This window comes from Janthinobacterium psychrotolerans, from assembly GCF_001677885.1.
Lineage (GTDB): Bacteria > Pseudomonadota > Gammaproteobacteria > Burkholderiales > Burkholderiaceae_D > Janthinobacterium > Janthinobacterium psychrotolerans.
This window is the reverse complement of sequence record NZ_LOCQ01000055.1, coordinates 1-227,173: the sequence shown is the minus strand read 5'-3', so window position 1 is coordinate 227,173 and position 227,173 is coordinate 1. Positions and strand designations below refer to the sequence as shown.

215 protein-coding genes, 3 rRNA genes, 1 other RNA gene, 1 pseudogene and 1 riboswitch are annotated in these 227,173 nt (G+C 62.8%); of the genes and pseudogenes, 74 read left to right on the top strand and 146 right to left on the bottom strand.

Annotation, left to right across the window (positions count from 1 at the left end; translation table 11 throughout):
* Positions 1-79 precede the first annotated feature (79 nt).
* Positions 80-847 carry a class I SAM-dependent methyltransferase gene (locus ASR47_RS13885; RefSeq protein ID WP_065308364.1) on the top strand — a complete coding sequence of 256 codons (768 nt, stop codon included), beginning with the start codon at positions 80-82 and terminating at the stop codon, positions 845-847.
* 45 nt (positions 848-892) lie between these two features.
* Here the strand turns inward: ASR47_RS13885 and ASR47_RS13880 are convergent, their stop codons facing one another.
* From ASR47_RS13880 to rnpB, 17 genes are all read right to left on the bottom strand, one after another.
* On the bottom strand, positions 893-1,399 hold the full coding sequence (locus ASR47_RS13880) for a peroxiredoxin (RefSeq protein WP_065308363.1): 507 nt from the start codon (positions 1,397-1,399) through the stop codon (positions 893-895).
* A gap of 171 nt (positions 1,400-1,570) precedes the next feature.
* Entirely contained in the window at positions 1,571-2,779 is a 1,209-nt protein-coding gene (gene ftsZ / locus ASR47_RS13875) for a cell division protein FtsZ (protein WP_065308362.1), read from the bottom strand.
* 150 nt (positions 2,780-2,929) lie between these two features.
* Positions 2,930-4,162, bottom strand: a complete 1,233-nt coding sequence (gene ftsA / locus ASR47_RS13870) for a cell division protein FtsA (protein WP_010394955.1) — start codon at positions 4,160-4,162, stop codon at positions 2,930-2,932.
* Between the two features lie 55 nt (positions 4,163-4,217).
* Positions 4,218-5,036, bottom strand: a complete 819-nt coding sequence (locus tag ASR47_RS13865) for a cell division protein FtsQ/DivIB (protein WP_065308361.1) — start codon at positions 5,034-5,036, stop codon at positions 4,218-4,220.
* Between the two features lies 1 nt (position 5,037).
* Entirely contained in the window at positions 5,038-6,006 is a 969-nt protein-coding gene (locus tag ASR47_RS13860; RefSeq protein WP_065308360.1) for a D-alanine--D-alanine ligase, read from the bottom strand.
* A gap of 1 nt (position 6,007) precedes the next feature.
* Entirely contained in the window at positions 6,008-7,411 is a 1,404-nt protein-coding gene (gene murC / locus ASR47_RS13855) for a UDP-N-acetylmuramate--L-alanine ligase (RefSeq protein ID WP_065308359.1), read from the bottom strand.
* 10 nt (positions 7,412-7,421) lie between these two features.
* Positions 7,422-8,513, bottom strand: coding sequence for an undecaprenyldiphospho-muramoylpentapeptide beta-N-acetylglucosaminyltransferase (murG, locus tag ASR47_RS13850; protein WP_245714345.1), 1,092 nt, complete (start codon positions 8,511-8,513; stop codon positions 7,422-7,424).
* A complete protein-coding gene (ftsW, locus tag ASR47_RS13845) occupies positions 8,510-9,721 on the bottom strand; it encodes a putative lipid II flippase FtsW (RefSeq protein ID WP_065308358.1) in 1,212 nt (403 codons plus the stop codon). Before ftsW ends, murG begins: the two co-directional genes overlap by 4 nt.
* A complete protein-coding gene (gene murD / locus ASR47_RS13840) occupies positions 9,721-11,277 on the bottom strand; it encodes a UDP-N-acetylmuramoyl-L-alanine--D-glutamate ligase (protein ID WP_065308357.1) in 1,557 nt (518 codons plus the stop codon). The genes ftsW and murD overlap by 1 nt, the downstream gene beginning before the upstream one ends.
* Positions 11,277-12,452: a phospho-N-acetylmuramoyl-pentapeptide-transferase gene (gene mraY, locus ASR47_RS13835; RefSeq protein WP_065308356.1), complete on the bottom strand. Its 1,176-nt coding sequence runs from the start codon at positions 12,450-12,452 to the stop codon at positions 11,277-11,279. The genes murD and mraY overlap by 1 nt, the downstream gene beginning before the upstream one ends.
* Positions 12,453-12,454: 2 nt before the next feature.
* Complete coding sequence (locus tag ASR47_RS13830; RefSeq protein WP_065308413.1) at positions 12,455-13,885, bottom strand: UDP-N-acetylmuramoyl-tripeptide--D-alanyl-D-alanine ligase; 1,431 nt, start codon at positions 13,883-13,885, stop codon at positions 12,455-12,457.
* A gap of 11 nt (positions 13,886-13,896) precedes the next feature.
* Complete coding sequence (locus tag ASR47_RS13825; protein WP_065308412.1) at positions 13,897-15,405, bottom strand: UDP-N-acetylmuramoyl-L-alanyl-D-glutamate--2,6-diaminopimelate ligase; 1,509 nt, start codon at positions 15,403-15,405, stop codon at positions 13,897-13,899.
* 8 nt (positions 15,406-15,413) lie between these two features.
* Positions 15,414-17,195, bottom strand: a complete 1,782-nt coding sequence (locus ASR47_RS13820) for a peptidoglycan D,D-transpeptidase FtsI family protein (RefSeq protein ID WP_065308355.1) — start codon at positions 17,193-17,195, stop codon at positions 15,414-15,416.
* Positions 17,192-17,464, bottom strand: a complete 273-nt coding sequence (gene ftsL, locus ASR47_RS13815; RefSeq protein ID WP_065308354.1) for a cell division protein FtsL — start codon at positions 17,462-17,464, stop codon at positions 17,192-17,194. The genes ASR47_RS13820 and ftsL overlap by 4 nt, the downstream gene beginning before the upstream one ends.
* The gene (gene rsmH / locus ASR47_RS13810; RefSeq protein ID WP_065308353.1) at positions 17,461-18,438 is read right to left on the bottom strand and encodes a 16S rRNA (cytosine(1402)-N(4))-methyltransferase RsmH; all 978 of its coding nucleotides are present in this window, start codon (positions 18,436-18,438) and stop codon (positions 17,461-17,463) included. The genes ftsL and rsmH overlap by 4 nt, the downstream gene beginning before the upstream one ends.
* A gap of 9 nt (positions 18,439-18,447) precedes the next feature.
* A complete protein-coding gene (mraZ, locus tag ASR47_RS13805; RefSeq protein WP_065308352.1) occupies positions 18,448-18,876 on the bottom strand; it encodes a division/cell wall cluster transcriptional repressor MraZ in 429 nt (142 codons plus the stop codon).
* A 625-nt stretch (positions 18,877-19,501) separates the two neighbouring features.
* An RNA gene (gene rnpB, locus ASR47_RS13800) (RNase P RNA component class A) lies at positions 19,502-19,841 on the bottom strand.
* A gap of 173 nt (positions 19,842-20,014) precedes the next feature.
* Between rnpB and ASR47_RS13795 the strand changes: the two genes are divergently transcribed.
* Complete coding sequence (locus ASR47_RS13795; RefSeq protein ID WP_065308351.1) at positions 20,015-21,712, top strand: thiamine pyrophosphate-binding protein; 1,698 nt, start codon at positions 20,015-20,017, stop codon at positions 21,710-21,712.
* 10 nt (positions 21,713-21,722) lie between these two features.
* On the opposite strand, the gene ASR47_RS13790 is transcribed toward ASR47_RS13795, so the two are convergent.
* From ASR47_RS13790 to ASR47_RS13780, 3 genes are all read right to left on the bottom strand, one after another.
* Positions 21,723-22,292, bottom strand: a complete 570-nt coding sequence (locus tag ASR47_RS13790; RefSeq protein ID WP_065308350.1) for a hypothetical protein — start codon at positions 22,290-22,292, stop codon at positions 21,723-21,725.
* Between the two features lie 156 nt (positions 22,293-22,448).
* Positions 22,449-23,513, bottom strand: a complete 1,065-nt coding sequence (locus ASR47_RS13785) for a porin (RefSeq protein WP_065308349.1) — start codon at positions 23,511-23,513, stop codon at positions 22,449-22,451.
* A 974-nt stretch (positions 23,514-24,487) separates the two neighbouring features.
* A complete protein-coding gene (locus ASR47_RS13780; protein WP_065308348.1) occupies positions 24,488-25,255 on the bottom strand; it encodes an SDR family NAD(P)-dependent oxidoreductase in 768 nt (255 codons plus the stop codon).
* A 339-nt stretch (positions 25,256-25,594) separates the two neighbouring features.
* Here ASR47_RS13780 and ASR47_RS13775 point away from each other — a divergent pair, with 339 nt between their 5' ends.
* From ASR47_RS13775 to rpoH, 5 genes are all read left to right on the top strand, one after another.
* Positions 25,595-26,539 carry a MerR family transcriptional regulator gene (locus ASR47_RS13775; protein WP_065308347.1) on the top strand — a complete coding sequence of 315 codons (945 nt, stop codon included), beginning with the start codon at positions 25,595-25,597 and terminating at the stop codon, positions 26,537-26,539.
* Positions 26,540-26,652: 113 nt separating this feature from the next.
* The gene (gene ftsY / locus ASR47_RS13770; RefSeq protein WP_065308346.1) at positions 26,653-27,711 is read left to right on the top strand and encodes a signal recognition particle-docking protein FtsY; all 1,059 of its coding nucleotides are present in this window, start codon (positions 26,653-26,655) and stop codon (positions 27,709-27,711) included.
* Positions 27,712-27,724: 13 nt separating this feature from the next.
* Positions 27,725-28,474: a cell division ATP-binding protein FtsE gene (locus ASR47_RS13765; protein WP_065308345.1), complete on the top strand. Its 750-nt coding sequence runs from the start codon at positions 27,725-27,727 to the stop codon at positions 28,472-28,474.
* The gene (gene ftsX, locus ASR47_RS13760; RefSeq protein WP_065308344.1) at positions 28,471-29,391 is read left to right on the top strand and encodes a permease-like cell division protein FtsX; all 921 of its coding nucleotides are present in this window, start codon (positions 28,471-28,473) and stop codon (positions 29,389-29,391) included. Before ASR47_RS13765 ends, ftsX begins: the two co-directional genes overlap by 4 nt.
* A gap of 473 nt (positions 29,392-29,864) precedes the next feature.
* Complete coding sequence (rpoH, locus tag ASR47_RS13755; RefSeq protein ID WP_065308343.1) at positions 29,865-30,755, top strand: RNA polymerase sigma factor RpoH; 891 nt, start codon at positions 29,865-29,867, stop codon at positions 30,753-30,755.
* Between the two features lie 47 nt (positions 30,756-30,802).
* Here rpoH and ASR47_RS13750 read toward each other — a convergent pair whose 3' ends face one another.
* The 5 genes from ASR47_RS13750 to ASR47_RS26500 all read right to left on the bottom strand — a co-directional run bounded on the left by ASR47_RS13750 (position 30,803) and on the right by ASR47_RS26500 (position 33,982).
* Positions 30,803-31,066 (bottom strand): hypothetical protein, encoded by a 264-nt coding sequence (locus ASR47_RS13750; protein WP_065308342.1) that lies wholly within the window; start codon positions 31,064-31,066, stop codon positions 30,803-30,805.
* Between the two features lie 385 nt (positions 31,067-31,451).
* Positions 31,452-31,640 (bottom strand): hypothetical protein, encoded by a 189-nt coding sequence (locus ASR47_RS27045; RefSeq protein WP_150127804.1) that lies wholly within the window; start codon positions 31,638-31,640, stop codon positions 31,452-31,454.
* Positions 31,637-31,918 (bottom strand): hypothetical protein, encoded by a 282-nt coding sequence (locus ASR47_RS27040; RefSeq protein ID WP_150127803.1) that lies wholly within the window; start codon positions 31,916-31,918, stop codon positions 31,637-31,639. The genes ASR47_RS27045 and ASR47_RS27040 overlap by 4 nt, the downstream gene beginning before the upstream one ends.
* 134 nt (positions 31,919-32,052) lie before the next feature.
* Positions 32,053-32,508: a hypothetical protein gene (locus ASR47_RS27035; protein WP_150127802.1), complete on the bottom strand. Its 456-nt coding sequence runs from the start codon at positions 32,506-32,508 to the stop codon at positions 32,053-32,055.
* 151 nt (positions 32,509-32,659) lie between these two features.
* Positions 32,660-33,982, bottom strand: a complete 1,323-nt coding sequence (locus tag ASR47_RS26500; RefSeq protein ID WP_150127801.1) for a site-specific integrase — start codon at positions 33,980-33,982, stop codon at positions 32,660-32,662.
* A gap of 278 nt (positions 33,983-34,260) precedes the next feature.
* On the opposite strand from ASR47_RS26500, the gene ASR47_RS13745 reads away from it, so the two are divergent.
* Positions 34,261-34,710: a hypothetical protein gene (locus ASR47_RS13745; protein WP_065308341.1), complete on the top strand. Its 450-nt coding sequence runs from the start codon at positions 34,261-34,263 to the stop codon at positions 34,708-34,710.
* Here ASR47_RS13745 and ASR47_RS13740 read toward each other — a convergent pair.
* Both ASR47_RS13740 and ASR47_RS13735 read right to left on the bottom strand, forming a co-directional pair.
* The gene (locus tag ASR47_RS13740; RefSeq protein WP_065308340.1) at positions 34,700-35,053 is read right to left on the bottom strand and encodes an antibiotic biosynthesis monooxygenase family protein; all 354 of its coding nucleotides are present in this window, start codon (positions 35,051-35,053) and stop codon (positions 34,700-34,702) included. The two genes, ASR47_RS13745 and ASR47_RS13740, sit on opposite strands and share 11 nt — an antisense overlap.
* Positions 35,050-36,024: a cytochrome P450 gene (locus tag ASR47_RS13735; protein ID WP_065308339.1), complete on the bottom strand. Its 975-nt coding sequence runs from the start codon at positions 36,022-36,024 to the stop codon at positions 35,050-35,052. Before ASR47_RS13735 ends, ASR47_RS13740 begins: the two co-directional genes overlap by 4 nt.
* 76 nt (positions 36,025-36,100) lie before the next feature.
* Here ASR47_RS13735 and ASR47_RS13730 point away from each other — a divergent pair, with 76 nt between their 5' ends.
* Genes ASR47_RS13730 through ASR47_RS13720 form a run of 3 tightly spaced genes read left to right on the top strand, consistent with a single transcriptional unit; the run spans position 36,101 to position 39,900 of the window.
* Complete coding sequence (locus ASR47_RS13730; protein WP_065308338.1) at positions 36,101-36,799, top strand: ArsR/SmtB family transcription factor; 699 nt, start codon at positions 36,101-36,103, stop codon at positions 36,797-36,799.
* A gap of 45 nt (positions 36,800-36,844) precedes the next feature.
* Positions 36,845-37,588 (top strand): ABC transporter ATP-binding protein, encoded by a 744-nt coding sequence (locus ASR47_RS13725; RefSeq protein WP_065308337.1) that lies wholly within the window; start codon positions 36,845-36,847, stop codon positions 37,586-37,588.
* The gene (locus tag ASR47_RS13720) at positions 37,585-39,900 is read left to right on the top strand and encodes a CPBP family intramembrane glutamic endopeptidase (protein ID WP_065308336.1); all 2,316 of its coding nucleotides are present in this window, start codon (positions 37,585-37,587) and stop codon (positions 39,898-39,900) included. The genes ASR47_RS13725 and ASR47_RS13720 overlap by 4 nt, the downstream gene beginning before the upstream one ends.
* A 67-nt stretch (positions 39,901-39,967) precedes the next feature.
* On the opposite strand, the gene ASR47_RS13715 is transcribed toward ASR47_RS13720, so the two are convergent.
* From ASR47_RS13715 to ASR47_RS13695, 5 genes are all read right to left on the bottom strand, one after another.
* Positions 39,968-40,189, bottom strand: a complete 222-nt coding sequence (locus ASR47_RS13715) for a YqaE/Pmp3 family membrane protein (RefSeq protein ID WP_342670542.1) — start codon at positions 40,187-40,189, stop codon at positions 39,968-39,970.
* A 76-nt stretch (positions 40,190-40,265) separates the two neighbouring features.
* Positions 40,266-40,847 carry a TerD family protein gene (locus ASR47_RS13710; protein WP_065308335.1) on the bottom strand — a complete coding sequence of 194 codons (582 nt, stop codon included), beginning with the start codon at positions 40,845-40,847 and terminating at the stop codon, positions 40,266-40,268.
* A gap of 30 nt (positions 40,848-40,877) precedes the next feature.
* Entirely contained in the window at positions 40,878-41,573 is a 696-nt protein-coding gene (locus ASR47_RS13705) for a TIGR00266 family protein (RefSeq protein ID WP_065308334.1), read from the bottom strand.
* Positions 41,574-41,621: 48 nt separating this feature from the next.
* Entirely contained in the window at positions 41,622-42,197 is a 576-nt protein-coding gene (locus ASR47_RS13700; protein ID WP_065308333.1) for a TerD family protein, read from the bottom strand.
* 152 nt (positions 42,198-42,349) lie between these two features.
* Positions 42,350-43,420 carry a DUF475 domain-containing protein gene (locus tag ASR47_RS13695; RefSeq protein ID WP_065308332.1) on the bottom strand — a complete coding sequence of 357 codons (1,071 nt, stop codon included), beginning with the start codon at positions 43,418-43,420 and terminating at the stop codon, positions 42,350-42,352.
* A 112-nt stretch (positions 43,421-43,532) separates the two neighbouring features.
* On the opposite strand from ASR47_RS13695, the gene ASR47_RS13690 reads away from it, so the two are divergent.
* Together ASR47_RS13690 and ASR47_RS13685 are read left to right on the top strand one after the other, a co-directional pair.
* Positions 43,533-44,438 (top strand): LysR family transcriptional regulator, encoded by a 906-nt coding sequence (locus ASR47_RS13690; protein WP_065308331.1) that lies wholly within the window; start codon positions 43,533-43,535, stop codon positions 44,436-44,438.
* A 130-nt stretch (positions 44,439-44,568) separates the two neighbouring features.
* Positions 44,569-45,909, top strand: coding sequence for a hemolysin family protein (locus tag ASR47_RS13685; protein ID WP_065308330.1), 1,341 nt, complete (start codon positions 44,569-44,571; stop codon positions 45,907-45,909).
* On the opposite strand, the gene ASR47_RS13680 is transcribed toward ASR47_RS13685, so the two are convergent.
* The 6 genes from ASR47_RS13680 to ASR47_RS13655 are packed head-to-tail and all read right to left on the bottom strand — an operon-like array spanning position 45,906 to position 51,072.
* Entirely contained in the window at positions 45,906-46,985 is a 1,080-nt protein-coding gene (locus ASR47_RS13680) for an AI-2E family transporter (RefSeq protein ID WP_065308329.1), read from the bottom strand. The two genes, ASR47_RS13685 and ASR47_RS13680, sit on opposite strands and share 4 nt — an antisense overlap.
* A 44-nt stretch (positions 46,986-47,029) precedes the next feature.
* On the bottom strand, positions 47,030-47,614 hold the full coding sequence (locus ASR47_RS13675; protein ID WP_065308328.1) for an SCO family protein: 585 nt from the start codon (positions 47,612-47,614) through the stop codon (positions 47,030-47,032).
* Positions 47,611-48,510 carry a heme o synthase gene (gene cyoE, locus ASR47_RS13670; RefSeq protein WP_065308327.1) on the bottom strand — a complete coding sequence of 300 codons (900 nt, stop codon included), beginning with the start codon at positions 48,508-48,510 and terminating at the stop codon, positions 47,611-47,613. The genes ASR47_RS13675 and cyoE overlap by 4 nt, the downstream gene beginning before the upstream one ends.
* Entirely contained in the window at positions 48,507-49,700 is a 1,194-nt protein-coding gene (locus tag ASR47_RS13665; protein WP_065308326.1) for a COX15/CtaA family protein, read from the bottom strand. The genes cyoE and ASR47_RS13665 overlap by 4 nt, the downstream gene beginning before the upstream one ends.
* A gap of 18 nt (positions 49,701-49,718) precedes the next feature.
* Positions 49,719-50,336 carry an SCO family protein gene (locus ASR47_RS13660; protein WP_065308325.1) on the bottom strand — a complete coding sequence of 206 codons (618 nt, stop codon included), beginning with the start codon at positions 50,334-50,336 and terminating at the stop codon, positions 49,719-49,721.
* The gene (locus ASR47_RS13655) at positions 50,317-51,072 is read right to left on the bottom strand and encodes an SURF1 family protein (protein WP_065308324.1); all 756 of its coding nucleotides are present in this window, start codon (positions 51,070-51,072) and stop codon (positions 50,317-50,319) included. The genes ASR47_RS13660 and ASR47_RS13655 overlap by 20 nt, the downstream gene beginning before the upstream one ends.
* Positions 51,073-51,108: 36 nt before the next feature.
* On the opposite strand from ASR47_RS13655, the gene ASR47_RS13650 reads away from it, so the two are divergent.
* On the top strand, positions 51,109-51,309 hold the full coding sequence (locus ASR47_RS13650) for a twin transmembrane helix small protein (protein WP_065308323.1): 201 nt from the start codon (positions 51,109-51,111) through the stop codon (positions 51,307-51,309).
* A gap of 118 nt (positions 51,310-51,427) precedes the next feature.
* Here ASR47_RS13650 and ASR47_RS13645 read toward each other — a convergent pair whose 3' ends face one another.
* From ASR47_RS13645 to ASR47_RS13620, 7 genes are all read right to left on the bottom strand, one after another.
* Positions 51,428-52,297: a cytochrome c oxidase subunit 3 gene (locus ASR47_RS13645; RefSeq protein ID WP_065308322.1), complete on the bottom strand. Its 870-nt coding sequence runs from the start codon at positions 52,295-52,297 to the stop codon at positions 51,428-51,430.
* Positions 52,298-52,319: 22 nt separating this feature from the next.
* Positions 52,320-52,520: a DUF2970 domain-containing protein gene (locus ASR47_RS13640; RefSeq protein WP_065308321.1), complete on the bottom strand. Its 201-nt coding sequence runs from the start codon at positions 52,518-52,520 to the stop codon at positions 52,320-52,322.
* An 8-nt stretch (positions 52,521-52,528) separates the two neighbouring features.
* Complete coding sequence (locus tag ASR47_RS13635) at positions 52,529-53,113, bottom strand: cytochrome c oxidase assembly protein (protein WP_065308320.1); 585 nt, start codon at positions 53,111-53,113, stop codon at positions 52,529-52,531.
* Between the two features lies 1 nt (position 53,114).
* Positions 53,115-53,231, bottom strand: coding sequence for a cytochrome oxidase small assembly protein (locus tag ASR47_RS27705; RefSeq protein WP_217270561.1), 117 nt, complete (start codon positions 53,229-53,231; stop codon positions 53,115-53,117).
* Positions 53,232-53,237: 6 nt separating this feature from the next.
* A complete protein-coding gene (gene ctaD / locus ASR47_RS13630; RefSeq protein ID WP_065308410.1) occupies positions 53,238-54,845 on the bottom strand; it encodes a cytochrome c oxidase subunit I in 1,608 nt (535 codons plus the stop codon).
* A gap of 19 nt (positions 54,846-54,864) precedes the next feature.
* The gene (gene coxB / locus ASR47_RS13625) at positions 54,865-56,073 is read right to left on the bottom strand and encodes a cytochrome c oxidase subunit II (protein WP_065308319.1); all 1,209 of its coding nucleotides are present in this window, start codon (positions 56,071-56,073) and stop codon (positions 54,865-54,867) included.
* A 597-nt stretch (positions 56,074-56,670) separates the two neighbouring features.
* Entirely contained in the window at positions 56,671-57,561 is an 891-nt protein-coding gene (locus ASR47_RS13620) for a methyltransferase domain-containing protein (protein WP_082988919.1), read from the bottom strand.
* 78 nt (positions 57,562-57,639) lie between these two features.
* Between ASR47_RS13620 and ASR47_RS13615 the strand changes: the two genes are divergently transcribed.
* A complete protein-coding gene (locus ASR47_RS13615) occupies positions 57,640-58,362 on the top strand; it encodes a ComF family protein (protein WP_065308317.1) in 723 nt (240 codons plus the stop codon).
* A 26-nt stretch (positions 58,363-58,388) separates the two neighbouring features.
* Positions 58,389-58,859 (top strand): tRNA (uridine(34)/cytosine(34)/5-carboxymethylaminomethyluridine(34)-2'-O)-methyltransferase TrmL, encoded by a 471-nt coding sequence (gene trmL, locus ASR47_RS13610; RefSeq protein WP_065308316.1) that lies wholly within the window; start codon positions 58,389-58,391, stop codon positions 58,857-58,859.
* Here trmL and ASR47_RS13605 read toward each other — a convergent pair.
* Complete coding sequence (locus ASR47_RS13605; RefSeq protein ID WP_065308315.1) at positions 58,856-59,653, bottom strand: aminotransferase class IV family protein; 798 nt, start codon at positions 59,651-59,653, stop codon at positions 58,856-58,858. The two genes, trmL and ASR47_RS13605, sit on opposite strands and share 4 nt — an antisense overlap.
* A gap of 104 nt (positions 59,654-59,757) precedes the next feature.
* On the opposite strand from ASR47_RS13605, the gene ASR47_RS13600 reads away from it, so the two are divergent.
* Entirely contained in the window at positions 59,758-60,663 is a 906-nt protein-coding gene (locus ASR47_RS13600) for a LysR substrate-binding domain-containing protein (RefSeq protein WP_065308314.1), read from the top strand.
* Here ASR47_RS13600 and ASR47_RS13595 read toward each other — a convergent pair.
* From ASR47_RS13595 to rfaE2, 7 genes are all read right to left on the bottom strand, one after another.
* Positions 60,660-61,409, bottom strand: coding sequence for a hypothetical protein (locus ASR47_RS13595; protein WP_065308313.1), 750 nt, complete (start codon positions 61,407-61,409; stop codon positions 60,660-60,662). The two genes, ASR47_RS13600 and ASR47_RS13595, sit on opposite strands and share 4 nt — an antisense overlap.
* Positions 61,410-61,426: 17 nt before the next feature.
* The gene (locus ASR47_RS27420; RefSeq protein WP_171898939.1) at positions 61,427-62,647 is read right to left on the bottom strand and encodes a hypothetical protein; all 1,221 of its coding nucleotides are present in this window, start codon (positions 62,645-62,647) and stop codon (positions 61,427-61,429) included.
* Between the two features lie 13 nt (positions 62,648-62,660).
* Complete coding sequence (locus ASR47_RS13585; protein WP_065308311.1) at positions 62,661-66,398, bottom strand: tubulin-like doman-containing protein; 3,738 nt, start codon at positions 66,396-66,398, stop codon at positions 62,661-62,663.
* A 58-nt stretch (positions 66,399-66,456) separates the two neighbouring features.
* Positions 66,457-66,891, bottom strand: coding sequence for a hypothetical protein (locus ASR47_RS13580; protein ID WP_065308310.1), 435 nt, complete (start codon positions 66,889-66,891; stop codon positions 66,457-66,459).
* Positions 66,892-66,938: 47 nt separating this feature from the next.
* A complete protein-coding gene (locus tag ASR47_RS13575) occupies positions 66,939-68,420 on the bottom strand; it encodes a hypothetical protein (RefSeq protein ID WP_245714344.1) in 1,482 nt (493 codons plus the stop codon).
* Positions 68,417-69,907, bottom strand: a complete 1,491-nt coding sequence (locus ASR47_RS13570) for a hypothetical protein (protein WP_150127800.1) — start codon at positions 69,905-69,907, stop codon at positions 68,417-68,419. Before ASR47_RS13570 ends, ASR47_RS13575 begins: the two co-directional genes overlap by 4 nt.
* Positions 69,908-70,137: 230 nt before the next feature.
* Positions 70,138-70,614, bottom strand: coding sequence for a D-glycero-beta-D-manno-heptose 1-phosphate adenylyltransferase (rfaE2, locus tag ASR47_RS13565; RefSeq protein ID WP_065308408.1), 477 nt, complete (start codon positions 70,612-70,614; stop codon positions 70,138-70,140).
* A 176-nt stretch (positions 70,615-70,790) separates the two neighbouring features.
* Here rfaE2 and ASR47_RS13560 point away from each other — a divergent pair, with 176 nt between their 5' ends.
* From ASR47_RS13560 to ASR47_RS13525, 8 genes are all read left to right on the top strand, one after another.
* Positions 70,791-71,741, top strand: coding sequence for a hydrogen peroxide-inducible genes activator (locus ASR47_RS13560; RefSeq protein WP_065308308.1), 951 nt, complete (start codon positions 70,791-70,793; stop codon positions 71,739-71,741).
* A 58-nt stretch (positions 71,742-71,799) separates the two neighbouring features.
* Positions 71,800-72,657, top strand: coding sequence for a 4-hydroxybenzoate octaprenyltransferase (ubiA, locus tag ASR47_RS13555; RefSeq protein ID WP_065308307.1), 858 nt, complete (start codon positions 71,800-71,802; stop codon positions 72,655-72,657).
* Positions 72,658-72,761: 104 nt separating this feature from the next.
* A complete protein-coding gene (locus ASR47_RS13550) occupies positions 72,762-73,118 on the top strand; it encodes an ElaB/YgaM/YqjD family protein (protein ID WP_065308306.1) in 357 nt (118 codons plus the stop codon).
* 57 nt (positions 73,119-73,175) lie between these two features.
* Positions 73,176-73,562, top strand: a complete 387-nt coding sequence (locus ASR47_RS13545; protein WP_065308305.1) for a phage holin family protein — start codon at positions 73,176-73,178, stop codon at positions 73,560-73,562.
* On the top strand, positions 73,559-73,906 hold the full coding sequence (locus ASR47_RS13540; RefSeq protein WP_065308304.1) for a hypothetical protein: 348 nt from the start codon (positions 73,559-73,561) through the stop codon (positions 73,904-73,906). The genes ASR47_RS13545 and ASR47_RS13540 overlap by 4 nt, the downstream gene beginning before the upstream one ends.
* A gap of 85 nt (positions 73,907-73,991) precedes the next feature.
* Positions 73,992-74,525, top strand: coding sequence for a DUF3455 domain-containing protein (locus ASR47_RS13535; protein WP_065308303.1), 534 nt, complete (start codon positions 73,992-73,994; stop codon positions 74,523-74,525).
* 83 nt (positions 74,526-74,608) lie between these two features.
* Complete coding sequence (locus ASR47_RS13530; protein WP_065308302.1) at positions 74,609-75,175, top strand: sigma-70 family RNA polymerase sigma factor; 567 nt, start codon at positions 74,609-74,611, stop codon at positions 75,173-75,175.
* Positions 75,172-75,888: an anti-sigma factor gene (locus ASR47_RS13525; RefSeq protein ID WP_065308301.1), complete on the top strand. Its 717-nt coding sequence runs from the start codon at positions 75,172-75,174 to the stop codon at positions 75,886-75,888. Before ASR47_RS13530 ends, ASR47_RS13525 begins: the two co-directional genes overlap by 4 nt.
* 170 nt (positions 75,889-76,058) lie before the next feature.
* On the opposite strand, the gene proC is transcribed toward ASR47_RS13525, so the two are convergent.
* Both proC and ASR47_RS13515 read right to left on the bottom strand, forming a co-directional pair.
* Positions 76,059-76,889, bottom strand: a complete 831-nt coding sequence (gene proC / locus ASR47_RS13520; protein ID WP_065308300.1) for a pyrroline-5-carboxylate reductase — start codon at positions 76,887-76,889, stop codon at positions 76,059-76,061.
* Positions 76,890-76,909: 20 nt separating this feature from the next.
* On the bottom strand, positions 76,910-77,611 hold the full coding sequence (locus tag ASR47_RS13515; RefSeq protein ID WP_065308407.1) for a YggS family pyridoxal phosphate-dependent enzyme: 702 nt from the start codon (positions 77,609-77,611) through the stop codon (positions 76,910-76,912).
* Positions 77,612-77,682: 71 nt separating this feature from the next.
* Here ASR47_RS13515 and ASR47_RS13510 point away from each other — a divergent pair, with 71 nt between their 5' ends.
* The 3 genes from ASR47_RS13510 to ASR47_RS13500 all read left to right on the top strand — a co-directional run bounded on the left by ASR47_RS13510 (position 77,683) and on the right by ASR47_RS13500 (position 82,167).
* Positions 77,683-78,726, top strand: coding sequence for a type IV pilus twitching motility protein PilT (locus ASR47_RS13510; protein WP_065308299.1), 1,044 nt, complete (start codon positions 77,683-77,685; stop codon positions 78,724-78,726).
* 3 nt (positions 78,727-78,729) lie between these two features.
* Positions 78,730-79,875: a PilT/PilU family type 4a pilus ATPase gene (locus ASR47_RS13505; protein ID WP_065308298.1), complete on the top strand. Its 1,146-nt coding sequence runs from the start codon at positions 78,730-78,732 to the stop codon at positions 79,873-79,875.
* Between the two features lie 195 nt (positions 79,876-80,070).
* Entirely contained in the window at positions 80,071-82,167 is a 2,097-nt protein-coding gene (locus ASR47_RS13500) for a putative bifunctional diguanylate cyclase/phosphodiesterase (protein ID WP_065308297.1), read from the top strand.
* A gap of 7 nt (positions 82,168-82,174) precedes the next feature.
* Here ASR47_RS13500 and glcF read toward each other — a convergent pair whose 3' ends face one another.
* The 3 genes from glcF to ASR47_RS13485 are packed head-to-tail and all read right to left on the bottom strand — an operon-like array spanning position 82,175 to position 86,011.
* Complete coding sequence (glcF, locus tag ASR47_RS13495; RefSeq protein ID WP_065308296.1) at positions 82,175-83,395, bottom strand: glycolate oxidase subunit GlcF; 1,221 nt, start codon at positions 83,393-83,395, stop codon at positions 82,175-82,177.
* 28 nt (positions 83,396-83,423) lie between these two features.
* A complete protein-coding gene (glcE, locus tag ASR47_RS13490; RefSeq protein ID WP_065308295.1) occupies positions 83,424-84,494 on the bottom strand; it encodes a glycolate oxidase subunit GlcE in 1,071 nt (356 codons plus the stop codon).
* A 17-nt stretch (positions 84,495-84,511) separates the two neighbouring features.
* A complete protein-coding gene (locus ASR47_RS13485; RefSeq protein WP_065308294.1) occupies positions 84,512-86,011 on the bottom strand; it encodes an FAD-linked oxidase C-terminal domain-containing protein in 1,500 nt (499 codons plus the stop codon).
* 150 nt (positions 86,012-86,161) lie between these two features.
* Between ASR47_RS13485 and ASR47_RS13480 the strand changes: the two genes are divergently transcribed.
* The 3 genes from ASR47_RS13480 to ASR47_RS13475 all read left to right on the top strand — a co-directional run bounded on the left by ASR47_RS13480 (position 86,162) and on the right by ASR47_RS13475 (position 87,388).
* Entirely contained in the window at positions 86,162-86,716 is a 555-nt protein-coding gene (locus ASR47_RS13480) for a cob(I)yrinic acid a,c-diamide adenosyltransferase (RefSeq protein WP_065308293.1), read from the top strand.
* Positions 86,717-86,856: 140 nt separating this feature from the next.
* Complete coding sequence (locus ASR47_RS28360) at positions 86,857-87,105, top strand: DUF4160 domain-containing protein (protein ID WP_082988917.1); 249 nt, start codon at positions 86,857-86,859, stop codon at positions 87,103-87,105.
* Positions 87,092-87,388: a DUF2442 domain-containing protein gene (locus ASR47_RS13475; protein WP_082988916.1), complete on the top strand. Its 297-nt coding sequence runs from the start codon at positions 87,092-87,094 to the stop codon at positions 87,386-87,388. Before ASR47_RS28360 ends, ASR47_RS13475 begins: the two co-directional genes overlap by 14 nt.
* Here ASR47_RS13475 and ASR47_RS13470 read toward each other — a convergent pair whose 3' ends face one another.
* The 7 genes from ASR47_RS13470 to ASR47_RS13440 form a co-directional block, all read right to left on the bottom strand.
* Positions 87,389-88,249, bottom strand: a complete 861-nt coding sequence (locus tag ASR47_RS13470; protein WP_065308292.1) for a pirin family protein — start codon at positions 88,247-88,249, stop codon at positions 87,389-87,391.
* 47 nt (positions 88,250-88,296) lie between these two features.
* On the bottom strand, positions 88,297-90,405 hold the full coding sequence (locus ASR47_RS13465) for an FUSC family protein (RefSeq protein WP_065308406.1): 2,109 nt from the start codon (positions 90,403-90,405) through the stop codon (positions 88,297-88,299).
* A gap of 92 nt (positions 90,406-90,497) precedes the next feature.
* Positions 90,498-91,349 (bottom strand): carbohydrate ABC transporter permease, encoded by an 852-nt coding sequence (locus tag ASR47_RS13460; RefSeq protein WP_065308291.1) that lies wholly within the window; start codon positions 91,347-91,349, stop codon positions 90,498-90,500.
* 8 nt (positions 91,350-91,357) lie between these two features.
* Positions 91,358-92,281 carry a carbohydrate ABC transporter permease gene (locus ASR47_RS13455; protein ID WP_065308290.1) on the bottom strand — a complete coding sequence of 308 codons (924 nt, stop codon included), beginning with the start codon at positions 92,279-92,281 and terminating at the stop codon, positions 91,358-91,360.
* Positions 92,282-92,302: 21 nt separating this feature from the next.
* Positions 92,303-93,547, bottom strand: a complete 1,245-nt coding sequence (locus ASR47_RS13450) for an ABC transporter substrate-binding protein (RefSeq protein ID WP_065308289.1) — start codon at positions 93,545-93,547, stop codon at positions 92,303-92,305.
* A 58-nt stretch (positions 93,548-93,605) separates the two neighbouring features.
* Entirely contained in the window at positions 93,606-95,561 is a 1,956-nt protein-coding gene (locus tag ASR47_RS13445; RefSeq protein ID WP_065308288.1) for a beta-galactosidase, read from the bottom strand.
* 4 nt (positions 95,562-95,565) lie between these two features.
* Entirely contained in the window at positions 95,566-96,711 is a 1,146-nt protein-coding gene (locus ASR47_RS13440; protein WP_065308287.1) for an ABC transporter ATP-binding protein, read from the bottom strand.
* A 267-nt stretch (positions 96,712-96,978) separates the two neighbouring features.
* On the opposite strand from ASR47_RS13440, the gene ASR47_RS13435 reads away from it, so the two are divergent.
* Positions 96,979-97,992: a LacI family DNA-binding transcriptional regulator gene (locus tag ASR47_RS13435; RefSeq protein ID WP_065308286.1), complete on the top strand. Its 1,014-nt coding sequence runs from the start codon at positions 96,979-96,981 to the stop codon at positions 97,990-97,992.
* Positions 97,993-98,081: 89 nt separating this feature from the next.
* On the opposite strand, the gene dxs is transcribed toward ASR47_RS13435, so the two are convergent.
* Genes dxs through ASR47_RS13420 form a run of 3 tightly spaced genes read right to left on the bottom strand, consistent with a single transcriptional unit; the run spans position 98,082 to position 101,104 of the window.
* Positions 98,082-99,953, bottom strand: coding sequence for a 1-deoxy-D-xylulose-5-phosphate synthase (gene dxs / locus ASR47_RS13430; protein ID WP_065308285.1), 1,872 nt, complete (start codon positions 99,951-99,953; stop codon positions 98,082-98,084).
* Positions 99,954-100,862 (bottom strand): polyprenyl synthetase family protein, encoded by a 909-nt coding sequence (locus tag ASR47_RS13425; protein ID WP_065308284.1) that lies wholly within the window; start codon positions 100,860-100,862, stop codon positions 99,954-99,956. It lies immediately after the preceding gene.
* Entirely contained in the window at positions 100,859-101,104 is a 246-nt protein-coding gene (locus ASR47_RS13420; RefSeq protein ID WP_065308283.1) for an exodeoxyribonuclease VII small subunit, read from the bottom strand. The genes ASR47_RS13425 and ASR47_RS13420 overlap by 4 nt, the downstream gene beginning before the upstream one ends.
* Before the next feature lie 417 nt (positions 101,105-101,521).
* Between ASR47_RS13420 and ASR47_RS13415 the strand changes: the two genes are divergently transcribed.
* From ASR47_RS13415 to ASR47_RS13405, 3 genes are read left to right on the top strand one after another with little or no spacing between them, the layout of a single operon-like run.
* Entirely contained in the window at positions 101,522-102,622 is a 1,101-nt protein-coding gene (locus ASR47_RS13415) for an aromatic ring-hydroxylating oxygenase subunit alpha (RefSeq protein WP_065308282.1), read from the top strand.
* A 54-nt stretch (positions 102,623-102,676) separates the two neighbouring features.
* Positions 102,677-103,600 carry a DMT family transporter gene (locus ASR47_RS13410; RefSeq protein WP_065308281.1) on the top strand — a complete coding sequence of 308 codons (924 nt, stop codon included), beginning with the start codon at positions 102,677-102,679 and terminating at the stop codon, positions 103,598-103,600.
* A gap of 12 nt (positions 103,601-103,612) precedes the next feature.
* Positions 103,613-104,464, top strand: a complete 852-nt coding sequence (locus ASR47_RS13405; RefSeq protein ID WP_065308280.1) for a sulfurtransferase — start codon at positions 103,613-103,615, stop codon at positions 104,462-104,464.
* Positions 104,465-104,515: 51 nt separating this feature from the next.
* Here the strand turns inward: ASR47_RS13405 and ASR47_RS13400 are convergent, their stop codons facing one another.
* The 3 genes from ASR47_RS13400 to polA all read right to left on the bottom strand — a co-directional run bounded on the left by ASR47_RS13400 (position 104,516) and on the right by polA (position 109,196).
* Positions 104,516-105,247, bottom strand: coding sequence for a ZIP family metal transporter (locus tag ASR47_RS13400; RefSeq protein ID WP_245714342.1), 732 nt, complete (start codon positions 105,245-105,247; stop codon positions 104,516-104,518).
* Between the two features lie 258 nt (positions 105,248-105,505).
* Entirely contained in the window at positions 105,506-106,390 is an 885-nt protein-coding gene (locus tag ASR47_RS13395; protein ID WP_065308278.1) for a dienelactone hydrolase family protein, read from the bottom strand.
* 46 nt (positions 106,391-106,436) lie between these two features.
* Positions 106,437-109,196, bottom strand: a complete 2,760-nt coding sequence (polA, locus tag ASR47_RS13390; RefSeq protein WP_065308405.1) for a DNA polymerase I — start codon at positions 109,194-109,196, stop codon at positions 106,437-106,439.
* A gap of 280 nt (positions 109,197-109,476) precedes the next feature.
* Here polA and ASR47_RS13385 point away from each other — a divergent pair, with 280 nt between their 5' ends.
* The 3 genes from ASR47_RS13385 to ASR47_RS13375 all read left to right on the top strand — a co-directional run bounded on the left by ASR47_RS13385 (position 109,477) and on the right by ASR47_RS13375 (position 111,704).
* Positions 109,477-109,875 (top strand): hypothetical protein, encoded by a 399-nt coding sequence (locus ASR47_RS13385; protein ID WP_065308277.1) that lies wholly within the window; start codon positions 109,477-109,479, stop codon positions 109,873-109,875.
* 82 nt (positions 109,876-109,957) lie between these two features.
* The gene (locus ASR47_RS13380; RefSeq protein ID WP_065308276.1) at positions 109,958-110,914 is read left to right on the top strand and encodes a homoserine kinase; all 957 of its coding nucleotides are present in this window, start codon (positions 109,958-109,960) and stop codon (positions 110,912-110,914) included.
* Positions 110,915-110,918: 4 nt separating this feature from the next.
* On the top strand, positions 110,919-111,704 hold the full coding sequence (locus tag ASR47_RS13375) for a BPSS1780 family membrane protein (RefSeq protein WP_065308275.1): 786 nt from the start codon (positions 110,919-110,921) through the stop codon (positions 111,702-111,704).
* 21 nt (positions 111,705-111,725) lie between these two features.
* Here ASR47_RS13375 and ASR47_RS13370 read toward each other — a convergent pair whose 3' ends face one another.
* The 12 genes from ASR47_RS13370 to ASR47_RS13315 form a co-directional block, all read right to left on the bottom strand.
* Positions 111,726-114,044 carry a UvrD-helicase domain-containing protein gene (locus ASR47_RS13370; protein WP_065308274.1) on the bottom strand — a complete coding sequence of 773 codons (2,319 nt, stop codon included), beginning with the start codon at positions 114,042-114,044 and terminating at the stop codon, positions 111,726-111,728.
* A gap of 90 nt (positions 114,045-114,134) precedes the next feature.
* Positions 114,135-114,704, bottom strand: coding sequence for a hypothetical protein (locus ASR47_RS13365; protein ID WP_150127799.1), 570 nt, complete (start codon positions 114,702-114,704; stop codon positions 114,135-114,137).
* A 127-nt stretch (positions 114,705-114,831) separates the two neighbouring features.
* Entirely contained in the window at positions 114,832-115,464 is a 633-nt protein-coding gene (locus ASR47_RS13360) for an ANTAR domain-containing response regulator (RefSeq protein WP_065308404.1), read from the bottom strand.
* A 91-nt stretch (positions 115,465-115,555) separates the two neighbouring features.
* Complete coding sequence (thiE, locus tag ASR47_RS13355; protein ID WP_065308403.1) at positions 115,556-116,167, bottom strand: thiamine phosphate synthase; 612 nt, start codon at positions 116,165-116,167, stop codon at positions 115,556-115,558.
* Positions 116,130-116,966: a bifunctional hydroxymethylpyrimidine kinase/phosphomethylpyrimidine kinase gene (locus ASR47_RS13350; RefSeq protein ID WP_065308272.1), complete on the bottom strand. Its 837-nt coding sequence runs from the start codon at positions 116,964-116,966 to the stop codon at positions 116,130-116,132. Before ASR47_RS13350 ends, thiE begins: the two co-directional genes overlap by 38 nt.
* On the bottom strand, positions 116,966-117,760 hold the full coding sequence (locus tag ASR47_RS13345; RefSeq protein ID WP_150127798.1) for a thiazole synthase: 795 nt from the start codon (positions 117,758-117,760) through the stop codon (positions 116,966-116,968). Before ASR47_RS13345 ends, ASR47_RS13350 begins: the two co-directional genes overlap by 1 nt.
* An 18-nt stretch (positions 117,761-117,778) precedes the next feature.
* On the bottom strand, positions 117,779-117,982 hold the full coding sequence (gene thiS, locus ASR47_RS13340; RefSeq protein WP_065308270.1) for a sulfur carrier protein ThiS: 204 nt from the start codon (positions 117,980-117,982) through the stop codon (positions 117,779-117,781).
* A gap of 11 nt (positions 117,983-117,993) precedes the next feature.
* Positions 117,994-119,907 carry a phosphomethylpyrimidine synthase ThiC gene (gene thiC, locus ASR47_RS13335; RefSeq protein WP_065308269.1) on the bottom strand — a complete coding sequence of 638 codons (1,914 nt, stop codon included), beginning with the start codon at positions 119,905-119,907 and terminating at the stop codon, positions 117,994-117,996.
* Positions 119,908-119,986: 79 nt separating this feature from the next.
* Positions 119,987-120,099, bottom strand: a riboswitch (TPP riboswitch).
* A 52-nt stretch (positions 120,100-120,151) separates the two neighbouring features.
* On the bottom strand, positions 120,152-120,406 hold the full coding sequence (locus ASR47_RS13330; protein WP_065308268.1) for a hypothetical protein: 255 nt from the start codon (positions 120,404-120,406) through the stop codon (positions 120,152-120,154).
* A 39-nt stretch (positions 120,407-120,445) separates the two neighbouring features.
* Positions 120,446-121,252, bottom strand: coding sequence for a response regulator (locus ASR47_RS13325; protein WP_065308267.1), 807 nt, complete (start codon positions 121,250-121,252; stop codon positions 120,446-120,448).
* Positions 121,253-121,278: 26 nt separating this feature from the next.
* Complete coding sequence (locus tag ASR47_RS13320; RefSeq protein ID WP_082988914.1) at positions 121,279-123,183, bottom strand: PAS domain-containing hybrid sensor histidine kinase/response regulator; 1,905 nt, start codon at positions 123,181-123,183, stop codon at positions 121,279-121,281.
* 39 nt (positions 123,184-123,222) lie between these two features.
* Positions 123,223-123,960 carry a Crp/Fnr family transcriptional regulator gene (locus ASR47_RS13315; protein ID WP_065308266.1) on the bottom strand — a complete coding sequence of 246 codons (738 nt, stop codon included), beginning with the start codon at positions 123,958-123,960 and terminating at the stop codon, positions 123,223-123,225.
* 241 nt (positions 123,961-124,201) lie between these two features.
* Here ASR47_RS13315 and ASR47_RS13310 point away from each other — a divergent pair, with 241 nt between their 5' ends.
* A complete protein-coding gene (locus ASR47_RS13310) occupies positions 124,202-127,048 on the top strand; it encodes a bifunctional diguanylate cyclase/phosphodiesterase (RefSeq protein ID WP_065308265.1) in 2,847 nt (948 codons plus the stop codon).
* A gap of 4 nt (positions 127,049-127,052) precedes the next feature.
* On the opposite strand, the gene ASR47_RS13305 is transcribed toward ASR47_RS13310, so the two are convergent.
* The 5 genes from ASR47_RS13305 to ASR47_RS13285 form a co-directional block, all read right to left on the bottom strand.
* Entirely contained in the window at positions 127,053-128,096 is a 1,044-nt protein-coding gene (locus tag ASR47_RS13305; RefSeq protein WP_065308264.1) for a porin, read from the bottom strand.
* Positions 128,097-128,431: 335 nt separating this feature from the next.
* A complete protein-coding gene (locus tag ASR47_RS13300; RefSeq protein ID WP_065308263.1) occupies positions 128,432-128,833 on the bottom strand; it encodes a hypothetical protein in 402 nt (133 codons plus the stop codon).
* The gene (locus ASR47_RS13295) at positions 128,820-129,275 is read right to left on the bottom strand and encodes a hypothetical protein (RefSeq protein ID WP_065308401.1); all 456 of its coding nucleotides are present in this window, start codon (positions 129,273-129,275) and stop codon (positions 128,820-128,822) included. The genes ASR47_RS13300 and ASR47_RS13295 overlap by 14 nt, the downstream gene beginning before the upstream one ends.
* Before the next feature lie 37 nt (positions 129,276-129,312).
* Positions 129,313-131,577: a TonB-dependent siderophore receptor gene (locus ASR47_RS13290; RefSeq protein ID WP_065308262.1), complete on the bottom strand. Its 2,265-nt coding sequence runs from the start codon at positions 131,575-131,577 to the stop codon at positions 129,313-129,315.
* Positions 131,578-131,709: 132 nt separating this feature from the next.
* Positions 131,710-132,561 carry an AraC family transcriptional regulator gene (locus ASR47_RS13285; RefSeq protein ID WP_065308400.1) on the bottom strand — a complete coding sequence of 284 codons (852 nt, stop codon included), beginning with the start codon at positions 132,559-132,561 and terminating at the stop codon, positions 131,710-131,712.
* 232 nt (positions 132,562-132,793) lie between these two features.
* Between ASR47_RS13285 and ASR47_RS13280 the strand changes: the two genes are divergently transcribed.
* Complete coding sequence (locus tag ASR47_RS13280) at positions 132,794-135,601, top strand: valine--tRNA ligase (protein ID WP_065308261.1); 2,808 nt, start codon at positions 132,794-132,796, stop codon at positions 135,599-135,601.
* A 110-nt stretch (positions 135,602-135,711) separates the two neighbouring features.
* Entirely contained in the window at positions 135,712-136,137 is a 426-nt protein-coding gene (locus ASR47_RS13275; RefSeq protein ID WP_425402734.1) for a DUF2147 domain-containing protein, read from the top strand.
* A gap of 117 nt (positions 136,138-136,254) precedes the next feature.
* Here the strand turns inward: ASR47_RS13275 and ASR47_RS13270 are convergent, their stop codons facing one another.
* The 11 genes from ASR47_RS13270 to tyrS all read right to left on the bottom strand — a co-directional run bounded on the left by ASR47_RS13270 (position 136,255) and on the right by tyrS (position 145,244).
* The gene (locus tag ASR47_RS13270) at positions 136,255-136,710 is read right to left on the bottom strand and encodes a YaiI/YqxD family protein (RefSeq protein ID WP_065308399.1); all 456 of its coding nucleotides are present in this window, start codon (positions 136,708-136,710) and stop codon (positions 136,255-136,257) included.
* Positions 136,711-136,724: 14 nt separating this feature from the next.
* Entirely contained in the window at positions 136,725-137,780 is a 1,056-nt protein-coding gene (ruvB, locus tag ASR47_RS13265; protein WP_065308259.1) for a Holliday junction branch migration DNA helicase RuvB, read from the bottom strand.
* Between the two features lie 12 nt (positions 137,781-137,792).
* Positions 137,793-138,371 carry a Holliday junction branch migration protein RuvA gene (gene ruvA, locus ASR47_RS13260; RefSeq protein WP_065308258.1) on the bottom strand — a complete coding sequence of 193 codons (579 nt, stop codon included), beginning with the start codon at positions 138,369-138,371 and terminating at the stop codon, positions 137,793-137,795.
* Positions 138,372-138,404: 33 nt separating this feature from the next.
* Positions 138,405-138,944, bottom strand: coding sequence for a crossover junction endodeoxyribonuclease RuvC (gene ruvC / locus ASR47_RS13255; RefSeq protein WP_065308257.1), 540 nt, complete (start codon positions 138,942-138,944; stop codon positions 138,405-138,407).
* 115 nt (positions 138,945-139,059) lie between these two features.
* Entirely contained in the window at positions 139,060-140,646 is a 1,587-nt protein-coding gene (gene purH / locus ASR47_RS13250; RefSeq protein ID WP_065308256.1) for a bifunctional phosphoribosylaminoimidazolecarboxamide formyltransferase/IMP cyclohydrolase, read from the bottom strand.
* A gap of 101 nt (positions 140,647-140,747) precedes the next feature.
* Entirely contained in the window at positions 140,748-140,981 is a 234-nt protein-coding gene (locus tag ASR47_RS13245; protein WP_008445162.1) for a helix-turn-helix domain-containing protein, read from the bottom strand.
* Positions 140,982-141,084: 103 nt separating this feature from the next.
* Positions 141,085-142,125, bottom strand: a complete 1,041-nt coding sequence (dusB, locus tag ASR47_RS13240; RefSeq protein WP_082988913.1) for a tRNA dihydrouridine synthase DusB — start codon at positions 142,123-142,125, stop codon at positions 141,085-141,087.
* Positions 142,126-142,230: 105 nt separating this feature from the next.
* Positions 142,231-142,875 carry a histidine phosphatase family protein gene (locus ASR47_RS13235; protein WP_065308254.1) on the bottom strand — a complete coding sequence of 215 codons (645 nt, stop codon included), beginning with the start codon at positions 142,873-142,875 and terminating at the stop codon, positions 142,231-142,233.
* Positions 142,876-142,878: 3 nt separating this feature from the next.
* Positions 142,879-143,520 (bottom strand): YbhB/YbcL family Raf kinase inhibitor-like protein, encoded by a 642-nt coding sequence (locus tag ASR47_RS13230; protein WP_065308253.1) that lies wholly within the window; start codon positions 143,518-143,520, stop codon positions 142,879-142,881.
* Between the two features lie 9 nt (positions 143,521-143,529).
* Positions 143,530-143,982, bottom strand: a complete 453-nt coding sequence (dtd, locus tag ASR47_RS13225) for a D-aminoacyl-tRNA deacylase (RefSeq protein WP_065308252.1) — start codon at positions 143,980-143,982, stop codon at positions 143,530-143,532.
* Positions 143,979-145,244: a tyrosine--tRNA ligase gene (gene tyrS / locus ASR47_RS13220; RefSeq protein ID WP_065308251.1), complete on the bottom strand. Its 1,266-nt coding sequence runs from the start codon at positions 145,242-145,244 to the stop codon at positions 143,979-143,981. The genes dtd and tyrS overlap by 4 nt, the downstream gene beginning before the upstream one ends.
* A gap of 154 nt (positions 145,245-145,398) precedes the next feature.
* Between tyrS and ASR47_RS13215 the strand changes: the two genes are divergently transcribed.
* Positions 145,399-146,766: a M23 family metallopeptidase gene (locus tag ASR47_RS13215; RefSeq protein WP_065308250.1), complete on the top strand. Its 1,368-nt coding sequence runs from the start codon at positions 145,399-145,401 to the stop codon at positions 146,764-146,766.
* 94 nt (positions 146,767-146,860) lie between these two features.
* A complete protein-coding gene (locus ASR47_RS13210) occupies positions 146,861-147,952 on the top strand; it encodes an anhydro-N-acetylmuramic acid kinase (RefSeq protein ID WP_065308249.1) in 1,092 nt (363 codons plus the stop codon).
* Positions 147,953-148,011: 59 nt separating this feature from the next.
* Here ASR47_RS13210 and erpA read toward each other — a convergent pair whose 3' ends face one another.
* From erpA to rplM, 4 genes are all read right to left on the bottom strand, one after another.
* On the bottom strand, positions 148,012-148,374 hold the full coding sequence (gene erpA / locus ASR47_RS13205) for an iron-sulfur cluster insertion protein ErpA (RefSeq protein WP_065308248.1): 363 nt from the start codon (positions 148,372-148,374) through the stop codon (positions 148,012-148,014).
* Positions 148,375-148,498: 124 nt separating this feature from the next.
* Positions 148,499-149,536 (bottom strand): N-acetyl-gamma-glutamyl-phosphate reductase, encoded by a 1,038-nt coding sequence (gene argC, locus ASR47_RS13200; RefSeq protein WP_065308247.1) that lies wholly within the window; start codon positions 149,534-149,536, stop codon positions 148,499-148,501.
* A gap of 171 nt (positions 149,537-149,707) precedes the next feature.
* A complete protein-coding gene (gene rpsI, locus ASR47_RS13195; protein ID WP_010393285.1) occupies positions 149,708-150,100 on the bottom strand; it encodes a 30S ribosomal protein S9 in 393 nt (130 codons plus the stop codon).
* A gap of 9 nt (positions 150,101-150,109) precedes the next feature.
* Positions 150,110-150,538: a 50S ribosomal protein L13 gene (gene rplM / locus ASR47_RS13190; protein ID WP_010393282.1), complete on the bottom strand. Its 429-nt coding sequence runs from the start codon at positions 150,536-150,538 to the stop codon at positions 150,110-150,112.
* A 238-nt stretch (positions 150,539-150,776) separates the two neighbouring features.
* Here rplM and ASR47_RS13185 point away from each other — a divergent pair, with 238 nt between their 5' ends.
* Positions 150,777-151,199 carry an OsmC family protein gene (locus tag ASR47_RS13185; protein WP_065308246.1) on the top strand — a complete coding sequence of 141 codons (423 nt, stop codon included), beginning with the start codon at positions 150,777-150,779 and terminating at the stop codon, positions 151,197-151,199.
* Between the two features lie 110 nt (positions 151,200-151,309).
* On the opposite strand, the gene coq7 is transcribed toward ASR47_RS13185, so the two are convergent.
* Positions 151,310-151,954: a 2-polyprenyl-3-methyl-6-methoxy-1,4-benzoquinone monooxygenase gene (gene coq7 / locus ASR47_RS13180; RefSeq protein WP_065308245.1), complete on the bottom strand. Its 645-nt coding sequence runs from the start codon at positions 151,952-151,954 to the stop codon at positions 151,310-151,312.
* 87 nt (positions 151,955-152,041) lie between these two features.
* A complete protein-coding gene (locus ASR47_RS13175) occupies positions 152,042-152,482 on the bottom strand; it encodes a hypothetical protein (protein ID WP_065308244.1) in 441 nt (146 codons plus the stop codon).
* 147 nt (positions 152,483-152,629) lie between these two features.
* Here ASR47_RS13175 and ASR47_RS13170 point away from each other — a divergent pair, with 147 nt between their 5' ends.
* The 4 genes from ASR47_RS13170 to ASR47_RS13155 all read left to right on the top strand — a co-directional run bounded on the left by ASR47_RS13170 (position 152,630) and on the right by ASR47_RS13155 (position 159,254).
* Entirely contained in the window at positions 152,630-153,409 is a 780-nt protein-coding gene (locus ASR47_RS13170; RefSeq protein WP_065308243.1) for an ATP-binding cassette domain-containing protein, read from the top strand.
* Positions 153,410-153,413: 4 nt separating this feature from the next.
* Positions 153,414-154,610, top strand: coding sequence for an ABC transporter permease (locus ASR47_RS13165; protein ID WP_065308242.1), 1,197 nt, complete (start codon positions 153,414-153,416; stop codon positions 154,608-154,610).
* A gap of 166 nt (positions 154,611-154,776) precedes the next feature.
* Positions 154,777-155,676, top strand: coding sequence for an ABC transporter ATP-binding protein (locus tag ASR47_RS13160; RefSeq protein ID WP_065308241.1), 900 nt, complete (start codon positions 154,777-154,779; stop codon positions 155,674-155,676).
* A gap of 2 nt (positions 155,677-155,678) precedes the next feature.
* Positions 155,679-159,254, top strand: a complete 3,576-nt coding sequence (locus ASR47_RS13155) for an ABC transporter permease/M1 family aminopeptidase (RefSeq protein ID WP_065308240.1) — start codon at positions 155,679-155,681, stop codon at positions 159,252-159,254.
* A 3-nt stretch (positions 159,255-159,257) separates the two neighbouring features.
* Here the strand turns inward: ASR47_RS13155 and ASR47_RS13150 are convergent, their stop codons facing one another.
* Both ASR47_RS13150 and ASR47_RS13145 read right to left on the bottom strand, forming a co-directional pair.
* Positions 159,258-159,635 (bottom strand): hypothetical protein, encoded by a 378-nt coding sequence (locus ASR47_RS13150; RefSeq protein WP_082988912.1) that lies wholly within the window; start codon positions 159,633-159,635, stop codon positions 159,258-159,260.
* A gap of 169 nt (positions 159,636-159,804) precedes the next feature.
* Positions 159,805-161,277 carry a catalase gene (locus tag ASR47_RS13145; protein ID WP_065308238.1) on the bottom strand — a complete coding sequence of 491 codons (1,473 nt, stop codon included), beginning with the start codon at positions 161,275-161,277 and terminating at the stop codon, positions 159,805-159,807.
* 193 nt (positions 161,278-161,470) lie between these two features.
* On the opposite strand from ASR47_RS13145, the gene ASR47_RS13140 reads away from it, so the two are divergent.
* The 3 genes from ASR47_RS13140 (at position 161,471) to ASR47_RS13130 (ending at position 165,142) form a co-directional block, all read left to right on the top strand.
* On the top strand, positions 161,471-162,919 hold the full coding sequence (locus tag ASR47_RS13140) for an alkaline phosphatase (RefSeq protein WP_082988911.1): 1,449 nt from the start codon (positions 161,471-161,473) through the stop codon (positions 162,917-162,919).
* Between the two features lie 50 nt (positions 162,920-162,969).
* Positions 162,970-164,367, top strand: coding sequence for an alkaline phosphatase (locus tag ASR47_RS13135; RefSeq protein ID WP_065308237.1), 1,398 nt, complete (start codon positions 162,970-162,972; stop codon positions 164,365-164,367).
* Between the two features lie 70 nt (positions 164,368-164,437).
* Complete coding sequence (locus tag ASR47_RS13130; RefSeq protein ID WP_065308236.1) at positions 164,438-165,142, top strand: hypothetical protein; 705 nt, start codon at positions 164,438-164,440, stop codon at positions 165,140-165,142.
* A 68-nt stretch (positions 165,143-165,210) separates the two neighbouring features.
* On the opposite strand, the gene ASR47_RS13125 is transcribed toward ASR47_RS13130, so the two are convergent.
* The 4 genes and pseudogenes from ASR47_RS13125 to ASR47_RS28355 form a co-directional block, all read right to left on the bottom strand.
* Positions 165,211-167,886 carry a DNA topoisomerase III gene (locus tag ASR47_RS13125; RefSeq protein WP_065308235.1) on the bottom strand — a complete coding sequence of 892 codons (2,676 nt, stop codon included), beginning with the start codon at positions 167,884-167,886 and terminating at the stop codon, positions 165,211-165,213.
* A gap of 260 nt (positions 167,887-168,146) precedes the next feature.
* Positions 168,147-168,611, bottom strand: a complete 465-nt coding sequence (locus ASR47_RS13120) for a Smg family protein (RefSeq protein ID WP_065308234.1) — start codon at positions 168,609-168,611, stop codon at positions 168,147-168,149.
* A 94-nt stretch (positions 168,612-168,705) separates the two neighbouring features.
* Complete coding sequence (dprA, locus tag ASR47_RS13115) at positions 168,706-169,818, bottom strand: DNA-processing protein DprA (protein ID WP_065308233.1); 1,113 nt, start codon at positions 169,816-169,818, stop codon at positions 168,706-168,708.
* 35 nt (positions 169,819-169,853) lie between these two features.
* A pseudogene (locus ASR47_RS28355) lies at positions 169,854-169,973 on the bottom strand (hypothetical protein); the annotation flags it as partial.
* Positions 169,974-170,064: 91 nt separating this feature from the next.
* Here ASR47_RS28355 and def point away from each other — a divergent pair.
* The 3 genes from def to ASR47_RS13100 all read left to right on the top strand — a co-directional run bounded on the left by def (position 170,065) and on the right by ASR47_RS13100 (position 172,563).
* A complete protein-coding gene (gene def / locus ASR47_RS13110; RefSeq protein WP_065308232.1) occupies positions 170,065-170,607 on the top strand; it encodes a peptide deformylase in 543 nt (180 codons plus the stop codon).
* Positions 170,608-170,683: 76 nt separating this feature from the next.
* Complete coding sequence (gene fmt / locus ASR47_RS13105) at positions 170,684-171,640, top strand: methionyl-tRNA formyltransferase (protein WP_065308231.1); 957 nt, start codon at positions 170,684-170,686, stop codon at positions 171,638-171,640.
* A gap of 14 nt (positions 171,641-171,654) precedes the next feature.
* A complete protein-coding gene (locus ASR47_RS13100) occupies positions 171,655-172,563 on the top strand; it encodes a LysR family transcriptional regulator (protein ID WP_065308230.1) in 909 nt (302 codons plus the stop codon).
* Here the strand turns inward: ASR47_RS13100 and ASR47_RS13095 are convergent, their stop codons facing one another.
* The gene (locus ASR47_RS13095; protein ID WP_065308229.1) at positions 172,564-172,971 is read right to left on the bottom strand and encodes a tautomerase family protein; all 408 of its coding nucleotides are present in this window, start codon (positions 172,969-172,971) and stop codon (positions 172,564-172,566) included.
* A gap of 112 nt (positions 172,972-173,083) precedes the next feature.
* The gene (locus ASR47_RS13090) at positions 173,084-175,570 is read right to left on the bottom strand and encodes an IPT/TIG domain-containing protein (RefSeq protein WP_171898940.1); all 2,487 of its coding nucleotides are present in this window, start codon (positions 175,568-175,570) and stop codon (positions 173,084-173,086) included.
* Positions 175,571-175,958: 388 nt separating this feature from the next.
* Here ASR47_RS13090 and metH point away from each other — a divergent pair, with 388 nt between their 5' ends.
* Both metH and ASR47_RS13080 read left to right on the top strand, forming a co-directional pair.
* Positions 175,959-179,756, top strand: a complete 3,798-nt coding sequence (gene metH / locus ASR47_RS13085; protein WP_065308227.1) for a methionine synthase — start codon at positions 175,959-175,961, stop codon at positions 179,754-179,756.
* Positions 179,757-179,851: 95 nt separating this feature from the next.
* A complete protein-coding gene (locus tag ASR47_RS13080) occupies positions 179,852-180,223 on the top strand; it encodes an SPW repeat protein (RefSeq protein WP_082988909.1) in 372 nt (123 codons plus the stop codon).
* 119 nt (positions 180,224-180,342) lie between these two features.
* Here the strand turns inward: ASR47_RS13080 and ASR47_RS13075 are convergent, their stop codons facing one another.
* The 8 genes from ASR47_RS13075 to rsmB form a co-directional block, all read right to left on the bottom strand.
* A complete protein-coding gene (locus tag ASR47_RS13075; RefSeq protein WP_065308226.1) occupies positions 180,343-181,623 on the bottom strand; it encodes an EAL and HDOD domain-containing protein in 1,281 nt (426 codons plus the stop codon).
* A 138-nt stretch (positions 181,624-181,761) separates the two neighbouring features.
* Positions 181,762-182,541 (bottom strand): class II glutamine amidotransferase, encoded by a 780-nt coding sequence (locus ASR47_RS13070; protein ID WP_082988908.1) that lies wholly within the window; start codon positions 182,539-182,541, stop codon positions 181,762-181,764.
* An 87-nt stretch (positions 182,542-182,628) separates the two neighbouring features.
* Positions 182,629-182,886 (bottom strand): BTH_I0359 family protein, encoded by a 258-nt coding sequence (locus ASR47_RS13065; protein WP_065308224.1) that lies wholly within the window; start codon positions 182,884-182,886, stop codon positions 182,629-182,631.
* 152 nt (positions 182,887-183,038) lie between these two features.
* Positions 183,039-183,437 (bottom strand): GTPase, encoded by a 399-nt coding sequence (locus tag ASR47_RS13060; protein WP_245714341.1) that lies wholly within the window; start codon positions 183,435-183,437, stop codon positions 183,039-183,041.
* Positions 183,434-184,153 (bottom strand): response regulator, encoded by a 720-nt coding sequence (locus ASR47_RS13055; RefSeq protein WP_065308223.1) that lies wholly within the window; start codon positions 184,151-184,153, stop codon positions 183,434-183,436. The genes ASR47_RS13060 and ASR47_RS13055 overlap by 4 nt, the downstream gene beginning before the upstream one ends.
* 114 nt (positions 184,154-184,267) lie before the next feature.
* Positions 184,268-186,559 carry a sensor histidine kinase gene (locus ASR47_RS13050; protein WP_065308222.1) on the bottom strand — a complete coding sequence of 764 codons (2,292 nt, stop codon included), beginning with the start codon at positions 186,557-186,559 and terminating at the stop codon, positions 184,268-184,270.
* Positions 186,559-187,185: a DUF4390 domain-containing protein gene (locus ASR47_RS13045; RefSeq protein ID WP_082988907.1), complete on the bottom strand. Its 627-nt coding sequence runs from the start codon at positions 187,183-187,185 to the stop codon at positions 186,559-186,561. Before ASR47_RS13045 ends, ASR47_RS13050 begins: the two co-directional genes overlap by 1 nt.
* Positions 187,157-188,590, bottom strand: coding sequence for a 16S rRNA (cytosine(967)-C(5))-methyltransferase RsmB (rsmB, locus tag ASR47_RS13040; RefSeq protein ID WP_065308221.1), 1,434 nt, complete (start codon positions 188,588-188,590; stop codon positions 187,157-187,159). The genes ASR47_RS13045 and rsmB overlap by 29 nt, the downstream gene beginning before the upstream one ends.
* 330 nt (positions 188,591-188,920) lie before the next feature.
* On the opposite strand from rsmB, the gene argS reads away from it, so the two are divergent.
* The 7 genes from argS to ASR47_RS13005 are packed head-to-tail and all read left to right on the top strand — an operon-like array spanning position 188,921 to position 195,083.
* The gene (gene argS / locus ASR47_RS13035; RefSeq protein ID WP_065308220.1) at positions 188,921-190,630 is read left to right on the top strand and encodes an arginine--tRNA ligase; all 1,710 of its coding nucleotides are present in this window, start codon (positions 188,921-188,923) and stop codon (positions 190,628-190,630) included.
* Positions 190,631-190,650: 20 nt separating this feature from the next.
* Positions 190,651-191,355: an SPOR domain-containing protein gene (locus tag ASR47_RS13030; RefSeq protein ID WP_065308219.1), complete on the top strand. Its 705-nt coding sequence runs from the start codon at positions 190,651-190,653 to the stop codon at positions 191,353-191,355.
* Between the two features lie 32 nt (positions 191,356-191,387).
* Positions 191,388-192,059, top strand: coding sequence for a thiol:disulfide interchange protein DsbA/DsbL (locus tag ASR47_RS13025; RefSeq protein ID WP_065308218.1), 672 nt, complete (start codon positions 191,388-191,390; stop codon positions 192,057-192,059).
* A 16-nt stretch (positions 192,060-192,075) separates the two neighbouring features.
* On the top strand, positions 192,076-192,864 hold the full coding sequence (locus ASR47_RS13020; RefSeq protein ID WP_065308217.1) for an SDR family oxidoreductase: 789 nt from the start codon (positions 192,076-192,078) through the stop codon (positions 192,862-192,864).
* A complete protein-coding gene (locus ASR47_RS13015) occupies positions 192,861-193,655 on the top strand; it encodes a biotin--[acetyl-CoA-carboxylase] ligase (protein ID WP_065308216.1) in 795 nt (264 codons plus the stop codon). Before ASR47_RS13020 ends, ASR47_RS13015 begins: the two co-directional genes overlap by 4 nt.
* A gap of 4 nt (positions 193,656-193,659) precedes the next feature.
* Positions 193,660-194,409: a type III pantothenate kinase gene (locus ASR47_RS13010; protein WP_065308215.1), complete on the top strand. Its 750-nt coding sequence runs from the start codon at positions 193,660-193,662 to the stop codon at positions 194,407-194,409.
* On the top strand, positions 194,403-195,083 hold the full coding sequence (locus tag ASR47_RS13005; RefSeq protein ID WP_065308214.1) for an SPOR domain-containing protein: 681 nt from the start codon (positions 194,403-194,405) through the stop codon (positions 195,081-195,083). The genes ASR47_RS13010 and ASR47_RS13005 overlap by 7 nt, the downstream gene beginning before the upstream one ends.
* A gap of 145 nt (positions 195,084-195,228) precedes the next feature.
* Here ASR47_RS13005 and ASR47_RS13000 read toward each other — a convergent pair whose 3' ends face one another.
* From ASR47_RS13000 to ASR47_RS12975, 6 genes are all read right to left on the bottom strand, one after another.
* Positions 195,229-196,275: a septal ring lytic transglycosylase RlpA family protein gene (locus ASR47_RS13000; protein WP_065308213.1), complete on the bottom strand. Its 1,047-nt coding sequence runs from the start codon at positions 196,273-196,275 to the stop codon at positions 195,229-195,231.
* On the bottom strand, positions 196,275-197,390 hold the full coding sequence (gene rodA, locus ASR47_RS12995; RefSeq protein ID WP_065308212.1) for a rod shape-determining protein RodA: 1,116 nt from the start codon (positions 197,388-197,390) through the stop codon (positions 196,275-196,277). The genes ASR47_RS13000 and rodA overlap by 1 nt, the downstream gene beginning before the upstream one ends.
* Positions 197,391-197,398: 8 nt before the next feature.
* Positions 197,399-199,366, bottom strand: a complete 1,968-nt coding sequence (gene mrdA, locus ASR47_RS12990; protein ID WP_065308211.1) for a penicillin-binding protein 2 — start codon at positions 199,364-199,366, stop codon at positions 197,399-197,401.
* 12 nt (positions 199,367-199,378) lie between these two features.
* Positions 199,379-199,891, bottom strand: coding sequence for a rod shape-determining protein MreD (mreD, locus tag ASR47_RS12985; protein ID WP_065308210.1), 513 nt, complete (start codon positions 199,889-199,891; stop codon positions 199,379-199,381).
* Positions 199,888-200,928 (bottom strand): rod shape-determining protein MreC, encoded by a 1,041-nt coding sequence (gene mreC / locus ASR47_RS12980; protein WP_065308209.1) that lies wholly within the window; start codon positions 200,926-200,928, stop codon positions 199,888-199,890. Before mreC ends, mreD begins: the two co-directional genes overlap by 4 nt.
* A 106-nt stretch (positions 200,929-201,034) precedes the next feature.
* Positions 201,035-202,078, bottom strand: coding sequence for a rod shape-determining protein (locus ASR47_RS12975; RefSeq protein WP_010393186.1), 1,044 nt, complete (start codon positions 202,076-202,078; stop codon positions 201,035-201,037).
* Between the two features lie 351 nt (positions 202,079-202,429).
* Between ASR47_RS12975 and gatC the strand changes: the two genes are divergently transcribed.
* The 5 genes from gatC to ASR47_RS12950 all read left to right on the top strand — a co-directional run bounded on the left by gatC (position 202,430) and on the right by ASR47_RS12950 (position 207,270).
* Complete coding sequence (gene gatC, locus ASR47_RS12970; RefSeq protein WP_065308208.1) at positions 202,430-202,732, top strand: Asp-tRNA(Asn)/Glu-tRNA(Gln) amidotransferase subunit GatC; 303 nt, start codon at positions 202,430-202,432, stop codon at positions 202,730-202,732.
* Positions 202,733-202,793: 61 nt separating this feature from the next.
* Positions 202,794-204,278, top strand: a complete 1,485-nt coding sequence (gene gatA, locus ASR47_RS12965) for an Asp-tRNA(Asn)/Glu-tRNA(Gln) amidotransferase subunit GatA (RefSeq protein WP_065308207.1) — start codon at positions 202,794-202,796, stop codon at positions 204,276-204,278.
* 23 nt (positions 204,279-204,301) lie between these two features.
* A complete protein-coding gene (gene gatB, locus ASR47_RS12960) occupies positions 204,302-205,762 on the top strand; it encodes an Asp-tRNA(Asn)/Glu-tRNA(Gln) amidotransferase subunit GatB (RefSeq protein WP_065308206.1) in 1,461 nt (486 codons plus the stop codon).
* Positions 205,763-205,773: 11 nt separating this feature from the next.
* A complete protein-coding gene (locus ASR47_RS12955; RefSeq protein WP_065308205.1) occupies positions 205,774-206,169 on the top strand; it encodes an energy transducer TonB in 396 nt (131 codons plus the stop codon).
* 54 nt (positions 206,170-206,223) lie between these two features.
* The gene (locus tag ASR47_RS12950; RefSeq protein ID WP_065308204.1) at positions 206,224-207,270 is read left to right on the top strand and encodes an oxidoreductase; all 1,047 of its coding nucleotides are present in this window, start codon (positions 206,224-206,226) and stop codon (positions 207,268-207,270) included.
* A 4-nt stretch (positions 207,271-207,274) separates the two neighbouring features.
* Here the strand turns inward: ASR47_RS12950 and ASR47_RS12945 are convergent, their stop codons facing one another.
* From ASR47_RS12945 to ASR47_RS12935, 3 genes are all read right to left on the bottom strand, one after another.
* Entirely contained in the window at positions 207,275-207,736 is a 462-nt protein-coding gene (locus tag ASR47_RS12945; protein ID WP_065308203.1) for a hypothetical protein, read from the bottom strand.
* A gap of 14 nt (positions 207,737-207,750) precedes the next feature.
* A complete protein-coding gene (locus tag ASR47_RS12940; protein WP_065308202.1) occupies positions 207,751-207,942 on the bottom strand; it encodes a YqaE/Pmp3 family membrane protein in 192 nt (63 codons plus the stop codon).
* A 92-nt stretch (positions 207,943-208,034) separates the two neighbouring features.
* The gene (locus ASR47_RS12935) at positions 208,035-208,928 is read right to left on the bottom strand and encodes a LysR substrate-binding domain-containing protein (RefSeq protein WP_065308201.1); all 894 of its coding nucleotides are present in this window, start codon (positions 208,926-208,928) and stop codon (positions 208,035-208,037) included.
* Positions 208,929-209,054: 126 nt separating this feature from the next.
* Between ASR47_RS12935 and ASR47_RS12930 the strand changes: the two genes are divergently transcribed.
* Entirely contained in the window at positions 209,055-209,798 is a 744-nt protein-coding gene (locus ASR47_RS12930) for a sulfite exporter TauE/SafE family protein (protein WP_065308200.1), read from the top strand.
* Positions 209,799-209,856: 58 nt separating this feature from the next.
* Here ASR47_RS12930 and pyrE read toward each other — a convergent pair whose 3' ends face one another.
* Positions 209,857-210,519: an orotate phosphoribosyltransferase gene (gene pyrE, locus ASR47_RS12925; protein ID WP_065308199.1), complete on the bottom strand. Its 663-nt coding sequence runs from the start codon at positions 210,517-210,519 to the stop codon at positions 209,857-209,859.
* A gap of 107 nt (positions 210,520-210,626) precedes the next feature.
* Here pyrE and ASR47_RS12920 point away from each other — a divergent pair, with 107 nt between their 5' ends.
* Positions 210,627-211,403: an exodeoxyribonuclease III gene (locus tag ASR47_RS12920; protein WP_065308198.1), complete on the top strand. Its 777-nt coding sequence runs from the start codon at positions 210,627-210,629 to the stop codon at positions 211,401-211,403.
* Between the two features lies 1 nt (position 211,404).
* Here the strand turns inward: ASR47_RS12920 and ASR47_RS12915 are convergent, their stop codons facing one another.
* The 12 genes from ASR47_RS12915 to ASR47_RS12860 all read right to left on the bottom strand — a co-directional run bounded on the left by ASR47_RS12915 (position 211,405) and on the right by ASR47_RS12860 (position 223,040).
* The gene (locus ASR47_RS12915) at positions 211,405-212,292 is read right to left on the bottom strand and encodes a pseudouridine synthase (RefSeq protein ID WP_065308197.1); all 888 of its coding nucleotides are present in this window, start codon (positions 212,290-212,292) and stop codon (positions 211,405-211,407) included.
* 3 nt (positions 212,293-212,295) lie between these two features.
* A complete protein-coding gene (locus tag ASR47_RS12910; protein WP_065308196.1) occupies positions 212,296-213,204 on the bottom strand; it encodes a M48 family metallopeptidase in 909 nt (302 codons plus the stop codon).
* Between the two features lie 97 nt (positions 213,205-213,301).
* Positions 213,302-213,916: a methionine biosynthesis protein MetW gene (gene metW / locus ASR47_RS12905; RefSeq protein ID WP_065308195.1), complete on the bottom strand. Its 615-nt coding sequence runs from the start codon at positions 213,914-213,916 to the stop codon at positions 213,302-213,304.
* Positions 213,913-215,112 (bottom strand): homoserine O-succinyltransferase MetX, encoded by a 1,200-nt coding sequence (gene metX / locus ASR47_RS12900; protein ID WP_082988904.1) that lies wholly within the window; start codon positions 215,110-215,112, stop codon positions 213,913-213,915. The genes metW and metX overlap by 4 nt, the downstream gene beginning before the upstream one ends.
* Positions 215,113-215,245: 133 nt before the next feature.
* Positions 215,246-216,988 (bottom strand): phosphoenolpyruvate--protein phosphotransferase, encoded by a 1,743-nt coding sequence (ptsP, locus tag ASR47_RS12895; protein WP_065308193.1) that lies wholly within the window; start codon positions 216,986-216,988, stop codon positions 215,246-215,248.
* A 44-nt stretch (positions 216,989-217,032) separates the two neighbouring features.
* Positions 217,033-217,302: an HPr family phosphocarrier protein gene (locus ASR47_RS12890; RefSeq protein ID WP_065308192.1), complete on the bottom strand. Its 270-nt coding sequence runs from the start codon at positions 217,300-217,302 to the stop codon at positions 217,033-217,035.
* Positions 217,303-217,368: 66 nt separating this feature from the next.
* Positions 217,369-217,773: a PTS sugar transporter subunit IIA gene (locus ASR47_RS12885; protein WP_065308191.1), complete on the bottom strand. Its 405-nt coding sequence runs from the start codon at positions 217,771-217,773 to the stop codon at positions 217,369-217,371.
* A 9-nt stretch (positions 217,774-217,782) separates the two neighbouring features.
* Positions 217,783-218,745 (bottom strand): glutathione synthase, encoded by a 963-nt coding sequence (gene gshB, locus ASR47_RS12880; protein WP_065308190.1) that lies wholly within the window; start codon positions 218,743-218,745, stop codon positions 217,783-217,785.
* A gap of 98 nt (positions 218,746-218,843) precedes the next feature.
* Positions 218,844-220,142 (bottom strand): glutamate--cysteine ligase, encoded by a 1,299-nt coding sequence (gene gshA, locus ASR47_RS12875; RefSeq protein ID WP_065308189.1) that lies wholly within the window; start codon positions 220,140-220,142, stop codon positions 218,844-218,846.
* A gap of 212 nt (positions 220,143-220,354) precedes the next feature.
* On the bottom strand, positions 220,355-221,911 hold the full coding sequence (locus ASR47_RS12870; protein ID WP_065308188.1) for an ammonium transporter: 1,557 nt from the start codon (positions 221,909-221,911) through the stop codon (positions 220,355-220,357).
* An 11-nt stretch (positions 221,912-221,922) separates the two neighbouring features.
* The gene (locus ASR47_RS12865) at positions 221,923-222,261 is read right to left on the bottom strand and encodes a P-II family nitrogen regulator (protein WP_065308187.1); all 339 of its coding nucleotides are present in this window, start codon (positions 222,259-222,261) and stop codon (positions 221,923-221,925) included.
* Between the two features lie 11 nt (positions 222,262-222,272).
* Entirely contained in the window at positions 222,273-223,040 is a 768-nt protein-coding gene (locus ASR47_RS12860) for a TorF family putative porin (protein WP_065308186.1), read from the bottom strand.
* A gap of 267 nt (positions 223,041-223,307) precedes the next feature.
* Here ASR47_RS12860 and ASR47_RS12855 point away from each other — a divergent pair, with 267 nt between their 5' ends.
* The 4 genes from ASR47_RS12855 (at position 223,308) to ASR47_RS12840 (ending at position 226,295) form a co-directional block, all read left to right on the top strand.
* Complete coding sequence (locus ASR47_RS12855; RefSeq protein WP_065308185.1) at positions 223,308-223,577, top strand: accessory factor UbiK family protein; 270 nt, start codon at positions 223,308-223,310, stop codon at positions 223,575-223,577.
* A gap of 90 nt (positions 223,578-223,667) precedes the next feature.
* Positions 223,668-225,188, top strand: a complete 1,521-nt coding sequence (locus ASR47_RS12850) for a YifB family Mg chelatase-like AAA ATPase (protein ID WP_065308184.1) — start codon at positions 223,668-223,670, stop codon at positions 225,186-225,188.
* 53 nt (positions 225,189-225,241) lie between these two features.
* Positions 225,242-225,787: a hypothetical protein gene (locus tag ASR47_RS12845; RefSeq protein ID WP_065308183.1), complete on the top strand. Its 546-nt coding sequence runs from the start codon at positions 225,242-225,244 to the stop codon at positions 225,785-225,787.
* Positions 225,788-225,950: 163 nt separating this feature from the next.
* Positions 225,951-226,295: a DUF1840 domain-containing protein gene (locus tag ASR47_RS12840; RefSeq protein ID WP_065308182.1), complete on the top strand. Its 345-nt coding sequence runs from the start codon at positions 225,951-225,953 to the stop codon at positions 226,293-226,295.
* A gap of 64 nt (positions 226,296-226,359) precedes the next feature.
* On the opposite strand, the gene rrf (ASR47_RS12835) is transcribed toward ASR47_RS12840, so the two are convergent.
* From rrf (ASR47_RS12835) to ASR47_RS12825, 3 genes are all read right to left on the bottom strand, one after another.
* A 5S ribosomal RNA gene (rrf, locus tag ASR47_RS12835) occupies positions 226,360-226,472 on the bottom strand.
* A 338-nt stretch (positions 226,473-226,810) separates the two neighbouring features.
* Positions 226,811-226,923, bottom strand: a 5S ribosomal RNA gene (gene rrf, locus ASR47_RS12830).
* Between the two features lie 138 nt (positions 226,924-227,061).
* Positions 227,062-227,173 (bottom strand): 23S ribosomal RNA (locus ASR47_RS12825); the annotation flags it as partial.

Genomic DNA, 227,173 nt, shown 5'->3' with positions numbered 1-227,173 from the left:
ACCAGTATAAGTTGTTGTCTTGTTACAGGATAAAACGAAGACTATTCTAGCTGTACACCAACACTTACGGGAGCAAACCATGCAACAGCACGATGTCATTACCGAGCAATTCGGCAAGACCGCCAATGCCTACCTGAGCAGCGCCATCCACGCCCAGGGCGCGGACCTGGTGCTGATGCAGGAAGCGGCGCGCCGCCATGGCCGCCCCGCAGTGCTGGACCTGGGCTGCGGCGCCGGCCACGCCAGCTTTGCCGTCGCGCCGGTGGCCGCATCGGTGGTCGCCTACGACCTGGCGCAGCCGATGCTGGACGTGGTCGAACATGCGAAAGCGCAGCGCGGCCTGGACAATATCAGCACGCGCCAGGGCGACGTGGCCCGCCTGCCGTTTGCCGACGCCAGCTTCGACATGGTCGTCACGCGCTTTTCGGCCCACCACTGGAACGACGTGGCCGGCGCGCTGGCCGAGGCCTGGCGCGTGCTGCGCCCGAACGGCACTTTACTGGTGGTCGATATCGTGGCGCCGAAAACCGCGCTGTACGATACCACCTTGCAGGCGGTGGAACTGCTGCGCGACGGCTCGCACGTGCGCGACTATCGCAGCTGCGAATGGGGCGCCAAGTTCGACCAGGCCGGTTTCACGCACAGCCTGCGCAGCGCGTGGAAGCTGACCATGCAATTTGACGACTGGGTGGCGCGCATGCGCACGCCAGGCCAGCGCATCGCCGCCATCCGCAACCTGTTCGATGCCGCGCCCGAGGAAGCGCGCCAGTATTTCGCGCTGCAGGACGATTACTCGTTCGATATCGACGCGGCCATGTTCGAGGCGACCAAACCGGTGGTGCAATAAAAAAACGGCGCCTGCAAAGGCGCCGTTTTCAAAGGGTCGTCGATATTATTTCAGCTGGCCCAGCAAGGTCTCGGCATTCGACACTTCAAACTTGCCGCCCTGCTCGATGTTCAGCTGCGTCACCACGCCATTGTCGGCCAGCAGCGAGTAGCGCTGCGAGCGCGTGCCCATGCCGTGCTTGGAGAAATCGGCGTCCAGGCCCAGGGCCTTGCTGTAGGCGGCATTGCCGTCGCCCATCATGCGCACGATGCCGGTGGCCTTCTGGTCACGGCCCCAGGCGCCCATGACGAAGGCGTCGTTGACGGAGATGCACCAGATTTCATCGACGCCGGCCGCTTTCAACGCGTCCGCGTGCTGCACGTAACCAGGCACGTGCTGTGCCGAGCAGGTTGGCGTGAACGCGCCTGGCAGGCCGAAAATGGCGATCTTCTTGCCCTTGGCCAGGTCCTGCACGTTGAACGTGTTCGGTCCCAGCGCGCAGCCTTCGGTTTCGGTTTCGATGAATTCAGCCAGGGTGCCTTCCGGCAGGGTATCGCCGATCTTGATCGTCATGGTGACTCCTTCTTTTATAGGGTATCAGGGGAAACCGGCCGTCGGCCGGTGCTGCGCGACAGTATGCCTGACTTGCCGCATTTGTGCAGAAAGCCCCGGAGAAAGCAAAGGTTTGCATCAAAAAAACGGCGGCCCGAAGGCCGCCGCAGTCACTCTCCATGCAGGTTGAAATCAATCAGCCTGTTTGCGCAAAAACGCAGGGATATCGTACGTCTCCATGCCGTTCTTTTCCATCGCGCGCACCTGCTCGGAAGCGGTTTCACGGCGCCATACGGCTGGCGCCTTCATGCCGTCAAAGCCTGGCGCCGGCGTGGCCGCGCCGACGGTGGTGGCCACCGTTTGCGCCGCGCCCATGGCAGCCGATGGGGTCAATGGGCTGTTGTGGGTACCCGTGCGCAGCACTTGCTGCGGTACCAGCTGGATGTTTTTCTTGGCGCGGCCCAGGCCGGTCGCCACCACGGTGACGCGGATATCGTCGCCCATGGCGTCGTCGTAGGCGATACCTTGCGCGATCGACGCATCGGGTGCGGCAAAGGCGCGCACGGCCGCCATGACTTCCTTGATCTCCTTGCCTTTCAGGCCACGGCTGGCCGTGACGTTGACCAGCACGCCGCGCGCGCCGGACAGGTCGATGCCGTCGAGCAGCGGCGAAGCGACCGCCTGTTCGGCCGCGATGCGCGCACGGTCCACGCCCGAAGCGGTGGCGGTGCCCATCATCGCCTTGCCCTGCTCGCCCATGATGGTTTTCACGTCGTTGAAGTCGACGTTGATATGGCCCGGCACATTGATGATCTCGGCAATGCCGGCCACCGCGTTGTTGAGCACATCATCGGCGTGCTGCATCCATTCGAGCATGCTTTCGTCTTCGTAGATCTCTTCCAGTTTTTCGTTGAGGATGATGATCAGGGAATCGACGTGCAGGGACAGCTGCTCCAGGCCTTCGTCGGCGATGTCCATGCACTTCTGGCCTTCATACGAGAAAGGCTTGGAGACCACGGCCACCGTCAGCGCGCCCAGTTCCTTGGCCACTTCGGCCACGATGGGCGCCGCGCCCGTGCCGGTACCGCCGCCCATGCCGGCGGCGATGAACACCATGTGCGCGCCGCGCAGCGAATCGGCGATGCGCGCGCGCGACTCCTCGGCCAGCTGGCGGCCGACGGCCGGCTTCATCCCGGCGCCCAGGCCGGTATCGCCGATCTGGATGATGTTGTGCGCCTTGGACGTCGACAGCGCTTGAGCGTCGGTGTTGGCGGCAATGAACTCCACGCCCGACATGCCTTTGTTGATCATGTGTTGAACTGCATTGCCACCCGCACCGCCGACGCCGACTACCTTGATGACGGTACCTAAAGCTGTGTTATCGACCATATCGAACTCCATGATGTGCTCCTATCAGAATGCGGTTTCCAAGCGCCAGGCCTCATATCGGTAGGAGAGCTGGAGATTGAAAACTGCGGTTAAATATAAAATAAGTTGTGTGTACCTGCGCTGCTGCAAAAAAACCTGTCTTGCCGGGCGAACCGCAGGCCCTTAAAAATTCCCTAAAAACCATTCCTTCATGCGCTGCCAGACTGCCTTCACCGAGCCATCCTGGCGCGTCACGATATGCCCGCGCAGGTATTGCTTTTTCGCTTCCAGCAGTAGTCCCAGCACGGTCGCGTAGCGCGGACTGCGCACCACGTCGGCCAGCTGACCGCGATACTCCGGCGTGCCGAGGCGCGCCGGTTTCAAAAAGATGTCTTCCGCCATTTCCACCATGCCGGGCATGATGGAGGTGCCGCCCGTGAGCACGATGCCCGACGACAGCACACCTTCGTAGCCCGACTCGCGCACCACCTGGTGCACCATCGCAAACAGTTCTTCCACCCGCGGCTCGATCACCGCCGCCAGCGCCTGGCGCGACAGGTTGCGCGGACCACGGTCGCCCAGGCCCGGCACCTCCAGCGATTCGCCCGGATCGGCCAGCACCTGCTTGGCCACGCCGTAGCGGATCTTGATCTCTTCCGCTTCAGCGGTCGGCGTACGCAGCGCCATCGCGATGTCGTTGGTAATCTGGTCGCCGGCGATCGGGATCACTGCCGTATGGCGGATCGCGCCATCGGAAAACACCGCCACGTCGGTAGTGCCGCCGCCGATGTCGATCAGGACCACGCCCAGCTCTTTTTCATCGGGCGTCAGCACCGCGTCGGCCGAGGCCATCGGCTGCAGGATCAGGTCCGACACTTCCAGGCCGCAGCGGCGCACGCACTTGACGATGTTCTGCACCGCCGACACGGCGCCGGTCACGATATGCACCTTGACTTCGAGGCGGATGCCGCTCATGCCGATCGGCTCGCGCACATCTTCCTGGCTGTCGACGATGAATTCCTGCGGCACCGTATGCAGCAACTGCTGGTCGGTCGGAATGTTAACCGCTTTTGCCGTCTCGATGACGCGCGCCACGTCAGTGGCCGTCACCTCCTTGTCCTTGATGGCCACCATGCCGCTCGAATTGAAACTGCGGATATGGCTGCCCGCGATGCCGGCATACACATTGCGGATCTTGCAGTCGGCCATCAGCTCGGCCTCTTCGAGCGCGCGCTGTATCGATTCCACCGTCGCCTCGATATTGACCACCACGCCTTTTTTCAGGCCCTTCGATTCGTGCTGGCCCAGCCCGATCACTTCGTGGCGTCCGTCGGACATCACTTCGGCAACCACCGCCACCACTTTCGAGGTGCCGATGTCGAGGCCGACGATCAGGTTTTTCGCGTCTTTTGTCATTTCTGTCGCCTAGTTTTTTGGGCTATTGTTGGTAAGTATCTGGTCATGCCGGAGGTCAAGCCGGCTTCTTGATTGGACTGCTGTTTTTCTTCTTGATGGCCGGCACCGGCCTGCCATCCTTGCCTTCGGCCGGTATCACCAGACCGGCCGAACTCAGGGCCAGGCCATTCTGGTAACGCATGTCGATGGTGTCGATATTGTCCAGGCGGCTGGCCAGCTGCGGGTAAATCCCCACCAGCCGGTCGACGCGCGCCTTCAATGTCGTGTGATTCTGTTCGCGCCCCAGCGCCACGCTCATGCCGTTGTTCAGTTTGACGGTCCACGCATAGCGGCTCGACAGCGACAGCGATTCGGGCGCCATCTTCAACGGCGCGAACCATTTTGCCAGGTTCACATAGGTCGCCAGCACGTCCTTCTCGCTGCCGTCCGGCCCCGAAAACGCGGGCAATTCATGGTCGTCCTCGGCTTCGGCCACGTTGGCCGTAAACACATCGCCCTTGACCGACAGCAGGCGGCCGTCCTCGCCCCAGGTGCCGAGCGCCTCGTGTTCTTCCAGCGCCACGATCAGCTGGTTCGGCCACTCGCGGCGCACGCTGGCGCGGCGCACCCAGGGCACCGATTCGAACACCCCGCGCACGCTCTCCAGATTGCTGGTGAAGAAATTGCCCTTGATGCGGTTCTGCGTGCCGGCGCGCAGGGTCAGGTAATTCACATGGCGCAGCCCCTTCGCATCGGCGCTTTCCACCTTGATGGTGCGCAGGTCGAACATCGGGCGCTGCGACACCCACCACACGCCGGCGGCCACGCACACGACAAGGACAAAGGCCATCAGGCCGTTGGCGGTCGTATTGAGGCTTCTAGCGTCGTGCCACATATCAGTGCTGTCCCTTGTTGATCTTCAGGCGTGCCGAAGCGACAATTTCAAGGCACAGGTCTTCATAGCTGATGCCCACCGCGCGCGCCGCCATCGGCACCAGCGAATGGCCCGTCATGCCGGGCGAGGTGTTCACTTCCAGCAGGAACAGCGCGCTGTCGGCATTGCGCATCAACACATCGACCCGTCCCCAGCCTTCGCAGCCCAGCGCGCGATAGGCGGCCAGCGCGATGCGCTCCATCTCGGCGATGATGGCCGCGTCCAGCTGCGGCGGACAGAAATACTGGGTCACATCCGTAAAATACTTGTTCTGGTAGTCGTAATTGCCTTGCGGCGCGACGATTTCGATCGGCGGCAGCGCGCGCGCGGTGGCGCCCTGGCCCAGGATCGCCACGGTAAATTCACGGCCGGTAATGAACTGCTCGGCCAGCACCGAGTCGTCCAGGCCGGCGGCGATGTCATACGCGCCCTGGAACGCCGACACTTCGTGCACGGTGGTGATGCCGATGCTCGACCCCTCGTGCGGCGGCTTGACGATCAGCGGCAGGCCCAGTTGCCCGGCCACCTGCGCCAGATCCGACGCATCGTCCAGCACCGCGTATTGCGGCGTCGGCAGCTTGTGCATCAGCCAGATCATCTTGGTATAGACCTTGTCCATGCCGACCGAGCAGGCCATCACGCCACTGCCCGTGTACGGAATGCCCAGCTGTTCCAGTGCGCCTTGCAGGCTGCCGTCTTCGCCGAAGCGGCCGTGCAGCGCGATAAAGACGCGGTCAAATTTCTCGGCTGCCAGCTCGGCCAGCGACCGCTCGCCCGTGTCGAAACCGTGCGCGTCGACGCCCTGGCTTTGCAAGGCGGCCAGCACGCCGGCGCCCGACATCAGCGACACTTCGCGCTCGGCCGAGCGGCCGCCGAACAGCACGCCGACCTTGCCCAATTGTTTTACATCGATAGCTGAAGCTGCGTTCACGTCAGGCCTTTGCGGTGTTGGATGGAAATGTGGTCAGTTGTTGCGGAATGCCGCTGATCGAGCCCGCGCCCATGGTCAGCACGACGTCGCCGTCGCGCGCCACGCTCATGATGGTGTCGGCCATGTCGGTCATCGATTCGACGAAAATCGGTTCGATCTTGCCGCGCGCGCGCAACGCATGTGCCAGCGAACGGCCATCGGCAGCCACAATCGGCGCTTCGCCGGCCGCATACACTTCCGACAGCAGCAGCACGTCGGGCGCGCCGAGCACCTTGACGAAGTCTTCGAACAGGTCGCGCGTGCGGCTGTAGCGGTGCGGCTGGAACGCCAGCACCAGGCGCCGGCCCGGATACGCGGCGCGCGCGGCGGCCAGCGTGACTTCGGTTTCCACCGGGTGGTGGCCGAAATCGTCGACCAGCGCAAAGCTGCCGCCGTTCGGCAGCGCCACCTCGCCATAGCGCGTGAAGCGGCGGCCCACGCCGGAAAACTCGGCCAGGCCCTGCTGGGTGGCGCTGTCGGCGATGCCGATCTCGCGCGCAATCGCAATCGCCGAACAGGCGTTCTGCACATTGTGCATGCCGGGCTGGTTCAGCACCACGTCCAGTGCCGGATAGCCTTCCTGCAGCACCGTGAAATGCATTTCCAGGCCGACGGCGCGCGCATTGATGGCGCGCACTTCGGCGTCTTCGGCAAAGCCGTAGGTGGTGACCGGCTTGGTGACGAACGGGATGATGGCGCGCACGTGCGGATCGTCGACGCACAGCATGGCGCGGCCATAGAACGGCAGGCGGTGCGTGAACTGCACGAAGGCCTGCTTGAGCTTTTCAAAATCGTGCTCGTAGGTGTCCATGTGATCGGCGTCGATATTGGTGATCACTTCGATCATCGGCGTCAGGTTCAGGAACGAGGCGTCCGATTCGTCCGCTTCGGCCACCAGGTAGTCGCCCGAGCCGAGCTTGGCGTTGGCGCCGGCGCTGGTCAGCCGGCCACCGATCACAAAGGTCGGATCGAGTCCGCCCTGTGCCAGCACGGAGGCGACCAGGCTGGTGGTGGTGGTCTTGCCGTGGGTGCCGGCAATCGCGATGCCGCGTTTGAGGCGCATCAATTCGCCCAGCATCACGGCGCGCGGCACCAGGGGGATCTTGCGCGCGCGCGCGGCCGCCACTTCCGGATTGTCTTGCGGCACGGCGCCCGAGGTCACCACCGCATCGGCGTCGCCGACGTGTTCGGCCGCGTGGCCGAGCATGATGGTCGCGCCCAGGCTGGCCAGGCGCTGCGTGGCCGCATTGCTGCCCAAGTCCGAGCCCGACACCTTGTAGCCGAGATTGACCAGCACTTCGGCGATGCCGCTCATGCCGCTGCCGCCGATGCCGACAAAGTGGATATTGTTTACTTTATGCTTCACAGAACTAACCTCATGCCAATTGTTCCAATACGTGTGCGATCGCCTCATTGGCGTCGCGCTTGCCTGCCGCCAGCGCCGCCTGCGCCATCTGCTGGCAGCTCTCGCGCGTCAACGACGCCAGCATCGCCGCCAGCGCCGCCGGATTCATTTCCGTTTGCGGCAGGTGTATCGCCGCGCCCTGCTGCGCCATCCATTGCGCGTTATTGCGCTGGTGGCTGGTGGTCGACGCCACCAGCGGTACCAGCACGCTGGCCACGCCGGCCGCCGTCAGCTCCGACAAGGTGATGGCGCCAGCGCGGCAGATCACCAGGTCGGCCGCCGCATAGGCCTCGGCCATGTCGTCGATAAAGTCGACCACATGGGCCGTCACGCCCGCCGCGCCGTACGAGGCGCGCAGGGCGTCGATATTCTTCTTGCCCGACTGGTGCGTCACCAAAGGCCGCTCGCCCTCGGGCATCAAGGCCAGCGCGGCCGGCAGGCTGTCGTTGAGCGCCTTCGCGCCCAGGCTGCCGCCCACCACCAGAATGCGCAAGGGACCAGCGCGGTGTTCGAAGCGCGCCGCCGGCGGCGCCATCGCCAGGATTTCCGCGCGCACCGGGTTGCCGGTGACGACCGCCTTGCTGGCCGCATCGCCAAACTCCGCAGGGAAGCCGAAGCATACCTGCTGTGCCAGCGGAAGCAGTGTCTTGTTCGACAACAGTAATGCCGCATCGGCATTGACCAGCACCAGCGGCACGCCGGACAGGCGCGCCACCAGGCCGCCAGGCACCGTCACATAACCTCCCATGCCCATCACCACGTCGGGCTTGCGGCGCGCAATAAAGCCGCGGATCGCGAACAGGCTGGCGATCATCTTGAAGCCGCCCTTGACCGTGTGGCCCAGGCCCTTGCCGCGCATGCCCGAAAATGCGATGGCGTCCATGGCGATGCCGCTTTTCGGCACCAGTTCCTGCTCCATGCCGTGGGTCGTGCCCAGCCAGCTCACTTCCCAGCCGCGCGCGATCATGGTTTGCGCGATCGCCAGGCCAGGGAAAATATGGCCGCCGGTGCCGGCCGCCATGATCATCAGTTTTTTCGTCTTCAAGTTCTTTACAGTGCTCATAGCCGGCCCCCGCGCATCAGGATCCGGTTTTCATAATCGATGCGCAGCAGGATCGCCAGGCCGATACAGTTGATCAGTACGCCCGTGCCGCCATAGCTCATCAAAGGCAGGGTCAGCCCCTTGGTCGGCAGCAGGCCCAGGTTCACGCCCATGTTGATGAAGGTCTGCACGCCGATCCAGATGGCGATGCCCTTGGCCGTCAGGCCGGCAAAGGTCTGGTCGATGGCGATCGCCTGGCGGCCGATATCGAAGGCGCGCTTGATAATCCAGTAGAACATGCCGATCACGATCAGCACGCCCACCAGGCCCAGTTCCTCGCCGATCACGGCCAGCAGGAAGTCGGTATGTGCTTCAGGCAGGTAATGGAGTTTTTCCACGCTGCCGCCCAGGCCCACGCCAAACAGTTCGCCGCGCCCGAACGCGATCAGCGAGTGCGTCAGCTGGTAGGCCTTGTTCAGCGCATTGTCTTCCTGCCACGGGTCCAAATAGGCAAAGAAGCGCTCGCGGCGAAATTTCGACAGCGCGATGATGGTAACGAAAATGGCCGTCAGCATGGCGCCGATGCCACCGAACCAGATGGCGTTGACGCCACCCAAAAACAGGATGCCCATGGCGATGCAGACGATCACGCCAAAGGCGCCCAGGTCGGGCTCCATCAGCAGCAAGAGGCCAACGAAACTGACGGCCAGCGCCATCGGCATGAAGCCCTTGGTCAGCTTGTGCATGTATTCCTGCTTGCGCACCGTGTAGTCGGCCGCGTACAGCACCATCACCACCTTCATCAGCTCGGAAGGCTGCGGACGCAGGCCCGGCAGGTTCAGCCAGCGGCGGCCGCCATTGACCGACACGCCCAGGCCGGGAATGAGCACCATCACCAGCAGCACCAGGGTGCCGATGAACAGCCACGGCGCGATCTTCTGCCAGGTGGCGACGCGGATGCGGAACACCAGCGCGCTGGCGATGATCGACACGCCGATGAACAGCGCCTGGCGCACGACGAAATAATTGTTGGTGTAGGCGGCGAACTTGCGCGCGTCCGACAGCGAAATCGAGGCCGAATACACCATCACCATGCCCAGCAGCATCAGCAGCAGCACCACCCAGATCAGCGGCTGGTCGTAGTCCATCATCTTCGACTGCCGCGCGCGGCCGTCCAGCGGCTTGGCAGCCGAGCCGGAACCGAAACCGAAAGGCAGCTGGAAGGCCATCAGAGATCCTGTCCGTTATCCAGCGCGATGTCGCGCACGGCGTCGACAAACACCTGCGCGCGGTGCGCATAGTTCTTGAACATGTCCAGGCTGGCGCAGGCCGGCGACAGCAGCACCGCGTCACCAGGTTGGGCCAGGCTTGACGCCTGCTGCACCGCTTCGGCCAAGCTGGCGCAGTCGAGCAGCTCCACGCCCGATGGTTCGAGCGCGGCGCGCAGCGCCGGCGCATCGCGCCCGATCAGCAGCACGGCGCGCACATGGCGCGACACCGGTTCGGCCAGGGGCGAGAAATCCTGGCCCTTGCCGTCGCCGCCGGCGATCAGCACCAGGCGTTGATCCGCACCGCCAAAGGCCTTGCCCAGGCCATTGATGGCTGCCACCGTGGCGCCCACGTTGGTGCCCTTGCTGTCGTCGTAGTATTCGACTTCATTGACGGCCGTGACCAGTTCCACGCGGTGCGGCTCGCCCTGGTATTCGCGCAAGCCATGCAGCAGCGGCGCGAACGGCAGGCCGATGGCGCGGCACAGCGCCAGCGCCGCCAGCGCGTTCGAAGCATTGTGCTGGCCGCGGATTTTCAGGGCGTCGGCCGGCATCAGTTTTTTCGCCATGGTCGGCACGGCTTCGGGCGCCGGATCGTTTTTCCTGCGCTTTTTCTCGATCACTTCTTCGCTCGGCACGGCCTGCGCCAGCCAGTACACGCCGCGCTCGTTGACCAGGCCAAAGCTGTCGGCTTCCTGTGGTTCGCTGGTGCCAAAGGTGACGGTCTCGACCATGGCATGCCGCATGCGCATCACCGCCGCGTCGTCGCGGTTCAGCACGCGCACCGTGTGCTCGCCAAAGATGCGCGCCTTGTCAGCAGCATAGGCGGCCATGTCGCCATGCCAGTCCAGGTGATCCTGCGACAGATTCAATACCGTGGCCGCATCGGCCTGCAGGCTGAAGGTGGTGTGCAGCTGGAAGCTCGACAATTCGAGTATCCACGCCTGCGGCAGGCTGCCGGCAAGCGGCTCCAGCACTTCCGCGCCTTCTTCCGGCACTGCCGGTACCGGCTGCGCGTCGAGCACTTCGCGCAGCACGTCAAGCGCGGCCGGGCTGATATTGCCGGCCACGCGCGAGGCCAGGCCGGCCCGTTCGCACAGCAGGCCCACCAGGCTGGTGACGGTGGTTTTGCCGTTGGTGCCGGTAATGGCGATGACTTTCGGTGCATAGCCGCGTTCTGTTTTCAGCGCGGCCAGCGCCTGGGCAAACAGTTCGATCTCGCCCCAGACGGGGATATTGCTGTCAGCCGCCGCCGGCGCGATGGACGCCAGTTCGCGCTGCGGCGCCAGGCCCGGGCTGACGGCGACAAAGTCGACACCATCGAGCAGTTCAGCATTAAATGCACCGGCGACGAACTGCGCGTTTGGCACTGCTTCGCGCAAGGCGGCCAGGCGCTCGGGCGCTTCGCGCGTGTCGGCCACGCGCACCGCTGCGCCGCTGCGGGCCAGCCACAGGGCCATCGCCAGGCCGGACTCGCCGAGCCCCAGTACCAGTGCGGTTTGATTGGCGTACATCATCAGCGCAGCTTCAGGGTGGTCAGGCCGAGCAGCACCAGCATCATGGTGATGATCCAGAAACGCACGACAACCTGCGTCTCTTTCCAGCCTTTTTGTTCAAAATGGTGGTGCAGCGGTGCCATCAAAAATACGCGGCGGCCCACGCCATAGCGCTTCTTGGTATATTTGAACCACGCCACCTGGATGATCACCGACAGCGTTTCGACCACGAAGATGCCGCCCATGATGAACAGCACGATTTCCTGGCGCACGATGACGGCGATGGTGCCGAGCGCGCCGCCCAGTGCCAGCGCGCCGACGTCGCCCATGAATACCTTGGCGGGGTGCGTGTTATACCATAGGAAGGCCAGGCCGGAGCCGGCCAGCGCGCCGCAGAAGATCACCAGTTCGCCGGCGCCCGGAATATGCGGGATGAACAGGTAGCGCGCATAGGTGGCGTTGCCGGTCAGGTAGGCGAACAGGCCCAGGGCCGTGCCCACCATCACGGTCGGCATGATGGCCAGGCCATCGAGGCCATCGGTGAAATTGACGGCGTTGCTGGTGCCGACGATCACGCAATACGTCAGCGCGATAAAGCCCCACACGCCCAGCGGATAGCTGATGGTCTTGAAGAACGGTACGATCAGGTCGGCCTTCGGTGGCAGGTCCATCGCAAAACCGGACTGCACCCAGGCGTAGATCAGGTTCCACACCTGGCCCGCGTTCGGTTCGGAAATCGACACCGAGAACGCCAGGTAGAAGGCCGCGGCCAGGCCGATCAGCGACTGCCAGAAATATTTTTCGCGCGAGCGCATGCCTTCCGGGTCCTGGTGCACCACCTTGCGGTAGTCGTCGGCCCAGCCGATGGCGCCAAAGCCCAGGGTGACGATCAGCACCGGCCAGATAAAGCGGTTCGACAGGTCGCACCACAGCAAAGTGGAAATGCCGATGGCGATCAGGATCAGCACGCCGCCCATGGTGGGCGTGCCGTGTTTTTTCAGGTGCGTTTGCGGACCGTCGGTGCGCACGGCCTGGCCAACTTTCAGGCGCGTGAGCATGCGGATGACGGCCGGGCCGGCGACCAGGCCGATCAGGATGGCGGTCAGGGTGGCGAAGACGGCGCGAAAGGTGATGAAGTTAAAGACCCGCAGTGGGCCAATGTCGTCCTGGAAATAATGAGCGAGCCAGAGCAGCATGATTAGTGAGCTTCCTTGTTATTGTTTGAACCAATCAAATGCTGCACGGCCCGTTCCATTTTCATGAAGCGGGAGCCCTTGATCAATACTGTTGCATCCGAACGGGCCGCCAGCAGCGCGTCGAGCGCCGCCAGCAAACCGTCGAATTGTTCGAAATACTCCACGACCGTGCCTGTCCCCGCGCCGTTGCCGGAGGCGACCATATGGCGCGCCAGGCCGCCCGTCGCCAGCACGTGCTCGATGCCTTTGGCGGCGGCGTAGGCGCCGATCTCTTCGTGGAACTGCTGCCCTTGCGAGCCCACTTCCCCCATTTCGCCCAGCACCAGGATGCGCGGCGCGCCGGCTTGCGCCAGCACGTCGATGGCCGCGCGCGCCGAATCGGGGTTGGCGTTGTAGCTGTCGTCGATGACGGTCGCGCCGTTCATCGCCCGCTTGTGCTGCAATCGCCCGGCCACCGGCGCGAACGCTTCGAGGCCCTGTTTGATGGCGTCCAGCCTGACGCCGGCGCCGAACGCGCAGGCAACGGCGGCCAGCGCGTTTTTCACGTTATGCTCGCCGGCCGCCTGCAGGCCGACAAAAAACTGCTGCACGCCGCCCTGCTCGTCTCGCACGCTGACGAACAGGTCGCTGCCGAAGTCCTCGGCGGCGCGGTGGGTGCAGCTCACTTCGGCGTCTTTCGACAGGCCGAAGAGGATCGCGCGGCGCGTGCCCGCGAGTTCCTGCCACAAGGGCGTGAATTCGTCGCCGTGCGGGAACACGGCCACGCCGTCTTGCGGCAAGGCGGCCAGCGCGGCGCCGTTCTCGCGCGCCACCGCCTCCACCGTGTGCATGAATTCCTGGTGTTCGCGCTGGGCGTTGTTGACCATCGCCACGGTCGGCTCGGCAATCGCCGCCAGGCGCGCGATTTCACCGGGATGGTTCATGCCCATCTCGATCACGGCCGCGTCATGGTGGGCGGCCAGGCGGAACAGGGTCAGCGGCACGCCGATTTCATTATTCAGGTTGCCGCGCGTGGCCAGGCGGTCCTGCTCGCCGAAGGCGGCGGCCAGGATGGACGACAGCATTTCCTTGACGGTGGTCTTGCCGTTGCTGCCGGTCACGCCGATCACCGGCAGGTCGAACTGGCGGCGCCAGAAGTTGGCGATGCGGCCCAGCGCCACCAGGGTGTCGGGCACGACAATGGCGGCGACCTTGCTGTCGTCCCAGCCCTCGGGCAGGTCTTCGACGATCACCGCCGCCACGCCCTGGCGCGCCACGTCAAGCAGGAAATCATGGGCGTCGAAACGCTCGCCGCGCAGGGCGACGAACAGCGCGCCGGCGCCGGCCTGGCGGCTGTCGGTGGTCACGCCGGCAAACGGCGTGTCGGAACGGCCGGCCAGGCGCGTACCGGCCGAGGCCAATACTGGCAGCACTTGTGCGAGTGTGGCGTGCACGGTCTGCTCCATCAATTGGTCCTCATCATGGTCAGGCGCGCCGACAGCGCCAGCTGCGCATGGTCGGCGTCGGAAAACGGCAGTTTCTTGCCCTTGATTTCCTGGTACGGCTCATGGCCTTTGCCGGCCAGCAGGATCACGTCCGGCTTGGCGGCATGCTTGATGGCCGACAGAATGGCGGCGGCGCGGTCTTCGATCGCCTGCGGCTGCGGACCGTCCTCGCGCATGCCGGCGACGATCTGCTCGATGATGGCGTGCGGATCTTCGCTGCGCGGATTGTCGCTGGTAACCAGCACATGGTCGGCCTGCTGGGCGATGGCGCCCATCTGCGGACGCTTGCCCGGATCGCGGTCGCCGCCGCAGCCGAACACGCACCACAGCTGGCCACCACGGTCCTGCGCCACCTGGCGCAGGGCGGCCAGGGTCTTTTCCAAAGCGTCGGGCGTGTGCGCATAATCGATGACGATCATCGGCGCTTCCTGGCCGCCCACCTGCTGCATGCGCCCCGGCGCCGGCTGCAAGGCCTCGATCGCGTCGAGCGCAGCGCGCAGCGGCGCGCCATGGGCCAGCAAGGCGCCCAGCACGGCCAGCGCATTGCTGATATTGAAGTGGCCCACCAGACGGGTTTTCACCGGCGCCGTGCCCATGCTCGATTCGAGCTGGAAGTCGGTGCCGGCGTTACGGCTGCGGAACTGGCTGGCACGCAGCATCAGCACGCCCGGCAGGTCCGGCACGCTGGCCGCGTCCTGCAAGGTGTAGCCGATGACGGGAATCTCGCCCTTTGGTTTGCCGGCCACGTGCGCGGCCAGGCGCAGGCCCATGGCGTCGTCGAGGTTGATCACGGCCGTTTTCAGGCCGGGCCAGTCGAACAATTTCACTTTCGCCGCCTCGTAGGCCGCCATGTCGCCATGGTAGTCGAGGTGGTCGCGCGTGAGGTTGGTAAACATGGCGACATCGAAATGCATGCCGGCCGCGCGGTCCTGGTCCAGGCCGATCGAAGACACTTCGATCGCCACCGCCTGCGCGCCGCCGTCGCGCAGCACCGCCAGCTTACGGGCCAGCAGCACGGCGTCGGGCGTGGTGTAGCCGGTGACGTCGAAGTCGATCTCGCCGCGCGCCTTGCACAGGCCCACGCCCAGGGTGCCGATCACGGACGACGTTTCACCGAGGCGCGCCAGGGCTTGCGCCAGCCACAGCGCGCACGAGGTCTTGCCATTGGTGCCGGTCACGCCGGCGCTGAACATGGCGCGGTCGGGCATGCCGTAACAGGCGTGCGCAATCGGGCCGGCCTGGCGTTTCAAGTCAGGCACGGCCAGGTGTGGCACGCCCGAAGAAATATCGCCTTCGGCCTCGTCATGCACGATGGCGGCCGCGCCCAGCTTGATGGCGGCGGCGATAAAGCGGCCGGCGCCGGCATAGGCGAAAAACACATCGCCGCGCTGCACGCGGCGGGAATCGGAGGTCAGCTGCGCGCCCGGGGCGGCAGCCTTGATCCACGAACTGATGTCTTGTATGGTCATGAGCAGCTTCACATGGCCTCCGGGCCGGCATTGGCCGGAACCACGATTTCGGTAACGGAGGAATCGGGCGGTACGTTCATCGCGCGCAGCGCATTGGTGGCGATCGCGGCGAAAGCGGGAGCGGCGACCTGGCCGCCGTAGTGATACAGGCCGGTCGGTTCATCGATCATCACTGCAATGATGAAGCGCGGCGCCGACATCGGCACCATGCCGACGAAAGAGCCGATGTATTTGCGCGGCATCGCATAGCGGCCGTTTTCCACTTTATAGGCAGTACCGGTCTTGCCGCCGACGCGGTAGCCGGCGACCTGGGCGCGCTTGGCCGAACCGTGCGCACCCGACACCACCAGTTCGAGCATGGCGCGCATGTCGGCCGCCGTCTTCGGCTTGATCACCTGCTGGCCGACGGGCAGCTCGGTGACCTTCTGGAACGACAGCGGAATCGTGTCGCCGTCACGCGCGAACATCATGTAGGAACGGGCCAGCTGGATCAGCGACACCGAAATGCCGTTACCGTAGCTCATGGTCGCCTGTTCCACCGGACGCCACGATTTGTACGGACGCACGCGGCCGGCGACGGCGCCGGGGAAGCCCCATTTCGGCTGCTGGCCGAAGCCCACCTTGGTAAACATCTCCCACATTTCCTGCGACGGCATGCCCAACGCGATTTTCGAGGTGCCGATATTGGACGACATCTCGATGATTTCGGCCACGCTGATCACGCCGTGCGGCTTGGTGTCGGTAATCGTGCGGTCGGCGATGGTATAGCGGCCCGGCCCCGTGTCGATCAGGGTGCCCGGCTTGACCCGGCCCGTGTCGAGCGCCAGCGAGACCGTGATCGGTTTCAAGGTCGAACCGGGCTCGAAGGTATCGGTCATGACGCGGTTGCGCAGCTGCTGGCCGGTCAGCTTGCGGCGGTCGTTCGGATCGTAGCTCGGATAGTTGGCCAGGGCCAGCACTTCGCCCGTGTGCACGTCGAGCACTACCGCGCCGCCGGCCTTGGCGTTGAATTTCTCCACCGCTTCCTTCAGCTGGGTAAACGCGATGTACTGGATCTTGCTGTCGACCGACAGGGTCAGGTCCTTGCCGTCGTGCGGCTCGTGAATGAAGCCGATGTCTTCGACGATATGGCCCAGACGGTCCTTGATCACGCGGCGGCTGCCGGTGGTGCCGACCAGGGTCTTTTGCTGCGCCAGCTCCATGCTTTCCTGGCCCACGTCTTCGACGTTGGTAAAGCCGACCACATGGGTCATCACTTCGCCCTGCGGATAGAAGCGCTTGTATTCCTTGCGTTCGTCGATGCCGTCGATGCCCAGCTTGTTGATCTTGTCAGCCACGTCCATCTCGACCTGGCGTTTCAGGTAGACAAAGCTGCGGTCCGAATCGAGCTTCTTGCGCAGTTCGGTGACGTTCATTTCCAGCAGGTTGGCCAGCGCATTGATTTTTTCCGGTGGTGCCTGCAGCACGTCGTCCGGAATCGCCCAGATGGCTTTCACGGGCACGGACGAGGCCAGCACCTGGCCGTTGCGGTCGGTGATCTTGCCGCGCGTGGCCGGCAGTTCCAAGGTGCGCTCATAGCGCGCCTTGCCCTGCTTTTGCAGGAACTGGGTCGACACGCCCTGCAGCCACATGGCGCGTGCGCCCAGGCCGGCAAAAGCGAAGAACAGCAGGAACAGCACCACGCGCGAACGCCATACCGGCAGGCGCACGGCCAGTACCGGGTTTTTCGAAAAAGGCACGCCCTTCGAGGCCGCCACGCGGCCGCCACTGCCGTTGCCGCCCAGCTTCATTGGCCGCCCTCCGTCAGGTATTGCGTGCGCGCCGCCGTCAGCGGCGTCATGCTCAGGTCGCGCCGCGCGATCGCTTCGATCCGTTCATGCTTGCCCAAGGTCGACTGATCGAGCTGCAGCTGGGCCCAGTCGATGTCGAGCTGGCGCGACAAGGCCTGCGCGCGCTCGAGGTCGATCAGCAGATGGCGCGCCTGGTACTGCGCGTTGACCAGCGACAGGCCGCAGGCGACCAGCAGGGCCGACAGCACGATACTGAGCTTGCCGGTCATCGCGCGCCGCCCGTGGTGGCAAGGGGGATCGGCAAACGCTGCGCCACGCGCATCACGGCCGAGCGCGAACGCGGATTGCCTTCGATCTCGGCGTCCGACGGCTTCATCTTCGCAATCAGCTTCATTTCCGGCTGCGGCAGGTCCACCGCGCGGATCGGCAGGCGGCGGTCGGGCTGCTCGACATTGGCCTTGGACGCGAAAAAGCGCTTGACCATGCGGTCTTCCAGCGAATGAAAGCTGATCACGGCCATGCGCGCGCCGGGCGCCAGGCAGGCATAGGCCTGGTTCAGGCCAGTCTCGAGATCCTCGAGTTCCTTGTTAATGAAAATACGGATTGCCTGAAAGGTGCGGGTAGCGGGGTCCTTACCCTTCTCGCGGGTTTTGACGGCCCCTGCCACGATGCCGGCAAGCTGTCGTGTGCTTGAAATTGGCTGCACTGCCCGGCCAGCAACAATCGCCTTTGCAATCTGAAAAGCAAACCGTTCTTCCCCATAATTGCGTATCACTTTCTCTAAATTCTGCTCGGTTTCCACCGCCAGCCAGTCGGCTGCGGAGATGCCGCGCGTGGTATCCATGCGCATGTCCAGCGGTCCGTCGTTGCGGAAGCTGAAACCGCGCGCCGCGTCGTCGACCTGCGGCGACGAAATGCCCAGGTCGAGCAGGATGCCGTCCACCTGCCGCACGCCACGCGCGGCCAGGCTGGCCGTCATGGTGGCGAAACTGTCGTGAACGATGTCAAAACGTGGGTCGCCGATCTGTTCGGCGGTGGCGATCGCCTGCAAGTCCTTGTCGAAGCCGATCAGGCGCGCGTCAGCGGCCAGGCGCGACAGGATCAAGCGGCTGTGGCCGCCACGTCCAAACGTGCCATCGACATAAATGCCGTGCGCGCGATCGCCCGCGAGGTCGAGCGCGTCGACCGCCTCATCAAGCAGCACCGTGCGATGCTGAAATTCCGGCACCGTGAGTAGTGTCATTACGGAGCCTTAGAAAGAAAAATGGGAGAGTACATCGGGAGTACCGCCAGCGATGGCCTGCTGTTCCTGCTCGGCCAGGGTGGCGGCGTTCCATATTTCAAAGTGGCTGCCCATACCCATCAGCATCACTTCACGCGACAGGCCGGCGGCGCTGCGCAATTCAGGCGAGATCAGCACGCGCCCCGCCGAGTCCAGCTCGACGTCGACAGCGTTGCCGAGAAAGATGCGCTGCCAGGCGCGCGCCGACATCGGCCAGGCGGCGATCTGCTGGCGGTGGCTTTCCCACACGGAACGGGGGAAAAACAGCAGGCAGCCATCGGGGTGGCGGGTCAGGGTCATGCGGCCTTCGCATTGGATGGCAAGCGCGTCACGGTGCTTGGCAGGAATAGACATCCTGCCCTTGGCATCGAGACTGATAGCGGACGCGCCTTGAAACACGTAAGACCTTTTTTGAGCTGGGGCGGCAACGACTTCGGGATCGCCTTGGCGAGGGAAAATTTCCCACAAAAACACACTTTTTCACACAGTTGACCACTTTAGAGTAAGCACTGAGGGTGGTCAAGCGGTTTCCGATTGGTAAAACTTGAATTTTATTAATGAAATTAAGGACTTAGCGCAGATCGTTGAAGCAGCTTCAAATAAAAATATATCGATAAATTAGATACTTATGACAGATAGTGAATGTGCTACCTCATCTGCGCACATGTGTTTTCCTACCGTAAAAATCGAAAATTACGAAATGGAAAAATTGGAATTTTTGCAGGTAGTTGACACACAACAATAGTTTCACGATGCAGGCATCAAAAACGCACACAATCACGATTGTCTTGTTTTAAGGCAAAATTTATTCTATTTTCGTCTACAAACAAGGAGTTTCAAGGCCGCAGCCCACGCAGGCCATATATTTTGCATTGCAGCAAATAATTAGTAATCAGCAATTTTGATCAACAAAATACTTCAAATTGTATAGACAACTTTTTATAAAATTTGTCTGATAAGAAACAAAAAAGCCTCCTTGCGGAGGCTTTCTGAACGTTGCCGGACAGGCCGGAAACGCGAATTCAAGTGAAGCAGGCCGATAGGCCGGATTTTGTTACGGCGCCTCGCCTTGCGGTCTGGCGCTATGACAGTCATTCCTCTAGGCGCCGGATTACTCCGGCGCTCAAGCTTTCTACCCGCACGCTCCGCGAGCAGCATCATCGCGTGCCTATTTGAAATTGCACCAGGTGGAGGTTACCGCGTTTCACCGTAACTTAATACGCTCGTCTCTGTGGCCCTGTTCCTCGCCTTATACTTTGCAGCTTTCAGCGGACGGCCGTTAACCGTCACCCCGCTCTATGGAGTCCGGACCTTCCTCCCGCCGGTGCATTGCTGCACCAGCCAGCGACTGTCTGGCCTGCTTCACCCGCCATTGTACCGCGCCCCGGCACGATACGCAAAAAGCCGTGGCGCAGTTCGGGCAATTGTGAAATTCGGTGTCGCCATTTCAAAAGCCGGCTGAAAACGGCTCCCCTAAAATGGCGCAAGCTGCACGCTTGCCCGCTTTTTTCATCCCACTTGCCATAAAGAGCCGAACATGACGCAATCCTCCCGTACCGGCGGCCAGATCCTGGTCGACGCCCTGCAGATCCACGGCGTCGACACCGCCTTTGGCGTGCCTGGCGAAAGCTACCTCGACGTGCTCGACGCCCTGCACGAGTCCAGCATCCGCTTCATCATCAACCGCCAGGAAGGCGGCGCCGCCTTCATGGCCGAAGCCTACGGCAAGCTGACGGGCAAGCCCGGCATCTGCTTCGTCACGCGCGGCCCGGGCGCCACCAATGCCGCGATCGGCGTGCACACGGCCTACCAGGATTCGACCCCGCTGATCCTGTTCATCGGCCAGGTCGGCAATGACTTTATCGACCGCGAAGCGTTCCAGGAAATCGACTACCGCCGCATGTACGGCCAGATGGCCAAGTGGGTGGCGCAGATCGACCGTGCCGAACGTATCCCCGAATACCTGGCGCGCGCCTTCCAGGTCGCCACCAGCGGCCGGCCCGGCCCGGTGGTGCTGGCCTTGCCGGAAGATATGCTGGTATCGCTGGCAACCGTGGCCGACACCGGCGCCTATCAGCCGGTGCAGGCGTCGCCGGCCGCCAGCCAGGTCGATCAATTGCGCAGCATGCTGGCACAGGCAAAACGCCCGCTGCTGCTGCTGGGTGGCGCCACCTGGACGCCGCAAGCCTGTCTTGATCTGCAGCGCTTTGCCGAAGCGAACCACTTGCCGGTGGCCTGCGCCTTCCGCTTCCAGGACCTGCTCGACAATGCACACCCCAACTATATAGGCGACGTCGGCATCGGCATCAACCCGAAGCTGGCCGCGCGCGTCAAACAGGCTGACCTGGTGATCGCGCTGGGACCGCGCCTGGGCGAAATGACCACCGGCGGCTATACGCTGTTCGACGCGCCCGTGCCGCGCCAGCGCCTGGTGCATGTGCATGCCGATGCGGAAGAACTGGGCAGCGTCTACCAGGCCGAGCTGATGATCAATAGCGGCATGGCACAGATGTGTGCCATGCTGGCGGCGCTGGCGCCGGTCGCTGCGGCGCCGTGGCAGGGCAGCGTGGCCGAGGCGAAGGCCGAACTGGCCAGTTACCAGCAGCGCCCGCCGGTTTTCCAGGATGACCAGGCGCCGCTGGACCTGTGGCAAGTGACGCAGGACATCATGGCGCAGGCGCCGCGCGACACCATCGTCACAAATGGCGCCGGCAACTATGCGTCCTGGGCGCACCGCTTCTACCGTTACGGCGGTCTGCGCACGCAGCTGGCGCCGACCAATGGCGCCATGGGCTATGGCGTGCCGGCCGGCATTGCCGCCAAAATCGTGCACCCCGAACGCACCGTGATCACCTTTGCCGGCGACGGCGAATACCTGATGAACGGCCAGGAACTGGCCACGGCCGTGCAATACCGCGCCGGCGTGGTGATCATCGTGTTCAATAACCAGATGTTCGGCACCATCCGCATGCACCAGGAGCGCGACTACCCGGGCCGCGTCTCGGGCACCACCTTGCACAACCCGGATTTTGCGGCGCTGGCGCACGCGTATGGCGCGCATGGCGAAGTGGTCAATACGACGCCGGAGTTCGCTCCTGCGCTGCGGCGGGCACTGGCGCACGCCAGCGAGCAACAGCTGCCGGCCCTGATCGAGTTGCGCTATGACGGCAACCTGATCACACCGAACGCCACCCTGGACACCATCCGCGCGCAGGCTGAAAAAGCGAAACGGTAAAGAACCGGGATCAGGCCACCGGCATTTCCGTATTGCCCGCCGGTGCGGCAGGTGCGGCGGGAGTGGCCGGCTCGGCCGGCACCTCGGGCGCCGGCTTCACGGCAGGGCATGGCGTACAGTTTTTCAGCGGGCGGCCAAAGTCGCTGATGCGCGACAGTTTCATCGGCATGCGCACGTTGCCGCCACAGTAATCGCCTTCCAGGACCAGGGTCTTGCCGTCTTTGGAAAACTTGCCGGCAATCGTGCGTTCTTCATTGTCGGCGCCGGCGATGGTGAAATCGAATGCGCCGGTGGCGTCGTCGAGGTTGACATCATTGGCGACGATGGGCCAGCTCAGCGAACCGGCCGTGAACTCATAGATGACGGTGTCGGCCTCGGCAAAGCGATGCAGGGTCACGCGCTGGCCGCCGATTTCGCCGCTGTCCTTTTGCAGGCACAGATCGGAATACACACTGACGCCATAGCGCTCCAGCCCGGCTGGCTTCCTGTCCTTGGCGGCCGCGAACGTGGCGCCGGCGGCGCCGGCCATCGTCAGGGCCAGCAGCAAGGCGCCCAGGCGCAGCGATTTTCTTTGGTACATGACGGTTCCCCTACTTTATTAACAGCAATATTGTAACTGATGCCGCCAATGCAAAAACGCGCCGCCAGACCCAGGTCTGACAGCGCGTTTTTATCACATCAGGCCATCCGCTGACGGCGGCCTGGTGTCATGAGCTACGCTTGCGCGTAGTTCAGCTTAGAACGAGTGACGAACGCCAAGGCTGAAAGCTTTATCACCGGTACCAACATTGCTGTTGTTACCAACGGTGTAGCCGGCGTTGTTTTTGTTCGAGATCTTGGCGTACGAAGCGTAGGTGCTGGTGCGCTTCGACAGAGCGTACGAGTAGCCCAGTGCGAACTGGTTCGCATCGGCGTTGGCGGCGTTCTTGTCGTTCACGTGGATGTACGAAGCCATCACGGTGCCAGCTGGACCCGCTGGTACGGTCACGCCCAGCAGTGCGGTGGTGCTGTCGGTGCTAGGCAGCGCTTCGACGTAGCTGAACGAATCAGCATTGCCGTTGTTACGCAGGGCGCTGTTCAGGCCTTTGTTCACGCCGTAAGCGACGTAAGCTTTCGCCACTGCGAAATCGTAGTTGGCGGCAGCCAACCAGTTGCGGGCGCTGCCGGTTTCGGTGGTAGCTGTGTCGTTCTGGGTGTTGCTGTAAGCAACGCGAGCGTTCAGAGGACCATTTGCGTAGCCAACCGACGCGCCGATTTTGCGGCCGATTTTGTTCGAAGCAGCGTTTTCGCCGAAGGTGTAAGCAACGTCGCCGTCGAAGCCGTTGTAGCTAGGCGAGGTGTACAGCACGGTGTTGCTGGTGCGGGTGTTCGCTGGGAACAGGTTCTTTGCGGAACCCGAGTAGCCGGCTGCGAATGGATCAGCAACTTTCGACAGCGTGTTGTAGATCGGGGTGTACTGGCGACCCAGGGTCAGGGTACCGGTGGTTTTGCTGCTCAGGCCAACATAGGCTTGACGGCCAAACAGCGCTTCGCCGGTACCTTGCGCGCCGGTATCAACATTGAAACCCGATTCCAGCAGGAACAGAGCCGACAGGCCGCTGCCCAGATCTTCGGTGCCTTTGAAACCCAGACGCGAAGCCGAAGCAATACCGCTGTCCAGCTTGTTGACGTTGCCGTCTTTGCCGCCGCGCTCGCTGACGAAACCAGCGTCAACGGTACCGTAGATGACGACGCTCGATTGAGCTTGGGCTACGCCGGTGGCTGCTGCCAGGACTGCCAGGGTGATCAGAGTTTTTTTCATTGCATGTTTCCTTTAATTTTTTGAAGCAAAAAGTAATACAGCCTATGCATCTCGAGCTGCGCTCTAGCAGAGCGCTTTTTATGAGTGAGGGCAAGGTCTCCACCTGCCACTGCTGTTCCGGTCAGGGGAACAGTCATATCGGATTCGGCACGCTATTGCACCGATTAGCTTGAAGGCTGCATAAAGACCGTATTTCGTGCGCCAGTTCGGGTGCTCAGGTGGCACCGGAAGCGGCACTATAACGATCGTTGCGCATTCCATCAAGTTCCAACATGTTACTTCCGGTACCAGGCCAGGGGCCTTTTTGTGGCACCCCGACCGTCGCCAACCGTACTATGCGACAGAGCCACTGCCCCTTGCCAATCAATGCATTGGCCTGATTGACCATTTCATCATAGCGCATGCCTCTCTGGAAGCCGTTGTATTAGCGCAACAGTAGCAGGCGCATGATTAAAACATCAACATGCTGCAGCCATCAACACCGTTACATATTTACGCGACAAAGCAGACAATTTGTAAGGTGATAATGGATGAACGGGACGAAGCATACACCGCCCTGTGAAAGTCTGCTGGCGCAGGCCCAAAAGTGGACAAAATGGTGCGTCATTTTGGTGCAATGACGCCTGTTTGAGGGGCGTAGATGAAATTGTCGTGCTTGCTTGACCTGCGGGAAAAATAGCCTGAACAGCAAATAAATTACTGACCCTCGGGTAATTTAAATTAAGTTACTGAAAACTTTTCCAGGTCCCCAGGCGGCTGTGGTAAGCAAAACCGCAGCCTGCCGAGTTGCGACTTTTGCTTGCAAATTTCAACACAATTGAAACAATTTCTTACAATGTTAACTCCTGAATATTTCGCATATTTTGTTGTTTAAAAACGACGATTTGATACGTATCAATCGAATTATCGTTCTGGCCTGCAATATCTTCTTTTTCTTTTCAAAAATTTCCCAACCATTTGCCAGCGCCAGGCGATCATCTCCCGATGATCTTCCTGATCAACCAGAAATAGGCGCGGTAAGGCAGCAGCCGCGCCAGGCGCAAGGCATTGGTGAAGCGTTTCGGAAAATGGATATGGAACTGGCCACGTTCGATACCGTCCAGCATGGCGCCGGCGGCATCGGACGCTGTCATCCGCGCCGGCATCCTGACATCATGGCCTGCAGCTGCAGGCGTGCCGACCAGGCCCGGATTGATCTGGTACACGTCGATGCCATGCGGATGCAAGTCCAGGTACAGCGATTCGGTCAGGTTGATCAGTGCGGCCTTGCCGGCGCCGTAGGCGAGCGTGCCGGACCAGCCGCCGTAGCCAGCCGCCGAGGCGACGATGCCGATACCGCCCGCGCCCTGCCTGAGCAGCACGGGCCGCACATGGTCGAGGCAGTTCAATACGCCGCCCACGTTCAGCGCCAGCAGGCTGCTGGCCGCTTCGTGATCGAAACTGTCGGCGCGCGTGGCCTGATAGCCGCCGGCCACCACCAGCACCAGGTCGATGCGCGACCAATGGCGCAACAGTTCTTCGCTGGCCGCCCTCACCTGTTCATGCCGGGTGATATCGAGCGGCAAGGCCAACGCCAGCGGCTGGCCCTGGCACAGCTGCTCCAGGCTGTCGCGCCTGCGCGCCGACAACGCCACGCAGGCGCCCTGCTCCAGCAGTTGCAGGGCACAGGCGGCGCCGATGCCGCTCGACGCGCCGATGATCCACACGCGCTTGCCGACCCAGTGATCAATCTTGCCATTCATGACCGCACCTGGACGCGCTGGCGGAACACTGTGGCGTGGCCGTGGCGCCGGGCGCGGCGATTGCAAGCAGGCTCAGCGAAAACAGGGACAGGGCAAGCAGGCGAGGCATGAGGCTATCCTTTAACGGCGGACGCGGTGAACCAGCAGGCTGCCCTGCAGGCTGTCCTGGACAAAAAATCCAGGGGAGTGTCAATTAAATATTGATATGTGTCAATAACTGTTATCGGGTTCGCAAACTTGTACGCCAGCCATATTGAATCGGATTCAGGCATTTGCCGGGGTTGACGGAGGGCGTAAAATGGCAAGACGTTCTTCCAGGTATCAAGCAAGCCCACCCGTATGTATACAGACCAGCACCCCCTGCCCGCCGCCTTCAGCATCAGCGATGTCGAACGCGATACGGGCCTGGCCAAGGAAACCCTGCGCGTATGGGAGCGCCGCTATGCCTTTCCGCAGCCGCAGCGCGACGCCCACGGCGAACGCAGCTATTCCACGGAGCAGGTACAAAAACTGCGCATGGTGAAACGTTTGCTGGACATGGGTTACCGGCCTGGCAAGATCATGCAGCACAGCACCTCGCAGCTGCGCGCGCTGGCCGCCGCCGGCATGGCCGCGTCGCAACCGGTACAGCCCCAGCTCGAACACTATCTGGCCCTGTGCCGCGGCCATCACCTGTCCGAACTGGGCGCGGCGCTGCGCCAGGCGCTGGCCGTGCTGGGCCTGAGAAAGTTCACCATCGAGGTGATCGCACCACTGACCAGCCTGGTCGGCGAAGCATGGGCCTGCGGCGACCTGGCCGTCCATGAAGAGCATGTCTATAGCGAAACCATGCAAACGGTGATGCGTCACGCCATCTTTTCCATGCCGCAGCCGAGCCTGCCCAGCACCCGCACGCCGCGCATCGTGCTCACCACCCTGCCCAACGAACGCCACGGCCTGGGCCTGCTGATGGCAGAAGCACTGTGCGTGGCGGCCGGTGCCGAGTGCATCTCGCTGGGCGTGGAAACGCCGCTGGCCGACATCGCCGCCGCAGCGCGTGCGCAACGGGCCGATATCGTGGCGCTGTCGTTTTCCAGCGCCAGCAAGGAGAAGCAGACGCGCGACAGCCTGCAGCAATTGCAGGCCAGCCTGCCGCCGCAGGTGGAAGTGTGGGCTGGCGGACGCAGCCCGGTGCTGTACAAACGCCCTCCCGCATTCCTGCATGTACTGGACTTGCGCCAGGTGGCGCAGACGATGGACGACTGGCGCCGCCGCCACCAGGGGCAACTGCGACCGGCGCACTGAGGGCGCATACAATGTTGCCAATCCGTGAGGCGGCGGACACGCTCTGGTAGAATAGGCCGATCATAGCGTCCGGCGCCGCCGGGCCAAGCGCAAGCACCCGCCATCACATACCCATGTTTAGTTTCTTCAAGAAAAAACCTGCCGTCCCCGAGGCCGCGCCAGTCACTGTCGAGCCTGTCATCCCTGCCGCACCTGTCGCGCCGTCGCCGCAGTCTGGCGCCCTGTCCGGCGCGCCGGCCGAACTGGTGCCCGTGATCGTGGCCGCCGAGCCGGAAAAGAAATCATGGATGACACGCCTGAAGGCCGGCCTGTCCAAGACCTCGAACACGCTGTCGGTGCTGTTTGTCGGCGCCAGGATCGACGACGCCCTGTATGAAGAGCTCGAAGCGGCGCTGCTGATGTCCGACGCCGGCATCGACGCCACCGACTATCTGCTGACGGCGTTGAAGAAAAAGGTCAAGGACGACAAGCTGCTCGACGCCGCCGCCGTCAAGGCCGCCCTGAAAGTGCTGCTGATTGATCTGTTGAGCCCGCTGGAAAAACGCTTCGAACTGGGCCGCCACAAGCCGCTGGTGATGATGATCTCGGGCGTCAACGGCGCCGGCAAGACCACCACCATCGGCAAGCTGGCCAAGCACATGCAGTCGAACCGGCAATCGGTGCTGCTGGCCGCCGGCGACACCTTCCGCGCCGCCGCGCGCGAACAGCTGATGGTCTGGGGCGAGCGCAACAACATTACCGTGATCTCGCAGGAATCGGGCGATCCGGCCGCCGTCGCCTACGACTCGGTGCAATCGGCCAAGGCGCGCGCAATCGACGTGGTAATGGTCGACACGGCCGGCCGCCTGCCGACCCAGCTGCACCTGATGGAAGAGCTGAAAAAGATCAAGCGCGTGATCGGCAAGGGCATGGAAGGCGCACCGCATGAAACCTTGCTGGTGATTGACGGCAATACGGGCCAGAATGCGCTGACGCAAGTCAAAGCGTTTGACGACGCCTTGCAGCTGAGCGGCCTGGTAATCACCAAGCTCGACGGTACCGCCAAGGGCGGCGTGCTGGCGGCGATTGCCCGCGTGCGTCCGGTGCCCGTGTATTTCATCGGCATCGGTGAAAAAATTGAAGACTTGCAGCCGTTCGTGGCTGCCGAATTTGTCGAAGCCCTGCTCGGATAAGCCCCACTATCACATGATTGAATTTCAGCACGTCTCCAAGCAATACTCTTCCGATGCCGTCGCCCTGAGCGACATTTCACTGAGCATCGCCAAAGGCGAGCTGGTGTTCCTGGCCGGGCCATCGGGCGCCGGCAAGTCCACCCTGCTGAAAATGATCGCCGCCATGGAACGCCCCACTTCGGGCAAGTTGATCGTCAATGGCCAGGACATGGCCAAGCTGAAACCGGCCGGCGTACCTTTTCTGCGCCGTAACATGGGCCTGATCTTCCAGCAGCAAAAGCTGCTCAACGACCGCTCCATCCTGGCCAATGTGATGCTGCCGCTGCTGGTGGTCGGTGCGCACAAGGTGGCCGCCGAGCAACGCGCCCGCCGCGCGCTCGACAAGGTCGGCCTGCTCGACCGCGCACTGGCGCGCCCGCTGTCGCTGTCTGGCGGCGAGCAGCAGCGCGTGTCGATCGCGCGCGCCATCGTCAACCGCCCGCAAATCATCCTGGCCGACGAGCCGACAGCCAACCTCGACCGCGCCAGCGCCAACAAGGTGCTCGACGCCCTGAAAGCGTTTCATTCGGTGGGCGTGACCTGCCTTATTTCCAGCCATGACGAACAGATGCTCGACGCCGCCGCCCGCGTGATCCATTTGAAAAACGGCCAGCTGGTGGCCATCGACAAGGCCACCGAAGCGCCCGTGTTTGCCGCGCCCGATCCCGATTTCGCACCCAAGCCCGATGCGGACGCGGACGATGCCGAAGGAGAAGACGCATGAGAGGCTGGTTCCGCCAACACCGCTTCGCGCTCGGCTCGGCGCTGATTCATTTGCGCAAGTCGCCGAGCGGCTTCCTGCTCAACGTACTGGTGGTGGCGATCGCACTGTCGCTGCCGTTTGCCGGCCTGACCATGCTCGACAATGTGCGGCCGATGTCCGAGCAGATGTCGGTCGATCCGGAAATCAGCGTCTTCATGAAGACCGATACGCCGCGCGCGCAGGCCAGCGGCCTGGCCGGCGAAATGCGCAAGATCGTGCACGACCCGAAGGCGAAAATCGTCTTTATTCCACGCGAGGAAGCGCTTGAATCGCTGAAAAGCAAGAGCGGCCTGGCCGACGTGCTCAACACCCTGGGCGACAATCCGCTGCCCGACAGCTACGTGCTGAAACTGAACGCCTTCAATACCGCCACCGAAGCGCAGGATGTCGATGCGGTGGCCGAGCTGCTGCGCCAGTTGCCGGGCGTGGAATCGGCACAGGTCGATTCGGCCTGGGTCAAGCGCCTGGCCGCATTGCTGGGCGTACTGCGCCTGGTACTGCTGCTGCTGGCCATTACCCTGGGCGTGGCCGTGATCGCGGTGGTGTTCAACACCATTCGCCTGCAGGTGATGACGCAGCGCGACGAAATCACCATCTCGAAACTGATCGGCGCCACCGACACCTTTATCCACCGGCCGTTTTACTATACGGGTGCGCTGCTGGGCCTGTGCGCGGGTGCACTGGCCTTGGGTGGCGTGGCACTGGCCTTGCAGCCGCTCAATACGGCAATTGCCGAATTTGCCCGCCTGTACGCCTCGGAATTCCAGATGACGCCGCTGGCGCCGCTGCCGATGGCGGGCCTGCTGGCCGTCAGCGCCGGGCTGGGCCTGATCGGCGCCTTCCTGTGCGTGCAGCGCCACCTGGCGCGCGTCAACTAGCATCCTGCCGGGGCGGCGCTGCCGGCGCCGTCCCATGCACCCGCCTAATACCCTTGATTTTTGACAAGGATTCTTAAGGCCCACTTCAGTTAGCCTGCGTAGAATATTGACATTGCCATAGGGAATGATATGCAGTTCTGCCATAGTTGCCATAGGCTACTGTGCGGCGCTTTCACGTCAGCCACAATCGGCGCACACTGGCGTCATCCCCATGCAAGACCGCATTGCCCAGACACCATCAGCCTTTCGAACGTCATAGTATTTTGGCTATCGGAGCGATTGGATCAGCTGATTGGCACTCTCCATCAGAGAGTGCTAATATATGTCATAGCGTTTGCAACAAGGCCATGGCCGCCAGATAAAGATGGCGCCGCCAGTTGCAAACCGCAAGACCGGATACAGCAAAAAGAACGAAACTGGTCCCTGCCGCGTGGCAAGGCCGTATGGAACAAGCAAGACTACGAGGAGTAAACATGACTACGATGTCCGCATTGGTTCCCACCAAAAATAATGCGCTGAACCTTGGGTTCACCGGTAACCTGGGCAATATCGACGCCTATATTTCGGCCGTGAACCGTCTGCCCATGTTGACCCATGATGAAGAAATCTCGCTGGCGACCCGTTTGCGCGAAAAAAACGACCTGGCCGCCGCGCAGGAGCTGGTGCTGTCGCACTTGCGCCTGGTGGTATCGATCGCCCGCGGCTACCTGGGCTATGGCCTGCCGCATGCCGACCTGATCCAGGAAGGCAATATCGGCCTGATGAAAGCCGTCAAGCGTTTCGACCCGGACCAGGGCGTGCGTCTGGTGTCGTACGCCATGCACTGGGTGAAAGCCGAGATGCACGAATACATCCTGAAAAACTGGCGCCTGGTCAAAGTGGCGACGACGAAAGCGCAGCGCAAGCTGTTCTTCAACCTGCGCAGCCACAAAACCGGCCTGGACGCGATGACGCCGAAACAGATCGATGCGCTGGCCAAGCTGCTGGACGTGAAACGCGAAGAAGTGATCGAAATGGAAACGCGTCTGAGCGGCCGCGATATCGCGCTCGAATCGCCGACCGACGATGAAGACGACAAGTTTTCGCCGATTGCCTACCTGTCGTCGGAGCAAAGCGAGCCGACCAAGGTACTGGAAGCGGAACAAGTGACGCGTTTGCAATCGGAAGGCCTGGAAACGGCGCTGGGCAAGCTCGACCCGCGTTCACGCCGCATCGTTGAAGCGCGCTGGCTGGCCAACGACGACGGCTCCGGCGCCACCCTGCACGCGCTGGCGGAAGAGTTCGGCGTATCGGCCGAGCGCATTCGCCAGATCGAAGTGGCGGCGTTGAAAAAAATGAAGGGCGCGCTGGCCGCCTACGTGTAAGTTATTCATAGCACGCAACAAAAAGGCGCCGCAAGGCGCCTTTTGCTTTAAGCCGCCAGGCCCTTGGCGAGCACGTCGGCTACAACTTCGTTCAAATCCGCGCCACGCTCCCTGGCCAGGGTTTGCAACTGCAACACCAAGTCGCTGTTGAGCTTGACGGCGAACGGCACCAGGCCCAGGGCCTGGTCGCGCTTGCGCTGTTCGCGGCGGTCAACGACCACCGCGTCCTTGCCGAAGGCGCCGGCGCCGGGAACATTCATCTTTCCCATCAACTTCTTGGCATCGCTTTTCGCCAGGTCGGTCTTTTTCATGGTTGTTTCCTGAGTTTCAAAACTACATATTAGCATAAGTCATTGATAAATAAGACAAAAATATTTTATCAAATCTATTTATGACAGTTTTTTGTCAAAGTTTTTGTGTTGCAAGTCCTCACAACGTGAAGACTTGTAACACAAGAACTACAAGGTTGTGGGAAAGTAGGTCCCACGGTCCTAGCCAGGGTTTTTTAAAGGTGTTAACGCGAGGCAGTTTGTGCAGAATTCAGTACAACAAAATCAACGGCAACAGCAACAGGAACCCCTAATTAGAGAACCAGACGAGTTGGTTTAAAAGCAACACAAAAAACGGTCTAAAACGACCATAGAGGCACTTTCTCAGCATTCTAGTGATGGGTAGCACTCAATGCCAAAAATCGCTCTACGGTCGTTCTAGACCGTTTTTTTGTGTTGGAAACGGTGTAAATCGTTTAGCAATCAATGCAGACTCTGCTGATTGTTCTTGCTTTGCTTTCAATGTTTCAATTTGCTGTTGAAGTTCTGCAATTTTCTGTTTTAGCTCAAAAATTTTCTTAATATCACTTTCTTTGAAATGACTCAATTGACTCATTTGCATTTCAAGATTGAATTTTGAAAACAAGATTGAATTAATTTGTTTATTCCTAGATCTTTAGCTAATCCCGTTTTTGAAATTTCACTATGAACACCGACAAGACCATTCTTATAAGTCACTTTACAAGCCAATAAAATCATTATATTAAGTAGTGTGTTTTTAGGGCGAGGTATTTGAATGAGTTCTTTGATGACTTTTTTATTTAATGAAAAATAATTAGATTCTTCATTTGAGTTATTGACAACAACAGATTTATTATTTATATTTAAAGACATAAGATTTCCTTTTAATTTTATAGTTAGCACTAATCATTAAAAAAGATAATCTTAAAAAATCAAGCCCCAGCAATGGAGCTTTTTTTTGGACGAAAAAAAGGAACTCGTCGAGTTCCTTTTTCATTGTTAGTTTCTTATCCCCTAAGTGGCACGCCACCCGCGGAGGATAATTTTGGCTCATAAATTAATCTCTGCATAAAAATTGAGCCAGACGTGAAAAATATGACTGCAAACATAACAATCATTGGAATGACGAAATTATTTGCTAATCCACCGATTGCGTAAGCAAAACCCAACTGAGCAATTGATAAAATAATAGCAAATAAAAATAAACTAAAACTTCTTTTCCAATAATAAATTTGACCGTCCTGAAGTTTTATTCCGATAAGCATATTTTTATTCAAAAATAAGGTTACTTCTTGACCCAAGCCCTGTGTCAAAAAATCGTCTAAGCTCTGAGCCGTTACTATCTTCTGAAGAACGTTATTACCAATTTGAATTGTATTATATTTAATGGTAGAAGACCCAACATTTCCATGTGTCAAATTTGCCGATCCAAGTTTTTTCAAAACGCCACTTACTTGCTTCATTGCAATTCCTTAAGAATTAAAAAATAATGCTAAAATGAAATTATATTCTATTTTTAACTGTCTAGTAAACTTTTTTGTTCTATATTGCAACAAAAAATACAAATTTTTTTATCCCATATCTTTTAAAAATCAATATTATATTGTTTTATTTTTATCGAATTTTTATTCTAGAGTATCGTTTTGTTGTTTTTTTGTTGCTGTGTCCTACAGACTTCATAACCTGATTTTGTGATGCTATTTCTGTTGGTGACAATTGATTTATATGATTTCTTTCAAGTGAAGCTATATTCTCAATGCCCAGAATTTCACTAATAAGAATAGAAAAATCTTGTCCAGTGCTTCCAGTCGCTTGACTTAAATTGAATACTAAATTTGATATGGCTTCCCTTCTAAAAAAGTGAAAACGAAAACCTTTTTTTCTCAAACCCAACTTTTCAACAAGCTTATCAAATGAGCCCGAAAATCCTAAGACCCCATAGCTAAAGAGCCTGTCGCCGTTGGTCTTTGGCATATTTTCAAATATTTCTTTTGCCTCTTTTAAAATGTAAACTTTTCTTGGTTGGCCTGATTTTTTTTGATAAAGCTGAACATAATTCTCAGCTAAATTAACTTGTTCCCAAGTCAATGGGACAATCTCACTTCTACTAAAACCACAGTAATATGAAAGTAACGAGATAGCTTTCAATTCCCAATTGCTGTATTTGTGGAGAGCACCGAACAAAATATCTTTGTCTTCTGTTGATAAGCGATAGCTATTTTTTGAAGAAATGTCACTATTGGCTAATAAGCCTTTATCATAAAATAAAACAGGGTTTTTAAGGCTGAAAAAGGACTTATCATAATATTTCAGTTCATTAAATACTTTTTTAATGAAAGAAAGTTCTCTTGTGACAGATATTTTTTTGACTGTTTTTAGGCGTTCTTTTATGTAGTCATTAATTTCAATGTATGAAATTTCTTGAACTTTAAATGCTCCAAACTCTTTTTTTTCTTCTGCCTGTGAAAGTGTATTGTTCGCTATCAAAGCAAGCATACCGCCTGCTTGCAAAAGTGGTTCTGTTGTTGAGTAGTGACGGTTCGGAATTTTTGTTTTAAGGATTGTTTTAAAAAAAGACTTTATTACTGCTGTGTTTCTTTGTTGTGTTTGAGTTTCATTTTTTCTTGTGTCAATTTTTTCTGTAATATATTTACTAATATATACAGAGATCGGGGGAGCGACCAAGAACTCATTTACTTTTTTTCTTTCTTCTTCTTTAAGCTTGTCAATTGTGCTTAAAAAATAGCTACCCGCTTTTGACTTGAAATTATTCAATTCGTCCACAGCTTGTTGAAGTGTGTCAAAAAGGCTGTCAAGCTTGACTTGCTGGTCATCAACTTTTTTCTGCACTCGTACTCTGTACTTGACAATCTTCTCTTTTGACTTAGTGCTATTTTTCCAACTTACTGCTGTGATTCCACGCGGTAAAGTAGCCATATATTTCCCCAAAATTTGACAATTTTATGGAAATATTCTAGGCTGAAAATCGTTTTTTGACAAGCTTTAAGAAACAACATAGAACTTAAAATCATTTAAAATCAATGACTTAAAAATGTAAAAAAGTAAATTTCTTTAATGGTTGTTTCCTGATTTTCAAAACAGCCATTTCACGCCATCGCCGCCTGCCAGGCGTGCGCCGCAAGAATAGCATTTTGCTATGATCAACAATCTCATCCGTGAATACCACACAGAGGACGCAATCTGAAAGGAAAAGCATGCATTACCCGAGTCACTCCTTACGCACTTTATTCTGGCCATTCTGGCTGTGTCTGGCGATGCTGGCCGGCTGCGGCGCCGCCACCAGCACCGGCGAGGCCCACAATACGCCGCGCAGCGTCACCCATGTACTGTCGCCCGGCGAACAGGTGGCCATCACCGCCACCGACACCCTGAAACTGGAGCGTGTCAACGACAGCCGCTGCCGGGCCGGCGCCGTGTGCGTCTGGAAAGGTTACGTCAGCTACAGCTTTACCCTGCTGCACAGCGGCGGCGCCACCGACCTGGTATTGTCCGATTCCATGCCCAACGGCGCCAGTTCCATCACCATCAATCACCTGACGTTTACCCTGCTCGACGTCGACCCGGCCACGCCGCCGCCGATGGACGCGCCCATCCCGACGTACCGCGTCAAGGTCAAGATCACGCAAGGCGCGCTCAAGCGCTAGCATCGTGGCGGCAGCGGCTGTCGGCCGGCGCCTGTTCCCGTTGGTGCAAGCCATAGTCGCGCACCACGCCGGCGATGCGCAGCCGGTAATCGTCGAATACGCCCTGCCGGCCTTCGGCCTGCGCCGCACGGTGCGCTTCGAGCCGCCGCCATTGCGCCAGCGCCGCCTCATCGCGAAAAAACGAGAGCGACAACAATTTGCCAGGATCGCTGAGGCTGCTGAAACGCTCGATGGAAATAAAACCGTCGACCTGGTCCAGCAGCGGCCGCAGCGCGCCCGCCAGTTCCAAATAATGTGCGCGCCCTTGCGCACTGGGCCACACCTCGAAAATCACGGCGATCATGCGATACCCGCTGTTGTAAACACCGGAATGCGGGCATTCGGCGAAGGCCGGTAATGCCAGTCCAGCCCCAGTGAGCGCAGCGCTTCGGACCAGGCCGGCAGGATGGCGGCGACGATGGTCTGCGCCACCGCCTGCCCCGGGCAGCGATGCACGCCATGGCCATAGGCCAGCCCTGCGCCGGCCAGCAGCACCAGCACCATTTGCCCCTGGCGTATCGTCACCTTGTCGATCTGCACGTCGCAGGCGGCAAAGCGGCGCGTATTGTGGATCGCCAGCGTGGGTCCCTGGCAGGTGCGCAGCGCCAGCACGCTGTTGCCCAGCAGCGCCGCCGTCGCTTCGCAGGTCTGTATCAGCAAACCGATCAGGTTGGCCGTTTGACTGGCGTCGGCATCGGGCCGCAAGCCACTGAACGCCGCTTGCAAAGCGCTGGCCGCCAGTTCGGCGCGCGCGACGCTGGCGCGCTCGGCCGTCACTGGCAGGGCGGCGACAACGTCCTGCGTCCACTGGGCAATCCGTGGCCCATCGGCCGGCGCAAAGCCCAGCAACTGGGCCACGGCCAGCAAAGGGACGTCAAAGATCAGGGCGTTCAATTGCTGCGCGCTGCCCGGCAGATGGTCGCGCGCCAGGCGGGCGGTATCGGCATGCAGACCGGCCAGGTCAACGCCTGCCAGTTGTTTCATCAACTTGCGCTTCGCTGCGGCATGGCGCGCGCCGTCATTCATGCGCGCCAGTTCCGCAAAGAGCGCGCCGCATGCCGTACCGATCAGGTGCGCCGGCACCGGCTGGCCGGCTGGCCGCACGCGCAAGTCAACATGCTCCAGCACGGCGGCGACTCCGGCGCCGGTTGCCAGCCAGCAGTCCAGGGCGGCATCAAAGCGCAAGGGCGGCCCGTCGGCCTGGCGGCGGTAGTAATCAAAAGGCGCGGCGTGGGTGACGGCGGCCAGCAGATGGTCTGGATCGTGGGGAAACATGGCAACTCCATTGCGGTGATGAATGGAGGCGAGTATGCTGGCCCTTTTACCCCAACACTTCGTCCGGGAGCGAACCATGGATGCTGGCAATAACGTCAACACTGCCGATACCGGCCTGGCGCAGCTGGCCGGCGCCATTGCCGAGCCAGCCCGCGCGCGCATGCTGTGCAGCCTGCTCGACGGCCATGCGCGCACGGCAACCGAGCTCTCCGTGCTGGCCGAGGTTGGCGCGTCGACCGCCAGCGCCCACTTGACGCGCTTATGCAAGGACGGCTTGCTGACGGTGGTGGCGCAGGGCAAGCATCGCTATTTCCGGCTGGCCAGCGTTGAGGTGGCGCAGGCGCTCGAAGCACTGCTGGTGGTGGCCGGTGTGCCACGTCCTTTGTTTACGCCAAGCACGCCGGACCGGTTGCGCCATGCGCGCACCTGCTACGACCATATGGCCGGCACGGTGGCCGTCGCCCTGCACGATCAACTGTTGGCTCAGCATTGGCTGCTTGGCGACGACGGCAACTACCGCCTGAGCGAGGCAGGCGCGATCGGCATGGCGGCGATCGGCATGGCCGTGGCGCCGCTGGCCGGCCAGCGGCGCCGCTTTGCCTGTGCCTGCCTGGACTGGAGCGAGCGGCGCTTTCACCTCGGTGGCGCGCTCGGCGCGGCCGTGCTGCAGCTTGCGCTGCGCCAGGGCTGGGCAGAACGCGAACTCGACAGCCGCGCGCTGAAAGTGTCGCCCGCCGGCCAGCAGCGGCTGCTGGCCGCATTTGGCGCCAGCTGAACAGGGCGTTATGATCTTGCATTGATTTCACCAGCAAGGCGCAGCATGATCGAGTTCCAGGCCCTCTCCAAACGCTACGGCGCTTTCGACGCCGTCAAACCCTTGACCTTGCAGGTCGGCCGCGGCGAAGTCTTCGGTTTCCTCGGCCCCAACGGCGCCGGCAAGACCACCACCATCCGCATGCTGATGGGCATCCTGGTGCCGAGCGGCGGACGGGTGCTGGTCGACGGCCTCGATTGCCACCGCGATGGCGCGGCCGTCAAGCGCAGGGTGGGGTATTTGCCCGACAATCCGATCTTCTACGACTACCTGCGCGGACGAGAAATATTGCAATTCGTCGCCGAAATGCACGGTTATCCACGCGCCGTAGCAGCGGCCAGGGCCGAGACACTGCTCAAGGAGTTCGGCCTCGACGAAGCGAGCGACGACTTTGCCGTCAACTATTCCTTGGGCATGAAAAAGAAACTGGGGCTGGCCTGCGCGCTGATACACGAGCCGTCCGTGCTGGTGCTGGACGAGCCGATCAACGGCCTCGACCCGCGCGCTTCACGCGAGGTGCAGGAACGCTTGCTGCGCATCGCCGCCGCCGGCACCACCATCTTTGTGTCAACCCACCTGCTCGACATGGCGCAAAAGCTGTGCAGCCGGGTCGCCATCATTCACCGCGGCGCACTGGCGGCCACTGGCAGCCTGGACCAGATTCGCCAGCAGCTGGCCAGCGCGGGCAGCCTGGAAGATATCTTCCTGCAGCTGACCGACGAGGCGGGCGCGGCGGATAGCGCGGCATGATCGCGCCGCCATCGGCCTGGCAGGCGATCTGGCTGCTGACCCGGCTGCGGCTGCGGCGCCTGCTCAATATGAGCGGCACGGCCTTGCTGTTCCGGCGCGGCCAGCGCGGCAAGCGCCGTGCGGGCACGCCGGGCAAGCGGCGCGGCCGCTGGCTGATCGGCGCGCTGCTGGCTGCGCCCATGCTGTTTTCATTTGGCTCGATCGCGCGCAACAGCGTGCTCAATCTGCATTGCCAGCTCGACGCCGTCGCCGCCTGCGCCCGGCAGGACGCCATGCCGGCGGTGATCGCGCAGATGATGGCCACGCCCTTCAGCACGGCGCTGCTGGCCGGACTGACGTTCCAGCTGAGCCTGATGTGGCTGGTCAGCGTGCTGGTGCCGCTGGGCGCCGGCGACCTGGCGCGCCCCGACTGGGACCTGGAGTGGCTGGCCACCCTGCCCTCGCCCATCAGCACCGTGCTGTGGGCGCGCGTGTTCGAGCGCAGCGTGGCCAATCCGGCCGGCCTGCTGGCCGTGCTGCCCACCACCACCATGGTCGCCTGGTATTCCGGACTAGGCTGGTACTCGCCCGTGCTGGCGCTGGCGGCCAGCCTGGTGCTGCTGTTGCTGGCCGCCATGCTGCGCACCCTGGTCGACACGGGCTTGCGCCTGTCGCTGGCACCATCACGGCTGGCCAATCTGCAAGCGATGATTTCCCTCCTCTGCATCCTGCCCATGTATATCGGCATGTCGTTCGGCATGGGCAGCGAGGGCTTTGCGTTTGCCTGGGCCGCCGCCATGCCGGCCTGGAGCGCGTGGACGCCGCCCGGCCTGATCGTCAACATGCTCAACGCGCAAGATGCCGGCGCCGCCCTGCTGGCCGCTGGCGCCTTGCTGGCGCAGTTGCTGCTCTTGCTGGCGCTGGGCATGGCGGTGCTGCGGCGCCAGTTGCGCCACGGCGTGGTCGGTTCAGGCCAGCACGCCAGCGGGCGCAAGGCCGCCAGGGCGGCGGCGCCTGGACGCTGGCAGCTCGGCAGCGTGATCCAGCGGCGCGAGCTGACCTTGCTGGCACGCGACCGCAATTTCCTGGTGCAGACCATGGTCCTGCCGCTGCTGATACTGGGCGGCCAGGTGGTCTTCACGGGCCGCCTCAAGGATCTGCACGGCCTGCTCGACAGCCCGGCCCTGCTGGCCTCGACCGGTTTTTTCCTCGGCACCTATACCCTGATGATGTCGGCCTTCCAGAACCTGAACAAGGAAGGCGGCGCGCTGTGGCTGCTGTACACTTTCCCCGCCGGCGTGGAGCAGGCCTTGCGCGAAAAAGCGCAGCTGTGGGCCGCACTGGCGATGGTGTATCCGCTCATTATGTTTGGCGTGGCGCTGGCCTGGATGCCTGCCTGGCGCTGGGACATGGTGGGCCTGATGCTGCTGGCGCTGGCCGGCATTGCCCTGTACGCGCTGATCGGCGTGGCGCTGGGCGTGTTTGCCAGCGACCCGCTGGCCACCGAAGCGTCGGCGAAAATGCGCCCGACCTATATGTATCTGTATTTGCTGCTGACCGGCCTGTATATCGCCGCGCTGGCCGCCGGCAGCGTGGTGCAGCAACTGGTGTTCGTGGTGCTCACCGGCGCGCTGGCCGTGGCCCTGTGGCAAAAGGCGCGCGACGAGGTGCCGTATCTGCTGGACCCGGCCGCCTCGCCGCCGGCGCGCGTCTCGGGCGCCGACGGCCTGATGGCCGCCATGCTGTTTTTCGTGCTGCAGGTGCTGGCCTTGCTGCTGCTCAAGGACCAGGGACAGGCCAGCTTGCAGCACAGTGCGCTGGCTTTCGGCATTGCCGGCGCGCTGAGCTACGCCCTGACGCGGCTGGCCTACTGGCGCAGCAAGGCCACTGGTGTGCCGCACATTCGGCACGGCCGCCCGGCCTGGCGAGTAGTGCCGGGCGGCGCCGCGCTGGCCGCCGTGTTCGGCGTCGGCCACACCATGCTGCTGCATGCCTACGGTGTGGCGCCACCGGCCTCGCCGCTGCCCGACGGCCAGTGGAGCTGGCTGTGGCTGAGCGCGCTGGCGGTGCTGGCCGCGCCCCTGTGCGAGGAATTCATCTTCCGCGGCCTGATCCAGGGCGGCCTGCGCCGCTCATTGCCGGCCTGGCAAGCGCTCATCATCGGCGCGGCGATCTTTGCCATCGTCCATCCGCCGGCGGCCATGCTGCCCGTGTTCGTGCTGGGCCTGTGCACCGGCTGGACCTATGAAAAGAGTGGCGCGCTGCTGGCGCCGATGCTGGTGCACGCAAGTTATAACGCGGCCATGCTGGCCTGCCAGTTCGCGCTGTTTTGAACTGAAAAGAAAATGGCCCGCACGATTGCTCGTGGGGCCATGGTCCAGGATGACGGCGCTTGCGGGATCAGATCACCCGGCTGCGCCTGCGTAAGTAGCTGCGGCTTAATGCGCCTTCGAGTTCCCGCTCCGTTTTATGCTGGTTCACCGTGTACAGGGCCCACAGGGCCGCTGGCACCCAGCCGATCACAGTGCACTGCATGACCAGGGTGGCGGCGCCAGCCAGTGGCCGGCGCAACATGAAAAACGTGAGACACGGAAGTAGCAAGGCTATCAGCAGTCGCGTCACGACATACTCTCCTCAATCAAGAGCAGCGGGCAGGATCCGGTATCCGGTCCGTCCCCCGCCCGCTGCGTACTGCTCCTTATAAATGCACGGTAATCTGCGGCATTAAATCATCAAATGTACGGCCATTGCCGTTTTCGCCGATCGCGTGCATTTTCCATTCGCCGTTATGGCGGTACAGCTTGGCCATGATCTGCGCCGTGTGGGCGCCCTGGACCGACAGGTTGAAACGCGCGATTTCCTGGTTATTGCTGGCATTCAAAATGCGGCAATAGGCGTTTTCCACCTGCGAGAAGTTCTGGCCCGTGAAGCTGTTGACGGTAAACACCAGGCTTTTCACGCCGGCCGGCACGTTGGCCAGGTCGACATTGATCTGCTCGTCGTCGCCATCGCCCGCGCCGGTACGGTTGTCGCCGGTGTGAACGATGCTGCCGTCACGGCTTTTCAACTGGCGGAACCAGACGATATCGGACACCTTGTTGCTGTCGTCAAACAGCACGCACGAGGCATCGAGGTCGACCGATTCGGTTTTCGAACCGAAACCGAGGAAACCCTTGGTCTTGACCGAATCCCAGCCCAGGCCCATGGTGATGCGGGTCAGGCTGGTGCCAGCTTCCTTGTCCAGAGAAATCTTCTGGCCTTTGCTCAAATTGACAGACATACGCATTGCTCCTGTTTGGTTAGTGTGTGATTACGCCGGCTTGCTCTGGGTCCAGGCCAGGAAGGCCGCGCGGTTGCGCGAGCAGATCAGGATCTTGCCGGTGCCCGAAAATTTGAGCACCATGCCTTCGCCGCTGGTCTGGCTGTTGATCAGGTTGCCCAGGAACCCTCCGCTGCTGCCGGTCGTAATGGAAATTTCGTATTGCAGGCGGTTGTCCCAGCACACGACATGGGCGTTATCGATCACCACGTCCTTGCCAGGCAACACGTCCAGTTCGGACATGGCGCCAAAACCGGATACCGCCAGTTGGCCGCTGCCGGCCGTTTCGGTGATAAAGAAACCACCGCTCCGGGCAAACAATGCGTTGCCCAGACTTTGTGTGCGCACCTTGAGCTCAACGCCGGAACTGGCCGCGACAAACGCGCCATCGCTGATCATGTATTGCTGGGCGCCCACGTCCAGCACGCGCACGGCGCCTGGTAAGGTTGGCGACAGCAGGCAATCGCCATCGCCGCGCAGGGCCTCGACATGCTGCTGAAAGAACGATTCGCCGTTGGCAAAGGTGCGCATCAGCGCAGCGCCCAGGCCGCCGGTCATCTTGCCTTTCAGCTCAAGGTTGGTTTCCATCATCACCATCGCGTCGGATTCGCAATAAATCTTCTCGCCCTTGGCCAGCGAGACATGCAGAAACGGGTCGATGTCCCCGGTCACACTGAAAACTGGCATACAACTGTTCCTTTCCTGGCGATGGTGATGGTGATGCGGATTTAAAACTTACACGCCGACGCCGAACGAGGCGGCGAGTGGGCCCAGGCCGCCCTTGTAGCCCTGGCCGATGGCCTTGAATTTCCAATCGGCGCCATTGCGGTAGATTTCACCGAAGACCATCGCCGTTTCGGCCGAGCCGTCTTCCGACAGGTCGAAGCGGGCGATTTCCGTGTTGCCATTGGCGTTGATGCAACGCACATAGGCTTTCGAGACCATGCCGAAGTTCTGCTTGCGCGCTTCGGCGTCGTGGATCGTCACGCAGACGGCGATCTTGTCGATCTCGGCTGGCACGGTCGACAGGTCGACGGTGACGGTTTCGTCATCGCCATCGCCGGCGCCGGTGGTGTTGTCGCCCGAGTGGGTAACGGAGCCGTCGCTCGACTTCAGGTTGTTGTAGAAAATCATGTCGACGTCGGCACGCACCTTGCCGTCCGCTTTCAGCAGGAAGATCGAGCCGTCGATGTCGAACGCGGCGCCATCGGTGGCGCGCGCATCCCAGCCCAGGCCGATGGTCATTTTGGTGATGCCGGGAGCTTCTTTGCTCAGGTTGACGTTGCCGCCTTTTTGCAGACTGATTGCCATGATGTATTTCTCCTATGTGAAATGAAGGTACCGCATATGTCATACAAACACCTGGCGCCCTCCACCGGCCCGACTCCCCGGGCCGGCGGCGACGCTTGCTGCTGCTGGCGGGCAAACCGGTGTGTTCGTTTGCCGCGCATTCCTTGGACCTGCTATGCCTTGATCGATTCCAGCGCGTCGGTCTTGCCCTCTTCCAGCGCCATCCTGCGTTTGTAGCGGATCGACGACCACAGCGAGGCGAGAATAAAGGCCACGCCGATCAGGCCGGTAAATATCTCGGGCACATGGAACTTCATGCTGACCAACATGATCACGGCCAGGATGCCGATCGCATAGTGTGCACCGTGCTCCAGATAAACAAACTCATCCAATGTACCCTTGCGCACCAGGAACACCGTCATCGAACGCACGAACATCGCGCCTATCGCCAGGCCCAGCATAATGATGACCACGTCCTTGGTGATGGCGAAGGCGCCGATCACGCCGTCAAAGCTGAACGAGGCGTCGAGCACTTCCAGGTACAAAAAGCCGCCGATACCGCCGCGCTTGACGATGTCGCCCATATTGCCGTCACCGTTGTCGCCTTCGAGCAAGCCGCTGATCACGTCGACGCCGACGTAGGTCAGGATGCCCCACAGGCCCGCCGTCAGCACTACCAGCTTTTGCCCGTCTTCGATCATGCCCAGGCTGGCCATCAGGGTGCCCAGCGCGATCATTACGGAAATCGAGGACACCTTGCCCAGCGCGCCGATCTTTTCCTCGAAGCGGCCCAGCCAGTGGGTTTCTTTTTCATGGTCCAGCAGAAAGTTCAGGAACACCAGCAGCAGGAAAATGCCGCCGAAAGCCGCCACTTCCGCATGGTGATTCGTCAGGTGCATCGAATACTGTTCAGGGTCGCTGAGCGCCAGATTCCATACTTCCAGCAAACCGAGGTCGGCCGCTTGCGCAACGATGACCAGCGGGAACAGCAAACGCATGCCGAACACGGCGATGATGATGCCCACGCCCAGGAACAGGCCTTGCCAGAATTTGTCCCAGTTTTTCAGGACAGAAGCATTGACGACCGCATTGTCGAATGACAGCGACACTTCCATGATGCCCAGGATCACGGCAATACCGAGCGCCGCCAGCATGGTCGATACACCGCCATGGGTATAGCCCCACCAGGCCGAGATGCCCAGGCAGATAAATGTCACTAAAAATGACACTCTGAAATGCTTCATCAATTCTCCTATCAGTTTGCAAACATAAGACTAAGTATAGGCGCGCACGATTGATTTAAAAATGGAAGATAATGGAAGCATTACTTCGTAAAAACAGAAGATAGGAGCATTGATGAAAACCACGGGCTTCAATTACCGGCATTTGTATTTCTTCTGGGTCGTCGCCAGGGAGGGCGGCGTGACGCGCGCGGCCGAGCGCCTCGGCCTGGCCGTGCAGACCATCAGCACCCAGCTGGCGCTGCTGGAAAAGGAACTGGGCAAGTCGCTGCTGCAGCCGCAAGGGCGGCGCCTGGTGCCGACCGAGGCGGGTCGACTGGCACTGAGCTATGCCGACCGCATCTTCCTGCTCGGCGAACAGATGCAGGAGGCGCTGGCCGACACGGACGCGGAAAAAATGCGCCTGACGGTGGGCATTTCCGATTCCCTGCCCAAACTGATGGCCTACCGCATGCTCGATGCCACGCGCCGCCTGGGCCAGCCCGTCAAGCTGGTGTGCCTGGAAGACGAATTCGAGTCCTTGCTGGCCGACCTGGCCCTGCACAAGCTGGACCTGGTGCTGACCGACCGCGCCGTGCCGGCCGGCGCCAGCCTGCGCGTGGCCAGTCATCTGTGGGGAGAAAGCGCCATGAAGCTGTTCGGCGTGCCGGACCTGGCCGCGCGCTACCGCGACAACTTTCCGCACAGCCTCAATGGCGCGCCGTTCCTGCTGCCGACACGCAATAACGCCCTGCGCGGGCGCATCGACGAGTGGATGGTGCACGAAGGGGTGCGGCCCGACGTGGTCGGCGAATTCGAAGACAACGCCATGCTCAACGCCTTCGGCCGCAAGGGCCTGGGCCTGTTTTTTGCATCAGCGAGTCTGGCGGCCGAGATCGAGGAGCAGTTCGGCGCCGTGCTGGTCGGCGAAGCCTCGGCCTTGCGCGAACAGTTCTATGTGATTTCGAACGAGCGCAAGATCATGCACCCGGCGCTGGGCGTGATCCTGGCGGCCGTGCAAAAACGCCATCTGGCTGCTTGACGCATCGGGAAAGCAGCCTGCGCCAGCGGCAAGATCAGGCAAAGCAAACCGCCGCACGCGCGCAATATTAGGCTATGGTGGCCTTCGTCGTTTAAGATGACGTTTTAACAGCCCATCTTTTTGCGTCCCCATGCATAATGTTTTGCTCGTCCTGCTCGCCTTTTTCCTGGTTGCGCTCAATGGTTTCTTTGTTGCCGCCGAATTTGGCATCGTTACCTTGCGCCGCACGCGCATCCGCGCCATCGCCAAGACGCAGGGACTGCGGGGCCGCATCCTGGCCAAGGTGCATGGCCAGCTCGACGCCTATCTGTCGGCCTGCCAGCTGGGCATCACGCTCGCTTCGCTGGGCCTGGGCTGGGTCGGCGAGCCGGCCTTTGCCGGCCTGCTCGAACCGCTGTTCGGCGCCATCGGCGTCACCTCGCAGGAGCTGATCCACGGCGTGTCCTTCGTCGTCGCCTTCAGCGTGATTTCGTTTTTGCATATCGTGGTCGGCGAACTGGCGCCCAAGTCGATGGCGATCCGCAACCCGGAAGCGGTCGGCCTGTGGAGCGCGATTCCCCTGTACGGCTTTTACTGGGCCATGTACCCGGCCATCTTCCTGCTCAACGCCAGCGCCAACTGGGTGCTGCGCATGGCGGGCCTGTCCGGCAAGGGCGGCCACGACGCGCATTATTCGTCGGAAGAGCTGAAACTGATACTGCGCACCAGCCAGCCCGGCGAAAAATTCACGCGCGACGAGCGCAATATCCTGGCCCAGTCGCTCGACTTCGAGCAGATGACGGTGTCCGACCTGATGCGTCCGCTCAATGAAGTGGTGGCCCTGTATGCCTCGGAAACCCTGGAGCAGAACCTGGAAACGGTGCTGCGCAACCGCTTCAGCCGCTATCCGTATTTCGATACCAATGAAGACGACGTGCTGGGCGTGATCCACCTGAAGGACCTGTTTTTCGCCCAGCAGGCCGGCAAGACCATCAGCTCGCTGATCCCCTTCCTGCGCCCGGTGGACATCATTTCCGCGCGCACGCCGGCGCTGGAACTGTTCCGCCGCTTTCGCGACGGCGCGCCGCACTTCGCGCTGATCGGCGAAAAAGGCAAGCGCCCGGTCGGTTTCATCACCTTGGACAACTTGCTCGGCGCCATGGTCGGCGAGATCCGCGATGAATTCCGCCGCAATGAAAACGACTGGCTCAAGCAGAGCGACGGCACCCTGATCGGCAAGGCCAGCCTGCCGATCTTTTCGCTCGAACGCATCCTCGGCATCGATATCGAAAACGAGGAGCTGGGGCTGGACGACGTGGAATCGGTGGGTGGCCTGATCATGGTCAAGCTCGGCGATATCCCGAAACAGGGCCAGCGCATCACGTTTGTCGACTTCGATATCGTCGTCAAGAAAATGAACGGGCCGCGCATCGTGCTGATCAAGGTGATCCCGAAACTGGAACGCGACCTCGACGCCGACCTGCGCGACTAGTCTTTCTTTTCAGTCAGGCTATCTTTGCCCTGCGGTACGGTGGTCACGCCCAAGGTCCAGGTCTGCAGCAGGCTGTACAGCACGGCCAGCAGGGTCGGGCCGATAAAAATGCCGACAAAGCCGAAAGCCAGCACACCGCCCAGCACGCCCAGCAGCACCAGCAAAAATGGCAGGCTGCTGCCGCGGCTGATCAGGAGCGGCTTGACCACATTGTCGACGCCGCTGATCAGCAAGGCGCCCCACACCAGCATGAAAATGCCCCACCCCGTCTGGCCGCCGTTGAACAGCCAGATGGCGGCGCCGCCCCAGATCAGGGGCGGGCCGACCGGCACCAGCGACAGCACGAAGGTGGCGATGCCCAGCAGGGCCACGGCCGGCACGCCGGCGATCAGAAAACCCACCACCGCCACCAGCGCCTGCGCCAGGGCGGTACCGAGCAGGCCGTACATCACGCCGCGGATGGTGCGGCTGATGGTCAGCGCCACGCCGGGCGCGCTGTCGCCGATAATCCGCGCGCTGCCGTTGAGCAAGGCCGTGCGCAGCAATTGCCCATCGCGGTACAGGAAGAAGCTGACGAACACGGCCAGGCTGGTCTGCGCCACGCCGCTGCCCAGCACGATGCCGCCGGAGGTCAGGAAATGGCGGGCCGGCTCCAGCATGTTCTTGCCCAGGTTCAGCAGCTCTTCGCGGTCGTCGATAATGCGGCGGATATAGCCATCGATGGTCTCGCCGATCAGCGGAATATTGGCCAGCCAGGCCGGCGGATGCAGCGCGCCCTCGTCCAGCGCCAGGCGCAGCTGCTCATAGATGCGCGCCACATTGTCGGCCAGATTGTAGGTGACCAGCACCAGCGGCAGCACGATCACCAGCACCAGCGAGACCGTCATGATGGCGGCGGCCAGGTTGCGCCGTCCCTTGACCTTGTCGAGCAGTAATAAATACAGGGGCCAGCTGGAGATGCTGACGCAGACGGCGAACAGCATCGCCGGCAAAAAGGGGCGCAAGACGAAAAAGCAGCCGATCAACAGAAAGATGACGGCTGCCAGGCGGGCGTGAGGCTCGAAACGTTTGTCCATGTACTGCGTGCATCCTGAAATGGCGCCCCGGTGGCGCCGCTGGCTCAGGATAGCAGAAGTTTAAGATCGTGCGCGATGGCGGCCGGCTTCTCGCCGTGGCGCACGAACAGGCGGATCTTGCCCTGGCGATCGAAGACATAGGTGCCGGCCGTATGGTCGACCGTGTAGCTGCTGTCGGTTTCGCCTTCGACCTTGGCGTAATACACCTTGAATTCCTTGGCCACTTTGGCGGTGGCGGCCAGGTCGCCGTATAGGCCGACAAAGCGCTTGTCGAACGCCGGCACATATTCGGCCAGCAGCGCCTGCGTGTCGCGCTCGGGGTCGACCGTGACGAACAGCACCTGCACCTGGTCGGCCTGCGGACCCATGTCCTTCATCACCTGCGCCATATCGGCCATGGTGGTCGGGCACACGTCCGGGCATTGCGTGTAGCCGAAGAACATCAGCACGACCTTGCCCTTGTAGTCGGCCAGGGTGCGCGGCTTGCCGGTATGGTCGGTCAGCGCGAATTGGCGCGCGTAACCCAGGCCCGTCACATCGGTGTTCTGGAACACGGGCTTGGGCACTTCGGGTTTGCCGCAGCCGGCCAGCAGCAAGGATGTCAACAACAGGCAGAAGAGTTTTTTCATAAGCCGAGAGGAAGGTAATGGTCGACCAGCAGCGCCGCGAACAGCAGCGACAGGTAGATGATGGAATACGTAAACGCCTTGCGCGCGATCAGATCCGTGTAATTGCGGTACATCTGCCACGCGTAATACAGGAAGCCGGCATTGAGCACCACGGCCGAGGCCAGGTAGATCAGCCCGCTCATGCGCACGGCATACGGCATCAGGGTGGTGGCGGCCAGCGCGATCGAATACAGCCACACGTGGAACTGCGTGAATGCCAGGCCGTGCGTGACGGGCAGCATCGGCAGGCCCGAGCGCGCGTAGTCGTCGCGGCGGTACATGGCCAGCGCCCAGAAGTGCGGCGGGGTCCAGACGAAAATGATCAAGACCAGCAGCCACGCCTGCATCGGCACGTCGTTGGCGACAGCCGCCCAGCCCAGGGCCGGCGGCATGGCGCCGGACAGGCCGCCGATGACGATGTTTTGCGGCGTGGCCGGTTTGAGCACCATGGTGTAGATCAGCGCATAGCCGACAAAGGTGACAAAGGTCAGCCACATGGTCAGCGGATTGACCAGGTAATACAGGATGCCCATGCCCAGGCCGCCGATCACCAGTGCGAACACCACCGTCTGCTTCACGGTGATATCGCCCATGGCCATCGGCCGGCGCGCCGTGCGCGCCATGCGCGCGTCGATCTCGCGCTCGGCCAGGCAGTTGACGGCAAACGCCGCGCCGGCCAGCAGCCAGATGCCGATGGTGCCGAACACCACCGGCTGCCAGTCCGGCAGATCCTCGCTGGCCAGAAACATGCCGATCACGGCGCAAAATACGGCCAGTTGCGTTACGCGCGGCTTGGTCAGCGCCCAATACTGGGCGATGCGAGGGGATGGCTTGCGGCTGATGGTCTGAGTAGTCATTTCTGGGAAAGTGCGGAAGGTGCTGCCGCGAAGTTGTCGCGGTGAATGCTGCGTTGAATATTCCGATTCTGTGCGGCATCGAGCTGGAATTTAGCCTTGTAGTTTAACATGGTCAGCAACAACACGAGCAGCGCCGCGCCGCCGTTATGCATCACCGCGATCGACAGCGGCCAGTTCAGGTAGATCGTCGCCATGCCGGTGGCCGCCTGCAAGGCCAGCACCAGTGTAATCGCCCGCGCCGTGCCGCGCAGGGACGGCAGCTTCCAGGCGCGCAACACGGTGTAGCCGATGCCGGCCAGCACGACAAAGGCAAAATTGCGGTGCACCCAGTGGATGGCCGTCAGGGCCGAGAACGGCAGATAGTGACCGGCGGCCGTCTTGCCCAGCTCGCGCCACAGATAAAATCCGTGCTCGAAATCCATTTCGGGGATCACCTTGCCGCCGCACAAGGGGAAATCGGTGCAGGCCAGCGCCGCATAATTGGTGCTGACCCAGCCGCCCAGGGCGATCTGCAGGCCCAGCAGCACGGTCGACAGGATGGCCAGGGCGCGCACCGGGCGCAGCACGGACGCATCGGCATCGGCGCGCAGCACGGGCGAGACCGCATGATCCTGGCGCCCGCCCAGCCACACCAGCAGGGACAGCAATCCCATGCCCAGCAGCAAATGGATGGTGACGATCACCGGCTGCAGCTTCAGGGTGACGGTCCAGGCGCCGAATGCGCCTTGCAGGCAGACAAAGAAAAACAGGGCGGTCGGCAGCGCCGGCGCGAATTCCTCGCGGCGGCTGCCTTGCTCATCCTTTTTGCGCCACTGGCGCCAGGCCTGCACCATCATCGCCACGATCAGCACGCCAATGGCCATCGCCAGGTAGCGGTGCGTCATCTCGATCCAGGCTTTCACGACAGTGACGGGGCCGGTCGGCATCAGGGTTTCGGCGGCAACAATATGTTCGTGTGCCAGGAAAGGATTGGCCGAGCCATAGCAGCCTGGCCAGTCGGGGCAGCCGAGGCCGGAATCGGACAGGCGCGTAAAGCCGCCAAACATGATCAGGTCGACCGTCAGGAAGACGGCGATCCATACCAGCTTGCGGTATTTGTTGGCGTCGGCCGAGACCCACACCATGGTCAACGGCAACAGGGCCACCAGCAGGCCCGTCAGGCCCAGCTGGGCCAGCGCGGAAAGATGCATTGTCGGCATGCGAACTCCTCAGCCGATCGCCGAAGCTTTGAGCAGCTTGGCGATATCTTTCTTGACCTTGGTCGGGTCCGCGTCTTTCGGGAAACGCATCATCAGGTTGCCCAGCGGATCGATCAGGTATAGATGATCTTCGAGCTTGCCGCCCGGCTCCACCGGCAGCCAGGCCTTGAGGGCCGCGTCATTGACGCGCAGCATATTGGTGCCGTCGTACTCGCGCATGACCATGGTGTCGATCGGCTGCGGATCGGTAATCAGCCAGACCCGTTCGATGCGTTCGCGCTCCTTGCCCTGCGTCAGCCGCAACTGCTGCATGGCGAACAACTGCTTTTTGCACGCCTCCTGGCAGTCGGAAGGGCCGGCCTGCAGCATCACCCACTTGCCCTTGAACTGCGCCAGCGGCGACGGCATGCCATCGAGTTGCTTCACCTGCAATGTCGCTTCCGGGATCGGATACTGGCGCGGGTCGATCAGCGCGCCATAGTTGTTGCGCCCGCTGGGCTTGATGATGTAATACGTCACATACGAGGCGATAATCGGAAAGGCGCACACGGCCACCACGGCCAGCAGTTTCCAGCGGCCGGTGGTTTGCGCTTTTTTATCCAGCGTGTCAGGGTGATTTGTTTGCACGTCGAAATCCTGTAAAGACAAAAAATAAGATGGCCATCAGCGCCAGTGCGTACCACTGGAAAGCGTAGCCGCGATGCTTGTCCGCGCCCAGGTCGGGCGCCGGCCAGTCGCGCACCGGCAAGCTGGCCGATTCAGGCGAGGTCTGTTCGACCAGCAGTGGCTGGAACGCCAGGCCGCTGGCGTTGGCCAGCTGCGCGATATCGGCATTTTGCACGATGGCGTGCGGCGCCAAAGGCGCGGCCGTGCCCAGCTGCATCACGTGGCCGGCATGGAGGCGCGCCACGCCCTGCAGCGTGACGGTGCCGGTGGGCGTGCGGTAATCGGCGATGCGGGTACGGTCCGTATTATTGCGCGGCAGCCAGCCCTGCGCCACCAGCACATGCATGTTTGAACCCTCGATTTGAAACGGGGTCAGCACATGCAGGCCGGCCTGGCCCCGGTAGGGGCGATTGTCGAGGTAGACGGTCCAGGCCGGCACGAAGCGGCCGGTCAGCGTGACGCGCCGGTATTCGATGGCCTGCGCGTCCTGCGGCAATAGCGGTGCGGCGCCCAGAGACAAAGGCGCGGCCAGGTTGCCGGCCTCCAGCCTGGCCGCGCGGGCGATCTTCTCGTCCGCGCGGCGCTGCTGCCACTGCGCCAGCGCCAGGCCCAGCGCGACCAGCAGCAGCATCACGACAAATGGAACCGGGCGAAACCGGAAGCGGAATTGCGCGCGTAATCGTGAGTAAATACGCATTACAATGGAACCTCCTCAGAGCGGGCCTTGTCATCCATGAAAATCGTCGTCGCCATCGCTTTTATCCTGATCCTGGGCAGCCTGGGGTCGGCCTTGTTCTTCCTGATGCGCGACAAGGGCAAGAGCAACCGCACCGTGCAGGCGCTGGCCATGCGCGTGGGGTTTTCCATCGCCCTGTTCCTGTTGATACTGCTGGCGCACAAGCTGGGGTATATACAGCCTACCGGCATCCATTAGACGCCGCCATTGCCTGGTTGGCAAAATTTCGCACCAAGAAAAAAGCCGTACACGGATGGTCCGGTACGGCTTTTTTCCTGCCGGGACGCACGGCTTGCGCCATGCGCCCTGCCCCGCATTATAACCAATACACGACCACGTACAGGCCCAGCCAGACGACGTCGACAAAGTGCCAGTACCAGGCGGCGCCTTCGAAGCCGAAGTGATGCTCGGGCGTGAAGTGGCCTTTCAGCACGCGGTACAGGATCACCGACAGCATGATGGCGCCCAGGGTCACGTGGAAGCCGTGGAAGCCGGTCAGCATGAAGAAGGTGGCGCCGTAGATGCCGGACGTCATTTTCAGGTTCAGGTCGCTGTAGGCATGCATGTATTCATAGACCTGGAAGCCCATGAAGATGGCGCCCAGCAGGACGGTGGCGGCCAGGAACAGGGCCGTCATGCCGCGGTGACCGGCGCGCAGCGCGTGGTGCGAAATGGTCAGGGTCACGCCCGACGTCAGCAGCAAGGCCGTGTTAATCGTCGGGATCCAGAACGGCGTCATGGTGGTAAATTCCTGCACCGTGCCGGCCGGCCCCACCGTGCCCCAGTGGGCGGCGAAATCGGGCCAGATCAGCTTGTGATCGAGGTCGCCCAGCCACGGCATGGAAATGGCGCGCGCATAGAACAGCGCGCCGAAGAAGGCGGCAAAGAACATCACCTCCGAAAAGATGAACCAGCTCATGCTCCAGCGGAAGGAGTAATCGATGCGCTCGCTATACAAGCCTTTTTCCGATTCGCCGATGGCGTCGCCGAACCAGAAATACAGCACCAGCAAGATGCCGGCCAGGCCGAGGTAATTCACATACGGGCCCCAGGCAATGTCATTGACCCAGGCCGAGGCGCCTATCATGGTCAGCAGCAGGCTGGCGCCGCCCAGCATCGGCCACTTCGATGGCCCGGGTACGAAATAGTGCGGTGCAGAGGACGCTGTAGCGTGGTTGGAACTCATTCTCATCTCCTCGTTGATATATTTATGGTACGACCAGGCTGACGATGGTGATCAGGATGCCGACCAGGCAGGCGACCGCCAGCAGGCCGGCAATCACGATATGCACCGGGTTCAGCTTGGCCGAGTCCGTATCGAAATCGCTTTTGCGCCGCAAACCGGTAAATGACCAGATCACGGCCTTCAATGAATACAGGAACGACGCTTGCTTACGCGGTTCGTTCATGGCTGCTCCTATTGCACCGCCGGCGTCTGAGCCTGGCTCAGACCGGCAATCTCGAAAAACGTGTACGACAAGGTAATGGTTTTCACTTCTTTCGGCAGCGCCGGATCGAGGAAGAACACCACCGGCATCTGCCGCGCCTCATGCGGTTTCAAGGTCTGTTGCTGGAAGCAGAAGCACTCGACCTTCTTGAAATGCGGCGTGGCGCTTTGCGGCGCATAGCTGGGAATGGCCTGCGCATTGACGGTGCGTCCCTGCGTGTTGACCACTTCATACAGCACCGTCACCAGCTCACCCGGATGCACCTGCATGCTGGAAACGACAGGGCGAAACCGCCATGGTCCCTGGGCGTTGCCGTCGAACTCCACCGTGATGCTGCGCGTGGTATCGACCTGCGTGTTCTTGTCCCAGGCGACCGTACCGTCCTTCTGCGTCAGCACATTGATGCCCATCACTTCGCAAATCTGCTTGTAGACGGGAATCAGGGCGTAGCCAAAACCGAACATCACGCAGGCAATCACCACCAGCTTGCCCAGCATCTGGCGGTTCAGGCCGCGCGTTTGCGGCTCCTGCTGCGGCTGCACTGGCGTCGTCATGTCAGAGCCATAGCCGCTTGGCAAACACGGACAGGAAAAAGAACGCCGCCAGCGCCGCCAGGATCAGCCCGGTGCGCAGGTTGTTCGGCTTCTTGCGTCCACTATTACGCTCGCTCATGGCAGCTTATTTCACGGTCGGTGGCGTTTCAAAGGTGTGGAACGGCGCCGGACTCGGCACGGTCCACTCCAGCCCTTCCGCGCCCTCCCATGGTTTCGCCGCCGCGGCCTTGCCGCCACGAATCGTCGGGATCACCACGAACACCAGGAAATACACCTGCATCAGGCCGAAGCCGAAGCCGCCGATCGAAGCGATCATGTTGAAATCGGTGAATTGCGCCGGATAATCGGCGTAGCGGCGCGGCATGCCGGCCAGGCCCAGGAAGTGCATCGGGAAGAACGTCACGTTGAAGGTGATCAGCGACAGCCAGAAGTGGATCTTGCCGCGCGTCTCGTTGTACATATGGCCGGTCCACTTCGGCGACCAGTAGTAGAAACCGGCGAACAGGGCGAACAGCGAGCCGGCCACCAGCACGTAATGGAAGTGGGCCACCACATAATAGGTATCCTGCAGCTGGATGTCGATCGGCGTCACGGCCAGGATCAGGCCGGTGAAGCCGCCCATGGTAAATACAAAGATGAAGCCGACCGAGAACAGCATCGGCGTCTCGAAGGTCATCGAGCCCTTCCACATGGTGGCGATCCAGTTGAACACCTTCACGCCGGTCGGCACGGCGATCAGCATGGTGGCGTACATGAAGAACAGCTGGCTGGTCACCGGCATGCCGGTGGTAAACATGTGGTGGGCCCAGACGATAAACGACAGAATCGCGATCGACGCCGTGGCGTACACCATCGAGGCGTAGCCGAACAAGGGTTTACGGGCGAACGCCGGCAGGATCTGCGAGACGATGCCGAAGGCCGGCAAGATCATGATGTAGACCTCGGGGTGGCCGAAGAACCAGAAGATATGCTGGTACATGACCGGGTCGCCGCCGCCGGCCGCGTTGAAGAAGGAGGTGCCGAAATGGCGGTCGGTCAGCGTCATCGTAATGGCGCCAGCGAGCACCGGCATCACGGCGATCAGCAGATAGGCCGTGATCAGCCAGGTCCAGCAGAACATCGGCATTTTCATCAGGGTCATGCCCGGCGCGCGCATGTTGAGGATGGTGACGATGATATTGATCGAACCCATGATGGACGAGGCGCCCATCAGGTGCATGGCGAAAATCGCCATGTCCATGCCGGGGCCCATCTGGGTCGACAGCGGCGCATACAGGGTCCAGCCGGCGGCGGTGGCGCCACCGGGCACGAGGAAGGACGTGGCCAGCAGGATGGCGGCCGGCGGCAGCAGCCAGAACGAGAAATTGTTCATGCGCGCAAACGCCATGTCGGAGGCGCCCACCTGCAGCGGGATCATCCAGTTGGCGTAGCCGACAAAGGCCGGCATGATGGCGCCAAACACCATCACCAGGCCGTGCATGGTGGTGAGCTGGTTGAAAAATTCCGGGTGGAAGAACTGCAGGCCAGGGTGGAACAGCTCGGTGCGTATCATCAGGGCCAGCACGCCGCCCGACAACAGCATGGCGAACGAGAACCACAGGTACAGGGTGCCGATATCCTTGTGGTTGGTGGCAAACAGCCAGCGGCGGTAACCCGTTGGATGGTCATGCGCGTGGTCGGCTGCGTGCAGATCGTGACCGGTGCGGTCCAGGGTGCTAGTGCTCGTGCTCATACTCATCTGCGGCTCCTGATTACTTGCGTGCAGCCACGATTTCGGCTGGTTGAACGATATTTTCCTCGGCCTTGTTGGACCAGGTATTGCGCGTGTAAGTGATCACTGCCGCGATATCGGTGTCGGACAGTTGTTTCCAGGCTGGCATTTCCGCCGGATACTTGCCGCTCTTCTGGCCATTCAGCAAGACATGGATCTGCTCGGCCTTGGCACCGTTGACGACGGCCGAACCGTCGAGCGGCGCGAACGCACCCGGCACGCCCTTGCCGTTGGCCTGGTGACAGACCACGCAGTTGGCCGCATAGACTTTTTCGCCCTTGACCTTGAGTTCGTCGATGGTCCAGGTCTTGGTCGGATCGTCGGCCAGCGCCGCCATTTCCTTCTGTTTCACGTCGACCCAGGCCTTGTAGTCGTCGCCAGACACGACCTTGACGACGATGGGCATAAAGGCGTGTTCCTTGCCGCACAGCTCGGCGCAATTGCCGCGGAAAGTGCCGATATGGTCGGCCTTGAACCAGGTGTCGCGCACGAAACCGGGAATCGCATCTTGCTTGACGCCAAAGGCGGGCACGGACCAGGCGTGGATCACGTCATTGGCGGTGAGCACCATGCGGATCTTTTTGTTGACCGGCACCACCACTTCGTTGTCGACTTCGATCAGGTAATTTTCGCCGCGCTTTTCCGTCGGCGGCGCACCCGGTGCGCCCACTTGCGCGCGCGGGGTGGACAGGTTGGAGAGGAAAGAAATGCCCTGGCCTTCGCCTTTCAGGTAGTCATAGCCCCATTTCCACTGCATGCCGGTGGCCTTGATGGTGATGTCGGCGTTGGAGGTGTCTTTCATGCCGACCACGGTGCGCGTGGCGGGCAGCGCCATGCCAATCACGATCAGGAACGGCACGACGGTCCAGGCGATCTCGACGGTGGTGCTTTCGTGGAAGGTGGCCGGCTTGTGGCCCAGCGACTTGCGGTGCTTGAAGATGGAATAGAACATGACGCCGAACACAGCCACGAAAATCACCAGGCAGATGACCATCATCCAGGTGTGCAAATCGTAGATTTCATGGGCGATCTGGGTCGCCGGCGGTTGCAGATTCATCTCGAACGGCACCGGACCGCCGGTGCCGGGATAGGTAGAGGCGGCAGGCGCCGCCATGGCCCAATGTCCGCTGCCAGCAGCCAGCAGCAATAGTCCCGGCATCGACGATAGCAGTCGCTTTGCATAAGTCATGTTTTCCCCAACCACCTAAAAAATAACGATATTTTAAACGGCTGCGGAAACCTCCGTACTCCCCCGCTACCGCTCCTCCCTGAAAGCACAACGGCCCGGGCAACGCCCCGCAAGCCGACAGCACCAGCAGATTCCATGCTGGCCGCCCGTACAAGACATCGTCGGACAACCATGCTGCAACCCTGTTTTCCCTGCACAGCCACCGTAGCCATGCGTGCAAGATGATGACTATACTAATGCAGTAACTTCATGTGTGGCTTGCTTTGCATTTTTATTTTTTCCACAGCCCTTGTTTTTAAGCTTAGCAAGCTGACAAAACAGTCAACGATTATAAGCAAGAAAAGTTGAATCCATCAAGAAATATGCGGCGTGCGCGCCCGTGCGCCACCGATGGCGGCGCGGATTGCAACGGTTGCAGCACTATCAGCCGCAAAGCCGACCAAGTCTCGGTTTTCCCTCCGCGCAAAGAGTTCCTGAGAAAATGGGCAGGGCTAGGCGCGTTGCCGAAGACACTACGCATGTACGGCGAGGCAAGGCAACAACGCCATGGCCGTTTTATCAGGGACTCTTGGGGTTGCGCGCCAACTATTTCGGTTTTTATTTCCTCGGTAGATCGAAGCGGATGATCGCTTCGCCGTTGCGGGTAACACGCGGCGCGGGGCGGAAAGCATGTCCGTAGAGAACTTCAAAAGTGAGCCCCAGCTTGCCATCAGGCCGGCGCATTTTCTCCAGGGCAGAAAGCATGCGCTGCCACGCCTGCTTGCCCATCAAGCCGCGCCGCCGCGTGCTCAAAGGATTGCCGCCAAAAGCGCGCACATCGGCCAGCAGTTTCTGAGGCGTATCGTAAGTCACGGTAATGATCTCCATATCCAGCACCGGCGTGGAAAAGCCCGCTTCGACCAGCATGTCGCCAAAATCATGCATGTCGACAAAAGGCAAGCCATGCGGATAGAGGTCGGCTTCGGCAAAGGCGTCGCGCAGTTCGCGGAAGGTGTCGGGACCGAAACAGGAAAACATCAGCAAACCATCGAGGCGCAGCACGCGGCGCCATTCGGCAAACACGCGGTCGGGCTGGGCATGCCAGTGCAGCGCCAGGTTGGACCAGACCAGGTCGACGCTATTGGGCGCCAGCGGCAAGTCGCCCAGATCGCCGCATAGCAAATCCACGCCTGCCTTGGTCGGCAGCAGCTTGCTGAGGAACTGGTTCAGGCCGGACAATTTGCTGGCCGGCGCGCGCGCCGCCAGCACCATCGCTTGCGCGGCGTCGAGACCGAGGATCTGCGCGGCCGGATAATCCTTGTGCAGCTGCGCCAGGTCGGCGCCGGGGCCACAGCCGGCGTCGAGCACGCGCAAGGGCGCGATCTTGACCAGTTCCAGGCGCTCATGCATGCGCGACGACACTTCGCGGCGCAGGAAATCGGACGGCGCCACGCGCGCCGGGCGGGAAAAGAAATCACGGACGTGCACCGCATCGATGGGCGCACTCATTTTGGGCGGAGTAGTGGGAACTGACATGTCGAATCGGGTGAGGTGAGATAATGTCGGCAGTGTACAGGGAACGCGGCCATGGCGATCAACAGCCTTTTTTGCCTCGATGTGCTGGGCAGCCTGCTGCCGGCCCAGTGCGCGCTGTGCGCCGGCAGTTGCCGTGGCGTCGTGTGCTCGCCGTGTCGGCAACAATACCTGGACCAAACGCGGCGACGCTGCCGCCAGTGCGCCAATCCGCTGGCCGACACGGCCTTGCTGTGCGGACGCTGCCTGCGCCGCCCGCCCGCCTACGACGCCACCTGGACGGCCGTGGACTACGCGGCGCCGGTCGACCAGCTGTTGCTGCAACTGAAATTTGGCGCGCGCCTGGCGCTGGCGCCGCTGTTTGCGCAATTGCTGGCGGCGACCGTGCGGCAGGCAGGCAGCTGGGATGCGCCGCAACTGCTGTGCCCGGTCCCTCTGGGCCCGGCCCGGTTAGTGGCGCGTGGCTACAACCAGGCGCTGGAAATTGCGCGTCCGCTGGCGCGCCAGCTGGACATCGCCTTGCAGCCCGGGCTGGCCGTGCGCGTGCGCGAAACGCGGGCGCAAAGCGGCGTGGCGCCACGCGAACGGCGCACCAACCTGGCGCAGGCGTTTATGGTGGCGCCGCAACATGCCGGCCAGGTGCCTGGGCGCCATATCGGCATCGTCGACGACGTGATGAGCAGCGGCCATACCGTCCACGCGCTGGCTGCCGCCTTGAAGCGCGAAGGCGCGCGCAAGGTCACGGTGCTGGTGGCGGCGCGCACGCCGCCGCGCTGATCGATTACTTATATGAGGAGAACGTCTTGTTTCACGTAGTGCTGGTCAATCCGGAAATTCCGCCCAATACGGGCAATATCATTCGCCTGTGCGCCAATACCGGCGTGCAATTGCACCTGATCGAACCGCTGGGCTTTCCGCTCGACGATTCAAAAATGAAACGCGCCGGCCTCGACTACCACGACTACGCCACCATGAAGGTGCACAAGGACTGGGCAGCTTTTCTCGCCGACACGCAGCCGGACCCGGCGCGCATGTTCGCCATGACCACGCACGGCTCGCGCCCGTTTGCCGAACTGGCTTTCTTGCCAGGCGACGTGTTCGTGTTCGGTTCGGAAACCAAAGGCCTGGACCCGGCGCTGCGCAACAGCTTTCCCGCCGAACAGCGCATCCGCCTGCCGATGCGCCCCGACAACCGCAGCCTGAACCTGTCCAATACGGTGGCGGTGGTGGTGTACGAAGCGTGGCGCCAGCACGGCTACGCCGGTGGCGCCTAAGGTGCAAGCAGTGCTTCGGCCTGATGCGCGCGGTGCAGCAGGCCGAGCAATTCTGGCGCTGGGGGCAAGCTGACGCCGCCGATTTCGTGCACTGCCACACCCGGCGTCCAGGAATTCATCACCACCGCGCCCTGCATGGCCGACAAGCCGGCCAGCGTGATTTCCTCTTCGCGCTGTGGCACTTGCATGTGCGCCAGTTGCCGGCGCACCATGGCCATCATGGTGCCGCCCAGCATGGCCGCCTGCGGCCACACCACGCCGTGGCCATCCCAGAACGCCAGGTTCCAGATCGTGCCTTCGCTCAAACGCCCCTGGCGGTCGACAAAGGCGGCGTCGTCCAGGCCTTGGGCCGCCGCCTGGCGCAAATACCAGGTCTTGGCGATTTCGCCCACATGCTTGATGGCGGGCAGCAAGCGCTCATGCTCGACCGCCGCCAGGCGCAGCGGTCCTTGCGGGCCCGACGAGGGCGGCGCCGTGCGCACCAGCACTTGCGGCAGGACCGGGACGGCGGCCACGGCAAATTCACCGGCTGGGCAATACAGCGTGAGCGTCAGCGAACAGTCAGCCGGGCTGGCCGCCAGGGCTGCGCGCAAGTAGCCACGCAACATGTCATCAGGCAGGGCCATATTGAACAGCTGCAGCGAAGCGCCGCGCAGCCGCGCCAGGTGCAGGTCCAGGCCGCGCACCTGGCCGCCACGCACCTGCATGGCCGTAAAGTGCGCGTAGCCGGCAAAGGCCAGCGGCGCCAGGTCGGCGATGGTGGCCGATACGCCATTGAGTTGAACCACAGACATTGTCGCTCCGGTATGATCTTCAGGGGCTGTCATTATCGGCAATCCCGCAGCGCTTGAAAAACGAGTTTTTCTTGCCCCACCATTGAATTTTCCTTGAAGCCGCCATGCACCGCATGCTACCGGGCACCCGTGCCCTCCGTACCTTTGAAGCGGCCGGCCGGCTGCTCAATTTCACGCAGGCCGCCAAAGAGCTGGGCCTGACGCCGGCCGCCGTCAGCTATCAGATCAAGGAGATCGAAGAGCAGCTCGGCCTGATCCTGTTTGTCCGCAGCAGCCGCAGCATGGCCCTCACGCCAGCAGGCCGGCTGTTGTTCGACGCCGCCACCGACGCGCTGCACACCTTGCGCCAGGCGCTGGCGCGCGCGCGCCGGCTGCAACAGCCGCATGCGCCGCTGCGCCTGTCGGCCGGGCCGCGCTTTGCCACGCAATGGCTGCTGCCGCGCCTGGCGCAATGGCGCGCCGCCCATCCCGAAATCGAACTGAGCTTTGATATCAGCGACCAGGTGCGCAACTTTGATCACGACGAGGTCGATGTCGCCATCCGCTTCGGCGCCGGCAGCTACGCCGGCACGCAGACGGTGCGCTTGCTCGATACGGTGGTGGTGGCCGTGTGCAGCCCTGCCCTGCTGGCCAGCGGGCAATGGACGACGCCGCGCCAATTGCTGGGCCAGACCCTGTGCCAGGTCGATTGCGAAGTCGGTGGCCGGCCCTGGCCGAACTGGGCGATGTGGATGGCGGCGGCCGGCGTCGCCGATGCGGACACCAGTGCCAGCGTCAGCTTTGCCGATTCAGGCCATGTGCTGCACGCCGTGCTCGGTGGCAGCGCGGTGGGGCTGCTGGAACTGGCGATGATCAAAAAGGAACTGGCGCAAGGCACCCTGCTGCGCCTGTTCGATATCGCGCTGCCGGTGGCGCCGGCGCTGGCCTATCACCTGGTGTATCCGGAGCACAGCGGCGACCGGCGCATCGCCGCCCTGCAAACCTGGCTGCTGCGCGAACTGTCTGACTAGCGCAGCGCCAGCTGCGGCAAGGCCGTGGTGTCGGCGTCGAGGATCACCAGCTGCGTGCGCAAATCGCGCGTGGCGGCCAGCTTGCCGTTCACATACAGATTGGTCTTGACGCCATACACGCCCTGCGACACGCCGGCCGGCAAGGTCAGCTCGAACGAGTTTTCAAACCGCCCGCCGCTGCTGTTGTTGCTGGCCAGCGATTTCGAACCGGACTTGAAGGGCTGGCCCTGCGGGTCGAGCACCACCAGTTCCTCGCGCACCTCGTTGACGCTTTGCGCGCTGCCATTGACCAGTTCCACTACCGAATTGACCTTGAACGGCTGGCCGCGCTTGACGGTGGCCGCGCTGACCTGCGGCGTGTATGACACCACTTGCGGCTCGCGCGGCAAGGCGCCGCGCGCGCGGATATAGTCGCGGTCGGCCTGCGCCGCCGTCTTGGTCTGGCGCGAATTGACATTGATCGCCAGGCAGCCGGCCGCGGCCAGGCCACCACCGATGGCGGCGCCCTTCAGCGCGCCGTTCTTGCCACTGACCAGGGCGCCCAGCAAGGCGCCCACTGCCGCGCCGGCGGCGGCCGTCGCGCCCACGCTGCAAGGATCGTCGCTGGCGGCTTGCGGATTCTGCCCGCCTTGCGAATATGGCGTGTCCTGGCGCACGCCATTCGGGTTGCCCGGCGCCGTGGCGCAGCCGGCCAGCATGGCGGTGATGGTCAGGGCGGCGGCGGCGCGCAAAGTGGTCTTGTTCATATGAGCTCCAAAGTGACTTATTTGATCGTGGTTTCGGTCTGCAATACCTGGCGCTCGCGTTCACGCACGCGGCGCGACAGATTGTCGATGCGCGGGTTGTTCGGATCGACGCGGCGGGCGCTGTCGAGATAGGTCTTGGCGGCGTCGAACCGGCCGTCGGCCAGCGCCCGCTCGGCGTCGCGCAGGAACGACTGCGCCATCTCGTTGCGCATGGCCGCGCCATTGTCAACGGCGGGTGCGGCGATGGAGGCCGGCGCAGGACGTTCGACCGCGCGCGGCACGGCCAGTTCAGCTGGTGCCGGGCGGCTTGGCGCCGGATCAACCGGCGCAGGTGCAGGTGCGGGAACGGGTGCCGGTGCCGGTGCCGGCGTATTCAATGCCTGCAGATCGGCCTTCAATTGCTTCAGTTGCGGATATTCGCGGTCGATCGCTTCGAGCTTGGCGATGCCGCTTTGCGCCGCCGGCGCATCCCGGTTGTCGAGCGCCTGGCGCACGCCCACCTGTACCGACGCGGCCGCCGCCTGCTGGCGCGCCAGCTGCTTGCGCAACGATTCCACCGTCGAGGCGCTGGCGCAGTCGGCGTCAAGCCTGGCGATGGCCTCGCTGGCGCTTTGCAGGCGCTTGCCGTCGATCGCGCTGTCGATCGCCTTGACGCTGCGCTGGCAGCTGGCGCTGGCCGCGCCAGCCCTGGCGATGGCCGCCTGCAAGTCCTCGGCCTTGGCGCTGGATTTGCCGGTACACACGTTTTTCGCCGTCGCCAGCTTCTGGCGCGCGCCGTCCAGGCTGCCATCGGCAACCAGTTTCAAGCCGCTGTCGATGGCGTTATTGCAGGCCGATTCGCCTTTGCCGCCGGGCGTGCCGTTCATGTAGACGATCACCAGCGCCAGCACGGCGATGGCGGCCAGCCAGCGCGGCCATTTTTTTGGCGGAGCCGGTGGCGCAACCACCTTGGTTTCGGCGGTGGGCGCCGGTTTGGCTTCGACCTTGGGCTGCACTGGCGGCGCGACCAGGATCACCGGCGGCGGTTTCGCGGCAGGCACGGGCTCCGGTTTTGGTGCCGGTTTTGGTTCCGGCTTGGGCTCCGGCTTGGGCTGCGCCGGCGGCAGTGGCGGCGGTACGGCAGCCACCGGTTCTGGCAACGGCGGCGGCGCGGCAGCACCGGCCACGCCCTGGCCACAAAAAGGACAGAACGGCACGCCGCCCACCAGCACCGATTGACACTTGACACACTTGTTCACAACACGTCCTTCATCAAAGCGGGGGCGGCGCGGCGCTCAGGGGCGGCGGCGCGCTGAACAGCACCGAGGCCAGTTCCGGGAACTGCGACAGGTCGGCCCAGGCAGGCATGCCTTCGCGCCAGACCTTGGTGGCGGCCGGCACGATCTGCCCGGCGCGCACGAATTGGCCGACATGCTGGGCCGTAAACGGTCCCTGCTGCTTGCCATCGATGCCGAGGAAATATTGATATTCGACCAGCGGCGGCGCCATGGCCGGCGCCAGCGACGGCGCGCCGAACGGCGAGCCGAACGGCGTGCCGAACGGCGTGCCGAACGGCGACGCCACGGCGGCGGTCGGCGCGGCGGCCACCGGCGCCGGCGCAAACAGCGATTGCAGCGCGCCCGGCTCCAGCATCTCCGGCTTGATCGCAAACTTCAGGCGCGGCAAGCCATCTTCGCCCGGTTCGCGCACTTCCCATTCATGCGTGTCGGCATCGGAATCGGCCACCACATGGGCCCACGCCTTCAGGTCGGCCAGCAGCTTTTCTTCCAGCTTGCGGATCTCGGTGTCGGTCAGGCCCTTGCGGCGCGCGCTTTCGCGCAGGTCGGCGGCGATTTCATGGGCGATCGAATTGCCGAAACCCTTGTTGTCGAGCTGGGCGCCGCCGGTCATCGAAATCAAACGCGGCGTATAGACGTCGGTGGCGTAATAGCCGGCCAGCGCGGCCAGCGCCACCGTCTGCACCTCATCCATTTCCGACAGGCGCTCGGCCACGCGCGACTCGATCAGGCCGTGAAACACATGATGCAGGCCGCTCTGGCGGATCGAGCGTTCATTGCCGATGCGGCGCACGTCGCCGCGGCCCATGGCAAACAGGTACTGGCCCAGCGGCACGATGCGGCCATTGTGGCGCGTCAATACGCCCAGCATGACGGCTTTCAGGAACAGCGCAAAGTGATCCGCCAGCAAACGGATTTCATCGGTGCCCGGCGCGATCGGATGATTGAACTGGGTGGTGTCGATATGCGTGTGGATGGGCGCCTTGTCGTTGTCGCTTTCCTTGCGATAGCTGGTGCGCCAGCCTTCGAGTCCGCGCAGCACCGTCAGCGGCACGCCGGCCAGCTCGCAGTAGCACACGGCGCGCCCCGCGATGCCGGTCTCGACGATATCGAGCTGGCTCTTGGTGATGCCGGCCTGGGTTTGCACGCAGGCCTCGATTTCGGCGCCGAAGCGCGCCTTGAACTGCTGCGCGCCGGCCACGCCGATCACGCATTTGTATTGATCGGCCACCACATTGAATTCACCCACCATATTGGCGTCGATCCACGGCATGGCGCAGGCCAGCAGCTTGCGAAAATAATCCTGGCGCCGCGCCGGTTCCATCTGGTCGAGCGCCGCGAACAACGGATCGACCTTGTTGCCGTCTTCGTCGTTGACACCCATGGTGGCCAGGCGGTTTTCCGCCATGCGCTTGACCTTGTTCAAGATGTCGCTGCGCTGGGCAGGGTCGCCCAGCATCGGGAACAGGGTCTTGGAGCCGCCGATATCCTGGAACGCTTCATCGGCCCACACACGCAAGGTTTTGGCATCGGGCATGGCGATATCGGCCACCGTGACGGGCACGACGATGGCGGTCGCATGGTCTTTCTGCAGGTCTTTTTGCACGATGACATTGGCCGTCTGCAATTGCGACAGCATGTCGAGCACGGCGGCGCGGCCATGCTGCAATTCGCCGACCAGGCCATTCCACACGGCGCGTCCTTCGGCGTCGACGCCGGTGCGGTTGCCCAGCCAGCGCGAGATGTCGCGCAGCAGCATGACCGCCTCGTCGGCGGCGCGCGCACGCAGGTGGAACTTGAGCGCATTGGCGATCTCGGTGCGCAGATGGTCCATCACCGAAGCGGCCTGCTTGTCGCCGCTGCCGAACAGGCCGCCACGCACCTGTTCCAGGTTGTTCAGCAGGCGTTCGTATTCGCGCGTGCGCACCGCTTCCTTGATTTCGCGATAGCGCTCGGCGTTGGTGTCGATCTGCGCGATCAGGCCGCTGCCGGGCGCTTCGATACGGTCCTTGATCTGCTCGACCAGCGACAGCACATATTCGAGGCCGCCGAATTCCTTGTTGTCGAGGTAGCCATACAGCTGGTCGCGCACCACCTGCTTGATATGGCCGAACAATTCGCCGCGCCGCTTGGCGATGCGGTCTTCGGTGGTGTCGGCGGTGGAATCCTGGTCGCGCACGGCGTCGCGTTCGAGCTGGCGCACGGCGTCACGCACCTGGGTTGGCCATTCCTTGCGGTCGTAGCCGGTGCGGATTTCGTCGATACGGCGGTTGACGCGCTCTTCCACGCCGCTGAGCAAATTGCCCTGGCGCTCGGCCAGCAGGTCGTCGACGAGCTGGAAGTCGTCGAAGGGGCCGTTCGAACGCTTCAGCTCGATGCTCTTGTCGGAAAACACGGGAAAGTCGTTGAAGGGCGCCGCGCGCAAGCCCATGTGGGCGCCGATAAAGGCGTTACGCTGGTCGTCATTGGCGCGGTTGGCGGCGGCGTCAACGCCGCCGACACCAAAGAAGGCCTTGAGCATGGCGCCGGCCCAGCGGTGGGCGCGTTCGTCGCGCGCCGCTTCCTGGCGTGTATCGAGCACCGCCATGCCGAACGAGGAATAGCGCTGCGAGAAATACAGGCGCATGTCGCCGAAGCGATTCTGCGGCACCGGCGCCTTGTACATGGCGTTCTTGTGCTGGGCCTGGTTGACGGCGATCGAGCGCTTGGCGCGCGCGAAGTCGGCCGACGCAAAATCTTCGAACAGCGAATCGGCCACCATGTGATAGATGTCGTCGACGCTGTCGGTATGCTGCTGGGCCAGGTTGCCCGAGTCGACCAGGAACACTTCGTTGTACGGCACGCGCGGCAATTCAGGGCGGTCGTAGGTATCCCAGCGGCTCAGGTAATTCTTGTTGCCCATCATCGCCGATTCCAGTTCCATCAGCGCCGCATAGCCATTGCCCTCGGTACGGTCCTTGTTGTTCTTGGTAAAGCCGCTGGGCAGGAACAGCATCAGTTCCACATCGGCGCGCTCGACTTCGGTCTTGGCGATCCAGCGCGCCAGATAGCCCATGTCGAGGAAGGAACCGGAACCGGTGCCGCCGGCCACCGAACCGACCACCACGATACGAAAGCGGCCCGGCTCCATGCGCAGGCCCAGTTCGCTCAGCTGGCGCTCGTGCGACAGGCCGGCTTTCAGGGTCTTGAGTTTCAAACGGATCTTGTCGCGCACCTTGCTGTATTTGTCGAAAAAATACAGGCGCGAGACGGCGCGCACCTGGCCGGCGCCCGACTGCATGTCGAAGTTCAGGTCGCGGATCTTTTGCGGCGTCAGCGGCAGCCATTCCTTGATATGCGGATAGCGCTCCAGCGAGTCGTCGTCGCGGCCATATTTGTCGGCGTCGAACGAGCCGACGATTTTTTCATCATCGGTAAATTTCAGCAGGTCGAACTGCAAGTCCTGCGCCTGCGATTCACCGCTTTCCACCAGCGCGCCATTGTCGAGGTCGAAATGGATGAATTGCGCCACCGGAAACTCGGTCAGGTTTTCCACGCGCGTGCGGTGGCCGGCGCCGCCCCACAAGGTGTTGAGGATGCGCCGGCGCACGCGCATCAGCACCTGCATGCCGGTGCCGCCCACGCCGATGAACAAGGTGGGGCGCAAATCGATGATCTTGTCCTGCTTGCGCTCGCCCGGCGCGGCGGTGGTCTGGTTCAAGGTGTCTGACATGGTGTTTCCTTAACGGGTAGGCGGTCGCCGGCGCGGGCGTAGCTCGGTGGTGTCTTGTTTAATTGCGGCTGGACGTAAATGTGAGCACCAGCGCCACCAGGCCGACCAGCACCAGCGGGCCCATGAACAGTGGCGCCAGGAATTTATGCGAATTCACGGCCGCCAGCACCACGGCCGTGGCCAGGCTGGCGAGGAAAATGAACAGCCACCAGCCCGAGGCGTTGGCCTTGTTCGGCGACACGCGCTTGCCCACCAGGCCGTTGGCGTAGGCGTTCTTGGCAAAGAAAAAGGCCACGAACAGGATCAGCAGCACGGCGCCGCCGATCAGGGTGTCGCGCGACGAGGTATCGGTGGCGCCGACCTGCTCCAGCGCGGGCGCGGTCTCGACGGCAGCCGTGGTCGCTGGCGTGGCCGGGGTGGTGGCAGGAGCCGGCTCGGCCGCCGGTGGCGGCAAGGTAAAGCCTGCGTTGTCTTTGGGAGTATCTTGTGCCATCGTCTGCCTCGAAAAGTGAAATAGGAATCAGGAATTGAAAAACGTGCTCAGCCCACGGTCACGGCATGGCCCTCGGCCATACGCACGATGGACGGCTTGCCCAGGCCACGCTTGAGTTCGCCGATATCGCGCCCGCCATCGTCGCGCAAAATGACGCTCTTGAACGGCTTCATCAAGACCTGGCGCGGCACGCCGTCGACCACCACGCGGTAGCGCTTGCTGCGCGTGCCCAGCAGGCCGAACAGAACAAACGCCAGCACCAGCAGCAAGACGGCGGCGATGATCAGCAGCACCGGCAGCAGCGGATACTGGATGCGCACCAGCAAGGGCACGGTGGCCTGCGAGGCGCGCACGCTGTCGGGCGGGGTGAATACTTCCGAGATCGGGTCGCCCGGGAACAGTTCCTGCAGTTCGCTGGCAAAGCCGGTCGACAAGGCCAGGCGCTGGTCGGCCAGGCCCACCGTCGCCTTCATCGGCAGCAGCACCTGCTTGCCCATGGCCGACAGCGCCTGGGCCGACCATGGCGACGGAATCTGCGCCATCGGCAAGTCGAAGCGCACTTCGACGGCCTGGCTGGCGCCCGGCTGCAAGCCCTTGATGGCGGCCGGACTGACCTGCAGCGGCGCGGCCTGGCCGGCCAGCGCGGCGTGCACGGTGGCGTTTTCGATCACATACGGGAAAAACATGTTCTGCAAGGACGCCTGCAGCACCACCTGCGGCAGCAGGCTGGCCGCTTCGACGTCGAGCACGATGGTGCGGCCGTCACGGCCCAGGCTGGCATGTACGTTGGGGGTATTCTTGACCGACTGCGGCACGATGCGCACAGCGTCCTGGTCCACCGGTTTCAGGCGGGCCGGCGCGCGCGTCAGCACTTTGGACAGCCGGCCTTCGGCCTGGATGCGCGTCAAGGCGTCGGCGGCCGGCTGGCCATAGGCCAGCGCATACACCATCAGGCCCTTGGCGCTGTACAGCTTGCCCTGCACCGGCATGCGCAAAGGAAACACCAGGGTTTTGGTGATCGACGGTTCCAGATGCAGCAGGCGATAAAAGTCGCGGTTGCGCTCGGCGGTCTGGCTGTCGTTATTGGGGCTGTTCTTGTTATTGGTAAAGATCCATACAATGCCGGACGCCGAGCGGAAGGGGCCGGTAATGGTCTTGGTCACGGCTTCCTGGAAGTCGGTGTCGGCCAATGCGCCGCCGCTGCTTTTGCGCGCCAGGCCCAGTGGCGCCAGTTGCGCGGCGATGCCGGCCGCGCCACGGCCCTGGCCCAGCAGCGCCGGCGAGACATGGCTGCCGCTGCTCTGGCTGAAGGCCAGCAAAAACAGCTGGTCTTCCGGTGTGCTGGCGGCCTGCGCCACGGCGCCCACCAGCGCTTTCAACTGCGACTGCTGGTCGGTATAGAACGGCTCCATCCAGCCCGAGTTCTGCACCAGGAAAGCCTGCTGGATGCCGGCCGCCTGCAGCGGCAGGCTGGCGGCCAGGGTGACCACTGCGGCGACGGCGGCCACGATGCGCTTCATCAGCTTCATGCCTGCAGCTTCCAGCCGTTGATGCGGCCCAGCAAGGGGTGATAGGCCCACAAGGTGCCCTGGTGGGCGAACAGGCGCATGCGCCACGGTTCGGCCACCGAAAAAGCGTGGAACGGCAGTTCGCGCACGCCGTCGTCCTGCAGCAGTTGCGCATACATGCGCTCGTCCGAACGCAAGACACTGTCGAGGCTGGCGCGCGTCTCGAAGCGCACGCCAAAGACGCTCTCGCCCGCTTCGAGCAGCGGCATCACCGAAGTGCTGCTGGCGCCATCGTTGCCGCGTTCGAGTTCCTGCCATGGCGCCGTTTTCAGCTTGGTGGAAAAGCGATAGTTGATGCTGCCCGAACACAGGCGCGGCTCCATCGCCTCCGCCGTTTCACCCTGGGTGCCCAGTTTCAGGTACAGATAGCGGTCGGCGGCGCTGTCAAAACACAGCTGCCACAGGTCGCCATCGCGCGACAGATACGGGCAGCCGAAATCGAATTGCGGCTGCAGGCCGGCCGGCCACGGTGTCCACGAAGCGGCCATGCCGCCGTCCTGGCGCTGCTGCAAGCGCAGCTGGCCATGTTCGCACGGCCAGATTACGCTGCGGCCATAGGCCACCGGCGCGCTCGCCTTGCCAGGAAGGATGGCGCCATCGAGCACGACGTCGGCGCCGGCGACATGGCGCGCGTCCAGGTTCAGGAAGCGCAGCACGCCGTCGGCGCCCTGCAGCGGCGCCCACAGGCGGCCCTGGAACCAGATCGGCGCGGCCACCGAAGGCGCGTCGCCGAAGTGCTCGACCTGGTAGCTGAGCGAGGCGATATCGGGCGTGATGCAGGCCAGGCCATGGCCGCTGGGTACGTACAGGCAGCTGTTCCAGGCGCTGGCCAGTTCGGCGCGCCAGGCGGTCTCGCCCAGCTGGCATTCGGACAGCAGGCCGCCCTTGGCAGATTCCAGCGCCAGCCAGAGCTGCGAGCCGGGCAGCCAGCCGTACAGGGCGCCCTTGCGCGCGTCGAGCGCCAGCAGGGCCGCGCCGGTGGTGCCGAAGCGGGCCGAGAAAAACGCGTGCTCGCCCGGCGGCGGCGCCGGCAAGCTGGTGTCGGGGTCGGCATTGGCCAGCGCATCGGCCGACTGGTCGCGCGCTGGGCTGCGCGCGATTTTCAGCGCTTGCGCCGTCTGGCGCAGGCCGGTCGCGCCGGGCATGGCGCTGCTGTTGACCGGGCGCGCACCGAACGGCGCGACCCAGGCGCTGGCCTGGCCGCTTTGCGGCGGCGCCTGCAAGGCCACGCCCGTGTAGGGGCTGTACTGGAATTCCGGCGGAAACTGCACGCTGGCCTCGCCAGGCAGGCGATGGGTGCGCATCAGCTGGCCGATATCGTCAGCGCTCAGGCGTGGCGACACCGCCTGACCTGCCGCGCTACGTGCAAACTGCAAGCCTGACTGGGCCGCATCGGCAATCCACACGCCGGACTGCAGCAGCCACTCTCCCGTACTAGTATGTTCCATTGATTTCTTCTGTCGCAAACGATGACCGCCATGGCGATGGCGTGATGAACGGCGGCACTACGCGCTGCGGCTGACCTGGTGCAGCCTTGGCATAACGATCATAGTAACGCCTTTTTATCCTTGTGAAAACATTGACAGCGTGCAGCACGTTGTCGATATCCCCGGTCCGGTATAGCACGATAGTATAAACGCAACAAGCGCGCTTTCTCTTGTGCACGCACAGCACGGCTTTATTGCTGGCGCACCTTGCTGAGCAGCTTGGTCGTCGAGCGGTCGTGCTCGAAGTCGATCGCCACGGCCTGGCCGCCATAGGCCAGCACGGCTTTGCCTTCGGGGATGGCCGCCATGTCGTAGTCGCCGCCCTTCACATAGATCTCGGGAGTGATTTCCTGCACCACTTCCAGCGCGCTGTCTTCCGAAAACGGCACCACCAGGCTCACCGATGCAAGTGCTGCCAGCACGGCCATGCGGTCTTCGCAGCTGTTGAGCGGGCGATCGTCGCCCTTGCCCAGGCGCTTGACGGAAGCGTCGGTATTGAGCGCCACCACCAGCGAGGCGCCCAGCGCGCGCGCCTGCGCCAGGTAAGTCACGTGGCCGCGGTGCAGGATATCGAACACGCCATTGGTGACGACCACCGGTTTCGGCAAGGCTGCGGCGCGCGCCCGCAGTTCCTCGCGGCTGCATAGTTTGGTTTCAAAGTCAGGCATGGGCATCGGTTGTTCCGTACAGTGGGTGGGTGGGCTGCCGGCCGCGCACGGCCAGCAGCCCCGGTCCCGCTATTATAGGGGGCGATCCGCTACAATATGCGATCGCCGCGCCAGTTTGGCGCACACGTCCTCTTTCATTCATTGCAAGCAGGCACTTCCTGTGTTTCAATCACTTTATGACACTGACTGAACTGAAATATATCGTGGCAGTGGCGCGCGCCAAGCACTTCGGCCATGCGGCCGAAGCCTGTTTTGTGGCCCAGCCGACCCTGTCAGTGGCCATCAAGAAGCTTGAAGACGAACTGGGCGTGGTGCTGTTCGAACGCGGCGGCGCGGAAATTTCGGTCACGCCGCTGGGCGCGCAAATCATCGCCCAGGCCGAGCGCGTGCTGGAACAGACGGCCGCCATCAAGGAACTGGCCAAGCAGAACAAGGACCCGCTGGCCGGTCCGCTGCGCCTGGGGGTGATCTATACCATCGGCCCCTACCTGCTGCCGCCACTGGTCAAGGCCATGATAGCCCAGGTGCCGCAGATGCCATTGATTTTGCAGGAAAATTTTACCGTGCGCCTGCTCGAACTGCTGCGCCAGGGCGAGCTGGACGTGGCCATCATGGCGCTGCCCCTGCCCGAACACGGCATGGCCATGCAGACCCTGTATGACGAGCCGTTCGTGGTGGCCATGCCGCGCCACCATGCATGGACAGCGCGCAAGAGCATCGCCGCGCAGGACCTGAAATCGGAAACCATGCTATTGCTGGGCAACGGTCACTGCTTCCGCGACCAGGTGCTGGAAGTGTGCCCGGAGATGGCACGCTTCTCCTCGCCCGGCAACGGCATGCAGCGCACCTTCGAAGGCTCGTCGCTGGAAACCATCCGCCATATGGTGGCCAGCGGCATCGGCCTGACCGTACTGCCGCGCGCCTCGGTGCCGGACATGCACGCGGTGGACGGCATGCTGGCCTACCGCGAATTCGACGCTCCAGCCCCCTCGCGCCGGGTGGTCATGCTGTGGCGCAAAAGCTTTACGCGCAAGGCCGCCATCGACGCCCTGTGCGCGGCGATTGCCAGCTGCGAACTGCCCGGCATCACCAGCCTGTTCGAAGAGGAAGTGCTGAGCGAAAAATAGTACATTGCCATACTATTTGCGATAATCGTCGTTTCTCTTCAACAAGACCGAGATTTCCATGAACAAGCTGGCGCTGTATTTCCGCCTGATCCGGCTCGACAAGCCGATCGGTACCGTATTGCTGCTGTGGCCCACCCTGTGCGCCTTGTGGATGGCGCAACAAGGGGTGCCGGACTGGCGGCTGCTGCTGATCTTTTTTCTTGGCACCTTCCTGATGCGCTCGGCGGGCTGCGCCATCAACGATTACGCCGACCAGGATATCGACAAATTCGTCAAGCGCACGGCCGACCGGCCGATTACCAGCGGGCGCATCAGCGGCAAGGAAGCACTGGGCGTGGCCGGCGTGCTGACGGTGGCCGCCTTCTGCCTGATCCTGCCCCTGAACGCGCTGACCAGACAGCTGTCGGTGGCGGCCGTGATCATCGCCGCCACCTACCCCTACTTCAAGCGTTTCTTCGCCATTCCGCAAGCGTACCTCGGCATCGCCTTCGGCTTCGGCATCCCGATGGGCTTTGCCGCCATCACGGACTCGGTGCCCGTCGTCGCCTGGCTGCTGCTGGTCGGCAATGTGTTCTGGGCCGTGGCCTACGATACGGAATACGCCATGGTCGACCGCGACGACGACCTGAAGATCGGCATCCGCACCTCGGCCATCACCTTCGGACGCCACGACGTGGCCATCATCATGCTGTGCTATGCGCTGTTCCTGCTGCTATGGCTGGCCTGCGGCTGGTACCTGGGCCTGCGCTACTGGTATCTGGCGGGCCTGCTGGTGGCCGCCGCTTGCGCCGTTTATCACTACACCTTGATACGCGCACGCGAGCGTATGCCGTGTTTTGCGGCATTCCGGCATAATAACTGGCTGGGAGCAGCGGTTTTTGCGGGGGTCGTGCTGGACTTCGCTTTCCGCCAGTAATGCAGGCTGGCGCCTCGGACCCCATTGAGGCGCCGCAAGACCGCCTTGCCGCTGCGCTCTACACTGGTATTTCACTGTGCTTTCACCCACCGATGAGGTAATACATGAGCTCGATACAAACAGGCAAATCCAGCAGCGACAACGTCATCGCCGAAGCAGGCCAGGCACGCGACAAAGTGATTGGCGACATCAAGGGTGTCATCAACGAAGCCGAAGGCTGGCTCGACAACGCCGGTGGCCAGACGGGCGAAAACATCCGCGCCGTCAAGGAAAAATTCTTCTCCACCCTCGATACGGCCAAAAAAGACCTGATCAAGCTGGAAGAAGATCTGGTTGACCGCACCAAGAAGGCCGCCAAGGTCACCGACGAATATGTGCAGGACAATCCATGGAAGGCCGTCGGCGCCGGCGCCGTCGTGGGCGTGCTGTTCGGCCTGCTGCTGGCCTCGTCGCGCCGCTAGTTTTTCCCGCACTACCGGGCGGCCTGGCCGCCTGCATTTCGATACGAAAGGCAGTTCATGGCTATCGTTCAACATGCTGCCCGCGTCGCGGCGACCCTGGCCACCATTCTTCGCACCCGCTTGAAACTGGCGGCGGTGGAGATGGAAGAAGAGTCGCTGCGCTACCTCACCTATCTTGGCCTGGCCATGCTGGCCCTGCTGCTGCTGTTTGTCGGCCTGGTGCTGCTGGTGTTCCTCGTCATCGTCATTTTCTGGGACACGCACCGCATCGGTGCCATCGCCATCTCCTCGACCGTCTTTATCGTTGCCGCCATCGCCACCCTGGTCGGCGTACGCGCCAGTTTTCGCAGCAAGCCCAAGCTGCTGTCGTTCACCATGGATGAGCTCAGCAAGGACCTCGACGCCTTGCAGCACCTGGCGCACCGCGAAGCGGAGCGGCCATGAACCACGCTCCCCTGTCCTCTGCGAAGGTCAAACTGAGCGCCAGGCAACGGCGCGACGCGCTGCTGGCCGAATGCGCGCTGCAGCGCACGGCGCTGGGCGTGCAGACACATCAGTTGTTCGAGCCCTTGAGCGCTGGCAATCTGCGCCAGGCCATCCTGGCGCGCCTGACAGTGCCGCTGATGGTAACCGGCAGCGTACTGGGCCTGATGCTGCTGCGCCCGCGCCGCAGCTTGCCGTGGCTGTTGCGCGCCAGCGCCCTGCTGCGCCACGCCAAGGTCGCCCTGCCCGTGATCCGCAGCGTCTTGCAGCGGATGAACCGGCACCAGCCACCGGTCGAAAAATAATTCTGGTTTGCTGCATCCAAACAGCGCATCCATGGGTAGTACAGGTATCAGCCAACCGGTTGAACCATACTTTCAGGAGCCTGCCATGCACATCACTACCCTCGCCATTCCCCTGTCGGCCCTGCTGCTGACGGCCTGCGCCCCCATGGCCGCGCGTTACTCGCAAGACGCCCTGCCCGCCACCGTGCAAGTACCGGCCGGCCATCAGGTGACCATGCAGACCGTCGGCGTCGGCAAGATCGCCTATGAATGCAAGGCCAAGAAAGACATGAGCGGCCATGAATGGGTCTTCGGCGGACCGGACGCCGTTCTCAACGACCGCGGCGGCATGCAGGTCGGCACCTATGTCGGCCCACCGGCCACCTGGGCCAGCCGCGATGGCTCGGCCGTGACGGCCACGCAAGTGGCGGTGGCCCCTGCCGGCGCCGGCAATATTCCGTATCAGCTGGTGAAAGCCAATCCGGCCACCGGCAGCGGCGCCATGCAGGGCATAAGCTATATCCAGCGCGTGGCGACCAAGGGCGGCGTGGCACCGGCATCGGCTTGCAGCGCCAGCAATCTGGGCGCCAAGCAATGGGTGCCTTACCAGGCCGATTATATTTTCTGGAAAGCCGCCTGAAACGGTTGAAACATGTCGGTTGGCAAGATCTTTTCTGGCCTATAATCCATTAAAAACTTGCTAACCAACCGACCGACGCCACCTTGCCTACGCCCGCCGCCACCTACGACTACGACGCCGCCCTGCGCGCCTGCGCGCGCGGCGAGCAGCAAGCCCTGCAAGGTCTGTACCAGCAGGAGAGCCGTTACCTGCTGGGCGTGGCGCTGCGCATCGTGCGCCAGCGCGCGCTGGCCGAGGACGTGCTGCACGATGCATTCTTGAGCATCTGGCGCCGCGCCGGCAGTTTCGACGCCACGCGCGGCAGCGGCAAGGGCTGGATCTATGTGGTGGTGCGGCACCAGGCGCTGAACGTGGCGCGTGCGCGCGCCCATGAAATATCGGCCGACGAGGATACCGTGGAAAACCTGCTGCATGAACGCCAGGAAAATGACAACGGCGACGCCGGCGACGCCTATGCCCTGCAAGCGAACATGGGCAAGCTGCACGATTGCCTGGGCCACCTGGACGAGGCCAAGCGCAACTGCATCCTGTACGCCTATGTCGACGGCTGCTCGCACAGCGAAATCGCGCAGCGGGTCGCCTCGCCGCTCGGCACCGTCAAAGCCTGGGTCAAGCGCGGCCTGGCCAGCTTGCGGGAGTGCATGGGATGAACACGCCATTGAACGAAGAAGAACTGCAGCGCCTGGCCAGCGAATATGTGCTGGGCACCTTGACGGCGCCTGAACGCGCCGGCGTCGAACAGCGCCTGCCCGGTGACGCGCTGCTGCGCGGCGCCATCGATGCCTGGGAACAGCGGCTGCTGCCGTTGACGGCCCTGGCGCCGCCCGAGGACCCGTCGCCGCAATTGTGGCCGCGCATCGCCTCGACCCTGTTTACACCCAAGGCCATCGAGCAGGCCGGCGGCTGGCACGCGTGGTGGAACAGCCTGGCGTTCTGGAGAATTCTGGCCGGCGGCGGCCTGGCGGCAGCGGCCGCACTGGCCGTGACGGTGAACCTGCAGCTGCAGGCGCCAAACGGCCCCGGCTATCTGGTGGTGCTGGTGGCGCCGCAGGACAAGGCGCCGGGCTGGATCGTTCAAGCAAGCAGCAAAAACAGCCGCGACCTGAGCCTGATCCCGCTGGGGCCGACTGCCGTGCCGCAGCAGAAATCGCTGCAGTTCTGGACCAAGGGCAAGGACTGGGGCGCCCCTGTCTCGCTGGGCCTGGTTCAGCCGGGGCAGACGCTCAAGCTGAAACTCGACAAACTGCCGCCGATGCAGGCCGAGCAGCTGTTTGAAATCACGCTGGAGCCGGAGACCGGTTCACCGACGGGACGGCCGACCGGACCGATCCTTTACATTGGCCGCGCCGTGAAGGTCATGTAGAACTGTTGACCAAACCTGCAGTTTCTTGGGGTGATGCGAGTAGCTGCTTGCACCCCGAGCCGGAATGCATAAAGACTGAATGATTAAAAACAGCGGGCCGACGGCCTGAGAAAATGCCGATGGCGGCGTTGCGGCTTCCTTGTCGTACATGCCGGTTTTGTCAGGTACTTTTATTTCCCCAGCTCGTCACCCAACTCGCGCCCGCGCGCCGCCGCCGCCTTGATGCCCTTGATAATGGCCGCCTTGACGCCGCTCTCTTCCATGCTGGTCAAGGCCGCGTAGGTGGTGCCGCCCCTGGAGGTGACGCGCTCGCGCAGCACCGAGGCCGGTTCGCTGGAATTGGCCGCCAGCTGCGCCGCGCCCGTGAAGGTGGCGATCGCCAGCTGCGTGCCCTGCTCGGCCGTCAAGCCCAGCTCGCGCGCCGCTTCCTGCATCGCTTCGATAAAGTAGAACACATAGGCAGGGCCGCTGCCGGAAATGGCGGTTACCGGATCGATCTTTTGTTCATCATCGAGCCAGACGGTGGTGCCGACGGCGCCCAGGATGGCGTCGGCCTGCGCTCTTTGCGCGGTACTGACGCCGCCGCTGGCCACCATGCCGGTAATGCCCATGCCGATCAGCGCCGGCGTGTTCGGCATTGCGCGCACAATCGCCGGATAATCACCGAGCCAGCGCGCCAGGTCGCCGCTGCGGATGCCGGCAGCGATCGTCAGCACCAGCGGCGCCTTGGCCACATCGAGAAACGGCAGCAACTGGGCCGCCGCTTCGCCCATGCTTTGCGGTTTCACCGCCAGCACGATCACGTCGGCCACGCGCAAGGCCTCATCGGCGGCGGACGCCGTGGTCACGCCAAATTGTGCCTGCAGTTTTTCCAGCGCCGGCGCATGCGGGTCGATCACATGGATGTTCGCGCCCGCCGTCAGTTTGCCGGCCAGTCCGGCGATCAGGGCCGCCGCCATATTGCCGCCGCCGACAAATGCTATCTTCAGTTCTGCCATCATCAATGCTCTTTCAAAGGGGTTCAGGAATAATCGCGGGCGCCGAAGATCGCGCTGCCGACGCGCACGATGGTCGCGCCTTCCAGCACGGCCGCCTGCAAGTCGGCCGACATGCCCATCGACAGGGTATCGAGCGGCAAGCCGTCGGCGCGCAGCTGTTCATACAGCACGCGCAGCTGCGCGAACGCGGCGCGCTGCAGCACGGGATCGGTTTGCGGTTCGGGGATGGCCATCAGGCCGCGCAGGCGTAACTTCGGCAGTTGCGCCACCGCGCGCGCCAGCGCCGGCAAGTCGGAAGGCGACACGCCGCTCTTGCTCGCTTCGCCGCTGATATTGACCTGCAGGCAGATGTTCAGGTCAGCCATGCCGTCCGGGCGCTGCTCGGACAGGCGCGCGGCGATTTTTTCGCGCTCGACCGTATGCACCCAGTCGAAATGCTCGGCGATCGGCCGCGTCTTGTTGCTCTGGATCGGGCCGATAAAATGCCATGCCAGCACCGTTTGAGGCAGCGCCAGCCTGACGGCGGCGATCTTGTCGATCGCTTCCTGCAGATAATTTTCGCCAAACGCGGTTTGCCCGGCAGCGGCCGCTGCCAGCACCGCATCCGCGCCAAAGGTCTTCGAGACGGCCAGCAGGGTGACGGACTCGGGCGGGCGCTGCGCTTCTGTCGCCGCTTGCGCAATACTGCGCCGCACGGCTTGCAGTTTCTCTTCGATTGTGGACATAATCATTTTCTAGTGGGCGGGCGCAGCCGCTGCAGGCGCGGCGCCCTTTATTGCAGGCACATGGATTATAAATGGACATCTCCGAACTACTCGCATTCTCCGTCAAGAACAAGGCTTCCGACTTGCACCTGTCCGCCGGCCTGCCGCCGATGATACGGGTCAATGGCGACGTGCGCCGCCTGAACGTGGCGGCGCTCGAGCACAAGGAAGTGCACGCCATGATCTATGACATCATGAACGACAGCCAGCGCAAGGCCTATGAAGAGGCGCTCGAATGCGATTTTTCGTTTGAAATCCCGGGCCTGGCGCGTTTCAGGGTCAACGCCTACAACCAGGAACGCGGCGCCTCGGCCGTGCTGCGCACGATTCCGTCGAAAGTGCTGACCCTGGAAGAGCTGAACGCGCCGCGCATCTTCGGCGAACTGGCGATGCGCCCGCGCGGCCTGGTGCTGGTGACCGGGCCGACCGGGTCCGGCAAGTCGACCACCCTGGCGGCGATGGTCAACCATGTCAACGAGCGGCTGAACCACCATATCCTGACCATTGAAGACCCGATCGAGTTCGTGCACGAACCCAAGAAATGCCTGATCAACCAGCGCGAGGTGGGCCAGCACACGCATTCGTTCAGCAATGCGCTGCGCTCTGCCCTGCGCGAAGATCCGGACGTGATCCTGGTCGGCGAATTGCGCGACCTGGAAACCATCCGCCTGGCGCTGACGGCGGCCGAGACGGGCCACCTGGTGTTCGGCACCCTGCACACCTCGTCGGCGGCGAAAACCATCGACCGCATCATCGACGTGTTCCCGGCCGAGGAAAAGGAAATGGTGCGCACCATGCTGTCCGAATCGCTGCAGGCGGTGATCGCGCAAAACCTGCTGAAAACCAAGGACGGCAGCACGCGCGTGGCGGCCCATGAAATCATGCTGACCACGCCGGCCATCCGCAACCTGATCCGCGAAGCGAAAGTGGCGCAAATGTATTCGGCGATCCAGACCGGCAGCAATGTCGGCATGCAAACCTTGGATCAATGCCTGACGGACCTGGTGCGGCGCGGCGCGATTTCGGCCGAGACGGCGCGTTCGGCCGCCAAGTCGCCTGAAAACTTCCCGGGCTAAGCCATGACCATGAGCGACAATACCGGCGCCATCCACGCGCTGCTGGCGCAGATGCGCGAACGCGGCGGCTCGGACCTGTTCATCACGGCCGGTTTTCCGCCAGCCATCAAGCTCGACGGCAAGCTGACGCCGCTGTCCTCCACGCCGCTCGACGCGGCGCTGGCAGCGGGCTATGTGCGCGCACTGATGAACGACAAGCAGGCACACAGTTTTGAAGCGAGCAACGAAGCGAATTTCGCCATCAGCCCCGAGGGCCTGGGGCGCTTTCGCGTCTCGGCCTTCGTGCAGCTGGGCCAGGCGGGCATGGTGCTGCGCACGATCAATACTGCCATACCCGAGCTGGCCAGGCTGGGCCTGCCTGCCATCTTGCAGGAGGTGGTGATGAGCAAACGCGGTCTGGTGATCATGGTGGGCGCTACCGGCTGCGGCAAGTCGACCACGCTGGCGGCGATGGTGGGCCACCGCAACGCCAACAGCCACGGCCATATCATCACCATCGAAGATCCGGTGGAATTCATCCATCCGCACGGCAACTGCATCGTCACCCAGCGCGAGGTGGGGGTCGATACGGAAGACTGGGGCACGGCCCTGAAGAACACCTTGCGCCAGGCGCCCGACGTGATCCAGATCGGCGAAATCCGCGACCGCGAAACCATGGACCATGCGATCGCGTTTGCCGAAACAGGCCATCTGTGCCTGGCCACCCTGCACGCCAACAACGCCAACCAGGCGCTCGACCGCATCATCAATTTCTTCCCCGAAGAGCGGCGCCAGCAGCTGCTGATGGATTTGTCGCTGAACCTGAAAGGCATGATTTCGCAGCGCCTGATCCCGCGCAAGGATGGCGCCGGACGCAAGGTGGCGATGGAAATTTTGCTCAATTCGCCGCTGATGAGCGACCTGATCTTCAAGGGACAAGTCCATGAGATCAAGGAGCTGATGAAAAAGTCGCGCGAGCTGGGCATGCAGACGTTCGACCAGGCTCTGTTCGACCTGCATGAAGCAGAGCAGATCAGCTATGAAGACGCCTTGCGCAATGCCGATTCCGTCAATGACTTGCGGCTGTCCATCAAATTCAACAGCAAGGCGGCCCATGCGCGCAGCGCCGGCGACGGCAGCATCGGCGCCAGTGCCCTTGGTCTGCTGTGAAGCCAAGACAGCAGGAAATTTACAGTTATTTTAAACAATCGTTATGTAAATTTCTTATAGTTAATTTTTTTAAGCCCGGTGTCGGAATACATGTTCCTGGTAGCACTATTCGGTGATAATGTTTGCTAAATTATTCACGGATATCGATACGGAACGATGCCAGTCTTCGGGAACATTTTATCGTCATGGCTGCGGATGGGGACGTATTCCCGCTGGTTTCTGCCCATCGTCTTGCTGATACTGGGCGTGTCCGCCGTGCGCTACCATACCTTGCTGACGACGCAGGCGGCGCAAGCCGACGCGCGCTACCGCAGCGAAGCGCGCCAGCTCAATCTCTACCTGGCCAACACCGTGCTGCCGCTGTCGGTGCGCAGCGATGGCGCCAGCGTGCGGCAGGTATTGCGCAGCGCCCTGCCGCTGAACCGCAACCTGGCCACCATCAGCTGGCATGGCGGCAACGGCCGCATCGAGGTGCAGGCCGACAGAGCGCGGGATGGGGCGGGCGCGCAAGTGCCGTCCTGGTTTGTCCGGCTGGCGGGCATGAAACCCATCCACAACCGCCTGCAGGTGTCACTGCCCGGCGGCGGCGATGGCGTGCTGGAAGTACAGTACGGGCCCGGGCTGCCGCTGCTGCAGGTATGGCAGGCGGTGCGCCAGCAAGCGCTGCTGAGCGCCTTCAACATCATCGTCATCCTTGTGCTGCTGGGCTTGCTGTTGGCGTCCCACCGCAGGCTGCTGGCGCGGCTGGCGCAGGCGATCGAGCGCCTGCGCGGCGGCGACTTCACGGTGCGCATGGCGCCCGGCGCCACGCCGGAAGCGCAACACCTCTCGCGCGCCTTCAATGGCATGGTGGGCGATGTCGGCGCAATGCTCCATTCCCTGCAGGCCAGCCGGCAGCAGCTGGGACTGCAACTGACGGAAACCGTGCACATGCAGCAGGCGCTGCAAAAAATGTCCTGGCAAAACTACCATGATGTGCTGACCGGCCTGCCCAACCGCGCCGCACTGGCGGCCCGCTTCGAGCAGGAACTGTTCCTGGCGCGCGAACGCCAGCGCCTGATGGCCGTATGCCTGTTCGATCTGGACCACTTCCAGGCCATCAATGACCGCCATGGCGCCGACGCCGGCGACGACCTGCTCAAGCAGGTGGCCGGCCGCCTGCACCAATTTACCGGCCAGGTCCATTACGCGGCGCGCCTGGGTGGCGACGAATTCGTGCTGCTGCTGTGCGGCCAGGCCAGCCAGGAGGGCATCGAGCAGCAATTGCAGCAGCTGATGCGCGAACTGAGCCTGCCCTACCAGTGCGACCAGCAAGCCGTGCACCTGACGGCCAGCGCCGGTATCGCCGTGTATGCCGGCAAGGAACTGAACGCGGAAAGCCTGCTGCGCCACGCCGACCACGCCGTCTACCAGGCCAAGCTGACGGGGCGCAACCAGTATCATTTTTTCGACAGCCATCTCGACGAGGAAGTGCGCACCCACCACAACCAGCGCACCGAAGTGCGCCATGCGCTGGTCAACGGCGAGCTGCGCCTGCACTACCAGCCCAAGGTGAATATGCGCACCGGCGCGGTGGTCGGCATGGAAGCGCTGCTGCGCTGGCAGCACGGACAGCGCGGCCTGCTGTCGCCGGCGCAGTTCCTGCCGCTGGTCGAGCAAACCGACCTGATCATCGACATCGGCGAATGGGTGCTGCGCCAGGCCCTGTGGCAGATGCAGCGCTGGAGCGCGGCCGGCCGGCAATGGGTGGTCAGCGTCAATATCGCGGCGCGCCATTTCCAGCAGCCCGATTTCGTGCTGCGCCTGAAAACCATCCTCGGCGAATTTCCCGGCGTACGCGCCAGCATGCTGGAAATCGAGATCCTCGAATCATCGGCGCTGCACGACGTCGAACATGTGCGGCGCATTATCCGCGCCTGCCAGGCGCTGGGCATCACGTTCGCGCTCGATGATTTCGGCACCGGCTATTCCTCGATGTCCTACCTGAAGCGCCTGCCGGCCGACATCATCAAGATCGACCAGAGTTTTGTCCACAATATGCTCAACGACCGCGACGACCTGCACCTGGTGCGCGCCGTGATCGGCCTGGCCCGCTCGTTCCGGCTGACGGTGATCGCCGAAGGCGTGGAAAGCATCGCCCACGGCGAACGCCTGATCGAGCTGGGCTGCGACCTGGCGCAAGGTTACGTCATCGCCCGCCCGATGCCGGCCGACTTGGTACAGGGCTGGGCGGACAATTTCGTCGCGCCAAAGCAGTGGCGCGCCGCCAGCTACGCGGAAGACCAGATTTAATTTTTGGCTATGTCAGCGCCGCATCGATCAATTCGATCCAGTGCCGCACCGGCACCTCGGTACCCGACTGCAGCTGGCTGAGGCAGCCGATATTGGCCGACACGATCACGTCCGGCGCGCATGCTTCCAGTTCGGCCACCTTGTTGTCGCGCAGCTGCTGCGACAGCGCCGGCTGCAGGATCGAATAAGTGCCGGCAGAGCCGCAGCACAGATGGCTGTCGGCGCACAGGCGCACGTCGACGCCGACGGCGCGCAGCACCTGCTCCACCCGCCCCCGTATCTGCTGGCCATGCTGCAAGGTGCACGGCGGGTGGTACACCACTCTTTCCGTGATGCGCCCCTGCACCAGCGCCGCCAGTTCCGTCTCGAATTGCGGCAAGACTTCGCACAGGTCGCGCGCCAGCTGCGCAATGCGCTGCGCCTTGGCCGCGTAGCGCGCATCGTGGGCCAGCAAATGGCCGTATTCCTTGACCGTGGCGCCACAGCCCGAGGCCGTCATGACGATCGCCTCAATCGTTTCCACGTAAGGCCACCAGGCGTCGATATTGCGGCGCATGTCGTCCAGCGCCGCTTCCTGCTCGTTCATGTGATGGCGCAGCGCGCCGCAGCAGCCAGCCTTTGCCACATTGATCAGCTGCACGCCGAGGGCGTCGAGCACGCGCGCGGTGGCCGCGTTGATATTCGGCGCCATGGCCGGCTGTACGCAGCCGTCCAGCACCAGCATGGTGCGCGCGTGCGGACGCGAAGGCCAATGGCCCGGCTTGGCTGCGGGCCGCAATTTGTCCTGCAAGCCTTTTGACAGCAGCGGGCGCAGCGCCTGGCCCGCCTTGTAGACGGGCGTAAACAGCCAGCGGCGCGGCAGCGCCTCCTTCAGGGCAAAGCGCAAGGCGCGTTCGCGCAAGGGGCGCTGCACGCGCTGATCGACGACATGGCGGCCGATATCGACCAGGCGCCCGTATTTCACGCCCGATGGACAGGTCGACTCGCAGTTGCGGCAGGTCAGGCAGCGGTCCAGGTGGGTCTGTGTTTTTGCCGTGACAGGCGCGCCTTCGAGCACCTGCTTGATCAGGTAGATGCGTCCGCGCGGGCCGTCGAGCTCGTCGCCCAGCAGCTGATAAGTGGGACAGGTGGCGGTGCAAAAGCCGCAATGCACGCAGGCGCGCAAAATGGCTTCGGCCTCGTCGCCGGCCGGCGTACCCTTGATAAAGTCGGCAAGATTGGTTTGCATGGCGTCTCGATATTAGTGTTCGATAGATTCAGTACATGCGGTGCGGATTGAAAATGCCGGCCGGGTCAAAACTGCGCGCCAGGCGTGCATGGATGGCCGCCACCGCCGGCGCCAGCGGCTGGAACACGCCGGCCGTCTTGTCGCCGCCGCGAAACAGGATGGCGTGGCCACCGGCCGCCGCCACGCTCTGCCGGATGCGCTGCGCGCCGGCCGCGTCGGCGTCGCCATCGATTTTCAGCCAGCGCTGCGCGCCGCCCCACTCGATCAATTGCCGGCCTTTCAAAATCACGGCGCTGGCGTGCGGCGGCAGCGAAAGCCGCCACAAGCTGCCCGGTCCCTTGAAAAAATCGTGCGTCTGCTCGCGCAGCGCGCTCCAGAAAATCGCCGCCTCCTGCGCCGCGACCGCAGCGCCGCCCAGCCGCTGCTGCGCCGCCGTCACGGCCGCCTCGGCGCCCGACAGGCGCAGCGTCAGCACGCCGTCGTGCCAGCAGCTGGCGGAAATTGGCAAGGGCTGGCCGCCCCACTCATTGAGCATGCGCAGCGCGGCGATTTCGGCGCATTCAAATTGCAGGCTCGCCTCGCGCAGCGGCAAGGGCAGCACTTTCAGCGACACTTCCAGGATCAGGCCCAGCGTACCGAGGGAGCCGGCCAGCAGGCGCGACACATCGTAGCCGGCCACGTTTTTCATGACCTGGCCGCCAAAGGCCAGGCGTTCACCGTGGCCATCCATCAGCACGGCGCCCAGCACGAAGTCGCGCACGGCGCCGGCGCTGGCGCGGCGCGGCCCGGACAGCGCGCAAGCGACCGTGCCGCCCACTGTGGCGCCCGGGCCAAAGTGCGGCGGCTCGAACGCCAGCATCTGGTTGCGCGCGGCCAGCGCCGCTTCGATCTCCACCAGCGGCGTGCCGCAGCGCGCCGTGATCACCAGTTCGGTCGGCTCGTAGTCGATGATGCCGGCATAGGGCCGCGTGTCGAGCACCTCGCCCGCCAGTTGCTGGCCATACCAGTCCTTGCTGCCGCCGCCGCGCAGGCGCAAGGGCGTGCCCGCCGCGCTGGCGTTGATGATGCGTTGCCTGAATTGTTCCGCTATCGCTTGCAAAGAGGTCTCCGGTGTGACTAAAAACGCGGCAGGTTGGCAAATGGCAGCCGCCCGGCCGTCACATGCATCCTGCCAAATTCGGCGCAGCGGTTCAGGGTGGGAATCGCCTTGTCGGGGTTGAGCAGGCCATGCGGATCGAAGGCCCGCTTGACGGCAAAAAAGGCGTCGAGTTCGGCGCGCGTAAATTGCACGCACATGGAGTTGATCTTTTCCATGCCCACACCGTGTTCCCCGGTGATGGTGCCGCCGACGGCCACGCACAGGGCCAGGATATCGGCGCCGAACGCTTCGGCGCGCGCGAACTCGCCGGGCTGATTCGCGTCGAACAGGATCAGCGGGTGCAGATTGCCGTCGCCGGCATGGAACACATTGGCGCAGCGCAATCCATGCGTGGTTTCCATGGCGGCGATGCCGGTTAACACTTCGGCCAGTTTCTTGCGCGGGATGGTGCCGTCCATGCAGTAGTAATCGGGCGAGATGCGCCCGGCGGCCGGAAACGCGTTCTTGCGCCCGGACCAGAATTTCAGGCGCTCGGCCTCCGTGCTTGACACGGCAATCGCGATCGCGCCGGCCCCTTCCAGCACCGCCGTCATGCGCGCGATTTCCTCTGCCACCTCTTCATGCGTGCCATCGGCCTCGCACAGCAAAATCGCGGCCGCGTCAGTATCGTAGCCGGCTTTGACGAACGGCTCGACCATGCGCGAGGAGGTCTGGTCCATCATTTCCAGGCCGGCCGGAATAATGCCGGCGGCGATCACATTGGCCACCGCATTGCCGCCCGTGACCACATCGCCGAACGAGGCCATGATGACGCGCGCGGTGGCCGGCCTGGGTATCAGTTTCACCGTCACTTCGGTGACGATGCCAAGCATGCCTTCGGAGCCGATAAACACCGCCAGCAAATCGAGGCCCGGGGAATCGAGCGCTTCGCCGCCAAGTTCGATGATCTCGCCGTCCAAGGTGGCCACCCGCACGCGCAGCACATTGTGCACCGTCAGGCCGTATTTCAGGCAATGCACGCCGCCCGAATTTTCCGCCACATTGCCGCCGATGCTGCAGGCGATCTGCGAGGAAGGATCGGGCGCGTAGTACAGCGCGTGTGGCGCCGCCGCTTCCGAGATGGCCAGGTTGCGCACGCCCGGCTGCACCACGGCGATGCGCGCATAGGCGTCAACGCGCACGATGCGGTTCAGGCGCGCCGTCGACAGCACCACGCCATCGGCGATCGGCAAGGCGCCGCCCGACAGGCCGGTGCCGGCGCCGCGCGGCACGATGGGCACGTTCATTTCACGGCACACGCGCAGGATGGCCAGCACCTGGTCTTCCGTGTCGGGCAGGGTGACGATCATCGGCAACTGTCGGTAGGCGGCCAGGCCGTCGCATTCGTAGGGACGCGTGTCTTCCGCCGCCGACAGCACGCAGCGCGGCGGCAATACCGCGTGCAGGGCGGCGACGACCGCCTGCTGGCGCGTCAGGGTAAATCCGGGAGCGGCTGTTGCGGCGGCGGCAGTGTGCATGAGTTCAGTCCGGGCAGGCATGGCGTTGCCCTGATTGTAAGCACAAACCGTCAGGCGGCGCCGGTTTTTCGTCGCAGCGGAGGCCAAGTTTCCGCCAGGAAGGCGCGCAGTGTCGTATGCTGCCCCCTTCTCCACACGACAGGAACAGACATGGGCAAGCGACTTTCTAAAATCGCCACGCGTACGGGCGACAATGGCAGCACGGGCCTGGGTGACGGCAGCCGCACCAGCAAGGACAGCGCGCGCGTGCACGCCATGGGCGACATCGACGAACTCAATTCCAACCTGGGTGTATTGCTGTGCGAAGCCATGCCCGACGCCCTGCGCGAAGAACTGGTGGCCATCCAGCACGACCTGTTCGACCTCGGCGGCGAACTGTGCATCCCCGGCTACCAGCTGATCAAGGAAGAACACGTGCTGCGCCTCGACGACTTGCTGGCCAACTACAATGCCGAGCTGCCCGCGCTGGCCGAATTCATTTTGCCAGCCGGCTCGCGCGCCGCCTCGCTGGCCCATGTGTGCCGCACCGTGTGCCGGCGCGCCGAGCGCAGCATCGTCGCGCTGGCCGCCAAGGAAACCATCCACGAGCATCCGCGCCAGTATGTGAACCGCCTGTCGGACCTGCTGTTCGTGCTCTCGCGCGTGCTGAACCGCTTTGCCGGCGGCGATGATGTGCTGTGGCGGCACGACCGCGCGCGCGGCTGACAGCGCCCTCACTGCGCAGCCTCAACAAAGCTCCACGCGGCGCGCAATGGCGGGCGCGGCAGGCGTAGCATGAACGCCGATGCCAAAAAATGGCAAAAATCCTGCCCCCATAAACCCAAACAGTTTAGGTTCACGCTATTATGCCTGCCATATTCATTTATGCAGGCCATCGCGTCGTGATCTATTCGAATGACCACCGGCCGGCACATGTGCATGTGCTCGGCAGTGGCTGCGAGGCCGTATTCGAGCTCGATTGCCCCTGCGGGCCACCCTGCTTGCGCGAAAATTATGGTTATTCGCAGAAATACCTGGGCCGGCTGGCCGGGGCTTTGATGACGGAGCTGGGCCAGCTATGCTGGCGATGGGAGGAAATCCATGGAGTTCACTGACACCGATTTTGTGCAGGCGCTGGCCCACGCCACGCCGGCCAGCCTGGCCGAGACACAGATCAGCCCGTCGGGCCTGGGCATCCATTTTCCCTTGCTCGACGCCGACCTGTATCTGCCCGCCCTGCTCGAAGGTTTCCTTGGTTCGCAGCGCTGGGTCGCATCCAGCAACGGCAAGAAAGGCGGCCAGGCGCGCAGCAGCGCCAAATCGACCGCCGCGCGCGAAAACGGCAAGCTGGGCGGGCGGCCGCGCAAGGCCCGGCCCGCCGAAGAACCGGTCGACTGATCAGGCTTTGTTCGGTTCGAACTTGCCGGCCTGATAGTCGCGGATCGCCTGGTTGATTTCTTCGCGCGTATTCATCACGAACGGGCCATGCGCCACCACCGGCTCGCCCAGCGGCTGCGCATGGCCGAACAGCACCACCGCGCCGTCGGGTGCAAAAAACTCCACCGCATCCCCATCGGCATCGAGCTCGACCAGGGTAAACGCCGGCGCCGCCTGGCCGGCCAGCGCCAGCGCGCCTTGCACCACGTACAAAAACACATTTCGGCCGCGCAAGCCATCGAGCACGAAACGCGCACCGGGGCGCATCACCAGCCATGACATGAACACACCGGTCAGCGACTCGACCGGTCCGCTGTGGCCCTCGTACTGGCCCGACACCAGGTGCAGGGTCGACAAGCCGTCCGGCGTGGCCACCTTGACGATGGACTCGTCCTGCACGCCCTGGTAGCGCGGCGCCGTCATCTTCAGGCGTGACGGCAGATTCAGCCACAGCTGCAAGATTTCCAGCGGCCCGCCATCGCGCTTGAACGCGGGCGGCGACAGCTCGGCATGCACCAGGCCGCTGCCAGCCGTCATCCACTGCACCCCGCCGGCGCGAATGATGCTGTCATGGCCGGCGCTGTCGCTATGCATCAGCTCGCCTTCGAGGATAAACGTGACCGTTTCGAAGCCGCGATGCGGATGCGGGCCGAACGGCAAGCCGCCGTTGCCCGGCGCATAGGTCTGCGGGCCATGGTGATTGAGAAACAGGAAGGGATCGACCTGCTGCAGGCGCGGCCCTGGCACCGGCCGGCGCGTGGTCAGGTCGGCAATATCGTCGCGGTAGGCCTGGTGCAGGCCCTGGATGGTTTTCATGTTCATGCTGCTTCCTGTCATGGTCTGGATCATGCGGTCGATTATGGCGCAAGTCAGGCCAGCACGCCCCGCACGCCCAATTGCTGGCGCAGCAAGATGCGCAGCATCAGCACCTGCGCCACCGCGTCGGCCTGCAGCGGGCTCAGGTCCGTGGCCAGACAGTCGCCGGGCGACGGCACCTGCGGGTCGCCGCGCAGCAAGGCGTCGATTTCGCTGCCGACGGCGGCTATCCACTGCTGCAGCACCGGCGTGGCGGGCAATGCATCGGGACTGAGGCTGATGCGCGCCGTGCTGCCGGCCACGCGGCGCAATAACGGCAAGGTGCGCAGCGCCGCCAGGCCCACGCCGGCGCTGCGATCGAGGCGGCGCTCGATGCGCAGGCGCTGCAGCACCTGCTCGGCATTGTTGCTGGCCAGGCCAGCCTCGCGCCGCTGGCGCGCGATCGACGCATCCCACTTGCCGCCGACGGCCAGCACCGCCAGCAGGTATTTCAGGTTGGCCGAGACGGCGCCGGCCAGGCGCGGCTCCAGGTCGTCGGCCTCGCGGTCGGGCCACAAAAAAAACGTCGCCAGCAAGGCCAGCACGCAGCCCAGCACATTGTTGCCCAGGCGGCTGAAGGCATAGGCCATCTCGCTGGCCGGCATGGCGTAGTCGGCCACCAGCACAAAGGCCGGCGTCATGAACATCACGTGCAGGCTGTAGCTGACGCGGCGCAGCGCCATGGTGGCCACAATCATCGGAAACACCACCAGCGATATCGCCAGCGGCGTGTGGATCACCAGGCCGATCAGTACCGCCAGCAGCGCGCCGGCAATGCTGCCGGCCACGCGCTCGATGCCGCGCGGCCAGGTGGTCGACACCGACGGCTGCAATATCAATAGCGTGGCCATGGTGGCCCAGTAGCCGAAGGGAATCCGCAGCAGTTCGACCAGCAAAAAGGCGCTGGTGGTGGTCAGCGCCACGCGCGCCGCATGGCGCCAGCCCAGCGACTGCAGGCTGGCGTTGACGCCCAGGGTCTGCCAGCCCTGGGCCAGCGCTTGCGCGGCCGCCAGCCGCCATGGCAAACGCTCGGTGCGCGGCAGGTCGAGCTCCATGAAGGCCACGTTCAGGCGCAGCGGCAGCAAGGCGCCCAGCGCCGCTTCCAGGCGCCGGCCGCAGGCGGCCAGGCGGCGCTGCAGTGGCAGCAGCGGTGTTTCCGGATGGCGCCGCAAGGCCAGGCCCAGGCGGCGCAGCAGCAGCGCCATCGCGGCCAGGCTGCGGCGCGCGCGCGGATCGTGGCGCAAGCGCTGGCGTTCGCGCTCGCAGGAGTGCGTCACGGCGATCAGGTAGGCAAAGATGCGCTCGGCGTCGCTCAAGGCCAGCAGCAGCTTGTCATAGGGCGCGCTGTGACCGGCGCGCGACGGCGGCACGGCGGCCAGCGCCACCCTGGCCGCTTCCAGCGCGGCGCGCGCCTGCGAGCGGTAGCTGGCGCCATGGGCGCCGCCGCCGGCCTGATCGCCGGCTTTCGCCAGGTAGCGCGCATTGTCGCGCGCGATGCCGGCCAGGCGCAGATAAGCGGTGCGGATCGCCTGCCGGCTGGGGCCGTAAGGATGGATGCGCCAGACGGTAAAGCTGAGCACGGTGGCAAACAGGCAGCCGGAAAGATAAATCGCCAGGAAGGGCAGCGCCTGCGCCAGCGAGTACAGCGGATGGGTCACCATCACCACGCAGGCGGTGGCGGCCAGGATCGCCACTTGCGCCGCCGCCGCGCCCCAGATGCGCGCCAGCGCGCCGGCCCAGGAAAACAGCAGCACGGCCAGCGCGGCGGCGGCCACGCCATGGCCGGCCGCCAGCGCCGCCACGCCACCGGCCAGGGTCGACAGCAGGCCAAAGCCGGCCATCGAGACGAAACGCATGCGGCGCGTGCCGGCCGCGTCGGCCAGGCAGGTCCAGAAGGCGCCGATGGCGGCCCAGGAGAAATCGGGATGGTCGAACAGCAGGCCGAGCACCAGCATGGCGCTGGCGGCGCTGGCGGCGCGCAAGCCTTCGGAGAGATTGGTTTCGTCGACGGCCAGGCTGACCATCCACAGCGGACGGCGCTGCGCCAGCCGGTCGCCAAGGCCATGCAGGGCCGCGCCCCAGCGCCCTGCCCGGCCGGTCCACCGGCGATGAAGTTGCTTCAATTTCACTGCGCGCCCCTGCCCTGCCAAGTTGGTTGTCTGGCAGCTATTGTAAGGGGCGCGCAGCGGGGACGGCAGCGTGATACTACTTAGGGCTATCCCTTGGTGGCGCCAAACGTGAGGCCTGCAACAAAGTGCTTCTGCATCAGGAAGAACATCAGCACCGACGGCAGGGCCGCCAGGATGGAGCCGGCCGAGACCAGATTCCAGGCCGTGGTCCACTGCCCTTTCAGGCCCGCCACGCCGACCGTGATCGGCGCGGCCGTATCGCCCTGCGTCAGGCACAGGGCCCAGAAGTAGTCATTCCATACAAAGGTAAACACCAGGATGCCGAGCGCGGCCAGGGCCGGCCGGATCAGCGGCAGGATCACCTTGGTAAAAATCGTCCATTCGCCGGCGCCTTCGATGCGCGCCGCCTCGATCAGCTCGAACGGCAGCTGCTTGATGAAGTTACGCAGGAACAAGGTGCAAAACCCGGTCTGGAACGCCACATGGAACAGCACCAGGCCCTGCACCGTATTGAACACGCCAAAGTCCAGCGACATATTGCGCACCGGGATCATCAAAATTTGCACCGGCACGAAGTTGCAGGCCACAAAGGTGGCGAACAAAAAGGTGTTGCCCTTGAACTTGTAGGTCGACAGGGCAAAACCGGCCATCGCCGCCAGCGCGATCGAACCGATCACCGATGGCACCGTGATCAGCACACTGTTCCAGAAGTAATGCAGCATCGGCGAGGCCGTCAGCGCCTCGTGGTAGTTGGCCCACAGCGACAGGTCGCGCGGCCAGCCCCAGTAATTGCCTTCCATCAGTTCTTCGGTCGAGCGCAGGGAAGTCACCAGCACCGCGATCATCGGCAGCAGCCAGATCACCAGCGCCAGCGGCAGCGACATTTTGTACAGGCGCCGGTTCCACGGCTTCCATTTATCGACAGGCATCGGATACATGGCGGTCCTTATTGTTCTGTGCGCAGCATGCGCTTGAGGTGATAGACGATATACACCAGCATCATTGCGAACAGCACCACGGCGACGGCGGCCGAATAGCCCTGGCGGTAATACTTGATGGCCTGGTCATACGAGTAATAGGCCAGCACGGTCGAGCTTTCGAACGGCCCGCCGCCGCTCATCACGGAAATCAGGTCGAAGCTGCGCAGCGCGCCGATAATGGTCACCACCACGGCCATGAAGGTGCTCGGACGCAATTGCGGCAGGATCACGTGGATCAGCATCTTCCAGCCCTTGGCGCCTTCCATGCGCGCCGCTTCCACCTGCTCCGAGTTGATCGAGGTCAGACCCGTCAGGAACAGAATCATGCAGTACGCCGTCTGCGGCCACAGCGCGGCAAAGATGATGCCGTAGGTCACATAGCGCGGGTCGCCCAGCACCGGCACGCCATGGCCGAGAATCAGCGCCAGCAGGCCAAAAGTCGGGTCATAGAACCAGCTGAAGATCAGGCCCACCACCACGCCCGACAGGACGAAGGGGGCGAAGAACAGCGACTTGACCAGGCGGATGCCGCGCACCTGCTGGTTCAGGTACAGCGCCACGGCCAGGCCGGCGGGCGGCGCCAGCAGGAACAGCACCAGCCACAGGAAGTTGTTTTTTAGAGCGGTAAAGAACGTGTCGGTATGGAACAGTTCCTTGTAGTTGGCCAGGCCGACAAACGTCTTCTGCGCCAGGCCATCCCACTCGAAAAAGCTCAGGTAGATGGTGTACAGGATCGGATAGACCACGTACAGCCCGACCAGCAGGCAGGCCGGCGCCAGGAACAGCGCGGCGGCGCGATGCCGTTTGAATGCGGGCGCGGACCACCAGCGTACAGGCCGGCGCGGCGCCTGTGGCTTGGTGGCGCTGGCGCCGAAAGTAGAAGTATGCATGTCGTCAGCCTGGCCTGGTCATCACGATTTTTTGTAGATGCGCTTGCGCGTACGCTCGAGCTGCGCCAGGATCTCGTCCAGCGCGTTCGGATCGTTGATGAACTTCTGCATGCCCTTCATGCCTTCGTCGGCCATTTCCTTGGTCATGTCGCGGTCATAGAACTGCGCGATGCCGCCCTTGGTATTGGACAAAATATCAAAGCCAATACGCGAGATCGGTTCCTCTGGCGGCGCCGACTTGCTGTTGGCCGGCAGGGAGCCCAGGCCTTCGGCCAGCTTGGCGCTGATGGCCGGCGTGCCGACAAAGGCCAGGAAGCGGCGCGCGTCGACCTTGTTCTTGGCGCGGCTCGGAATATGCAGCGACTCGATCGGGCCTTCTTCGGCGCCAACAATGGCCGGGTCCATGCTCGGGAACTGGAAGTAGCCCATCACCGCAGCCTGCTTCGGCGGGAAGCCCTTGGCGATAAAGGTGCCCATCAGCATCATGGCAGCCTTGCCCTGGAACACGAACGGCTGCGCCGCATCGAGGTCGTAGGACAGCGGATTGTCGATGAAGTATTTATTGTCGAGCAAGGTCTTCCAGGTGGTGTAGACCTTTTTCACGCGCGGGTCGGTGTAGGCGATTTCGCCGTTCATCAACTGCTGGTGGAAGGCATAGCCGTTGATGCGCAGGTCGAGGTAGTCGAACCAGCCGGCCAGGGTCCAGGCGTCGCGGCCGCCGACGGCGATCGGGCTGATGCCGGCCGCCTTGAGCTTCTTGTTCGCGTCCATGAACTCGGCCCAGGTCTTCGGCTCGCCGGCGATGCCCGCTTTCGTAAACAGGTCCTTGCGGTAGAACATGCCCCACGAGTAGTAGACGGTCGGCATGGCGTACTGCTTGCCCTTGTACGACGACGCTTCCTTGCTCGATGCGTAGGTGTCGTTCCAGTTGTTCTTGGCCCAGTCGCCGCTCAGATCTTCGAACAGGCCGCGGCTGGCGTAATAGGCCATGCGCTCGCCATTGTGCCAGGTGACGATGTCGGGCGCCTGGCTCGACAGCCAGTTCGGCAGCTGGATCTTGTACGCCTCTTCGTCGACGAAAGCGACCTTCAGCTCCACGTCCGGGTTGGCTTTCTTGAATTCGTCGAGCGTGGACTGCCACACGGTGCGCTGGCTGGCGCCCTTGAAGGCGATATTGACGGCCAGGGTACCGGCTTGTACCGATACGCTGGCGGTGGCGGCCAGCATGGCGGCCGATAACAGTCCTGCTTGCATGATGCGTTTCATCTTGTCTCCTTGGTGTTGATCACGGAAAAACTTCACGGTGCGAATCTGCGTTCGCTATTCAAACGGGTCCTACTTGAAATACCGACACGCCTTGCGGTGGCACTTGCGCGCTGCCGATCACAAACTTCGCGCCCTCAGGATGCGGCGCATCAAGCGGCGCATCGCCATAATTGAACACGTACGTCAGGTCGCCGCGGCGGCTGATGCGGGTGCCATCGTCCAGGTGCGCGACCGGCAAGCCCGCTTCCTGGGCCACCGCCGCCAGGTAGGCGCGCAGCAGCGGCTCGTCAAAGATGGCCGCCAGGTAATGCAGGCGCTGGTGGCGCACGATGGCCGGATGGCCGTCGTCAAAGGTGGCCACCACTTCGGTGCCGCCCGACACCTCGATCAGATCGCGCCAGATGCGCGCTTCGCCTTGCTGCGATCCCCACTGCACCGCTACCCGCGTGGTCGGACGCATGGCGTCGACGCGCCACACGCGCATCGGCAACTGCTGCGCCAGCGGGCCCGGTCCCAGGTTGGCGGGTATGCACAGGTCCACCGTTTTCGAACCGCTGCGCGGCGCAAACACCACATGGGCGCCGCTGTCCCGCAAGCGCTGCGGCAAGTCGTCCGGCAACACCGGCAGCGGCGGCACGACGATCAGGCTGTAGCCGTCGAAGTTGCTTGACGTTGGAATCACGTCGACGTCGAAACCGAGCGAACGCAAGGCTGAATAGTATTCGAATACCAGCGGACCGTACTGGAAGTCCTGGGCTTGCGGATGGACTTCGAACAGCCACTTGGCTTCATAGTCGAACACCAGCGCGACCCTGGTCGCCACCTTGGCATTCTGATTGGCAATCAGTTGCAGTTCCTGCGACACCTGCATCGCTTCGGCGCCGCCGATATCGAGCAGGTTGTCGGGCGTGTTCAGGCCCGCATGCAACTGCTCCTGGCCAAACGGGCACTGGCGCCAGCGGAAATACGACACGCAGCCGGCGCCGTGGGCAAACGCTTCCCAGCTCCACAGGCGCACCATGCCCGGCAATGGCGCCGGATTCCACTTGGCCCAGTTGACGGGACCGGGCTGCTGTTCCATGACCCAGAACGGCTGCTTCGACATGCCACGGTACAGGTCGTGGTTGAACGAGGCAAAATCGGGATGACCGGTGCGCAGCCAGCGCGACTTCAGTTCAGGCGAAAACCAGAATTCTTCCAGCGCGCCGAGCGGATAACTGTCCCAGGTGGCCGCGTCGAGATCAAGCGCGACCGGATAATGGTCGAATTCAAAAAAGTTCTGCATGAAGTTGTGCACCATCACGCGGCCAGGCGCATGGCGGCGCAGGATCTCGACCTGCATGCGGTTGTAGCGCGCCACTTCGCTCGACGCAAAACGGCGGTAGTCCATGCGGTGCGACGGATGGGCTTCGGTGACGGTGCCGACCGGTGCGTCAATCTGGTCAAAGCTCGTGTATTCCATGCTCCAGAACACCGTGCCCCAGGCTGCGTTCAGCGCGGCGATGCTGGTGTAGCGTGCGCGCAGCCAGTCGCGGAACCGCGCCACGGCGTCGGGCGAATAGCTGACCACGGTCTGGTGGCAGCCATATTCATTGTCGGTCTGCCAGGCGCTGACGGCCGGATGGTTGCCATAGCGCTCGGCAAGCAGGGTGACGATGCGGTGCGAGGCTTCGAAATAGGCGTTCGAGGAAAAATCGTAATGGCGGCGCGAACCGAAGGCGCGCGCGCGGCCGTCGGCACCGACCGGCAGGATATCGGGATGCAGGTCGATCAGCCACTTCGGCGGCGTGGCCGTCGGCGTCGACATCACCACTTCCAGGCCGGCCGCGCCCAGCACGCCGATCGCGCGGTCGAGCCAGTCCCACTGCAGCTTGCCTGCTTCCGGTTCGATGCGGCTCCAGGCAAATTCGCCGATGCGGACCTGGGCGATGCCCATCGCCTTCATGCGGCGCGCATCATCTTCCCACATCGATTCCGGCCAATGTTCCGGGTAGTAACAGACTCCTAAACGCATGACTTTACTCCTGTGCAAGATGTTGCGGATTGAACGGTGCCGCGACGGCGTTGCCATCGTCGGTAAACAAATGGCAGTGGCGCGCCAGCATGCCCAGGGTCAGCTCGGCGCCGGCCTCGGTGGCCACATTGCCGGGCGCCTTGGCCAGCAACGGATCGCCGCCGGCCTGCTCGAAATGCAGATAGGTCTGTTCGCCGAGGCGCTCGACGAGCATCACGCGGCGCACGATGCTATTGCTCTCTTGCGGCGCCAGCAGCAGGTGCTCCGGGCGCACGCCGACGCAGACGTTCTGGCCTGCGCGCAAGGCGCGGCCATCGGCCTCGATGCTGATGGTTTCACCGGTGTGGTCGAGCGTGACGCGCACAGCATCGCTGTCGCCCGCGACCACCTTGGCCGGCAGGAAATTCATTTGCGGCGAGCCGATAAAGCCAGCCACGAAACGGCTGTTCGGGCGGTGGTACAGCTCCAGCGGCGAGCCGACCTGGGCGATGCTGCCCAGGCGCTGCACGTCAGGGCCGGCGCGCAGCAGCACGATCTTGTCGGCCAGGGTCATCGCTTCGACCTGGTCGTGCGTCACATAGACCACGCTGGCGTCGACGAACTGCTTGTGCAGGCGGGCGATTTCGATACGGGTCTGGCCGCGCAGGGTGGCGTCGAGGTTGGACAGCGGTTCGTCGAACAGGAACACGCCGGGGCGGCGCACGATGGCGCGGCCGATCGCCACGCGCTGGCGCTGGCCGCCGGACAATTGCTTCGGTTTGCGTTCCAGCAGTTCTTCGAGCTGCAACACGCGCGCCGCTTCGCGCACGCGCCGGTCGAGTTCATCTTTCGGCGTCTTGGCCAGCTTCAGGCCGAAGCCGATATTGTCGTACACCGACATGTGCGGGAACAGCGCATAGCTCTGGAACACCATCGCCACGCCGCGCTCGGCCGGTGGCACATCGTTCATCAGTTCGCCGGAGATGCGCAGTTCGCCGCCCGACAGATCTTCCAGGCCGGCAATCATGCGCAAGAGGGTCGACTTGCCGCAGCCCGAGGGGCCGAGAAAGACGCAGAATTCATGTTCGCCGATGTCGAGGTCGACGTTGCGGATCACCGCGGCGCCGTTGCCATACGACTTCTGCACGCCATTGAGGGTAATGCTTGCCATGCCTAGTCTCCAGTAGGTTAAGCGCTTAACCAGTTCGCCTTAAAAAAAGTGCCCGGCTGGCCAGGCACGCTCTTTTGCGTGTTTTTTTTATTATTATGGTTTCGAATGCGCTCGTTTGAACCGAATATACCAAAAGTTTTTTTATGAAGCAATCGAATCCGATGATGCACCGCAACATGAGCGCGGCGTTCGCGCCCTCCGGCGAGCGCACATTGACAGAGGGCGCCGAACCCTGTTGAATGCACGCATGCAACCGATCCCGCTCCCATGACCACCCTGTCCCAAGTCGCCCAGCGCGCCGGCGTCACGTCCGCCACCGTCTCGAACGTGCTGCGCCAGCGCGGCAAGGTCGGCGCCGACACGCGCGCGCGCGTGCTGGCCGCTGTCGAAGCGCTCGGCTACCGGCCCCACCTGACGGCGCGCGCGCTGGCCGAAGGCCGCGCCCCCACCCTGGCGCTGATGGTGTCGAGCATCGCCAACCCGTTTTATCCCGAATTCGCGCTGGCGGCCGAACAGGCGGCGCGCCAGCATGGCCGCTTCCTGATCGTCTGCAACACCAACGACGATCCCGATATCGGCCGCGCCTATCTCGACCAGATCGCCGGCACCTTGTCCGACGGCGTGCTGGTGATGAACGCCAATATCTGCATCGAGGACTTGCAGGCGACCGCGCGGCGCGGCGCCACCGTGGTGCTGGGCATGTGGGAAAAACCGCACCAGCCGCCGGCCCTGCCCTGCGTCGCCGTCGATTTCCACCTGGCCGGCGCGCTGGCGGCGCGCTATCTGATCGCGCTGGGCCACCGCAAGATCGGTGTGATGGTCGGCGGCGGCGTCTGCGGCGTGCACGCCGAGCGCGAGCGCGGCTTCAACGATGCGCTGCTGGAGCTGGGCCATGGCGACGCCGTGGTACACAGGATGATGGTACACGATTCGGTCGAAGGGGGCTTGCAGGGCGGCGCCGCCATGCTGGCCGCCGCGCCGTCGATCACGGCCGTCTTCGCCACCAATGACTTGCCGGCGCTGGGCCTGATGCATGCGGCGGCCGACCTCGGCATCAAGGTGCCGCAGCAGTTGTCGGTGATCGGCCTGACCGACATCCAGGGCGCGCACCAGGCCCGTCCTGCATTGACGACGGTGGCGGTGCCGACCGCGCAGGCGGCCGCCATGTCGGTGGCGCTGCTGCTGGAACTGATCGCCGAGCCGCAGTCGGTGGCGCCCATGCGCATCGCGCCGGCGCCCGAGCTGGTGGTCAGGGCCTCCACGGCCCGTAGGTCGGATTAGGCCCTTCGGGCCGTAATCCGACAACACCACGATCAGTGCCAACATGGTTGTCGGATTACGCGCGAAGCGCTAATCCGACCTACGCATCTTTACACCACGCTCAAGCGCGGCTCGCTCGCGTCGCGCGGAAAACGCTGGCGTATCGACGCGGCGATACCAAAGCCATCCAGGCCCACGCCTTTGAGCAACTGCACCGGATCGCCATGGTCGATGAACTGGTCCGGCAGGCCCAGCATCAGGATCGGCTTGACGATGCCCTCGGCGGCCAGTGCCTCGGCCACGGCCGAACCGGCGCCGCCCATGATGCAGCCCTCTTCCACCGTGACCAGATAGTCGTGGTCCGCCGCCAGCTGTTTCACCAGCGCCACGTCGAGCGGCTTGACGAAGCGCATATTGGCCACCGTGGCATCGAGCTGGTCGCCGGCGGCCACACTCGGCGCCACCATCGAACCAAACGCCAGGATGGCGATCTTCTTGCCTTCGCGTTTGAGCTCGCCCTTGCCGATTTCAAGGCTGGCCAGTTCCGCCACGATGGCGGCGCCGGCGCCGGCGCCGCGCGGATAGCGTATTGCCGCCGGGCCCGGATAGTAATAGCCGGTGGTGAGCATCTGGCGGCATTCGTTTTCGTCCGAGGCGGCCATGATGACCATGTTCGGGATGCAGCGCAAAAACGCCATGTCATAGTTGCCGGCGTGGGTGGCGCCATCGGCGCCGACCAGGCCGGCGCGGTCCAGCGCAAACGTCACGTCGAGGTTTTGCAGCGCCACGTCGTGGATCAGCTGGTCATAGGCGCGCTGCAAAAAAGTGGAATAGATCGCCACCACGGGTTTCAGGCCTTCGCAGGCGAGGCCACCGGCAAACGTCACCGAATGCTGCTCGGCGATGCCGACGTCGAAATAACGGTTCGGATACTGCTGTTCGAATTTGACCATGCCCGAGCCTTCCCGCATGGCCGGTGTGATGCCCACCAGGCGCTTGTCGTGCGCAGCCATGTCGCACAGCCAGTTGCCGAACACTTCCGTGTAAGTCATCTTGCCCGGCGCCGTGGCCGGCTTGATGCCTTCGAGCGGATTGAACTTGCCGGTGCCGTGGTACAGGATCGGTTCGGCTTCGGCCAGCTTGTAGCCCTGGCCTTTTTTCGTCACCACGTGCAGAAATTGCGGCCCCTTTAGTTGCTTGATGTTCTGCAAGGTCGGGATCAGCGAATCGAGGTCGTGGCCATCGATGGGGCCAATGTAATTGAAACCGAATTCCTCGAACATGGTGGCCGGCACCACCATGCCCTTGGCGTGTTCTTCAAAGCGTTTCGCCAGTTCCAGCACCGGACCGGGCAACACCGACTTGCCGACGTTCTTGGCGGCCGCATAGAACTGGCCCGACATCAATCGCGCCAGGTGGCGGTTCAGCGCGCCGACCGGCGGCGAGATCGACATGTCGTTGTCGTTCAAAATTACCAGCAGGTTGACGTCTTCCTGCACCCCCGCATTGTTCATCGCCTCGAAGGCCATGCCGGCCGTCATCGAGCCGTCGCCGATCACGGCGATCGCATGCAACGGGTCGCCCTTGATCTTGGCCGCCTGCGCCATGCCCAGCGCGGCCGAAATCGAGGTCGACGAGTGGGCCGTGCCGAAGGTGTCGTATTCGCTTTCGTCGCGTTTCGGGAAACCCGAAATACCATCCTTCTGGCGCAGGGTGTGCATGCGCTCGCGCCGGCCCGTCAGGATCTTGTGGGTATAGGTCTGGTGGCCGACGTCCCACACGATGCGGTCGTGCGGCGTGTTGAACACATAGTGCAGCGCGACGGTCAGCTCGACCGTACCGAGGTTGGACGACAGGTGGCCGCCGGTTTTCGACACCGAGTCGAGCAGGAAGCTGCGCAGTTCCTGTGCCAGCGGCACCAGTTGCGAACGGGACAGCTGGCGCACTTGCGCCGGTTCATTGATGGTTTCTAACAGTTTCATTTAAGCCTTCCGCTGCACGACCAGGTCTGCCAGCTCGCGCAGGCGGCGTGCCTTGTCCCCGAATGGCGCCAGCGCCGCATGGGCGTCGCACCGCAATTGTTCCGCCAGGGCCTTGGACGGCTCCAGCCCCAGTATCGATACATAGGTCGGCTTGTTGGCCGCCGCATCCTTGCCTGCCGTCTTGCCCAGGGTGGCCGAATCGGCCGTCGCGTCGAGCACGTCGTCGACCACCTGGAACGCCAGCCCCACCGCCTTGGCATAGGCGTCGAGCGACGCCATGTCGGCGGGTTCGAGATCCTTGCCGGCCAGCGCGCCCAGTATCACGGCCGCGCGCAGCAAGGCGCCCGTCTTCAACTGATGCATCTGTTCCAGCTGCTGCAGGCTCAGGGACAAGCCCACGCTGTCGAGATCGATCGCCTGGCCGCCGCACATGCCGGACGAACCCGACGCCTGCGCCAGCAGCCGTACCATCGCCATTTGCCGTCCTGGTGGAATTGCCGCGCCTTCGGCCAGGATGGTGAACGCCTGCGACTGCAGCGCGTCGCCGACCAGCAGGGCGGTCGCTTCATCGTAGGCGACATGCACGGTGGGCTTGCCACGGCGCAAGGCGTCGTCGTCCATGCAGGGCATGTCGTCATGCACCAGCGAATACACATGTATCATTTCCAGCGCGCAAGCGGCGCGCGCCAGGGCGGCGGCGTCAGCCTCGAACAGCTCGCCTGCGGCCATCACCAGCAACGGGCGCACGCGCTTGCCGCCACCGAGCAGGGCATAGCGCATCGCCGCGTGCAGCTTGTGCGGTATCACATCCGATGCCGGCAAGAACTGCTCGAGCGCGCTTTCCACGCCGGCCTGGGTGGCCTGCATCCAGTCGCCAAAGGTCAGGCCCGGCGTGACCACCGCCGTCATTGCAGCGCCTCGCCATCGGCAAACGGTTTCAGCATGTCGCCTTCGAGCACCTTCACCTGCGACTCGACACTGTCGAGCTGGCCGGCACAGTACTTGACCAGTTCGGAGCCGCGCTGGTAGGCCGCGACCGATGCTTCGAGCGGCAGCTGGCCCGCTTCCATTTGGGTCACCAGTTGGGCGAGCTCGGCCATGGCCTCTTCAAACGAGGCCGGCACGGCGGCGGCAGTTAATTTCTTGGACATAAACTCAGATCTTTTCGTGGCACGAGGGGCTTGCCGGCCGATGCCGGGCATACCCGGCCAGCACAGTAGCGGTATTTTAGAACAAACCACTGTATTAAGTGAAAACTAAAGCGTGTACGGCGTGCTCAAAGCAGGACAGACTGGCCGTTACGCGCTGGTGTTGGCCGCAATCGCCCCAATCTGTCTGAAAACCTGCCGCAAAGCGTCGTCTTCTTGCACCAGGGGTCAAATACTGCCGTTTCTGGCAGGGAGTTTGGCATGGCTGGGGCCGATTCACGCTATAATCGCCGGTTCTGTCCGAAATACCGTTTCAACCAATTTGAATTCAGGTCTTTGCGGATTCTTTCTCTCTGTAGCGGCTGCCCAGGGGATGACCGGGGAGCCTGCTGACCGTTGTACATATTATGGGGGGTTGGGATGTCCGATCTGGCTACTCACGCCAAGCTGGCGCGTTCAAACGCGCAACTTCCGGTCCACGTCTATTTTGACGAAACGCTGTTGCAGCGTGAAATGCAGCAATTGTTCCAGGCCGGCCCGCGCTATATCGGGCATGAGCTGATGGTGCCCGAAACGGGTGATTTTGCCACCCTGGCGTCCGAAAACGAAGGACGCATGCTGGTGCGCAACGCCAATGGCATCGAAGTGCTGTCCAACGTCTGCCGCCACCGGCAGGCGCTGATGTTCAATGGCCGTGGCAATGCGAACAATATCGTCTGCCCGCTGCACCGCTGGACCTACGACCTCAAGGGCGAATTGATCGGCGCGCCGCATTTCCCCGAGACGCCGTGCCTGAACCTGTCGAAAACGCCGCTGCAAAGCTGGAACGGCTTGCTGTTCGAACAGAATGGCTACCACGTGATGGACAAGTTGAAAGACCTGTCCGTCTCGAAAGACCTCGACTTTTCCGGCTATATGTTCGACCACGTGGAAATCCACGAGTGCGACTACAACTGGAAGACTTTTATCGAAGTCTACCTCGAAGACTATCACGTCGAACCGTTTCATCCGGGCCTGGGCAGCTTTGTCAGCTGCGACGACCTGCGCTGGGAGTTCGGCAAGGACTACAGCGTGCAGACGGTGGGCGTGCACCGCGGCCTGCAGCAGTCGGGCTCGGCCGCCTATAAAAAATGGCAGGAACAGGTGCTGCAGTTCCGTGGCGGCGAACCGCCGCCGTATGGCGCCATCTGGCTGACCCTGTATCCGAACATCATGGTCGAGTGGTATCCGCACGTGCTGGTGGTGTCGACCCTGTGGCCGGACGGCCCGCAGAAAACCCGCAACGTCGTCGAGTTCTACTATCCGGAAGAAATCGTGCTGTTCGAGCGCGAATTCATCGAGGCCGAACGCGCCGCCTACATGGAAACCTGCGTCGAGGACGATGAAATCGCCCAGCGCATGGATGCCGGCCGCAAGGTGCTGATGGCGCGCGGCGTCAACGAAGCCGGCCCCTACCAGTCGCCGATGGAAGACGGCATGCAGCACTTCCACGAATGGTACCGCGACAATATCGCACTGTAGTTTCTGGGCCGCCGCGTGCGGCCTTTTTTTATTCTCTCGTTTTCCAGGAATCACATGCAATCGTTATGGATGCTGTTTGCCAGCTTTATGTTCGCCATCATGGGGGTCTGCGTCAAGCTCGCTTCGGAGATGTACTCGACCTCGGAAATCGTCATGTATCGCGGCATCATCGGCATCACCGTAATGACCTGCACCATTCTGTATCGGGGTGGTACATTTAAAACCGGCATGTGGGGCCAGCACCTGTGGCGCGGCGTGGTCGGCGTGATCGCCCTGTGGCTGTGGTTTTATGCGATCGCCATCCTGCCCCTGGCCACCGCCATGACGCTCAATTACATGGCGCCGATCTGGATTGCCGTGATCCTGCTGGCCGGCGGCTGGTGGAAAGCGAGCCAGCAGGTCGAATGGCCGCTGGTGGCCGCAATCGCCATGAGCTTTGTCGGCGTCACCCTGCTGCTGCAGCCGGTGTTTGCAACCGAGCAGGCGGCCGGCGCCATCACAGCCTTGATCTCGGGCATGCTGTCGGCGCTGGCGTATTTGCAGGTGCGCAAGCTGGGCCTGCTGGGCGAGCCCGAATACCGTGTCGTGTTTTATTTTTCGGTCGTCAATTTTGTTGCCGGCGTGATCGGCCACGTGGCCAGCGCCGGCGGCGGCCCCGTCGTCTGGCACGCGCACACCAGCGGCTATGGCGTGGGCTTGCTGGCGGCCATCGGCCTGTGCGCCACCATGGCGCAGATGGCGATGACGCGCGCCTATCGCCTGGGCAAGACGCTGGTGGTGGCCAACCTGCAATACACGGGCATCGTGTTTTCCAGCTTCTGGGGCGTGGTGATCTTCGGCGACCTGTTCGACTGGCATGGCTGGACCGGCATCGGCATCATTCTCGCCTCCGGCCTTGCCGCCACCTATTACAATACCCGCAACACCGCCCGTGGCGCGGCCATCGCGCGCACGGACCCGATTGCCAGCGAAGTGTAAGGAGCGTTCACCATGTACACCACCTTGATCAGTGCCGATGACCTGGCCAGCCACCTGAATGACAGCGGCTGGGTCATCCTCGACTGCCGCCATGACCTGCTCAACCCCGCGGCCGGCAGCGACGCCTTCGCCGCCGGCCATATTCAAAATGCCCAGTTCGCCAATATCGACACCGACCTGTCCGGCCCGAAAGCCGCCGTCGGCGCCGCCTTTACCGGCCGCCACCCGCTGCCCGAACGCCATGCCCTGATCGCCGCCTTGCGCAGCTGGGGCATCAATGACGACACGCAAGTGGTGGCCTACGATGGCCAGGGCGGCATGTATGCCGCCCGTTTATGGTGGCTGCTGCGCTGGATCGGCCATGCCAGGGTGGCAGTGCTCGACGGCGGCCTGGCCGCCTGGCAGGCGCAAGGCCTGCCACTGGTCACGCCGGTCGCGCCGCGTCCGGCCGGCAATATCACGGAACAAGCCAGCCTGACGCGCACCGCCAGCGTGCAGGATCTGGTCGCCAACCTCGGCACGCAGGCCTTGCAAGTGCTGGACGCGCGCGCGCCCGACCGCTTCCGTGGCGAAAACGAAACCATCGATCCCGTCGGCGGCCATATCCCGGGCGCGAAAAGCCGTTTTTTCAAGGACAACCTGCAGCCGGACGGCCGTTTCAAGCCGGCCCGGGAACTTGAACAGGAATTTGCCGGCCTGATCGGCAAGCCAGAGGCGGCCGTCATGCAGTGCGGCTCCGGCGTGACGGCCTGCCACAATCTGCTGGCGATGGAAGTGGCTGGTTTACCGGGCGCCGCGCTGTATCCGGGTTCGTGGAGCGAATGGTGCGCCGACCCGGCGCGGCCGGTGGCGACCGGCAATTAACAAAAAGGCGAGCCACCATGGCTCGCCTTTTTCATCAGGGGCTGGTCATCCTTACCCGTGCCGGTGGCGCGTCAAAAACAGCACGATGCCCACGCCCAGCGCGATCAACAGCACTTGCGGGATGGTTTCGCGCAACGTCGAGCGGCGCTGCATCTGCGGCATCAGGTCGGACAGCGCGATATAGATGAAGCCGGACGAGGCGAACACCAGCACATAGGGAATCAGGTTGCTGGCGCGGTCCAGCGTAAAGTAGCCCAGCAGGCCGCCGGCCACCGCCATCAGGCTGCACAGCAGGTTGAAGACAAAGGCGCGCAGGCGCGAAAAACCGGCGTTGAGCAGCACGATGAAGTCGCCGATTTCCTGCGGGATCTCATGCGCGATAATCGCCAGCCCCGTCACCAGGCCCAGCTTCGGATCGGCCAGGAAAGCGGCGGCGATCAAAATACCGTCCGTAAAATTGTGCATGCCGTCGCCGACCAAAATCATCCAGCCGGCCTTGCCCGCTTCATGCTTGTCGTGGCCGTGCGCATGGTGGTGGCCGTCGCCTTCGTGGTGGTGCGAATGGCGCAGGATGGCAAACTTTTCCAGCATGAAAAACGCCAGCAGGCCGGCCAGCAAGGTTGCGAACAGGCTGCGCGGATCGGCTTGCGACTCGAACGCTTCGGGCAAGGCGTGCAGCAGCGAGGTCGACAGCATGATGCCGACCGACAGGCTGACCATGCGCTCGACCACCTTGGACAAGAATGCAAACGAGAAAATCGCCGCCGCGGTAATGCTGAACACGCCCGCGATCGTGGTCGCGAGCAAAATGGATAAAAGGACGGGATCGATGATTTCTTACCTCAAAAGGGGCGCCAGGATACTGGCGTCCGCTGTGCTGGAGCCTGCTCAGTACGGTATTGCGTATTATTGATTGATGCAACCTTGGCGGCGGCGTGGTGCGAGTAAGATGCAATTGTACTGCATTGACGAGCTGACCGGGCATTTGCTGCCCGGCTTGCCTTGCTGGATCAGCGAGGAAACATGCTGCCAGGATATTGATTACGCCACGCCATGGGCCTTGAACCAGGCCAGGCAGCGGGCATAACCGTCCCTGGCGTCGGCCGCCACATAGCTGGGGCGGTAGTCGGCGTTGAAGGCGTGGCCGGCGTCGGGATAGACCACGAATTCGGATTTGCTGCTGCCCTTGGCCAGGGCCGCTTTCATCTTCTCGATCGATTCCTGCGGGATGCCGGTGTCCTTGCCGCCATACAGGCCCAGCACCGGCGCGGCAAGCGTGGGCGCGATATCGACCGGGTGCTGCGGCGTGATCGCGGTCGACTCGCCGACCAGGCGGCCATACCAGGCCACGCCCGCTTTCACGGCCGGATTGTGCGCCGCATACAGCCAGGTGATGCGGCCACCCCAGCAAAACCCGGTAATGCCCAGCCGCGCGGTGTCGCCGCCGTTCTGCCTGGCCCAGGCGACGATGGCGTCGAGGTCGCTCATCACCTGCGCATCGGGCGTCTTGCCGACGATGTTTTTCATCAGCTCGGGTATGCTGGCCACCTTGGTCGCATCGCCCTGGCGCACGAACAGGTCGGGCGCCAGCGCCAGGTAGCCCTGCTTGGCAAAGCGGCGCGCCATGTCGGCAATATGCTCGTGCACGCCGAAGATCTCGGAAATGACCAGGATTACCGGCAAACCCGTCTTGCCTTCGGGCTGCGACGCGTAGACCGGCACATCCTGGCCGTCGACCTTGACCATGACGGTGCCGGAAATGAGGCCCACGCCATCGGTCTTGATGACATTTTGCGCCGCCACCGGCATCACGGCCACGGCAAAACCGGTGCCCAGCGCCACCTTCAGGAAGCCACGCCGGCCGTCGGGCCCCGTCAAAGTGCTCTGGCCCAACAGACTTTCCACATCGGTGATCATGTCTTTCATGCGTTTCTCCTGAAGGTGTTGTGTTGAAAGGAATTACTGCAAGCAATTAATGCGCTTGGTCCCAGTTCTTGCCGACGCCCACTTCGGCCGTCAGCGGTACTTTCAGCTCGGCCACGCCGGCCATCAGCTCGGGCAGGCGGCGCTTGACCAGGTCCAGCTCGGCGTCCGGCACTTCCAGCACCAGCTCGTCGTGCACCTGCATGATCATCTTCGTTTGCAGGCCGTCCTGCTCCAGCCAGTCCTGCACGGCGATCATGGCCAATTTGATCAGGTCGGCGGCCGTGCCTTGCATCGGCGCATTGATGGCCGCCCGTTCGGCGCCCTGGCGGCGCGGGCCGTTCGGCGAATTGATTTCCGGCAGCCACAAACGGCGGCCAAACACGGTTTCCACGTAGCCACGCGCCTTGGCCTGCTGGCGCGTGTCTTCCATATATTGTTTCACGCCTGAAAAACGCGCGAAATAGCGGTCGATATAGCTTTGCGCGGCCGTGCGGTCCACGCCCAGGTTGCCGGCCAGGCCGAACGCGCTCATGCCGTAGATCAGGCCGAAGTTGATCACTTTCGCGTAGCGGCGCTGTTCGCTTTGCACCTCGGCTGCCGGCACGCCGAAGATCTCGGCCGCCGTGGCGCGGTGAATGTCGATGCCGTCGGCAAAGGCGCGCAGCATCGCTTCGTCGCCCGAGATATGGGCCATGATGCGCAATTCGATCTGCGAGTAGTCGGCCGAAACGATGCTGCTGCCCGCTGGCGCGATGAATGCTTCGCGAATGCGGCGCCCTTCGGCGCTGCGGATCGGGATATTCTGCAAGTTCGGATCGTTCGACGCCAGGCGTCCCGTGACGGCCACGGCCTGCGCATAATTGGTATGCACGCGGCCGGTGGTGACGTTGATCATCTTCGGCAGTTTGTCGGTGTAGGTCGATTTCAGCTTGGCCATGCCGCGGTATTCCAGCAGCACCTTGGGCAGCGGATAATCCTCGGCCAGCTTTTGCAACACTTCCTCGTCGGTGGATGGCGCGCCGGTCGGGGTTTTCTTGATCACCGGCAGCTTGAGCTTGTCAAAAAAGATCTCGCCGATCTGCTTGGGCGAACCGAGGTTGAACGGCTGCTCGGCCAGCTCGTAGGCCTTCTTTTCCAGTTCCAGGATTTTTACGGCCAGCTCGGCCGACTGCAGGTTCAGCAGTGCATCATCGATCAGCACGCCGTTGCGCTCGATCTTTTGCAGCACCTGCGCCGTCGGCAGCTCGATCTTTTGGTAGATATACGTCAGCTTTTCATCGTTGGCGACATTGCCCCAGATGGCGTTATGCAGGCGCAGGGTGATATCGGCGTCCTCGGCCGCATAGCGAGCCGCCTGGCCCACCTCCACCTGGTTGAAGGTGATCTGCTTGGCACCCTTGCCGCACACATCCTCGAACGCGATGGTGGTGTAGTTCAGGTGGCGCAAGGCCATGCCGTCCATGTCGTGTTTCTTGTGCGACTCGAACACATACGATTCGAGCAAGGTGTCGTGCACGATACCGCGCAGAATCACACCATGATTGGCGAAGATATGGCTGTCGTATTTCAGGTTCTGGCCCAGCTTGGGTTTGGCGTCATCTTCCAGCCATGGCCGCAGCTTGCCCAGCACGTGTTCACGCGACAACTGGTCCGGCGCGCCAGCATAATCGTGCGCCAGCGGAATATAGCAGGCGGCGTGCTCGGCCACCGACAGGGAAATGCCGACCATCTGCGCCGTCATCGGTTCCAGCGAGGTGGTTTCCGTATCGACGGCCGTCAATGGCGCCGCATCGATCAGGGCGATCCATTTGTCGAGCTGCTCATCGGTCAGCACGGTTTCGTACACGGCCTCGGCTACTGGTGCGGCATCGGCAAACATATCGCCCGTGGTATTGACGGCAGTACCAGCAACCACCGGCGCGCCCACCGGCGACATCGGTGGCGGCGCGCCACCGAGTTCGCGCAGCAGCGCCTTGAAACCATAGCGATTGAAGAACGCCAGCAGCGCCTCGCGGTCTTCGTGTTTCGCCACCAGCGAGTCGGCAATCGTCGTCATGTGGCCGGACAGATCGCAATCGGTTTTCACGGTAATCAAGGCGCGCGCCTGCGGCAGCCACGGCAGCGCCGTGCGCAGGTTCTCGCCGACGGCGCCGCCAACGCTGGCGGCGTTTTCCATCACGCCTTCCAGGCTGTCATACAGGGTCAGCCATTTGACGGCCGTCTTCGGTCCGCATTTCGATACGCCCGGCACATTGTCGACCGTATCGCCGATCAGGGACAGGTAATCGATGATGCGGTTCGGCGGCACGCCGAACTTGGCCAGCACGGCCGCTTCGTCGAGCTTTTCATTGCTCATGGTATTGATCAGGGTCACCTGGCTGTTGACCAGCTGCGCCAGGTCCTTGTCGCCGGTCGACACCACCACGTTCATGCCGGCGCTGGCCGCCTGCACGGCCAGGGTGCCGATCACGTCATCGGCTTCCACGCCGTCGACCATCAGGATGGGCCAGCCCATGGCTTTCACGGCTTCATGGATCGGTTCGATCTGCAGGCGCAGGTCGTCCGGCATCGAAGCGCGCGTCGCCTTGTATTCGGGATACATATCGTCACGGAAAGTCTTGCCTTTGGCATCGAACACGCAGGCGATATACGCGGCCGGATAATCGGCGCGCAGGCGGCGCAGCATGTTGACCATGCCGTGCATGGCGCCGGTAGGATAGCCGTCCGGGCTGCGCAGGTCCGGCAGCGCGTGGAAGGCGCGATAAAGGTAACTGGAACCGTCGACTAACAGCAGGGTGTTTTGCATAATGCCAATAAAATAAGGTGAGCCGCGCCGGCTGGAGAAAAACATGGGCGGGCGGGTGGAATATCGTTCAATTATCGCAGAGTTTGGGGCCGCGCCGCCGGGCGCGCGCGCTGCGGTTTTTACCTGTGTGGCCAGCCGCGCCAGCGCACCGCCTTATTTCTCTGCATTTAAAACAGCATCGCTTACCAGTTTGTTACAATGCCCCATAGATAACAACGGCTTATTGACAGTCTGTACACTGCGGCATCATGCCGCAGTCACACTTGGAAGCGACCCCATCATGATGCGTACCTCCACCCTCTGGCAACTCCTGGCCCTGCCCTTGCTGGCTGTGTCGGCGATCGCCGGCGCCCAGACGCCCCCGAAACCCAGCGATGCGCCACCGCAGCTGGAACGAATCGAAGAAATGGGCGAGGCGCCCATTACCGTGACTCCGGCGGCGCCTGCCCAGCAGGTCACGGAAAAGCGCGAAAACGGCGTCACCTCCGAAGTCAAAGTCACCTCGGGCGGCAGCACCTATTACATGAAGCCGTCGGCCGGCGGCGACCAGGCCCACGGCAACGCCCTGCGCGGCCCGCAGTGGAAGGTGATGGAGTTTGACCTGGGCAAGAAAAAGCAGAAACAGCGCGACGACGAAGCGACCGGCGACGCCCCGGCGCCACCGCCACCAGCCAAATAAGCATCCCTTCCGGCACAGCCCTGCCCCGGCGGCCTGCGGGGCAGCCGGCTTTCTTTGACCTTTTTATTCTCTCCTCTTTCCCATGGCAGTTTTTACCGCGCTACACCTGGACGATATCGGCCAGTGGATCACACAATTTCCACTCGGCAAGCCTCTGGCACTCAAAGGCATCGCTTCCGGTATTGAAAACAGCAATTTTTTCCTCAGCACCGAGCGCGGCGAATATGTGCTGACGATCTTTGAAAACCTGAGCTTCGAACAATTGCCGTTCTATCTGCAATTGATGCGCCACCTGGCCGAGCGCGGCGTGCTGGTGCCGGCGCCGATACCGAACGCCGAAGGCGAACTGGTGTCCGCGCTGCAAGGCAAGCCGGCCGCCATCGTCAGCAAGCTCGATGGTAGTTCGCAAATGGATCCGCAACCGGTCCACTGCGCGGCCGTCGGCGCGATGCTGGCGAAAATGCACCTGGCGGCGCAGGACTTTCCGCTGCAGCAACCGAATTTGCGCGGCCTGGACTGGTGGAACGCCACCACGCCGCTGGTCTTGCCGCACCTGGACGACGCCAACGCGCACTTGCTGCGCGCCGAAATTCATTTCCAGGACGCCTTTGCCGCCTGCGCCACCTACAAAGCCTTGCCGCGCGGCCCCGTGCATGCCGACCTGTTCCGCAACAACGTGATGTTTGACGGCGAACAGCTGACGGGCTTTTTTGATTTTTACTTTGCCGGCTGCGATACCTGGCTGTTCGACGTGGCCGTCACCGTCAACGACTGGTGCATCGATCTGGCGACCGGCAAGCTCGACGTCGCGCGCGTGCGCGCCCTGCTCGACGCCTACCAGGCCGTGCGCCCATTTACCCACCAAGAACACACGGCATGGCAGCCGCTGCTGCGCGCAGCCGCGCTGCGCTTCTGGCTGTCGCGCCTGTACGATTACCATCAACCGCGCGCAGCCGAAATGCTGACGCCCCACGATCCCGCGCATTTTGAACGCATCTTGCGCGAACGCATCGCCACACCCGCACCGGAACTGTTTTAAGAATATGGAAAAATTACCTGCAAGCACAGGCTGGCACTGGGTAAAACAAGGCTTCGGCCTGTTTCGCAAGCAACCTGGCGGCCTGTCGATGCTGTTTCTTGGCTATATGGTCTGCATGCTGTTAGTGAGCATTATCCCGCTGCTGGGCCAATTGCTGCCCGTGATCCTGGTGCCGATCTTCTCGGTCGCCTTTGCGCAAGGCTGTTTGAATATCGACCAGGGCAAGCGCGTCGTGCCCAGCCTGCTGATGTCGGGCTTTCGCAAGCCGGCCCTGCCGGTGCTGTTCGGCCTGGGCGTGCTGTACATCATTATGGCGATTGTCGCCATCGGCGCCTCGTCGCTGGTCGACGGCGGCACCTTGTGGCAACTGGTGACGGGCCAGCTCAATCCGCAGACCTCGCCCGAGGTGATCCGCGAATCGAATATCGGCTCGGCCATCTTGCTGACCATCGTCATGTATATCCCGGCCGCGATGGCCTTCTGCTTTGCCGCGCCGCTGATCTACTGGCAACAGGTCAGCCTGGGCAAGGCGCTGTTCTTCAGCTTTTTCGCCGTCTGGCGTTCGCTGTCGGCCTTTGTCGTGTTCGCCTCGACCTGGTTCGCCATCAGCATCGTCACCAGCCAGCTGCTGTTCATGATCGTCGGCCGCACGCCGATGGCCATCCAGCTGATGATGCCGCTGTCGATGATCTTGACGGTCATCATGCATTGCTCGTTCTATGCGGCGTACCGGCAGATTTTTGGCGTGCCGGCCGATAGCGGCAAGGCAGTATCGCTGGATAAAGCCTGACCAGCAATACGGCTTGACGATTTACCTCCCCAGCCGCTCCAGCTTGGCAATCCCCAGGTCCAGCACCTTCATGCCGTGCTGGCCGAAGTTGATCTGCGCGCGGGCGTTGCCGCCGCCGCCTTCGATATTGACGATCACGCCCTCGCCGAACTTGGCATGGCTCACCGATTCGCCGATACGCCAGCCGCCGCCGCCGCCAGGGGATTTTTGCGCGATCTTCTGGGCGATCGCGTTATCCGAACCCAGGCTGGCGACCGTGCGCGGCGCGTCGTCCCAGGCCGACTTGCGGTTGCCGAACCAGTTGGCCTGCACTTTTGGCGACAGCCATTTCAAGGATTCTTCGGGCAACTCGTCGAAGAAGCGTGACTTCATGTTGTAGCGGGTCTGGCCGTGCAGCATGCGCGTCTGCGAAAAGCTCATATATAAACGCTTGCGCGCGCGCGTGATCGCCACGTACATCAAACGCCGCTCTTCCTCGACGCCATTGTCTTCCTTGGAACTGCTTTCGTGCGGGAACAGGCCCTCTTCCAGGCCGGTAATGAAGACGTTGTCAAATTCCAGGCCCTTGGCCGAGTGCACCGTCATCATCTGCAGCGCATCCTGGCCCGCCTGCGCCTGGTTGTCGCCCGCTTCGAGCGATGCGTGCGACAGGAAGGCCGACAGCGGCGACATCACGGCCGGCAGCGGCGCGTCGGCGTCGAGGATCTCGATGCCATCCTGGTTGACGACCGGCATGCCCGATTGCGCCTGGGCGGCTGGCCCCAGGTGGGCCGGCGCGGCCTGGCCAAACCCTTCTTCGGACACGAACTGGGTGGCGGCGCTGACCATCTGTTCCAGATTCTCGATGCGGTCGGCGCCTTCTTTTTCGTTCTGGTAGTGCTGCAGCAAGGTACTCGCTTCGAGCACCACGCGCACCATTTCCGGCAAGGACAATTGCTGGGTTTCGAAGCGCACGCCTTCGATCAGCTTGACGAAGCCGGCCAGGCTGCTGCCCGCCTTGCCCGCCACATAGGGCACGGAAGCGTACAAGGAAATGCCGTACTGTTCCGAGGCGGCCTGCAGCTGCTCGATCGAGCGCATGCCGATGCCGCGCGTGGGGAAATTGACCACGCGCAAAAAGGCCGAATCGTTGTGCGGATTGTCCATCAGCTGCAAGTAGGCAATCGCATGCTTGACCTCGGCGCGCTGGAAGTAACGCTGGCCGCCATACACGTGATACGGAATTGCGGCCGAAAACAAGGCATGCTCGATCACGCGCGACTGCGCATTCGAGCGGTACAAAATGGCGATCTCGCTGCGCGAGGCGCCCTCGGCGATCAGGCTTTTCGCCTCTTCGATGATCCACTGCGCTTCCTGCAGGTCGGAGCTGGCTTCATACACGCGCACCTGTTCGCCATGGCCGGCGTCGGTGCGCAGGTTCTTGCCCAGGCGCTTGCTGTTATTGGCGATCAGCACGTTGGCGCTGTCGAGAATATGGCCGTGCGAGCGGTAGTTCTGCTCCAGCTTGATCAGGTTTTTCACCTGGAATTCATGCTCGAAGGCGCTCATGTTGCCGACGTTGGCGCCGCGGAAAGCATAGATGCTCTGGTCATCGTCGCCGACGGCAAACAGCGCGCCGCCGTCGCGGCTGCCGTGGCCGGCCAGCAATTTCAACCAGTTGTATTGCAGATTATTCGTATCCTGGAACTCGTCGACCAGGATATGGCGGAAGCGCGCCTGGTAATGCTCGCGCAGCGGCTGGTTGCGGCTCAGCAATTCATAGGTACGCAGCAGCAGCTCGGCAAAATCGACCACGCCTTCGCGCTGGCACTGGTCGTCGTACAGCTGGTACAGCTCGACCAGCTTGCGCTCGTGCGCGTCATACGCTTCCACGTCCTTGGCGCGCAGGCCCTGGTCCTTGGCGTTGTTGATGAAATACATCACCGTCTTCGGCGGGAACTTTTCATCATCGATATTGTTAGCTTTGAGCAAACGCTTGATCACCGACAGCTGATCCTGCGAGTCGAGGATCTGGAAGGTCTGCGGCAAGGCGGCGTCGCGGTGGTGCGTGCGCAGCAAACGGTTGCACAGGCCGTGGAAAGTGCCGATCCACATGCCGCGCGTATTGATCGGCAGCATGGCCGACAGGCGCGTGAGCATTTCCTTGGCCGCTTTATTGGTAAACGTCACGGCCAGGATGCCCGGTGGCGACACCTGCTGGGTCTGGATCAGCCAGGCGATGCGGGTGGTCAGCACGCGGGTCTTGCCCGAACCGGCGCCGGCCAGGATCAGGGCATGCTGGGCTGGCAAAGTGACGGCGGCCAGTTGTTCGGGATTGAGGTTGTGAAGAAGATTTTGCATCCCGTGATTATACCGACCTTGGGCCAGCGCGCCGCCATCCACTGTGGATTTGTCCAGTTATTATGCAAGCCGGGCGCGTCCGTGGCGGCATCAGCCGGCGTGTAGCGGCTTCGCTTTTCCAGTACGCAAGGCCTCATCGATCACCACCCGCGTGGCCCGCTCCGCCTCCTTGCTGGCGCGCCCCTGGCGCTCGCCCAGTTCGCCCATCCGCTTGCCCAGGCTGTCCATCGGTTTGGCGGCCTGGTCCATCTGGCGCGCCTTCACATCCATCGCGGCCTGGCCAGCATGGCCCCGGTGGCCCTGCTCGCCCATTTCGCGGCCCAGCTTGCCCATGTGGCGCCCCTGCTCGCCCATCTGGCTGCCGAGCGCGGACATTTCCTGGCCCAGCGCTTGCACCGGTTTCCAGGCAGCCCCGGCGCGCGCCAGCAAGGCGTGATCGTCGATCACATACGATTTGCCATGGTCGCGGAACCACAGGAAAGCGCCATGGCTGCTGCGCTTGAGGCGATCGAGTTCTTCGTTGTCGGAGCCACTGCCGTAGGTGGAAATGGCGCCATTCTTGCCTTGCACCAGGGTAAATGGTTCGCCGGCAGCGGCGATGGCGCTCACGGACAGGATGGCGCCGGCAAGGGCCAGGCACAAGCGGGATACGGTCATCATGGGAGGCTCGCGACGGTAGAAGTGGGGATCCTACTGTAGCGCGGTGGCGTGTGCACGGCGTGGATCATGCGACGGACGGCAGAAAATGGGGAACAGACGGCGCGCCAGCCGGCGCGCCGACTGGAATTTATTTGACGACCTTGGCACGGTTCAGGAAAGCGCCGTGCAACCCGTTCAGGGTTTCTTCGGCCAGCAGCAGCTGGCTGGCGATTTCATTGATCTTGCGGCGGCTCGAACGCGCATGGTCGCGCAGCACTTCGAAGGCCGTGTTGCGGTCGGTCTGGAACTTGCCCATCAGCAAGCCCACGGCCAGGCTGGTTTCACGGCCGGCGGCCAGCGCCGCGTTCAAGTTCAGTTCGGTGCGGCGCAGCTGGCGGATATCGTCGGCGCGCGCCAGGCCCGCTTCAAAAGCCGGCATCAAACGGCCTTCGTCGACCGGCTTGACGACATAGCCGACGGCGCCATAGGCGGCCGCCTGCTTGCCCGACTCGCTGTCGCCGCTGCCGGACAGGAACATGAAAGGCACGGCGGTTTCCGCGTGCAGGCGCTTGGCCAGTTCCAGGCCGGACATGCCGGGCATGTGGATATCGAGCAGGGCCAGGTCGGGTTCGCGCTGGGCGATCAGCTGCAAGGCCGCTTCGGCGGAATTGGCCAGCGCCGTTTCGTAACCAGCATGGCGCAGGACTTCGCCGAGAAACTCCAGCAGCAGCTGGTCATCGTCAACGATCAGGATAAGGCGTTTGGCGGCTGGCTGATTCATGGGCAAGGGAACCTCGGTCATAGTAATAGGGGGATGGAGCTTATTATATGCCGATTGATGCGTGAAACCAGACTCGCTTGCGCCGCCCGTCTTAGCTGCCAAACAGCTCATTAAATTTCCGTACTGAAATAGTTACATCATCCGCCAGGTATACGCTGCTGATCGCCGCCACCAGGTCGGCGCCGCGCGCCGCCAGGGGCGCGGCGTTGTCCGGCGTCATGCCGCCGATCACCACGCAGGGCAAGGCAATCTCGCGTTTGGCCTGCAGCACGATGTCCGGGTCGGTAGTGACCGGGTACTGCTTGACCAGCGACGGATAGAAGCCGCCAAAGGCCACATAGCTGGCGCCTTCACTCTGTACCTTGCGCGCCAGCAGCAAATCGCCATAGCACGACGCGCCCACCAGCTTGCCGGCGCCCAGCCGGGCCCGTGCCTGGGCGACGGAGACGTCCGTGCCGCCCACATGCAGGCCATCGGCGTCCAGTTCCTCGCACAGTGCGATAAAGTCATTGATGATGAAGGGCACGCCATATTTGCGCGCCAGCAGCTGCAAGGCGCCCGCCTGTTCGCGCCGCAACACCGCATCGGCGCTCTTGTGGCGGTATTGCAGCAGAGCCACGCCCTCCTGCATTGCCTGCTCCGTCACGTCGAGCAGGCGGTCGGTGTCATCCCAGTTCGGGGTCACCAGATATAGTCCACGCATGATATTTTCCTTGTAAAGTGATCAGCCGCTGCGGCATCAGCTGGCCCGGCGCGACCGCATAGGCCTGCGCCAGGGCCGCATGGCAAAAGGCTTGCGCCGCCGCCAGCGCCTCCGGCATGGCTTGCCGCAACGCCAGCCGCGCCGCGATGGCGGCGGCCAGGGTGCAGCCGCTGCCATGAAATTCGCCGCTCAATCGCGGCCATTGCCATTGCCGCGCTTCGCCGTCCACGCCGAACCAGCGATTGACAACGTTGTCGCCCTCGCCATGGCCGCCCGTCACCAGCACATTGCTGCAGCCGCGCGCCAGCAGCGCCGCTGCCTGCTCGTCAATCTCGACAATGCCTGTCAGGCGGCTCGCTTCCGGCCCATTCGGTACTATCACGGTAGTCAATGGCAACAAGGGTGCCAGCGCCAGCACCGCGTCACCAGTGCTGAGCACGTCGCCGTGGCCGCTGGCCAGCACCGGGTCGAGCACCACCGGCAAGCCGGGCTGCGCGCGCCGCAGCTGCGCGATTACCCGGGCGATCGCCGCCGCATTGGCCGCGCTGCCCGGGATGCCGATTTTCACGGCAGCGATCGCCATCTTGTCCATCAGGGCTTGCGCCTGGCGCAGCAACAGCGCCGCGTCCACCGGCCGCACCTCGAACACGCGGTCGTTATCCTGCACCGTCAGCGCGGTAACGATGGGCAAGGCATGCGCGCCCTGCGCGGCGATGGCCAGAATATCGGCGGCGATGCCGGCCCCGCCGGACGGGTCGAGCCCGGCAAAGACCAGCACCGCCGGCCGCGTTGCAGCCATCACGCCAGCCGGCCCGCCATCGGCGACGATGGCGACGCGGCAAATTTGCGCGGCATGCGGCCGGCCAAAAACGCTTCGCGTCCGGCCCGCACGGCCAGCTTCATCGCATGGGCCATGCGCACCGGATCGCGCGCGCCGGCAATCGCCGTATTCATCAGCACGCCATCGCAGCCCAGTTCCATGGCGATCGCCGCATCCGACGCCGTGCCCACGCCCGCATCGACCAGCACCGGCACCCTGGCCTGGTCGATAATCAGGGACAAGTTCCACGGGTTCAGGATGCCCATGCCCGAGCCGATCAGGGACGCCAGCGGCATGATGGCCACGCAGCCGATCTCTTCCAGGATACGCGCCTGGATTGGATCGTCGCTGCAATACACCATCACGTCAAAACCGTCCCTGACCAGCTGTTCGGCCGCGACCAGCGTTTCCGGCATATGCGGGAACAGGGTTTTCTCGTCGCCCAGCACCTCCAGCTTCACCAGATTGCGGCCACCGAGCAGTTCGCGCGCCAGCTGCAGGGTGTAGACGGCGTCCTTGGCCGTATAGCAGCCGGCCGTGTTCGGCAATATCGTGTACTGGTCGGGCGGCAACACGTCGAGCAGGCTGGGCGCGTTCGGGTCCTGGCCGATATTGACCCTGCGGATCGCCACCGTAATGATCTGCGCTTCGGCCGCATCGGTGGCGGAGCGCGTTTGCGGCAAGTCCTTGTATTTGCCGCTGCCCACCAGCAGGCGCGAGGCATAGGTCTTGCCGGCGATGGTCAGGACATCGTTATTTGTTTCGTTATGCATAGCTATTCCTTGTTATGTTCAACCGCCGCCGATGGCGCGCACGATATCGACCTGGTCCTGCGCCTGCAGCACATGCGCCGGCCAGTTTTTCCGCTGTACCACCGAGCGGTTGACGGCCAGCGCCAGCGCCTGGCCTTGCAGTGACAGCGCGGCGATCAGCTGGTCCAGCGTGTGATGGGGCGGCACCTGGTGCGGTGCGCCATTGAGCATGATGGGGATCATGGCGCCCTCCTTCAGACCTTGCGGTACAGCTCGGCGCCGTTCTTGATGAACTCGATCGCTTTCACTTCCATGCCCTGCCTGACGGCGCTCTCTTCCGAGATGCCGATGCCGGCCGCGTATTCGCGCACTTCCTGGGTGATCTTCATCGAGCAGAAATGCGGGCCGCACATCGAACAGAAGTGCGCCACCTTGGCCGAATCCTTGGGCAAGGTTTCATCGTGGAATTCGCGCGCCTTGTCCGGGTCCAGGCCGATATTGAACTGGTCGTCCCAGCGGAATTCAAAGCGCGCCTTGGACAGCGCGTTGTCGCGGATCTGCGCGCCCGGATGACCCTTGGCCAGGTCGGCCGCATGCGCGGCAATTTTATAGGTGATGATGCCGTCCTTCACGTCCGCCTTGTTGGGCAGGCCCAGGTGCTCCTTCGGTGTCACGTAGCACAGCATGGCCGTGCCATACCAGCCGATCATGGCCGCGCCGATGCCCGAGGTGATATGGTCGTAGCCCGGGGCGATATCGGTGGTCAGCGGTCCCAGCGTATAGAACGGCGCTTCGCCGCACTGCTCCAGCTGCAGATCCATGTTTTCCTTGATCAGCTGCATCGGCACATGGCCTGGTCCCTCGATCATCACCTGCACATCGTGCTTCCACGCAATCTGCGTCAGCTCGCCCAGGGTTTTCAGCTCACCCAGTTGCGCTTCGTCGTTGGCGTCGTAGATGGAGCCCGGGCGCAAGCCGTCGCCGAGCGAGAACGACACGTCATACGCCTTCATGATCTCGCAGATCTCGTCGAAATGCGTGTACAGGAACGATTCCTGGTGATGCGCCAGACACCATTTCGCCATGATGGAGCCGCCGCGCGAGACGATGCCGGTCAGGCGCTTGGCCGTCAGCGGCACGTAGCGCAGCAGCACGCCGGCGTGGATGGTGAAGTAGTCGACGCCCTGTTCGGCCTGCTCGATCAGGGTGTCGCGGAAGATTTCCCAGGTCAGATCCTCGGCCTTGCCATTGACCTTTTCCAGCGCCTGGTAGATCGGCACGGTGCCGATCGGCACCGGACTGTTGCGCACGATCCATTCGCGCGTTTCATGGATATGCTTGCCGGTCGACAAATCCATCACATTATCGCCACCCCAGCGGATGGCCCAGGTCATCTTTTCGACTTCTTCGCCGATGGAAGACGTAACGGCCGAATTGCCGATATTGGCGTTGATTTTCACCAGAAAATTGCGACCGATAATCATCGGCTCGACTTCGGGGTGGTTGATATTGGCGGGGATGATGGCGCGGCCGCGGGCGATTTCCTCGCGCACGAATTCGGCCGTGATTTCTGCAGGAATGCTGGCGCCGAACGACTGGCCCGGATGCTGGCGTCCCATCATCTCGGCCATGCGCTCGCCCATCGGGCCGGACGCCTTCAGTTCCTCCAGGTACTGCTGGCGGCGCATGTTTTCGCGGATGGCGACAAATTCCATTTCCGGCGTGATGATGCCACGGCGCGCGTAATGCATCTGCGTGACGTTCTTGCCGGCCAGCGCGCGGCGCGGCTTGCGGTGCAGGTTGAAGCGCAGCTCGGCCAGTTTTGGGTCGGCCAGGCGGGCGATGCCGTAGTCCGAGGTCGGGCCCGGCAACTCTTCCGTGTCGGCGCGTTCGATTATCCATGGCAGGCGCGGCGTATCGAGGCCCGAGCGGATATCGATGGCGACATCGGGGTCGGTGTACGGGCCGGAGGTATCGTAGACGTAGATGGGCGGGTTTTTTTCGCCGCCGAACGACGCTTCCGTGTCGGACTGGCTGATGGCGCGCATCGGCACGCGGATGTCGGGGCGGCTGCCCTGCACATAGATCTTGCGTGAATTGGGCAGCGGCGCGATCGCGGCCTCGTCGACCGTGGCGGTGGCGGAAAGAAATTTCGGATTGGCGTTCATTTTGGCTCCTTGGCTAGCTTGTCATAAGCCTGGAGCCAGCTAAGGAGATTCGGCTGCGCGCACGCGAAAAGAGCGAGGTGCGTTCATCCTAAAGCTTCCCTTCGCTGGCATTATCCAGATCAGGTTCGGAGGGTATTTCTCACCCGCATCTCACCGTGTTGCCACGGCGAGGCAGGACCCCTAGCGTTTGCCGCCTTGCGGCAGCGGGCCAATTATACGCGTTTCAGGCTGCGCGCCCAGATGATTATTTCTTCTTGCCCCAGCGCCACTGCGGCGGCTCGCCCTTCCACCAGCAGACAGCAAGCAGCAAGGCCACCACCGCCACTTCGTAGATGACGTAGGCGACCGGCACTTGCGTCGGCGGAAACAGCACGGCGCCGCAGGCCAGCAGCGCCAGTGCGCTGATGAATACCACCCAGCCCTGCCACACGATGGGCAAGCCCCAGCCGAAGCCGTAGGTCTTGGCAGGGAACCAGTAAGAAGGCGATTTGTCAGTCATGATGGTATCTGGACGATAGGAAGCAGGCGCCAGTATAAATCAGCTTTTTTGCTGCCGCGCCGTAATATCCAATCCGATCCCGCGATAGCCGACAAAACGGCTGCCCTGGTCGAACATCGGTTCACCGCTGACCTGCAGGTATTGCATGCTGCCGTCAAGATTCTGGCGGCTGTAGATAAAGTCCAGGAATGGCACGCGGGCGGCAATTTTTTCGTCGAGCAGCGCGCGTTCGGCCGCGTTCCAGCGCTGCGGCTCATCTTCGCTGCCAATGCCCAGCATCTCGGCGACCGGGCCGGAAAAGCGCGTCAGATTGCCGTCGGCATCCTGTTCCCAATACCAGTCCGACGACAGTTCCGTAAAGCGCTGGAAGCGCGCTTCGCTCTCGCGCAGTTCGGCCGTGCGTTCCTGCACCGCCTGTTCCAGCGACTTGTTGTAGTCGGCCAGCTTGCGGTGCAGCAAGCGCACTTCCAGCATATTGTGGATGCGGGTTTTCACTTCCACCAGGTCGAAGGGCTTGGCGACGAAATCCTTGGCGCCGGCCTGCAGCGCGCGCAGTTTGTGGCCGGGCTGGGCGGTGATCACCAGTACCGGCAGGTAACTGCCCGCCTCGAGGTCGCGCAAGCCTTCCATCACTTCGAAGCCATCCATTTCCGGCATCTGCAAGTCGAGCAGAATCAGGTCGTAGCGGTGCTGCTGGTGCAGCGCGCGCACCGCTTGCGGGTCCATGGTGGAGGTGATGCGGGTGTAGCCCGCATTGCGCAGCACCTGTTCCAGCAGCATCACATTGGCTTCCTGGTCGTCGACGATCAGTATGCTGGCGTTCAATATTTCGGTGGCTTGTAGCATGGCGGTAGTCCTCAGTAATTACAGTATCAGCGTGCTGCGGTGGTGTCGTCGGCCAGGCCGTGCTTGGCCGCATGATGCAGCGCCACATCGAGCGCCTCCATGAATTCGACAACCTTGATCGGTTTGGTCAGATAGCGGAAAAAGCCCGCTTCCAGCCCTTTTTCCACATCGCGCGGTACGGCGTTGGCCGACAGCGCCATGACCGGGATATGGCTGGTGAGCGGATCGTCGTGCAGGATGCGCAAGGCGCCAAAGCCGCTGATGCCAGGCAGGTTGATGTCCATCAGGATCACGTCGGGCTGGCAGGTGCGCGCCAGGTCGATGCCCAAATGGCCGTCGATGGCGGTCAGCAGTTTCAAATCGCTGCGGCGCGCGATCAGCTGTTCGACCAGCGCCAGGTTGGCCGGATTGTCTTCCACGTACAGCAAGGTGCGCTGGGTGTCCGAGTCTTCCTGCGCCACCGGCAATATCTCGCCTTCGCCGAGCACCAGTTGCGGTGCGCGCGAGGCCTTGAACTCGACCCAGAAGGTGGTGCCGACACCGACCGTGCTGTCGACGCCAATCGTGCCTTTCATCAGTTCCACCAGTTGCTTGGTGACCACCAGGCCGATGCCGGTGCCCTCTTCCTGGCTGTTTTCCTGGCCCAGGCGGTTGAAGGGCTGGAACAGCTGCGCCATCTGTTTCGCATCGAGACCGTCGCCACTGTCGGTGACGCTGACGCGCACGCGCTCGCCGCGCTGGCTGCAAACGACCTGCACGCTGCCGCCGCTGCGGTTGTACTTGATGGCATTCGACAGCAGGTTGATCATCACCTGTTTCACGCGCGTGCGGTCGGCATGGATATAGAAGGCATCGCCATAGCGCGGGAAATGCATGGCGATGCCGCGCTTTTGCGCCTGCGGCGCGATCATGGCCTCGCAATCCTGCAGCACGTCGAGCAGCGACATCGCCTCTTCCGACATGGTCACCTTGCCCGACTCGATCATGGCCAGGTCGAGAATTTCATTAATCAGGCGCAGCAGATACCAGCCGCCCTTGAGGATCTGGTCGAGCGAGCGCTGCTGCGGCTGGGTCGGCGGCGGCACGTCGGACGCCATCAGCTGGGCAAACCCGAGCACGGCGTTCAGTGGCGTGCGCAACTCATGGCTCATGCTGGACAAAAATTCGGACTTGGCGCGGTTGGCTTTGTCGGCCACCTGGCGCGCCTTTTCCAGCTCGGCGTTATTGGTTTCGATCAGCGACCGGGTGTAGGCCTGCTGCTCCTGCAAGCGCTTGTCGAGCATGGCCTGCTCGGCCTCGACCCGCTTGCGCGCCGTGTTGTCGGTGCCGATCAGCAGATAGCCAATGACCTTGTTCTGCGCGTCGCGCAAGGCCGTCACCGAGACAATGGCGGGAAAGCGGCTGCCATCCTTGCGGATGTACGTCAGCTCGTAAATATCCTCGATGCCGCGCTTGGCCTTGAACACCAGCGCCTCGACGCCCGGCGTAATCGGCGTGTCGAGTTCGGCACTCAAGGCTTGGGCGCGGGCAACGATTTCCTGTGCGTCGGAAATGCTGGCCGGCGTCAGCTTGTCAACCACCTCATGCGCCGCATAACCCAGCATGCGCTCGGCGCCCACATTGAAGATCTGGATCACGCCCTGGGCATCGGTGGCGATGCTGGAAAAATTGGCGCTGTTGAAAATCGCGTCCTGCAAGGCGCCGGCCTTGAGCAGCTGGCGCGGCAGGCCGGCGGCCAGGGTGCGGCGGTACAGCGCGGCCAGCAGCAGCAGCAACAGCAACACCAGCACGCCGGTCAGCATTGCCGTATCGGCCGGCCCGCGCCAGGCCAGGGCGGCGATCGCCAGCAGCACGATGGCGCTGAAGGAGAACGCCAGCGCGACAGGCCAGCGCGATGGCAGGCCGGTGGAAATTTTTTCAACTGTTTGCATGGGCTAAGCCGGTTGGTACAACAATAGAGGGGACGCGGTTCAGGCCTGGCGCTGGCGCACGTCGGACAACAGCCGGGCAAATTCCTTCTTGACCACGCCGTAGCATTCGCAGGTCGTGCCTTCCAGCCCGTGGCGGTCCAGCACCGTGATATGGCCGCGCCGGTAGCTGATATGGCCGCGCGCCTGCAATTTGCCGGCCGCTTCCGTCACGCCTTCGCGACGCACGCCCAGCATGTTGGCGATCAGTTCCTGGGTCATGGTCAGCTCGCGCCCGGGCAGGCGGTCCAGGGTCAGCAGCAGCCAGCGGCACAGTTGCTGCTCCACCGTATGATGGCGGTTGCACACGGCCGTTTGCGACATCTGGGTCAGCAAGGCCTGCGTGTAGCGCAGCAGCAAGCGCATGACCGGCCCGGCGCGGTTGAATTCTTCCATCAGCAAATGCGCCTTCAGGCGGTAACCGACGCCGCCGGTCTGCACCACCGCGCGGCTGGGGGTCGAATCGCCGCCCATGAACAGCGACACGCCGACCACGCCTTCGTTGCCGACACCGGCAATTTCGGACGAGCCGCCGTTCTCCAGCAGGTAGTGCAGCGAAACGATGGCGGTGGTGGGGAAATATACGTGGTGCAGCTTGTCGCCCGAATCGTAGATCACGTCACCCAGGCGCATGGGCACCTGCTCCAGGTGCGGCGCCAGGCGCGCGAAATCGGCGTCCTGCATGGCGGCGAGCAAATGGTTCTGGTTGGGATTGTGTAATACGACATGCGGACTCGACATGGGCAGGTTTCCTGGTTTCCAGTCGTCAGCTAGGCGGTCATGGGGAGGCGCCTGAACGAGAGGCGCCGTCGGGCACAGTAACACAGCTGTGTCTCTGAGCAGCAACTATATTTCCTACCGAAAATTATCTCTGTTCGCTACCGAACGGACTTGCAAGGCTATTAACACCTACAGTCAGTCATTGCCCCAGACAACGTGATCACCGATCCGCTCCGACGCAATCACAGACCGAAAGCAGGCGATGCAAAAAATACTCCGGCGGGTACGCATTTCGGTCTCGGTCTCGGTCCTGATCACCATGCTGGCCGGGCTGGCGATCACGGCCTTGTGTTATGTGTCGGCACGCCAGATCGAAGCGGAAAGCGCCCGGCTGCTGTTCCAGCACGACGCCAGCGTGCGCAGCGCCGCCCTGATGTCGGGCCTGAATAACGCCGTGGAACAATTGAAGGTGCTGAACCAGCTGTTTCGCAGCATCGACCCGATCAGCCGCGAACAGTTCCGCAGCTTCAGCGCGCCGCTGCTGCAGCGCTATCCGGAAATCCAGGCCTTCAGCTACCGCCGCGTGCTCGACCACGCCGACCGCGCCGGCTATGAACACGCCATGCGCCAGGCGCACCCCGCCTTCATGATCGCCCAGGGGGACGACGACGGCAACAACAGCCAGCCGGTACCGCAGCGCGACAGCTACAATGTGATCGATTATGTCGAGCCGCTGCACGGCAATGCCCAGCTGCTGGGCCTGGACACCAGCAACTCGCCCGGGCAGCAGGTGGCGCGCATCGCTTCGCGCGACAGCGGCCAGCCGACCGCCACCGAACTGCTGACCCTGACGCAATACCCTGGCCGGCAGACCGGCTTCCTGGTGCTGGCGCCCGTGTACCGCGCCGGCATGGCGCTCGACACGCCCGAGCAGCGCCAGCGCGCCGTGATCGGCGAGACGGCCGCCACCTTTCGCATCACGCACCTGATCGCCACCATCCTCGGCAACGCCAGGCTGCTCGACAGCGGCCATGCCGGCATCGAAGTATTTGCCGGCGCACAAGGCGAAACGCTGGTCTACCGGCATGACGCAGCGCCCACCAACCGCGCCCTGCCCGCCTGGATGCAGGCCGCGCATGGCCAGCCCACCTTGAGCAGCTTCAGCCTGGCCGGCCAGCCCTGGCGCGTACGCATCACGCCGGCCCATGCTCTGTGGAACGATCACCAGGGCTCGCTGTATGTGCTGCTGGGCGGCTTGCTGTCGACCCTGCTGGCGGTCGCCTATGTGTACCAGCTGGTGTCGCGCAACAGCGTGATCGAACGCATCACGGGCGAGCGCACGGCGGCGCTGCAGTTTGCCAACCTGCGCCTGTCCGAAGACATCGCGGCGCGCCTGCAAAATGAAAAGTCGTTGCGGCTGCGCGAGCGCATCATCGAAGTGTCGGCCAACGCCATCGTCATTTGCAGCGCCGAAGCGCCGGGCTACCTGGTCGAATACGTCAACCCGGCGTTCGAGCGCATTACCGGCTACCCCGCGCAAGACGTGGTGGGCAAGCCGCTGGCCAGCCTGCAAGGCAATATCCCGGAACAGCCGAACATGGATCAATTGCAGACGGCCATCCGCGAGCAGCGCGAAGGCAAGGCGATTTTGCGCTACTGCCGCAAGGATGGCGAAGTGTACTGGAGCGAAACATTTGTCGCGCCGGTGCGCGGCCAGGCCGGCGACGATGGCGCCGTGCCGATCAGCCACTTCGTGCTGGCGCAATACGATATCAGCGCCGTGATGCGCTTCGAGGCCGAGCTGGCGTTCCAGGCGCGCCACGACATCTTGACCGGGCTGGCCAACCGCCGCCTGCTGCGCGAACGCCTGGAACATGAAATGGCCGTCGCGCAGCGCAGCGGCTTGCCGCTGTGGGTGGTGTTCATCGACCTGGACCGCTTCAAGTTCGTCAACGACACGCTCGGCCACGATGCCGGCGACACCTTGCTCAAGGGCGTGGCCGAGCGCCTGCTGGGCGCCACGCGCGAAGTCGATACGGTGGCGCGCCTCGGTGGCGACGAGTTCGTGCTGCTGTTGCCGCAGCATGGCAACGGCGACCCCGGCATGGCCATCCTGCAGCGCATACTCGACGCCGTGGCGCAGCCGATGCAGCTGGGCGAATACGAGTTTTTCCTCAGTTGCAGCATGGGCGTGGCCGTCTATCCCGACGATGGCGGCAGCGCCGAAATGCTGATCAAGCATGCCGATATCGCCATGTACCGCGCCAAGGAACAGGGGCGCGGCCACTGGCAGTTCTATGCCTCGAACATGAATGCCGACACGCTGCAGCGACTGAGCCTGGAAAGCGAATTGCGCCATGCCCTGGAGCGCGAGCAGTTCCACCTCGAATACCAGCCGCAGCTGGACCTGGCCAGCGGCCAGGTGGTAGGCATGGAGGCGCTGCTGCGCTGGCGGCATCCGCAACTGGGCCTGATTTCGCCGGCCAGCTTTATCGGCATGGCCGAGGAAATGGGCCTGATCATTCCGATCGGCGAGTGGGTGCTGCGCACCGCCTGCGCCCAGGCGCGCGCCTGGCAGCTGGCCGGCCATACTCACTTGCGGGTGGCGGTGAACCTGTCGGCGCGCCAGTTCAAGCAGCGCAATTTGCTGCATGCGGTGGCGGCGGTGCTGACAGAAACCGGGCTGGACGCGCATTACCTGGAACTGGAACTGACGGAAAGCATGGTCATGCATGACGTGGAGCAGGCCACGGCCATCATGGGCAACCTGAAGGCGCTGGGGGTGCAGTTGTCGATCGACGACTTCGGCACCGGTTATTCCAGCCTGGCCTATCTGCGCCACTTCCCCATCGATGTGCTCAAAATCGACAGATCGTTTGTCAACGACATCACCCACAGCAGCGACGACGCGGCGATTGTCTGCGCCATCATTTCACTGGCGCACAACCTGCGACTGAAGGTGATTGCCGAAGGCGTGGAAACGACGGCGCAGCTGGACTTCCTGCGCGAGCACGGCTGCGACCAGATGCAGGGTTATCTGTACAGCAGGCCGCTGGCCGCACCGGCCTTCGAAGCGCTGCTGCTGCAGGGCGCCAGGCTGGCCGCTTGAATCGTTAAAACGCGTGGCGCAAGCCAAGGTTGAAAGCACGGTCGCCGCTACCGACTTCGGTGGCATTGCCGACCATATAGGCGGCGCCATTGCGGTTGCGGATCTTGGCATAGGCAACATAAATCTTGCTGCGTTTGGACAAGGCATAGGTGGCCCCAAAAGCCAGCTGCTGCGCGTCGCGGTTGCCCGCATCGCGGTCGTCCTTGTGGATGAAGGACGCCAGCAAGGTGGTCGCGCCCAGCGGCACGGAGACGCCAACGATGGCGTCGCGGCTGTCGGCCGACTGCACCGGCGCGGTTGCCGCGCCGTAGGGGTTGTCGGCAAAGAACAGCGAACTGCCGTCGCCCGTATTGCTGCCATAGCCGGCAAACGCGGTGGCCGGACCGAAATTGTAGTTGCCCGCCAAAATCGTATTGTTGACATTGGCCTTGCCGGCGTCGCCGCCACGGCTCTGGCGCGCCAGGCGCAAGGTCAATGGGCCGTTCACATAACCGAGGGCCAGGCCCAGCGAGCGCTGGTCCGCAGCAATGCCGCTGTGTTCGCCAGCGCCATACATGATGGTGGCCGTCACGCCGCGCATGGTGGGCGAGGTATAGCGCACGGTATTGTCGATGCGGGTGGCCGAATAGCCTGCCACATTGGTCGAAGCGCCGGCCATGCCGCCCTCGAACGGGTCGGCCACATCGGTCAGCGCCTGGCTTTGCAGATTGTACTGGCGGCCCACGGTCAGCATGCCCAGCGGACCATTGAGGCCGACGAAAGCCTGGCGGCCAAACAACTGGCCGGCCTGGTCCGAGCGGCCGGTGTCGCTCAGCAAACCGGCTTCCAGCGTGAACACGGCTTGCCAGCCATTGCCCAGCGCTTCGGCGCCGCGAAATCCAAGACGGGAACCCGCCGAGACGCCGCTGGACACTTTGCTGATCGAACGCTCCCGCACCAGCGCCGCATCCATCAGGCCATACAGATCGACGGAGGACTGGGCCTGCGCCGTCACGGCAGGCAGGATCATGGTCGAGGCGAGCCCCAGGCAGACAGTATTGAGTTTCATGCAATTCCTTGATAAACGCCAGGCTGGCCATATCGCGCAGGCGGCAAGGCGCATGCGTGTAGCCGCGCCATCAAAGAGATGACGAACTTGTACTATCCTGGCGAAGTTGTGATGGATGCGGCCCGCAGGGCACGCTTCAAGTGCCGGCATCGCTGATGCGCTGGCAGGCCGTGAGCTGGATAAAACTGCGGCCGCTGGCGCCGTCCGCAAGTGCTTGCAGGAGGCGACAGGGCGGTCAGTATAGCACTGGGGCAATTCCAGCCCCGTTCGATTGCGCGCCAGGCGCGGCGTGACACGCTGGCACAGCCAGGCAGTTCCGACGCCAGTCTGGGCTATCAGCGAGATGACTTTCCGTCTTTTGGCAACAGTGTTCTCGCCATCTCCATTGCCTGCTCACGTGACGCGGCAAGCAGCATAGGGTAGCCCCAGAACTTGGCAAACACCACCGCAAACGCCTTGAAACCTAGACGTTTTGCCGCGTTGGGTTCGATCATGATCGTTGCCAGCACCAGCTTTCGCAATTGAACCTTGTGCTTTTTCATCCAGAGCGCGCTGCGTTTCTTTTCTTCCGGCGAGTGCTCATGGTCTTCGGCAGGAACGGTATCGGTCAAGATGACGAAAGGCTCCCCACGCTGCAAATTGGCCTCGAACTCGTCGAAGTCCTTTTGGTGATCATGTCCTGGTTCTTGCGTAAAATTCATCCAGACCAGGGGGAAGTTGGAACTATTGATAGACATGGATGTTGCCTTTGCTGTGGATGCGACGCCAGGTGGCCGCGATGGAGAACACGCCGGGTAACGTGATGAAGAATACTGCCGAGAAGGCAATGTGCCAGCCATCGCGCAAGCCGTCGGCGATCCCGCCGAGGGTATTAAGGACGACCATCAAACTGCCGAGGACCAGGACAACCCACAGGGCCGTTCGGGTTGCCATCAATGCGACGAGCACCGTGACGATCCAGCAACCATAGAACGCGGAAAACATCCACAGGATGTCGGGCTCAAACGTGATCGCCGGTGTCGCTCCCTGCGCTCTCACAAAGTCGTTGACGTAGAAAAACAGCTGGAAGGTGACAAACAGCACGGCACCGGCCGCTGTCGTCAGCCAGAACAAGGCGACCTTGTTCGGGTTGTGCATGGCCAGGTCTTGGGCGGGACTGATGGGGGTCTGAAGGGGCATGGGAACTTTCTCGATCATCAATGGATGTATGGGCAAATCAATACCTGTAGTTCAGCGTCACCATCACGTTGCGTGGTGCGCCATAACTCACGGTGTCGAAATCGCCCTTCTGCAGCGCGTACTTCTTGTCTAACAAATTGTTGAAGTTGACGGCCAGGCTGGTCTTCTTCGTGATGGCGTATTGCCCCATCAGTGATACCAGGGCATACGAACCTTGTTCGCCGCCCAAGGAACTGGTGCCGGTATTGGGCGCCTGGTAAAAACGGCTTTGCCATTTGACGCCGCCACCGAGCGACACCTTGCTCCACTCGCCGGGCAACTGCCAGGTGGTGAAAAGCTGGGCCGTGGTGCGCGGTATTTGCGAATTCAGGCGCACGCCGTCGCCATCTTGCGCCTTGAAGTAGGCGATACCTGCGTAGAGGTTCCAGTCACGCGCCAGCTCGCCCTGCAAGTCCAGTTCGATCCCGCGCGACCTGGTACCATCCGCGCCTAGATAGGCTTGGGCGCCGGCTGGCGTAGTGGTTCCGGCGACCATCTGTGCCGCGTTGTCCAACTGGGTAGAGAACAAGGCCACCGAGGCATTCAGGCGTTCGTCCAGATAAGCGCCCTTGAGGCCGATTTCCCTGGTTTTTCCGTTTGACGGCGTGAGCACGTTGCCCTTGATGTCGCGAAAGTCGGTTTGCGGATTGAATATGCCCGTGTAGCTGGCGTAGGCCGAATAGGTCTTGTCGATGTCGTAGATCAAGCCGGCATACGGTGTGAATTTCCCGTTCTTTTTGTAGTTCAACGACGTGCCACCGGCGGCGTCGTCGATGTCATAATTGCTGAAGCGGCCGCCAACGATGAGTTTCAAAGGCTCGGCCAGCGAGAACCGGGCTGCGCCATAGACACCGCTCTGCTTGATACGGGTGCGGGTCGGTATCGACGCCATGGCATCGAAGTTGGGGCGGGGAAAGGCCGGGCTCAGGTCATGGACATTGACCGGCGCAACGCCTGCATAGAATGGCGCGATATCGTCCTGGCTGGCCGTGCGGCGCGAACTCGTCGCCCCCACCACCAGGTCATGCTGGCGGCCCAGCAGTTCGAAGGAGCCGCTCGCCATCATGTCGAAGGTGGTTTGACGGCTGCGACCTTCGGCCGCCAGCGCCACCGGATAGGCCCCGTAGGGAAAGGAGCCCAGTCCCGTGGCGCGATCGGGGCGACCGATCAGGCCGAGCAGTTCGGCATCGTATTGCGTGCGGTACTGGTTGGCGACCGCCCGCAGTTTCCAGCCGTTGCCGAAGCGGTGCTCGATCCCGGCAAACGCCGTCTTGAGGGTGTTGTTCCAATGGCTCCAGTGCTGCGCGTAGTTCTCGGAGCGGGCATACTGCGCCTGCGTGCCGTCGCTGAACCATAGCGGCAAACCTCCCCAGGTGGCGCCCTTCGGCGTGATGTCCTGGTCGTCATAGCCCAGGCTCAGCGTCGTGTCCGGGGTCAGATCGGCCTCGATGATGCCGTAGATCGACTTCCTCTTCGGCTTGTAGCCGTCGATGTACGAGTGTCCGTCCTGGTACGTTCCCACCATGCGCGCGCGGATGCTGCCGTCCTCGCTCAGCGGCGTCGAGATGTCGGCCATGCCCCGGTGGGTATCCCAACTCCCGGCACCGAGCGCTGCGGCTGCCGAAAATTCACGGGTCGGTCGTTTGCGCACCAGGTTGATGGCGGCCGCGGGATTGCCGGTGCCGGTCAGTAAGCCAGAGCCGCCGCGCACGACCTCGACACGATCATAAAACGCGGTATCGACAGAACCGATGCCGCTACCGTTGACGATGTTGCCGACGACGGTGGGGATGCCATCGTACTGAACGTTGTTGATCAAGAAACCACGCGAATAGAAACTCGTCCGTTCGCTATCGGACTGGTACGACGCGACGCCCGTGGTGTTCTCCAGCACACCCTGCACCGAATTCAATTGCTGGTCGTCCATGCGCTGGCGCGTGATCACCGTCACCGCCTGTGGTGTTTCCCGCAGCGACAGCGGCAGGTGCGTCGCCGCCGCCGTCTGGGCCGTGGTATACGAGCCGGTACCTTCGGTGATCGCCTTATCCTTGCGGCCCGTTACGGTGATGGCCGGCAAGGCTATCTCCTCTTGAGACGCCCCCCCTGCCCTGGTTTGTATCTGCGCCGGTTCGGCAGCGCATGCGCCCTGCGCGCTGATGAGAACTGCCGCCGCAACTGCCGAGCCCAGCACGGTGCGGGGCGCGCTCCAGATGGCGTCCCTGGACGAGCCGTCCAGATGAGGATAGATGGTGAGGATATTCATGAACAAGACTCATTTGCATTTAGATGCTGTATTAAACAATGGAGTCAGGGGCAGGCAATAGTGAAACCAGGCCAGATTGTTATTCGTTTAGGCCAAGCGCACTCATTCCCGGGCCAGGGCGGCCCGGATCAGTCAGATTGAGATTGCCCCGGGGAGCATGATGCCGGGCACAGAAGCACTCTGCGCGCCGCTCGCGCGATCCGACAGGTAGCGTGCGGGAGGCTTGCCCACCGCCTTGCGGAACATGGTGACGAACCCGCTGGCGTTTTCATACCCCAGCTCCAACGCCACCGTTTGCACGCTGTCACCCCTGGTCAACCGTTGCAGCGCAAGAATCACATGCAACTGCCGGCGCCAGCGCCCGAAGCTCATGCCTATGTCGTGCAGCAGAAGACGGCTCATGCTGCGCTCGCTCATGCCTATGCGCGTCGCCCAATCGGCCTTCGAGGTTTTGTCCGTGGGGTCGGCCAGCATCATTTCCGCAAGGCGGCGCAAGCGGGGATCGCGCGGCATGGGCAGATGCAAGTCTTCCACCGGCGCCGCCACCAACTCATCGAGCAATGCGGCAATCAGCCGGTCTTCCCGTCCTCCCGGCGCGTACAACTCGGCAATACCGGCTGCCTTGAGCAGCAGCTCACGCAGCAATGGCGATACCGAAATAGTGCAACAGGTTTTCGGCAGATCCGGTGCGGCGTCAGGCTCGACAAACAGGCAATAGCACTCCGTTTCACCCGCTCCCCGTGCCGAGTGCGGCAAGTCGCCCGGTATCCATATGGCGCACTGCGGCGGCACGATCCAGACGCCGTCTTCTATTTCGCAGTTGAGGATGCCGCGCGCGGAGTAGATCAGCTGCGCCTTGCGGTGCTGATGCCGCGCATTTTCCCAGTCCTTTGTGACCGAGGTGGCACTCAGGGCCACAACGGGGCGCGAAACGCTGTCGACGTCCCTGGGCACAGTCAGATTGGTGATGGCAATGCGCGACATGATGTGTATGGCCTCGGATGGACGATGAGGCATTGGCCTGATTGCAAAATATTATGACCAGCTTGCTCAATGACGTCCAGCCATTACATCGGCATGACCAGGATGCAGAAATATACCTTGCAGCAATATTGCGCAATCGTGCCCGGCTTTTCGGACGCAGCGGCCGGCTATTTGCTGCGCAGGCATTAAGCACCCCTTATAATGATTCCTTTTGCCAAACACACGTCAAATCATGGAATTAGCCAAGTCTTTCGAGCCCGCCGACATTGAACAATTCTGGCGCACCGAGTGGGAACAGCGCGGTTACTTCACCGCCACCCTCGATGCCGGAAAACCTTCCTTCAGCATCCAGCTGCCGCCGCCGAACGTGACCGGCACCCTGCACATGGGCCATGCCTTCAACCAGACCATCATGGATGGCCTGACGCGCTACCACCGCATGCTGGGCCATAACACGGCCTGGATCCCCGGCACCGACCACGCCGGCATCGCCACCCAGATCGTGGTGCAGCGCCAGCTCGACGCGCAAAAGATTTCGCGCCATGACCTGGGGCGCGAGAAATTTGTCGAAAAAGTGTGGGAGTGGAAAGAAAAATCGGGCTCCATCATCACCGGCCAGATGCGCCGCCTGGGCGCCTCGGCCGACTGGCAGCGCGAATACTTCACCATGGACGAGCCGCGCTCGAAAGTCGTCACCGACGTCTTCGTGCGCCTGTTCGAACAGGGCCTGATCTACCGCGGCAAGCGCCTGGTCAACTGGGACCCGGTGCTGGGCACGGCCGTATCCGACCTGGAAGTGGTGTCGGAAGAAGAAGACGGCTCGATGTGGTACATCAAGTACCCGCTGGTCGACGGCGGCGGCTTTCTGACAGTGGCCACCACGCGTCCTGAAACCATGCTGGGCGACGTCGCCGTGGCGGTCGACCCGACCGACGAGCGCTATATGGCGCTGGTCGGCAAGATGCTCAAACTGCCGCTGACGGACCGCGAAATTCCGATCATCGCCGACGAATACGTCGACAAGGAATTTGGCACCGGCTGCGTGAAGATCACGCCCGCGCACGACATGAACGACTACGCCGTCGGCCAGCGCCACAAGTTGCCGCAGATCGTCATCCTGACCCTGGACGCGAAAATCACCGACGACGCACCGGCAGCGTATCGCGGCATGGACCGCTTCGCCGCCCGCAAGCAGATCATCGCCGACCTCGATAGCCTGGGCCTGCTGGAACAGGTCAAGCCGCACAAGCTGATGGTGCCGCGCGGCGACCGCACCGGCGTGGTGATCGAACCGATGCTGACCGACCAGTGGTTTGTCGCCATGAGCAAACCGGCGCCGGAAGGCACTTTCTTCCCTGGCAAGTCGATTGCCGAGACGGCGCTGGAAAAAGTCGCCAATGGCGAAATCAAGTTCGTGCCGGAAAACTGGAGCACCACCTACAACCAGTGGCTCAACAACATCCAGGACTGGTGCATCTCGCGCCAGCTGTGGTGGGGCCACCAGATCCCGGCCTGGTATGACGAGGCCGGCAATATCTTTGTCGCCAAGACCGAAGCCGAAGCGCAAGCCAAGGCGCAGGCCGCCGGCAGCACCGGCCCGTTGAAGCGCGACGACGACGTGCTCGACACCTGGTTCTCGTCGGCCCTGGTGCCGTTCTCGACCATGGGCTGGCCGGAAGACACGCCGGACATGAAGGCCTTTTTGCCATCGTCGGTGCTGGTCACCGGTTTCGACATCATCTTCTTCTGGGTCGCGCGCATGGTCATGATGACGGCGCACTTCACCGGCAAGGTGCCGTTTGAAACCGTCTACGTGCACGGCCTGGTGCGCGACTCGACCGGACAGAAAATGTCCAAGTCGAAAGGCAATACCCTGGACCCGATCGACCTGATCGACGGCATCGACCTCGACGGCCTGATCGTCAAGCGCACCACCGGCCTGATGAACCCGCGCGACGCGGAAAAAATCACCAAGGCCACGCGCAAGGAGTTCCCGGAAGGCATTTCCGCCTACGGCACCGACGCCGTGCGCTTTACCATGGCCAGCTATGCGTCGCTGGGCCGCAATATCAATTTCGACCTGGGCCGCTGCGAAGGCTACCGCAACTTCTGCAACAAGATGTGGAACGCCACCCGTTTCGTGATGATGAATACGGAAGGCAAGGATTGCACGCCGAATGAAGCCGACCTGTCGCAGGCCGACAAGTGGATCATCTCGCTGCTGCAAAAAGCCGAGCTGGACGTGGCCAAGGGTTTCGAGGACTTCCGCTTCGACAATATCGCCGCCACCATCTACAAATTCGTCTGGGACGAGTACTGCGACTGGTACCTGGAAGTGGCCAAGGTGCAAGTGCAGCAAGGTACGGAAGGCCAGCAGCGCGCCACCCGCCACACCCTGCTGCGCGTGCTGGAAGTGGTGCTGCGCCTGGCCCATCCGATCATTCCCTTCGTTACCGAAGCGTTGTGGCAGACAGTCGCGCCGCTGGCCGGCAAGACGCTGAAAGCCGAAGGCGATTCGATCATGATGCAGCCGTACCCGATCGCCGACACCAGCAAGATCGATGAAAGCGCCGAAGCGTGGATGCAACAGTTGAAAGCGCTGACGGACGCGACGCGCAACCTGCGCGGCGAAATGCAGATCTCGCCGTCGGTGCGCGTGCCGCTGATCGTCGAGGCCGGCAACGCCGCCGACAAGGCCGCGCTGGCGACCTATGCGCCGTATATCCAGTCGCTGGGCAAGCTGGCCGAGGTGCAGATCGTCGACGCCCTGCCCGATTCGCCGGCGGCGGTGGCCATCGTTGGCACCACCAAGCTGATGCTGAAAGTGGAAATCGACGTGGCGGCCGAACGCGAGCGCCTGGGCAAGGAAATCGCCCGCATCGAAGCGGAAATTGCCAAGGTCAACAGCAAACTGGGCAATGAAAGCTTTGTGGCCCGCGCGCCAGCCGCGATTGTTGCGCAAGAAAACGAGCGCTTGCTCAGTTTTTCGGCCACAATTGAGAAACTGCGCGAACAGTTTGCTAAACTGGCCAGCGCATAAGGCAAGCCGGCAGCATCGCTGGTTTGCCTTGGTCACAGTTCGCGTAACGTTCAAAAAACCAATGGAGACTAGCGATGCATAATTTATATATAAAAAGCGTAAAAACCACCATGCTGATGGCGTTGCTTGCCATCGCCGCCGGCGCCAGCGCCGCCAATGACAGCCCGGTGGGCGCCTGGAAAACCATCGACGACGCCAGCGGCAAGCCGAAATCCATCGTCCGCATCACGGACAATGGGGGCGTGCTGGAAGGCAAAATCGAAAAGCTGTTCCGCGCCCCGGAAGAAAACCAGAATCCCACCTGTGACAAATGCACGGGCGCCAGCAAGGACCAGCCCATCGTCGGCCTGACCATCCTGAAAGGCCTGAAAAAAGACGGCAATGAATGGACCGGCGGCGAAATCACCGATCCGGCCACCGGCAAGGTCTACAAGAGCAAGGCCGAGCTGATCGAGGGCGGCAGCAAGCTGCAGGTACGCGGTTATGTCGGCGTGCCCATGTTTGGCCGTTCGCAGACCTGGGTGCGCGAGGAGTGAATTCGCGGTCTCAACAAAAAACCGGCTTGCGCCGGTTTTTTTTCGCCCAGCAGTAGGTCGGATTAGCGGCGAAGCCGCGTAATCCGACAACACAGCTACCCGACCGCCCCATCTACATCAGCTTTTGCGGTGATATTTCTGCAAATGCCGGTCCAGGCTGTTGGCAAAACTCTGCCGGTCGCCCTGGTTGAAGGCGGCCGGGCCGCCCGTATCGACGCCGCCGCTGCGCAGCTCTTCCATGAAGGCGCGCATGCTCAGTTGCTGGGCGATATTGTCATTGGTATAGAACTCGCCGCGCGGATTGAGCGCATAGCCGCCCTTCTTGAGCACGTCGGCCGCCAGCGGAATATCGCCCGTCACCACCAGGTCGCCCGGATTCAGCAGGCGCACGATTTCCTGGTCGGCAACGTCCGCACCCGACGGCACTTGCACCGTGCGGATAAAGCGCGACGGCGGCACGCGCAAGCCCTGGTTCGCCACCAGAGTCACGGGCAACTCCAGCCGGTCGGCCACCCGGTACAGAATCTCCTTGATCACCACCGGGCAGGCGTCGGCATCGACCCAGATCTGCATGGCCGGCTGGTCCGTCACAGCGCCCACGCTTCGCCATTCGGGCTGATGCGCGGCGCGCTCACGCCAAAGTGCAGATAGGCGGCCGGCGTGGCGACCCGTCCCCGTGGCGTGCGCTGCAAAAAGCCCTGCTGGATCAGATACGGCTCCAGCACGTCCTCGATGGTGTCGGCCGCCTCGCCGATGGCCGCCGCCAGGTTGCCGATGCCGACCGGACCGCCGCCGAACTTGAACAGCACCGCTTCGAGCAACTTGCGGTCCATCACGTCGAAGCCGACCGAGTCGACGTCCAGCATGGCCAGCGCGCGGTCGGCCACCACCTTGGTGATCTCGCCGTTGCTTTTTACCTCGGCAAAATCGCGCACGCGGCGCAGCAGGCGGTTGGCGATGCGCGGCGTGCCGCGCGCGCGCTGGGCGATTTCAATCGCGCCGTCCGGGTCGATCGGCGCTTTCAGCAAGGCCGCGCTGCGCGTGACGATCTTGGTCAGCTCAGCCGTGTTGTAGAACTCGAGCCGGGCGACGATGCCGAAGCGGTCGCGCAGCGGATTGGTCAGCATGCCGGCGCGGGTGGTGGCGCCCACTAATGTAAACGGTTGCAGATCGAGTTTGACGGAACGGGCGGCCGGGCCTTCGCCGATCATGATGTCGATCTGGTAGTCTTCCAGTGCCGGATACAGTATTTCTTCCACCACCGGCGACAGGCGGTGGATCTCGTCGATGAACAGCACGTCGTTCGCTTCGAGGTTGGTCAAAATTGCCGCCAGGTCGCCCGGGCGTTCCAGCACCGGGCCCGAGGTTTGCCGCAGGTTGACGCCCATCTCGCGCGCGATAATGTGCGCCAGGGTGGTCTTGCCCAGGCCAGGCGGGCCAAACAGCAAAGTATGGTCGAGCGCTTCCTTGCGCTGGCGCGCGGCCGTAATGAAAATTTCCAGCTGGTCGCGGATCTTTTCCTGGCCCACGTATTCATCGAGCTGTTTGGGCCGCAAGGCGCGCTCGATCGCCTCTTCATTGTGCGAGATCGGCGCCGCATCGATGATGCGCTGCTCCGTGAAGATGTCGGTCTGGATGCTCATGCCGTATTCCCGTTAGCCTTTCGACAGCGCTTTGAGCGCCAGTTTGATGCCGTCCGACACGCCGCTGCTGGCCGGCACGTTCTTCACCGCCGCCATCGCTTCCTTGTCCGAATAGCCAAGCGCCATCAGCGCGTTCAGGATATCCGATTGCGCATCCGGCGCGGCGTGGGCGCCCAGCGGGCCCAGGTCCGCGCCGATCTTGCCTTTCAGTTCCAGCAGCAAACGCTCGGCCGTCTTCTTGCCGATGCCGGGCACCCGCACCAGGCGGCCCGAGTCCTGCAGCGTGATCGCCTGCGCCAGGTCGGTGATCGTCATGCCCGACAGGATGGCCAAAGCCATGCGCGCGCCGACGCCGGTGATCTTGATCAGCTGGCGGAACACGGCGCGCTCGGCCGCATTGCCGAAGCCGAACAGCAGATGCGCGTCTTCGCGGATCGCCTGGTGCGTAAACAGCACGACCTTTTCGCCCACGTGGGGCAGATTGTAAAACGTGCTCATCGGCACATCGACTTCATAGCCGACGCCCTGGCAATCGACCAGCAATTGTGGCGGATTTTTTTCAAGCAAAATACCGGAGAGACGGCCTATCATCGCGTGTTCCTAATGTGAGTGTGAGTATGGTCGCTAGCCGACCAGGCGGCCACGCTTCATGCGCAAGCCCTGCAATTGGGGCGCCAGCGCACCGATCATGGCCAGCGCGTCGACGCTGTTGGCGTGGCAAATCGCCACGCCCAGCGCATCGGCCGCGTCGCTGCCAGGCAGGCCGGGCAGGCACAGCAGACGCGCCACCATGTCCTGCACCTGCTCCTTGGCCGCCTTGCCGTGGCCGGTAACGGCCTGCTTCAGCTGCAGCGCCGTATATTCGGCCACGTCCAGGTCGGCATTGACCAGCGCGCAGATGGCCGCGCCGCGCGCCTGGCCCAGCAGCAAGGTTGATTGCGGATTGACGTTGACAAAGACTTTTTCGATGGCCGCGCAGTCGGGCCGGTAGGTGGCGATAATTTCCGTCACGCCCTGCAGGATGATCTTCAGGCGCGGCGGCAACGCCCCTTCCGAGGCGGTCTTGACGGTGCCCGAAGCAATATAGCGCAGCTTGCTGCCGTGTTTTTCAATGACCCCAAAGCCGGTGGTGCGCAAGCCAGGATCGATGCCAAGAATAATCATCGCCAGATTCTATAATGAATACGGCAGGCCCAGTGAAACCGGAGCCTGCCGTTTAAATATTCGACCGCCATGGGCGGTAGGTCGGATTAGCGGAACGCGTCATCCGACATGCGTATCAATGACGGAAGTGACGGGTTCCGGTATACAGCATCACCACGCCACGCTCATCGGCCGCATCGATCACTTCCTGGTCGCGCATCGAGCCGCCCGGATGGATCACGCAGGTCGCGCCCGCGTCCACCACCACGTCGAGGCCGTCACGGAACGGGAAGAAGGCGTCCGACGCCACTACCGAGCCGGCCAGCGACAGGCCGGCGTTCTGCGCCTTGATCGAAGCGATGCGGGCCGAGTCGATACGGCTCATCTGGCCGGCGCCCACGCCCAGGGTCATGTTATTGCCGCAGAAGACGATGGCGTTCGATTTGACGAATTTGGCCACTTTCCAGGCAAACATCAGGTCGGCCAGTTGCTGCGGCGTTGGCTTGAGCTTGCTGACCACGCGCAGGTCGCCCATGGCGACGTTTTTCGCATCCGGCGACTGCACCAGCAGGCCGCCACCGACGCGCTTGAAGTCCATCGCGTTGACGCCATTGCCCAGCGGGATTTCCAGCATGCGCACGTTCTGCTTGCTCGACAGGATCTGTTTCGCTTCCGCGGAGAACGACGGCGCGATCAGTACTTCGACGAACAGCTTGGCGATCTCGCCGGCGGTGGCGCCGTCGAGTTCGGTGTTAAAGGCGATGATGCCGCCAAAGGCCGAGGTCGGATCGGTCTGCAGCGCGCGCGCATAGGCTTCGGCCGCGTTCGCGCCCAGGGCCACGCCGCAGGGGTTGGCATGCTTGACGATCACGCAGGCGGCGCTTTGCTCGAAGCCGCCCAGGCTCTTCACGCATTCCCACGCGGCATCGGCGTCGGCGATATTGTTGTACGACAGTTCCTTGCCTTGCAGCTGGCGATAGTTGGCCAGCGCGCCATCGGCCACCACCAGGTCGCGGTAGAAGGCGGCGCTCTGGTGCGGGTTTTCGCCGTAGCGCATGTCCTGCACTTTTTCAAACGCCACGTTCAGGGTTTGCGGGTAGGCGCCGCGCTCGGCGTGCACTTTCGTCGGGCCCAGGCTGGTCAGGTAGTTGGTGATGGCGCCATCGTATTGCGCCGTGTGCGCAAAGACTTTTTTCGCCAGCATGAAACGGGTGTCGTAGCTCACTTCGCCCGCCGAACCGTCAGCGGCACGCATTTCGGCCAGCACCACCTCGTAGTCGCTCGGATCGCACAGGACGATCACGTCCTTGTGGTTCTTGGCCGCCGAACGCAGCATGGTCGGGCCGCCGATGTCGATGTTCTCGATCGCGTCTTCCAGGGTACAGTCGGCCTTGGCCACGGTGCCCTGGAACGGATACAGGTTGACCACCACCATGTCGATGGTCGGCATGTCGTGCTCCACCAGCTTGGCCATGTGCTCGGGGAAATCGCGGCGCGCCAGGATGCCGCCGTGTACTTTCGGGTGCAAGGTCTTGACGCGGCCATCGAGCATCTCGGGGAAACCCGTGTAGTCGGCCACTTCCGTCACGGGTACACCGTTATCGGCCAGCAATTTGGCGGTACCGCCGGTCGACAGCAGGTTGACGCCGAGGGCAGACAGGGCGCGTGCGAACTCGAGGACACCGGTCTTGTCGGAAACGGAAAGGAGGGCTTGTTTGATCATGGCTGTGGCTAGGTGGTTAAGTGTTCTTGGCGAACGCCGTAGTCCGGGGTCGGTACCGGACTGCGGCGGATTCAAATCTTGGCGTCACTTGCAAGCAGGCATTACAGCAGACCGTGCTCCTGCAACTTCTTGCGCAAGGTATTGCGGTTGATGCCCAGCATTTGCGCGGCATGCGACTGGTTGCCATCGGCGCGTGTCATCACGACTTCCAGGATGGGTTTTTCGACGGTCAGCACGACCATGTCATAGATATTCGACGCTTGCTGCTCGCCCAGGTCATTGAAATAATCTTCCAGACTTTTCTGAACGACTTCCTGTATGCTTTCTTTGCTCATTTTTATGCTTCAACCGGCTAATTGATTTATCAAGGCGCTCCCTGGCGGGCATGACCGTCGCGCAAGCGCGTAAGCCACCTCACACCGAGTCCGCCCTTGTTCTTTATACTGCTGCGGCCACTTCCATCGAACCGCTGTCGCTGTCTTCGGAGAGGCGGTATTGTAACCGTTCGCCAAACTTCCATTGCGACTCAAAAAATTGATCGACGGCCAGCAATTGCGCGTCCGTCGACTCCAGCAGATTCATTTGCTGGCGAAACTCCTCGCCACCTTCGAGGTCTTTCACGTACCAGCCGATATGCTTGCGCGCCGTGCGCACGCCGAGAAATTCGCCGTAAAACGCATAATGGGCGCGCAGGTGCTCGTCCATCAGGGTGCGCACTTCGTCCACATACGGCGCCGGCAATAAGGTGCCGGTACGCAAAAAATGGTCGATCTCGCGGCAGATCCACGGCCGGCCCTGCGCCGCGCGGCCGATCATGACGGCGTCCGCCCCCGTCTGGTCGAGCACGTAGCGCGCCTTTTGCGGACTGGTGATGTCGCCGTTGGCGACCACGGGGATGCCGACCGACGCTTTCACCGCGGCAATCGTTTCATACTCGGCATCGCCCTTGTAGCCATCGGCCCGCGTGCGCCCGTGCAGGGTCAGCATCTGGATGCCGGCCTGTTCGGCGATGCGGGCGATGCGCAGGGCGTTCTTGTTTTCGCGGTTCCAGCCGGTGCGAAATTTCAAGGTCACCGGCACGTCGACGGCGCCAACCACCGCATGCAGGATCTTTTCGACCAGGCTTTCGTTTTGCAGCAGAGCCGAACCGCACCAGCTGTTGCACACCTTTTTGACGGGGCAACCCATATTGATGTCGATGATCTGCGCGCCGCGGTCCACATTGAACCTGGCGCAATCGGCCAGGTCCTGCGGGTCGGCGCCGGCGATCTGCACCGCCTTGGGTTCCATTTCGCCTTCGTGGTCGGTGCGGCGCGAACTTTTTTCGGTGGCCCATAGTCGCGGATTCGAGGCCGCCATCTCCGACACGGCATAGCCGGCGCCCAGCTGCTTGCACAACTGGCGGAAAGGCCGGTCCGTCACGCCAGCCATGGGCGCGACGAAAACGTTGTTGCGAAGAATGTGAGGACCGATTTGCACTGAAGAACCTGGAATGGACGGAGGAACCTGCTATTTTAACCGATACCCTGCCTAATTAATAAGCACTATTTTTCAACGTCCAGTGCGCCAGGGTGGCCAGCACGTTTAGCCCAGTTCGTCCATGGCGGGCGCCGCCAGATGTTCGATATTTCCCCAGTGCACTAAATGCAACTTGCCGTCCGCCCAGGAAAAGCGGTTGACGCTGGCATTGATGACCTGGAAATCGCGCGGACTGTCCAGTGTCATGCCGACCGCCTCGCGGTAGGCGCACTCGAGCACGCCGCCATGGGCGACGATGGCGATCGCCTGGCCGTCATATTGCCCGGCCCAGCGCGCGATGGCCGTATTGGCGCGCGCATAAAACTGGCGAAAGCTCTCGGCCTGGCGCTCGCCGGACGGCATGACCGCGTCGATCTGGCGCGATTGCCACTGTGCATATTCGTGCGGATATTGCGCGGCGATATCGGCATACAGCAGGCCCTCAAAGGCACCATAACAGCGCTCGCGCAGCAGCGCATCGGTCTGCACCGGCAAATCCTGCAAATCCGCCACGGCCTGCGCCGTCTGGCGCGCGCGCTGCAGGTCGCTCGACAGGACGGCCGCCAGCGGCGCGCCGGCCAGCGCCTGGCCCAGGGCGGCGGCTTGCTGCAAGCCAAGCGCGTTCAGGGGAATGTCGATATGGCCCTGCAGGCGGCGCTCGGCGTTCCACGGCGTTTCGCCATGGCGTATCAATAAAATGGTGGTGCTCATGCGTTATTTCTTCAAGGTAAGTTCCAGCGCGGGATTGAGCGTATAGGCAACGACCAACCTGGCCTCGTCGAGGATGTGGCCATAGATGGCGTCGTACGCCTGGCGGCCTGTAAAACGCCCGGCCAGCGGCAGGCGCGGCACGTCGAGCGCGTACAAGCGGAACAGATAATGATGGAGCCGCTCGTCGTTCCACGGCGGACACGGGCCATCATAGCCGTAGTAGTCGCCGGCCATGCCGGGGTCGCCGGCAAACCAGCTGGTGTAGTCATTGAGACCCTGGCGCAAATGGCCGGGTCCGCTGGCGGCCGGCTTGCCGCGCGGCGTGACAGCACTGGAAAACTGGCCGCTGGCAATACTGCGCATGGCCAGCGGAATATCGAGCAAGCTCCAGTGAAAAAAATCGCCGCGCGCGCTGGCCAGCGGCAAGCTGTGGCCGGCGCGGTTGGCCAGGCTGGCGTCCACCGGCGCATCACCGTCGATGCAGAACAGGGCCAGCGACTCGGTGCCGTTGGGCACCTCGTCCCAGGCCAGATGGGGATTGCGGTTGCCGGCCAGGCGCACGCGGCTGGCCGGATCGATTTCGGCAAAGGCATGGCCGGCCGGCAGCAGGCCCCCGTCACGAAAGGTGTCGCTCCACAATCTCATCGCTGCTCCTCAAGCCGGTTTGGGGTGGACCTGCAGCCAGAACGTGACCGGGCCGTCATTCGTCAGCGACACCTGCATGTCGGCGCCGAACTGCCCCGTCTGCACGCAGGCATGGCGGCCACGCGCCTGTTCCACGAAGTGATTGAACAGGCGCAAGCCGTCCTGCGGGCTGGCAGCCGGGGTGAACGACGGGCGCGTGCCGGACCTGGTGTCGGCCGCCAGGGTGAACTGCGGCACCAGCAGCAAGCCGCCAGCGACGTCCGTCACGCTGCGGTTCATTTTGCCGGCATCATCCGAAAATACGCGGTAGCCCAGCAGTTTGGCCAGCAGGGCGTCCGCTTCTTTTTCGGTATCGCCGCGTTCGGCGCACACCAGCACCATCAGGCCGGCGTCGATGGCGCCGATGGCGCTGCCGTCGACCTCCACCTTCGCGCGGGTGACGCGTTGCAGCAGCGCGATCATGCCGTCAAAGTGACGCGCGCAAATTTGCGCTTGCCCACTTGCAGCACGCATACGCCCGCCTCGACTTTCAAGGCCTTGTCGCTGATCACGGTGCCGTCGATGCGCACGCCGCCCTGGTCGATCATGCGGGTCGCTTCCGATACCGATGGGCACAGACCCGTTTGTTTCAACAACTGGGCAATCGCCAGCGGCGCGCCGGCCAGCGCCACTTCCGGGATGTCGTCGGGTATGCCGCCCTTGGAGCGGTTGACGAAGTCGGCCAGCGCCTCTTCGGCTGCCTGCTGCGAATGGAAGCGGGCGACGATTTCCTGCGCCAGCGCCACTTTCGCGTCGCGCGGATTGCGGCCTCCCTCGACTTCGCTTTTGAGTTGCGCCAGTTCGGCGATCGAGCGCCACGACAGCAGTTCGTAGTAGCGCCACATCATGACGTCGGAAATGCTCATCAGCTTGGCGAACATGGTGTTGGCCGGTTCCGTGATGCCGATGTAATTGTTCTTCGACTTCGACATTTTTTCCACGCCGTCCAAACCTTCCAGCAGCGGCATGGTCAAAATACACTGCTGTTCCTGGCCGTACTGCTTCTGCAGTTCGCGGCCCACCAGCAGATTGAATTTCTGGTCGGTGCCGCCCAGTTCCAGGTCCGACTTCAGGGCCACCGAGTCGTAGCCCTGCATCAGCGGGTACAGGAACTCATGCACGGAAATCGGCACGCCGCCCTGGAAGCGCTTGGTGAAATCGTCGCGTTCGATCATGCGCGCCACCGTGTAGTGGGAAGCGAGCTGGATGATGCCGCGCGCACCGAGCGGGTCGCACCACTCGGAGTTGTAGCGAATTTCGGTTTTGCTGGCATCGAGTACCAAAGATGCTTGCGCGAAATACGTCATCGCGTTAATCTCGATCTGTTCCTTTGTCAGCGGCGGGCGCGTGACGTTGCGGCCCGACGGGTCGCCGATCATGGAAGTGAAGTCGCCGATCAGGAAAATGACCTGATGGCCGAGGTTTTGCAACTGGCGCATCTTGTTGAGCACCACGGTGTGGCCCAGGTGCAAGTCCGGTGCGGTTGGGTCCAGGCCCAGTTTGATGCGCAGCGGCACACCGCTTTGTTCGGAGCGCGCTAATTTTTGCGCAAATTCGCTTTCGATCAAGAGTTCGTCGACGCCACGCTTGGTAATTGCGAGGGCTTCTTGTACTCTGTCCGACAGCACGAGCGGCGCCTGAGCTGGGTTAGCCTTGGCAGGCGATGCATTGGTGTTGATTTCCATAAATTTTTGCCGTCGATCTCGAAATGGTAGTAGGTTTGCAGAGTTTGGTATAATGCTCGATTCCATCAATCTTGCCGCATGAAAACGAACCAAAATAACAATAAAAAAGAGTAGCAGTTCAGGTCACGTTCAAGGGCAAATTTTAACTGATTGCATGAACCCTATACATAAAATCACAAGCTCGCGCTTGTACACACAGCTGGCGACCACTCGCAAGGCCCGCATCGTCGGCGCATCGGCAGTGCTGCTGACCGTGGTCGCTTTTGGCGCTGTGGCAGTGTCGCCGATGGTGCCCGATGCGTCGGACCTGCCGGTGCGTTCGATCGCCGAAAATCTGGAAATGCCTGATCTGTCCTCGCAAATCACCGCGCTGGAACAGGTAGACCAGAACTTCACCCACGAAGAAAAAGTCCGTCCTGGCGACACCTTGTCCGCCATGCTGATCCGCCTGGGCGTCGATGATGCCGCCGCCGCCAACTTCATCAAGACCGACAAGGTCGCGCGCCGCGTGATGATGCTGAAAACGGGCAAGCGCGTGCAGGCGCAGACGACCGAAAACGGCGAACTGAACTGGTTGCGCGCCACCCTCGTCGACAGCAGCGACAACACCGCCCGCAACATCCTGGTGACCCGCAAGGGCGACAAGTTTGTTGCCACCGAAGTGGCCGCCCAACTGGAGCGCCGCGTCGAAATGCACGCGCGCAAGATCACCTCGACCCTGTTTGCCGCCACCGATTCCAGCCTGGACGGCACCCGCCTGCCGGACGTGATCTCCAAGCAAATCGTTGAAATGTTCTCGACCAATATCGACTTCCGCTCCGACGTCAAGCGTGGCGACTCGTTCAATGTGGTGTATGAAACCTTCTGGCAAGACGGCGAATTTGTCCGAGCGGGACGCATCCTGGCCGGTGAATTCACCAATCGCGGCAAGACGTTCCAGTCCGTGTGGTTCGAAGACCCGGCCAGCAAGCAAGGCGGCGGTTATTACAGCTTCGACGGCAAGTCCCTCAAAAAAGCCTTCCTCAAATCCCCACTCGAATTCTCCCGCATCTCGTCCGGCTTCTCCATGCGCGTGCACCCGATTTCGGGCAACTGGAAGCAGCATAAAGGCATCGATTTCGCCGCCGCCACCGGTACGCCGATCCGCGCCTCGGGCGATGGCGTGGTCGACACCGTCGGTTCGCAAAACGGCTACGGCAACGTGGTGGTCCTGAAACACTGGGCCAACTACAGCACCGCCTACGCCCACATGAGCCGCTTCGCTGCGGGCCTGAAAAAAGGCCAGAAGGTCAGCCAGGGCGATGTCATCGGTTACGTCGGCACCACCGGCTGGTCGACCGGCGCCCACCTGCACTACGAATTCCGCGTTGGCGGCGTGGCGCAGGACCCAAGCAAGCTCAACGTGCAAGCACAGGCGCCGCTGACGGCCGCCGAACTGGCGCGCTTCCGCCTGGTGTCGGCCGACATGATGCACCGCTTCACCCTGCTGCGCCCGAACGACACGGCGCTCGCTTCGCGCTAAATAGCTGAACGCCGCGCGCCGCGCGTGGACAACAAGAAAGGCACCGCCCATTCCGATGGCCGGTGCTTTTTTTTATCAAGGACAAGGAAACACCATGCTGTATATCGGTCTGATGTCAGGCACCAGCCTCGATGGCGTCGATGGCGCGCTGGTCGACTTTTCGCACGATGGCGTGCGCAGCCTGGGCGACGCCTATGTGGCGCTGCCCGACAACTTGCGCACCGACCTGATGGCGCTGCAGGCGCCAGGTCACAACGAAATCGAGCGCGAAGCGCTGGCCGCCAATGCGCTGGTGCGCCTTTACGCCGACTGCGTCGGCAAGTTGCTGGCCCAGGCCGGCATCGGAGCGGATGCGGTAGCGGCCATCGGCGCGCATGGCCAGACCATCCGCCACCGCCCCGAACTGGGCTTTACGCGCCAGCTCAACCACCCCGCCTTGCTGGCCGAGCTGACGGGCATCGACGTGATCGCCGACCTGCGCAGCCGCGACGTGGCAGCCGGCGGCCAGGGCGCGCCGCTGGTGCCGGCGTTTCACCAGGCACTATTCAATGCGCCGGGCCAGACGCGCGTGGTGGCCAATATCGGCGGCATCAGCAATATCAGCGTGCTGCAGGCCAACGGCACGGTGACCGGCTACGACAGCGGCCCGGGCAACGCGCTGATGGACGGCTGGGTGCTGCGCCACCAGGGCCAGCCGTATGACGCCAATGGCGCCTGGGCCGCTACCGGCAAGATGATCCCCGCCCTGCTGGCCGAGCTGCTCGACGAAGCGTATTTTGCGCTGCCGGCGCCGAAAAGCACGGGCCGCGACCTGTTCCATGCCGACTGGCTGGCCGGTAAACTGGCCGCGCATCGCGACGCCGCGCCGGCCGACGTGCAGGCCACGCTGACCGAACTGACGGCCGCCAGCCTGGCGCAGGCGATATTGCGCGATGGTGCGCAGGCCGATACGGTGTATGTGTGCGGCGGCGGCGCGTATAACGCCACCCTGATGGCGGCGCTGGCCACCCGGTTGCCGGGCATGGCGGTGGCGTCAACCCAGGCGCTGGGCGTCGCGCCGAACCAGGTCGAAGCACTGGCGTTCGCTTGGCTGGCCTGGCGTTTTACGCAGCGAAAGCCGGGCAATTTGCCGGCGGTGACGGGGGCGACAGGATTAAGGGTGCTGGGAGCACTGTATCCGCACTAAGCGCAATACAAACACAAACAGCGGATCGAAGGATCCGCTATTTTTCACCTGCCCGGTTTTTAAACCGAGAACGAGGAACCGCAACCGCAGGTCGAGGTTGCCGTTGGATTTTTGATCACGAACTGCGCGCCTTCCAGGTCATCCTTGTAGTCGATTTCCGCGCCGACCAGGTACTGGTAGCTCATGGAATCGATCAACAGCTGGACGCCGTTCTTGACCATGGTGGTGTCATCTTCGTTGACGATTTCGTCGAAGGTGAAGCCATACTGGAAGCCGGAGCAGCCACCGCCCTGCACGAACACGCGCAATTTCAGGTCGGGATTGCCTTCTTCCTCGATCAGCTGGGCGACTTTTTCGGCGGCGCTATCGGTAAAGACGATAGGCGACGGGATTACATCTTGCATTTCAGCGACAGCATTCATTTCATACTCCTCAGAAAACATGCGTTCATTATAGACTGTTGACGCGAGTCGCGCTGTGGCCGCCCCTTTTTCAGCGGCCACGGCGTTGTTATTGCCCACGCGCCAGCAGCAGGCGCCAGAACGCTTATGGCATCAGCGCGATATGCTGCAGGCCGGCCGTTTCCTTCAGGCCAAACATCAGATTCATGCATTGCACGGCCTGGCCCGACGCGCCCTTGACCAGGTTATCCTGCACCACCAGCACGATCACGGTATTGCCGCCCTCAGGGCGGTGCAGCGCCAGGCGCAGCACGTTAGAGCCGCGCGTCGAGCGCGTTTCCGGGTGCGAACCGAACGGCATCACATCGACAAACGCCTCATCCTTGTATTGCTCTTCGAACAAGGCTTGCAGTTCTTCGTTGCCGATGTCCTTGTTCAGCTGCGCATACAGCGTCGAATGCATGCCGCGTATCATCGGCACCAGATGCGGCGTAAACGTCAGCGCGACCTTGTCGTCGGTAAAACGCTGCAGCTGGGCGGTGGTTTCCGGCAGGTGGCGGTGGCCGGCCACGCCGTAGGCCTTGAAGCTGTCGCTGCTTTCCGAAAACAAAATACCGATTTCGGCCTTGCGGCCGGCGCCGGACACGCCCGACTTGCAGTCGGCGATCAGGCTGCCTGCATTGACCAGGCCGGCTTTGAGCAGCGGGTAAAAGCCCAGCTGCATGGTGGTCGGATAGCAACCCGGGTTGGCGATCAGGGTGGCCTGCCTGATGTCTTCGCGGTTCAGTTCCGGCAAGCCGTACACGGCCTGCTCGATCAGCTCGGGCGCGGTGTGGGGAATCTTGTACCACTGCTCGAACTTGGCCTGGTCTTTCAGGCGGAAGTCGGCGGCCAGGTCGATCACTTTCACGCCGGCAGCCAGCAAAGCCGGCGCCTGCGCCATGGCCACGCCGTGCGGAGTGGCAAAAAACACCACGTCGCATTGTTCGAGGTTGGCCTTGTCGGGCGAGGAAAACGCCAGTTTTACGTGGCCACGCAGGGAAGGATACATGTCGGCCACCGGCAGGCCGTCTTCCTTGCGCGAGGTAATCGCCGTCAACTCGACGTCCGGGTGGGTTGCCAGCAGGCGCAGCAATTCCACGCCAGTGTAGCCAGTGCCGCCGACGATGCCAACTTTGATCATGTTTTTTCCTTGAGTAAATAAAATGAGATGAATCAGGGGAGATACCGCAAGCCTGCGGCATTTTGCGCGTATTTTACAGCGCAATGGCGCGGCACGCAGAAATGCAAAAAGCCGCCGGCCCGAAGGCCTGCGGCTTTTGAGACAGCGCCCGGAAGCGCTGCAGCGTAGAAATTAACGCTTCGAGAATTGCTTTGCGCGACGTGCTTTGCGCAGACCAACTTTTTTACGCTCGACTTCACGTGCATCGCGGGTCACGAAGCCGGCTTTTGCCAGTTCCGGTTTCAACGCTGCATCGTAGTCGATCAGAGCGCGGGTGATGCCGTGACGAACTGCACCAGCCTGGCCCGACTCGCCGCCGCCATGGACGTTGACTTTGATGTCGAAACGCTCGACATTGCCGGTCAGTTCCAGTGGTTGACGGATAACCATCAGACCGGTTTCGCGCGAGAAGTATTCGTTTGCTGGTTTGCCGTTAACAACGATCAAGCCTGTGCCAACTTTGATAAAAACGCGAGCCACTGCACTCTTGCGACGGCCGGTTCCATAATTGTAATTACCGATCATGTCAGTTCCTTAGAGAACAAGTGCTTTAGGTTGCTGAGCTGCGTGCGGATGGGAACCTTCCGCGTACACTTTCAGCTTCTTGATCATTGCGTAGCCGAGTGGGCCTTTAGGCAGCATGCCTTTGACCGCTTTCTCAAGCGCGCGACCTGGAAAACGCTGTTGCATTTTCTGGAAGTTGGTTTCGTAGATGCCGCCTGGATAGCCAGAGTGACGGTAGTAAATTTTCTCAGTAGCTTTGGTACCGGTCACACGCAGTTTGCCTGCGTTGATGACGACGATGAAGTCGCCGGTATCGACGTGAGGAGTAAATTCTGGTTTGTGTTTGCCGCGCAGTCGGAGTGCCACTTCGCTGGCAACACGTCCGAGGACTTTGTCCGTCGCGTCAACCACGAACCAATCGCGCTGGACTTCATGTCCTTTAGCGGAAAATGTTTTCATGTTGACTTCCTAATAGATTACACGCTCAAATGGTGGTTCCGCCTGGTTACTTGCGCGGACTCTGCCTTATTTACTTTTCCTGAGCGAACGGAAAGCCGACAAGTATAAGCGGCTTTGCCCTGCCCGGTCAAGCCGCAATTACCGCCGCCATCACGGCCGCTTGCGCACCGGCGGGCCAAACATGGACCGTCATTCCTCCATTACAATACAAAACGCCTACAATTTTCGGAGAAGTACGATGGAATGCAAAGTTAGCTGGAATGGCCCGTCGGGCATGAGTTTTCGGGCAGAAACTGGCTCCGGCCATCTGGTGACCATGGACGGCGCACCGGACGGCGGCGGCCACAACCTGGCGCCGCGGCCGATGGAAATGGTTTTGCTGGGCACCGGCGGCTGCACCGCCTATGACGTGGTGCTGATCCTCAAACGCGGCCGCGAAGCCGTCAGTGGCTGCGAAGTGACGCTCAAGGCCGACCGCGCCGACACCGACCCGAAAGTGTTTACCAAGATCCACTTCCATTTCACCGTGCGCGGCAAGTCGCTCAAACCGACGGCGGTGGAACGCGCCGTGGCGCTGTCGCACGACAAGTATTGCTCGGCGTCGATCATGCTGGCAAAAACAGCGGAAATTACGCACTCGTTCGAGATTGTTGAAGAATAAAAACCGTAGTGCGGATTAGGCGTGGCCGCCGAGGCGCGCAGCGCCGCAATCCGACAACACCGCAAAGGCCAACAATGTTGTCCGGTTACGCGCTTGCGCGCTAACCCGACCTACAGGTAATACGCGGTTTTGGTCATCACTTTGCCCATGATACCCATCAGCGCCTTGACCGGCGCCGGGGTGTCGGTGGCGCCCAGGCGCTGGGCGGCGGCGCCATGCTCGATCTCGTCGAGCTGCATCTGGCGCACGATGGCGCGCGATTTGGCGTCCTGCGGCGGCAAGTCGCCCAGGTGGCTTTCCAGGTGGGCTTCGACCTGCTTTTCCGTTTCCACCACAAAGCCCAGGCTCTGGCCGTCGCCCATGCGCGCAGCGATGGTGCCGAGCGCAAACGAGCCGGCATACCACAGGGGATTCAACAGACTCAGGCGTGAACCGAGCTCGTGGACGCGCTGCGCGGTCCAGGCCAGGTGGTCTTCCTCGTCGCGTCCGGCTTCGTCGAACTGGGCGCGGATGGCCGGGCTGTGCGCATGGCGCGCCTGCGAGTTGTACAAGGCCTGCGCGCACACTTCACCGACATGATTGACACGCATCAACCCGGCGCTGTGGCGCTGCTCGGCCGCGCTCAGGGTGGCGTCGGGCGCTTGCGCGGCCGGCGTCGGACGCGAGGCCGAGGCCACGCCGGCGATCACGCGCAAGGCCTTGTCGGCGCCGACGATGAAACGGTCCAGGGGATTGAAGTAGCGGTGTGCGGTCATCGTCAAGGAACTCATGTCTGGGGTAAAACATGATTATAGGACGATCGCGACCCGCCGTCGCGGCGCGCCCGGGAGGCGCACGGGACTTTACTGGCTTGCTTGACCTGTGCGCGTTTTTTCACGCTCGATCCAGTCGACCACGGGGCCGACAGCGTCCAGGCCCGACAGGCTTTTTGCCACGCCCAGGTTCAGCGACACGAGGAAGAACATGCTGTCGATGGGAATATCGGGGCAATGCGTGCCAAAGGCGGCCAGGAAGCGCGGCGACTCGAGCACCCGCAGCACTTTTTCGCCGCTCATGAATTGCAGGACGCTGGCAATGCTGTGCCCACCACCGAGCGTGTGGTAAATGAAGCGGTTGTATTTGGCGTCGATCTTCTTGAAATCGAGCTCTTCCTGCGTCATCAGGCCGGCCAGGTAATACAGTCCAAGGCTGACGCGAAAGAAACCGATGGCTTCCGCGCTGGTCATGCCGGCGCGCGCCACGGCCAGCACTTTCTGCTGCATTGCCTCGTCTATGTTTCTCATTGCACTCCCCCTGCGCCGTCATGCGGCGCCCATCGGCGCAGCTTGCATGAAGATGAAAGCTTTTTCAATAGCTGTTCACTATTTCCCTCTTGCAAGTTACTTTTTTTGCATGCTACCCTGAAGAACCCCAGCACAATGGATGCCCCCATGATAGAGGTAAAGCACCTGGCCAAGCGGTTTCGCATGCCGCCGCAGAAAGATAAAACCACGGCGGCGCCCGACCCGCGCGAGCATGACGGCTGGTTCCACGCCGTGCGCGACGTCAGTTTCAGCTGCGCTCCCGGCGAAGTGCTCGGTTTGCTGGGACCGAACGGCGCCGGCAAGACCACCACCTTGCGCCTGCTGTCGACGGCCCTGCAGGCGGACGCGGGCAGCGCCCTGGTCAATGGCGTTGATGTCTTGCAGCAACCACTGGTGGCGCGCCAAAGCATCGGCTTCCTGTCCGGCTCGACCGGCCTGTACGGCCGCCTGACGGCGCGCGAGAACGTGGAATATTTCGGCCGCCTGCACGGCATGCCGGCCGACAAACTCAAGCAGCGCTGCGACGAACTGTTCGCCCTGCTGCAGATGGAACACTACGGCAACAAGCGCGCCGACCAGCTGTCGACCGGCATGAAGCAGAAATGCGCGATCGCGCGCACCGTCGTGCATGCGCCGCAGGTGGTGATCCTCGACGAGCCGACCACCGGCCTGGACGTGATGTCGGCCAAGATCCTGCTCGACTTTATCGCCAGCTACAAGGCGCTGCGCGTGCCGCTGATCTTTTCCACCCACCATCTGCACGAGGTGGAAAAGCTGTGCGACCGCGTCTGCATCATCAACCATGGCACCACCGCCTTCAACGGCACGCTGGACGAACTGCGCCAGCTGGGCGGCAGCGCAGATCTGTACGACGCCTTTGTCGGCGTCATCAACCGGGGAGCTTGAGCGCATGTGGACCATCTACCTGAAGGAATTGCTGGAACTCACGCGTGACCGCAAAACGCTGATCTTCACCATCCTGATTCCGATCTTCGCCATGCCGCTGATCTTTGGCGGTTTCGCTTATGTTTCGAGCAATATGTTCAAGAACGCCAGGTCGGCCGAGCTGCGCTATGCGATCTTCGGCCAGCAGCATGCGCCGGGCCTGGGCGCGCACTTCGGCCAGCAAGCCAATTTGCGCCTGGTGCCGCTGAAGGACGAAAGCGAGATCCGCCAGGCGATTCTTGACGAACGCATCAAGTTCGCGGTGGTGATCCCGCCGCAGTTCGACGCCGCCTTGCAGCAGCAGCGCCAGGCCAGCATTACCTTGCATTACAACAGCGCCAGCACGGTCGACGTGACGCAGCAGCGCGTGCGCGAGGTGATCGACGGCTACAACACCAGCTTGCGCCAGCAGGCGCTGTCGGCGCTGAAGCTCAATGCCGAACAGCTGGCGTTCGCGCTGGCGCCGGTACTGCTGGAGAAAAAGTCCACCGCCGACCAGCGCGAGCAGATGGGCGCCGTGATCGGCGGCATGCTGCCCTATCTGCTGCTGATGGTGTGCCTGACGGCCGCCATGTATCCGGCGATCGACATGGGCGCCGGCGAAAAGGAAAGGGGCACCTTGGAAACCTTGCTGCTCGCGCCGGTGCCGCGCGGCGCCATCGTGCTGGCCAAATTCCTCGTGCTGTTTACCGTCGGCATGACTTCGGCGGTGCTGATGGTGGGCAGCATGGCGGTGCTCCTGACCGTCTTCGGCGGCTCGCTCGAAGGCAACCTGGCCATGATGGTGCGCAGCATTACCCTCACCGACCTGGCAATGATCACCCTGATGCTGGTGCCGACGGCCGCCATCTTCGCCTCGCTGCTGCTGTCGATCTCGATCTATGCCAAAAGCTACAAGGAGGCGGCCGGCATGATCACGCCGCTGATGCTGCTGACCATTTTGCCGATCGTGGTGGCCATGCTGCCGGGGGTGGAGCTGAACTGGCTGTGGGCGATGGTGCCGCTGACGAACGTGTCGCTGGCCATGAAGGAGCTGGTCAAGGGCACCATGGACTACAGCATGTTTGGCGTGATCCTGGCCTCGACCACGGTGATTGCCGGCGCCCTGCTGCTGCTGTGCCGCTGGTGGTTCAAGCGCGAAGCGGTGCTGTTCCGTAACTGAGCGCCGTTCCGCCGCGTCTATCGCACTCTGGGCACGCGAAAATACCGTACATCGCAAGCAACTGCCCAGTACGTCTTTTATTCAATACAATGCCATCATGGATCAGTCCCCGGCCGCCTGCCAGGCGCCGGGCGATGCCCGTCTAACAGCATGAGCAAGGAATTGTATGGAATTGCAGATTCGTCATTTGTCGAAAACCTACGCCAACGGTGTCGTGGCGCTGGACAATATTTCGCTGGCGATCCCACCTGGCATGTTCGGCCTGCTGGGCCCGAACGGCGCCGGCAAGTCGACCCTGATGCGCACCCTGGCCACCTTGCAGGAATGCGATTCGGGCTCGGTCTTCTTCGGCGACTATGACGTGCTCGACGACAAGGACGAGATCCGCCGCATGCTCGGCTACCTGCCACAGGACTTCGGCCTGTATCCGAAAGTGACAGCCTACGAACTGCTCGACCACTTTGCCAATTTGAAAGGCCTGTCGCAGCGCGCGCGCCGGCGCGAAGTGGTCGACGGCCTGCTGCAGCAAACCAATCTGTTCGATGTGCGCCACCAGCGCCTGGGCACGTTTTCGGGCGGCATGCGCCAGCGCTTCGGCATCGCCCAGGCGCTGCTGGGCGACCCGAAGCTGATCATCGTCGACGAACCGACGGCCGGCCTCGACCCGCAGGAGCGGGTGCGCTTCCACAACCTGCTGTCCGACATCGGCGAAGACAAGACGGTGATCCTGTCGACGCATATCGTCTCCGACGTGGCCGACCTGTGCGCCAACATGGCCATCATCAACAAGGGCCATGTGCTGCTGTGCGGCAAAACACAGCAACTGATCGATGATGTCAGCTGCAAGATCTGGGCGCGCTTTGTCGACAAAAAGGAGCTGGCCAGCTTCCAGCAGCGCCATGCCGTCATTTCCACCCGCCTGCTGTCGGGCCGCACCCTGATCCATGTCTACAGCGATACCGACCCCGGCGACGGTTTCGAGGAAGCCATCGGCGACCTGGAAGACCTGTATTTCGCCACCATTGCCGGCCGCCACCGCGTCGACCCCGGCTGCGGCGAGGAATAAGCATGTTCGCGATTGCCTTCTTTGAAGCACGACAGCGTTTCAAGCTGTTGTCCACCTGGGTGTATTTCGCCATGTTCCTGGCGCTGTCCATGCTGTGGATGGCCGCCTCGGGCGGCGCCTTCAAGGAAATCTCGATCAGCATGGGCGGGCGCGTCCTGATCAATGCGCCGCGGTCGCTGGCCCTGAGCTGCGCCGTGCTGGGCTGCTTCGGCGCCGTGGTGGTGGCCGCCATGATGGGCCGCTCGGTGCAGCAGGATGTCGAATACGGCATGCAGCATTTCTTCTTCAGCGCGCCGATCCGCAAGCATGAATATGTGTTCGGCCGTTTTCTCGGCGCCACCGTGGTGCTGGCGGTGGTGTTTTCCAGCATTATCCTCGGCGCCTGGCTGGGCAGCTGGTTGCCGGGCATCGACCAGGAACGGCTGGGGCCGCAGCGCGTGCTGGCCTATCTGATGCCGTATTGCTTTACCCTGCTGCCCAACTTGTTTATCTTCGGCGCCATCTTTTTCGTCATCGCCGCGCTGACGCGGCGCATGCTGCCCGTCTATATCAGCTCGGTGGTGATGCTGATCGGCTACCTGGTGGCGCCCTCGCTGGCGCGCGACCTGGACTTCAAGACCGTGGCCGCGCTGATCGACCCCTTCGGCACCGCGGCGCTGATCAACCTGACCGAATACTGGCCCAATGCCGAGCGCAATACGCGCCTGGTCACGCTCGAGGGCGTGTACCTGGTCAACCGCGCCATCTGGTGCGCGCTGGCCCTGCTGGCCCTGCTGCTGGGCTACTGGCGCTTTCACTTCCATGCCACGCCCGACGGCGGCAGCGCGCGGCGCCAGGGCGACAGCACGCCGCCGGCGCGCTTGTCGCACAGCGCGCTGGACACCCACGAGCCGCCAAACTTTACCCGCCGCAGCCTGGCCGCCCTGCTGCTGCAGATGAGCTGGCTGAACCTGCGCGAAACCGTCAAGAACATCTATTTTGTCGTCATCGTGCTGGCCGGCGTGCTGGTGATGTATGCCAGCGCGCTGGACATGGGCTCGATCTACGGCACCAATACCTATCCGGTGACGGAAAGAGTGCTCGAGATCGTCAGCAGCGCGTTTGCGGTCTTCATGCTGGTGATCACCACCCTGTATGCGGGCGAGCTGGTGTGGCGCGAGCGCGAAAACGGCCTGCAGCTGATGCTCGACGCCCTGCCCGTGCCAAACTGGCTGCCGCTGCTGGCCAAGCTGTTTGCGCTGATCGGCCTGCAGGCCCTGCTGAGCCTGGTGGTGATGTTGTGCGGCATGTCGCTCCAGATCGTCAAGGGCTACTACCGGCTCGATCCCGGCCTGTACTTCGAGGCGCTGTTCCTGACCCAGCTGCCCAACTACGCGCTGGGCGCGGTGCTGGCGATTTTCCTGCAGGTGCTGCTCAACCAGCGCTACCTGGCCTACTTCGCCATGATCGTCTATTACGGCGTGACCATCCTGCTGCACTCGCTGGACATGGGCAACCCGCTGCTGCTGTACGGCACCACGCCCGAGTTCGTGTATTCGGCCATGAACGGCGCCGGCCACTACCTGCTGCGCGAGCGCTGGTACTTGCTGTACTGGAGCGGCGCGGCCGTGATGCTGACCGTGCTGGCCCTGCTGTTCTGGCAGCGCGGCGCGCACGACAGCTGGCGCATCCGCCTGCGCCTGGCGCGCCACGCCTTGACGCGGCCGGTACTGGCCAGCTTCGGCATCGGCCTGGCCATCTTCCTGTTCGCCGGCGGCATGCTGTTCTACACCTTCCATATCGCCAACGACTATAAATCCGGCCATGCGCGCGAGGCCGACCGCGCCAGCTTCGAGCGCCAGTACCGCAGGCTGGCCGCCACGCCGCAGCCGCGCATCACCGACGTCAAGCTCGACGTGGCGATCTACCCGGCCCAGCGCACCCTGAAGGTGAAGGGACGCTACCTGCTGGAAAACCGCACCGCCGTGCCGATCAGCCAGATTTTCATCCAGCAAGACCCGACCGCCAGCATGCGGCTGCGCTTCGACAGCCGCGTCCATCCCGGCCTCGATGACGCGCGGCTGGGCTTTTACAGTTACCGCCTGGCCGCGCCGCTGGCGCCGGGCGCCACCCTCGGCCTCGATTTCGACGTCAGCTACGCGCCGCGCGGCGTGTTCGGCCTGGGCCAGGATACCCCCGTGCTGGCCAACGGCACCTTCTTTACCAACGCCGTGCTGCCGCACGTGGGCTACCAGCAGCAGCTGGAACTGAGCGATACGCGCGACCGCAAGCGCCACGGCTTGCCGGCGCGCGAACGCGCCTTGCCACGCGATGATGCGCGCGGCCTGGCCGACAGCGACATCGGCAGCGACGCCGACCGCATCCATTTCGAGGCCACCGTCAGCACCGTCGACGGCCAGACGGCGATCGCGCCAGGCATGCTCGACAACGACTGGATAGACAAAGGCCGGCACTACTTCCATTACAGGATGGACCAGCCCATCCTCAATTTCTACGCCTTCCAGTCGGCCCGCTACGCCGTCCGGCACGAACGCTGGCAGGACGTGGCCATCGACGTGTATTACCAGCCGGGCCATGAATACAATCTGGACCGCTTCGTGCGCGGCAGCAAGGAAGCGCTCGATTACTACACGAAAAACTTCGGCCCCTACCAGCACAAGATCGTGCGCATCGTCGAGTTCCCGCGCTATGACACGTATGCGCAGTCGTTTCCGGGCACCATACCGTTTTCCGAAGGCCTGGGCTTTATCGCCAGGGTCGACGACAAGAACCCGAAGGATCTCGACTATCCGTTCTACGTCACCGCGCACGAGGTGGCGCACCAGTGGTGGGGCCATCAGCTGGTGGCCGGCAATACGCGCGGCGCCACCGTGCTGAGCGAAACCCTGGCCGAATACTCGGCGCTGATGGTGATGAAGAAGACCGTCGGCCCGAACAAGATGCGGCGCTTCCTGCGCTACGACCTGAACCGCTACCTGATGGGCCGCGCGGAAGAGCGCAACGGCGAGTTGCCGCTGGCCGAGAATGACCGCCAGGGCTATATCCATTACAACAAGGGTGCGCTGGCCATGTATTTGCTGCAGGACATCGTCGGCGAAGACAAGATCAATGGCGTGCTGCGCGCCCTGCTGCAAGACCATCGCCAGGCGCCGCCCTACGCCAGCGTGACGGCGCTGATCGACGGCTTGCGCCAGGTCACGCCGCCGGCACAGGCGTATCTGATCGATGATTTATTTGAAAACATCGTGCTGTTCGATAACCGCGCGCTGGCGGCGACGGCGCGCAAGCTGGCGGACGGCAACTATGAGGTCGGTATCACTGTGCAGGCCGGCAAGATCCATGCGGGCGCACAGGGCGAAGAACAGGAAGCGCCGCTGCGCGACCTGATCGAGATCGGCGTCGATGACAAGGATGGCAATGCGCTGCTGCGCGAACGCAAGCTGGTGACCGGCAAGCAGGCCAGCTACACGGTGATCGTCCGTGGCCGGCCAGCCAAGGCGGGCATCGACCCCGACAACAAGCTGATCGACCGCAAGCCCGGCGACAATATGATCGCCGTCGATATCAGCGAGCGCTAGGGCTTACGGGTGGGTGGTCAAGCTCAGGCTGATGCCCATGTCGCTGAACACGGCCAGGTCGCCCAGCGGCAGGTCCAGCGGCGCGGACGCCGTTGCCGGGCCAGCATCGCCGGCCAGCTGGAGTTGCAGCTCGGCCACGATGCGCGGCATGCTGAAACTCACGCCGCGCGAGCGGCATTCGGCCAGATAGCTGCGGATGCGCGAGGGCAGCACCTGCGCCTGGCTGGCCTGCGCCACCAGCACCTCGAAACCGGAATCGAGATGAATCCTGCCAGCGCCTTTCGGCTCGCCCTTGCGCCACTGGCGCTCGGGTTCGGTGGGCAGCACTTCCAGGATGGACGCCAGGGTGAGGTCATCCCCATGCACGGTCAACTTTGCCATATTCATGTTGTGCGACTTTCTAGCCTGCACGCCACCCGGGCGGCGGCGCGATCATCAAACCAGCTAGTCTACGCATGGGCGGAAACTATGTCCAGACGGCAATATTCCACAAGGGCCTGACCTTGCGCAAGATCAAATCCGTCCGGCGACTGCCGGACGGATTCGCGATTTACGCCGGCTTGCCAAGCGCCTGCAGGGCGGCCCGCACACCGGCGCCGTAGGCCGGATCGGCGCGGTCGAAATGGGCCAACTGGCGTTGCAGGGTTTCCTCGCGTACCTGGCTCAAGGGACCGGCCAGGTTGTCGAACAGGTTCTGCTTGCCCTGCGGGGTCAGGATGCGGAACAGATTGCCGGCCTGGCTGAAATCGTCTTCCGCGCCGCGGCCGTCGTAGCGCGCCGCGCCGCCCTGCAAGGCCAGCGCTGCTTCGCCGTGGCCCAGTCCCTGCGGCGCACTGCCGGCAGCGGCCAGGTTGGCATAGTTACGGGCCGCACCGCCATTGTTGATCGCCATGCCACCGTCGCGCTGCTGGTTGTGGAAGGGGCAGCGCGCCGCATTGACCGGCAGGTGCTGGTGGTTGGTGCCGACCCGGTACAGCTGGGCGTCGTGGTAGGCAAACAAACGGCCTTGCAGCATCTTGTCGGGCGAGTAGCCCATGCCCGGCACGGCGTTGGCGGGCGAAAACGCCGCCTGCTCCACTTCCGCGTGGTAATTGTCCGGGTTGCGGTTCAGCTCAAAAATGCCGACCGGCAGCAACGGGAAATCCGCGTGCGGCCACACCTTGGTCAGGTCGAACGGGTTCCAGCCGGTGCGCTGCTCCCATTGCGCCAGTTGCTCTTCGGTCGCTACCTGCAGCTTGACTTCCCACTGCGGAAATTCGCCGCGCTCGATGGCGCCGAACAGGTCGCGCTGGGCGTAATCGGGGTCGGCCCCCGCCAGGCGGCCGGCTTCGGCGGCTGACAAATTTTTGATGCCCTGGCGCGTCTTGAAATGCCATTTCACGTAGACGCGCTGGCCGTCGGCATTGATCAGGCTGTAGGTATGGCTGCCGAAGCCATCCATGTGGCGGTAGCCGTCGGGCGTGCCGCGGTCCGAAAACAGCATGGTGACCTGGTGCAGGCTTTCCGGTGCATGGCTCCAGAAATCGAACATCATCTCGGCCGATTTCAGGTTGCTTTGCGGATCGCGTTTTTGCGTGTGGACGAAATCGGGAAACTTGATCGGGTCCTTGATGAAGAACATCGGCGTGTTGTTGCCGACCAGATCCCAGTTGCCTTCCTCCGTGTAGAAGCGCACGGCGAAGCCGCGCGGATCGCGTTCCGTGTCGGCACTGCCGCGTTCGCCACCGACGGTGGAAAAGCGTGCAAACGTGGCCGTCTGCTTGCCCACTTCACTGAACAGCCTGGCCTTGGTGTAGGCGGCAATATCGTGCGTGACGGTAAACGTGCCGTAGGCGCCCGAACCTTTGGCGTGCACCACGCGCTCCGGGATGCGTTCGCGGTTGAAATGCTGGAGCTTTTCGAGCAGATGGAAGTCCTGCAGCAGCAGCGGGCCACGCGGGCCGGCGCTGATGGAATTCTGGTTATCGGCCAGCGGAATGCCGGAAGCGGTGCTCAAGGGGGTATTTGGCGGCGGCGTGCTCATGGTGCTTTCCTTCGTTGTTGACTGATGGATACAGTGTAACGAGCGCAGCCGCAAAGGAAAAGATAATTGATTTTATCAATTCAATAGTTATTACCAATGATTACCATATGTTGCAGATGTGTGTCTGATCGTCATGAGGGCGTAACAATGGCTTGCTATCTTGCCAGCTTTCAAACCTCGCCGGATCCCCGACATGACACGCAGAAAATTTTCCGCCGCTGGCTGCAGCGTCGCCATTACCCTGATGCTGGCCGCCTGCGGCAGCAGCAGCAAGAACGACGATGTCGTGGCAGCACCACCAAAAAATGTCATCTTCTTCCTCGGCGACGGCATGGGCCTGACCACCATGACGGCCGCGCGCATCTATGCGGTCGGCGAAGACGGTTCGCTGACCATGGACACGCTGCCGGAAACGGCGTTCGTGAAAACCTTCTCGAACGACGCCCAGGTCACCGACAGCGCGCCGTCGATGGCCGCCTACATGACCGGCGTCAAGATGAACAATGAAGTGATCTCCATGTCCGCCAACACGGTGGCCAAGGATCCGACCAATGACGCCAATGGCAACAAGCTGGTCAACAACTGCGGCAGCGGCAACGGCACGCCGGCCACCACCCTGCTGGAACTGGCCAAGGCCAAGGGCTATGCGGCCGGCGTCGTCAGCACGGCGCGCGTGACGCACGCCACGCCGGCGGCGACCTACGCCCACATCTGCCACCGCGACCTGGAAAACGATATCGCCGCGGCCCTGGTGCCGGGCGGCGCCGGCTACAACAGCGCGCTGGGCACGACGGGCCTGGAGGTGGTGCTGGGCGGCGGCGCGCAATTCTTCAAACCGGTCAAGGACGGCGGCAAGCGCGCCGACGGACGCGACCTGATGGCCGAACTGAAAGCGAAAAACTATACCATCGCCAACACGGGCGCCGACTTCAAGGCGGTCGACGCCAGCAAGGCCGAGCGTCTGTTCGGCGTATTTACCAGCAGCCACATGGCGTATGAGCTGGACCGCGACGCGGCGAAAGAACCGAGCCTGGCGGAAATGACCACCAAGGCCATGGACGTGCTGGCCAAAAACAAGAAGGGTTACTTCCTGATGGTCGAAGGCGGCCGCATCGACCATGCGCTGCATGAAACCACGGCGAAAAAAGCGCTGCAGGACACGGTCGCGTTCGACAACGCCGTCAAGGCCGCCATCGACAAGGCCAAGCTGACCGACCCAACCCTGGCCAACACCCTGATCGTCGTCACCGCCGACCATGACCACACGCTGGTGCTGAACGGCTACGCCAAGCGCACCGGCAAGACGGCCGCCGGCAATCCGGGCGTGCTGGGCGTGGTGAAAAACTACGTCACCGGCGCGGTCGAGAAAGACCTGGACGGCGCGCCGTATTCGATCATCGGCTTCGGCAATGGCGAAAAACGCACGCAGTCGAGCCGCGCCGCCATGGCCAGCCTTGATGAAACCGTCACCAGCGCCAACGAATACCACCAGGAAGCGGTGATCCGCACGGCCGTCGGCAGCGAAACCCACGGCGGCACCGACGTGTTCCTGGGCGCCATCGGCATGGGCGCCGAGACCTTCCTCGGCACCATCGACAACACCAAGGTATTCGGCCTGGTCAAGAGCGCCGGCGGCCTGTAATTCCCGGCATTGACCCAAGACACACGAACTGGATAATCATGAAACCTGCAATGAACTCTGTACTGAAACTGTCCCTGCTGGGCGCGCTGGTCGCCGCCAGCGTCGCCAACGCCCAGGCCGCTGACGCCAAGAACGTCATCTTCTTCCTCGGCGACGGCATGGGTCCTTCCGTCGTCACCGCCTCGCGCATCTACAAATACGGCGAAGACGGCAGCCTGAACATGGACAAGCTGGAACGCACGGCGCGCATCAAGACGTTCTCGAACGACGCGCAGACCACCGACAGCGCCCCATCGATGGCCGCCTACATGACCGGCGTCAAGATGAACAATGAAGTCATCTCGATGGCGCAGGAAACCATCGCCAAAGAACCTGGCCGCGACGCCAACGGCAACCTGGGCGTGGACAACTGCCCGGCCGGCGGCAAGAGCGTGCCGACCATCCTGGAACTGGCCAAAGCCAAGGGCAAGGCGGTCGGCGCCATCACCACCACCGAGCTGACGCACGCCACGCCGGCGAGCACCTTCTCGCATATCTGCAACCGCAATGCGCAATACGCGATCGCCGCGCAAAGCGTGCCCGGCGGCGCCGGCTACAACACGGCCCTGCTGGACGGCGTCGATGTGCTGATGGGTGGCGGGCGCAACCATTACACGCCGTACTCGGCCACCAACAAATTCGGCCGCGTCGATGGCCGCAACCTGCTGACCGAACTGGCGGCCAAGGGTTACACGGTGGCGGCCAACAAGACGGAAATGGCGGCCGCGCCAAACAACAAGAAGTTCATCGGCCTGTACAGCACCCGCAGCCACCTGGAATATGAACTGGACCGCACCGCCGCCACGCCGCTGGGCGAAGGCGCGACCCAGCCGAGCCTGTCGGAAATGACCTTGAAAGCCATCAGCCTGCTGTCGCAAAACAGCAATGGCTATTTCCTGATGGTCGAAGGCGGACGCATCGATCATGCGCTGCACGGCATCAACGCCAAGCGCGCCTTGAGCGACACCATCGCCTTTGACGACGCCATCAAGGCCGCCATCGACAAGATCAGGGAAACCGATCCGAAGCTGGAAAACACCCTGATCGTCGTCACGGCCGACCACGACCACACGATGGCCTTCAACGGCTACGGCAAGCGCGGCAACCCTATCCTCGACATCAACCGCGGCTACCGCGACAACCTGCCGAGCAAGGATGCCGACGGCAATACCTACACCACCCTGGTGTTCGGCAACGGCCCGAACCGCCCTGCCCTGCGCACCAATGTCGACAGCGCCACCGCGCTGGCCGATAACTACCTGCAGGAAACGGGCGTGCGCCTGGCCAGCGAAACCCACGGCGGCGGCGACGTCAAGCTGCTGGCCACCGGCGCCGGCGCCAAGACCTTCAAGGGCACCATCGACAACACCAAGGTATTTACCCTGCTGAAAACCGCGCTGGGCCTGTAATCACATCGTCGTAGACCAGGGGCGGATGACACGCGCTGTCGTCCGCCCCCTTGCACATCAAAGGCACACCATGAAATCGACCCTGATCGCCGTCCTGCTGGCCGCCGGCTTTGCCGGCGCTACCCACGCGGCCGCCCCGGCGCCGGCCGACCTGGACCTGTCCATCACCTACTACAGCCGCGTGCTGACGCCGGAAGGCGTGACGCGCGAAAGCCGCTACGAAGAAACCATGCTGCGCCGCCCCGGCCACGTGTGGGTCGAGCGCGTGCTGGCGCCGGCAGCGCACGCCCATGAAGGCCACAACAAGAAAGTGGCCCTCAAAGTTGCCCAGCACGAACACAAGCATTTCAATCCGGTGGTGATACCGCGCCATGTGATGCTGGAGAAAAACACCGTGCGCGTGGAGTATATCGATGCCCACGACAAGGTGGTGGTCAGCATCCCGAAGTCCGAATACGACAACGTCAATTTCGACGGCTCCTGGGAAAACAGTTTTTATCTGCTCGACCCGAAACTGGTGGCCGCCATGCCGCTGTCGAAGCAGGTGTCAAAAGTGGCTGGCGCGCGCTGGCGCGAAGCGGAAAAAAATGGCGTGTTCCAGCGCGTGCTGTGGGATGAGCAAAAGCAGATTCCCCTGATTATTGAAAGCGGCGACCGCGCCAACACTTTTTACCGCCGCGTCGACGTCAAACAGCAGGCCGGCCTGTCCAGGGCGCAGCCGTGGACCAATGTGCAGAACTATGCGCAGCGCGAGTATTCGGATTATCTCGACTGATTGATTGCTGGTCGTAAACGTCAAAAAGCCAGGGTGAGCCCTGGCTTTTTGCTGTCGCAACGGCTTGATTACTCGGCCGCCGCAACCTTTTTCGCCGGCGCCTTTTTCGCCGGCGCCTTTTTCACCGCCGGCTTTTTCACGGCCGCCGCTTTTTTCGCCGGCGCTTTCTTGACGGCTACTTTTTTCGCTGGCGCCGCACCTTCTTCGCCCTCGGCTTCGGCTGCCGCCGCCTTGCCCTTGGCAGGCGCTTTCGCACCCGGCTTGGCCTTGCGCTCTTCGAACTCAAAGCTCACCTTGCCATCCTTGCCGCGCACCAGGAAGGCCTTGAACGGCCGGCGCGTGCGCTGCGAAACAAAGCCGGGCAACAGATCGGTCTTGCCATCGTTGAGCAGCTTTGCCATTTGTTCAGGCAAGATTTCCTGCTGCAAGATGATGCGGCCGCTGCGGAAGTCGCAGGTCTTCGGTTTGGCCACGCTGTGTTCGCACACATAGGCCAGGCCCATTTCGTACACGCCGCCCTGGCACTTGGGACAAGATCCCAGCGCCGTCTGGCCCGTGAAGTCGACGCCTTCGCCGTCTTCACTCTCGTCGTTCTGGCCGAAATCGAATTCCAGCTTGAAATTCTTGATTTCTTCATCGCGCACGATGCGCAAGATGGCGGCAAACGGACGACCCATTTTCGAGCGGAAACCCTGCAGCGGACCGATGGTACGGTCCTTCAGCAATTGCTCCACTTCCGCGATTTCGAACTGGCGCGAACCGGGCGTCTTGCTCATCGAGAAGTCGCACTTGGTGCAGGCGAAACGGCGGTAGTTTTCCTTCACCACGCTGCCGCAATTCGGGCAGGGCGTCGTCAAGGTGGCGTATTCGCCGGGGATGGTGTCGTTGTCGTATTCCTTGGCGCGCTTGACGATGATTTGCGTCATCTGCGCGATTTCACGCATGAATTCATCGCGCGAAATCTTGCCTTTTTCCATCTGCGACAGCTTGTATTCCCACTCGCCGGTCAGCTCCGGCGCCGTCAGTTCGTTGACACCGAGGCCTTTGAGCAAAGTCATCAGTTGCGATGCCTTGGCGGTCGGCATCAGCTCGCGCCCTTCGCGCAGCAGATAGCGTTCCGTCAGCAAGCCCTCGATGGTGGCCGCGCGCGTCGCTGGCGTGCCCAGGCCCTTGCCGGCCATCGCATCGCGCAGCTCGTCGTCGTCGATCAGCTTGCCCGCGCCTTCCATCGCCGACAGCAACGTCGCCTCGGTGTAGCGCGCTGGCGGCTTGGTGACCAGGCCGTTGGCGCTGACGCTTTCCGTGTGCACGGTTTCGCCCTTGGCGACCGGCACCAGGTTGCCGTTGCCATTGTTTTCCTTGTCGGCGTCGGTCGACGCTTCCTTGCCGTAGATCGCCAGCCAGCCCGGATTGGTCATGACCTTGCCTTCAGTCTTGAACTGATGGCCGGACACTTCCGTATAGCGCGTGGTGACCTGGAACTCGGCAGGCGGGAAGAACACGGCCATGAAGCGGCGCGTGACCAGGTCGTACAGTTTCTGTTCCGGCTCGGACAGGTTTTTTGGCGCGATCGTCGTCGGAATGATGGCGAAGTGATCCGAGATCTTGGTGTTGTCGAAGATGCGCTTGTTCGGCTTGACCCAGCCCTTGTCGATGATCTGCTTGGCGAACTGGTGGTAGTTGCTGTTGTCCTTGACCGTTTCCAGCGCCTGCAGCACGGTCGGCATATAGTCTTCCGGCAGGTGGCGCGAATCGGTACGCGGGTAGGTCAGCACCTTGTGCTTTTCGTACAGCGCCTGGGCCAGGCCAAGGGTATTCTTGGCGGAAAAACCGAACCGCGAGTTCGCTTCACGCTGCAAGCTGGTCAGGTCGAACAGGCCCGGCGCCATTGAGGTGGTCGGTTTCGACTCTTCCGTGACGGTACCCTGGCGGCCACGGCAGGCGGTGGCGATCGAATCGGCGGCCGTCTTGCTCCACAGGCGCTCGGCGCGTTTTTCCGGGTCGTTCTCGTCTTTCTTGAACTTGGTGTCGAGCCAGCGGCCTTCATAGATGCCGGCCGCGCAGACGAATTCGGCGCGCACTTCCCAGAAGTCGCGCGGCACGAATTTTTTGATCTTGTCTTCGCGCTCGACCACGATCGACAGGGTCGGCGTCTGCACGCGGCCGACGGTGGTCAGGTAGAAACCGCCCTCTTTCGAGTTGAACGCCGTCATGGCGCGGGTGCCGTTGATGCCGATCAGCCAGTCCGCTTCCGAACGGCAACGGGCCGCGTCGGCCAGCGGCAGCATTTCGTCGTCGCTGCGCAGGTGCGCAAAGCCGTCGCGGATGGCGCCCGGCGTCATCGACTGCAGCCACAGGCGCTTGACCGGTTGCTTGGCCTTGGCGTTTTGCGCGATCAGGCGGAAAATCAGCTCGCCTTCGCGCCCGGCATCGCAGGCGTTGATCAGGGTGGTCACATCTTTGCGCTTGATCAGCTTGTTCAATACTTTGAGGCGCGCTTCCGTCTTGGCGATCGGGTTCAGCGCGAAATACGGTGGAATCATCGGCAGGTGCGCGAAACTCCATTTGCCGCGCTTGACGTCGAATTCTTCCGGCACGGCGATTTCCAGCAAGTGGCCAACCGCCGACGACAGGACGTATTCATCCGATTCAAAGTACTCATCGTGCTTGGTAAAGCCGCCAAGCGTCTTCGCGATATCGTTCGCGACAGATGGCTTCTCGGCGATGATGAGGGTTTTTGTCATAGTTATTAGTCTCGAAAAATGCTCTAGGATAGTGTCAGCATGCGCATCATACAGTGCATTGCCGGGCGCCGATGCATTTGTCTGCGCAGGGCCGTGCGACTGGTGGCCTTGTCAGGCGGCCAATGATAAGCGCCGATCACGGAAAACCGCAAGTTATCTAAAGACAACAATGCGCAGGGGCAAAATCTATCGGCTGGCTGGATGAGTGGCGGGCAAAAAGCGGCGGGCGGCAGGCATGGGCCAGTCCCACGGGCCTTTATTCAGTGTAGCAGGCGGGGCGATAATTCTTCGTCGGAGCCGAACAGGTCGTCGAACATCAGCGCGTCCGGTTCCTTGCCCTGGCTCCACAGCAGCATCAGCACGATGACTTTCAGCTTGCCGAGGGTAACCGGTGCTTCATCGAGCGCCAGCGCCCGTTCGATGACGATTTCGCGCTGCAGCGGCGACAGTACCTTGGCGCTTTCGAGGAACTGGATAAAGCCGATGGCGGCCGTGCCCAGCACATCGGTTTCTTGCTGAACATAAAAACGCGTGCCGGTGGAACTGGCGGTCAGCACCTGCTCGGCGCCGGCCATCGCGTTCAGGTCGGTCAGCCAGACCAGCGCCTCGGAAATCTCCACATCGTCGAAGCCGACGGCCGACAGCTTGCGCGCCAGCGCCGCCGGCTCGGGGCAGGCATCGGGGCGATAATAAGTCTCGTAGAGATAAACCAGGATATCGAACATGACTCTACTCTATCAGCTAAGTTCGCTGCGGCACAAGTGCGCCAGCCGTCAAAACGGCGCCGTGCGGCAAGGCCGCCACACAAGTGACAAGCTGTCATTTGCAGCGTTGAAACAGTCCTCCCGGCATCCGTTCCACCAGCCCGGCCATTTCCAGCGCCAGCAGCTCGCCCATCAGCACGGGAATCGCCAGGCTGCTGCGCGCGGCGAGGGTGTCGGTATCGCAAGGATCGTAGCCGAGCACGCCCAGCAAGGGGCTCAGCGGCGCGGCCGGTGCCGGAGACGATACCGGCGCAACATCGACACCGGGCCAGCGCAATTCCTGCAGCACATCGTCGACCGAATCGACCAGCTTGGCGCCCTGCTTGATAAGGGCATGGCAACCCTTGGCCAGGGTCGAGTGGATCGAGCCCGGCAAGGCGTACACATCGCGCCCGTATTCGCCGGCCAGGCGCGCCGTGATCAAGGAGCCCGACTGGGCCGCCGCCTCGATCACCAGCACACCGCGCGCCAGGCCGCTGATCAGCCGATTGCGGCGTGGAAAATTGCTGGGCATGGCAGGCAGGCCCAGCGCATATTCGCTGACGATGCAGCCTTGCGCGGCTATGCGTTGCGCCAGGTCGAGGTTGCGTCGCGGATAGACCAGGTCGGCGCCCGTGCCGATCACGGCCACCGTGCCGCCCTCGCCGCGCAGGCCGCCTTCGTGCGCATGCGTGTCGATGCCCAGCGCCAGCCCGGAAACGATAGTCAGGCCCGACCGGCTCAGCGCCTCGGCGAACGCGGCCGCATTCTGCATGCCCTGCGCGCTGGCGTTGCGGCTGCCGATCACGGCCACGCAAGGGCGCGACAGCAGTTCAGGGCGGCCGCGTACATATAAGAGCAGCGGCGGATCGGGGATTTCCAGCAGTTGCAAAGGATAGGCGCCGTCGGCCAGGGTCAGCACGGCGTTGCCGGGCCGCTCCAGCCATTGCAGTGTCAGGTCCAGCTGGCTGTTGGCGACCGGCTTGGGCGGCAGCAGGATGGTGCGCGCCAGGCCGGCCGGCACCACTTCGCGCAAGGCCTCGAACGAGGCTGAAAATATGCCTTGCGGCAAACCGAAGCGGGCCAGCAGGGCGCGCGCCGCCACCGGCCCCACGCCGGGCAGCAATTGCAGGCGCAGCCACGACGCCAGTTCGCCCACCCCTTGTTCGCTTGCCGAATTTGCATGCATGACATTCTCGCTCGCCGCGCGTGGTTCCCGGTCTTTCATGGTAGCGCGGCGCGCGCGCCGCGATGCCGACCGGCGCAATATCCGTGCGCGCTGCGGCGCGCCGCCGAGAAAACGCCCGCCGCCACAGCGCCAGCGGCGTCTGTGATAAAATTTCGCCTTCAATCAGCGTAAAACCACCGGCGACCCAGCGCCGCGCACAGCCTTCATGTGCCCAGCTCATTCAACCAGCCAAACAGCCCAATTCGTATGTCCATCTTAAATATCCTGCGTTACCCCGATCCGCGCCTGCACACCGTCGCCAAGCCGGTCACCGATTTTGGCGCCCAGCTGCAGACCCTGATCGACGACATGGCCGAAACCATGTACGACGCGCCCGGCGTGGGCCTGGCGGCCTCGCAAGTCGACCAGCACATCCAGATGATGGTGATCGACGTCACCGAAGAAAAAAACCAGCTGCAAGTGTTCATCAACCCGGAAATCACCTGGGCCAGCGAAGAAAAGCAGGTCTACGACGAAGGCTGTTTGTCGGTGCCGGGCGTGTACGACGGCGTCGAGCGCCCGTCCCGCATCAAGGTGCGCGCGCTGGACCGCCATGGCAAGGCCTTCGAACTGGAAGCCGAGGGCTTGCTGGGCGTGTGCATCCAGCACGAAATGGATCACCTGCTGGGCAAGGTCTTCGTCGAATACCTGTCGCCGCTCAAGCGCAACCGCATCAAGACCAAGATGGTCAAGGAAATCCGCGGCCTTGAACGCGAAGCGAGCCTGCGCGCGCAAAATCGCCGTTTCTGAAGCATGAACTGGTAAACTGGCGGGCATTGTCATACCCGCCAGGCACAGCCCTGCGCACTTCACACCAAGGAACCCGATGAAAGTGATCTTCGCAGGCACGCCTGAATTTGCCGCTACCGCCCTGAAAGACTTGCACGAAGCGGGTTTCGAGATTCCCCTGGTGCTGACCCAGCCCGACCGCCCTGCCGGACGCGGCATGCAGTTGCACGCTTCGGCCGTCAAGCAATACGCGCTGCGGCACGGCATCGAGGTGCTGCAGCCGCTCTCCCTGCGCATGGACAGCCGCGATCCGCAGCGCGCCGCCGAAGCGAAAGCCGCCCACGAACGGCTGCTGGCGCTTGAGTACGATGTGATGGTGGTGGCCGCCTATGGCCTGATTTTGCCGCGCAGCACGCTCGACATCCGGCCCTGCATCAATATCCACGGTTCCCTGCTGCCGCGCTGGCGCGGCGCCGCGCCGATCCACCGCGCCATCGAGGCCGGTGACGACGAAACCGGCGTGACCATCATGCAGATGGAAGAAGGGCTGGACACCGGCCCGATGCTGGCCATCGAACGCGTGGCGATCGAAGCGGGCGACTCCACCGCCACCCTGCACGACAAGCTGGCCGCCCTCGGCGGGCGCATGATCGTCGACACTTTGCGCAAGATGCGGCAGGGGCCATTGACGGCCGTGCCGCAGCCGGAAGCGGGCGTGACCTATGCGGCAAAAATCGCCAAGGAAGAAGCGGCGCTCGATTTTTCCCAGGGCGCGCTGGAACTGGGCCTGAAAATTCGCGCCTTCAATCCCTTCCCCGGCGCCTGCGGCCAGGTCGACGGCGTGGCCATCAAGATCTGGGCCGCCGAGGTACTCGAGGCCGACAGCCCGCAGCCGGCCGGCCAGGTACTGGCGGCCGACGCCCAGCTTGGCATCGTGGTGGCCTGCGGCACGGGCGCCTTGCGCCTGACGCACTTGCAAAAACCGGGCGGCAAGCGCCTGCCGGCAAGCGAATTCATCAAGGGCTTCCCGCTCGAAGGCAAGCGTTTCGTTTAACCTGCCAGCGCGCCATGGACCAGCTTACAGCCCTGCGCGCGCTGCGCCGCGTGGTCGAACTGGGCAGCTTCACGGCGGCCGGCGCCGCGCTCGGCATTTCTCATTCCATCGTCTCGCGCCAGATCCGCCAGCTGGAACACCAGCTCGGTGCGCAATTGCTCAACCGCACCACACGCCGCTTCGCGCTGACGGCCGCCGGCCAGGAATACTACCTGGCCAGCCGCGACATCCTCGACGCGCTCGACGCGGCTGACCGCGCCGTCACCCTGCACCAGGCGCAGCCCTCGGGCAGCTTGCGCATCAATGCGCCAGTCGCCTTCGGCGCGCTGGAACTGGCCGCCTGGCTGCCTGCCTTCACGCAGCGCTATCGGCTGCTGCAGATCGACCTGGTCTGCAATGACCGCATGGTCGACCTGATCGACGACGGCTTCGACGTGGCGCTGCGCATCACGCGCGGCCTGCCCGACTCGACCCTGGTGGCGCGCAAGCTGGCCAGCAGCCGCATGGTGGCGGTCGCATCGCCGGGCTACCTGGCGCAGCATCGCGCGCCCGCCACGCCACAAGAGCTGCTGCGCCATGACTGCCTGCTGTACAGCTTGAGCGTCGCGGAAAAACCGGCCAGCTGGGTGTTCCACGACGACAGCGGCGCGCCGCACGCGGTGGCCGTGCGCGGCAGCTTTGCCGCCAACACCGGCATCGCCCTGCGCACCGCCGCCATGCAAGGCATGGGCATCGCCAGTACGGCCGCCTTTATCGTGCGCGAGCAGCTGGCCAGCGGCGCACTGGTGCAGGTGCTGCCCGGCTACACCCTGGCGCCGCGCAATCTGTATGCGCTGTATCCGCACGGGCGCCACCTGTCGCCCAAGGTGCGCGCCCTGATCGACTTCGCGGTCCAGTGGTATGCCGGCCGCGACTGGGACTGATCACTGCGATTGCAGGCTTTTCGAGACGGCGCGGAACTGCTGCGTCAGGCCGCCATAGCCCCAGGCCGCCTGGCGGGCGTCATGCACGTGGATATAGCTGACCTCGTGCAAGGGTCCCAGCGCCTGCGCCATCGCCGCATGCACGGCGGCGATATACGCCGCCTTTTCCGCCGCCGTATTGGTTTCGTCGCTGATCAGCACATCGAGGAAAAAACTCGTCCTGCCCTGCTGTTGCAGGCATGCCCCGCCGACAAACCAGTGCGCGCCATCGATATGGCGGATCGCCACCGAAGTCAGTTCTGGCGCCTTGTGCAGCAACTCGGCTGTCAGCCGGCTCAGGGTGGCGGCAAGCGCGGCCGATTGCGGCGCGTCAGGCGTGGTGGAGAGTTGAAGGTTGAGGATGGGCATGGCGCAGCTTCCGGTTGATTGAGGAACAGCCATTCTAGGCAAGCTTTCGGTCCATCAGCAGCCCCATGCCGGCACAGGATTTGTGCGCTTTTCACACAAGTAAAACCAGCGTTTATTGACGCGCCACTTTCACCATGCGGCCACGCACGGACGACGACAGGCTCACCTCGAAACGGCCGCCGGCCGGCAAGGCGCTGACGTCGACGGCCGTGCTGCCACCGGTCAGGGCGCTGGCGATCACGGTCTTGCGGCCATCGGCGGCGACGTACAGCACCGCGGCGTACGGCTCGGCATCGGCATTCCAGCGCAGGGCCAGCTTGCCGGCGTTCTGCGTGGTCTGCAGATTGGCGGCGGTGGCGGCGACGGCACGGCGGACCGAGCGGTCGATCTTGCTGACCACCTTGCCATTGGCCAGCACATCGATATCGCTGATGTCGCCTGGGTTGGCAAAGCTGACGCGGAAGTGGCTCACGTCAACCCGGCTGTCGGCCAGCTGCTGCGTATCAAATGGCACGTTCATCGTTTGCCCGGACGCCGTTAAAATCCGCAGGCTGTAGGTGGCGCTGCTGTCGGCGGTGCCGGTACGCGCGGTGGCCGATGCCACCGCCGGGTGCAACTGCACGCCATGGTCGGTGATGCGGCCCGAAATGGTCAGGTAGCCATTGTCGGCGGCCAGCACGCTGGCGCCCACCGAGCTGCTGCGGCCGGTGCGGGCCAGGCGCGCGGCGTAGCTTTCGAGAAATTGCTGGACGCGGGCATAGCTGTAGTCCGAGAACCAGGCGCCGCTGCAATAGCTCATCACGTCTTTCATCTGCCTGGTGCCGCCGCCGCTGCTGTAGCTGGCCTGGCTCAGCTGGCCGATGGTGGCGCCATAGTTGCTGTTGTACAGAGGCTGGCTGCCCAGGTCGCCATTGGCGTACGGATAGTCGGTGACGGCGTCGGTCGGTGAACCGCAGGCGACGTGCCTGAGCGAATGGTTGTGGCCGATTTCATGGATCATCGTCGTCAGCCACTCGGGCCAGGCGTTGCCAAAGGCGTCGACCGAGGCGGTGCGGGTGGCGGCAGCATCAAGACCCATCGCCGACGGGCTGGACACACCGGTGGTGCGGTCGCTGATATACGCCAGGCCGGCGGTGCGGCTGGCCGACATCTGCGACACGAAACCATAATAGAAAGCGCTGCTGTCTTCCTGGCTGCGCGCCGCTTCGATCTTCGGCAAGGTCGTGCTCCACCAGCTGTCGACCGCGCTGCTGCCGCCGACGTCGAGCGGCACGCGCCTGGTGACGGTGATGTCGTCCAGAGCGTACGGATACACGCGCACCAGGGCGGCGCGGATCACTTCCGGGTCCGGCAGCACGGAGGTGCCGTCGCTGGTGGTCAGGGGCACCAGCACCAGGCGCATCCTGGCGGCCGACGAGACGGCCGGCGTGGCCTGCTGGCTCACCTGCGTGCCATCATTGCCGACGGCCGTCACGCGCACTTGCAGGCCGGGCTGTATCCAGCTGGCCGGCAGGGCCACGCTGAAGTTGCCATCAAAGCTATACGCATTGCGCGTCGTTGGCAGGGTCGCAGGGCCGCTCAGCACCAGGCTGCCCAGGTTGACGCCGGTCGACGAGCTGGCCGCCAGGGTCACCGTCGGGCTGCTGCGGCCAGCCAGCGTGCCGAGCACGGACACGCGCACGGCGGCGGGCTTGCCGCGCGTCAGGCGCAGCGCCGCATCGCTGGCGCTCAGGTTCAGCACTTGCGAAAAATCGATGGCGCCCAGGGTGAACGCGGCAACCGTGCCGGCGTTGACGGCGGCGCGCGACGGCGACGACAGCATCAGGTTGCCGGTCGCCGTGCTGGGCGCCGAGACGCGCAGTTCGCTGGCGCTGGCGCTGACGATGGTGGCGGCGGTACTGCCGATGGCCGCGCCATTGACCTGGTCCAGATTGCTGCCGGCCACGGTGACGATCACATTGCCGCCGCTGATGGCGGTGCTGATCGACGTCACGCTGACGGTCGGCAGGACGGTGAAGGCGGCGCTGGTCAGCGCTTCGTTGAAGGTACCGCGCACAGTCAGCTGGCCCGTCGTGGCGCCGACCGGCACCACGAAGGTGACGCTGTTGTCGGTATGGCCTTGCACGGCGGCGGCGGTGCCGTTGGCAAACACGACCGCCGTGACATTGGCCATGCCGGCGCCGGTGATGCTCACGCTGGTGCCGGCGATGCCGGCAGCTGGCGTCAGCTCGCCGGCTGTCAACGGCAGGTAGGCCGTGATGGCCTGGCTGGTGGCGACCGTGCCGCTGGCGGTGACCAGGGTCAGCGCACCGCTCACTGGCGTGGCCGGCATGGTCAGGGTGGCGCTGGTGGCGCTCACGGCGCTGGCGGCCAGGGTCACGCCGCCGACCTGGAAGGCCGTCACGCGATCGAGGTTGCTGCCGGTCACCGTCAAGCTGGCGCCGATGGCCGCCGTGTTGGCCGACACGGACGCTATGGCCGACACCACCGCCGGCGTAGCGGTGGTGGCCACCGCCGTACTGGCGCCGCCACCTCCACCGCCGCCACAAGCGGACAGACCCAGCATGGCAAGCGATACAATAAGCAAATGGTTTTTCATGGCTGGCATCCGTTTGCGCGCAGCGCGACAGCAGGAGAACTGAACAAGACAGGGAACATGGCGGTGAATTTTGGCGAGAATGGGTAAACCAGTACCGTCATTATGATTGAATAAAATTCCCAAAGACAACTTAAAAAAATTATTAGTGACTTTTTTTAAAGACCCGTCGTTGGCATGGCGATGTGTTGCGTGGATGGACCATCCGCAGCCGGCCAGGCCTTTTGCCCAGAACCAAAGGTGCGCGATGCCGTATAATTTTAGACCCGGTGAACTCAGGCGATTGCCCTCTTCCGCCAGCCTATCCGGCCGGCGCACTCCGTCGGCTGATCCTGCTGATGCGCAATGCCTCCCCACCGCGCCGCCGCCCGTTGCCTATTGAAAGCATGAAATGACCGATACCGTGATCCCTGCCCAGTCCCCCACCGAAGCCTCCTTGCGCGCCATCCTGGCGCGCCGGATCATGATCCTCGATGGCGCGATGGGCACGATCATCCAGCAATACAAGCTCGACGAAGTGGCGTATCGCGGCGGTCCCGCCGGGCGTTTTATCGATTTCGCGGCGCCGGCCGACTCGGGCGCGCGTGAATTGTTCGTCAAAGGCAATAATGAACTGTTGACACTGACGCAGCCGCAGATCATCCAGGAAATCCACGAACGCTACCTGGCGGCCGGCGCCGACCTGATCGAAACGAATACCTTTGGCGCCACCACGATTGCCCAGGACGACTATCACATGGCGCACCTGGCCTACGAGATGAACGTGCAGGCGGCAAAGCTGGCGCGCGCCGCCTGCGACAAGTATTCCACGCCGGACAAGCCGCGCTTTGTCGCCGGCGCCCTGGGGCCGACACCGAAAACCGCCTCGATCTCGCCCGACGTCAACGACCCGGCCGCGCGCAATGTCACGTTCGACCAGCTGGTGGCGGCCTACCTGCAGCAAACGCAGGGCCTGGTCGAAGGCGGCGCCGACGTGCTGCTGGTGGAAACCATTTTCGACACCCTCAACTGCAAGGCGGCGCTGTTTGCCATCGACCTGTTCTACGAGCAGAACCCGACCGTGGCGCGCCTGCCGCTGATGATTTCGGGCACCGTCACCGATGCGTCGGGCCGCATCCTGTCGGGCCAGACCGTGCCCGCCTTCTGGAACTCCGTGCGCCACGCCAAACCGCTGACGATCGGCCTGAACTGCGCGCTCGGTGCGGCCCTGATGCGCCCGTACGCGGAAGAGCTGTCAAAAATCGCCGACACTTTCGTGTGCATCTACCCGAACGCCGGCTTGCCCAACCCGATGAGCGACACCGGTTTCGATGAATTGCCGGAAGACACCTCCGCCCTGCTGCGCGAATTTGCCGATGCGGGCTTTCTGAACATGGCCGGCGGCTGCTGCGGCACCACGCCCGAACATATCAAGGCCATCGGCGAGCTGCTGTCGAACAACACGCCGCGCACCCTGCCCGCCAAAAGCCACGACCTGCGCCTGTCCGGCCTGGAGCCGTTCGTGGTCAATGACGAGTCGCTGTTCGTCAACGTGGGCGAGCGCACCAACGTCACGGGCTCGAAGGCGTTTGCGCGCATGATTCTCAACGAGCAATACGACGAGGCCTTGTCGGTGGCGCGCCAGCAGGTGGAAAACGGCGCCCAGGTGATCGACATCAACATGGACGAGGCCATGCTCGATTCGCTGGCCGCCATGACGCGCTTTTTGAACCTGATCGCCTCCGAACCCGATATTTCGCGCGTGCCCATCATGGTCGACTCGTCGAAATGGTCGGTGATCGAGGCGGGCCTGAAATGCGTGCAGGGCAAGGCCATCGTCAATTCCATCTCGATGAAGGAAGGCGAGGCGGAATTTTTGCGCCAGGCCACCCTGTGCCGCCGCTACGGCGCGGCCGTGATCGTCATGGCTTTCGATGAAAAAGGCCAAGCCGACACCTTCGAGCGCAAGATCGAGATCTGCGCGCGCGCCTATCATCTGCTGGTCGACGCGCTCGACTTCCCGCCCGAAGACATCATTTTCGACCCGAACATCTTTGCCGTGGCCACCGGCATCGAAGAGCACAACAACTACGCGGTCGACTTCATCAACGCCACGCGCTGGATCAAGGACAACCTGCCGCACGCGAAAATCTCGGGTGGCGTGTCGAACGTGTCGTTCAGCTTCCGCGGCAACGATCCGGCCCGCGAAGCGATCCACACCGTGTTCCTGTACCACGCCATCAAGGCCGGCATGACCATGGGCATCGTCAACGCCGGCATGGTCGGCGTCTACGACAACCTCGATCCGGAGCTGCGCGAGCGGGTGGAAGACGTGGTGCTGAACCGCCGCGAAGACTCGACCGAACGCATGATCGAATTTGCCGGCACGCTGAAAGCGGGCGGCGGCAAGACCGACGTGCAGAACCTGGCCTGGCGCGAGGGCACGGTGCAGGCGCGCCTGTCGCATGCGCTGGTGCACGGCATCACGCAATTCATCGTCGAAGACACGGAAGAAGCGCGCCAGGAGCTGCTGCACAACGGCGGGCGCCCGATCCACGTGATCGAAGGGCCCTTGATGGCCGGCATGGACGTGGTCGGCGACTTGTTTGGCCAAGGTAAAATGTTCCTGCCGCAGGTGGTGAAATCGGCGCGCGTGATGAAACAGGCCGTGGCCCACCTGATTCCGTTTATCGAGGAAGAAAAACTGCTGGAAGAAAAACGCACAGGCATCGTCGCCAAGCCGAAAGGCAAGATCATCATGGCCACCGTGAAAGGCGACGTGCATGATATCGGCAAGAATATCGTCACCGTGGTGCTGCAATGTAATAACTTCGAAGTGGTGAATATGGGCGTGATGGTGCCGTGCTCGGAAATCCTGGCGCGCGCCAAGGTCGAGAACGCCGATATTATCGGCCTGTCGGGCCTGATCACGCCGTCGCTGGAGGAAATGGCGTATGTGGCCAAGGAAATGCAGCGCGACGAACACTTCCGCATGCTGAAAATTCCGCTGCTGATCGGCGGCGCCACCACCAGCCGCGCCCACACGGCCGTGAAAATTGCCCACAACTATGAAGGCCCGGTGATCTACGTGCCGGACGCCTCGCGTTCGGTGTCGGTGGCGCAGTCGCTGCTGACGCCCGAGCAGCGCGACAAATACGTGGCGGACATCGAACTCGATTACGCGCGCATCCGCGAACAGCACGCCAACAAGAAGGCGCTGCCGATTCTGTCCTTGCCCAAGGCGCGCGCCAACAAGATGGTGCTGCCGTTCGACGGCGCCGGCGCGCCCGTGAAACCGAAATTCATCGGCCGGCGCGTGTTCAAGAATGTCGACCTGGCCACCCTGGCACAGTATATCGACTGGGGGCCGTTCTTCCAGACCTGGGATTTGGCCGGCCCCTTCCCCGCCATCCTGACCGATGAGGTGGTGGGCGACGCGGCCACCAGGGTGTATGCGGAAGGCCAGGCGCTGCTGAAAAAACTGATCGACGGGCGCTGGCTGACGGCCAATGGCGTGGTGGCGCTGCTGCCGGCCAACAGCGTCAATGACGACGATATCGAAGTCTATACGGACGACACGCGCAGCACCGTCGCCTTTACCTACTACGGCATGCGCCAGCAGGGCGTCAAACCCGTGGTCGACGGCGTGCAGCGGCCGAATCAGTGCCTGGCCGACTTTATTGCGCCCAAAGAGTCGGGCATCAAGGATTACCTCGGCATGTTTGCCGTGACGTCCGGCATCGGCATCGAAAAATACGAAAAGCGCTTCGAAGACGCGCATGACGATTACTCGTCCATCATGCTCAAATCCCTGGCCGACCGCCTGGCCGAGGCGTTTGCCGAATACCTGCACGAGCGCGTGCGCACCGACCTGTGGGGCTATGCCGCAGGCGAAGAATTGAGCAATGACGACATGATCGCCGAGAAATACCTCGGCATCCGCCCGGCGCCCGGCTACCCGGCCTGCCCCGAGCACACCGTCAAGCGCGCCATGTTCGACGTGCTGCAGGCCGAGGAAATCGGCATGCAGCTGACCGAATCGTACGCCATGTTCCCCGGCGCGGCCGTGTCCGGCTTCTACTTTGCCCACCCGGAATCGAAATACTTTGTGGTCGGCAAGATCGGAGAAGACCAGGTAGAGGACATGGTCAAGCGCCGTGGCGTGCCCAGGGAAGATATCGAGCGCTGGCTGGCGCCCAACCTGTCCTGAGTTCGCCGGGCGGCGCGCGGAACTTTCGCGCGCCGCCATGCCACTAAGGCTGTATGCGGGCGCCTGGGGGCGCCGGTATCTTCCGGGGAGGCATTATGGCAACGCAATTCAAACTGAAACGCTGGCAGGACCAGGTGATCCTGCTGCTGGGGCTGTGGCTGATCGTTTCGCCCTGGGCCCTGGGCTATGCGCAAGGCTCGCCGCAGCTGGTCAACGCCCTCATTTCGGGGCTGGTGATCGCGGTACTGGCGGCGTTTGACTTGTACAAGACCTATTTCTGGGCCGTCGTCGTCAACCTGCTGGTGGGGGTATGGGTGGCGGTGTCGCCATGGGTGCTGCGCCTGGCCGACCAGGGTCCCGTCCTGTGGAACTACCTGATCGTCGGCGTCGCCGTGGTGGTGCTGGCCCTGTGGGAACTGCGCACCGATCCCGAGCTGCACAAGCACCGGCCGGGCAAGGCGGCGTGAGTGGGATGGGCCGTGTTGGCCAGGTAGGTCGGATTACGGACCATGAGGCCGTAATCCGACGCCACCACTGGCAGCGCCAACAATGTTGTCGGATTACGGCCCTGCGGGCCTAATCCAACCTACAGTGCGTACCTCACAACTTTGTCGCTCCACTCGAAAGCGGCCATTTCCAGTTCGACCAGGTCGTCCGGCGACATCGCCAGCTCGCGCAGGGTCGGCACGATTTCGCCTTCCAAGTCGTCGATGCTTTCAATGCATTCGGCCAGGCGCAGCAGATCGCCATAGAAGCCGCCGCGCGACAGCAGCGCTTCCGACACTTCGTCGATCACTTCGATCTGGCTCAGGATATCGGCCATCGGCACGGCGAACAGGGTGTCCATCAGCGACATGATGCCGACCGTAAAGGCGATATCGCCGGAATGCGCGTGGTTCGGGCGCAGCTTATGGGCCAGCAGTTCGAGCAGGCGGCCGCGCGTGGTGGCCAGCATCAGCAGCGGCGTCATGCTGTGGCCGCGCTTGCTTGGTTCCGCATACAGCATGATTTGCAGCCAGCGCTGCAGCTGGCGACGGCCCAGCACGCTGACGGCCTGGCTCAGCGAATCGATGCGCTGGCGCGCGCCGACGGCCGGCGTATTGACCAGGCGCAGCAGGTTCAGCGCCAGCGACACGTCGCGCTTGATGGCGCGCTCGATGTCCATATTGTCGGCGTCCGAGGTCACCAGGGTCATCAGTTCCATCACGGCCAGTTGCGACGGCGACAGCTTCTTGCCCGTCATGATGGCCGGCTTGGCAAAGTAATAGCCTTGGAAATAATCGAAACCGAGGTCCAGCGTGGACTTGAATTCTTCGCGCGTTTCGACTTTTTCGGCCACCAGCTTTTTCTGCTCGCGCTTGAAGCGCAGCGCCAGGCTGGCCAGGTCCGCCGGCGCGATGGAGCGCATGTCCATCTTGACGTATTGCACCAGCGGCAGCAGTTGCTGCACTTGCACCGTATCGGCCACCACGTTTTCCAGCGCAAACGTGAAACCGTGGCCGGCCAGTTCGCTGATGCGCGCGCGCAATTCCGGCGTGACCTGCATGGTTTCGACAATTTCCAGTACCACCTTTTCGCGCGGCAGGAAACTGAAGATGTCGCTCATGATCACATCGGCGTCGACATTGACGAAACCGAGGGCGTCGCCCACCACTTTTTCCATGCCCAGCTGCGAAGCATGGGCAATCACGGTGGCGGTGGCCGACAGGTCGCTGGTGATATTGGCAGGCCCGACCGGAGCGTTGCGAAATAACAACTCATAGCCGAACAGGGCCTGGTTGCGGTCGAGGATGGGCTGTCGCCCCAGATAGAACTCGCGCACGCGCAAGGGCTTGGGGGTGATGTCGTTGCTGGAAATATCGATCATTAAATCTTCATCAATCACGTCGAGTGACACTGGCGGCGCCACGCCTGCGTCATGGTTCACTATTGACTATACTCTAAATCAATTCTGCCCACGCTGTTGGCTATTTTGGCAGCATTGCACGCTATTGTCGTCAACAAATCAAGTGGCCGGCGCTTCTTGTACCGCACCGTCGACAAACAACTTCAACTCACCAGGCGCGAACGCCGTCCATTGTTCGTTGGTTGTCAGCGGCTGCGTGACGATCACGGCCACCCGGTCCTGCGGCGTGGTGACCTGGGAAAAGTCCACGCTGAGGTCTTCGTCGGACAGTTTAGCAGTTGGGAACGGATGCTGTCGCACCAGATAATGCAAACTGGTCGAGCAATGGGCAAACAGCGCCTCGCCGCTCAACAGCATCATGTTGAAGGTGCCGTGGGCGGCGATGGCAGGCAGCAGCTCGGCCAGCGCCAGATGCAGCTGCGGCAAGCCTGGCGGCGCGTCGCCGAAGCGTGCATGCAGCTCCTGCAGCAGGTAGCAGAAGGCCCGCTCGCTGTCGGTGCAGCCGACCGGACGATAGCTGCCGCTCAGCACGGGATTGAATTCCTTCAGGTCGCCATTATGGGCAAACACCCAGTAGCGGCCCCACAGTTCGCGCACGAAAGGATGGCAGTTCTCCAGCGCCACCTGGCCTTGCGTGGCCTTGCGGATATGCGCAATCACATTGCGCGACTTGATCGGATAGCGTTTGATCAGTTCGGCCACCGGCGAGGCGATGGCCGCCTGGTGATCGACGAAATGGCGCACGCCGGCACCTTCGAAAAAGGCGATGCCCCAGCCGTCGTGGTGGGTATCGGTCTGGCCGCCGCGCATGGCGAAGCCGGTAAAGCTAAACACAATGTCGGTGGGGACATTGCAATTCATTCCGAGAAGTTGGCACATGATAAGTTTGCGGCAAGGTAACCCGGCCACCTTACCATGCCGTCAGGGGAATGGGTATGGCGGCTTGCGCCACCATACCGCCGGGCATCAATGCAGCAGCACGGGCTGGCTCATCAGGGAGTCGTAGCTGCCGAGAAACTCATCGATCTCTTCCATGCTTGGCTCGCTGGCGATCAGTTCGCTGACATCGCGCCGGAAATGTTGCGCCAGCACCCCGGCGATAAAGGTTTCGCGCTTGCCACCCTTGTCGACGATTTCGTAACCGCCAAAGCGCAGCGCTTCGAGATTGCCATCGGCGCCGAATTCGACGACGCTATATTGCTCGCTGTTATAGATCAGGTTCATTGTGCGTCCTTCGCTCAAGCAGGAGGAACTCCTGCGGTTTCAGAACAGAGGTGGGGACCAGGCCATGTCATTTCAAGCGCGATCCCGCTCTGCAGGGAAAGTAGTTGTAACGAGATGCAAACTGCGATCAGGACGTCTACGGCAACAACGCTTCAAGGAGTAACAATCAGCTCAGGCTCCAGCGCCAGCCAGGCATCATAGGGACTGGCGCACAGCCAGCTGCGCAGCTGTTCGATATGCGTGGCGTCGGCCAGGCTGATGAACAGATGGGCGGGCGGATGGCGCAGAAGACGATTCAATGTTACACGCAATACGAGATTGCCGCTGCAGCACAGGCAACCGGGCGCGATGCGCAGCACTTGCAGGGAGGCGGGAGGGGAAAGGTGTTCGGCCAGATCGGCCAGGATGGCGTTGCCGTCAGCCAAGCCTTCGAGGATCACGGCATTCGGCTGCCGCGGCGGCAAGGCTTGCGCGATGGCGGCCTCGCGTTCGCTGGCGCGGCCGCCGCTGACCAGGGTCAGCGGCGTCAACGGCCGCGCCACTGCGGTCACAGGTTTTTCTTGGCCAGCTTGCCCGGCTCCACGCCCAATTGCTTGAGCTTGCGGTAAAGATGGGTGCGTTCGAGCCCCGTCTTTTCCGCCACGCGGGTCATGCTGCCGCCTTCGCGGCCCAGGTGGTGCTCGAAATACATGCGCTCGAAGGCGTCGCGCGCCTCGCGCAGCGGCAGGTCGAACGACAGGTTGTAGCCATGGCCTTCGGCCTGGACCGGCGCGGCGATGCCGGGGCGCACCATCATCTGCTGCGGCGCGCTGCCGCCAAAGCTCGGCACCAGATGGCTGCTTTCTTCAACCGGCGCGGGCGCCACCGGACGCGGTGCGGCCGCTGGTGCCCGCGCGGTTTCCTGGGCGCGCGTCAGCCCCTGCTGCACGGCCTTCAACAGTTTTTGCAGGGCGATCGGTTTTTCCAGGAAGTTGAGCGCACCGATGCGCGTCGCTTCGACCGCCGTATCGATCGTGGCGTGGCCCGACATCATGATCACCGGCATGGTCAGCAAGCCATCGCGCTGCCACTCCTTGAGCAGGGTCACGCCGTCGGTATCGGGCATCCAGATGTCCAGCAGCACCAGGTCAGGCGCGCCGGCGGCGCGGGCTTCGCGCGCCTGCTGCGCATTTTCAGCCAGCTGGATTGCATGGCCTTCGTCGCCCAGTATCTCCGAGAGCAACTCACGGATACCCATTTCATCATCCACTACGAGTATGTTTGCCATTCGTGTCTTGCCTTCCTCATTTCGCCGCCCCGGGCGCCCAAACGGCACACGGCGGACAACTATGATTTTATTAGTGTTTTAAATACTAAACCAGACGCTTTCGCCAACTAAATACTAGGCGATTACGCCGGGAGCTAACTTTAACAGCAAAATGACGACCGAAGCGCCACTGCTGTCGACGCGGTTCTCGATATCGATGCGCCCGCCGTGCTCATCGATGATTTTCTTCACCATCGCCAGGCCCAGGCCGGTGCCGCGCGCCTTGGAGGTGACATACGGTTCGAACGCACGCGCCAGGATTTTCGGTGCGAAACCGGGGCCGTTATCGGTGATGGCCATGCGCACGGCGACATTCACGCCACCGTCCGCACTGCGATAATGAATTGCTTCGGTGCGTACGTCAATGCGGGGATGGGGAGTGCCCTCCGGCAAATCGGCCATGGCGTCCTGTGCATTTTGCAGCAGGTTGTGGATGACCTGGCGCAACTGGGTCGGATCGCCCATCACCATCGGCAAATTGGGCGCCAGCAGCGGGTGGATGATGTCGCCGTCGTCGCCACCGAGATAGAGCTGCAGTATCTCCTCGATCAGCTCGTTCAGGCGCAGTGGCGTGAGCACCGCCGGCGGCGTGCGCGCGTAGTCGCGGAAGTCGTCCACCATGCGCTTCATGGCGTCGACCTGCTTGACGATGGTGCCGGTGGCGCGGCCCAGCAGGTCGGCGTCAGCCTGCTCCAGCTTGCCTTCGAGCTTCATCTGCAGGCGCTCGGCCGACAACTGGATCGGCGTGAGCGGGTTCTTGATCTCATGCGCCAGGCGGCGCGCCACCTCGCCCCAGGCGATCGAACGCTGGGCCGAGATGACGTCGGATATATCATCGAACACGACGATGTAGCCGCTGCCCGATTCGAGCGGCAGGCGCGAACCGCGCGCCAGCAAGGTGATGTCGTGCTCATCGGCGCTGCTGCCCAGGCGGCGCGGAATTTCGATCTGGCGCTGCCAGTGCAGGCGCTGCGCATTGCGCCCCGACGCCGATTGCGCGCTCTGCGCCGAAAAGGCGCTGACGATGGCCGTGCCAAACTCTTCAATGCCGGAAATGCCGGTCAGGGGCTGGCCCACCATGGTCACCCCCGCGTGCTGCAAGATGCGCTCGACCGATTCATTGCAGGTGACGAGCTTGAAGTCGCCATCGAGCACCATCACGCCGGCCGACATATTGGCCAGCACCGATTCGAGGTGGGCCTTGGCGTTTTGCAGGGCGGCGCGGTTGCTTTCGACCGCCGTGCGCGCGTCGAGCAACTGGCGCGTCATGATATTGAACGACTGCGTCAGGGTGCCGAGTTCATCGCGCGAGGCGACGATGGGGCGCGGCGACAAGTCGCCCTGGGCCACTGCCTGCGTGCCTTCGGCCAGCAGCAGCAGCGGCTGGGCCAGGTTGCTGGCGATCAGGAAGGCGCTGCCGATGGCGCCGAAAATGGCCAGCAGCAAGGTCAAGGTGAGAATTTCCATGTACATCTTGCGCAGGCCCACGCGCGCGACAAAGCGTTCCTTGTATTCGCTGTAGGCGGCGCGCAGCATCTCGCCATTGGTGGCCAGCTTGGGCGGCACCGACTTGAGCAGCTGCAGATAGCGCGGCGAGACGGACGGCCCCGGCACTGCCACCAGCACGCGCAGGCGCAGGCTGGCGGCCGCGTCCAGCGACGACGACGATGACGACGGCCCGGCGCGCGTGCCGCCACCGCCCGACTCCATGCTGTCGTCATGCAATTCGGCGCCGCCTTCGGCCGAGGCATAGCCGGCCGGGGTGGCGGCCTGCGCCAGCATGGCCGCCGTCGGCAGGTCGGCGCCGCTGTGCGGGCCGGCGCTGGCCAGCAGCACGCCATCGCCGCTGACCACCATCACGCTCTGCATGCCCTCTTCGCGCAGCAAGCTGGTCAGCACCGCCGGGCCGGTCACCGGGTCGCTGCGCAATTCGTTGACGGCCTTCTTGCCACGCTGGTCGAGTTCGACCAGCGCCGCATCGAGGCCGGCGCGGCCCAGTTCCAGGCCGGACTCGAGCGCCGCTTCGATCTTGACGTTGAACCACGATTCGATCGAGTGCGAGACAAACTGCACGGAAACGAGAAAGATCACCAGGCCGGGCAGGATGCCGACGGCGGCAAACAGCATCACCAGGCGCATCATCAGCTTCGAGCCGAACTTGCCGCTCTTGTAGCGCGCATACAGGCGCGCCAGCGAAATGCCGACCAGCGCCAGCAGCGACACGGCGACGGCCGCGTTCAGGCCCAGCAGCCAGGTGTAATAGCGGTCGAAGAAGCCGGTATTGTCGGACGCCGACGCCAGCAGGAACAACAGGATGCTGACGATGCCGCCGCCCACCACCAGCAGATAGCGCAATGCCTGGGTCACTACTCCGCCGTATACAAGAAGGTTTTTTTGTTCGAAGCCAGGCGCCAGTCGCTGTTGTTGAAGGCGTTGACCTGGATCGGCTTGGGCAGGTAGTCGCGGTCCATGCCCATGCGCAAGGTGACGTTATAGGTCTGCCCCACTTTCAGCGCGCCGCGCGCCGCCACCAGCCAGCGGCTGGGCCGCCGGATCAGGAACAGCGCATCGTCGAGCGAGGCAAAGCTTTGCTGCAGGCCGCCCAGCGACACGTGATACTGGCGCGTGAGCACGTTGTACGACAGCCGGCTGGTCTGGCGCGCAACAATGGCTTTTTCATCGAACCAGTACCAGCGCGGCCGGGTCAGTTCGATTTCGGTGGTGAAAAACAGCGGCACGCCATGCTGCACGGCGTCGTCGAGGTCGTGATTGAGGTCGAAGGAATAACTGGCCGCCAGCTTGTAGCCCTCGTCGCTCGCCTCGATATACGCGCGCGTGATCTCGACCACATCGGCGGCGTGCGCGCGGGGCGTCAGGCATGCCAGCATCAGCAGCAGGGTCAGGAGGCGGAAAAATGTCACAAGCGTGCCGGTCGTATCCGTGGAAAAAGGGGCGAGGTAGCGCTCAAGCCGCATTTTTTTGAAATAGCGCATAGAACAAACCGTCATGGTCCTGTTCCGCGCTGCCGGTCGGCAACAGCTGGCCAGGGGCTGTCAAACGGGTCGCGTTATTGCGCACCGCAAATGCTGCCGCTTGTGCTTCGGACTCTTGCGGCCACAACGAACAAGTCACGAACAACAATTTACCATCGGGGCGCAGCATCTGCCACAGATTGTCCAGAATTTTCGAGGAAAGTGTTGCAAGTTGCAAGGCGTCGCCCTTGCGGCGCAGCCAGCGGATGTCCGGGTGGCGGCGCACGATGCCCGAGGCCGTGCACGGCACGTCGGCCAGGATGCGGTCGTACTGCTGGCCGTCCCACCAGGCGTTCGATTGCGCGTCCTGCGCCTTCAAGGTGGCGTCCAGGCCCAGGCGCTCGAGGTTTTCGGCGATGCGCGGCAAGCGCTTGGCGTCGGCGTCGATGGCAGTGACGTGCACGTCGGCCAGTTCCAGGATATGGCAGGTCTTGCCGCCGGGCGCGGCGCAGGCGTCGAGCACGCGCATGCCGTCCTGCAAGTCGAGCAGCGGCGCGGCCAGCTGCGCGCCGGCGTCCTGCACCGAGACCACGCCCTGCTCGAAGCCGGGGATCAAGGCCACGCCGATCGGCTTGTCCAGGCGCACGGCAAACGGCCCGACCTGGCGCGCGGCGATGCCGGCGTCCTGCAATAGCGCCAGATACGCTTCCACCGTGCTCTTGCGGCGGTTCACGCGCAGGGTCAACGGCGGCACGGCGTTGCCGGCCGTTAAAATGGCCTGCCAGTCGCGCGGATAGGCCACGCGCAGCGCGTCGATCCACCACTGCGGATAATTCCATTGCGCCAGCGGCTGCTGCAGGGCCGCTGCCAGCAATACCTTGCGTTCGCGCAGGAAACGGCGCAGCACGGCGTTGACCATGCCCTTGGCGTGCGCCAGGTCCGGGTGCGAGGTGGCTACCGTGACGGCCTGGTCGACCACCGTGAATTCCTCATACGGCTGCTCGCCCGGTTCCGGCGACATCAAGGACAGCGCGCAGCACAGCAGCGCGGCCAGCATCGGCGGTTCGGGCGCCTTGGAGGTCATCAGGCCGACCAGGGTGTCGCTGCGGCCCAGCTGGCGCATGGTGCGATAGGAAATATCCTGGATCGCGCCGCGCGCCTGCGCGCTGGCGTTCGATTGCGTGAATACCTTGGCCAGCGCCTGCGGCAGGGCCGTGCCGCTGCGCACCTGGGCCACGGCATTGGCCGCGCCCAGCAGGCAAAAAGCCAGCGAGTCGGCGCGCAGGTCGGGCTGGAAGCCCGGTTGCAGCACCGGTTTGACGTCGGGATGGTAGCTGGGACGCAATTTTGCGGCTACCGGCGAGGCGGCGGACGCGGCGGCAGGCGCTGGCCTGGGTGTCAGTTTCAGCGTGGGGCGCTTGTTCATAAATTATCCGGTGTGGCTGCGCGCGGCGGAAACCTCACGGTCGCGCGTCATCATAAAGGGACGATTGTAGCGTTTGTCCGGGCCTCTGCACCAATCGATTGCAACGATCCGGGCAATTCGCTGTAAAAAAGTGCATATATATAACTGGAACTGGCCAGGTTGATGTTTTCATGCACCAATGAACACGACGCTCCCCTGCCCTGCGGCGTATTGTTCCCGCCGGCAAACCAGTATAATTACCGCAGTCCGGGCGACGGCATCGACCGTCGTCCGTTTTGCATTCTGGTCCATCCTGTTCAATCTTAACGCGGTTTCGCCGCCATCCTGCTCATGCTCGCCCAACAGAAACAAGAAATCATCGCCCTGTTCCAGGCCGCCCTCACTCCCGTCCTGGCCGGCACGTCGCTGACGCCGTCCGTGGTGCTGGAGCGACCACGCGACGCATCGCACGGCGACATCGCCTGCAATATCGCCATGCAGCTGGCCAAGCAGCTCAAGCAAAACCCGCGCGAACTGGCGCAGACCATCGTCACGGCCGTGCTGGCCAACCCGGCCGGCAAGGGCCTGATCGAGGCGGTGGACATCGCCGGCCCCGGCTTCATCAATGTGCGTGTGTCGAACGCCGCCAAGCAGGCGGTGGTCAATACTATTTTGAGCGAAGGCGCCCATTATGGCCGCAGCACGGCGGGCGCCGGCAAGCAGGTGATCCTGGAATTCGTCTCGGCCAACCCGACCGGTCCCCTGCACGTGGGCCACGGCCGCCAGGCGGCGCTGGGCGACGCCCTGTCGTCGCTGTTCGACGCGCAAGGCTATCAGGTGACGCGCGAGTTCTACTACAACGACGCCGGCGTGCAGATCCAGACCCTGGCCAATTCGGTGCAGGCGCGCGCGCGCGGCTACAAGCCCGGCGACGCCGAATGGCCCGAGTCGGCCTACAACGGCGACTACATCAGTGAAATCGCGGCGGAATTCAAGGCCGGCAAAACCGTCTCGGCCAGCGATGGCATGCCTGCCACCGCGAATGGCGACATCGAGGACATCGATTCGATCCGCCCGTTTGCCGTGACGTACCTGCGCAACGAGCAGGACATCGACCTGCAGGCCTTTGGCGTGAAGTTCGACAATTACTACCTCGAATCGTCGCTGTACCAGGACGGCAAGGTCAACCGCGCCGTCGAAACCCTGGTCAAGGCCGGCCACACCTACGAACAGGACGGCGCGCTGTGGCTGCGCACCACCGACTACGCGGACGACAAGGACCGCGTGATGCGCAAGAGCGACGGCACCTACACCTACTTCGTGCCGGACGTGGCCTACCACCTGGTGAAATGGCAGCGCGGTTTCGTGCAGGCGATCAATATCCAGGGCAGCGATCACCACGGCACCATCGCGCGCGTGCGCGCCGGCCTGCAGGCGCTCGACATGGGCATCCCGCAAGGCTACCCCGACTACGTGCTGCACAAGATGGTCACCGTCATGAAGGACGGCGAAGAGGTCAAGATCTCGAAACGCGCCGGCTCCTACGTCACGGTGCGCGACCTGATCGAATGGTCGGGCGGCGGCGATATCGACAAGGGCCGCGACGCCGTGCGTTTCTTCCTGATCTCGCGCAAGGCCGATACCGAGTTCGTGTTCGACGTCGACGTGGCGCTGAAGACCACCGATGAAAACCCGGTCTATTATGTGCAGTACGCGCATGCGCGCATCTGCCGCATCCTGGAAAACTGGGGTGGCGACGAAGCCACCATCGCCGGCGCCGATTTGTCGGCATTGACGGCGCCGACCGAAGCGACCTTGCTGGCGACCCTGGCGGCCTACCCGGAAATGCTGGCGCGCGCGCAAGCCGAACTGGGACCGCACCAGGTGGCGTTCTACCTGCGCGACCTGGCCGCCAACCTGCACAGCTTTTATTTCGCGGAAAAAGTGCTGGTCGAGGACGAGGCCGTGAAAATGGCCCGCCTGGCGCTGGTACTGGCCGCGCGCCAGGTGCTGCGCAACGGCCTGGCCCTGATTGGCGTATCCGCGCCAAGCAAAATGTAAATGCAAAGGTCTGAATCTTCATGAATCAAGCTTCCCGCTTCACGTCCAACCGCCGCCAGCAAGGTAATACCCTGGTCGGCATCATCATCGGCCTGGTGGTCGGCCTGGGCATCGCCGTGGTGGTGGCGCTGGTGATCTCCAAAGGCAACTCGCCGTTCACCGACAAGTCGGGCAAGGCCGGCAAGTCGACCGAGCCGACCGCCGGCCAGATCGCCGATCCGAACAAGCCGATGTATGGCAACAAGGAAGCGGCGCGGGAAGCGGCGCGCGATTTCTCGAAAGAGCCACGCGAACTGGCCTTGCCGGGCCAGATCACGGCGCCGGCCGCGCCACCGACCACGCCACGTCCGCCACCGCCGGACGCGCTGCAGGAACTGATCGGCACCCTGAAGGACAAGCCGGCGCCCAAGGCCAGCCCTGCCGCGCCGGCCGCCGCAACGGCGCCAGCGGCGCCGCCGGCGCAAGCGAAGGCCGATGCAGCCAGCGACAAATGGATTTATTATCTGCAGGCTGGCGCCTTCCATGACATGGCGGACGCCGAAAGCACGCGCGGCAAACTGGCGCTCCTGGGTTTTGAAGCGGCCATCAGCGACCGCAGCACCGACGCCGGCGTGCTGCACCGCGTGCGTGTCGGCCCGTTCAACCAGGTCGAGGCGATGAACCGCGCGCGCAGCAAACTGTCCGAAAACGGCGTCGATGTCGCCGTGGTCCGCAACTCGAAATAAGTCCAAATGCGTCATCAAAACAAGGAAGCAGCATGCGTTTTCTGAACCAAGTATTGTTTGCCGCCGCCCTGTGCGGCGCCGCCGCCTTCGCCCAGGCCTCGCCGGCCGAGCCGAAAAACGGCGTCGAATATGAAACCCTGGCCGCGGCGCAGCCGACCGAGTCGGGCAAGAAGATCGAGGTGACGGAATTTTTCGCCTATTACTGCCCGCATTGCAATGTGCTCGAACCGCAACTGGCGGCCTGGGTCAAGAAGCAGGGCGACAATATCGTCTTCAAGCGCGTCCATGTGTCGCGCGACGAGAGCGTGGCGCCGCAGCAGCGCCTGTTCTTTACCCTGCAGGCGATGGGCCTGCTGGACCAGCTGCACCTCAAGGTCTTCCACGCCATGCATGTGGAGCGCAACCGCCTCAATAGCGACGAGGCCGTCTTCGACTTCGTCGCCAAGCAGGGTGTCGACCGCCAGAAATTCATCGACACTTACCGCTCGATGGGCATTGCGGCCCGCGTGCGCCGCGCCGACGCCATGATGCAAGGCTATAACGTCACCTTCTGGCCGATGATCGCCATCGATGGCCGCTACATCACGTCGCCATCGCAGGCCGACCAGGGCAGCAAGTCGGCGAAAAACGAAGAGCAGCTGAACGCCCAGGCCCTGACGGTGATGGACGTACTGGTGGCCAAAGCCAAAGCGGAAAAGAAGTAAGCATGAGCATCACCTGATGCAGACTGTCTTTATCACCGGCGCGTCGAGCGGCCTGGGCGCCGCGCTGGCGCGCCAGTATGCCGGCGCAGGCGCGCAATTGGGCTTGCTGGCGCGCCGTGGCGAGGCGCTCGACGAGCTGATCGCCTCCCTGCCCCGGCCCGAGCTGCACCGCGCCTACGCCGTCGATGTTGGCGACCACGCGGCGCTCAGCAGCGCCGCCGACGATTTCCTGGCCCATGCCGGGCGCATCGACGTGGTCATCGCCAGCGCCGGCGTGTCGGTCGGCACCCTGACCGAACACGCCGAAGACCTGGCGGTGTTTGCGCAGGTCATGGCGATTAACGTCAACGCCACCGTGGCCACCTTCGCGCCGTTTATCGCCGCCATGAAACGCCAGGGTCATGGACGCCTGGTCGGCATTGCCAGCGTGGCCGGCATCCGCGGCCTGCCCGGCGCCGAAGCCTACAGCGCCTCGAAGGCGGCCGTGATCAGCTACTGCGAATCGCTGCGCCTGGAATTGAAACCGGCCGGCATCAGGGTTGTCACCATCACGCCCGGCTATATCGATACCCCCATGACGCGCCACAATGCCTACCGCATGCCGTTTTTGATGCCGGCCGACGCCTTTGCGCGGCGCGCCGCGCGCGCCATTGGCGACGGCGACAGCTACCGCGTGATCCCGTGGCAGATGGGCGTGGTGGCCAAGCTGCTGCGCCTGTTGCCCAACGCGGTCTATGACCTGGCGTTTGCCAGCGCCCCCCACAAAGCCCGCCACCCTGCGGCGCACCAGCAGCCACTGCCATGACCTTGCATTCTGACCTGAAGGGCGCGGCGATTGCCGCCCTGTGCGCCACCGGCGCCACCCATGTGGCCATCGAAGTGGTCGACGAAACCGGCTCGACCAACGCCGACCTGCTGGCGCGCTGCGCGCAGCTGGCTGGGCCCACCTTGCGCATCGCCGGCCAGCAAACGGCCGGGCGTGGCCGCGCGGGCCGGCCCTGGCTGTCGCAGGCCGACGCCAGCCTGATGTTCTCGCTGGCCTGGCGCTTCAAGGGTCCGCTGCCTGCGCTGGTGGGATTGCCGCTGGCCGTCGGCGTGGCGCTGGCCGAAACCATGGGCGCGCTGGGCGTGCCGGTACAGCTCAAATGGCCGAATGACCTGATCAAGGACGGCAGCAAGCTGGCCGGCATCCTGGTCGAAACCCAGCAGGCGCAAGACGGCGGCGTATGGGCCGTGATCGGCTGCGGCATCAACCTGACCATGCCCGACGCGCTGGAACAGCGGATCGGGCGCAGCGTGTCGGCCGTGCCGTGGCTGGCACAAATGGAACGCAACGCCCTGGTCGCCGCCTTGCTCAGCCGGCTGGCCGGCGTGCTGGCCGAATTCGACGACACCGGCTTTGCGCCGTTTGCGCAGCGCTGGAACGCCCTGCACGCCTGGCAGGACCGGCAGGTGAAAATTCTTGACGACGGCCAGCTGCTGCGGCAAGGCGTGGCCATCGGCGTCGACCAGCTGGGCCGGCTGCAGCTGGCAACCGACGCCGGCCGGGTCGACATCATGTCCGGCGACGTATCGTTGCGCCTGGCGCAGGAGTGAGCGCATGCTGCTGATCGACGCGGGCAATACCCGCATCAAATGGGCGCTGGTGTCGCCAACGGCCAGGCTCGGCGACTGGCATGCCAGCGGCGCCGTCGCGCATGCGCAACTGGACAGCCTGGCCGCGCAGTGGGCGGCCTTGACGATCAGCGGGGCGCTGCTGTCGAACGTGGCCGGCGGCGCGATGGCAGCACGGCTGCGCGCCATGCTGCCCGCCATGGTGGCGGTGCATGATTTTGTGTCGCTGCCGCAGCTGGCCGGCGTAACCAACGGCTACCGCAATCCGGCCCAGCTGGGCTGCGACCGCTTTGCCGCCGCCATCGGCGCGCGCGCACTGGCGCCGGGCCAGGCCGTGATCGTCGCCAACTGCGGCACCGCCACCACCATCGACGCCATCACCGCCGACGGCGTGTTTTTGGGCGGCATGATACTGCCGGGACTGGGCCTGATGGCCAGTTCGCTGGCGCGCAATACGGCGCAACTGCCGCAGATCGCCAATACGGCGCCGCTGCCGGCCGGCTTTGCCGACAATACCGACGACGCCATCCTGTCGGGCTGCCTGGCCGCGCAAACCGGCGCCATCGAGCGCGCCGTGCGCATGCATGGCGCGCACAGCTGTTTGCTGTCCGGTGGCGCCGCGCCGCGTATCGCGCCAGCGCTGGCGCTGCCGTTTCAACTGGTGGACAATATCGTCATGCTCGGCCTGCAGACGGCGGCCCGGGCAAACCGCGCGCAAGGAACACAACCATGCTGAAATTCGTCTTCTGGCTGCTGGCGGCCATCAACCTGCTGGTGCTGGCCATCGGCCAGGGCTACCTGGGCAGCTTCCGGACCGAAACGCGCGAACCGGCGCGCCTGAAAAACCAGCTGCATGCCGAGAAAATCACGCTGCTGACGCAGGCCCAGGCGAGCGCGCCCCCCGAAGCTGCAACACCGGCGGCGCCGGCGCCAGCCAGGCCACAGCTCTACGCCTGCACCGAAGTGGGCAATTTCGTGCTGGCCGACGCACGCAAGTTCGAAGCGAAGCTGGAACCTTTGGCGCTGGGCGAGCGCCAGTCGCGCCGCAACGTGGCCGGCCAGGATATTTCCAGTTATATGGTGTTTATTCCGCCGCAAGGCAGCAAGGAAGGCGCCGAGCGCAAGGCGGCCGAACTCAAGCAGCTGGGCGTGAGCAATTACTTCATCATGGGCGACGGCAGCCCGCAGCGCTGGGGCATATCACTGGGTGTGTTCAAGTCGGAGACGAGCGCGCAAAGCCAGCTGGCGTCGCTCAACAAACAGGGCGTGCACAGCGCCCGCGTGGCGCCGCGCTACAGCGCCAGCAAGCAGGTCGCCTACCAGTTCCGCGACCTCGACGCGGCCACGCGGGCGCGGCTGGCCGCCATCACCGCGCAGTTCGAGGAACAGGAACTGCGCAGCTGCAAATGACGCCTGAACTTCCGATGTCGGGTGGGTCGCGTAGGTCGGGTTAGCGCTCCGCGCGTAACCCGACAACCTTGTTGGCTCCTGTGGTGTTGTCGGATTACGGCCCTACGGGCCTAATCCGACCTACGCTCACTGCCAGCACCCGTGCTTATCTTTCGATAACGATGGGTTTCACGCCGGCCGATGCCGGCAGGCTGGCCGCCGCGCGCGCCGCATCGGCGCGGCTGCCGAACGGGCCGCCGTACAGGCGGAACAGCGGACCGGCCGGCACTACATCAAGATTGCCCAGCGTTTGCGCATACGGCGCCAGCTGCGCGCGGCCCGCTTCGGCATTGTCAAGACGCGAGTAGGCGCCCAGCTGCAGGTAAAAACCGGTGGCCAGCGATGCCGGCGCGGGCGCGGCCACGGTGGCATCGAGCGCTGACAGCGCGGTGATTTCGGGCTGCGTAACAGCGCCCATTTCCGCTTCGCTCTCTAGCGGCGTATCGATCGACCTGGCCACCACCGACGGCACCGGTTTGGGCGCCGCGCGCGCCGCCAGGATGGCGTCGATATCGGCCGGCAGCAATCGCTCGACCACCACCTGGTGGCTGCCCTTGCGCAGGAAGCCCAGTTTCAGCGCCGCCGTGTACGACACATCGATCACGCGCGTGGCGTGGAACGGGCCACGATCATTGATGCGCACGATCACCTGCTCGCCGCTGTCGATGCTGGTCACGCGCGCATACGACGGAATCGGCAAGGTGGGATGGGCCGCCGTCATCTTGTACATATCGTAGATTTCGCCCGACGAGGTGCGCTGGCCGTGGAATTTCTTGCCATACCAGGTTCCCGTGCCGCGCTGCGTAAACGGCTGCTTGTCGGTGATCGGGGTATAGGTCTTGCCGAACACCACATACGGGCGGTTCGAACGCGTCGAATACGGCTCGTTGCGCACTTCCGCATCGGGCACGTCGCGCAGGTTGGCCGGCGGATTGTCGCCCGGGCCGTCGTCCTTGTAATAGCCGCCACGGCCGGAACCGGCCGCCGGCAGGTCCGGCAAGGCCGGATCCTGGCGCACCGGAATCTTGACCTTGCCGCCATGCGGCATCTTCACGTTATCGGACTTTGGCGGCGCCGTGCCGCAGGCGGCCAGGGTCAGCAGGACAGCGAGGCCCACGCCACGCGTACGGAGGGTATCGAAAGGCGCGCGCATCAGGTCTGCACCAGCTTGCGGTGGCGCTGTATGCTCATCAGGATGCCGGTGGCCACACCCAGGGTAATGAGGGCGGTGCCGCCGTAGCTCAGGAAGGGCAAAGGCACGCCGACCACCGGCAAAATGCCGCTGACCATGCCCATGTTGACGAAGGCGTAAGTAAAGAAAATCATGGTAATCGCTCCTGCCAGCAGGCGAGTGAAAAAACTGGGGGCATTGGCGGCAATCATCAGGCCGCGACCCACCAGCAGCAAATACATCAGCATCAGGATCAGGTTGCCGACCAGGCCGAACTCCTCGGAATACACGGCAAAAATGAAGTCGGTGGTCCGTTCGGGCACGAAGTCCAGATGCGCCTGGGTGCCGTGGGTCCAGCCCTTGCCCGTGATGCCGCCGGAACCGATGCCGATGATGGACTGGATGATGTGAAAGCCCTTGCCCAGCGGGTCCTTGGTGGGGTCGATCAGCATCATCACGCGGTCGCGCTGGTAGTCATGCATGTGCGACCAGGCGATCGGCAGGTAGCAACTGATGGCAATCGCCAGCCCCAGCATGATACGCCACGGCAGGCCGGCCAGGAAAATCACCGTAAAACCAGCCGCCACCACCAGCAGCGAGGTGCCAAGGTCGGGCTGGCGCGCGATCAGGTAGACGGGCGCGAGCAGCAGCACGGCGGCGAATGCGAACGACTTCCAGCGCAGCGCGCCGGCATTGTGCTGGAAAAACCAGGCCAGCATCAGCGGCGCGGCGATCTTCAGAAATTCCGACGGCTGGATATCGATCACGCCCACATGCAGCCAGCGCCGCGCGCCGAGCTTGATGGTGCCGAACAGGGCCACGGCAATGAGCAGCAGCACCGAAATCGTATAGGCCGGCACGGCGATGCGCATCATCATTTGCGGCGTGACATTGGCCGTCACCCACATGACAAAAAAGCACAGCACGATATTGCGCAGGTGGTCTTCGATCTTGCCCGGAATACCGATGCTGGCCGAATACAGGGTTACCAGGCTGGTGCCGAGCAGCATCAGGATGATCAGCATCAGCGGCGGATCGAACACCGCCAGATAGGGTTTGGCGCGCCGCCACAGCGAGCGCCTTTCGTTAATCGACATGCATTTCCTTATGGCGTCGCAGGCGGCGTGCCGGCCTGTTCATCCGTGATTTCTTCAAGCGTGCGCACTTCGTCGACGTCTTCCTTCGGCACCTTGGTGGTGTCGCGGTCCTTTTCGCCGGGGCGCTTGCCCAGCAGGTAAAAGTCGAGCGCCTTGCGCGCGATCGGCGCGGCCACGCCGGCGCCGAAACCGGCGTTTTCCACCACGATGGCCAGCGCGATGCGCGGCTTGTCGGCCGGCGCAAAGGCGGTAAACAAGGCGTTGTCGCGCAGCCGTTCGGCCAGCAGCTTGGCATTGTACTTCTCGTTTTTCTTGATGCCCACCACCTGCGCCGTACCGGTCTTGCCGCCCACCGTATATTGCACGCCGGTGAAAATGCGCGCCGCCGTGCCGCCCTCTTCGCTGGTCACGCCCACCATGGCGCGCTTGATGGTGTCGATGTTTTCCTGTTTCAAAGGAATGCGGTAGCTTTCCTTGGGCACCGTCAGGGTGCGTGCGCGGGTGGCGGCGTCCTCGATACTCTTGACCAGGTGCGGCTTCATCACCACGCCGTTGTTGGCCAGCACGGCGGTCGCATGGGCGATCTGCAGCGGCGTATAGGAGTTGTAGCCCGAGCCATTGCTGACCGAAATCGTGTCGCCGCCCACCCATTTCTTTTGCTGCGCCGTCTTGAAGCGGTTGCGCTTCCATTCGGTCGACGGCAGCACGCCGCGCTTTTCGTTGTTGAGGTCGATGCCGGTCAGCTGGCCGAAACCGAACGGCTTCATGAAGTCGTGAATGGCGTCGATGCCCATGTCGCGGCCCAGCTGGTAGTAATAGGTATTGCACGACACGACGATGGACTTGTGCATGTCGACCATGCCGTGGCCGCCGACCTTGTCGTCCCTGAACTTGTGACCGCCCAGCATGAAAAAGCCGGGATCGGAAATCGCCTGGCCGGGCGTGCGCTTGCCCAGTTCCAGCGCGGCCAGCGCCATGAAGGGCTTGAAGGTGGAGCCTGGCGCATAGGTGCCGGACAAGGGCCGGTTGACCATCGGCCGGTCCAGCGACGTATTCAATTCATTCCAGCTTTGCTGGTCGATGCCGTCGACGAACAGGTTAGGATCGTAGCCGGGTTTCGACACATAGGCCAGGATGTCGCCGGTGGCCGGATCGATCGCCACGGCCGCGCCGCGCCATTCGCCGAACGCTTCTTCCATCACCTTTTGCAGCTCGATGTCGATCGACAGGATCAGGTTGTTGCCGGGTACGGCGGCCGTGCGCGACAGGGTGCGCATGGCGCGCCCGCCGGCCGACACTTCCACTTCTTCGTAGCCGGTGGTGCCGTGCAGCTGCTTCTCGTAGCTTTTTTCCAGGCCTTCCTTGCCGATATGGTCGGTGCCGTTGTAGTTGGCGGCGTCGTCGCCCTCTTCCAGCGCCCTGGACTCATTGCGATTGATGCGGCCGATAAAGCCCACCACGTGCGACGCCACTTCGCCCATCGGATACTGGCGGAACAGGCGCGCCTGCACTTCGACGCCGGGAAAGCGGAAGCGGTTGGCCGAAAAACGCGCCACTTCCTCTTCCGTCAGGCGGGTGCGCAGCGGCACGCTGACGAAGTTTTTCGATTCTTCCAGCAGCTTCTTGAAGCGGCGGCGGTCCTTGATGTCGACCTGCACCAGGGTCGAGAGTTCATCGATTACCGAGTCCAGGCTGGCGCTGAGCTTGGACGGCGTGATTTCCAGGGTAAATGCCGAGTAATTGCGTGCCAGCACCACGCCGTTGCGGTCGAGGATCAGGCCGCGCGTGGGCACGATGGGCACCAGCGCGATGCGGTTGTCCTCGGCCTTGGTGGCGTAATCTTCATGCTTGATCACCTGCAGCCAGATAAAGCGCGCCAGCAGCAGCGAAAAGCAGACAAAGACGAGCGCGCCCAATATCGTCAGGCGCAGCCGGAAGAAGTGCAGTTCGCGCTCGGTATTCTTCAGTTCATTCATGACAGGTCACGCTCAGATCGGGCGGTTGTGGTCGCGGTCCACGGCGCGGCGCTGCGGCGCCAGCAGCATCCAGGTAATGATAGGCCACAGGATCACGGCGATAAAGCTCTCGATGAAATTGAGCCAGCCCGGGAAGCGGCCCGAGACGATCAGCCGCGTCACCAGCTGCAGCGCCTGCGTCAGCAGCAGCAGCGGCAGCACATGCAGCGCCTGCGTCATGACGGGGAACCACAGCACGCGGCGGTGCATCATGATGGCGAAATAGGACAGCAAGGTATAGGCCAGCGCGTTTTCGCCCAGCAGGGTCGAATCGTGCACGTCCATCATCAGGCCCATGAAAAAGGCCACGCCGATGCCGACCTTGCGCGGCTGGTGGATGCCCCAGAACACCAGCACCAGCGCGACAAAATCGGGCACGCCGACGAAATGGCCCCATGGCAGCAGGTTCAGCAAAAAGGCGCACAGCAGCGAAAAGCCGATGAACAGCGGGCTGACCGGCAGCAGGATGTAATGCGGGCGGTTCATCGCGTGGTCTCCGTCGGCGCGGCAGTGGTCGTGGTGGCGGGCGGCGCGGCAGGCTTGCTGGCCGGCTTGGCCGGCGTGGCGTTGGCCGGCGCCGCAGTGGCGTCCTGGGTTGCGGCAGGCTTGGGCGCGTCCTTGATCGGCGCCATCTTGCCGGCGATCTTGCGGCCAACCTTGATTTCCTCGGCCGGCGGACGCGGCGCAATATCGGGCGACGACGTCAGTATCAGCAGCTGCGTATTGCGCTCGATGCCGGCCAGCGGCTGGCATACCACGCGGCCGAACGGGCCGTGCGCATTGCGCTCGACCAGGGTCACGCGCGCCACGGCCAGGCCGGCCGGATACAGGCCATCGAGGCCGGAGGTAATCACGATATCGCCGATCTGGATGTCGGCCGTCGGTTCCGTAAAGCGCAGCTCCATGGTGCCGGACTTGCCGCGCCCGTAGGCCACGCTGCGCACGCCCGTGCGCAGCAGCTGCACGGGAATCGCCTGTTCTTCGTCGGTCAGCAGGGTCACTTCCGAGGTAAACGGAAACACCCGCGTGACCTGGCCGACCACGCCCAGGTTGTCGATCACCGGCCGGCCCAGCTCCACGCCGTTCTGGATACCGCGGTCGAGCACGATCTTGCGGGTGGCCGAGTCGCGCGTGTCATACAGGATTTCAGCGAGCATCGATTTGACCGGCACGCGCTCGCGCGCTTCCATCAACTTGCGCAGGTGGTTGTTTTCCACGATATTGAGCTGCGCCTGCTGCAGGATCTGCGCCGAGGCGATCTGTTCGTGCCTGAGCTCACGCACCTGTTTTTCCAGCGCCGACAGCGAGGAAAAATACGTGCCGACGCCGAGTGCCACGTCGCGCGGCACCAGCGCGGCCATCTGCACCGGATAGAGCACGGTGCCAACCGCCTGGCGCACGGCGGTCAGCGCGTGCATGCGCGAATCGACCAGCAGCAAGGCGATCGAAATGCCGGCGAACACCATCATCTTGACGCGGGCGGAGGCGCCCTGTTTGAAAAGTGGCGGAGGACTGTATTCCATGACTTCCAATAATCAGGCCAGGCGCGGAGCGCCAACGTGCGGGCCCCGGCCTCACGCCGGCGCCAAAACCAACGCCGGAAACCCGCTTTCCGGCCCGTTGATCCGATTACTCGTAGGAGAAGATCGAGCCGAGCTTGTCCATGCGTTCCAGCGCCATGCCGGAACCGCGCACCACGCAAGTGAGCGGGTCTTCGGCCACCAGCACCGGCAGGCCGGTTTCTTCCATCAGCAAGCGGTCCAGGTCGCGCAGCAGCGCGCCGCCACCGGTCAGCATCATGCCTTTTTCGGCGATGTCGGCGCCCAGTTCCGGCGGCGTCTGCTCCAGCGCGTTCTTCACGGCCGACACGATATTGTTCAGCGGGTCGGTCAGCGCTTCGAGGATCTCGTTCGACGAAATGGTAAACGAGCGCGGGATGCCTTCGGACAGGTTGCGGCCCTTCACTTCCATCTCTTTCACTTCCGAACCCGGGAAGGCAGAACCGATGGCCTTCTTGATCGCTTCGGCCGTCTGTTCGCCGATCAGCATGCCGTAGTTGCGGCGGATGTAATTGACGATGGCTTCGTCGAACTTGTCGCCGCCGACGCGCACCGAACCCTTGTAGACCATGCCGCCGAGCGAAATGATGCCCACTTCGGTGGTGCCGCCGCCGATATCGACCACCATCGAACCGGTCGCTTCCGATACCGGCAGGCCGGCGCCGATGGCCGCGGCCATCGGTTCTTCAATCAGGTAGACCTGCGACGCGCCGGCGCCGAGCGCCGATTCGCGGATCGCGCGGCGTTCCACCTGGGTCGAGCCGCACGGCACGCAGATGATGATGCGCGGCGACGGACGGAAGAATTTCGAGTCGTGCACCATGCGGATGAACTGCTTGAGCATCTGCTCGGTGACGGTGAAGTCGGCGATCACGCCATCTTTCATCGGACGGATCGCTTCGATATTGCCCGGCACCTTGCCCAGCATCTGCTTGGCTTCCTTGCCGACTGCCTGGATGGTCTTCTTGCCATTCGGGCCGCCTTCCTGGCGGATCGCGACGACCGACGGTTCGTCCAGGACGATGCCCAGGCCGCGTACATAGATCAGGGTGTTGGCCGTGCCCAAGTCAATGGCCAGATCGGTGGAGATATACCTGCGTAAAAAACCAAACATGAGTGTCCTGTAGCGCATCGAGCTGCGCAAAAGCTGTTTATAGGGAGTTTCAAAGCGGGCGCTTTCAGGCTCCTTCGAAAACCCGTACAGGCATTTTTCGGCGGTTCGCTTGGCGCTTGCGCAATCTTTTCTATGCTGCGGCAGCAGTCCATCGGCGCCGGCAACGCATTAACCCGCCATTCTACCTTATAATTTGAATGCGATTTGCCCAAAAACCATGGAAAAGTGCGACCCCGGCCACCGCGAGTTAGGCGGCATTCCCGCGTTTTTGTGAGCAAAAGAGCAGTAAATACCCGCGCTTTATCAAAGCGCCAACTTAACTACTATGAGCGTCCCCGCGCGCCTTTCGCCATGTCCCTGACACTCTCCGATGTAAAACGCATTGCCCATTTGGCACAACTCGACATGGCCGACGACCAGGCAGCCACGTCCCTGGAACAATTGAACAAAATTTTTGCGCTGGCAGAACAAATGCAGGCCGTCGACACCGAAGGCGTGGCGCCATTGAGCCACCCGCTGGCCGCCCATATGGACAATATCGCATTGCGCCTGCGCGAAGACCAGGCCACCGAAAGCAATCACCGCGACGCCTACCAGGCGGTGGCGCCGAAGGTCCAGGACGGGCTGTACCTCGTCCCCAAGGTCATCGAGTAAGCGGCGCGCCGGAACGGCGCCCCGTCCTTGTCCTCCTGTCGAATATCACTTTAGAAACGCCATGCATACAAAATCCATCAAACAGCTGTCCGCGCTTTTGCGGAACAAGGAAATTTCCGCCGTGGCGCTGGCGACGCATTTCCTCGACCGCATCGCCGCCGACGGCTCGAACGCCTTTCTGCACGTCGACCGTGCGCTGACCCTGGCCCAGGCCGCAGTGGCCGACGCGCGTATCGCCGACGGCAGCGCCACCGCCCTGACCGGCGTGCCGATCGCGCACAAGGATCTGTTTGTCACCCGCGGCTGGCGCACCACGGCCGGCTCGATGATGTTGGCCGACTATGTCAGCCCGTTTGACGCCACAGTGGTGGAAAAATGCCTGGCCGCCGGCATGGTCAGCCTGGGCAAGGTCAATTGCGACGAATTCGCCATGGGTTCGGGCAACGAGAACTCGGCCTTCGGCGCCGTGAAAAACCCGTGGGACACGACTGCCGTGCCGGGTGGCTCGTCGGGCGGTTCGGCCGCCGCCGTCGCCGCGCGCCTGACGCCGGCGGCCACCGGCACCGACACCGGCGGCTCGATCCGCCAGCCGGCCGCCTTTTGCGGCATCACCGGCATCAAGCCTACCTATGGCCGCGTGTCGCGCTTCGGCATGATCGCGTTTGCCTCCTCGCTCGACCAGGGCGGCCCGATGGCGCAAACCGCCGAAGACTGCGCCCTGCTGCTCAACGTGATCGCCGGCTTCGACGAACGCGATTCGACCAGCCTGACGCCGGAACAGGGCGGCGTGGCCGAAGACTTTACGCGCAGCCTGGCGCAACCCTTGAACGGCCTGCGCATCGGCGTGCCGCGCGAGTATTTTGGCGACGGCCTGGCCAAGGACGTGGAAGCGGCCGTGCGCGCCGCGCTGGCGCAATACGAACAGCTGGGCGCGACCCTGGTCGACATCTCGCTGCCGAACACGGCGCTGTCGATCCCCGCCTACTACATGATCGCACCGGCCGAAGCGTCGTCCAACCTGTCGCGCTATGACGGCGTGCGCTACGGCCACCGCGCCAGCGCCTACAAGGACCTGCAGGACATGTACAAGAAAAGCCGCGCCGAAGGCTTTGGCGCCGAGGTCAAGCGCCGCATCATGGTCGGCACCTATGTGCTGTGCCACGGCTATTACGACGCCTACTACCTGAAAGCGCAAAAGATCCGCCGCCTGATCGCGCAGGACTTCGACGCGGTACTGAACGGCCCGAACGCCGTCTGCGACGTCATCATGGGACCGGTCGCGCCGACCGTGGCCTGGGACCTGGGCGACAAGACCGACGACCCGGTGGCGAACTACCTGGCCGACATCTACACCCTGTCGACCAGCCTGGCCGGCCTGCCCGGCATGTCGATTCCGTGCGGCTTCGGCGCAGGTGACAAGAATGGCAAGCGCCCGGTCGGCCTGCAAATCATCGGCAATTACTTTGGCGAGGCCAGACTGCTGAACGTGGCCCACCAGTACCAGCTGGTGACGGACTGGCACACGCGCGCGCCTGCCGGCGTTTAACCAAAAAAAGAAGCGAGAACACTATGCAATGGGAAGTCGTCATCGGTCTTGAGAACCACGTGCAGCTCACGACCGACTCCAAAATTTTCAGCGGTTCGCCGATCAAGTACGGCGCCGAAGCCAACACCCAGGCCAGCCCGGTCGACCTGGCGCTGCCGGGCGTGCTGCCGGTGATGAACAAGCAGGCGGTCGACCGCGCCATCCGTTTCGGCCTGGCCGTGGGCGCCACCGTCGCGCCGCATTCGGTCTTCGCGCGCAAGAACTATTTTTACCCCGATTCGCCGAAGGGCTACCAGATCAGCCAGTTCGAAGATCCGGTGGTGATCGGCGGCGCGCTGACCTTCGGCTACGAAAAAGATGGCCAATTCGTCACCAGGACCGTCAACCTGACGCGCGCCCACCTGGAAGAAGACGCCGGCAAGTCGCTGCACGAAGACTACGCCGGCATGAGCGGCATCGATCTGAACCGCGCCGGCACGCCGCTGCTGGAAATCGTCTCGGAGCCGGAAATTCGCAGCGCCGCCGAAGCCGTGGCCTATGCCAAGGCGCTGCACTCGCTGGTGATGTGGCTCGGCGTGTGCGACGGCAACATGCAGGAAGGCTCGTTCCGCTGCGACGTCAACGTTTCGGTGCGCCCTGTCGGCCAGAAGGAATTCGGCACCCGCTGCGAAATCAAGAACCTGAACTCGTTCCGCTTTATCGAAGAAGCGGTGCACGTCGAAGTGCGCCGCCAGATCGAGCTGATCGAAGACGGCGGCAAGGTGGTGCAGGCCACGCGCCTGTACGACCCGGACCGCAAGGAAACGCGCGAAATGCGCAGCAAGGAAGACGCCCAGGATTACCGCTACTTCCCCGACCCGGACCTGCCGCCGCTGGTCATCTCGCCCGAGTGGATCGCCCGCGTGAAAGCCGACATGCCGGAGCTGCCGGCCGCCATGCGCGCCCGCTTCATCAGCGAATACGCGCTGCCCGACTACGACGCGCTGGTGCTGACGCAGTCCAAGGCCATGGCGACCTACTTCGTCGCCGTGGTGGACAAGGCCGGCAAGGACAACGCCAAGGCCGCCGCCAACTGGCTGATGGGCGACGTGGCGTCGACCGTCAACCGCGAAGGCGTGGACCTCGACGCGGCGCCGGTCTCGCCGGCCCAGCTGGCCGCCATGTTGAAGCGCATCGCCGACGGCACCATTTCCAACAAGGCCGCAAAAGAAGTGTTCGCCGGCATGTGGGAAGCCAAATCGGCTGACGAGCATCTGGTCGACACCATCATCGACGCCAAGGGCCTGAAACAGATCTCGGACACGGGCGCCCTGGAAGCGATCGTCGACGAGGTCCTGGCGGCCAACGCCAAGTCGGTCGAGCAGTACCGCGCCGGCAAGGAAGCGGCCATCAACGCGCTGATCGGCCAGGCCATGAAGGCCTCGAAAGGCAAGGCCAACCCGGCCCAGCTGACCGAACTGCTCAAGGCCAAGCTGGCAGGCTGATGGGAGATCATATGCAAGCCAACACACGAGCGGCATGGCACTGGACAGCGGCCCTGCCGCTGCTGATCCTGGCCGCCGGCTGCACCAGCATCGGTGGCCAGCCGACCGCCACCGCCGGCAAGCCGGTACTGGAGCAGGAACCGGTTGCCGATTTTTCCAGCTGCAGCAAGCCCGTCTATCCGCTCGCCTCGCGCAAGGCGCGGCAAGCCGGCGCCGTCATGCTGCGTTTCCAGATCAGCGCCGAGGGCAAGGTCGAGGAGGCAAGCGTGGCGCGCAGCAGCGGCTATCCCTTGCTGGACGAAGCGGCGCGCAGCAGCATCGCCAAGTGCCGCTTCAAGCCGGGCATCGCCGGCGGCAAGCCGGTCAGTTCGCCAGCGGTCATGCAGTATGTCTGGCGGCTCGATTAACCGAGCCGCTTGCGGGTATGATCATGGCTCCTGACACGCACATAGATTACCGCCATGAACAAAATCAAAACCGGCCTGGTCGGCTACGGCTTTGCCGGCGCCACCTTCCACGCTCCCGTCCTCACTAGCGTCGAGGCCCTGGAGCTGACGGCCGTCGCTTCCAGCAAGCCGGACCTGGTGCACAAGGACTGGCCCGAGGCCACCGTCTACGCGGAAGCGGCGCAGCTGTTTGCCGATGCAGCGATCGAACTGGTGGTGATCGCCGCACCCAACGAAGCCCATTTCGGCCTGGCGCGGGCGGCCCTGCAGGCGGGCAAGCACGTGGTGGTCGACAAGCCGTTCACGATTACCAGCGCCGAGGCACAGACGCTGATCACCCTGGCCAAAGAACGCAAGCTGGTGCTCAGCGTGTATCACAACCGCCGCTGGGATGGCGATTTTATGACGATCAAGACGCTGCTGGCGCAGGGCGTGCTGGGCCGCGTCACCAGTTTTGAATCGCATTTCGACCGCTTCCGCCCCGAGATCCGCCAGCGCTGGCGCGAATCGAACGCGCCCGGTGGCGGCCTGCTGTACGACCTGGGGCCGCATATGCTGGACCAGGCGGTGCAGCTGTTCGGCATGCCGGACAAACTGCATGCCGATATCGACCTGCAGCGCGATGGCGCGCAGGCGGTCGACTACCTGCATATCGTGCTGTATTACCAGCGCCTGCGCGTGGTGCTGCAGGCGGGCTGCCTGGTCAAGGCGCCGACGGCGCGTTTTGCCGTGCATGGCGACGCCGGCAGTTTCATGAAATTCGGCCTCGATCCGCAGGAAGACGCGTTAAAGGCGGGCGGACGTCCGGGCCAGCCGGGCTGGGGCGAGGATGGGGTGCGCGGCGCGCTCTACCTTGGCACGCAGCCGGATGGCCAGTGCGAGCATCTGGACCTGCAGGCGGGCCGCTACCAGGATTTCTACCAGGGCATGGCCGACGCCATCCGCGACGGCAAGCCGGCGCCGGTGGCGGCCGAGGATGCGCTGGACACCATCAGGCTGATCGAACTGGCGCTGCAAAGCGCCAATGAGGGCCGCGTACTGAACGTGCCAGCGGTGGCTTGATCCTTCAGGACTGGTTGGTGCCGGCCGGCCACACCAGTTCCACGCGCGCCGAACTGCCTGCCTTGATGCGCAGCTTGCGCTCCAGAGTTTTACCGGCCAGGGTGGCGCGCAGGCTGTAGCCGCCCGGCGCCAGCCGCGCCAGCAGATACGGGCCGCTGGCGGTGACGTCCAGCGCCAGCGCGCCTTTCGCGTCACGGATTTCCAGCTTCACGTCGGACGCAAATTGTGCGCGCGCGTCCGCCTGCACGGAAAACACCAGGCTCAATGGCCACTGGCCGCTGGCCTGCTTGATGGCGGTCGATTCGTCCAGGCCGATGCCACCGCTCAGGTACTCGACCGCGCCGCTTTTCTGCACCGGCGGCAAGGCGCCTTCGGCCTGGGCCAGGACGGCGCCATGCAGGCTGGCGGCCAGCAAGGCCGCAGCCGCCATCGCGGCCACGCGGGTACTGCGTGGGGAACTGTGCATGGGACGCTCCTCGGTCAATAGCGGCGGGTGGCTTCGGCGATCTTCTGGTCGGTCTTGAACTGGCTCAGTGCATACACGGCCCAGATGGTGGCCGGCAGCCAGCCGATCAGGGTGATTTGCAGGATCAGGCAGATGATGCCGGCGATCGGGCGACCGATGGTGAAAAAGGTCAGCCATGGAAAAATCAGGGCAATCAATAAACGCATGGTGTCTTCCTTTTGATGGACTGTATAGACCTGATTATAGACGCGCTGGCCCGGCGTGTCCGCGCGCCATCGCACACTGCGCCTGGAACAACTTACGCCTGCAGATGCTCGACCAGCTGGCGCGCGTACAAGGGCAGTTCGCCGAACTGGCGCACGCAGATGGTCAGATTGCGTACCGACCAGGGGTCAAGCAAGGCCAGGCAGCGCAGCGCCATCGTCTGCTGGCAGCGGCGCGCGGCCGACTGCGGCACCACGGCCACGCCGGCGCCGCTGGCGACCATGCGGCACACTGCATCGAAACTGCGCAGGCGCACCCGCACTTTCAATGGCCGTCCCAGGCGCGCCGCCTGCAGGCCCAGGTACTGCTGCAGCGCGCTGTCGTCGGCCAGGCCGATGAAATCGGATTCCAGCAAGCTGGCGAAATCGATGGCGTCCGCCTCGCCGATGGCGCGCTGCCGCACGCCGTCGGCCGCCACGATCGCCACCAGCCGGTCGGGCCGGAACAAAAACGTTTGCAAGCCGCGCAGGTCGACCGAATCGGAGACGATGCCGATGTCGGCCTGCCCTTCCGAGACGCCCTTGACGATATCGTAGCTGAGGCGCTCTTCGAGGTCGATGGTGAGGTTCGGGTGGCGTTCCAGGAAGGTGGCCAGCGCCTCGGGCAGGAATTCGCTGAGCGCCGAGGTATTGCACAGCAGGCGCAGCTGGCCTTGCAGGCCGCGCGCAAATTCGCCGAGGTCGCCGCGCAGCTTGTCCATCTGCAGCAGCACCAGGCGCGCATGGTGCAGCAGGGTCTGGCCGGCCGGCGTGACGGTGACGCCGCGCCGCCCGCGCAGCAGCAGCGCCATGCCCAGGGCTTGCTCCATGCCGCGCACGCGCGCGCTGGCCGACGCCAGCGCCAGATGGCTGCGCGCGGCGCCGGCCGTCAGGCTGCCCTCTTCCACCACGTGCACGAACAGCTGCAAATCGACCAGATCAAAACGCATGGTGCGCCCTCCTTGGGGCCATCATAACAGCCTTCGTTTCAGGCTAAGGCTGGCGCCGGAAAATCCAGCTTTTCAGCAGCGCGCCAGGCGCGCAGAATCGCCCCACTTTCATTCTCGTTGAACATCATGGAAACTTCATTTTTGCTGGCCGTCGGCGCCAGTTTTATTCTCGCGGGCTTCGTCAAGGGCGTAGTGGGCCTGGGCCTGCCGACGGTGGCCATGGGCTTGCTCAGCCTGGTGATGCCGCCGGTACAGGCTGCGGCCCTGCTGATCGTGCCGTCGATGGTGACCAATGTGTGGCAGCTGGCCACTGGCCCGGGCCTGGCCGCCCTGCTGCGACGCTTGTGGCCCTTGCTGGCCTGGACCATGGCCGGCACCGTGCTTGGCGGCGCGCTGCTGCCGCAAGACAGCGGCGCCTGGGCCGTGGTGGCGCTGGGGGTGGCGCTGATGGCGTATGCGGTGGCCGGACTGTGCTCGTGGCGCCTGGTGGTGGCGCCGCGCCATGAGCCCTGGCTGGCGCCCCTGATCGGCGCATCGACGGGCCTGGTGACGGCCGCCACCGGCGTGTTCGTGATCCCGGCCGTGCCCTACCTGCAGGGACTGGGGCTGCAGCGCGATGCGCTGGTACAGGCGCTGGGCCTGGCGTTTAGTGCCTCTACCGTGGCGCTGGCGGCCAGCCTGGCGCTGCAGGGCAATTTTCATCTGGGCGACGCCCAAGCGTCGGGCATCGCCCTGCTGCCGGCCTTGGGCGGCATGCTGGCCGGCCAGTGGCTGCGCGGGCGCATTTCAGCGGCACTGTTCAGGAAGTGCTTTTTTATCGGCCTGTTCGCGCTGGGACTGCATTCGGCGATCAAACCATGGCTGGCGTGATCACGCGACAGACCATGAAGCGCCCGGGGCGAGGCGCTGCAACGCATTCCCGAGCGTTTTAAATGCCGTAGCGGGTACGGTAGGCTGAAACAGCCTCTTTGTGCTTCAGCAGTTCCGGATCGGCGCCGGCGCCGTTCAGGTAGCCGAACAAATCATCGAGGTTGCCGATCGAGATGACGGGAATGCCATACTGTTTCGTCACTTCCTGCACCGCGGAACTGGGCGACAGCTGGCCGTCCGGACCCGAGCGCTCCATGCGGTCGAGCGCGATCAGCACGGCGCACGGTTCAGCGCCGGCGGCGCGTATCATGTCCACCGATTCGCGCACCGAGGTGCCGGCCGAGATCACGTCGTCGATGATGACGACCTTGCCCTGCAACTTGGCGCCGACAATGGTGCCGCCTTCGCCGTGGTCCTTGGCTTCCTTGCGGTTGAAGGCGAACGAGGTGTTGCGGCCCTTGCCGGCCAGCGCCACGGCGGTGGCCGAAGCGAGCGTGATGCCCTTGTAGGCGGGGCCGAACAGCATGTCGAATTCGACACCGGAATCGAGCAGGGTCTGCGCGTAGAACTGGGCCAGTTCGGCCAGGGTCGCGCCGTCATGGAACAGGCCCGCGTTGAAGAAGTACGGCGACTGGCGGCCGGCCTTGGTGGTGAACTCGCCGAACCGCAAGACTCCCTTGGATACCGAAAACGCGATAAACTGCTGGCGTAAATTATTCACATGAGCCTCATTTTTTAAAAGTGCCTGTATTTTAATCCGCGCGCACCGGCGAGACAATCGCCATGCCGCGCCGCCCCTTGCGGCCCGCGCCCTTTCCCTTGTCTCCTATGCCAAAAATTATCTCCGCCAATCTGAACGGCATCCGTTCCGCCGCCAAAAAAGGCTTTTTCAACTGGATGGGCAAGCAGACGGCCGACTTCATCTGCGTGCAGGAATTGAAAGCGCAACTGCCCGACATGACGCCGGAATTTCTCAACCCGCACGGCTACCATGGCCACTTCCACTACGCCGAAAAGAAGGGGTACTCGGGCACCGGCGTCTACAGCAAGGTCGAACCGGATGCCGTGCATATCGGCTTTGGCAGCCCGGAATTCGACGCCGAAGGGCGCTATGTGCGCTGCGACTTTGGCAACCTGTCGGTCATTTCCGTCTACTGCCCGTCCGGCTCGTCGGGTCCCGAGCGCCAGGAAGCGAAGTTCCGCTTCATGGAATTGTTCCTGCCACACCTGCTGACCTTAAAGGCGCTGGGGCGCGAAGTGGTGATCTGCGGCGACTGGAATATCGCCCACCACGAGATCGACCTGAAGAACTGGAAGGGCAACAAGAAGAACTCGGGCTTCCTGCCGGAGGAACGCGCCTGGCTCACGCGCGTGTTCGATGAGGTGGGTTTTGTCGACGTGCACCGGGGCCTCGACAAGCGCGAGGATCAATACACATGGTGGAGCAACCGTGGCCAGGCCTATGCGAAAAACGTCGGCTGGCGCATCGATTACCATGTGGCCACGCCCGGCATCGCGGCCCAGGCCCATACGGTCAGCGTGTACAAGGACGAGAAGTTTTCGGATCACGCGCCGCTGATCATCGATTACACGATCCGGGCGTAAATCAAAGGCTGCGCCGGCTTTCAAAGCGACGCATCTCGCCCGTCAACGGATCGGCAAAGGCAATCGCCCTTGCCAGCAGCTGCAAGGGCTGCGACATGTCGTCTTCCTTGCACGGCAGCGCCACCGGGTAGAAGGCATCGTTGACGATGGGCACGCCCAGGGAGGCCAGGTGCACGCGCAGCTGGTGCTTGCGGCCCGTGCGCGGCTGCAAACGGTACAAATTGAAGTCGCCACGCTGTTCGATCACATCGATGATGGTTTCAGAATTGGGCTCGCCCGCTTCCTCGCGCATGATAAAGAACTTGTCGCCGTCGACCATGCGGCTGCGGTAGGTAAATGGAAACTCGCGGCCATGCAGGCGCGGCGCCAGCGCTTCATAGACTTTATGGATTTCACGGCGCTGGAACAGGGTCTGGTAGGCGCCGCGGCTGGCCTGGCGGCGCGAAAAAATCACCACCCCGGCCGTCTCGCGGTCGAGGCGGTGGATCGGCGTCAGTGCGGCGCAATCGAGCTTTTTCTTCAGCCGCGTCAATAACGTTTCCTGCACGAAGCGCCCGCCAGGGGTCATCGGCAAAAAATGCGGCTTGTCGACCACCACCAGGTGCGCGTCTTCGAACAGGATCTGCTCCTGGAACGGAATCGGCGTTTCACGTTCCAGCTCGCGGTAATAAAAGATGCGCATGCCGCGCCGGCAGGCGCTGCCGGGCAGCAGCACGACCCCCTCGCCATCGACCACCTCGCCGCGCGCCATGCGGTCCTGCCATTGCGCCGCGCTGACCTGCGGGTAGCGCTCGACCAGGAAGGCCAGCATGTCGGGCCACTGCCCCTCGGGCAGCCATAAATAGCTGGCGGCCACGCCATCGCGCATGGGCAGGGGTGGCGCCGTCATGGCTTAGCGCGAGGCGACGGCATTGCTGCGGTAGGCCGGCAAATCGTTGACCGACACGCCCTTGGCGCGCGCATACAGCGGCAGCACCTGCGCCATATGGCTGTTCATCTGCGAAATGCGGTCCTTGCCCGACGGGTGGGTCGACAGGAATTCCGGCGGCGCGCCCTTGTTCAGCGCGGCCATTTTCTGCCACAGGATGACGCCGGCGCGCGGGTCGAAACCGGCGCGCGCGGCCAGGTCCATGCCGATCAGGTCCGCTTCGCGCTCGTCGTCGCGCGAAAACTTCAGCATCACGCCCTGCGCCGCCATATTGGTGGCGGTGCCGGTGATGCTCGGGTCCACGCCCAGCCAGGCCGACAGGCCGGCGCCGGCCAGCTTGGCGCCGACGGCGGCCAGGTTGCCCTTGCCGGCCTGCGCCTGCGAGTGTTCGCGCAGCGCATGCGAGATCTCATGGCCCATGACGATGGCCACTTCGTCGTCGGTCAGGTTCAGCTTGGTGATAATGCCGCTGTAGAAGGCAATCTGGCCGCCCGGCATGCAGAAGGCGTTGACCTGGTCGGAATTGAGCAGGTTGATCTGCCAGTTCCAGCTGCCGGCGGCCTCGTTCCAGCGCGTGGCGAACGGGATGATGCGCTGGGCGATGGCGCGCAGGCGCTTGACCTGCGGATCGCTGTCGGGCACCAGCGCATTTTTTTCCCTGGCCTCATTGACCAGCTGCGTGTACTGCTGCTTCGACTGTTCATTGAAATCGACGCCGCCGGCAAAGATGCGCGAGGTCGACAGGGGGCGAACCTTGATGCCATCTTGCACCACGGCCTGCTGCGACAGGGCCGGCAGCGGCGCCAGCACGGCGGCGGCGCACAGGCTGGCGGCGACGGTAAAACGTTTGAACGAGTGGGGGTAGGGCGTCATGTGGGAATTCTCCGTAAAACAATGTTATACATTAGCATACAGGCCGTCCGCCATATTGCACTTCCCCAACACGCGTGCGGGGCTCCATGCAAGCGACTCAGTGCGCTTTCTTCTTGCGCAGCCTGAACACGGCCAGGTCGCCGCGCAGGTTCGGCAGCACGGACACCATCTTGCCTGCGGCCAGGGCCACGCAATCGATCACTTCCAGGCCGCATTCCTCGGCCAGTTCGCGGAAATCCTTGATGGTGGCGCAGCGTACGTTGGGCGTATCGTACCACTGGTAGGGCAGCGATTTGGACACCGGCATGCGGCCCTTGAGCAGGGAAACGCGGTGCGGCCAGTAGGCGAAATTCGGGAACGAGACGATGGCCTCGGTGCCGACGCGCACGATATCGCGCAGCAGCGGCTCGACCTGCTTCATCATCTGCAGCGACGACAGGCACAGCACGGTGTCGAAGCTGTTGTCGCCAAAAATCGCCAGGCCCTTTTCCATGTCCTGCTGGATCACCTGCACGCCGCGGCGGGTGCTGGCCAGCACCTTGTCGTCGGCGATCTCCAGGCCGTAGCCGCTGCAGCCCTTGCCGCTGCTTTGCAGGTATTCGAGCATCACGCCGTCGCCGCAGCCGACGTCGAGCACATGGGCCTGGTCCGGCACCCAGTGGGCGATAAAGGCCAGGTCGGGGCGCAGCGCGCTCAGTTCTTCGAAATTCATGCGATCTCCTTCGCGCCCTGGCGCACGGCAGTGTTCTGTACAGTAGCCGGCACGCCGGCCCCGATCTCGTGCCACACCTGGCCGTAGTAGGCGCGCACCATGTTCATGTAGCGCGCGTCTTCCAGCAAAAAGGCGTCGTGGCCGTGCGGCGCGTCGATCTCGGCGTAGGTCACCTGGCGGCGGTTGCACACCAGCGCCTCGACGATTTCGCGGCTGCGCTCGGGCGAAAAACGCCAGTCGGTGGAAAACGAGGCCAGGAAAAATTTCGCGCGGGTACCGGCCAGCGCCTTGGCCAGGTTGCCGCCATGGGCGCGCGCCGGGTCGAAATAATCGAGCGCCTTGGTAATCAACAAATAGGTATTGGCGTCGAAGTACTCGGAGAACTTGTCGCCCTGGTAACGCAGGTACGATTCGATCTCGAAGTCGATGCCGAAGCCGAATTTGTAGGCGCCCGTCTGCGCCGCGTCGCGCAGCTTGCGGCCGAATTTTTCGGCCATGTCGTCGTTCGACAGGTAGGTGATGTGGCCGACCATGCGCGCCACGCGCAGGCCGTTCTTCGGCACCACGCCGTATGCATAGAAATCGCCGCCGCGGTAATCCGGGTCGGACAGGATCGCCTGGCGCGCGACGTCGTTGAAGGCGATATTCTGCGCCGACAGCTTGGCCGTCGAGGCGATCACCACGCAGTGGCGCAGCCGCTGCGGGTACATGATGCTCCAGGCCAGCGCCTGCATGCCGCCCAGCGAGCCGCCCATCACGGCGGCAAACTGATCGATGCCCAGTTCGTCGGCCAGGCGCGCCTGCGCGCTGACCCAGTCTTCCACCGTCACCACGGGAAACGCCGCGCCATACGGCTTGCCGGTGGCCGGGTTGGTGTGCATCGGGCCGGTCGAGCCGAAGCAGGAGCCGAGGTTGTTGACGCCGATGACGAAGAACTTGTCGGTGTCGAGCGGCTTGCCCGGACCGACCATATTGTCCCACCAGCCCGTGCTTTTCGGGTCGCCGTCATAGGTGCCGGCCACGTGGTGCGAGGCGTTCAGGGCGTGGCAGACCAGCACCGCGTTCGATTTGTCGGCGTTCAGGGTGCCGTAGGTTTCATACATCAGCATATAGTCCTGCAGCGAGGCGCCGCTTTGCAGCTGCAGGGGTTGCGCAAAATACATGGTTTGCGGCGAAACGATTCCAATGGATGACATGTGCGTGTCGGTTTATCTAGGGGGGCGGCCCCACGGGCCATGATCGATGCGGAGTCGCGATGAAAGGCTCCGCAGCTTCAGCAGGACGCATCTTGCCGCGCGCAATGCGTCCTGCTGGTGTTGAAACGACAGTTTACATCAGCTGCAGCTGTTCGACCGCCTCGGCGATGACATTTGGCTCCATCGAGCGCATGATTTTGCGCATTTGTGGCGCGATCAGCGCCAGGTCGCTATTGAGGATCTCCTGCTTGACGGCCAAGAGCTGGGCCGGATGCATGGAAAACTCGCGCAGACCCAGGCCCAGCAGCAGGCGCGTGAGCTTGACGTCACCCGCCATCTCGCCGCACACGGCCACGTCGATACCTGCCTTGTGGCCGGCCGCGATCGTCATCGAGATCAGTTGCAGCACGGCCGGATGCAGCGGGTTGTACAGATGCGCCACTTCGTAGTCGACCCGGTCGATCGCCAGCGTGTACTGGATCAGATCATTGGTGCCGATCGACAGGAAATCGAGGCGCTTGACGAACATCGGCAGCGCCAGCGCGGCGGCCGGGATCTCGATCATGGCGCCCACTTCGACGGCGTCGTCGAACTTGACGCCCTCGTCGCGCAGCGCCGCCTTGGCCTGCGCGATCATGGCCAGCGACTGGTCGATCTCGAAGGCGTGCGCCAGCATCGGAATCAGGATGCGCACCTTGCCATAGGCCGAGGCGCGCAAAATGGCGCGCAGCTGGGTCAGGAACAGCTGCGGCTCGGCCAGGCAGTAGCGGATCGCGCGCAGGCCCAGCGCCGGGTTCAGCGCCGTATGGTCAGACTGGTCGAGCGGCTTGTCGGCGCCGATGTCGAGCGTGCGGATGGTGACCACCTTGCCCTTCATCGACATCACGGTCTGGCGGTAGGCCTCGAACTGCTCGTCTTCGGACGGGATTTTGTGGGCGCGGCCCATGAACAGAAATTCGGAGCGGAACAGGCCCACGCCGACGGCGCCGGACTCCAGCGCAAAGGCGCAGTCGTCGGGCAGTTCGATATTGGCCAGCAAGGTCACGGCCGTGCCGCATTTGGTGACGGCCGGGGTTTTCTTGAGTTTGCCCAGTTTCTTGCGCGCGCGCTGCATCGCCACCTGGCGCTCGCGGTACTGTTCCAGCACCAGCGGGCTGGGGTTGGCGATCACCACGCCGGCGTCGCCGTCGATGATCAGCCAGTCATCCTGTTCGATCAGGGTCGAGGCCTGCGACATGCCGACCGCCGCCGGGATATCGAGGCTGCGCGCGACGATGGCCGTGTGCGAGTTCTGGCCGCCGACGTCGGTAATGAAGCCGACAAACGAGCGGTCGCGGAACTGCAGCATGTCGGCCGGCGAGATATCGTGTGCCACGACGATCATCTGCGCCGTGAATTCGTCTTCGGCCGCCGCCTTGGGCAGCAGCTGCTCGGTGCCGAGCAGGACCTTCAATACCCGTTCGGCCACCTGCTGGATGTCGGCCTTGCGCTCGCGCAAATACGGGTCTTCGATTTCGTCGAACTGGGCCGACAATTCATCGATCTGCGTCAGCAGCGCCCATTCGGCGTTGTAGTGGCGCGAGCGGATGATGTCGAGCGGTGCTTCGGAAATCATCGGGTCGGACAGGATCAGCGCATGCACGTCGATAAACGCGCCCAGTTCGGTGGGCGCGTCTTTCGGCAGCTCGTTCCACAGGGTTTGCAATTCCTTGTGGACGGCGGCGATCGCGTTTTGCAGGCGCAGCACTTCGCCTTCGATCTGCTCCTGGGCGACCAGGTAGTGCTTGACGTCAAGGGCGGCCGGCGCCAGCAAATGCGCGCGGCCAATGGCGATGCCGCGCGAGACGGGAATGCCGTGGAGCGTGAAGGAAGCCATGGGGTGACCTGTGGGAAGGCGGCTGCGGCTGCGTTCGGCGGGCATTACTCGCCTTCGCCAAACCTGTCGTTGATCAGGGCGGTCAAGGCCTCGACACACGCCGCCTCATCGGCGCCGTCCGCTTCCAGGGTCACTTTCGCGCCCTTGCCGGCGGCCAGCATCATCACGCCCATGATGGACTTGGCGTTGATGCGGCGCGCGTTGCGGGTCAGCCAGACGTCGCTCTTGTAGCGGGCGGCCATCTGGGTAAATTTGGCCGAGGCGCGTGCATGCAGGCCCAGCTTGTTGATGATTTCGAGTTCTTTTTGAATCATTTTTGTCTAGTCTCTATCCCTGAAAAAAAACTTGCGCCGCCTTCAGGGCGGCGGCCATGTGCTGCTTTATTCGCCCACGCGAATGCGGTTGTCGACGCGCACGGCGCCGCTTTGCGCACCGGCCAGCGCCATTTCGACCACCACATCGAGTGTATCGCGGCGATACGTGATGGCGCGCAGCAGCATCGGCAGGCTGATGCCGGCGATCACTTCCACGCGGCCCGCATCGGCCAGCTTGTTGCAGCAGTTCGACGGCGTGCCGCCTTTCACATCGGTAATCACCAGCACGCCGGAGCCGTCGTCAAGGCGGCAGATGGCGGCCGAAGCGAGCTTCTGCACCTCGGCCAGGTCCTGGTCGGCCAGCACGTCGATCGCTTCAAAACGCTCGGTCGGTCCGCGAAACACGTGCGCGCAGGCGGCAATGAATGCCTGGCCCAGCGGCGCGTGTGTCATGAGCAAAATCCCTACCATATGGTGTCCTTATGCCGTGTGCGCAGGCGACTGCGCCACGCCCTGCTCGACCGCATCGATGAACATGGCGGCCACGTCAAAACCGGTCTGCTGCGCAATTTCCTGGAAGCAGGTCGGGCTGGTGACGTTCACTTCCGTCAGGTAGTCGCCGATCACATCCAATCCTACCAGCATCAGGCCACGCGCGGCCAGGATGGGGCCGAGCTTTTCGGCGATTTCCAGGTCGCGCGCTGTCAATGGCTGGGCCACGCCCTTGCCGCCGGCGGCCAGGTTGCCGCGCACTTCGCCGCCTTGCGGGATGCGCGCCAGGCAATACGGCACCGGTTTGCCGCCGATCACCAGGATGCGCTTGTCACCCTTGTCGATGTCGGCGATAAAGCGCTGGGCCATGATGGTCTGCGCGCCGTTCCCGGTCAGCGTTTCGATGATGGCGCCCAAATTCAGCGCGTCGGCCTTGACGCGGAAGATGCCGGTGCCGCCCATGCCGTCGAGCGGCTTGAAGATCACGTCCTGGTGCTTGGCGTGGAAGGCGCGCAGGCGCGCTTCGTTCGAGGTGACCAGGGTCGGCGAGGTCAATTCCGAAAACTGGGCAATGGCCAGCTTTTCATTGTTGTCGCGGATCGCCGACGGCTTGTTGAACACGCGCGCGCCCTGCTTTTCGGCCAGCTCCAGCAAATAGGTGCCGTACACATATTCCATGTCGAACGGCGGGTCCTTGCGCTCGATGATGGCGTCAAACACGGACAGGCGCACTTCCTCGGTCGAGACGACCTTGTACCAGTCGTGCTCGTCGCCGGTCAGGGTGATCTGTTGCACCTGTGCCGTGACGATGCCTTCTTCCAGCGCCATGTTCTTCTGCTCGAAAGCGTAGATGGCGTGGCCGCGGCGGGCCGCTTCGCGCATCATGGCGAAAGTGGAATCTTTGTAGGTCTTGAAGCCTGCCAGCGGGTCGGCAAGGAATGCGATTTTCATGAGGCGGTCCAGTCGGAATGCGGGAAGAAGAAGGCTTGATTCTAGCCGAGAACGCCAGGCGGGGTCTTGCCCCGCCTGGCCGGCCACGCGTCAGCACATCAATATACTTCGGGGTTGGGGTCCGTGCGTTCCATTTCCAGCGACGCGGCCAGCAAGGCCAGGCGCGCCACCACGCCATACACATAGAAACGGTTCGGCGCGGCCGTGCCCGGCTTGGCCTTCAGGTCCGGCACCGCATGCTGCTGGGCGAACGCCAGCGGCACATATTGCGAGCCGGGCGCGTTCAGGTTCTGGTCCACGCCTTTTTCAGCGTGCACGCGGTAGAAGCCGCCCACCACATAGCGGTCAATCATGTAGACCACCGGCTCGGCCACCGCATCCTTGATGCTTTCAAAGGTCGGCACGCCTTCCTGGATGATAACGTCGGTTACCAGCTGGCCATCCTTGACGATGGACATTTTTTCACGCTGCTTGCGCGACAGGTCGCGCACTTCGCTGGCGTCGCGCACCGTCATGATGCCGGTGCCGTACGTTCCCGCATCGGGCTTGACGATCACGAACGGCTTTTCCTTGATGCCGTATTCCTTGTACTTCTTGCGGATCTTGGCCAGCAGCACATCGACGCTGGCGGCCAGCGCATCTTCGCCCTCGCCTTCCTGGAAGTTCACGCCGCTGCACTTGGCGTGAAAGGGGTTGAGCATCCAGGGATCGACGTCGATCATCTTGCCGAATTTTTTCACCACTTCATCGTAGGCCGTGTAGTGGTTGCTCTTGCGGCGCAAGGCCCAGCCCGCATGCAAGGGCGGCAGCAGGCTCTGCTCATGGATGTTTTGCAGGATGTCGGGGATGCCGTCGGACAAATCGTTGTTCAGCAAGATCGTGCACGGATCGAAATCCTTCAGGCCCAGGCGGCGGCCATTGTTCAGGCGCACCAGCGGCTCGATCACCAGCATATTGCCGTCCGGCAGGGCCAGCGGCGTGGGCTGGGTAATCTCGGGCGACCAGGAACCGAAGCGCACATGCAGCCCCGTCTGGCGGAAGATCTGCATCAGGCGCGCCACGTTCTGCAGGTACTGCGGCGTGGTGTTGTGCAATTCCGGCACGATCAGGAGATTGCGGGCGTCCGGGCAATATTTGTCGATCGCGGCCATCGCGGCCTGCACCGACAGCGGCAGCATTTCGGTGGCCAGGTTGTGAAAGCCGCCAGGGAACAGATTGGTGTCGACCGGGGCCAGCTTGTAGCCGGCATTGCGCAAGTCAACCGAGCAATAGAAAGGCGGCGTGTGCTCTTGCCATTCCATGCGAAACCAGCGCTCGATGGCGGGCGTGGCGGCGAGAATCTTTTTTTCGAGGTCGAGCAGCGGTCCGGTCAGGGCCGTGACGAGATGGGGAACCATAGTTACATCCTTAAATTATGTGCAATATTCAAAAAAGCACACAGAACTGCCGACTATATTACCGTGTCAGTAGCCCAAATCGGGGCAAAAGCCTTGTTTTAAAGGCCTCATCCCTGCCGCAAACGAAAAAAAGGCGCCTCGATGAGGCGCCTTCCTGGCAAAACAGCGCTGATACGGCGCGCCGGGGCGCGGCCGTATCAGAAAATCAACGATCAACCGTGGTAAGCCTGCTCGCCATGGCTGGTGATGTCCAGGCCTTCGCGCTCTTCTTCTTCCGGTACGCGCAGGCCGATGACGATGTCGACCAGTTTGTAGGCGATCACGGAAACGATGGCCGACCAGATGATGGTGGTGCCAACGGCCTGGATTTGCACCCACACCTGATGGCCAATCGAATACGGATCGGTCGAGATCTTGTTGGTGACGTAATCCATGATGCCCTGGCCGCCCAGCTGTGGCGCAGCAAACACGCCGGTCAGGATGGCGCCCAGAATGCCGCCGACGCCATGCACGCCGAACACGTCGAGCGAATCGTCGGCGCCGATCAGGCGTTTCAGGCCCGTCACGCCCCACAGGCAGACGATACCGGCCAGGAGGCCGATCACCAGGCCACCCATCGGGCCGACAAAACCGGCCGCCGGGGTGATCGCCACCAGGCCGGCAACCGCGCCGGAAGCGCCGCCCAGCATCGATGGCTTGCCTTTGGTAATCCATTCACCGAAGACCCACGACAACGTTGCGGCAGCGGTGGCCAGCATGGTGTTGACGAAAGCCAGGGCAGCCAAGTCGCCCGCTTCCATCGAGGAGCCGGCGTTGAAACCGAACCAGCCCACCCACAGCAAGGACGCACCGATCATGGTCATCGTCAGCGAGTGTGGTGCCATCGATTCACGGCCGTAACCGACACGTTTGCCGATCATGATGGCGCCCACCAGGCCAGCGACGGCGGCGTTGATGTGCACCACGGTGCCGCCGGCAAAGTCCAGCGCGCCTTTCTGGTAGATCCAGCCGGCCTTGGCGGCTTCGACCGCGACCGATGCGGCATCGGTGATCATGTCAGGACCGGTCCAGAACCACACCATGTGGGCCGCTGGCAGGTAGGCGAACGTGAACCACAACACCACGAAAGCGAGCACGGCCGAGAACTTGGCGCGTTCGGCAAACGCGCCGACGATCAGCGTGCAGGTAATCGCGGCAAACGTGCCCTGGAAGGCGACGAACACGAATTCAGGAATCACCACGCCCTTGGTAAAGGTGGCGGCGACGGCGAAGGTGCCGGTGGCCGGATCCCAGATGCCGTTCAGGAAGGAACGCGCAAAGGTGCCGAAGAACGCATTGCCTTCGGTAAAGGCCAGCGAATAGCCATACACGCACCACAGCACGACCACCAGCGCGAACACCACGAATACCTGCATCAGGATCGACAGCATGTTCTTGGAACGCACGAGGCCGCCGTAAAACAGGGCCAGGCCGGGTATCGTCATCAGGATCACCAGCAGCGTGCAGATCATCATGAAGCCGGTGTCGCCCTTGTTGGGCACAGGTGCGGCGGCGGGCGCGGCAGCGGGGGCAGGTGCGGCCGCTGCGGTAGCGGCAGGCGCGGCGGGAGGCACGGCCAAGGGCGCCACTTCCGGCGTGGCCACAACGGCGGTGGTGGCGGCGGCCACCGGTTCGGTTTTTGCAGGTGCATCGGCAAAGCTTGGCGCCGAAACGCCAAGGGCAAACAGACAGGCTACCCCAGCCAGCAATTTTGTTATATTTTTACGCATCAATATTCCCCTTAGAGCGCTTCGTTGCCGGTTTCGCCGGTGCGGATGCGGATGACTTGTTCCAGTGTGGTCACGAAAATCTTGCCATCGCCGATTTTACCGGTACGCGCGGCACCTTCGATCGCTTCGATGGCCTGGTCGACGATGGCATCGTCGACGGCGGCTTCGATTTTGGTTTTTGGCAGGAAATCGACCACGTACTCGGCGCCACGGTACAGTTCCGTGTGGCCTTTCTGGCGGCCAAAGCCCTTCACTTCCGTGACGGTAATGCCTTGCACATTAATAGCCGACAAGGCTTCGCGCACTTCGTCCAGCTTGAAGGGCTTGATGATCGCGGTAATCATTTTCATGGCTATCTCACTTAGAAAGTTTTGGAAACAGACAATACCAGGCCGGTTTTGGCCAGGTTTTTGCCGTTTGGCGCGAAAGAATCGATATTTGCCTTGACCGCCGCCAGCGATACCGTGGCCACGCCGTAGTCCTTGGTCACGCCGATCTTGAAATCGTTGTAGCTGAGCGAATTGTTATGCTCGACCTTCTGGCGGCCGGCATGCAGGTTCAGCATGTAGCCGTCATGGACTTCCACATTTGCGCCTACGTCGAGGTAGCCGCTGTTCTTGCTGTCCGCCACGCCGAACAGATTGGTGGTCGAGTGGGAATACTTGATGTAGGCCGGACCAAAACCGAGCTGGCCATACAGCTCGAAGGTATTGGCATTCGTGCTCAGGCCGTTCGAAGGGTAAAAGTAATACAGGCCGCCCACGTCGTAGCTCACGCCACTGGTAATTTCGCCACGCTTGCCGCCATAGACATCCCATTCCAGATCCGTGTCGCCACCGCCGTCCTTGATCCATTTGATGCTCGACAGCCAGGTGCCCAGGTACAAGCCGGTCGGATTGTGCGTGTAGTCGGCGCCACCGCTGATGGCCGGCTTCAGGCGTGATTGTGAAATACCGCGATAGCGGTAATCGCTGGAAAGGGCCACGTTGTACGCCACCACGTTGTCCGGCACTGCCTCGGCCGCGGCTGGCGCGGCAGCCGCTTCCTGGGCCATGGCGGTGCCACACATGGCGGACATGGCAAATGCCAGCGCAGCTGCTACAGTCATGTTCTTGGACAGATTCTTCATGGCGATTCCCTTTTATTGAACTTTTAAAGCGGTTGAGGTTTAAAATCTGGTCTGGCGATCACAAAGCGTTCATCTACTCTTTAGCAGAATGCGTGCCAGCTACCGTGCCACCTTGACAGCTGCATTTCCGTCCATACATAGCCTGCAAACCACGGGCAATGCGCAGGCCCGCTGCTGAACCACAATGAACTGCCCGTTTTCGCACCACATTAAGGCTGACGTGCACCGCAATGGTGCGATGCACATGCCGCACCATAAGGACATACCATGGACATGAATACTTTCTTTAACGATTTGCAAGGCAAGATCCACCAGGCCATCGAAAACTCGCCAGCCAAGGATATCGAGAAGAATGTGAAGTCGATGATGACCCAGGGCTTCGCCCGCCTGGACCTGGTCACGCGCGAGGAATTCGACATCCAGGCCCAGGTGCTGGCCAAGACGCGCGCCAAGCTCGACGCGCTGGAGCTGCGCGTGATCGAACTGGAAGCGCGGCTGAACGACAGCAAGACCGTCAATGTCGGCAAGGCCCTGTAAGACAACACGGTAGTACTGGCGAAAATCAAGCACCAGGCCAGAGCTCCAGCTAGACTGGTCCTGCCCGCGCCCGCGGAGCAGGGAGATGCCATGAGCCTGGCAGTATTGAAAAGTCGCGCCCTGGCGGGCATGGAGGCACCCGAGGTCAATGTCGAGGTGCATCTGGCCAATGGCCTGCCCTCGTTTACCATCGTCGGCTTGCCCGATACAGAGGTCAAGGAGTCACGCGACCGGGTGCGCGCCGCGCTGCAAAATTGCGGCTTCGACATGCCGGCGCGGCGCATCACGGCCAATCTGGCGCCAGCCGACCTGCCGAAAGAATCGGGGCGCTTCGACCTGCCGATCGCGCTGGGCATCCTGGCCGCCTCGGGCCAGCTTCCCGCTGAACAACTGCACGACTATGAATTTGCCGGCGAGCTGTCGCTGTCGGGGCAGTTGCGTCCCATCCGTGGCGCACTGGCCATGACGTTCGCCATGCAACGCGGCAAAACCGGTCCGCCGCGTGCCTTCATTTTGCCGCACGCCAATGCCGACGAGGCAGCGCTGGTGGCCAACGCCAGCATCTATCCTGCGCACAGCCTGCTCGAAGTGTGTGCCCATTTTGCCGCGCGCGACCAGCGCACCGCCTTGCAGCGGCACCGGCCCGCCTTGCTGGCGCCCGACTTTGCCTATCCGGACTTTGCAGATGTGCAAGGACAGCACCATGCGCGGCGGGCGCTGGAAGTGGCGGCCGCCGGCGGTCACAGCGTATTGATGGTGGGCCCGCCCGGCGCCGGCAAGACCATGCTGGCCAGCCGCTTCCCCGGCATCCTGCCATTGATGAGCGATGAAGAAGCGCTGGAAGCGGCGGCCGTGCATTCGCTGTGCGGCAGCTTCAAGGTGGAAAACTGGAAACGCCGGCCATACCGGGCGCCGCACCAGACGGCTTCCGGCGTGGCCCTGGTCGGTGGCGGCAATCTGCCGCGGCCCGGTGAAATTTCCCTCGCCCACTGTGGCGTACTGTTTCTTGACGAAATCGCCGAATTCGACCGGCGGGTACTGGACGTGCTGCGCCAGCCGATGGAGTCGGGCGTGATCAGTATCTCGCGCGCGGCGCGCCAGGCCGAGTTTCCGGCACGCTTTCAATTGATCGCCGCCATGAATCCCTGCCCTTGCGGCTATCTGGGCCATGCGTCGGGACGCTGCCGCTGCACCCCGGACGCCGTGCTGCGCTACCATGGCCGCCTCTCCGGTCCCCTGCTCGACCGCATCGACTTGCAGATTGAAGTGCCGGCCATGGCGCCAGCCCTGCTGGGGACAAAGATGGTTGCCGGCGCCAGCACGGCCGCAATCGCCGAGCGCGTGGCGGCCGCATTTGCCCTGCAGCTGGCGCGCCAGGGCAAAGCCAACCACCTGCTGGCAAATAACGAAATCGCGCAGCATTGCCGGCTCGATACAGCTGGCGAACAACTGCTGCACGGCGCCATGCTGCGCCTGCACTGGTCCGCCCGCACTTATCACCGCGTCCTGCGCGTGGCGCGCAGCATCGCCGACCTGGCTGGCAACACCGCGATTAGCCAGGCGCATGTGGCCGAAGCGATTCAATACCGGCGCGTCCTGCGTGTGGCATAAAACGGTGCGCGTGCGCGATTGCGTGCGGCGCACAGCGCTGCTACCATCGCCTGATGAAAAAAACATCATTCGCCGCCATCGCCAGCGTGCTGGCCACCGCCGCCGTCCTTGGCGCCTGCAGCCCGGCATTCGACTGGCGCGAGTACCACAGCCCCGACGCCCACTTTACGGCCCTGTTTCCCGGCAAGCCGGCCGTGCTGACGCGCGACATCGACCTCGACGGCACCAAGGTCAGCCTGACCATGACGGCCAGCGAAGTCGACGGCAACACCTTCGCCATCGGCAGCGCCGAACTGGCCAGTGCGCAGCAGGCGCAAGCGGCCTTGCCGGCCATGAAACAGGCTTTGCTCAACAATATCAAGGGTACGGTGCGCAGCGAGAAGTCGGCCAGCGCCGCCAGCAGCGACGCCGCCGGTAGCCACCAGAAGAGCAGCCTGGCCATCGAGGCGACCGGTACCCGGAACGGCCAGCCGGCCTTGCTGGTGGGCCGCTTCGTGGCGCAGGATCGCCGCATTTTCCAGATCGTCGTCCTGGGCCAGGAAAACAAGCTGTCGCGCGAGCACATCGACACCTTCATGGACTCGGCCAAAATCGACTAAGGACGAGACCGCTGCTTAATTGCGGCTTAAAGACGGCGCAGGCACTCTTGCAATTGGGTGAAACGTCCAACACATGCGGCTGTCAGGGCTTGCAGACTTCCTGTGGAGAAATCCAAGTCGTGATATCGTTTGACCACTAATAACAAGACTCAGAAAGCCTATCATGTTGATCTCATTCAAATCCAAATCCTCCCCTGCCGTCCTGATGTACCAAGAACATGCCCAACGCATCCTCGACATCCTGCACAAGAGCCCGACGCGCGGCGTGATCACGCCCGCCGAAGCTGGCCACGCGCTGGAACTGCTGGAAAAAGAAGTCGCCGAGACCAGGCTGCATCCGGAAAACGACATCGAGCACGATGTGCATACCCCGGAAACCCTGGAAGACGGCGAGACAGGCGAACACGCACGCGCACAAAAAGTCCATTTCTCGCAACGCGCCTTCCCGCTGATGGAAATGCTGCGCTCGGCCAAGGCCGAAAACGAAAGCATTATCTGGGGCGTGTAAGCCAGATGAACCGGACGGACGAAAAAAAACCCCGCTAGCAGAGCGGGGTTTTTTTGTATAACAAGCCTGACGATAACCTACTTTCACACTGGTTGCAGCACTATCATCGGCGCAGAGTTGTTTCACGGTCCTGTTCGGGATGGGAAGGGGTGGTACCAACTTGCTATGGTCATCAGGCATAACTTTTTCAACCACCTGCTCCCAACGGGGCAGCAAGTCGTCTGATCTGAGGAGACGAATTGTACAGTAATTTTCTATTGCAGTGGTAGCTCTTTGTACCCCAAACCCTTGAACAGCCGGCGTCAGTCCTTCAATGCCGCAAACGCAGACAAATCGTAGGTCGGATTAGGCGGGGCCGCCGAGGCCGCAGGCCGTAATCCGACAACATTGTTGGCGAGGCCGGTGGTGTTGTCGGCTTACGCGCATGCGCGCCAAGCCGACCTACGCCCTTTTCGCCAGACGAAAAAAAACCCCATCAATTTCTTGACGGGGTTTTCTTCTACTGCGAATAACAAGCCTGACGATAACCTACTTTCACACTGGTTGCAGCACTATCATCGGCGCAAAGTTGTTTCACGGTCCTGTTCGGGATGGGAAGGGGTGGGACCAACTTGCTATGGTCATCAGGCATAACTTGTACCGGCGTTTGTCCTCGCTTGAGCGACAAAGCCTGAATCTGGAAGCAGCAAAGATTGGGGTAATGACTGGTAGTATCAACACACACGCAACGTTGTACCGTCTTATCCTCTGTACCTGCTAAGGTTATAGGGACAAGCCGTACGGGCAATTAGTACTGGTTAGCTTAATGCATTACTGCACTTCCACACCCAGCCTATCAACGTCCTGGTCTCGAACGACCCTTCAAAGAGCTCAAGGCT

Bases quoted from the DNA above. Each gene is read 5' to 3' on its own strand.
- ASR47_RS13885 (WP_065308364.1), top strand. From the start codon at position 80: ATGCAACAGCACGATGTCATTACCGAGCAATTCGGCAAGACCGCCAAT.
- ASR47_RS13880 (WP_065308363.1), bottom strand. From the start codon at position 1,399: ATGACGATCAAGATCGGCGATACCCTGCCGGAAGGCACCCTGGCTGAA.
- ftsZ (WP_065308362.1), bottom strand. From the start codon at position 2,779: ATGGAGTTCGATATGGTCGATAACACAGCTTTAGGTACCGTCATCAAG.
- ftsA (WP_010394955.1), bottom strand. From the start codon at position 4,162: ATGACAAAAGACGCGAAAAACCTGATCGTCGGCCTCGACATCGGCACC.
- ASR47_RS13865 (WP_065308361.1), bottom strand. From the start codon at position 5,036: ATGTGGCACGACGCTAGAAGCCTCAATACGACCGCCAACGGCCTGATG.
- murG (WP_245714345.1), bottom strand. From the start codon at position 8,513: ATGAGCACTGTAAAGAACTTGAAGACGAAAAAACTGATGATCATGGCG.
- ftsW (WP_065308358.1), bottom strand. From the start codon at position 9,721: ATGGCCTTCCAGCTGCCTTTCGGTTTCGGTTCCGGCTCGGCTGCCAAG.
- murD (WP_065308357.1), bottom strand. From the start codon at position 11,277: ATGATGTACGCCAATCAAACCGCACTGGTACTGGGGCTCGGCGAGTCC.
- mraY (WP_065308356.1), bottom strand. From the start codon at position 12,452: ATGCTGCTCTGGCTCGCTCATTATTTCCAGGACGACATTGGCCCACTG.
- ASR47_RS13825 (WP_065308412.1), bottom strand. From the start codon at position 15,405: ATGACCATACAAGACATCAGTTCGTGGATCAAGGCTGCCGCCCCGGGC.
- ASR47_RS13820 (WP_065308355.1), bottom strand. From the start codon at position 17,195: ATGAAGCTGGGCGGCAACGGCAGTGGCGGCCGCGTGGCGGCCTCGAAG.
- ftsL (WP_065308354.1), bottom strand. From the start codon at position 17,464: ATGACCGGCAAGCTCAGTATCGTGCTGTCGGCCCTGCTGGTCGCCTGC.
- rsmH (WP_065308353.1), bottom strand. From the start codon at position 18,438: ATGACACTACTCACGGTGCCGGAATTTCAGCATCGCACGGTGCTGCTT.
- ASR47_RS13795 (WP_065308351.1), top strand. From the start codon at position 20,015: ATGACGCAATCCTCCCGTACCGGCGGCCAGATCCTGGTCGACGCCCTG.
- ASR47_RS13790 (WP_065308350.1), bottom strand. From the start codon at position 22,292: ATGTACCAAAGAAAATCGCTGCGCCTGGGCGCCTTGCTGCTGGCCCTG.
- ASR47_RS13785 (WP_065308349.1), bottom strand. From the start codon at position 23,513: ATGAAAAAAACTCTGATCACCCTGGCAGTCCTGGCAGCAGCCACCGGC.
- ASR47_RS13780 (WP_065308348.1), bottom strand. From the start codon at position 25,255: ATGAATGGCAAGATTGATCACTGGGTCGGCAAGCGCGTGTGGATCATC.
- ASR47_RS13775 (WP_065308347.1), top strand. From the start codon at position 25,595: ATGTATACAGACCAGCACCCCCTGCCCGCCGCCTTCAGCATCAGCGAT.
- ftsY (WP_065308346.1), top strand. From the start codon at position 26,653: ATGTTTAGTTTCTTCAAGAAAAAACCTGCCGTCCCCGAGGCCGCGCCA.
- ASR47_RS13765 (WP_065308345.1), top strand. From the start codon at position 27,725: ATGATTGAATTTCAGCACGTCTCCAAGCAATACTCTTCCGATGCCGTC.
- ftsX (WP_065308344.1), top strand. From the start codon at position 28,471: ATGAGAGGCTGGTTCCGCCAACACCGCTTCGCGCTCGGCTCGGCGCTG.
- rpoH (WP_065308343.1), top strand. From the start codon at position 29,865: ATGACTACGATGTCCGCATTGGTTCCCACCAAAAATAATGCGCTGAAC.
- ASR47_RS13750 (WP_065308342.1), bottom strand. From the start codon at position 31,066: ATGAAAAAGACCGACCTGGCGAAAAGCGATGCCAAGAAGTTGATGGGA.
- ASR47_RS27045 (WP_150127804.1), bottom strand. From the start codon at position 31,640: ATGAGTCAATTGAGTCATTTCAAAGAAAGTGATATTAAGAAAATTTTT.
- ASR47_RS27040 (WP_150127803.1), bottom strand. From the start codon at position 31,918: ATGTCTTTAAATATAAATAATAAATCTGTTGTTGTCAATAACTCAAAT.
- ASR47_RS27035 (WP_150127802.1), bottom strand. From the start codon at position 32,508: ATGAAGCAAGTAAGTGGCGTTTTGAAAAAACTTGGATCGGCAAATTTG.
- ASR47_RS26500 (WP_150127801.1), bottom strand. From the start codon at position 33,982: ATGGCTACTTTACCGCGTGGAATCACAGCAGTAAGTTGGAAAAATAGC.
- ASR47_RS13745 (WP_065308341.1), top strand. From the start codon at position 34,261: ATGCATTACCCGAGTCACTCCTTACGCACTTTATTCTGGCCATTCTGG.
- ASR47_RS13740 (WP_065308340.1), bottom strand. From the start codon at position 35,053: ATGATCGCCGTGATTTTCGAGGTGTGGCCCAGTGCGCAAGGGCGCGCA.
- ASR47_RS13735 (WP_065308339.1), bottom strand. From the start codon at position 36,024: ATGTTTCCCCACGATCCAGACCATCTGCTGGCCGCCGTCACCCACGCC.
- ASR47_RS13730 (WP_065308338.1), top strand. From the start codon at position 36,101: ATGGATGCTGGCAATAACGTCAACACTGCCGATACCGGCCTGGCGCAG.
- ASR47_RS13725 (WP_065308337.1), top strand. From the start codon at position 36,845: ATGATCGAGTTCCAGGCCCTCTCCAAACGCTACGGCGCTTTCGACGCC.
- ASR47_RS13720 (WP_065308336.1), top strand. From the start codon at position 37,585: ATGATCGCGCCGCCATCGGCCTGGCAGGCGATCTGGCTGCTGACCCGG.
- ASR47_RS13710 (WP_065308335.1), bottom strand. From the start codon at position 40,847: ATGTCTGTCAATTTGAGCAAAGGCCAGAAGATTTCTCTGGACAAGGAA.
- ASR47_RS13705 (WP_065308334.1), bottom strand. From the start codon at position 41,573: ATGCCAGTTTTCAGTGTGACCGGGGACATCGACCCGTTTCTGCATGTC.
- ASR47_RS13700 (WP_065308333.1), bottom strand. From the start codon at position 42,197: ATGGCAATCAGTCTGCAAAAAGGCGGCAACGTCAACCTGAGCAAAGAA.
- ASR47_RS13695 (WP_065308332.1), bottom strand. From the start codon at position 43,420: ATGAAGCATTTCAGAGTGTCATTTTTAGTGACATTTATCTGCCTGGGC.
- ASR47_RS13690 (WP_065308331.1), top strand. From the start codon at position 43,533: ATGAAAACCACGGGCTTCAATTACCGGCATTTGTATTTCTTCTGGGTC.
- ASR47_RS13685 (WP_065308330.1), top strand. From the start codon at position 44,569: ATGCATAATGTTTTGCTCGTCCTGCTCGCCTTTTTCCTGGTTGCGCTC.
- ASR47_RS13680 (WP_065308329.1), bottom strand. From the start codon at position 46,985: ATGGACAAACGTTTCGAGCCTCACGCCCGCCTGGCAGCCGTCATCTTT.
- ASR47_RS13675 (WP_065308328.1), bottom strand. From the start codon at position 47,614: ATGAAAAAACTCTTCTGCCTGTTGTTGACATCCTTGCTGCTGGCCGGC.
- cyoE (WP_065308327.1), bottom strand. From the start codon at position 48,510: ATGACTACTCAGACCATCAGCCGCAAGCCATCCCCTCGCATCGCCCAG.
- ASR47_RS13665 (WP_065308326.1), bottom strand. From the start codon at position 49,700: ATGCATCTTTCCGCGCTGGCCCAGCTGGGCCTGACGGGCCTGCTGGTG.
- ASR47_RS13655 (WP_065308324.1), bottom strand. From the start codon at position 51,072: ATGCGTATTTACTCACGATTACGCGCGCAATTCCGCTTCCGGTTTCGC.
- ASR47_RS13650 (WP_065308323.1), top strand. From the start codon at position 51,109: ATGAAAATCGTCGTCGCCATCGCTTTTATCCTGATCCTGGGCAGCCTG.
- ASR47_RS13645 (WP_065308322.1), bottom strand. From the start codon at position 52,297: ATGAGTTCCAACCACGCTACAGCGTCCTCTGCACCGCACTATTTCGTA.
- ASR47_RS13640 (WP_065308321.1), bottom strand. From the start codon at position 52,520: ATGAACGAACCGCGTAAGCAAGCGTCGTTCCTGTATTCATTGAAGGCC.
- ASR47_RS13635 (WP_065308320.1), bottom strand. From the start codon at position 53,113: ATGACGACGCCAGTGCAGCCGCAGCAGGAGCCGCAAACGCGCGGCCTG.
- ASR47_RS27705 (WP_217270561.1), bottom strand. From the start codon at position 53,231: ATGAGCGAGCGTAATAGTGGACGCAAGAAGCCGAACAACCTGCGCACC.
- ctaD (WP_065308410.1), bottom strand. From the start codon at position 54,845: ATGAGCACGAGCACTAGCACCCTGGACCGCACCGGTCACGATCTGCAC.
- coxB (WP_065308319.1), bottom strand. From the start codon at position 56,073: ATGACTTATGCAAAGCGACTGCTATCGTCGATGCCGGGACTATTGCTG.
- ASR47_RS13620 (WP_082988919.1), bottom strand. From the start codon at position 57,561: ATGAGTGCGCCCATCGATGCGGTGCACGTCCGTGATTTCTTTTCCCGC.
- ASR47_RS13615 (WP_065308317.1), top strand. From the start codon at position 57,640: ATGGCGATCAACAGCCTTTTTTGCCTCGATGTGCTGGGCAGCCTGCTG.
- ASR47_RS13605 (WP_065308315.1), bottom strand. From the start codon at position 59,653: ATGTCTGTGGTTCAACTCAATGGCGTATCGGCCACCATCGCCGACCTG.
- ASR47_RS13600 (WP_065308314.1), top strand. From the start codon at position 59,758: ATGCACCGCATGCTACCGGGCACCCGTGCCCTCCGTACCTTTGAAGCG.
- ASR47_RS13595 (WP_065308313.1), bottom strand. From the start codon at position 61,409: ATGAACAAGACCACTTTGCGCGCCGCCGCCGCCCTGACCATCACCGCC.
- ASR47_RS13585 (WP_065308311.1), bottom strand. From the start codon at position 66,398: ATGTCAGACACCTTGAACCAGACCACCGCCGCGCCGGGCGAGCGCAAG.
- ASR47_RS13580 (WP_065308310.1), bottom strand. From the start codon at position 66,891: ATGGCACAAGATACTCCCAAAGACAACGCAGGCTTTACCTTGCCGCCA.
- ASR47_RS13575 (WP_245714344.1), bottom strand. From the start codon at position 68,420: ATGAAGCTGATGAAGCGCATCGTGGCCGCCGTCGCCGCAGTGGTCACC.
- ASR47_RS13570 (WP_150127800.1), bottom strand. From the start codon at position 69,907: ATGGAACATACTAGTACGGGAGAGTGGCTGCTGCAGTCCGGCGTGTGG.
- rfaE2 (WP_065308408.1), bottom strand. From the start codon at position 70,614: ATGCCTGACTTTGAAACCAAACTATGCAGCCGCGAGGAACTGCGGGCG.
- ASR47_RS13560 (WP_065308308.1), top strand. From the start codon at position 70,791: ATGACACTGACTGAACTGAAATATATCGTGGCAGTGGCGCGCGCCAAG.
- ubiA (WP_065308307.1), top strand. From the start codon at position 71,800: ATGAACAAGCTGGCGCTGTATTTCCGCCTGATCCGGCTCGACAAGCCG.
- ASR47_RS13550 (WP_065308306.1), top strand. From the start codon at position 72,762: ATGAGCTCGATACAAACAGGCAAATCCAGCAGCGACAACGTCATCGCC.
- ASR47_RS13545 (WP_065308305.1), top strand. From the start codon at position 73,176: ATGGCTATCGTTCAACATGCTGCCCGCGTCGCGGCGACCCTGGCCACC.
- ASR47_RS13540 (WP_065308304.1), top strand. From the start codon at position 73,559: ATGAACCACGCTCCCCTGTCCTCTGCGAAGGTCAAACTGAGCGCCAGG.
- ASR47_RS13535 (WP_065308303.1), top strand. From the start codon at position 73,992: ATGCACATCACTACCCTCGCCATTCCCCTGTCGGCCCTGCTGCTGACG.
- ASR47_RS13525 (WP_065308301.1), top strand. From the start codon at position 75,172: ATGAACACGCCATTGAACGAAGAAGAACTGCAGCGCCTGGCCAGCGAA.
- proC (WP_065308300.1), bottom strand. From the start codon at position 76,889: ATGATGGCAGAACTGAAGATAGCATTTGTCGGCGGCGGCAATATGGCG.
- ASR47_RS13515 (WP_065308407.1), bottom strand. From the start codon at position 77,611: ATGTCCACAATCGAAGAGAAACTGCAAGCCGTGCGGCGCAGTATTGCG.
- ASR47_RS13510 (WP_065308299.1), top strand. From the start codon at position 77,683: ATGGACATCTCCGAACTACTCGCATTCTCCGTCAAGAACAAGGCTTCC.
- ASR47_RS13505 (WP_065308298.1), top strand. From the start codon at position 78,730: ATGACCATGAGCGACAATACCGGCGCCATCCACGCGCTGCTGGCGCAG.
- ASR47_RS13500 (WP_065308297.1), top strand. From the start codon at position 80,071: ATGGGGACGTATTCCCGCTGGTTTCTGCCCATCGTCTTGCTGATACTG.
- glcF (WP_065308296.1), bottom strand. From the start codon at position 83,395: ATGCAAACCAATCTTGCCGACTTTATCAAGGGTACGCCGGCCGGCGAC.
- ASR47_RS13485 (WP_065308294.1), bottom strand. From the start codon at position 86,011: ATGCACACTGCCGCCGCCGCAACAGCCGCTCCCGGATTTACCCTGACG.
- ASR47_RS13480 (WP_065308293.1), top strand. From the start codon at position 86,162: ATGGGCAAGCGACTTTCTAAAATCGCCACGCGTACGGGCGACAATGGC.
- ASR47_RS28360 (WP_082988917.1), top strand. From the start codon at position 86,857: ATGCCTGCCATATTCATTTATGCAGGCCATCGCGTCGTGATCTATTCG.
- ASR47_RS13475 (WP_082988916.1), top strand. From the start codon at position 87,092: ATGGAGTTCACTGACACCGATTTTGTGCAGGCGCTGGCCCACGCCACG.
- ASR47_RS13470 (WP_065308292.1), bottom strand. From the start codon at position 88,249: ATGAACATGAAAACCATCCAGGGCCTGCACCAGGCCTACCGCGACGAT.
- ASR47_RS13460 (WP_065308291.1), bottom strand. From the start codon at position 91,349: ATGTATCCGATGCCTGTCGATAAATGGAAGCCGTGGAACCGGCGCCTG.
- ASR47_RS13455 (WP_065308290.1), bottom strand. From the start codon at position 92,281: ATGCATACTTCTACTTTCGGCGCCAGCGCCACCAAGCCACAGGCGCCG.
- ASR47_RS13450 (WP_065308289.1), bottom strand. From the start codon at position 93,547: ATGAAACGCATCATGCAAGCAGGACTGTTATCGGCCGCCATGCTGGCC.
- ASR47_RS13445 (WP_065308288.1), bottom strand. From the start codon at position 95,561: ATGCGTTTAGGAGTCTGTTACTACCCGGAACATTGGCCGGAATCGATG.
- ASR47_RS13440 (WP_065308287.1), bottom strand. From the start codon at position 96,711: ATGGCAAGCATTACCCTCAATGGCGTGCAGAAGTCGTATGGCAACGGC.
- ASR47_RS13435 (WP_065308286.1), top strand. From the start codon at position 96,979: ATGACCACCCTGTCCCAAGTCGCCCAGCGCGCCGGCGTCACGTCCGCC.
- dxs (WP_065308285.1), bottom strand. From the start codon at position 99,953: ATGAAACTGTTAGAAACCATCAATGAACCGGCGCAAGTGCGCCAGCTG.
- ASR47_RS13425 (WP_065308284.1), bottom strand. From the start codon at position 100,862: ATGACGGCGGTGGTCACGCCGGGCCTGACCTTTGGCGACTGGATGCAG.
- ASR47_RS13420 (WP_065308283.1), bottom strand. From the start codon at position 101,104: ATGTCCAAGAAATTAACTGCCGCCGCCGTGCCGGCCTCGTTTGAAGAG.
- ASR47_RS13415 (WP_065308282.1), top strand. From the start codon at position 101,522: ATGTCCGATCTGGCTACTCACGCCAAGCTGGCGCGTTCAAACGCGCAA.
- ASR47_RS13410 (WP_065308281.1), top strand. From the start codon at position 102,677: ATGCAATCGTTATGGATGCTGTTTGCCAGCTTTATGTTCGCCATCATG.
- ASR47_RS13405 (WP_065308280.1), top strand. From the start codon at position 103,613: ATGTACACCACCTTGATCAGTGCCGATGACCTGGCCAGCCACCTGAAT.
- ASR47_RS13395 (WP_065308278.1), bottom strand. From the start codon at position 106,390: ATGAAAGACATGATCACCGATGTGGAAAGTCTGTTGGGCCAGAGCACT.
- polA (WP_065308405.1), bottom strand. From the start codon at position 109,196: ATGCAAAACACCCTGCTGTTAGTCGACGGTTCCAGTTACCTTTATCGC.
- ASR47_RS13385 (WP_065308277.1), top strand. From the start codon at position 109,477: ATGATGCGTACCTCCACCCTCTGGCAACTCCTGGCCCTGCCCTTGCTG.
- ASR47_RS13380 (WP_065308276.1), top strand. From the start codon at position 109,958: ATGGCAGTTTTTACCGCGCTACACCTGGACGATATCGGCCAGTGGATC.
- ASR47_RS13375 (WP_065308275.1), top strand. From the start codon at position 110,919: ATGGAAAAATTACCTGCAAGCACAGGCTGGCACTGGGTAAAACAAGGC.
- ASR47_RS13370 (WP_065308274.1), bottom strand. From the start codon at position 114,044: ATGCAAAATCTTCTTCACAACCTCAATCCCGAACAACTGGCCGCCGTC.
- ASR47_RS13365 (WP_150127799.1), bottom strand. From the start codon at position 114,704: ATGATGACCGTATCCCGCTTGTGCCTGGCCCTTGCCGGCGCCATCCTG.
- ASR47_RS13360 (WP_065308404.1), bottom strand. From the start codon at position 115,464: ATGAATCAGCCAGCCGCCAAACGCCTTATCCTGATCGTTGACGATGAC.
- thiE (WP_065308403.1), bottom strand. From the start codon at position 116,167: ATGCGTGGACTATATCTGGTGACCCCGAACTGGGATGACACCGACCGC.
- ASR47_RS13350 (WP_065308272.1), bottom strand. From the start codon at position 116,966: ATGGCTGCAACGCGGCCGGCGGTGCTGGTCTTTGCCGGGCTCGACCCG.
- ASR47_RS13345 (WP_150127798.1), bottom strand. From the start codon at position 117,760: ATGCATAACGAAACAAATAACGATGTCCTGACCATCGCCGGCAAGACC.
- thiS (WP_065308270.1), bottom strand. From the start codon at position 117,982: ATGATCCCCATCATGCTCAATGGCGCACCGCACCAGGTGCCGCCCCAT.
- thiC (WP_065308269.1), bottom strand. From the start codon at position 119,907: ATGAACGCCAATCCGAAATTTCTTTCCGCCACCGCCACGGTCGACGAG.
- ASR47_RS13330 (WP_065308268.1), bottom strand. From the start codon at position 120,406: ATGACTGACAAATCGCCTTCTTACTGGTTCCCTGCCAAGACCTACGGC.
- ASR47_RS13325 (WP_065308267.1), bottom strand. From the start codon at position 121,252: ATGCTACAAGCCACCGAAATATTGAACGCCAGCATACTGATCGTCGAC.
- ASR47_RS13320 (WP_082988914.1), bottom strand. From the start codon at position 123,183: ATGCAAACAGTTGAAAAAATTTCCACCGGCCTGCCATCGCGCTGGCCT.
- ASR47_RS13315 (WP_065308266.1), bottom strand. From the start codon at position 123,960: ATGTCGAGTCCGCATGTCGTATTACACAATCCCAACCAGAACCATTTG.
- ASR47_RS13310 (WP_065308265.1), top strand. From the start codon at position 124,202: ATGCAAAAAATACTCCGGCGGGTACGCATTTCGGTCTCGGTCTCGGTC.
- ASR47_RS13305 (WP_065308264.1), bottom strand. From the start codon at position 128,096: ATGAAACTCAATACTGTCTGCCTGGGGCTCGCCTCGACCATGATCCTG.
- ASR47_RS13300 (WP_065308263.1), bottom strand. From the start codon at position 128,833: ATGTCTATCAATAGTTCCAACTTCCCCCTGGTCTGGATGAATTTTACG.
- ASR47_RS13295 (WP_065308401.1), bottom strand. From the start codon at position 129,275: ATGCCCCTTCAGACCCCCATCAGTCCCGCCCAAGACCTGGCCATGCAC.
- ASR47_RS13290 (WP_065308262.1), bottom strand. From the start codon at position 131,577: ATGAATATCCTCACCATCTATCCTCATCTGGACGGCTCGTCCAGGGAC.
- ASR47_RS13285 (WP_065308400.1), bottom strand. From the start codon at position 132,561: ATGTCGCGCATTGCCATCACCAATCTGACTGTGCCCAGGGACGTCGAC.
- ASR47_RS13280 (WP_065308261.1), top strand. From the start codon at position 132,794: ATGGAATTAGCCAAGTCTTTCGAGCCCGCCGACATTGAACAATTCTGG.
- ASR47_RS13275 (WP_425402734.1), top strand. From the start codon at position 135,712: ATGCTGATGGCGTTGCTTGCCATCGCCGCCGGCGCCAGCGCCGCCAAT.
- ASR47_RS13270 (WP_065308399.1), bottom strand. From the start codon at position 136,710: ATGCAGATCTGGGTCGATGCCGACGCCTGCCCGGTGGTGATCAAGGAG.
- ruvB (WP_065308259.1), bottom strand. From the start codon at position 137,780: ATGAGCATCCAGACCGACATCTTCACGGAGCAGCGCATCATCGATGCG.
- ruvA (WP_065308258.1), bottom strand. From the start codon at position 138,371: ATGATAGGCCGTCTCTCCGGTATTTTGCTTGAAAAAAATCCGCCACAA.
- ruvC (WP_065308257.1), bottom strand. From the start codon at position 138,944: ATGATTATTCTTGGCATCGATCCTGGCTTGCGCACCACCGGCTTTGGG.
- purH (WP_065308256.1), bottom strand. From the start codon at position 140,646: ATGATCAAACAAGCCCTCCTTTCCGTTTCCGACAAGACCGGTGTCCTC.
- ASR47_RS13245 (WP_008445162.1), bottom strand. From the start codon at position 140,981: ATGAGCAAAGAAAGCATACAGGAAGTCGTTCAGAAAAGTCTGGAAGAT.
- ASR47_RS13235 (WP_065308254.1), bottom strand. From the start codon at position 142,875: ATGAGCACCACCATTTTATTGATACGCCATGGCGAAACGCCGTGGAAC.
- ASR47_RS13230 (WP_065308253.1), bottom strand. From the start codon at position 143,520: ATGAGATTGTGGAGCGACACCTTTCGTGACGGGGGCCTGCTGCCGGCC.
- dtd (WP_065308252.1), bottom strand. From the start codon at position 143,982: ATGATCGCGCTGCTGCAACGCGTCACCCGCGCGAAGGTGGAGGTCGAC.
- tyrS (WP_065308251.1), bottom strand. From the start codon at position 145,244: ATGGAAATCAACACCAATGCATCGCCTGCCAAGGCTAACCCAGCTCAG.
- ASR47_RS13215 (WP_065308250.1), top strand. From the start codon at position 145,399: ATGAACCCTATACATAAAATCACAAGCTCGCGCTTGTACACACAGCTG.
- ASR47_RS13210 (WP_065308249.1), top strand. From the start codon at position 146,861: ATGCTGTATATCGGTCTGATGTCAGGCACCAGCCTCGATGGCGTCGAT.
- erpA (WP_065308248.1), bottom strand. From the start codon at position 148,374: ATGAATGCTGTCGCTGAAATGCAAGATGTAATCCCGTCGCCTATCGTC.
- argC (WP_065308247.1), bottom strand. From the start codon at position 149,536: ATGATCAAAGTTGGCATCGTCGGCGGCACTGGCTACACTGGCGTGGAA.
- rpsI (WP_010393285.1), bottom strand. From the start codon at position 150,100: ATGATCGGTAATTACAATTATGGAACCGGCCGTCGCAAGAGTGCAGTG.
- rplM (WP_010393282.1), bottom strand. From the start codon at position 150,538: ATGAAAACATTTTCCGCTAAAGGACATGAAGTCCAGCGCGATTGGTTC.
- ASR47_RS13185 (WP_065308246.1), top strand. From the start codon at position 150,777: ATGGAATGCAAAGTTAGCTGGAATGGCCCGTCGGGCATGAGTTTTCGG.
- coq7 (WP_065308245.1), bottom strand. From the start codon at position 151,954: ATGACCGCACACCGCTACTTCAATCCCCTGGACCGTTTCATCGTCGGC.
- ASR47_RS13175 (WP_065308244.1), bottom strand. From the start codon at position 152,482: ATGAGAAACATAGACGAGGCAATGCAGCAGAAAGTGCTGGCCGTGGCG.
- ASR47_RS13170 (WP_065308243.1), top strand. From the start codon at position 152,630: ATGATAGAGGTAAAGCACCTGGCCAAGCGGTTTCGCATGCCGCCGCAG.
- ASR47_RS13165 (WP_065308242.1), top strand. From the start codon at position 153,414: ATGTGGACCATCTACCTGAAGGAATTGCTGGAACTCACGCGTGACCGC.
- ASR47_RS13160 (WP_065308241.1), top strand. From the start codon at position 154,777: ATGGAATTGCAGATTCGTCATTTGTCGAAAACCTACGCCAACGGTGTC.
- ASR47_RS13155 (WP_065308240.1), top strand. From the start codon at position 155,679: ATGTTCGCGATTGCCTTCTTTGAAGCACGACAGCGTTTCAAGCTGTTG.
- ASR47_RS13150 (WP_082988912.1), bottom strand. From the start codon at position 159,635: ATGGCAAAGTTGACCGTGCATGGGGATGACCTCACCCTGGCGTCCATC.
- ASR47_RS13145 (WP_065308238.1), bottom strand. From the start codon at position 161,277: ATGAGCACGCCGCCGCCAAATACCCCCTTGAGCACCGCTTCCGGCATT.
- ASR47_RS13140 (WP_082988911.1), top strand. From the start codon at position 161,471: ATGACACGCAGAAAATTTTCCGCCGCTGGCTGCAGCGTCGCCATTACC.
- ASR47_RS13135 (WP_065308237.1), top strand. From the start codon at position 162,970: ATGAACTCTGTACTGAAACTGTCCCTGCTGGGCGCGCTGGTCGCCGCC.
- ASR47_RS13130 (WP_065308236.1), top strand. From the start codon at position 164,438: ATGAAATCGACCCTGATCGCCGTCCTGCTGGCCGCCGGCTTTGCCGGC.
- ASR47_RS13125 (WP_065308235.1), bottom strand. From the start codon at position 167,886: ATGACAAAAACCCTCATCATCGCCGAGAAGCCATCTGTCGCGAACGAT.
- ASR47_RS13120 (WP_065308234.1), bottom strand. From the start codon at position 168,611: ATGTTCGATATCCTGGTTTATCTCTACGAGACTTATTATCGCCCCGAT.
- dprA (WP_065308233.1), bottom strand. From the start codon at position 169,818: ATGCATGCAAATTCGGCAAGCGAACAAGGGGTGGGCGAACTGGCGTCG.
- def (WP_065308232.1), top strand. From the start codon at position 170,065: ATGTCCATCTTAAATATCCTGCGTTACCCCGATCCGCGCCTGCACACC.
- fmt (WP_065308231.1), top strand. From the start codon at position 170,684: ATGAAAGTGATCTTCGCAGGCACGCCTGAATTTGCCGCTACCGCCCTG.
- ASR47_RS13100 (WP_065308230.1), top strand. From the start codon at position 171,655: ATGGACCAGCTTACAGCCCTGCGCGCGCTGCGCCGCGTGGTCGAACTG.
- ASR47_RS13095 (WP_065308229.1), bottom strand. From the start codon at position 172,971: ATGCCCATCCTCAACCTTCAACTCTCCACCACGCCTGACGCGCCGCAA.
- ASR47_RS13090 (WP_171898940.1), bottom strand. From the start codon at position 175,570: ATGAAAAACCATTTGCTTATTGTATCGCTTGCCATGCTGGGTCTGTCC.
- metH (WP_065308227.1), top strand. From the start codon at position 175,959: ATGACCGATACCGTGATCCCTGCCCAGTCCCCCACCGAAGCCTCCTTG.
- ASR47_RS13080 (WP_082988909.1), top strand. From the start codon at position 179,852: ATGGCAACGCAATTCAAACTGAAACGCTGGCAGGACCAGGTGATCCTG.
- ASR47_RS13075 (WP_065308226.1), bottom strand. From the start codon at position 181,623: ATGATCGATATTTCCAGCAACGACATCACCCCCAAGCCCTTGCGCGTG.
- ASR47_RS13070 (WP_082988908.1), bottom strand. From the start codon at position 182,541: ATGTGCCAACTTCTCGGAATGAATTGCAATGTCCCCACCGACATTGTG.
- ASR47_RS13065 (WP_065308224.1), bottom strand. From the start codon at position 182,886: ATGAACCTGATCTATAACAGCGAGCAATATAGCGTCGTCGAATTCGGC.
- ASR47_RS13055 (WP_065308223.1), bottom strand. From the start codon at position 184,153: ATGGCAAACATACTCGTAGTGGATGATGAAATGGGTATCCGTGAGTTG.
- ASR47_RS13045 (WP_082988907.1), bottom strand. From the start codon at position 187,185: ATGCGCTATTTCAAAAAAATGCGGCTTGAGCGCTACCTCGCCCCTTTT.
- rsmB (WP_065308221.1), bottom strand. From the start codon at position 188,590: ATGAACAAGCGCCCCACGCTGAAACTGACACCCAGGCCAGCGCCTGCC.
- argS (WP_065308220.1), top strand. From the start codon at position 188,921: ATGCTCGCCCAACAGAAACAAGAAATCATCGCCCTGTTCCAGGCCGCC.
- ASR47_RS13030 (WP_065308219.1), top strand. From the start codon at position 190,651: ATGAATCAAGCTTCCCGCTTCACGTCCAACCGCCGCCAGCAAGGTAAT.
- ASR47_RS13025 (WP_065308218.1), top strand. From the start codon at position 191,388: ATGCGTTTTCTGAACCAAGTATTGTTTGCCGCCGCCCTGTGCGGCGCC.
- ASR47_RS13020 (WP_065308217.1), top strand. From the start codon at position 192,076: ATGCAGACTGTCTTTATCACCGGCGCGTCGAGCGGCCTGGGCGCCGCG.
- ASR47_RS13015 (WP_065308216.1), top strand. From the start codon at position 192,861: ATGACCTTGCATTCTGACCTGAAGGGCGCGGCGATTGCCGCCCTGTGC.
- ASR47_RS13010 (WP_065308215.1), top strand. From the start codon at position 193,660: ATGCTGCTGATCGACGCGGGCAATACCCGCATCAAATGGGCGCTGGTG.
- ASR47_RS13005 (WP_065308214.1), top strand. From the start codon at position 194,403: ATGCTGAAATTCGTCTTCTGGCTGCTGGCGGCCATCAACCTGCTGGTG.
- ASR47_RS13000 (WP_065308213.1), bottom strand. From the start codon at position 196,275: ATGCGCGCGCCTTTCGATACCCTCCGTACGCGTGGCGTGGGCCTCGCT.
- rodA (WP_065308212.1), bottom strand. From the start codon at position 197,390: ATGTCGATTAACGAAAGGCGCTCGCTGTGGCGGCGCGCCAAACCCTAT.
- mrdA (WP_065308211.1), bottom strand. From the start codon at position 199,366: ATGAATGAACTGAAGAATACCGAGCGCGAACTGCACTTCTTCCGGCTG.
- mreD (WP_065308210.1), bottom strand. From the start codon at position 199,891: ATGAACCGCCCGCATTACATCCTGCTGCCGGTCAGCCCGCTGTTCATC.
- mreC (WP_065308209.1), bottom strand. From the start codon at position 200,928: ATGGAATACAGTCCTCCGCCACTTTTCAAACAGGGCGCCTCCGCCCGC.
- ASR47_RS12975 (WP_010393186.1), bottom strand. From the start codon at position 202,078: ATGTTTGGTTTTTTACGCAGGTATATCTCCACCGATCTGGCCATTGAC.
- gatC (WP_065308208.1), top strand. From the start codon at position 202,430: ATGTCCCTGACACTCTCCGATGTAAAACGCATTGCCCATTTGGCACAA.
- gatA (WP_065308207.1), top strand. From the start codon at position 202,794: ATGCATACAAAATCCATCAAACAGCTGTCCGCGCTTTTGCGGAACAAG.
- gatB (WP_065308206.1), top strand. From the start codon at position 204,302: ATGCAATGGGAAGTCGTCATCGGTCTTGAGAACCACGTGCAGCTCACG.
- ASR47_RS12955 (WP_065308205.1), top strand. From the start codon at position 205,774: ATGCAAGCCAACACACGAGCGGCATGGCACTGGACAGCGGCCCTGCCG.
- ASR47_RS12950 (WP_065308204.1), top strand. From the start codon at position 206,224: ATGAACAAAATCAAAACCGGCCTGGTCGGCTACGGCTTTGCCGGCGCC.
- ASR47_RS12945 (WP_065308203.1), bottom strand. From the start codon at position 207,736: ATGCACAGTTCCCCACGCAGTACCCGCGTGGCCGCGATGGCGGCTGCG.
- ASR47_RS12940 (WP_065308202.1), bottom strand. From the start codon at position 207,942: ATGCGTTTATTGATTGCCCTGATTTTTCCATGGCTGACCTTTTTCACC.
- ASR47_RS12935 (WP_065308201.1), bottom strand. From the start codon at position 208,928: ATGCGTTTTGATCTGGTCGATTTGCAGCTGTTCGTGCACGTGGTGGAA.
- ASR47_RS12930 (WP_065308200.1), top strand. From the start codon at position 209,055: ATGGAAACTTCATTTTTGCTGGCCGTCGGCGCCAGTTTTATTCTCGCG.
- ASR47_RS12920 (WP_065308198.1), top strand. From the start codon at position 210,627: ATGCCAAAAATTATCTCCGCCAATCTGAACGGCATCCGTTCCGCCGCC.
- ASR47_RS12915 (WP_065308197.1), bottom strand. From the start codon at position 212,292: ATGACGGCGCCACCCCTGCCCATGCGCGATGGCGTGGCCGCCAGCTAT.
- ASR47_RS12910 (WP_065308196.1), bottom strand. From the start codon at position 213,204: ATGACGCCCTACCCCCACTCGTTCAAACGTTTTACCGTCGCCGCCAGC.
- metW (WP_065308195.1), bottom strand. From the start codon at position 213,916: ATGAATTTCGAAGAACTGAGCGCGCTGCGCCCCGACCTGGCCTTTATC.
- metX (WP_082988904.1), bottom strand. From the start codon at position 215,112: ATGTCATCCATTGGAATCGTTTCGCCGCAAACCATGTATTTTGCGCAA.
- ptsP (WP_065308193.1), bottom strand. From the start codon at position 216,988: ATGGCTTCCTTCACGCTCCACGGCATTCCCGTCTCGCGCGGCATCGCC.
- ASR47_RS12890 (WP_065308192.1), bottom strand. From the start codon at position 217,302: ATGATTCAAAAAGAACTCGAAATCATCAACAAGCTGGGCCTGCATGCA.
- ASR47_RS12885 (WP_065308191.1), bottom strand. From the start codon at position 217,773: ATGGTAGGGATTTTGCTCATGACACACGCGCCGCTGGGCCAGGCATTC.
- gshB (WP_065308190.1), bottom strand. From the start codon at position 218,745: ATGAAAATCGCATTCCTTGCCGACCCGCTGGCAGGCTTCAAGACCTAC.
- gshA (WP_065308189.1), bottom strand. From the start codon at position 220,142: ATGGTTCCCCATCTCGTCACGGCCCTGACCGGACCGCTGCTCGACCTC.
- ASR47_RS12870 (WP_065308188.1), bottom strand. From the start codon at position 221,911: ATGCGTAAAAATATAACAAAATTGCTGGCTGGGGTAGCCTGTCTGTTT.
- ASR47_RS12865 (WP_065308187.1), bottom strand. From the start codon at position 222,261: ATGAAAATGATTACCGCGATCATCAAGCCCTTCAAGCTGGACGAAGTG.
- ASR47_RS12860 (WP_065308186.1), bottom strand. From the start codon at position 223,040: ATGAAGAATCTGTCCAAGAACATGACTGTAGCAGCTGCGCTGGCATTT.
- ASR47_RS12855 (WP_065308185.1), top strand. From the start codon at position 223,308: ATGGACATGAATACTTTCTTTAACGATTTGCAAGGCAAGATCCACCAG.
- ASR47_RS12850 (WP_065308184.1), top strand. From the start codon at position 223,668: ATGAGCCTGGCAGTATTGAAAAGTCGCGCCCTGGCGGGCATGGAGGCA.
- ASR47_RS12845 (WP_065308183.1), top strand. From the start codon at position 225,242: ATGAAAAAAACATCATTCGCCGCCATCGCCAGCGTGCTGGCCACCGCC.
- ASR47_RS12840 (WP_065308182.1), top strand. From the start codon at position 225,951: ATGTTGATCTCATTCAAATCCAAATCCTCCCCTGCCGTCCTGATGTAC.